General features: G+C 62.7%; 200 protein-coding genes, 1 tRNA gene, 1 other RNA gene and 3 pseudogenes (2 of these 205 only partly in view). 102 read left to right on the top strand and 103 right to left on the bottom strand.

Annotated features, from left to right (window positions below; genetic code table 11):
- Positions 1-217: the 3' end of an ABC transporter ATP-binding protein gene (locus PP4_RS05190; RefSeq protein ID WP_016498208.1), read on the top strand. The gene continues 893 nt to the left of window position 1, outside the view; the window shows 217 of its 1,110 coding nt (coding positions 894-1,110); its start codon lies beyond the left edge, outside the window; its stop codon occupies positions 215-217.
- A 96-nt stretch (positions 218-313) separates the two neighbouring features.
- Here PP4_RS05190 and ybaK read toward each other — a convergent pair whose 3' ends face one another.
- On the bottom strand, positions 314-784 hold the full coding sequence (gene ybaK / locus PP4_RS05185) for a Cys-tRNA(Pro) deacylase (protein WP_012273891.1): 471 nt from the start codon (positions 782-784) through the stop codon (positions 314-316).
- A gap of 303 nt (positions 785-1,087) precedes the next feature.
- On the opposite strand from ybaK, the gene PP4_RS05180 reads away from it, so the two are divergent.
- The 4 genes from PP4_RS05180 to glpD all read left to right on the top strand — a co-directional run bounded on the left by PP4_RS05180 (position 1,088) and on the right by glpD (position 6,076).
- Positions 1,088-1,939, top strand: coding sequence for an MIP/aquaporin family protein (locus PP4_RS05180; RefSeq protein WP_016498207.1), 852 nt, complete (start codon positions 1,088-1,090; stop codon positions 1,937-1,939).
- A gap of 51 nt (positions 1,940-1,990) precedes the next feature.
- Positions 1,991-3,490, top strand: a complete 1,500-nt coding sequence (glpK, locus tag PP4_RS05175) for a glycerol kinase GlpK (protein WP_016498206.1) — start codon at positions 1,991-1,993, stop codon at positions 3,488-3,490.
- Positions 3,491-3,591: 101 nt separating this feature from the next.
- Positions 3,592-4,347 (top strand): DNA-binding transcriptional repressor GlpR, encoded by a 756-nt coding sequence (gene glpR, locus PP4_RS05170; protein WP_016498205.1) that lies wholly within the window; start codon positions 3,592-3,594, stop codon positions 4,345-4,347.
- Between the two features lie 199 nt (positions 4,348-4,546).
- Positions 4,547-6,076 (top strand): glycerol-3-phosphate dehydrogenase, encoded by a 1,530-nt coding sequence (gene glpD, locus PP4_RS05165; RefSeq protein ID WP_041167965.1) that lies wholly within the window; start codon positions 4,547-4,549, stop codon positions 6,074-6,076.
- Between the two features lie 33 nt (positions 6,077-6,109).
- On the opposite strand, the gene PP4_RS05160 is transcribed toward glpD, so the two are convergent.
- Positions 6,110-10,240 carry an NEL-type E3 ubiquitin ligase domain-containing protein gene (locus tag PP4_RS05160; protein WP_016498203.1) on the bottom strand — a complete coding sequence of 1,377 codons (4,131 nt, stop codon included), beginning with the start codon at positions 10,238-10,240 and terminating at the stop codon, positions 6,110-6,112.
- A gap of 340 nt (positions 10,241-10,580) precedes the next feature.
- Here PP4_RS05160 and PP4_RS05155 point away from each other — a divergent pair, with 340 nt between their 5' ends.
- The 7 genes from PP4_RS05155 (at position 10,581) to PP4_RS05125 (ending at position 17,450) form a co-directional block, all read left to right on the top strand.
- Positions 10,581-11,498: a glutamate/aspartate ABC transporter substrate-binding protein gene (locus PP4_RS05155; RefSeq protein WP_016498202.1), complete on the top strand. Its 918-nt coding sequence runs from the start codon at positions 10,581-10,583 to the stop codon at positions 11,496-11,498.
- A 142-nt stretch (positions 11,499-11,640) separates the two neighbouring features.
- A complete protein-coding gene (locus tag PP4_RS05150) occupies positions 11,641-12,387 on the top strand; it encodes an amino acid ABC transporter permease (protein WP_016488794.1) in 747 nt (248 codons plus the stop codon).
- Positions 12,388-13,059 (top strand): amino acid ABC transporter permease, encoded by a 672-nt coding sequence (locus PP4_RS05145; protein WP_016488795.1) that lies wholly within the window; start codon positions 12,388-12,390, stop codon positions 13,057-13,059.
- Positions 13,056-13,790 carry an amino acid ABC transporter ATP-binding protein gene (locus tag PP4_RS05140; RefSeq protein WP_016498201.1) on the top strand — a complete coding sequence of 245 codons (735 nt, stop codon included), beginning with the start codon at positions 13,056-13,058 and terminating at the stop codon, positions 13,788-13,790. The genes PP4_RS05145 and PP4_RS05140 overlap by 4 nt, the downstream gene beginning before the upstream one ends.
- 69 nt (positions 13,791-13,859) lie before the next feature.
- The gene (gene aauS, locus PP4_RS05135; RefSeq protein WP_016498200.1) at positions 13,860-15,764 is read left to right on the top strand and encodes a two-component sensor histidine kinase AauS; all 1,905 of its coding nucleotides are present in this window, start codon (positions 13,860-13,862) and stop codon (positions 15,762-15,764) included.
- Positions 15,761-17,089 carry a two-component response regulator AauR gene (aauR, locus tag PP4_RS05130; RefSeq protein ID WP_016498199.1) on the top strand — a complete coding sequence of 443 codons (1,329 nt, stop codon included), beginning with the start codon at positions 15,761-15,763 and terminating at the stop codon, positions 17,087-17,089. The genes aauS and aauR overlap by 4 nt, the downstream gene beginning before the upstream one ends.
- 25 nt (positions 17,090-17,114) lie before the next feature.
- Positions 17,115-17,450: a GlpM family protein gene (locus PP4_RS05125; RefSeq protein ID WP_016498198.1), complete on the top strand. Its 336-nt coding sequence runs from the start codon at positions 17,115-17,117 to the stop codon at positions 17,448-17,450.
- A 117-nt stretch (positions 17,451-17,567) separates the two neighbouring features.
- Here PP4_RS05125 and PP4_RS05120 read toward each other — a convergent pair whose 3' ends face one another.
- Positions 17,568-18,563 carry an alpha/beta fold hydrolase gene (locus tag PP4_RS05120; protein WP_041167592.1) on the bottom strand — a complete coding sequence of 332 codons (996 nt, stop codon included), beginning with the start codon at positions 18,561-18,563 and terminating at the stop codon, positions 17,568-17,570.
- A gap of 196 nt (positions 18,564-18,759) precedes the next feature.
- On the opposite strand from PP4_RS05120, the gene metR reads away from it, so the two are divergent.
- On the top strand, positions 18,760-19,677 hold the full coding sequence (gene metR / locus PP4_RS05115) for a transcriptional regulator MetR (RefSeq protein ID WP_012273904.1): 918 nt from the start codon (positions 18,760-18,762) through the stop codon (positions 19,675-19,677).
- Here the strand turns inward: metR and PP4_RS05110 are convergent.
- Positions 19,661-20,074 (bottom strand): NUDIX hydrolase, encoded by a 414-nt coding sequence (locus tag PP4_RS05110; protein WP_016498196.1) that lies wholly within the window; start codon positions 20,072-20,074, stop codon positions 19,661-19,663. The two genes, metR and PP4_RS05110, sit on opposite strands and share 17 nt — an antisense overlap.
- A 206-nt stretch (positions 20,075-20,280) precedes the next feature.
- Here PP4_RS05110 and PP4_RS05105 point away from each other — a divergent pair, with 206 nt between their 5' ends.
- Together PP4_RS05105 and PP4_RS05100 are read left to right on the top strand one after the other, a co-directional pair.
- Positions 20,281-24,561: a DEAD/DEAH box helicase gene (locus PP4_RS05105; RefSeq protein ID WP_016498195.1), complete on the top strand. Its 4,281-nt coding sequence runs from the start codon at positions 20,281-20,283 to the stop codon at positions 24,559-24,561.
- A 244-nt stretch (positions 24,562-24,805) separates the two neighbouring features.
- Positions 24,806-26,341 (top strand): annotated as a pseudogene (locus tag PP4_RS05100) (FMN-binding glutamate synthase family protein); the annotation flags it as partial.
- A gap of 124 nt (positions 26,342-26,465) precedes the next feature.
- Here PP4_RS05100 and PP4_RS05095 read toward each other — a convergent pair.
- Positions 26,466-27,884 carry an amino acid permease gene (locus PP4_RS05095; RefSeq protein ID WP_016498193.1) on the bottom strand — a complete coding sequence of 473 codons (1,419 nt, stop codon included), beginning with the start codon at positions 27,882-27,884 and terminating at the stop codon, positions 26,466-26,468.
- Between the two features lie 391 nt (positions 27,885-28,275).
- On the opposite strand from PP4_RS05095, the gene PP4_RS05090 reads away from it, so the two are divergent.
- From PP4_RS05090 to PP4_RS05080, 3 genes are all read left to right on the top strand, one after another.
- On the top strand, positions 28,276-31,425 hold the full coding sequence (locus PP4_RS05090; protein WP_016498192.1) for a transglycosylase domain-containing protein: 3,150 nt from the start codon (positions 28,276-28,278) through the stop codon (positions 31,423-31,425).
- 89 nt (positions 31,426-31,514) lie between these two features.
- Positions 31,515-32,060, top strand: a complete 546-nt coding sequence (locus tag PP4_RS05085; protein ID WP_016498191.1) for a PadR family transcriptional regulator — start codon at positions 31,515-31,517, stop codon at positions 32,058-32,060.
- Positions 32,053-32,814, top strand: coding sequence for a siderophore-interacting protein (locus PP4_RS05080; RefSeq protein ID WP_016498190.1), 762 nt, complete (start codon positions 32,053-32,055; stop codon positions 32,812-32,814). Before PP4_RS05085 ends, PP4_RS05080 begins: the two co-directional genes overlap by 8 nt.
- A 119-nt stretch (positions 32,815-32,933) precedes the next feature.
- Here PP4_RS05080 and PP4_RS05075 read toward each other — a convergent pair whose 3' ends face one another.
- Positions 32,934-33,569 (bottom strand): Pr6Pr family membrane protein, encoded by a 636-nt coding sequence (locus PP4_RS05075; RefSeq protein WP_016498189.1) that lies wholly within the window; start codon positions 33,567-33,569, stop codon positions 32,934-32,936.
- A 1-nt stretch (position 33,570) separates the two neighbouring features.
- Positions 33,571-33,792 carry a VF530 family protein gene (locus PP4_RS05070; protein WP_016498188.1) on the bottom strand — a complete coding sequence of 74 codons (222 nt, stop codon included), beginning with the start codon at positions 33,790-33,792 and terminating at the stop codon, positions 33,571-33,573.
- A 164-nt stretch (positions 33,793-33,956) separates the two neighbouring features.
- Between PP4_RS05070 and PP4_RS05065 the strand changes: the two genes are divergently transcribed.
- From PP4_RS05065 to cmoB, 7 genes are all read left to right on the top strand, one after another.
- Positions 33,957-36,005: a TonB-dependent receptor gene (locus tag PP4_RS05065; RefSeq protein ID WP_016498187.1), complete on the top strand. Its 2,049-nt coding sequence runs from the start codon at positions 33,957-33,959 to the stop codon at positions 36,003-36,005.
- A 317-nt stretch (positions 36,006-36,322) separates the two neighbouring features.
- Positions 36,323-37,657, top strand: a complete 1,335-nt coding sequence (locus PP4_RS05060; RefSeq protein WP_016498186.1) for a carbohydrate porin — start codon at positions 36,323-36,325, stop codon at positions 37,655-37,657.
- Positions 37,658-37,687: 30 nt separating this feature from the next.
- Positions 37,688-40,099 carry a glucose/quinate/shikimate family membrane-bound PQQ-dependent dehydrogenase gene (locus PP4_RS05055; protein WP_016498185.1) on the top strand — a complete coding sequence of 804 codons (2,412 nt, stop codon included), beginning with the start codon at positions 37,688-37,690 and terminating at the stop codon, positions 40,097-40,099.
- Between the two features lie 240 nt (positions 40,100-40,339).
- A complete protein-coding gene (lon, locus tag PP4_RS05050) occupies positions 40,340-42,757 on the top strand; it encodes an endopeptidase La (protein WP_016498184.1) in 2,418 nt (805 codons plus the stop codon).
- A 109-nt stretch (positions 42,758-42,866) separates the two neighbouring features.
- On the top strand, positions 42,867-43,259 hold the full coding sequence (locus tag PP4_RS05045) for a protease inhibitor I42 family protein (RefSeq protein ID WP_016498183.1): 393 nt from the start codon (positions 42,867-42,869) through the stop codon (positions 43,257-43,259).
- Between the two features lie 89 nt (positions 43,260-43,348).
- Positions 43,349-44,092 (top strand): carboxy-S-adenosyl-L-methionine synthase CmoA, encoded by a 744-nt coding sequence (cmoA, locus tag PP4_RS05040; protein ID WP_016498182.1) that lies wholly within the window; start codon positions 43,349-43,351, stop codon positions 44,090-44,092.
- Positions 44,089-45,045, top strand: coding sequence for a tRNA 5-methoxyuridine(34)/uridine 5-oxyacetic acid(34) synthase CmoB (gene cmoB, locus PP4_RS05035; protein ID WP_016498181.1), 957 nt, complete (start codon positions 44,089-44,091; stop codon positions 45,043-45,045). Before cmoA ends, cmoB begins: the two co-directional genes overlap by 4 nt.
- A 71-nt stretch (positions 45,046-45,116) precedes the next feature.
- Here cmoB and PP4_RS05030 read toward each other — a convergent pair whose 3' ends face one another.
- Entirely contained in the window at positions 45,117-45,320 is a 204-nt protein-coding gene (locus tag PP4_RS05030; protein WP_003252072.1) for a hypothetical protein, read from the bottom strand.
- A 321-nt stretch (positions 45,321-45,641) separates the two neighbouring features.
- On the opposite strand from PP4_RS05030, the gene PP4_RS05025 reads away from it, so the two are divergent.
- Both PP4_RS05025 and PP4_RS05020 read left to right on the top strand, forming a co-directional pair.
- A complete protein-coding gene (locus PP4_RS05025) occupies positions 45,642-46,316 on the top strand; it encodes a heavy metal response regulator transcription factor (RefSeq protein WP_016498180.1) in 675 nt (224 codons plus the stop codon).
- Positions 46,313-47,695, top strand: a complete 1,383-nt coding sequence (locus PP4_RS05020) for a heavy metal sensor histidine kinase (RefSeq protein WP_016498179.1) — start codon at positions 46,313-46,315, stop codon at positions 47,693-47,695. Before PP4_RS05025 ends, PP4_RS05020 begins: the two co-directional genes overlap by 4 nt.
- A 128-nt stretch (positions 47,696-47,823) precedes the next feature.
- Here the strand turns inward: PP4_RS05020 and pdxJ are convergent, their stop codons facing one another.
- The 10 genes from pdxJ to rpoE form a co-directional block, all read right to left on the bottom strand.
- On the bottom strand, positions 47,824-48,546 hold the full coding sequence (gene pdxJ / locus PP4_RS05015; RefSeq protein ID WP_218178366.1) for a pyridoxine 5'-phosphate synthase: 723 nt from the start codon (positions 48,544-48,546) through the stop codon (positions 47,824-47,826).
- Between the two features lie 61 nt (positions 48,547-48,607).
- Complete coding sequence (gene recO, locus PP4_RS05010; RefSeq protein ID WP_016498177.1) at positions 48,608-49,291, bottom strand: DNA repair protein RecO; 684 nt, start codon at positions 49,289-49,291, stop codon at positions 48,608-48,610.
- 156 nt (positions 49,292-49,447) lie between these two features.
- Positions 49,448-50,350, bottom strand: coding sequence for a GTPase Era (gene era / locus PP4_RS05005; RefSeq protein WP_016498176.1), 903 nt, complete (start codon positions 50,348-50,350; stop codon positions 49,448-49,450).
- A complete protein-coding gene (gene rnc, locus PP4_RS05000; RefSeq protein WP_016488825.1) occupies positions 50,343-51,032 on the bottom strand; it encodes a ribonuclease III in 690 nt (229 codons plus the stop codon). The genes era and rnc overlap by 8 nt, the downstream gene beginning before the upstream one ends.
- Before the next feature lie 161 nt (positions 51,033-51,193).
- Positions 51,194-52,048 carry a signal peptidase I gene (gene lepB, locus PP4_RS04995; protein ID WP_016498175.1) on the bottom strand — a complete coding sequence of 285 codons (855 nt, stop codon included), beginning with the start codon at positions 52,046-52,048 and terminating at the stop codon, positions 51,194-51,196.
- Between the two features lie 5 nt (positions 52,049-52,053).
- A complete protein-coding gene (gene lepA / locus PP4_RS04990) occupies positions 52,054-53,853 on the bottom strand; it encodes a translation elongation factor 4 (protein WP_016498174.1) in 1,800 nt (599 codons plus the stop codon).
- 182 nt (positions 53,854-54,035) lie between these two features.
- On the bottom strand, positions 54,036-55,436 hold the full coding sequence (locus PP4_RS04985) for a DegQ family serine endoprotease (protein ID WP_016498173.1): 1,401 nt from the start codon (positions 55,434-55,436) through the stop codon (positions 54,036-54,038).
- A 209-nt stretch (positions 55,437-55,645) separates the two neighbouring features.
- Entirely contained in the window at positions 55,646-56,611 is a 966-nt protein-coding gene (locus tag PP4_RS04980; RefSeq protein WP_016498172.1) for a MucB/RseB C-terminal domain-containing protein, read from the bottom strand.
- 8 nt (positions 56,612-56,619) lie between these two features.
- Positions 56,620-57,216: a sigma-E factor negative regulatory protein gene (locus tag PP4_RS04975; protein WP_016498171.1), complete on the bottom strand. Its 597-nt coding sequence runs from the start codon at positions 57,214-57,216 to the stop codon at positions 56,620-56,622.
- A gap of 31 nt (positions 57,217-57,247) precedes the next feature.
- Positions 57,248-57,829 carry an RNA polymerase sigma factor RpoE gene (gene rpoE, locus PP4_RS04970; RefSeq protein WP_003252049.1) on the bottom strand — a complete coding sequence of 194 codons (582 nt, stop codon included), beginning with the start codon at positions 57,827-57,829 and terminating at the stop codon, positions 57,248-57,250.
- 444 nt (positions 57,830-58,273) lie between these two features.
- Here rpoE and nadB point away from each other — a divergent pair, with 444 nt between their 5' ends.
- The gene (nadB, locus tag PP4_RS04965) at positions 58,274-59,878 is read left to right on the top strand and encodes an L-aspartate oxidase (protein WP_016498170.1); all 1,605 of its coding nucleotides are present in this window, start codon (positions 58,274-58,276) and stop codon (positions 59,876-59,878) included.
- Positions 59,879-59,997: 119 nt separating this feature from the next.
- Here nadB and PP4_RS04960 read toward each other — a convergent pair whose 3' ends face one another.
- Positions 59,998-60,456 (bottom strand): protein YgfX, encoded by a 459-nt coding sequence (locus PP4_RS04960; protein WP_016498169.1) that lies wholly within the window; start codon positions 60,454-60,456, stop codon positions 59,998-60,000.
- A complete protein-coding gene (locus PP4_RS04955; protein WP_016498168.1) occupies positions 60,440-60,694 on the bottom strand; it encodes an FAD assembly factor SdhE in 255 nt (84 codons plus the stop codon). The genes PP4_RS04960 and PP4_RS04955 overlap by 17 nt, the downstream gene beginning before the upstream one ends.
- Positions 60,695-60,827: 133 nt before the next feature.
- Between PP4_RS04955 and ygfZ the strand changes: the two genes are divergently transcribed.
- Positions 60,828-61,769 (top strand): CAF17-like 4Fe-4S cluster assembly/insertion protein YgfZ, encoded by a 942-nt coding sequence (ygfZ, locus tag PP4_RS04950; protein WP_016498167.1) that lies wholly within the window; start codon positions 60,828-60,830, stop codon positions 61,767-61,769.
- 55 nt (positions 61,770-61,824) lie between these two features.
- Complete coding sequence (locus PP4_RS04945) at positions 61,825-62,631, top strand: HDOD domain-containing protein (RefSeq protein WP_016498166.1); 807 nt, start codon at positions 61,825-61,827, stop codon at positions 62,629-62,631.
- Positions 62,632-62,740: 109 nt separating this feature from the next.
- Here the strand turns inward: PP4_RS04945 and PP4_RS04940 are convergent, their stop codons facing one another.
- Positions 62,741-64,120, bottom strand: a complete 1,380-nt coding sequence (locus PP4_RS04940) for a sensor histidine kinase (protein WP_016488836.1) — start codon at positions 64,118-64,120, stop codon at positions 62,741-62,743.
- Positions 64,113-64,784 carry a response regulator gene (locus PP4_RS04935; protein WP_016498165.1) on the bottom strand — a complete coding sequence of 224 codons (672 nt, stop codon included), beginning with the start codon at positions 64,782-64,784 and terminating at the stop codon, positions 64,113-64,115. Before PP4_RS04935 ends, PP4_RS04940 begins: the two co-directional genes overlap by 8 nt.
- 200 nt (positions 64,785-64,984) lie before the next feature.
- Here PP4_RS04935 and PP4_RS04930 point away from each other — a divergent pair, with 200 nt between their 5' ends.
- The 5 genes from PP4_RS04930 (at position 64,985) to PP4_RS04910 (ending at position 70,501) form a co-directional block, all read left to right on the top strand.
- The gene (locus tag PP4_RS04930; protein ID WP_016498164.1) at positions 64,985-66,274 is read left to right on the top strand and encodes an OprD family porin; all 1,290 of its coding nucleotides are present in this window, start codon (positions 64,985-64,987) and stop codon (positions 66,272-66,274) included.
- Positions 66,275-66,320: 46 nt separating this feature from the next.
- Positions 66,321-67,301 carry a Bug family tripartite tricarboxylate transporter substrate binding protein gene (locus PP4_RS04925; RefSeq protein WP_016498163.1) on the top strand — a complete coding sequence of 327 codons (981 nt, stop codon included), beginning with the start codon at positions 66,321-66,323 and terminating at the stop codon, positions 67,299-67,301.
- Between the two features lie 199 nt (positions 67,302-67,500).
- A complete protein-coding gene (locus PP4_RS04920; protein WP_016498162.1) occupies positions 67,501-67,959 on the top strand; it encodes a tripartite tricarboxylate transporter TctB family protein in 459 nt (152 codons plus the stop codon).
- A gap of 3 nt (positions 67,960-67,962) precedes the next feature.
- Complete coding sequence (locus PP4_RS04915; protein WP_016498161.1) at positions 67,963-69,477, top strand: tripartite tricarboxylate transporter permease; 1,515 nt, start codon at positions 67,963-67,965, stop codon at positions 69,475-69,477.
- Complete coding sequence (locus tag PP4_RS04910) at positions 69,470-70,501, top strand: AbrB family transcriptional regulator (RefSeq protein ID WP_041167583.1); 1,032 nt, start codon at positions 69,470-69,472, stop codon at positions 70,499-70,501. The genes PP4_RS04915 and PP4_RS04910 overlap by 8 nt, the downstream gene beginning before the upstream one ends.
- Before the next feature lie 120 nt (positions 70,502-70,621).
- On the opposite strand, the gene ung is transcribed toward PP4_RS04910, so the two are convergent.
- Entirely contained in the window at positions 70,622-71,314 is a 693-nt protein-coding gene (ung, locus tag PP4_RS04905) for a uracil-DNA glycosylase (protein ID WP_016498159.1), read from the bottom strand.
- Positions 71,315-71,439: 125 nt separating this feature from the next.
- On the opposite strand from ung, the gene PP4_RS04900 reads away from it, so the two are divergent.
- Positions 71,440-72,546: an enoyl-CoA hydratase/isomerase family protein gene (locus PP4_RS04900; protein WP_016498158.1), complete on the top strand. Its 1,107-nt coding sequence runs from the start codon at positions 71,440-71,442 to the stop codon at positions 72,544-72,546.
- A 32-nt stretch (positions 72,547-72,578) separates the two neighbouring features.
- Here the strand turns inward: PP4_RS04900 and PP4_RS04895 are convergent, their stop codons facing one another.
- Positions 72,579-73,028 (bottom strand): hypothetical protein, encoded by a 450-nt coding sequence (locus PP4_RS04895; protein ID WP_016498157.1) that lies wholly within the window; start codon positions 73,026-73,028, stop codon positions 72,579-72,581.
- A gap of 212 nt (positions 73,029-73,240) precedes the next feature.
- Here PP4_RS04895 and PP4_RS04890 point away from each other — a divergent pair, with 212 nt between their 5' ends.
- From PP4_RS04890 to PP4_RS04865, 7 genes are all read left to right on the top strand, one after another.
- The gene (locus PP4_RS04890) at positions 73,241-74,722 is read left to right on the top strand and encodes a sensor domain-containing diguanylate cyclase (RefSeq protein WP_016498156.1); all 1,482 of its coding nucleotides are present in this window, start codon (positions 73,241-73,243) and stop codon (positions 74,720-74,722) included.
- Positions 74,715-74,927 carry a cysteine-rich CWC family protein gene (locus PP4_RS27760; protein WP_080642758.1) on the top strand — a complete coding sequence of 71 codons (213 nt, stop codon included), beginning with the start codon at positions 74,715-74,717 and terminating at the stop codon, positions 74,925-74,927. The genes PP4_RS04890 and PP4_RS27760 overlap by 8 nt, the downstream gene beginning before the upstream one ends.
- Positions 74,928-74,936: 9 nt before the next feature.
- Complete coding sequence (locus PP4_RS04885; protein ID WP_016498155.1) at positions 74,937-75,629, top strand: 16S rRNA pseudouridine(516) synthase; 693 nt, start codon at positions 74,937-74,939, stop codon at positions 75,627-75,629.
- Positions 75,630-76,076: 447 nt separating this feature from the next.
- Entirely contained in the window at positions 76,077-76,964 is an 888-nt protein-coding gene (gene phaG / locus PP4_RS04880; protein ID WP_016498154.1) for a (R)-3-hydroxydecanoyl-ACP:CoA transacylase, read from the top strand.
- 111 nt (positions 76,965-77,075) lie between these two features.
- Positions 77,076-77,149: transfer RNA gene (locus PP4_RS04875), tRNA-Gly, on the top strand.
- 211 nt (positions 77,150-77,360) lie between these two features.
- Positions 77,361-79,067 carry a SulP family inorganic anion transporter gene (locus PP4_RS04870; RefSeq protein ID WP_016498153.1) on the top strand — a complete coding sequence of 569 codons (1,707 nt, stop codon included), beginning with the start codon at positions 77,361-77,363 and terminating at the stop codon, positions 79,065-79,067.
- A 217-nt stretch (positions 79,068-79,284) separates the two neighbouring features.
- Positions 79,285-80,295: a DUF4917 family protein gene (locus PP4_RS04865; protein ID WP_016498152.1), complete on the top strand. Its 1,011-nt coding sequence runs from the start codon at positions 79,285-79,287 to the stop codon at positions 80,293-80,295.
- Positions 80,296-80,339: 44 nt separating this feature from the next.
- Here the strand turns inward: PP4_RS04865 and PP4_RS04860 are convergent, their stop codons facing one another.
- Both PP4_RS04860 and PP4_RS04855 read right to left on the bottom strand, forming a co-directional pair.
- Positions 80,340-81,554 (bottom strand): class I SAM-dependent methyltransferase, encoded by a 1,215-nt coding sequence (locus PP4_RS04860; protein WP_016498151.1) that lies wholly within the window; start codon positions 81,552-81,554, stop codon positions 80,340-80,342.
- A 144-nt stretch (positions 81,555-81,698) separates the two neighbouring features.
- Positions 81,699-82,316, bottom strand: coding sequence for a TPM domain-containing protein (locus PP4_RS04855; protein ID WP_016498150.1), 618 nt, complete (start codon positions 82,314-82,316; stop codon positions 81,699-81,701).
- A 186-nt stretch (positions 82,317-82,502) separates the two neighbouring features.
- On the opposite strand from PP4_RS04855, the gene bglX reads away from it, so the two are divergent.
- From bglX to PP4_RS04830, 5 genes are all read left to right on the top strand, one after another.
- Positions 82,503-84,794, top strand: coding sequence for a beta-glucosidase BglX (gene bglX / locus PP4_RS04850; RefSeq protein ID WP_041167580.1), 2,292 nt, complete (start codon positions 82,503-82,505; stop codon positions 84,792-84,794).
- A gap of 147 nt (positions 84,795-84,941) precedes the next feature.
- Positions 84,942-86,699, top strand: a complete 1,758-nt coding sequence (locus PP4_RS04845; protein ID WP_016498148.1) for an ATP-binding protein — start codon at positions 84,942-84,944, stop codon at positions 86,697-86,699.
- Complete coding sequence (locus PP4_RS04840; protein ID WP_016498147.1) at positions 86,693-88,027, top strand: sigma-54-dependent transcriptional regulator; 1,335 nt, start codon at positions 86,693-86,695, stop codon at positions 88,025-88,027. Before PP4_RS04845 ends, PP4_RS04840 begins: the two co-directional genes overlap by 7 nt.
- 231 nt (positions 88,028-88,258) lie before the next feature.
- Positions 88,259-89,578: an MFS transporter gene (locus tag PP4_RS04835; RefSeq protein ID WP_016498146.1), complete on the top strand. Its 1,320-nt coding sequence runs from the start codon at positions 88,259-88,261 to the stop codon at positions 89,576-89,578.
- A gap of 156 nt (positions 89,579-89,734) precedes the next feature.
- The gene (locus PP4_RS04830; protein ID WP_016498145.1) at positions 89,735-90,874 is read left to right on the top strand and encodes a Fic family protein; all 1,140 of its coding nucleotides are present in this window, start codon (positions 89,735-89,737) and stop codon (positions 90,872-90,874) included.
- Here PP4_RS04830 and PP4_RS04825 read toward each other — a convergent pair.
- Positions 90,853-91,605, bottom strand: a complete 753-nt coding sequence (locus PP4_RS04825; RefSeq protein WP_016498144.1) for a COG4705 family protein — start codon at positions 91,603-91,605, stop codon at positions 90,853-90,855. The genes PP4_RS04830 and PP4_RS04825 overlap by 22 nt on opposite strands.
- A 341-nt stretch (positions 91,606-91,946) precedes the next feature.
- On the opposite strand from PP4_RS04825, the gene PP4_RS04820 reads away from it, so the two are divergent.
- Both PP4_RS04820 and PP4_RS04815 read left to right on the top strand, forming a co-directional pair.
- Positions 91,947-92,273: a hypothetical protein gene (locus PP4_RS04820; protein ID WP_016498143.1), complete on the top strand. Its 327-nt coding sequence runs from the start codon at positions 91,947-91,949 to the stop codon at positions 92,271-92,273.
- A 118-nt stretch (positions 92,274-92,391) separates the two neighbouring features.
- Positions 92,392-92,997 carry a flavin reductase family protein gene (locus PP4_RS04815; protein WP_016498142.1) on the top strand — a complete coding sequence of 202 codons (606 nt, stop codon included), beginning with the start codon at positions 92,392-92,394 and terminating at the stop codon, positions 92,995-92,997.
- On the opposite strand, the gene PP4_RS04810 is transcribed toward PP4_RS04815, so the two are convergent.
- Together PP4_RS04810 and PP4_RS04805 are read right to left on the bottom strand one after the other, a co-directional pair.
- Positions 92,998-93,231, bottom strand: a complete 234-nt coding sequence (locus PP4_RS04810; RefSeq protein ID WP_041167964.1) for a hypothetical protein — start codon at positions 93,229-93,231, stop codon at positions 92,998-93,000.
- 49 nt (positions 93,232-93,280) lie between these two features.
- Positions 93,281-93,574, bottom strand: a complete 294-nt coding sequence (locus PP4_RS04805; RefSeq protein ID WP_016498140.1) for a putative quinol monooxygenase — start codon at positions 93,572-93,574, stop codon at positions 93,281-93,283.
- Between the two features lie 202 nt (positions 93,575-93,776).
- Between PP4_RS04805 and PP4_RS04800 the strand changes: the two genes are divergently transcribed.
- Positions 93,777-94,697 carry an AraC family transcriptional regulator gene (locus PP4_RS04800; protein WP_016498139.1) on the top strand — a complete coding sequence of 307 codons (921 nt, stop codon included), beginning with the start codon at positions 93,777-93,779 and terminating at the stop codon, positions 94,695-94,697.
- A gap of 134 nt (positions 94,698-94,831) precedes the next feature.
- Here PP4_RS04800 and PP4_RS04795 read toward each other — a convergent pair whose 3' ends face one another.
- Positions 94,832-96,469, bottom strand: a complete 1,638-nt coding sequence (locus PP4_RS04795; RefSeq protein ID WP_016498138.1) for a 5-guanidino-2-oxopentanoate decarboxylase — start codon at positions 96,467-96,469, stop codon at positions 94,832-94,834.
- A gap of 114 nt (positions 96,470-96,583) precedes the next feature.
- On the opposite strand from PP4_RS04795, the gene PP4_RS04790 reads away from it, so the two are divergent.
- Positions 96,584-97,459, top strand: coding sequence for a LysR substrate-binding domain-containing protein (locus PP4_RS04790; protein ID WP_016498137.1), 876 nt, complete (start codon positions 96,584-96,586; stop codon positions 97,457-97,459).
- An 80-nt stretch (positions 97,460-97,539) separates the two neighbouring features.
- On the opposite strand, the gene PP4_RS04785 is transcribed toward PP4_RS04790, so the two are convergent.
- Both PP4_RS04785 and PP4_RS04780 read right to left on the bottom strand, forming a co-directional pair.
- Positions 97,540-98,154 carry an NAD(P)-dependent oxidoreductase gene (locus PP4_RS04785; protein WP_016498136.1) on the bottom strand — a complete coding sequence of 205 codons (615 nt, stop codon included), beginning with the start codon at positions 98,152-98,154 and terminating at the stop codon, positions 97,540-97,542.
- A gap of 28 nt (positions 98,155-98,182) precedes the next feature.
- A complete protein-coding gene (locus tag PP4_RS04780) occupies positions 98,183-99,058 on the bottom strand; it encodes an MBL fold metallo-hydrolase (protein WP_016498135.1) in 876 nt (291 codons plus the stop codon).
- Between the two features lie 102 nt (positions 99,059-99,160).
- Here PP4_RS04780 and PP4_RS04775 point away from each other — a divergent pair, with 102 nt between their 5' ends.
- Complete coding sequence (locus tag PP4_RS04775; protein WP_016498134.1) at positions 99,161-100,066, top strand: LysR family transcriptional regulator; 906 nt, start codon at positions 99,161-99,163, stop codon at positions 100,064-100,066.
- A 252-nt stretch (positions 100,067-100,318) separates the two neighbouring features.
- On the opposite strand, the gene PP4_RS04770 is transcribed toward PP4_RS04775, so the two are convergent.
- Positions 100,319-101,188: an isocitrate lyase/PEP mutase family protein gene (locus PP4_RS04770; RefSeq protein ID WP_016498133.1), complete on the bottom strand. Its 870-nt coding sequence runs from the start codon at positions 101,186-101,188 to the stop codon at positions 100,319-100,321.
- 362 nt (positions 101,189-101,550) lie between these two features.
- Here PP4_RS04770 and PP4_RS04765 point away from each other — a divergent pair, with 362 nt between their 5' ends.
- Positions 101,551-103,002, top strand: coding sequence for an MDR family MFS transporter (locus PP4_RS04765; RefSeq protein WP_016498132.1), 1,452 nt, complete (start codon positions 101,551-101,553; stop codon positions 103,000-103,002).
- Positions 103,003-103,101: 99 nt separating this feature from the next.
- On the opposite strand, the gene ttgR is transcribed toward PP4_RS04765, so the two are convergent.
- Positions 103,102-103,734, bottom strand: a complete 633-nt coding sequence (gene ttgR / locus PP4_RS04760; protein ID WP_016498131.1) for an efflux transport transcriptional regulator TtgR — start codon at positions 103,732-103,734, stop codon at positions 103,102-103,104.
- Between the two features lie 258 nt (positions 103,735-103,992).
- Between ttgR and ttgA the strand changes: the two genes are divergently transcribed.
- From ttgA to PP4_RS04730, 6 genes are all read left to right on the top strand, one after another.
- Positions 103,993-105,147, top strand: coding sequence for a toluene efflux RND transporter periplasmic adaptor subunit TtgA (ttgA, locus tag PP4_RS04755; protein WP_016498130.1), 1,155 nt, complete (start codon positions 103,993-103,995; stop codon positions 105,145-105,147).
- A gap of 3 nt (positions 105,148-105,150) precedes the next feature.
- The gene (ttgB, locus tag PP4_RS04750) at positions 105,151-108,303 is read left to right on the top strand and encodes a multidrug efflux RND transporter permease subunit TtgB (protein ID WP_016498129.1); all 3,153 of its coding nucleotides are present in this window, start codon (positions 105,151-105,153) and stop codon (positions 108,301-108,303) included.
- Complete coding sequence (locus PP4_RS04745) at positions 108,300-109,754, top strand: AdeC/AdeK/OprM family multidrug efflux complex outer membrane factor (RefSeq protein ID WP_016498128.1); 1,455 nt, start codon at positions 108,300-108,302, stop codon at positions 109,752-109,754. Before ttgB ends, PP4_RS04745 begins: the two co-directional genes overlap by 4 nt.
- Before the next feature lie 319 nt (positions 109,755-110,073).
- On the top strand, positions 110,074-111,330 hold the full coding sequence (locus PP4_RS04740; protein WP_016498127.1) for an OprD family porin: 1,257 nt from the start codon (positions 110,074-110,076) through the stop codon (positions 111,328-111,330).
- 202 nt (positions 111,331-111,532) lie between these two features.
- The gene (locus PP4_RS04735) at positions 111,533-112,456 is read left to right on the top strand and encodes a LysR family transcriptional regulator (protein ID WP_016498126.1); all 924 of its coding nucleotides are present in this window, start codon (positions 111,533-111,535) and stop codon (positions 112,454-112,456) included.
- A gap of 132 nt (positions 112,457-112,588) precedes the next feature.
- Positions 112,589-113,113, top strand: a complete 525-nt coding sequence (locus PP4_RS04730; protein WP_016498125.1) for an Mpo1 family 2-hydroxy fatty acid dioxygenase — start codon at positions 112,589-112,591, stop codon at positions 113,111-113,113.
- A gap of 95 nt (positions 113,114-113,208) precedes the next feature.
- Here PP4_RS04730 and pcaC read toward each other — a convergent pair whose 3' ends face one another.
- The 7 genes from pcaC to pcaR all read right to left on the bottom strand — a co-directional run bounded on the left by pcaC (position 113,209) and on the right by pcaR (position 121,301).
- Positions 113,209-113,604, bottom strand: coding sequence for a 4-carboxymuconolactone decarboxylase (pcaC, locus tag PP4_RS04725; RefSeq protein ID WP_016498124.1), 396 nt, complete (start codon positions 113,602-113,604; stop codon positions 113,209-113,211).
- A gap of 10 nt (positions 113,605-113,614) precedes the next feature.
- Positions 113,615-114,406 (bottom strand): 3-oxoadipate enol-lactonase, encoded by a 792-nt coding sequence (pcaD, locus tag PP4_RS04720; RefSeq protein WP_016498123.1) that lies wholly within the window; start codon positions 114,404-114,406, stop codon positions 113,615-113,617.
- Between the two features lie 11 nt (positions 114,407-114,417).
- On the bottom strand, positions 114,418-115,770 hold the full coding sequence (locus PP4_RS04715) for a 3-carboxy-cis,cis-muconate cycloisomerase (RefSeq protein ID WP_016498122.1): 1,353 nt from the start codon (positions 115,768-115,770) through the stop codon (positions 114,418-114,420).
- Between the two features lie 9 nt (positions 115,771-115,779).
- On the bottom strand, positions 115,780-117,069 hold the full coding sequence (locus PP4_RS04710; RefSeq protein ID WP_016498121.1) for an MFS family transporter: 1,290 nt from the start codon (positions 117,067-117,069) through the stop codon (positions 115,780-115,782).
- A gap of 185 nt (positions 117,070-117,254) precedes the next feature.
- Positions 117,255-118,457 carry a 3-oxoadipyl-CoA thiolase gene (gene pcaF, locus PP4_RS04705; protein WP_016498120.1) on the bottom strand — a complete coding sequence of 401 codons (1,203 nt, stop codon included), beginning with the start codon at positions 118,455-118,457 and terminating at the stop codon, positions 117,255-117,257.
- A 263-nt stretch (positions 118,458-118,720) separates the two neighbouring features.
- Entirely contained in the window at positions 118,721-120,067 is a 1,347-nt protein-coding gene (locus PP4_RS04700) for an MFS transporter (RefSeq protein WP_016498119.1), read from the bottom strand.
- 424 nt (positions 120,068-120,491) lie between these two features.
- On the bottom strand, positions 120,492-121,301 hold the full coding sequence (gene pcaR / locus PP4_RS04695) for a pca regulon transcriptional regulator PcaR (RefSeq protein ID WP_033732052.1): 810 nt from the start codon (positions 121,299-121,301) through the stop codon (positions 120,492-120,494).
- A 542-nt stretch (positions 121,302-121,843) separates the two neighbouring features.
- On the opposite strand from pcaR, the gene PP4_RS04690 reads away from it, so the two are divergent.
- A complete protein-coding gene (locus PP4_RS04690; RefSeq protein ID WP_016488886.1) occupies positions 121,844-122,044 on the top strand; it encodes a hypothetical protein in 201 nt (66 codons plus the stop codon).
- Positions 122,045-122,355: 311 nt separating this feature from the next.
- Positions 122,356-123,828: an inorganic phosphate transporter gene (locus tag PP4_RS04685; RefSeq protein ID WP_016498117.1), complete on the top strand. Its 1,473-nt coding sequence runs from the start codon at positions 122,356-122,358 to the stop codon at positions 123,826-123,828.
- A gap of 152 nt (positions 123,829-123,980) precedes the next feature.
- Here the strand turns inward: PP4_RS04685 and PP4_RS04680 are convergent, their stop codons facing one another.
- On the bottom strand, positions 123,981-125,456 hold the full coding sequence (locus PP4_RS04680) for a helicase HerA-like domain-containing protein (protein ID WP_041167579.1): 1,476 nt from the start codon (positions 125,454-125,456) through the stop codon (positions 123,981-123,983).
- A gap of 170 nt (positions 125,457-125,626) precedes the next feature.
- Here PP4_RS04680 and PP4_RS29800 point away from each other — a divergent pair.
- From PP4_RS29800 to PP4_RS04660, 5 genes and pseudogenes are all read left to right on the top strand, one after another.
- A pseudogene (locus PP4_RS29800) lies at positions 125,627-126,643 on the top strand (cache domain-containing protein); the annotation flags it as partial.
- A gap of 93 nt (positions 126,644-126,736) precedes the next feature.
- Complete coding sequence (locus PP4_RS29795) at positions 126,737-127,501, top strand: methyl-accepting chemotaxis protein (protein ID WP_370453622.1); 765 nt, start codon at positions 126,737-126,739, stop codon at positions 127,499-127,501.
- A 238-nt stretch (positions 127,502-127,739) separates the two neighbouring features.
- On the top strand, positions 127,740-128,861 hold the full coding sequence (locus PP4_RS04670; RefSeq protein WP_016498114.1) for a glycosyltransferase family 4 protein: 1,122 nt from the start codon (positions 127,740-127,742) through the stop codon (positions 128,859-128,861).
- On the top strand, positions 128,854-129,618 hold the full coding sequence (locus PP4_RS04665; protein ID WP_041167578.1) for a DUF2334 domain-containing protein: 765 nt from the start codon (positions 128,854-128,856) through the stop codon (positions 129,616-129,618). The genes PP4_RS04670 and PP4_RS04665 overlap by 8 nt, the downstream gene beginning before the upstream one ends.
- A complete protein-coding gene (locus PP4_RS04660; protein WP_016498112.1) occupies positions 129,615-130,607 on the top strand; it encodes a lysylphosphatidylglycerol synthase transmembrane domain-containing protein in 993 nt (330 codons plus the stop codon). The genes PP4_RS04665 and PP4_RS04660 overlap by 4 nt, the downstream gene beginning before the upstream one ends.
- A 288-nt stretch (positions 130,608-130,895) precedes the next feature.
- Here PP4_RS04660 and purU read toward each other — a convergent pair whose 3' ends face one another.
- Positions 130,896-131,747 carry a formyltetrahydrofolate deformylase gene (purU, locus tag PP4_RS04655; protein ID WP_016498110.1) on the bottom strand — a complete coding sequence of 284 codons (852 nt, stop codon included), beginning with the start codon at positions 131,745-131,747 and terminating at the stop codon, positions 130,896-130,898.
- A gap of 285 nt (positions 131,748-132,032) precedes the next feature.
- On the opposite strand from purU, the gene mvaT reads away from it, so the two are divergent.
- A complete protein-coding gene (gene mvaT / locus PP4_RS04650) occupies positions 132,033-132,410 on the top strand; it encodes a histone-like nucleoid-structuring protein MvaT (protein WP_016498109.1) in 378 nt (125 codons plus the stop codon).
- A gap of 73 nt (positions 132,411-132,483) precedes the next feature.
- Here the strand turns inward: mvaT and sbcB are convergent, their stop codons facing one another.
- The 3 genes from sbcB to PP4_RS04635 form a co-directional block, all read right to left on the bottom strand.
- On the bottom strand, positions 132,484-133,917 hold the full coding sequence (gene sbcB / locus PP4_RS04645; RefSeq protein ID WP_041167573.1) for an exodeoxyribonuclease I: 1,434 nt from the start codon (positions 133,915-133,917) through the stop codon (positions 132,484-132,486).
- 42 nt (positions 133,918-133,959) lie between these two features.
- On the bottom strand, positions 133,960-134,319 hold the full coding sequence (locus tag PP4_RS04640) for a PilZ domain-containing protein (protein WP_016498107.1): 360 nt from the start codon (positions 134,317-134,319) through the stop codon (positions 133,960-133,962).
- Between the two features lie 123 nt (positions 134,320-134,442).
- A complete protein-coding gene (locus PP4_RS04635; protein ID WP_016498106.1) occupies positions 134,443-134,829 on the bottom strand; it encodes a tetratricopeptide repeat protein in 387 nt (128 codons plus the stop codon).
- Between the two features lie 179 nt (positions 134,830-135,008).
- Between PP4_RS04635 and pyk the strand changes: the two genes are divergently transcribed.
- Positions 135,009-136,463 carry a pyruvate kinase gene (gene pyk / locus PP4_RS04630; protein WP_016498105.1) on the top strand — a complete coding sequence of 485 codons (1,455 nt, stop codon included), beginning with the start codon at positions 135,009-135,011 and terminating at the stop codon, positions 136,461-136,463.
- 35 nt (positions 136,464-136,498) lie between these two features.
- On the opposite strand, the gene PP4_RS04625 is transcribed toward pyk, so the two are convergent.
- Positions 136,499-137,419 carry an iron-sulfur-binding ferredoxin reductase gene (locus PP4_RS04625; RefSeq protein ID WP_016498104.1) on the bottom strand — a complete coding sequence of 307 codons (921 nt, stop codon included), beginning with the start codon at positions 137,417-137,419 and terminating at the stop codon, positions 136,499-136,501.
- Between the two features lie 320 nt (positions 137,420-137,739).
- Between PP4_RS04625 and PP4_RS04620 the strand changes: the two genes are divergently transcribed.
- Entirely contained in the window at positions 137,740-139,263 is a 1,524-nt protein-coding gene (locus tag PP4_RS04620) for a fumarate hydratase (RefSeq protein ID WP_016498103.1), read from the top strand.
- 43 nt (positions 139,264-139,306) lie between these two features.
- Here PP4_RS04620 and PP4_RS04615 read toward each other — a convergent pair whose 3' ends face one another.
- Both PP4_RS04615 and PP4_RS04610 read right to left on the bottom strand, forming a co-directional pair.
- Entirely contained in the window at positions 139,307-140,179 is an 873-nt protein-coding gene (locus tag PP4_RS04615) for a carbon-nitrogen hydrolase family protein (protein WP_016498102.1), read from the bottom strand.
- Positions 140,176-140,766: a GNAT family N-acetyltransferase gene (locus PP4_RS04610; RefSeq protein ID WP_016498101.1), complete on the bottom strand. Its 591-nt coding sequence runs from the start codon at positions 140,764-140,766 to the stop codon at positions 140,176-140,178. Before PP4_RS04610 ends, PP4_RS04615 begins: the two co-directional genes overlap by 4 nt.
- Before the next feature lie 115 nt (positions 140,767-140,881).
- On the opposite strand from PP4_RS04610, the gene PP4_RS04605 reads away from it, so the two are divergent.
- Positions 140,882-141,280 (top strand): nuclear transport factor 2 family protein, encoded by a 399-nt coding sequence (locus tag PP4_RS04605; protein ID WP_016498100.1) that lies wholly within the window; start codon positions 140,882-140,884, stop codon positions 141,278-141,280.
- Between the two features lie 126 nt (positions 141,281-141,406).
- Here PP4_RS04605 and PP4_RS04600 read toward each other — a convergent pair whose 3' ends face one another.
- The 6 genes from PP4_RS04600 to PP4_RS04575 all read right to left on the bottom strand — a co-directional run bounded on the left by PP4_RS04600 (position 141,407) and on the right by PP4_RS04575 (position 146,272).
- A complete protein-coding gene (locus PP4_RS04600; RefSeq protein ID WP_016498099.1) occupies positions 141,407-141,985 on the bottom strand; it encodes a DJ-1/PfpI family protein in 579 nt (192 codons plus the stop codon).
- A gap of 44 nt (positions 141,986-142,029) precedes the next feature.
- Entirely contained in the window at positions 142,030-143,187 is a 1,158-nt protein-coding gene (locus PP4_RS04595; RefSeq protein ID WP_016498098.1) for a phospholipase D-like domain-containing protein, read from the bottom strand.
- 1 nt (position 143,188) lies between these two features.
- Positions 143,189-143,770, bottom strand: a complete 582-nt coding sequence (locus PP4_RS04590; protein ID WP_016498097.1) for a YceI family protein — start codon at positions 143,768-143,770, stop codon at positions 143,189-143,191.
- A gap of 44 nt (positions 143,771-143,814) precedes the next feature.
- Positions 143,815-144,117, bottom strand: a complete 303-nt coding sequence (locus PP4_RS04585) for a hypothetical protein (RefSeq protein WP_016498096.1) — start codon at positions 144,115-144,117, stop codon at positions 143,815-143,817.
- Positions 144,114-145,196 carry a serine hydrolase domain-containing protein gene (locus PP4_RS04580; protein WP_016498095.1) on the bottom strand — a complete coding sequence of 361 codons (1,083 nt, stop codon included), beginning with the start codon at positions 145,194-145,196 and terminating at the stop codon, positions 144,114-144,116. Before PP4_RS04580 ends, PP4_RS04585 begins: the two co-directional genes overlap by 4 nt.
- Positions 145,197-145,384: 188 nt before the next feature.
- Positions 145,385-146,272: an acyl-CoA dehydrogenase family protein gene (locus PP4_RS04575; RefSeq protein WP_016498094.1), complete on the bottom strand. Its 888-nt coding sequence runs from the start codon at positions 146,270-146,272 to the stop codon at positions 145,385-145,387.
- Between the two features lie 157 nt (positions 146,273-146,429).
- On the opposite strand from PP4_RS04575, the gene olsB reads away from it, so the two are divergent.
- Both olsB and PP4_RS04565 read left to right on the top strand, forming a co-directional pair.
- The gene (gene olsB / locus PP4_RS04570; RefSeq protein ID WP_016498093.1) at positions 146,430-147,185 is read left to right on the top strand and encodes an L-ornithine N(alpha)-acyltransferase; all 756 of its coding nucleotides are present in this window, start codon (positions 146,430-146,432) and stop codon (positions 147,183-147,185) included.
- Positions 147,185-147,973, top strand: a complete 789-nt coding sequence (locus PP4_RS04565; RefSeq protein ID WP_016498092.1) for a lysophospholipid acyltransferase family protein — start codon at positions 147,185-147,187, stop codon at positions 147,971-147,973. Before olsB ends, PP4_RS04565 begins: the two co-directional genes overlap by 1 nt.
- 132 nt (positions 147,974-148,105) lie before the next feature.
- Here PP4_RS04565 and PP4_RS04560 read toward each other — a convergent pair whose 3' ends face one another.
- Positions 148,106-148,687: an acyl carrier protein phosphodiesterase gene (locus PP4_RS04560; protein ID WP_016498091.1), complete on the bottom strand. Its 582-nt coding sequence runs from the start codon at positions 148,685-148,687 to the stop codon at positions 148,106-148,108.
- A 150-nt stretch (positions 148,688-148,837) separates the two neighbouring features.
- Between PP4_RS04560 and PP4_RS04555 the strand changes: the two genes are divergently transcribed.
- Together PP4_RS04555 and PP4_RS04550 are read left to right on the top strand one after the other, a co-directional pair.
- Positions 148,838-149,140, top strand: coding sequence for an ArsR/SmtB family transcription factor (locus PP4_RS04555; RefSeq protein WP_016498090.1), 303 nt, complete (start codon positions 148,838-148,840; stop codon positions 149,138-149,140).
- 17 nt (positions 149,141-149,157) lie between these two features.
- The gene (locus PP4_RS04550) at positions 149,158-150,207 is read left to right on the top strand and encodes an alkene reductase (protein ID WP_016498089.1); all 1,050 of its coding nucleotides are present in this window, start codon (positions 149,158-149,160) and stop codon (positions 150,205-150,207) included.
- 130 nt (positions 150,208-150,337) lie between these two features.
- On the opposite strand, the gene PP4_RS04545 is transcribed toward PP4_RS04550, so the two are convergent.
- From PP4_RS04545 to PP4_RS04535, 3 genes are all read right to left on the bottom strand, one after another.
- The gene (locus tag PP4_RS04545) at positions 150,338-151,207 is read right to left on the bottom strand and encodes a hypothetical protein (protein ID WP_016498088.1); all 870 of its coding nucleotides are present in this window, start codon (positions 151,205-151,207) and stop codon (positions 150,338-150,340) included.
- An 87-nt stretch (positions 151,208-151,294) separates the two neighbouring features.
- Entirely contained in the window at positions 151,295-152,290 is a 996-nt protein-coding gene (locus PP4_RS04540; RefSeq protein WP_016498087.1) for an NAD-dependent epimerase/dehydratase family protein, read from the bottom strand.
- A 49-nt stretch (positions 152,291-152,339) separates the two neighbouring features.
- Positions 152,340-153,230: a LysR family transcriptional regulator ArgP gene (locus PP4_RS04535; RefSeq protein ID WP_016498086.1), complete on the bottom strand. Its 891-nt coding sequence runs from the start codon at positions 153,228-153,230 to the stop codon at positions 152,340-152,342.
- A 99-nt stretch (positions 153,231-153,329) separates the two neighbouring features.
- On the opposite strand from PP4_RS04535, the gene PP4_RS04530 reads away from it, so the two are divergent.
- The 13 genes from PP4_RS04530 (at position 153,330) to PP4_RS04475 (ending at position 171,898) form a co-directional block, all read left to right on the top strand.
- Positions 153,330-153,929 carry a LysE/ArgO family amino acid transporter gene (locus tag PP4_RS04530; protein WP_016498085.1) on the top strand — a complete coding sequence of 200 codons (600 nt, stop codon included), beginning with the start codon at positions 153,330-153,332 and terminating at the stop codon, positions 153,927-153,929.
- A gap of 238 nt (positions 153,930-154,167) precedes the next feature.
- Complete coding sequence (locus tag PP4_RS04525; RefSeq protein ID WP_012312902.1) at positions 154,168-154,764, top strand: superoxide dismutase; 597 nt, start codon at positions 154,168-154,170, stop codon at positions 154,762-154,764.
- 287 nt (positions 154,765-155,051) lie between these two features.
- On the top strand, positions 155,052-156,005 hold the full coding sequence (locus PP4_RS04520) for an IS110 family transposase (protein ID WP_016497637.1): 954 nt from the start codon (positions 155,052-155,054) through the stop codon (positions 156,003-156,005).
- A gap of 261 nt (positions 156,006-156,266) precedes the next feature.
- Positions 156,267-158,321 (top strand): putative bifunctional diguanylate cyclase/phosphodiesterase, encoded by a 2,055-nt coding sequence (locus tag PP4_RS04515; protein WP_016498084.1) that lies wholly within the window; start codon positions 156,267-156,269, stop codon positions 158,319-158,321.
- Positions 158,322-158,479: 158 nt separating this feature from the next.
- Positions 158,480-159,817, top strand: a complete 1,338-nt coding sequence (locus PP4_RS04510; protein WP_016498083.1) for an imelysin family protein — start codon at positions 158,480-158,482, stop codon at positions 159,815-159,817.
- Between the two features lie 277 nt (positions 159,818-160,094).
- On the top strand, positions 160,095-161,522 hold the full coding sequence (locus PP4_RS04505; protein WP_016498082.1) for a di-heme oxidoreductase family protein: 1,428 nt from the start codon (positions 160,095-160,097) through the stop codon (positions 161,520-161,522).
- Positions 161,523-161,542: 20 nt separating this feature from the next.
- Entirely contained in the window at positions 161,543-162,607 is a 1,065-nt protein-coding gene (locus PP4_RS04500; protein WP_016498081.1) for an imelysin family protein, read from the top strand.
- Positions 162,608-162,609: 2 nt separating this feature from the next.
- Positions 162,610-163,707, top strand: coding sequence for a DUF1513 domain-containing protein (locus PP4_RS04495; RefSeq protein WP_016498080.1), 1,098 nt, complete (start codon positions 162,610-162,612; stop codon positions 163,705-163,707).
- Between the two features lie 235 nt (positions 163,708-163,942).
- Positions 163,943-165,091, top strand: coding sequence for an efflux RND transporter periplasmic adaptor subunit (locus tag PP4_RS04490; RefSeq protein WP_016498079.1), 1,149 nt, complete (start codon positions 163,943-163,945; stop codon positions 165,089-165,091).
- A 12-nt stretch (positions 165,092-165,103) separates the two neighbouring features.
- On the top strand, positions 165,104-168,148 hold the full coding sequence (locus PP4_RS04485; protein WP_016498078.1) for a multidrug efflux RND transporter permease subunit: 3,045 nt from the start codon (positions 165,104-165,106) through the stop codon (positions 168,146-168,148).
- 573 nt (positions 168,149-168,721) lie between these two features.
- Positions 168,722-169,765 (top strand): SagB family peptide dehydrogenase, encoded by a 1,044-nt coding sequence (locus PP4_RS27745; RefSeq protein WP_016498077.1) that lies wholly within the window; start codon positions 168,722-168,724, stop codon positions 169,763-169,765.
- Between the two features lie 19 nt (positions 169,766-169,784).
- Positions 169,785-170,714: a diiron oxygenase gene (locus tag PP4_RS04480; RefSeq protein ID WP_080642757.1), complete on the top strand. Its 930-nt coding sequence runs from the start codon at positions 169,785-169,787 to the stop codon at positions 170,712-170,714.
- Positions 170,711-171,898, top strand: coding sequence for an MFS transporter (locus PP4_RS04475; protein ID WP_041167571.1), 1,188 nt, complete (start codon positions 170,711-170,713; stop codon positions 171,896-171,898). The genes PP4_RS04480 and PP4_RS04475 overlap by 4 nt, the downstream gene beginning before the upstream one ends.
- An 89-nt stretch (positions 171,899-171,987) precedes the next feature.
- Here the strand turns inward: PP4_RS04475 and PP4_RS04470 are convergent, their stop codons facing one another.
- The 5 genes from PP4_RS04470 to colR all read right to left on the bottom strand — a co-directional run bounded on the left by PP4_RS04470 (position 171,988) and on the right by colR (position 175,698).
- Complete coding sequence (locus PP4_RS04470) at positions 171,988-172,221, bottom strand: hypothetical protein (protein WP_016498076.1); 234 nt, start codon at positions 172,219-172,221, stop codon at positions 171,988-171,990.
- Positions 172,221-172,919: a lipopolysaccharide kinase InaA family protein gene (locus PP4_RS04465; protein ID WP_016498075.1), complete on the bottom strand. Its 699-nt coding sequence runs from the start codon at positions 172,917-172,919 to the stop codon at positions 172,221-172,223. Before PP4_RS04465 ends, PP4_RS04470 begins: the two co-directional genes overlap by 1 nt.
- A 6-nt stretch (positions 172,920-172,925) precedes the next feature.
- Positions 172,926-173,606, bottom strand: a complete 681-nt coding sequence (locus PP4_RS04460) for a class I SAM-dependent methyltransferase (protein ID WP_016498074.1) — start codon at positions 173,604-173,606, stop codon at positions 172,926-172,928.
- Positions 173,607-173,714: 108 nt separating this feature from the next.
- The gene (locus PP4_RS04455; protein ID WP_016498073.1) at positions 173,715-175,025 is read right to left on the bottom strand and encodes a sensor histidine kinase; all 1,311 of its coding nucleotides are present in this window, start codon (positions 175,023-175,025) and stop codon (positions 173,715-173,717) included.
- Positions 175,015-175,698 (bottom strand): two-component system response regulator ColR, encoded by a 684-nt coding sequence (gene colR / locus PP4_RS04450; RefSeq protein WP_016488935.1) that lies wholly within the window; start codon positions 175,696-175,698, stop codon positions 175,015-175,017. Before colR ends, PP4_RS04455 begins: the two co-directional genes overlap by 11 nt.
- Before the next feature lie 183 nt (positions 175,699-175,881).
- Between colR and PP4_RS04445 the strand changes: the two genes are divergently transcribed.
- Positions 175,882-176,610 carry a phosphatase PAP2 family protein gene (locus PP4_RS04445; RefSeq protein WP_016498072.1) on the top strand — a complete coding sequence of 243 codons (729 nt, stop codon included), beginning with the start codon at positions 175,882-175,884 and terminating at the stop codon, positions 176,608-176,610.
- A gap of 185 nt (positions 176,611-176,795) precedes the next feature.
- Here the strand turns inward: PP4_RS04445 and groL are convergent, their stop codons facing one another.
- From groL to PP4_RS04420, 5 genes are all read right to left on the bottom strand, one after another.
- Positions 176,796-178,439, bottom strand: a complete 1,644-nt coding sequence (groL, locus tag PP4_RS04440) for a chaperonin GroEL (protein WP_016498071.1) — start codon at positions 178,437-178,439, stop codon at positions 176,796-176,798.
- A 48-nt stretch (positions 178,440-178,487) separates the two neighbouring features.
- Positions 178,488-178,781 (bottom strand): co-chaperone GroES, encoded by a 294-nt coding sequence (locus PP4_RS04435; RefSeq protein ID WP_016488938.1) that lies wholly within the window; start codon positions 178,779-178,781, stop codon positions 178,488-178,490.
- A gap of 242 nt (positions 178,782-179,023) precedes the next feature.
- Complete coding sequence (locus PP4_RS04430; RefSeq protein WP_016498070.1) at positions 179,024-179,485, bottom strand: FxsA family protein; 462 nt, start codon at positions 179,483-179,485, stop codon at positions 179,024-179,026.
- Positions 179,486-179,550: 65 nt separating this feature from the next.
- Positions 179,551-180,282 (bottom strand): HugZ family pyridoxamine 5'-phosphate oxidase, encoded by a 732-nt coding sequence (locus PP4_RS04425; RefSeq protein WP_016498069.1) that lies wholly within the window; start codon positions 180,280-180,282, stop codon positions 179,551-179,553.
- A gap of 189 nt (positions 180,283-180,471) precedes the next feature.
- Positions 180,472-181,482: a DUF481 domain-containing protein gene (locus tag PP4_RS04420; protein ID WP_041167566.1), complete on the bottom strand. Its 1,011-nt coding sequence runs from the start codon at positions 181,480-181,482 to the stop codon at positions 180,472-180,474.
- Positions 181,483-181,633: 151 nt separating this feature from the next.
- Here PP4_RS04420 and PP4_RS04415 point away from each other — a divergent pair, with 151 nt between their 5' ends.
- Both PP4_RS04415 and PP4_RS04410 read left to right on the top strand, forming a co-directional pair.
- Positions 181,634-181,987, top strand: a complete 354-nt coding sequence (locus PP4_RS04415) for an MGMT family protein (RefSeq protein ID WP_016498067.1) — start codon at positions 181,634-181,636, stop codon at positions 181,985-181,987.
- 43 nt (positions 181,988-182,030) lie between these two features.
- Positions 182,031-183,578 (top strand): AmpG family muropeptide MFS transporter, encoded by a 1,548-nt coding sequence (locus PP4_RS04410; RefSeq protein WP_016498066.1) that lies wholly within the window; start codon positions 182,031-182,033, stop codon positions 183,576-183,578.
- 71 nt (positions 183,579-183,649) lie between these two features.
- Here PP4_RS04410 and PP4_RS04405 read toward each other — a convergent pair whose 3' ends face one another.
- The 3 genes from PP4_RS04405 to PP4_RS04395 form a co-directional block, all read right to left on the bottom strand.
- Complete coding sequence (locus tag PP4_RS04405; RefSeq protein WP_016498065.1) at positions 183,650-184,894, bottom strand: MFS transporter; 1,245 nt, start codon at positions 184,892-184,894, stop codon at positions 183,650-183,652.
- A 199-nt stretch (positions 184,895-185,093) separates the two neighbouring features.
- On the bottom strand, positions 185,094-185,936 hold the full coding sequence (locus PP4_RS04400; RefSeq protein ID WP_016498064.1) for a mechanosensitive ion channel family protein: 843 nt from the start codon (positions 185,934-185,936) through the stop codon (positions 185,094-185,096).
- Between the two features lie 114 nt (positions 185,937-186,050).
- Entirely contained in the window at positions 186,051-186,536 is a 486-nt protein-coding gene (locus PP4_RS04395) for a YajQ family cyclic di-GMP-binding protein (RefSeq protein WP_016498063.1), read from the bottom strand.
- A gap of 100 nt (positions 186,537-186,636) precedes the next feature.
- On the opposite strand from PP4_RS04395, the gene PP4_RS04390 reads away from it, so the two are divergent.
- From PP4_RS04390 to PP4_RS04380, 3 genes are read left to right on the top strand one after another with little or no spacing between them, the layout of a single operon-like run.
- Positions 186,637-187,554, top strand: a complete 918-nt coding sequence (locus PP4_RS04390; protein ID WP_016498062.1) for a putative 2-dehydropantoate 2-reductase — start codon at positions 186,637-186,639, stop codon at positions 187,552-187,554.
- A 38-nt stretch (positions 187,555-187,592) separates the two neighbouring features.
- Complete coding sequence (locus PP4_RS04385) at positions 187,593-189,617, top strand: sensor histidine kinase (protein WP_016498061.1); 2,025 nt, start codon at positions 187,593-187,595, stop codon at positions 189,615-189,617.
- Between the two features lies 1 nt (position 189,618).
- Entirely contained in the window at positions 189,619-190,185 is a 567-nt protein-coding gene (locus tag PP4_RS04380; protein WP_016498060.1) for a cob(I)yrinic acid a,c-diamide adenosyltransferase, read from the top strand.
- Between the two features lie 122 nt (positions 190,186-190,307).
- Here the strand turns inward: PP4_RS04380 and PP4_RS04375 are convergent, their stop codons facing one another.
- From PP4_RS04375 to secA, 4 genes are all read right to left on the bottom strand, one after another.
- The gene (locus tag PP4_RS04375; RefSeq protein ID WP_016498059.1) at positions 190,308-191,252 is read right to left on the bottom strand and encodes a Nudix family hydrolase; all 945 of its coding nucleotides are present in this window, start codon (positions 191,250-191,252) and stop codon (positions 190,308-190,310) included.
- Complete coding sequence (locus tag PP4_RS04370; RefSeq protein ID WP_016498058.1) at positions 191,249-191,881, bottom strand: glutathione S-transferase family protein; 633 nt, start codon at positions 191,879-191,881, stop codon at positions 191,249-191,251. Before PP4_RS04370 ends, PP4_RS04375 begins: the two co-directional genes overlap by 4 nt.
- Positions 191,882-191,935: 54 nt before the next feature.
- Entirely contained in the window at positions 191,936-193,153 is a 1,218-nt protein-coding gene (argJ, locus tag PP4_RS04365) for a bifunctional glutamate N-acetyltransferase/amino-acid acetyltransferase ArgJ (RefSeq protein WP_016498057.1), read from the bottom strand.
- Positions 193,154-193,349: 196 nt separating this feature from the next.
- The gene (gene secA / locus PP4_RS04360) at positions 193,350-196,085 is read right to left on the bottom strand and encodes a preprotein translocase subunit SecA (RefSeq protein ID WP_016498056.1); all 2,736 of its coding nucleotides are present in this window, start codon (positions 196,083-196,085) and stop codon (positions 193,350-193,352) included.
- 302 nt (positions 196,086-196,387) lie between these two features.
- Here secA and PP4_RS04355 point away from each other — a divergent pair, with 302 nt between their 5' ends.
- Positions 196,388-196,843, top strand: a complete 456-nt coding sequence (locus PP4_RS04355) for a DUF721 domain-containing protein (protein ID WP_016498055.1) — start codon at positions 196,388-196,390, stop codon at positions 196,841-196,843.
- Positions 196,844-196,895: 52 nt separating this feature from the next.
- On the opposite strand, the gene lpxC is transcribed toward PP4_RS04355, so the two are convergent.
- The 18 genes and pseudogenes from lpxC to rsmI form a co-directional block, all read right to left on the bottom strand.
- A complete protein-coding gene (lpxC, locus tag PP4_RS04350; RefSeq protein ID WP_016498054.1) occupies positions 196,896-197,807 on the bottom strand; it encodes a UDP-3-O-acyl-N-acetylglucosamine deacetylase in 912 nt (303 codons plus the stop codon).
- Between the two features lie 112 nt (positions 197,808-197,919).
- Positions 197,920-199,116, bottom strand: a complete 1,197-nt coding sequence (gene ftsZ, locus PP4_RS04345; RefSeq protein ID WP_016488958.1) for a cell division protein FtsZ — start codon at positions 199,114-199,116, stop codon at positions 197,920-197,922.
- 55 nt (positions 199,117-199,171) lie between these two features.
- A pseudogene (gene ftsA / locus PP4_RS04340) lies at positions 199,172-200,433 on the bottom strand (cell division protein FtsA).
- A 14-nt stretch (positions 200,434-200,447) separates the two neighbouring features.
- On the bottom strand, positions 200,448-201,317 hold the full coding sequence (locus PP4_RS04335; RefSeq protein ID WP_016498051.1) for a cell division protein FtsQ/DivIB: 870 nt from the start codon (positions 201,315-201,317) through the stop codon (positions 200,448-200,450).
- Positions 201,318-201,322: 5 nt separating this feature from the next.
- Complete coding sequence (locus PP4_RS04330) at positions 201,323-202,279, bottom strand: D-alanine--D-alanine ligase (protein ID WP_016498050.1); 957 nt, start codon at positions 202,277-202,279, stop codon at positions 201,323-201,325.
- Positions 202,276-203,724 (bottom strand): UDP-N-acetylmuramate--L-alanine ligase, encoded by a 1,449-nt coding sequence (gene murC, locus PP4_RS04325; protein WP_016498049.1) that lies wholly within the window; start codon positions 203,722-203,724, stop codon positions 202,276-202,278. Before murC ends, PP4_RS04330 begins: the two co-directional genes overlap by 4 nt.
- Positions 203,717-204,796 (bottom strand): undecaprenyldiphospho-muramoylpentapeptide beta-N-acetylglucosaminyltransferase, encoded by a 1,080-nt coding sequence (gene murG, locus PP4_RS04320; protein ID WP_016498048.1) that lies wholly within the window; start codon positions 204,794-204,796, stop codon positions 203,717-203,719. Before murG ends, murC begins: the two co-directional genes overlap by 8 nt.
- Positions 204,786-206,000: a putative lipid II flippase FtsW gene (gene ftsW / locus PP4_RS04315; RefSeq protein WP_016488963.1), complete on the bottom strand. Its 1,215-nt coding sequence runs from the start codon at positions 205,998-206,000 to the stop codon at positions 204,786-204,788. Before ftsW ends, murG begins: the two co-directional genes overlap by 11 nt.
- Positions 205,997-207,343, bottom strand: coding sequence for a UDP-N-acetylmuramoyl-L-alanine--D-glutamate ligase (murD, locus tag PP4_RS04310; protein WP_041167962.1), 1,347 nt, complete (start codon positions 207,341-207,343; stop codon positions 205,997-205,999). The genes ftsW and murD overlap by 4 nt, the downstream gene beginning before the upstream one ends.
- 6 nt (positions 207,344-207,349) lie before the next feature.
- The gene (mraY, locus tag PP4_RS04305; protein WP_016498046.1) at positions 207,350-208,432 is read right to left on the bottom strand and encodes a phospho-N-acetylmuramoyl-pentapeptide-transferase; all 1,083 of its coding nucleotides are present in this window, start codon (positions 208,430-208,432) and stop codon (positions 207,350-207,352) included.
- Positions 208,432-209,799 (bottom strand): UDP-N-acetylmuramoyl-tripeptide--D-alanyl-D-alanine ligase, encoded by a 1,368-nt coding sequence (locus PP4_RS04300; RefSeq protein WP_016498045.1) that lies wholly within the window; start codon positions 209,797-209,799, stop codon positions 208,432-208,434. Before PP4_RS04300 ends, mraY begins: the two co-directional genes overlap by 1 nt.
- Positions 209,792-211,282, bottom strand: a complete 1,491-nt coding sequence (locus tag PP4_RS04295) for a UDP-N-acetylmuramoyl-L-alanyl-D-glutamate--2,6-diaminopimelate ligase (protein WP_016498044.1) — start codon at positions 211,280-211,282, stop codon at positions 209,792-209,794. Before PP4_RS04295 ends, PP4_RS04300 begins: the two co-directional genes overlap by 8 nt.
- The gene (locus PP4_RS04290; RefSeq protein WP_162471779.1) at positions 211,279-213,018 is read right to left on the bottom strand and encodes a peptidoglycan D,D-transpeptidase FtsI family protein; all 1,740 of its coding nucleotides are present in this window, start codon (positions 213,016-213,018) and stop codon (positions 211,279-211,281) included. Before PP4_RS04290 ends, PP4_RS04295 begins: the two co-directional genes overlap by 4 nt.
- A complete protein-coding gene (gene ftsL / locus PP4_RS04285) occupies positions 213,018-213,311 on the bottom strand; it encodes a cell division protein FtsL (RefSeq protein ID WP_041167563.1) in 294 nt (97 codons plus the stop codon). Before ftsL ends, PP4_RS04290 begins: the two co-directional genes overlap by 1 nt.
- Positions 213,308-214,255, bottom strand: a complete 948-nt coding sequence (gene rsmH, locus PP4_RS04280; protein WP_016488970.1) for a 16S rRNA (cytosine(1402)-N(4))-methyltransferase RsmH — start codon at positions 214,253-214,255, stop codon at positions 213,308-213,310. The genes ftsL and rsmH overlap by 4 nt, the downstream gene beginning before the upstream one ends.
- Positions 214,252-214,707 (bottom strand): division/cell wall cluster transcriptional repressor MraZ, encoded by a 456-nt coding sequence (mraZ, locus tag PP4_RS04275; protein ID WP_019439042.1) that lies wholly within the window; start codon positions 214,705-214,707, stop codon positions 214,252-214,254. The genes rsmH and mraZ overlap by 4 nt, the downstream gene beginning before the upstream one ends.
- A 309-nt stretch (positions 214,708-215,016) precedes the next feature.
- Positions 215,017-215,392: RNase P RNA component class A (rnpB, locus tag PP4_RS27550), an RNA gene on the bottom strand.
- Positions 215,393-215,459: 67 nt separating this feature from the next.
- A complete protein-coding gene (gene rsmI / locus PP4_RS04270) occupies positions 215,460-216,335 on the bottom strand; it encodes a 16S rRNA (cytidine(1402)-2'-O)-methyltransferase (protein WP_016498040.1) in 876 nt (291 codons plus the stop codon).
- 186 nt (positions 216,336-216,521) lie between these two features.
- Between rsmI and PP4_RS04265 the strand changes: the two genes are divergently transcribed.
- From PP4_RS04265 to PP4_RS04245, 5 genes are all read left to right on the top strand, one after another.
- Positions 216,522-218,339 (top strand): penicillin-binding protein activator, encoded by a 1,818-nt coding sequence (locus PP4_RS04265; protein ID WP_016498039.1) that lies wholly within the window; start codon positions 216,522-216,524, stop codon positions 218,337-218,339.
- Complete coding sequence (locus PP4_RS04260) at positions 218,339-218,710, top strand: YraN family protein (RefSeq protein ID WP_016498038.1); 372 nt, start codon at positions 218,339-218,341, stop codon at positions 218,708-218,710. Before PP4_RS04265 ends, PP4_RS04260 begins: the two co-directional genes overlap by 1 nt.
- A gap of 86 nt (positions 218,711-218,796) precedes the next feature.
- Complete coding sequence (locus PP4_RS04255; protein ID WP_012274070.1) at positions 218,797-219,390, top strand: phosphoheptose isomerase; 594 nt, start codon at positions 218,797-218,799, stop codon at positions 219,388-219,390.
- On the top strand, positions 219,387-219,965 hold the full coding sequence (locus PP4_RS04250) for a BON domain-containing protein (protein ID WP_016498037.1): 579 nt from the start codon (positions 219,387-219,389) through the stop codon (positions 219,963-219,965). The genes PP4_RS04255 and PP4_RS04250 overlap by 4 nt, the downstream gene beginning before the upstream one ends.
- Positions 219,966-220,141: 176 nt before the next feature.
- Positions 220,142-220,360: a YgdI/YgdR family lipoprotein gene (locus PP4_RS04245; RefSeq protein ID WP_016488976.1), complete on the top strand. Its 219-nt coding sequence runs from the start codon at positions 220,142-220,144 to the stop codon at positions 220,358-220,360.
- 51 nt (positions 220,361-220,411) lie between these two features.
- On the opposite strand, the gene PP4_RS04240 is transcribed toward PP4_RS04245, so the two are convergent.
- From PP4_RS04240 to rplM, 7 genes are all read right to left on the bottom strand, one after another.
- Positions 220,412-220,840: a ClpXP protease specificity-enhancing factor gene (locus PP4_RS04240; protein WP_016498036.1), complete on the bottom strand. Its 429-nt coding sequence runs from the start codon at positions 220,838-220,840 to the stop codon at positions 220,412-220,414.
- A gap of 10 nt (positions 220,841-220,850) precedes the next feature.
- Positions 220,851-221,474 (bottom strand): glutathione S-transferase N-terminal domain-containing protein, encoded by a 624-nt coding sequence (locus tag PP4_RS04235; protein WP_016498035.1) that lies wholly within the window; start codon positions 221,472-221,474, stop codon positions 220,851-220,853.
- 117 nt (positions 221,475-221,591) lie between these two features.
- Positions 221,592-222,371, bottom strand: a complete 780-nt coding sequence (locus PP4_RS04230; RefSeq protein ID WP_016498034.1) for a cytochrome c1 — start codon at positions 222,369-222,371, stop codon at positions 221,592-221,594.
- Positions 222,371-223,582 carry a cytochrome b gene (locus tag PP4_RS04225; protein WP_003251825.1) on the bottom strand — a complete coding sequence of 404 codons (1,212 nt, stop codon included), beginning with the start codon at positions 223,580-223,582 and terminating at the stop codon, positions 222,371-222,373. The genes PP4_RS04230 and PP4_RS04225 overlap by 1 nt, the downstream gene beginning before the upstream one ends.
- Positions 223,582-224,175, bottom strand: coding sequence for a ubiquinol-cytochrome c reductase iron-sulfur subunit (gene petA / locus PP4_RS04220; protein WP_016498033.1), 594 nt, complete (start codon positions 224,173-224,175; stop codon positions 223,582-223,584). The genes PP4_RS04225 and petA overlap by 1 nt, the downstream gene beginning before the upstream one ends.
- Positions 224,176-224,437: 262 nt before the next feature.
- On the bottom strand, positions 224,438-224,830 hold the full coding sequence (gene rpsI / locus PP4_RS04215; RefSeq protein WP_003260797.1) for a 30S ribosomal protein S9: 393 nt from the start codon (positions 224,828-224,830) through the stop codon (positions 224,438-224,440).
- Positions 224,831-224,844: 14 nt separating this feature from the next.
- Positions 224,845-225,273, bottom strand: a complete 429-nt coding sequence (gene rplM / locus PP4_RS04210) for a 50S ribosomal protein L13 (protein ID WP_003251819.1) — start codon at positions 225,271-225,273, stop codon at positions 224,845-224,847.
- Between the two features lie 258 nt (positions 225,274-225,531).
- On the opposite strand from rplM, the gene PP4_RS04205 reads away from it, so the two are divergent.
- The gene (locus tag PP4_RS04205) at positions 225,532-226,572 is read left to right on the top strand and encodes an NADP(H)-dependent aldo-keto reductase (RefSeq protein ID WP_016498032.1); all 1,041 of its coding nucleotides are present in this window, start codon (positions 225,532-225,534) and stop codon (positions 226,570-226,572) included.
- 190 nt (positions 226,573-226,762) lie between these two features.
- On the top strand, positions 226,763-227,683 hold the full coding sequence (locus tag PP4_RS04200) for a GlxA family transcriptional regulator (protein WP_169725191.1): 921 nt from the start codon (positions 226,763-226,765) through the stop codon (positions 227,681-227,683).
- 135 nt (positions 227,684-227,818) lie between these two features.
- Here PP4_RS04200 and zapE read toward each other — a convergent pair whose 3' ends face one another.
- Positions 227,819-228,913 carry a cell division protein ZapE gene (gene zapE / locus PP4_RS04195; RefSeq protein WP_016498030.1) on the bottom strand — a complete coding sequence of 365 codons (1,095 nt, stop codon included), beginning with the start codon at positions 228,911-228,913 and terminating at the stop codon, positions 227,819-227,821.
- Between the two features lie 165 nt (positions 228,914-229,078).
- Positions 229,079-229,745 carry the 3' portion of a tryptophan--tRNA ligase gene (locus tag PP4_RS04190; protein ID WP_016498029.1) on the bottom strand. Its footprint extends 683 nt past the window's final position, so the window shows 667 of its 1,350 coding nt (coding positions 684-1,350); its start codon lies off the right edge, out of view; the stop codon is at positions 229,079-229,081.

Below are 229,745 nucleotides of genomic sequence, written 5' to 3'. Positions count from 1 at the left end.
GAGCTTCCTGGGGGCATCGACCCTGTACCGCCTGCAACTGCCCACTGGCAGCCAGCTGGAAGCGATCTTCCCTAGCCATAACGACCTTCAGGTCGGTGAAGATGTGGGGATTGCGGTGAAAGCCGATCACCTGGTGCTGTTCCCGGTGCCGGGTAGCGTTGCGGCGCAGTTGCCGCGGCAGGAGAATGGCGTGCGTCGGTACAGTTCCGCGACCTGATTGCAGATCCCTGGGGCCGCTTTGCGGCCCTTCGCGGGCTTGCCCGCTCCCACAGGTTTCGCGTCAAGTATTCCTGTGGGAGCGGGCAAGCCCGGCTCAACCTCTGCCGATTCCGGCAAACTTGCCTTGGGTATGCTCGGCCAGCACCGCCGCCGCCAACTCCACTTCCAGCCCACGCCGTCCAGCGCTGACATGGATGGTTGCAAAATTCTGCGCTGATTCGTCAATGAAGGTTCGCAAGCGCTTCTTCTGCCCCAAGGGGCTGATCCCCCCCACCAGATAACCCGTAGCCCGCTGCGCCGCCGCCGGGTCTGCCATTTCGCATTTCTTTACCCCGGCAGCATGGGCCAGGGCCTTGAGGTCCAGGGTGCCTACCACCGGCACCACCGCCACCAGCAACTCCCCTTTCTCGCTGCTCGCCAGCAAGGTCTTGAACACCTGCTGTGGGTCGAGCCCGAGCTTTTCCGCCGCTTCCAGACCGTAGGACGCCGACTTGGGGTCATGCTCATAACTGTGCACACGGTGCTCGGCGCGATGCTTCTTCAACAGGTCTAGGGCGGGGGTCATGCAAGGGCTCCGGTCTGGGACGGCTCGGCGGCTACTTTAGGACAATTCCCACAGCGCAGCCAGCGCACCGCAATCGCGCACCTCTAGTACGCGGATTCGCAGCCAATTTTAGCGACCATTTCGTGACTGGTCGTTCACTTTCGACCTTTGACATCAGCGTTTCTTGTCTATATTTTTTCGCTTCTGAACAAATGGCGCACTTTTAAGGTGCGTTTCCTGTATTTGCCCGGGGTCAATGGGGATCGACACCGGGCTTTGCTGTCGAGCGCCACGCGCCTCACAACAAAAAAAACGAGGTCATACATGACGACTGCTCTACGCCAACCCACGCTGTCCAGCCAATGCCTGGCCGAGTTTCTCGGCACAGCCCTGCTCATTTTCTTCGGTACCGGCTGTGTTGCCGCGCTCAAGGTCGCCGGCGCCAGCTTTGGTCTGTGGGAAATCAGCATCATCTGGGGCGTCGGCGTGAGCATGGCGATCTACCTCACCGCCGGCATTTCCGGCGCGCACCTGAACCCGGCAGTGAGCATCGCCCTCACCCTGTTCGCCGGTTTCGACAAGCGCAAGCTGCCCTTCTACATGCTGGCCCAGGTATGCGGCGCGTTTTGCGGCGCGGCGCTGGTCTACACCCTGTACAGCAACCTGTTCTTCGATTTCGAACAGGCCCACGCCATGTTGCGCGGTAGCGAAGCCAGCCTGGAGCTGGCCTCGGTGTTCTCCACCTACCCACACCCCTCGCTGTCCACCGGCCAGGCGTTCCTGGTTGAAGTCGTCATCACGGCTATCCTGATGGCCGTGATCATGGCCCTGACCGACGACAACAACGGCCTGCCGCGCGGCGCCATGGCCCCGCTGCTGATCGGCCTGCTGATCGCGGTGATCGGCAGCGCCATGGGCCCGCTGACCGGCTTTGCCATGAACCCTGCTCGCGATTTCGGGCCAAAACTCATGACTTTCCTGGCCGGTTGGGGCGAAATCGCCTTCACTGGCGGACGGGACATACCGTACTTCCTGGTTCCGGTGTTTGCACCGATCCTTGGCGCTTGCCTGGGTGCCGCGACCTATCGCGGCCTGATTGCCCGCAACCTGCCAATGGCAGCTGCCGCGAACCCTGAGACAAATGACAATCGCCAGGGCGATACTCAAGCCAATTGATGCCGGCTACATGCCCAGCCCTGACCTCCTATTCTCGCAAGGCCTACGACCATGACAGACACCCAGGACAAGAACTACATCATCGCCCTGGACCAGGGCACCACCAGTTCGCGTGCCATCATTTTCGACCGCGACGCCAATGTGGTGGGCACCTCCCAGCGCGAGTTCGCCCAGCACTATCCGCAGGCGGGCTGGGTCGAGCACGACCCGATGGAAATCTTCGCCACGCAGAGCGCGACCATGGTCGAGGCCTTGGCACAGGCAGGCATCAGCCATGCCCAGGTAGCCGCAATCGGCATCACCAACCAACGCGAAACCACTGTGGTGTGGGACAAGGAAACCGGCCGCCCGGTTTACAATGCCATCGTCTGGCAGTGCCGCCGCAGCACCGAGATCTGCGCCCAGCTCAAGCGCGACGGCCATGAAGACTACATTCGCGACACCACCGGCCTGGTCACCGACCCGTACTTCTCCGGCACCAAGCTGAAGTGGATCCTCGACAACGTCGAGGGCGCCCGCGAACGCGCCGAGCGTGGCGAACTGTTGTTCGGCACCATCGATACCTGGCTGATCTGGAAGTTCTCGGGCGGCAAGGTGCACGTCACCGACTACACCAATGCCTCGCGCACGCTGATGTTCAACATCCATAGCCTGGAGTGGGACGACAAGCTGCTGGAAATCCTCGGCATCCCGCGGCAGATGCTGCCCGAGGTTCGTTCTTCTTCAGAAGTGTACGGCCAGACAAAAAGCGGCATTGCCATTGCTGGCATCGCAGGTGACCAACAGTCGGCACTGTTCGGCCAGATGTGCGTAGAGCCCGGCCAGGCCAAGAACACCTACGGCACCGGCTGCTTCCTGCTGATGAACACCGGCGAGCAGGCAGTAAAATCGTCCCATGGCCTGCTCACCACCATCGCCTGCGGCCCGCGTGGCGAGGTGGCCTATGCGCTGGAAGGCGCGGTGTTCAACGGTGGTTCCACCGTGCAATGGCTGCGTGACGAGCTGAAGATCGTCAACGACGCCCTGGATACCGAATACTTCGCCAGCAAGGTCAAGGACAGCAACGGCGTCTATCTGGTGCCGGCATTCACCGGCCTGGGTGCCCCGTACTGGGACCCGTACGCCCGCGGCGCGCTGTTCGGCCTGACCCGTGGCGTGAAGGTGGACCACATCATCCGCGCCGCGCTGGAGTCGATCGCCTACCAGACCCGCGACGTGCTCGATGCCATGCAGCAGGACTGCGGCCAGCGCCTGTCCGAGTTGCGTGTGGACGGTGGTGCGGTGGCCAACAACTTCCTCATGCAGTTCCAGGCCGACATCCTCGGTACGTGCGTGGAGCGCCCGCAAATGCGCGAAACCACAGCCCTGGGCGCCGCCTACCTGGCCGGCCTGGCTTGCGGCTTCTGGAGCGGCCTGGACGAACTGCGCGACAAGGCAATCATCGAGCGCGAGTTCAGCCCGCAGCTGGATGAAACGCAGAAAGAGAAGCTGTATGCCGGCTGGAAGAAAGCCGTCGAACGTACCCGTGACTGGGAAGAGCACGAGGCGTAAAACACATTGGGGCCGCCACGCGGCCCCAATCGTCTACTGGCCGTCATCCCCTTCCTACGGCATCATTGCAGAATTTGTCCGGCTGCCCCAAAGGACCGCCCATGAATCTGCCCCCCCGCCAACAACAAATCCTCGAACTGGTGCGCGAGCGCGGTTACGTCAGTATCGAAGAAATGGCGCAGCTGTTCGTCGTGACGCCGCAGACCATCCGTCGAGATATCAACCAGCTTGCCGAGCTCAACCTGCTTCGCCGCTACCACGGTGGCGCGGCCTATGACTCGAGTATCGAGAATACGGCCTACGCCATGCGTGCCGACCAGATGCGCGATGAAAAGCAGCGTATCGCTGACGCCGTGGCCCGGCAGATTCCCGACCATGCCTCGGTGTTCATCAACATCGGCACCACGACCGAATCCATCGCCCGCGCACTGCTCAACCACAACCACCTGAAGGTCATCACCAACAACTTGCACGTGGCGGCGATCCTGGCTGCCAAGGACGATTTCGAAGTGCTGGTGGCCGGTGGCACGGTGCGCCGGGACGGTGGAGTGGTGGGCCAGGCCAGTGTCGACTTCATCAACCAGTTCAAGGTCGATTTCGCCCTGGTGGGTATCAGCGGCATCGACGAGGACGGCAGCCTGCTCGACTTCGACTACCAGGAAGTACGGGTATCCCAGGCGATCATCGCCAATGCCCGGCAGGTGATCCTTGCCGCCGACTCCAGCAAGTTCGGGCGCAATGCCATGGTGCGCCTGGGCTCGATCAGCCTGGTCGACTGCCTGGTGACCGATCAGGCGCCTACCCCCACCCTCACTCAGTTGCTGAACCAGTACAAGATCCGCCTCGACGTCGTTTAAAGGGTGGCGGGGGCTTGCCGCAACCTGTGTGGCATGCAGACCGCCCAGCCAAAATTTTCGAAAATGTTCACTTTATTGTCATCTGATCAGTTTTTTCTATAAAGACTGGCTGGCGACGGGCGTTCTGTTGCGCTAGTATTTTCGCAAACGAACATTAATGTTCACTTTCGATGTGAACAGCTCCCAGGAGGCCTTGCCCGTGTCCCAGCCCGTTTCGTCCCAGCCATCACTCGCCGACTGCTATGACCTCGCCGTGATCGGCGGTGGCATCAATGGCGTGGGCATCGCTGCCGACGCCGCCGGGCGGGGTCTGAAAGTATTCCTTTGCGAAAAGGACGACCTGGCCCAGCACACGTCATCAGCCAGCAGCAAGCTGATCCACGGTGGCCTGCGCTACCTTGAACACTACGAATTCCGCCTGGTACGCGAAGCCTTGGCCGAACGCGAAGTGCTGCTGGCCAAGGCGCCGCACATCGTCAGACCGATGCGTTTCGTGCTGCCACACCGCCCACACCTGCGCCCGGCGTGGATGATCCGCGCCGGCCTGTTCCTGTATGACCACCTGGGCAAACGCAAGCGCCTGGGTGCCTCGCGCAGCCTGCGCTTTGGCCCCGGTTACCCGCTAAAGCCGGCGATCACGCGCGGTTTCGAATACGCCGATTGTGCGGTAGACGACGCGCGGCTGGTGGTGCTCAATGCCATGGCCGCCCGTGAGCACGGCGCGCACATCCATACCCGCACCCGCTGCCTGCGCGCAGAGCGCGTGGACGGCCTGTGGCAGGTCGAGTTGCAGCATGCCGATGGCAGCCTGCAGAGCATTCGCGCCCGCGCCCTGGTCAACGCCGCTGGCCCGTGGGTCGCCAGTTTCATCAAGGACGACCTCAAGCTGGATGCGCCGTACGGCATCCGCCTGATCCAGGGCAGCCACATCATCGTGCCGCGCCTGTACGAAGGGGAACATGCCTTCATCCTGCAGAACGAAGACCAGCGCATCGTCTTCTGCATCCCTTACCTGGACCGCTTCACCCTGATAGGCACCACTGACCGCGAGTACAGCGGCGACCCTGCCAAGGTAGCGATTACCGCACAGGAAACCGACTACCTGTTGAAAGTGGTCAACGCGCACTTCAATCATCAGCTGAGCCACGGCGATATCCTGCACACCTACTCCGGCGTGCGCCCGCTGTGCAACGACGAGTCGGACAACCCGTCTGCCGTCACCCGTGACTATACCCTCGCGCTTAGCGCAGCGTCTGGCGAGGCGCCATTGCTGTCGGTGTTTGGCGGCAAGCTGACCACCTACCGCAAGCTGGCAGAGTCGGCCATGAGCGAACTCAAGCCGTTCTTCAGCCAGATGGGCAAAAGCTGGACCGCCGATGCCCCCCTGCCCGGCGGGGAAGACATGAGCACGCCGCAGGCATTGGTCGAAGCGCTGCTGGCACAGCATCAATGGCTGGCAGTGGACATCGCCAAACGCTGGGCGGTGAGCTATGGCAGCCGCACCTGGCAACTGCTGGACGGCGTGCACGGCCCGCAAGACCTGGGCCAGGTGATCGGCGGCGGCTTGTTCACCCGTGAAGTCGACTACTTGCGTGATTGCGAATGGGCTGTCAACGCCCAGGACATCCTGTGGCGGCGCAGCAAGCTTGGCCTGTTCACCAGCGCCAGCGAGCAGCAGGCCCTGGCTGATTACCTGGCGCAAAGCGAGGCGCGCAGCAACGCCGCCTGATCCGGCTGGGGCGACCGCTGTGCGGTTGCCCCCTTAGGCTTCCCGCCCGTAGGCCTCCCTCGCCAGTTCCAGGTACAACGCCCGCTCCTGGGCATTGAGCGCCTCCATCAAGGCTGCGGCACGCTCCAGGTAGTGCTGCTCACCCGCCTCACCGACCTCACCCTCGGCTTGCTCCAACTGCTCATGAAACGGTTCAGCCAGGGCATCGAAACGCTCGGCATAACGATTACGCACATACCCTTGCCAGAACTCGCGCTGCGCCAGCGCCTGGCTCAGTACCTCGCGGTTTTCTCCAGCGAGCACTTGAGCACCCGCGCGCCTTGCGTCAGCGGCGGTTACACGGCTGTGTTCGGGGTAATTCATGGACCGCGGTTGCGCTGGCAGGTCGAGCCGGTCAGCCAAATTGACGCGGAAGGCGAGGTAGACCTCGATATCATCCACGGCAGCATATGGGTCCCTGCGCAGTTCCTGAATGTGTCGGGCGGCAATGCTGTCTACCTGATCCAGGCGATACAGCGAACGCCCCAGGCGCAATAAAGTCTGTTCGGCCTGCATGGGAGCACCCTCACCTGGGGAATGCAGGGCAATGTGGGCCCTGACTTCCAGTTGACTGAGGATCAGCAGCAGTCGGTCCTCACAGGTACGGCGCCCTTGCGCCTGCCAGAACATGGCTTCGCGCACGTCGGTGTTGTCGGTGCACAGTTCCAGAATCCGCCACACCCTTGCCCGGTAGTAGTTCGGGTGGTCGAGGAAATCGTCGGAACTGGCGAAATCTGCCAGAAAACGAAACAGGTCTACCGACTGCGGCTCCTCGGCCAGTTGGTTCCAGATCTGCACGCGCCGTGCCCTGACAGGCTCGTTGGCGCTACCCAGCCATTGGTCCTGCAAGCCGGCATCGGCAATAGCGTGATGGTAGGAGGGGCTACGGTTTACAGACGAATCGCCAAGGCTTTCGGCAAGCGACGCCGCGCTCGCTTCGTCCAGCGGGTTGTCATGCAGCGACAGGCGTCCCATTCGCGCGCCCAGCGCGCGCAGGTGCCCGTTCACCTGGCGAATCTGGTTATCACGCAGGTCCACCAGGCCCCGCCATGGCATCACATCGTCGCCTGGCAAGGTTTGCAGCTCGGTTGCGCGCAGCGAAACCTCACGCAAGTGGCGCAGCCCCGAAAGATCAGGCACCTGGCCCAGCGGGTTGTAGTTGAGATCCAGCACCTGGAGCATCGAGAGGCTGGCCAGCCTTTGGCTGCCTTGGGCATCGACACTGATCTGGTTACCCGCCAGACGCAGGCTGCGCAATTCGGTAAATCGCTCCAGGCCAGCGGGCAAGCGGGTCAATTGGTTGTTGCGCAGGTCGAGCTCGCGAAGGTGGGTGAACCTGCGCAGGAAATCCTCATCGATCTGTTCAAGGCTCATGTTGCGCAAAGCCAGGCGCCGAACATGGCCGAACTCTATGCCCTCCGGCAACGTCGGCAAGCTGCCCACCTGTTCGCCATCTATGTGCAGCACAAAGTCGTCACCGGCCAGACCGGCCGTCTTGCGCCGCCAGGCGCGACGAATCTGGTTGGCCACGCGTTGCCGGCGCAGCCCGTCCATGAAACTGACGCGCTGTCGCTGCCAGCTGTCAAGCGCGTCACGCAGGCTTTGCATCTGCCATTGAAGCTCGCTGAGATGTGCCCACTGGCCGACCCTGCGGTCCGACAGGTCGCGAAGGTAGGCGTCCAGCTGTGCATCGGTCAACGTCGGGAATATGTCATGTATGCCGCGACGCAGTGCCCGTCGGCTGCTTTCTCCCCGTCCACTCAAGGCGTAACCGATCCGGCCATCGGCGATGCGTAGCGGCGGGCGATAGCGTTCTGCGACAGGCGCCAGCCCCATCAAATTCGCCGTTCTTTCTCGATCCGAGCTAGCCAGGTGCGCAAGCTGCTCGCCGAGGTCGCGGGCCGTGAGCTGACTTCCTCCAAAACTGGCCTTCTGGCCCTGGTCAAGGGTGCGGATCAGGCATGGCAACAGGCCTTGGCCAAGTACTGGCGGCTGGCCATCGGCCAATTGGTACCCCTGCTCGGTGTGGATGATGGTTTTGATCTCGGTGGCACTGGCGGCCCCCTTGGCTGCCAACACACGGCCGCCTGCCTCCCCGAGGCGCAGGTCGATCCGCACCGAGGCTGGCCAAGGTGCGTGGTGGGCGATCCATTCCAGCACCAGTCGCTGGGTATCGGCATTAACTGCCCCTTCGTGCTCGAACCCCATCAGGGCACGGTCCACACGGCTCTCGCGCAAGAACCAGCGGGCCCGCTCAGCCATGGCCAGCGGCACCCGGCCGGTAGCCAGCAGCGCCTTGATCTGCGCACCACTGGCCGACGCGAGGATTTCTTCGGCGCCACGCACCGACAGGCCTGGGAATACCTTGATCAGCAAGGCACCTGTAACAGAAGGCACAGCTTGCCGAGCGGCCAGTTCACGTTCGAACGCGCGCCCCCGTAATCGGGGCTCTAAGGTATGGAGTTCGTAGCGTTCATGGGCATCACCCAAGCGAGCAGGGCTCTCCCCCCCGTCAAGGTGGATATGGCGCACCTGGGCCTCTTCAAACCCGGTGATGCGAAGCAGTGTTTCAGCGCTTTGGTCAGAGGTTTCGGCAAAGACACCGTCAAACCTGCGTACCAGCGGCCCGCCGCCATCAAGATGATGAGCAGAAGGCGGCCAGTGCGCCAGCCTGGCCCGGCCCTCACCCTCGTGCACTGGCGTCAGCGCATCGACAAACGACACCCGTTCGAGTGCACGGCTTATGCCCATGTGTACGGCACCTATCACGGCGCCGGCTGCCAGGTTCTGTGCTACGCCCATGAGGTGATCCAGCGCCCCCTGGCGGTCGCCTATGCGCCAATCCTCATAACCCTTGTAGACCTCGCTGACCACATCCACGGCCGCCACGGCGAGCATCACCTCCCCCACTATCGGAATGAACAGTGCTGCCAGGTTCAACGTATCGAGGCCTGCACTCTTGAGCGCCTCCAGCCGCTGATGGCGCTCGATAGCGGTCTCGTCGGCGGTAGGGACCGCGAGGATTCTTGCATCATCCAGCATCTTGTCCACCTGCAAGCCACGCAGGTAGGCAAACAACGGTACATCGATGGCGAAATTGCGCCCATCCAGCACAGCCGGTACTCGCACACTGCTGGCTTCGATCAGGCGCTCCAGGGTTGCCGTGAACGTCGTCCGGTCGCGTTCACTGATGAAGCGACTGAAAAACGAACGGTAGTGAGGCGCACGCATGCGCCTGGCCAACCATTGGTACAAAGCCTCCCAGGAAACGTGCCTGGTCACCGGCCGCTGCGGGTCCTGTGGTACCCAGCTGATGATCCCTTCCAGTGGCCCGTCGGCGCGCTCGCGCACCTCCAGCGTGACGATTCCATGGATACGCTTGCCCAGCAGATAAAGCTGACGCGGTGTGACAACGCCACTGATGGCAGGCACCACAGGTTTGGCAGCGAACACAGGCAACAAGCGCAGGTAGTCGGCTTCGTCCAGCTCGGACTTGATGCGGGCCATGCGTACCGCGACTTCCATCTTTGCGCGCAGGTTTTCCTCAAACATGCGCTGAACGGCCTCTCGGGCGAGGTTTTCAGGCGCTGGCGGCCGGCTTTTCGGAAACAGTTGTGCGCGCAACTTTTGTTGGTACTGCCCACCGATGTCGAGTTTCCTGCAGCAGCGGGCAAATGCCTCGAACGTCAGTTGCAGCTTCACCCCATCAGCGCCCTGCAGGTGGGCGCGCCTATGGATTGACGGCAAGGTATCGGCTTCGTGGAAGTTATGCAGCGCGGCCGTGACCAAAGGTTGCACGCTGTAAAGGGTACGCCAGGGCGTATGCAGGCGCGGCGCAGCGCTGAGCATCGGCACATCCTCCTCAATGTGCACCTGCATGCTGCGCACATCGACATCGGCCAGGCCTTCGGCGCGTAATGCCGGTTCGAGCACCTGCGCGGCAAAGGCTTCCAGGCTGGGCACGCTGGCCAATCTGGTTTTCACTCGTTCGGCCACAGCCTGCTGATTGGACAGCGCGCGGTGAAAGGTCAACAGTTGATCGACATCGGCCGTTTTCAACCAATCCGCCATCTGGCGGGCAATGAAGGCGTCGACGGAATCGGAAGGAATCGGGATCACGGACACGGCAAGAGCTCCAGAAGATGAAGCAGCAAGCTCAACAGTTGGCCTTGCGCGACGGGTGTTACTTATTGCTGGAGCACCCCGTTCAGAGCCCCCACATTCGTTCGGATAGCCGAACGAAATACCACCCCTCGTTCGGTGATCCGACAGCAGAAGAATGTTCAAAAACCTGCATACAGGGTTCATGCCCAGGCTTTGCGCGGGGTTATGATCTTTGGCAGGGCTTGGCACGACTCATGCTCTACACTTGGTAGCCGAATGCACTCGCTTCTTGCTGTATTCGTTGAACGAAAGAGTCCGCCAACGGCTCCATAAAAAAAACAAACACGTCGAGGAAAATTTGATGCGTATCGTTCGTCAATTGCTGGGCGCCGCCATCGCGGCCGCTGTGATCGCTTCGCCGGCCATGGCCGAAGAACTGACTGGCACCCTGAAGAAGATCAAGGAATCGGGCACCATCACCCTGGGCCACCGCGACTCCTCCATCCCGTTTTCCTACCTGGCCGGCAAACCCGAGCCCGTGGGCTACTCGCATGACATCCAGCTGGCTGTCGTCGACGCCCTGAAGAAGCAACTGGGTACGGACATCAAGGTCCGTTACAACCTGGTCACCTCCCAGACCCGCATCCCGCTGGTGCAGAACGGCACCGTCGACCTTGAGTGCGGCTCCACCACCAACAACGTCGAGCGCCAGCAACAAGTCGGCTTCTCGGTCGGCATCTTCGAAGTCGGTACCCGCCTGTTGACCAAGGTCAAGGACGGTGCGCCTGCATACAAAGACTTCCCGGACCTGGCCGGCAAGAACGTGGTGACCACCGCCGGTACCACCTCCGAGCGCATCCTCAAGGCGATGAACGCCGACAAGCAGATGAAGATGAACGTGATTTCCGCCAAGGACCACGGTGAAGCCTTCAACATGCTCGAAAGCGGCCGCGCGGTGGCCTTCATGATCGACGACGCGCTGCTGGCCGGTGAAATGGCCAAGGCGCGCAAGCCATCCGACTGGGTCATCACCGGTACCCCGCAATCGTACGAAATCTACGGCTGCATGGTGCGCAAGGAAGATGCTGCGTTCAAGAAAGCGGTCGACGACGCCATCGTGGGCTACTTCAAGTCGGGCGAAGTCAACAAGAGCTACGACAAGTGGTTCAATCAGCCGATCCCGCCAAAAGGCCTGAACCTGCAGTTCCCGATGAGCGACGAGCTGAAAAAGCTGATCGCCGAGCCGACCGACAAGGCTGCGGACGAGAAGAAGTCCTGATCCTCAGATAGTGGCCTGGTGCTCAACAGCACGAATCAATTCTGCAGGCCACTCATTAGTGTCTAACCTTTCATCCGAGGGCGCCAAACGCCCCCGGATGCTCGAAGGTGCCCGTGAAACAACCGTCTGAGGGGAAATCCCGATGAATTACAACTGGGACTGGGGCGTGTTCTTCAAGTCCACCGGCGTGGGCAGCGAAACCTATCTGGACTGGTACATCACCGGCCTGGGCTGGACCATCGCCATCGCCATCACCGCCTGGATCATTGCGCTGCTGCTGGGGTCACTCCTCGGTGTCATGCGTACCGTGCCGAACCGCCTGGTATCGGGCATCGCTACCGCCTACGTGGAACTGTTCCGCAACGTGCCACTGCTAGTGCAGCTGTTCATCTGGTACTTCCTGGTACCGGACCTGCTGCCGGAAGGCTTGCAGGAATGGTTCAAGCAGGACCTCAACCCGACCACCTCGGCGCTGATCAGCGTGGTCGTCTGCCTGGGCCTGTTCACCGCCGCCCGCGTCTGCGAACAGGTGCGTACAGGGATTCAGGCGCTGCCCAAAGGCCAGGAAGCCGCCGCCCGTGCCATGGGGTTCAGCCTCCCGCAAATCTATAACAACGTGCTGCTGCCGCAGGCTTACCGGATCATCATTCCGCCGCTCACCTCCGAGTTCCTCAACGTCTTCAAGAACTCCTCGGTGGCGTCGCTGATCGGCCTGATGGAGCTGCTGGCGCAGACCAAGCAGACCGCCGAGTTCTCCGCCAACCTGTTTGAGGCGTTCACTCTGGCCACGCTGATCTACTTCACCCTGAACATGGGCCTGATGCTGCTGATGCGCATGGTCGAGAAGAAAGTCGCCGTGCCTGGCCTGATTTCCGTGGGGGGCAAGTAAATGGACATGGATTTCAGCGAAATCATCCCGGCCCTGCCTGCCCTGTGGGAAGGCATGGTCATGACCCTGCAGCTGATGGTCATGGGCGTTGTCGGTGGTATTGCACTGGGCACCATCCTGGCCCTGATGCGCCTGTCGTCGAGCAAGCTGCTGTCCCGTGTGGCAGGTGCCTACGTCAACTACTTCCGCTCGATCCCACTGCTGCTTGTAATTACCTGGTTCTACCTGGCGGTGCCGTTCGTGCTGCGCTGGATTACCGGCGAAGACACGCCAGTGGGTGCGTTCACCTCTTGCGTGGTGGCCTTCATGATGTTCGAGGCCGCGTACTTCTGCGAAATCGTGCGTGCCGGCGTGCAGTCGATTTCCAAAGGCCAGATGGGCGCCGCGCAGGCGCTGGGCATGAACTACGCGCAAACCATGCGCCTGATCATCCTGCCCCAGGCGTTCCGCAAGATGACCCCGCTGCTGCTGCAGCAGAGCATCATCCTGTTCCAGGACACCTCGCTGGTATACACCGTGGGCCTGGTGGACTTCCTCAACTCGGCACGTTCCAACGGCGATATCATCGGGCGCTCCCATGAGTTCCTGATCTTCGCCGGCGTCGTCTACTTCATCATCAGCTTCTCCGCTTCGTGGCTGGTCAAGCGCCTGCAAAAAAGGATCACCGTATGATTTCCATCAAGAACGTCAACAAGTGGTACGGCGACTTCCAGGTACTGACCGATTGCAACACCGAGGTCAAGAAAGGTGAAGTGGTGGTAGTCTGCGGCCCGTCGGGCTCGGGCAAGTCCACCCTGATCAAATGCGTCAACGCGCTGGAGCCGTTCCAGAAGGGCGACATCGTGGTCGACGGCACGTCGATCTCCGACCCGAAAACCAACCTGCCGAAGCTGCGTTCGCGGGTGGGCATGGTGTTCCAGCACTTCGAACTGTTCCCGCACCTGACCATCACCGAGAACCTGACCATCGCGCAGATCAAGGTACTGGGCCGGAGCAAGGAAGAAGCCACCAAGAAGGGCCTCGCCCTGCTTGAGCGGGTGGGCTTGTCAGCGCATGCGCACAAGCACCCTGGCCAGCTTTCCGGCGGCCAGCAGCAGCGAGTGGCCATCGCCCGTGCGCTGTCAATGGACCCGATCGTCATGCTGTTCGACGAACCCACCTCGGCACTGGACCCGGAAATGGTCAGCGAGGTGCTGGACGTAATGGTGCAACTGGCCCACGAAGGCATGACCATGATGTGCGTGACCCACGAAATGGGCTTTGCCCGCAAGGTCGCCAACCGGGTCATCTTCATGGACAAGGGCAGCATCATCGAAGACTGCACCAAGGAAGAGTTCTTCGGTGATCAGAGTGCCCGCGACCAACGCACCCAGCACTTCCTCAGCAAGATCCTGCAGCACTGATCCGGCCACAGCATCCGCTGCCACGGGACCCACCGGGCAGCGGATGCTGGTCGTGACAAGGCCACTGTGATGAAATGCGACCCCTCGCTACTTCGCCCTGCCAAGCCTGCCGTGAAATCCCGTCTGATCCGCCAATTGCTGTTACCTCCACTGATCATCCTGCTGATGGTCGGCTTAGGGCTGGCTGGCTACCTGATCAGCGAGAGCAACGGCATCCGCACCCTCAGCGAAAACGGCGAACGCCAGCTGGAGCTGCATGCGCGCACGGTCGAAAGCGAAATCAGCAAATACACCTACCTGCCGAGCCTGCTGGAGCTGGAAGACAGCGTCTCGCACCTGCTCACCGACCCGGACGGCGGCTCCCGCCAGGCGGTCAACGAATACCTCGAAGGCCTGAACAGGCGCAGCCGCAGCCGCGCCATTTTCGTCCTCGATACCAATGGCCGGGTACAGGCCACCAGCAACTGGCGCGACGCCGACTCGTTCCTCGGTGAAGACCTGTCGTTCCGCGCCTACTTCCAGACCGCCGTGCGCGGCGAGCCCGGGCGTTTCTACGGCATCGGCAGCACCACGGGCGAGGCCGGCTATTACCTGGCCCATGGGCTTGAAGAGCACGGCAAGATCATTGGCGTGGCAGTGATCAAGGTGCGCCTGGACACCCTCGAAGAGCGCTGGCAACGTGCCCGCCTGGAGGCGTTCGTCAGCGACGAAAACGGCATCATCATCCTCTCCAGTGACCCGGCCCGGCGCCTGAAATCGGTGCGCCCCCTGACCCCGCAAATCAAGGAGCGCCTGGCGCGCAGCCTGCAATACTACTGGTGGCCGCTCAACGAACTGCAGCCACTGGCCCGGGAAACCCTGGCCGATGGCGTGGAAAAACTGACCTTCCCGGCCAACAGCGAGACTGCCCAGGGCAAGCCGCACGAAGTCGCCTACCTGGCCCAGACCCGGCGCCTGGCCGACACGCCTTGGCACTTTACCCTGCTGACCCCGCTGCAGGACCTGCGCCGCGAATCCATGGTGCAGGGCATCCTGGTGGGCGTGGCATTTGCCTTGCTGGCAATCCTCGGCATTGCCTGGAACGAGCGACGCAAGGTCATCGCCACCCGCTTGGCGGCCCGCGAGGCCCTTGAGGAAGCCAACAGCCAGCTGGAACGGCGCATTGCCGAACGCACGGCAGACCTGCGCGCCAGCAACGAACGCCTGAAAGGCCAGATTCGCGAGCGCCGGCATGCCGAGCAAACCTTGCGCCACGCCCAGGATGAGCTGGTGCAGGCTGGCAAGCTGGCCGCCATCGGGCAGATGTCCACCAGCATTGCCCATGAGCTCAACCAGCCGCTGGCCGCGCTGCGCACGTTGTCTGGCAACACCGTGCGCTTCCTCGAACGCGGGGCACTGGAAACCGCCAGCACCAACCTGCGCACCATGAACGACCTGATCGACCGCATGGGGCGTATCACCGCCAGCCTGCGCTCGTTCGCCCGGCGTGGTGACGACAGCGGCCAGGCCTCGCTGGCCAAGGCGGTTGAAGCCACCTTGCAGGTGCTGGCCAACCGCATCAGCGCCTGCCATTTGCAGTTGCACCACCAGTTCGAGGACCAGCAACTGGCCATCGACCAAACCCGCCTGGAGCAGATCCTGGTCAACCTGATCGGCAACGCCCTCGATGCCATGGCCGCGCAACCGTTGCCCGAGCTGTGGCTGGAAGGCGAGCTGCAAGGCGACAAGTACCGCCTGCAGGTGCGCGACAATGGCCACGGCATCGACGCCGAGGCGCGCAAGCACCTGTTCGAACCGTTCTTCACCACCAAACCGGGCGAACATGGCCTGGGCCTGGGCCTGACCCTGTCGGCGAGCCTTGCCGCCGCCGCCAAGGGCAGCCTCAACGTCGAGCACCCCGTCACCGGCGGCACGGCCTTCGTCCTGGCCCTCCCCCTGGTCTCCCCCCCTAGCGAATCGGCAGAGCACCCATGAACCAAGCGCCTCTTACCGTCCTGATCGTCGAAGACGACCCGCATGTGCTGCTCGGCTGCCAGCAGGCCCTGGCCCTGGAGGATATCGCCTGCGAAGGCGTGGGCAGCGCCGAACAAGCGCTGGAACGCATCGGCGACGATTTCGCCGGCATCGTCGTCAGCGATATCCGCCTGCCGGGCATCGATGGCCTGGAGCTGCTAAACCGCCTGAAGGCCCGTGACCGCAGCCTGCCGGTGGTGTTGATCACCGGCCACGGTGATATCGACATGGCGGTCGGCGCCATGCGCAACGGCGCCTACGACTTCATGGAAAAACCGTTCTCCCCCGAACGCCTGGTCGACGTGGTGCGCCGCGCCCTCGAACATCGCGGGCTGTCGCGCGAAGTGGTGGCCCTGCGCCGCCAACTGGCCGAGCAGAGCAGCCTGGAGGGACGCATTATCGGTCGTTCGTCGGCCATGGAACACTTGCGCGAACTGATTGCCAACGTCGCCGATACGTCGGCCAACGTGCTGATCGAAGGCGAGACCGGCACCGGCAAGGAACTGGTCGCCCGTTGCCTGCACGATTTCAGCCGGCGCCAGGGCCAGCCCTTTGTGGCGCTGAACTGTGGCGGCCTGCCGGAGAACCTGTTCGAAAGCGAAATTTTCGGCCACGAGGCCAACGCCTTCACCGGCGCCGGCAAACGCCGTATCGGCAAGATCGAACACGCCAACGGTGGCACGCTGTTCCTCGATGAAGTGGAGAGCATGCCGATCAACCTGCAGATCAAGCTGCTGCGCGTACTGCAGGAACGCACGCTGGAGCGGCTAGGTTCGAACCAAAGCATCCCGGTGGACTGCCGGGTAATCGCCGCGACCAAGGCCGACCTCGACAGCATGGGCCAGAGCGGCCAGTTCCGCAGCGACCTGTACTACCGCCTGAACGTGGTGACCCTCGAGCTGCCACCCCTGCGCGAGCGCCGCGAAGACATCACGCAGCTGTTCGAGCACTTCCTCCAGCAGTCCGCACTGCGCTTCGACCGTGAAGCACCGGCGCTGGACAGCCAGATCCTCTCACGCCTGATGGCCCACGACTGGCCGGGCAACGTGCGCGAGTTGCGCAACGTGGCTGAACGCCATGCCCTTGGCCTGCCAGCCTTCAAGAAAGGCCCCAGCGGCGGCGCCAGCCAGGGCCTGGGCTTTGCCGAAGCGGTGGAAGCATTCGAACGCAACCTGCTTGGCGATGCCCTGCAACGCACGGGGGGCAACCTGAGCCAGGCCAGCCAGGAGCTGGGCATGGCCAAGACCACGCTGTTCGACAAAGTGAAAAAGTACGGCCTCGGCTGACCTCAACCTGAACTGGAAAGACAACGTGGATCTGGTATTCAAAGCTGCCCTGGGCGCTGGCGTGGTGCTGCTGCTGGCGGTGCTGTCGAAGACGCGCAACTACTACATCGCCGGGCTGGTGCCGCTGTTTCCCACCTTTGCCCTGATTGCCCACTACATCGTTGGCAAGGGGCGCAGCATTGCCGACCTGAAGACCACCATCCTGTTCGGCATGTGGTCGATCATTCCGTATTTCGTGTACCTGGCGACCCTGTATGTGCTGGTCGACCGCCTGCGCCTGGAGGCGTCGATGGCGCTGGCCACAGTAGCGTGGCTGATAGCCGCTACCGTGCTGGTGACCTTGTGGGTGCGAATGCACTGATCAAAATTCGTGCTGGCTTCTTCGCGGGCTTGCCCGCTCCCACAGGTTCTCCACAATGCCTGAGATTGGTCCGGGACCTGTGGGAGCGGGCAAGCCCGCGAAGAAGCCAGCGCGGAGTCACAGCCCTGCGATGTGCTTGACCTCTTGCCTATGCGCCTGCAAATAAGGCAATACGGCCCCCAGCAGCGGCGCCTTGAACGGCTCCTGAAAGCGGTGCGCCAGCCCCGGTATCAGCCGCAGCTGGCTGCCTTGAATGTGCGCCGCCAGGTGCACACCGTGCATAACCGGCAACAACGGGTCGGCCGTGCCATGCACCACCAGGGTCGGCACACGAAGTTGATTCAAAAGCTCGACACGGCTCGGCTCGGCCAGTATCGCCATGATCTGGCGCTTGGCCCCATCAGGGTTGAACGCCCGGTCATAGGCGACCGCCGCCTGCTGCAGCAACACAGCGCGGTCGTCCCGCACCTCGGGGCTGCCCAGGGCCGCCAGCAGGTCGGCCTGCTGCTCGATGGCCACTTCGCGGTTTGGCGCGCTGCGCCGGGCCAGCAACTGCACCAATGCCGGATCCGGCGCCGGCAGCCCAGCCGCCCCTGAACTGGACATGACCAAGGTCAGGCTGCGCACGCGCTCGGGTGCCATGGCCGCCAGATGCTGGGCGATCATGCCGCCCATGCTCACGCCCAGTACATGAAACTGACGCACACCCAACGCGTCCATCAGGCGCAAGCCATCATCGGCCATGTCCGTCAGCGTATAGGGCGCCGCCACCGGCAGGCCCAGCTTGTAACGTAACAGCTCGACCGTCAGGTTGGCCGACGGAGGCATCTGGTTCCAGCGCGACAGGCCAACATCGCGGTTGTCATAACGGATCACCCGAAAGCCTTGGCGGCACAAGGCCTCGACCACATCGTCCGGCCAATGGATCAGTTGCCCGCCCAGGCCCATGACCAGCAACAAGGCCGGGTCACCAGGCACCCCGACGCTCTGGTACACCAGGCTGACCGCTCCCAGTTCGGCACGCTGCACCGGTACCTGGGCGTCACAACGCTGGTCGGCGAAACTCGCAGGTACGCTGAATATCAAGAAAAGAAAAAGCCAAAAAGCCCGCATGGAAGAAACACCAGAATGCAGATCCCCAGTAGAGCGCGAGTCTGATGAATTCTGTTCGGGCGCGCTGCCACAGTTCGGTGACAGTTTCATGACGCCCGCCAGGCGGTGCGGCCGAACGCCCAGTCGACAGCTGCATCAACATGAGAGAAACTCAACTCATTTCCTGTTTCTTCAAACCTACACCCCGGAGTCAGCAGTGCTGGAGATCCGTCACCTGAAAACCCTTCATGCCCTGCGCGAAGCCGACAGCTTGGTGGAGGCCGCCGAGCGCCTGCACCTGACCCAGTCGGCGCTGTCGCACCAGTTCAAGGAGCTGGAAGAGCGCCTGGGCCTGCCCATTTTCGTGCGCAAGACCAAGCCGATCCGCTTCACCAGCGCCGGGCTGCGCCTGCTGCAACTGGCCGATGCCACCCTGCCACTGCTGCGCGGCGCCGAGCGTGACATCGCACGCCTGGCCGGTGGCACTGCCGGGCGCCTGCACATGGCCATCGAATGCCACAGCTGCTTCCAGTGGCTCATGCCGACCATCGACCAGTTCCGCGATGCCTGGCCGGAAGTTGAGCTGGACCTGGCCTCCGGCTTTGCCTTCGCCCCCCTGCCAGCACTGGCCCGCGGTGACCTGGACCTGGTGGTGACCTCCGACCCGGTGGACCTGGCAGGCATCACGTACGTGCCGCTGTTCACCTACGAGGCAATGCTGGCGGTGGCCAACCAGCACCCGCTGGCCAGCAAGCCTTACATGGTGCCGCAAGACCTGCTCGACCAGACGCTGATCACCTACCCGGTGGAGCGCGACCGCCTGGACATCTTCACCCGCTTCCTGGAGCCGGCCGACATCGAGCCGGCCGCCGTACGCACCTCGGAGCTGACGGTAATGATGATGCAGCTGGTAGCCAGCGGCCGTGGGGTATGCGGCATGCCGCACTGGGCACTGCACGAGTACAGCTCGCGCGGCTATGTGAAGGGCAAACGCCTGGGTGAGAAAGGCCTGTTCGCCACCCTTTATGCCGCCGTGCGCACCGACATGCTCGATGCGCCTTACATGCGCGACTTTTTGCTGACCGCCAAAGACACCTCGTTCGCCACCCTCGATGGGGTCAGCGCGGTGCGTTGAGTGCCTGGCGGTACAGCGGCAGGATCAGGTCGCGGGTCAGCGGCGCCAGTTGCATGACGGGCGCCTGGTCAGCGGCCAGCCAGACAACCTCTTCGATCTCCGCAGCCGGGACCACGGCTGCGGCGCTGTCGACACGGAACAGCTCGGCCTGCACTTCGAAGCCTGGCTCGTTGGCGGCTGGGGCACTGAACTGACCCAGGTGCACGGCCTGGGCAGGGTCGATGTGCAAGCCCAGCTCCTCGTGCAACTCGCGCACCAGTGCCTGAACCGGCGTTTCACCGGCATCGATCTTGCCGCCTGGCTGCATGAAAGCGACGGTGCCGCGCTTGCGCACCAGCAGGGTCCGGCCCTGAGGGTCGATCAGCAGGGCGGCGGCGATGCGGATTATGTTCGGCATGGATCAGCTCACTTGAGAAATCAAAGAAGATATCGCCTGCGCCGGCCCTATCGCCGGCAAGCCAGCTCCCACAGGTACCGTACATGCCTCAAGCTGGCGGGGACACGTGGGAGCTGGCTTGCCGGCGATAGGGTCGGCGCAGGCAACATAGCATCCGCGACGAACGGCCCCTTGCCAACCCGCGGCATACCCTCCATAACCAACACATGAACCTGCCCGCCAAACACCACCCGGTGCTCGAGCTGTTTCACCCTGCCGTGCGCACCTGGTTCCGTCGCCATTTCGCCACGGTCACTGAAGCCCAGGCACAAGCCTGGCCGCTGATCCACGCCGGCCAGTCGATGCTGCTCGCCGCGCCGACGGGCTCGGGCAAAACCCTCAGTGCTTTCCTGGCGGTGCTCGACGAACTGTTCCGTGAAGGCCTGGAGCACCAAGGCGAACTGCCCGCGCAAACCCAGGTGATCTACGTTTCGCCGCTGAAGGCCTTGTCCAACGACATCCGCCTCAACCTGCAAGCCCCGCTCGAAGGCATCAGCCAGGCCCTCGCAGACCAGGGCCTGAAAGCCCCACGCATCACCACGGCCGTACGCACGGGCGACACGCCACAAAAGGAACGTGCCGCCATGCGCAAGCTGGCCCCGCACATTCTGGTGACAACCCCAGAATCGCTGTACGTGTTGATGGGCTCTGCTTCAGGCCGTGAAGGCCTGGGTACTGTGCATACGGTAATCGTCGACGAAATCCACGCCCTGGCCGGCAACAAGCGGGGCGCCCATCTGGCGCTGACCCTGGAACGCCTGCAAGCCTTGTGCAAACGGCCACTGCGGCGCATCGGGCTGTCCGCCACACAACGCCCGGTCGAGCGGGTGGCTGAGTTTCTGGCCGGTAGCGGGCGCCCCTGCGCCATCGTCGATGTAGGCCATGCGCGCCAACGCGATCTGGCTATCGAAGTGCCGCCGGTGCCACTGGGCGCGGTGATGGCCAACGATGTCTGGGGCCTGGTCTACGACCGCCTGGCCACCCTGGCGCGCGAACACCGCACTACGCTGGTATTCGTCAACACCCGGCGCCTTGCCGAGCGCATCACCCGTCACCTCAGCGACCGGCTGGGCAAGGAGGCGGTAGCCGCGCACCATGGCAGCCTGTCCAAGGAGTTGCGCCTGAATGCAGAGCAGCGGCTCAAGAGCGGTCATTTGCAGGTGCTGGTAGCCACCGCTTCGCTGGAGCTGGGCATTGATATCGGCGATATCGACCTGGTGTGCCAGATCGCCTCGCCGGGTTCGATTGCCGCCTTCCTGCAACGGGTTGGCCGCGCCGGCCACCAGGTTGACGGTGTGCCCAAGGGGCGCCTGTTCCCCACCTCACGCGATGACCTGATCGAATGCGTGGCCCTGCTGGACTGCGTGCGCCAAGGCGAACTGGACGAGCTGCACATACCCCGGGCACCGCTGGACGTACTGGCCCAGCAGATTGTCGCCGAAGCCAGCAACCAGGACTGGCACGAACAAGCCCTGTTCGACTGCCTGCGCCAGGCCACTCCCTATGCCGAGCTCGACCAGCGCCACTACCAGGCGCTGCTCACCATGCTCGCCGAGGGCTATAACGGCCGCCAGGGCATCCGCAGCGCCTATTTGCACCGCGATGCGGTAAGCGGCACGCTGCGCGGCCGTCGTGGCAGCCAACTGACGGCGCTGACCAGCGGCGGCACCATCCCTGACAACGCCGACTACACCGTGCTGCTGGAACCGCAGGCGCTGAACATCGGCAGCGTCAATGAAGACTTTGCCGTGGAAAGCATTGCCGGCGATATCTTCCAGCTGGGCAACGCCTCTTATCGCATCCTGCGCGTCGAGCCGGGCCGCGTACGGGTGGAAGATGCCCATGGCCTGCCGCCAACCATTCCGTTCTGGCTGGGTGAAGCGCCGGGGCGCAGTGACGAGCTGTCTCGCGCCGTAGCCCGGCTGCAGGCGCGAATCGACCAGCAACTGGATCAGGCTGACGGCGACACGTTGAAGGTACTCGCCTGGGTGCAGGCTACCTTTGAACTGGGCGAAGACAGCGCCAGCCAGTTGCTCGACTATCTGGCCCGCACCCGCGATGTGCTTGGCGCCCTGCCTTCGCAGGACACGCTGGTGATGGAGCGCTTTTTCGATGAGTCGGGCGGGACCCAACTGATCATCCATTCACCCTACGGCAGCCGCATCAACCGGGCGTGGGGCCTGGCCTTGCGCAAGCGCTTCTGCCGCACCTTCAACTTCGAGCTGCAGGCTGCCGCCAGCGAAGATGCCATCGTACTTTCACTGTCGACCAGCCACAGCTTCGAGCTGGACGAGGTGTGGCGTTACCTGAACAGCCGCAGCGCCGAGCCGATCCTCGTCCAGGCCCTGCTGGATGCACCGCTGTTTGGCGTGCGCTGGCGCTGGAACGCTGGCGTGGCCATGGCGCTGCCACGCTTCGTGGGCGGGCGCAAGGTAGCGCCGCAGATCCAGCGCATGAAGAGCGAAGACCTGGTGGCCGCCGTGTTCCCAGACCAGATCGCCTGCCTGGAGAACATCGCCGGCGAGCGGCAGATACCCGATCACCCGTTGGTCGAACAAACACTCGACGACTGCCTGCACGAGGCGATGGACAGTGAAGGTTGGCTGGCCCTGTTGCGACGCATGGAAAGCGGGGCGGTACGCCTGCTGTGCCGCGACCTGCCCGCCCCTTCGCCACTGGCGTCGGCCATTCTCAACGCCAGGCCGTACGCTTTTCTGGACGATGCCCCGCTGGAAGAACGGCGCACCCAGGCTGTGCTCAACCGACGCTGGAGCGAAGTGCGCAGTGGCGACGACCTGGGCGCCCTGGACGCTGATGCCATTGCCGCCGTCGCGGCCGAAGCCTGGCCGCAACCGGGCAATGCCGACGAAATGCACGAAGCGCTGATGGGCCTGGGCGCGATCAGCCAAGCTGAAGTGCAAGGCAATGCCAGCTGGGACCTGCTGCTCAGGCAACTGGCCAAGAACGGGCGGGCCTTGCGCCTGGCGGACGAGAAACTGTGGTTGGCGCGTGAGCGACTGGGCCTGCTGAGGGTGCTGTATTCGGATGCTCTACCAGAGCCTGCGTTGCAGGTGTTGCCAGGGTTTGATCAGGCCATCGACCCGGACCTTGCCCTGAGTGAACTGTTACGTGCCCGCCTGAGTGGCCATGGCCCCAGGACCGCGACGCAGATTGCGGCACCGCTTGGCAAGCCGTTGCAAGCCATCGAACAGGCGCTGGCCCGCCTGGAAGCCGAAGGCTATGTGCTGCGCGGGCACTTCAGCCCTGGTGCCACCGACCTGCAATGGTGCGAACGCCATTTGCTGGCGCGCATTCACCGCTACACGGTCAAGCGCCTGCGCCGCGAGATCGAACCGGTCAGCCTGCAGGACTTCATGCGCTTTCTGTTCGACTGGCAGCGCCTGGCGCCCGACGAGCGCCTGCGTGGCCCGCAGGCGGTGGCCGAAGTACTGGGCCAATTGCAGGGGTTCCCCAGCGCCGCCGGGGCGTGGGAGGCGGAACTGCTGCCTTCGCGCATCAAAGACTACAGCCCGCACTGGCTGGACGATGCCTGCCGCAGCGGCCAGTTCGCCTGGAGCCGGCTGGCGGCAACGGTGGCGAGCAGCACCCTATCGAGTACCCCAGTGGTGCTGCTGCCGCGCGACCAGCTGAACACATGGCGCAGCCTGGCGCCCGCACCAACGGTGGATGCCCTTGGCCTGCGTGCGCAACGTGTGTACGAAGCGCTGAAAACCCAGGGGGCGCTGTTCTTCGATGAACTGGCGCAGGAGGCGCACCTGCTGCCCAGCGAACTGGAAACCGCGCTGCAGGAACTGGTGGGCTCGGGCCTGGTCGGCGCTGACAGTTTCACCGGCTTGCGCAGCCTGATCACGCCTGCGGCCAAGCGCAGTTCACGTAATAGCCGCCGAGGTCACCCGCCGCTTTCCAGCAGCATGGCGCATGCCGGGCGCTGGGCACTGCTGCGCCGCAGCGATACGCCGCCGGATCACGACCAGCGGCTGGAGGACGTTGCTCGCACCCTGCTGCGCCGCTATGGGGTGATCTGCTGGCGGCTGCTGGAGCGCGAGAGTGATGTTCTGCCGCCCTGGCGTGAACTGCTGCGCTGCTATCACCGGCTGGAGGCGCGTGGCGAGATCCGTGGCGGGCGCTTCATTGCCGGGCTGGCGGGTGAACAGTTCGCCTTGCCGGAGGCGGTGGGGTTGCTGCGGCAGGTGCGCCGCCGCGACCCGGACGGGACGTTGCTGGTAGTGAGTGCCAGTGACCCGCTGAACCTGATCGGCGCGTTACTGCCTGGGGCGAAAGTGCCAGCGGTGAGTGGTAACCGCTTGTTGTATCGCGACGGGGTACCGGTGGCGGTACGGGTGGCCGGGCGTTACACGTATCTGGTCGAGGCGCCCGCACAAGAGCAGGAAATCTGGCGGCAGAAACTGCTGCGTGACAAGCACTGAGCATTATTGGGTTTACCGGCCCTATCGCCGGCAAGCCAGCTCCCACAGAGATGTCACTTCGCTTGACGGTGGTGATGACCTGTAGGAGCTGGCTTGCCGGCGATAGGGCCGGTACAGCCAGTACATAACTTGGCGAGAATGATTTTCGCTACCCCGATTTTAATTTGCAGGGCCCTGCAACTTGGCTATGGTCGGGGTTTGCCCCCAGGCCCTGAGCCTGACCGCGCCATCGCAAGGACCCTGTATGAGCCTGTCACTACTCAGTCGCTATGCCTTCTTCGCAGCCTGTGTGCTGTTCACCTTGGCGAGCCTGCCCTTCATCCACCACGAATGGCTGTGGCCGTTCACCCTGACCACGGGCATCCTCAGCCTGATCGGCCTGTTCGACCTGCTGCAGCAACGCCATGCCGTACGTCGCAACTACCCGATCCTGGGCAATATCCGCTATCTGGTCGAGGCCATTCGCCCGGAAATCCGCCAGTACCTGCTGGAGTCCGACAGCGACGCCCTGCCATTCTCCCGCGCCCAGCGTTCGCTGGTGTATGCCCGGGCGAAGAACGAAGCCTCGGACAAACCGTTCGGCACCCTGATCGACGTGTACGAGTCCGGCTTCGAGTTCATCGGCCATTCCATGCGCCCGGCGCCGCTGGCCGACCCGGCCAGCTTCCGCATCATTGTCGGCGGGCCGCAGTGCAGCCAGCCGTACTCGGCCTCGATCTTCAACATTTCGGCCATGAGCTTCGGCTCGCTCAGCGCCAATGCCATCCGCGCCCTCAACCAGGGCGCCAAGCTGGGCAATTTCCACCATGACACCGGCGAAGGCAGCATCAGCCCCTATCACCGCGAGCATGGTGGCGACCTGGTCTGGGAGCTGGGCAGCGGCTACTTCGGTTGCCGCACGCCGGACGGGCGCTTCGACCCCGAACGTTTCGCCGCACAGGCGCGCAGCCCACAGGTGCGCATGATCGAAATCAAGATGAGCCAGGGCGCCAAGCCCGGGCACGGCGGCATCCTGCCCAAACACAAGGTCACTCAGGAAATCGCCGAGACCCGCGGCGTGCTGATGGGCGAAGACTGCATTTCGCCGTCGCGCCACAGCGCTTTCTCCACGCCGATCGAGATGATGCAGTTCATTGCCCAGCTGCGTGAGCTGTCCGGCGGCAAACCGGTCGGCTTCAAATTCTGCCTGGGCCACCCGTGGGAGTTCATGGGCATCGCCAAGGCCATGCTGGAAACCGGCATCCTGCCCGACTTCATCGTCGTCGATGGCAAGGAAGGCGGTACCGGCGCCGCACCGGTGGAGTTCACCGACCATATCGGCGTACCGCTGCGCGAAGGCCTGCTGTTTGTGCACAACACGCTGGTTGGCCTGAACCTGCGTGACAAGATCAAGCTAGGGGCCAGCGGCAAGATCGTCAGCGCCTTCGACATCGCCAGCGTGCTGGCCATCGGTGCCGACTGGGCCAACTCGGCGCGCGGCTTCATGTTCGCCATTGGCTGCATCCAGTCGCAAAGCTGCCACACCAACAAGTGCCCGACCGGCGTGGCCACGCAAGACCCGCTGCGCCAGCGCGCCCTGGTGGTGCCGGACAAGGCCCAACGGGTGCTGAACTTCCACCACAACACCTTGCGAGCCCTGGCCGAGATGCTCGCGGCGGCGGGCCTGGAGCACCCGGCGCAGCTGGAGGCCAAGCACCTGGTGCGGCGCGTCTCGGCCACCGAGATCAAGCTGTTCTCGCAGATGCATGTGTTCTTGAAGCCGGGGGAGTTGCTGACCGGCTAGGTGGATGGGCAATTCTATTCGCGCATGTGGCAGCTCGCCCGGGCCGACAGCTTTGAGCCGCACAGCGAAGTGGCGGCCTGATAGAGCCCTGGGGCCGCAAAGCGGCCCCAGAGGTTTCAGATCAGGAAGCAGTACTGGCTACACCTTGCACGTCTTTCGGCGCCAGACGGAACGCGTAGTACAGCACCGTCAGCAGCACCAGGAACGCCGGGCCAATGTACAGGGCCACACGGGTATCCTCGAAGTACGCCATCAAGCCAACCACCAGCACCAGGAAACCCAGCGCCAGGTATGAGCTCAGCGGCCACAGCCACATGCGGTACTTCAGCGCCTTGCGTTCGGCGGTAGTCAGGCCGGCGCGGAACTTGAGCTGCGCCAGCAGGATCATCACCCAGGTCCAGATCGCACCGAAGGTGGCAATCGACGTGACCCACACAAACACCTTTTCCGGCACCAGGTAGTTGGCCAGCACGCCCAGCAGCAGCGCGCCAATCGACAGCAGCAGCGCATTGCGCGGTACGCCGTTTTTCGAGGTGCGGGCGAAGGCCGCCGGGGCCTGGCCGTTCTGCGCCAGGCTGTAGAGCATGCGCCCGGTGCTGAAAATGCCGCCGTTGCACGAAGACAGCGCCGCGGTGATTACCACGAAGTTGATGATGCCGGCGGCGGTCTTGATGCCGAGGCGCTCGAAGGTCATGACGAACGGGCTGCCCTGGCTGCCGATTTCGTTCCACGGGTAGATCGACAGGATCACGAACAGCGCGCCGACGTAGAACAGCAGGATGCGCCAGAATACCGAGCCGATGGCCTGCGGGATGGTCTTTTGCGGGTTGCGTGCTTCGCCGGCGGTGAGGCCGATCATTTCCACACCCAGGTAGGCGAACATCACCATCTGCAGCGACATCAGCACGCCGGTCACGCCATTGGGCATGAAACCACCGTTGCTCCACAGGTTGGAGATACCCAACGCCACACCGTCATTGCCGAAGCCGAAGGCAATGACGCCGATGCCGCCAAGGACCATGGCGATGATGGTGACGATCTTGATCAGGGCGAACCAGAACTCGAATTCGCCGAAGGCCTTCACTGCCACCAGGTTGACCGCGCCCATGCTGCCCAAGGCCGCCAGGGCCCAGATCCAGCGCGGTACATCGGGGAACCAGATGCCCATGTAGATGGCCACCGCAGTGATTTCGGCAACGCAGGTCACCAGCCACAGGAACCAGTAGTTCCAGCCGGTGAGAAAGCCCGCCAGCGGGCCGAGGTAGTCCTGGGCATAGCGGCTGAACGAGCCGGCGACGGGGTTATGCACGGCCATTTCGCCAAGGGCGCGCATGATCACCAGGATGGCCAGGCCACCGATGATGTAGGACAGCATGATGGCAGGGCCGGCCATTTCGATGGCTTTGGCCGAACCGAGGAAAAGACCGACGCCGATACAGGCGCCCAGCGCCATCAGGCGGATGTGCCGTTCGCCCAGTTCACGCTTGAGCGGGCCGCCTTCATTGGCCTGGCCATGGGCAGAGTGGTTGCCGACTGGCATAGCAATACAACCTCATTTTGTTATTGGATTTGACCTTCGTGCAGCACCGGCCATGCCGATAGGCGTGACGTAGGCTTGCCAGGCTGGCCTCGTGGGCCGGCCCGTGTGCCGGGGTAGAGCGCCCGGCAGGGCGAAGGGGCCGAGCAGTATAGGAAGACCGTTGCAGGGATTTTCGCTGTATATACAGGAATAATCAGCAAGTTTTCTGGCGGGCGCAGCGGCCCTGAAAGCTGCCCCGGCACCATAACAACATCGCCGTATCAAGAAACCCACACCAAAGCCGCATAGCCCTACCCCGCTTTTCTCCACCTCCTACAAAATTTTCACCTCACCCGCTCAACGTCTAAGCTTCAGTCAAGCAAGACGAAAACACCTGGCCGGATTGAAGACTATGGGCGCACTGTGGCAATCGGAACCAAGCAGAACGGAAGCACCCGAGATACCTCCGGCCGAGACGCCACAACCGAAGTCCCCCCGTCAGCGTCGGCTATGGTGGCGGCTGATCATCCTCATCCTGCTGGTGGCGCTGGTGGCCATCGGCTTCGCTGCATATGACGAATTCCGCACCTCCGAACTGCAATCACGCGAGTTCAGCAAACTGGCCGGTACCCTGACCTACTCGCTGGAGCCCGGCCCTAGTGATGCAATCATCTATCCCGGTGACGGGCCGTTCGACAGGCGCCTTGGCTACAGCGCCCTGGGCGAATTCCTGCCACGCCTGCTCAAGCGCGACTACCTGATCACTGAGCAGGTCAGGTTCTCACCCGCGCTGATGAACTACGTCGATCATGGGCTGTTCGCCCCCTATATCGAGAAGATCCAGGCCGGCCTGTCGATCACCGACTGCCGCGGCGACACGCTGTACCAGTACAACTACCCACAGCACCTGTACCCGGACTTTGCCGCAATCCCGGCGGTGATGGTCAACAGCCTGCTGTTCATCGAGAACCGCGACCTGCTCGATACCCAGGACCCACGCAACAACCCGGCCGTGGACTGGCCACGCTTCGCCAAGGCCGCCTACAGCCAGGTGGCCAAGTACCTGGCCTTGCCCGGCCAGTCCGCGGGTGGCAGCACCTTGGCCACGCAGTTGGAGAAGTATCGCCACTCACCGGACGGCCTGACCGTGTCCGGTGCCGAGAAAATCCGCCAGATGATTTCTGCCAGCGTGCGCGCCTACCAGGGCGGCCCGGATACCACCGAGGCACGCCAGCGCATCGTGCGCGACTACCTCAACAGTGTGCCGCTGTCGGCCGTGCCCGGGCACGGCGAAGTGCACGGCATGGCCGAAGGCTTGCGGGTGTGGTACGGCGCCGACTTCGACCAGGTCAACCAGGCCCTGACTTCCACCGCCACTGACGCCGAAAGCATGGCTGCACGCGGCCTTGCCCTGCGCCAGGTGCTGTCGCTGATGATTGCCCAGCGCCGCCCGTCCCACTACTTGTCCAAGGGCCGGGTGGAGTTGGCCGAACTCACCGATTCGCACATCCGCGTGCTCGCCGCCAACAAGGTGATCGAGCAGCCATTGGCCGAAGCCGCGTTGGCCAGCAAGGCGGTCTACCGCGACTGGGTAGCGCAGCCAACCATCGTGCCGATAGTTACCAACAAGGGCATCAGCCTGGCGCGCAACCGCCTGGCAGCCATGCTCAACCGCCCGTTGTACGACCTCGACCGCCTCGATGTATCGGCCACCAGTACCCTGCAGGCCGACCTGCAACTGCAGGTCAGCCAGTACCTGAAAAACCTTGCCGACCCGGAGTTTGCCGCGCAGATGGGGCTGATCGGCGAGCGCCTGCTCACCACCAAGACCACCGACCAGGTCAGCTACAGCTTCACCCTGTTCGAGCGCACCGCCGACGGCTCGCGGGTACGGGTGCAGACCGACAGCACCAACCAGCCCTTCGACATCAACGAAGGCAGCAAGCTGGAACTCGGCTCCACCGCCAAGTTGCGGGTGCTGACCACGTACCTGGAGATCATCGCCGAACTGCACGACAAGTACGCCGGCAAACCCGCTGCCGAGCTGAAGAAGGTCGAAGTCGCCGAACTCGACCGCATCACCCAGTGGTCGCTGGAATGGCTGACGCAGAACAGCAAGAACCAGAGCCTGGACGCCATGCTCGACGCCGCGCTGGAGCGCAAGTACTCCGCCAATACCGGTGAAGCCTTCTTCACAGGCGGCGGCATGCACGTGTTCAACAACTTCCGCAAGGAAGACAACAGCCGCAACCCGACGCTCAAGGATGCGCTGCGCGAATCGATCAACCTGCCGTTCATTCGCCTGATGCGCGACCTGGTGCGCTACGTGACCTACCAGCAGCCGTACAACCGCGTGCCGCTGCTCAAGGACGACGCCGACCCTCGCCGCCAGGAATACCTGGCCCGCTTCGCCGACAAGGAAGGCACCAACTACCTGATGCGCTTCTGGAAGAAATACCAGCGCAAGACCTCACAGCAGCGCCTGGACACCTTCCTGGACAGCATGCGCGTAACCCCGCAACGGCTGGCGGCGGTGCACCGCTACCTGTTCCCCGAAGCAGGGCAGGAAACCTTCAATGCCTTCGTACGTGCCCACCTCAAGGGCGACAAGATTACCCTGGGCAAGCTGACCGACGGCCGCCTGTCAGAGATGTATGACGCCTATGGCCCGGGCAAGTACGACCTGCCCGACCAGGGCTACATTGCCAAGGTCCACCCGCTGGACCTGTGGCTGCTTGGCTACCTGCTGAAAAACCCGAGCTCGACCTTGACCGAAATGGTCAACGCCAGCCGCTTCGAGCGCCAGGAGGTGTACAGCTGGCTGTTCAAGAGCCGCCACCAAGGGGCACGCGACAGCCGCATCCGCACCATGGTCGAGATCGAAGCCTTCCTCGACATCCACCAGCGCTGGAAACGCGTGGGCTATCCATTCGACCACCTGGTGCCCTCCCTGGCCACCGCCATCGGCAGTTCGGGCGACCGCCCCGCCGCCCTCTCCGAACTGGTCGGCATCATCCAGAACGACGGCATCCGACTGCCCACCCTGCGCATCGACACCCTGCACTTTGCAGCCAACACACCTTATGAAACCAAGTTGATCACCGACCCAGACCGGGGCGTGCGGATTCTGCCGGTGGAAGTGGCACGCGCACTCAAAGGCGCCATGTCGCAGGTGGTCGATGCAGGCACTGCGCGGCGTATTTCCGGCAGTTTCAAGCTGCAGGACGGCACGCCACTGGTGATGGGGGGCAAGACCGGTACCGGTGACAACCGCATCGAAAGCTTCGGCGCCGGCGGTCGGCTGATTGGCTCGCGCTCGCTTAACCGCACCGCCACCTTCGTGTTCTTCCTGGGCGACAACCACTTCGGCACCCTCACTGCCTTTGTGCCTGGGCGCTCGGCAGAAGCGTTCAAATTCACCTCGGCGCTGCCGGTGCAGGTGCTCAAGGGCATGGCCCCGATCCTCATGCCATACCTGCAGCCGGGCAATCCGAATGAATGCAAACCGCCGCAGGTTGCGGTACATACGCCACCGCCTGCAGGAAACGTATCGAATGACTAGATGATAATCATCTGCATTAAAGGGGTTGTCTTTAGATATATCTTGAGTAGTATCTTACGATATATCGCAAACGACGGAGCCCTGCCCCCATGCGTGAACACACCCCCCATGACCCCTTCGAGCGGCGCCCCGGCCGCGGCGAGCGCGGCCCACGCGTCTTCGCCCCCGGTGACCTCAAGCTGCTGATGCTGGACCTGCTGGCCGAGCAGCCCGGCCACGGTTACGACCTGATCCGCCAGATCGAAAACCTGTTCGACGGCAGCTACAGCCCAAGCCCAGGGGTGATCTACCCCACGCTGAATTTTCTTGAAGAGGCCGAGCTGATCAGCGGCCAGGTGCAGGGCAGCAAACGCCTCTATGCCATCACCGACGCCGGGCGCAGCGCCCTGGCCGAGCAGGCTATCGCCCTGGACGGCGTGCGCATGCGCATCGAAGTCAGCAAACGCGCCCTGCGCGGCCACGACCGCCCGCCTGAAATCCATGAAGCGGTCGGCAACCTGCGCCACGCACTGCACATGCACAGCGGCCGCTGGACTCCGGAAGAAATCCAACGGGTCCGCGACTTGCTCAACCATACCGCCAAGGCCATCGCCTCCGGGCCGGCCGACCCTGTCGGGGAGACTTCCCATGAGTGACACCATCCACCGCGTCAACCACGAGATCCGCCAACGCCGTCTGCAGGTACTGCGCGTCACCGAGCTGACCCCACGCATGCGCCGCATCACCCTCGGCGGTGCCGAACTGCAAGGTTTCAGCAGCGTCGGCAGTGACGACCATATCAAGCTGCTGTTCGCCGAAACGCCGGAGCAACAACAGGCCATCGAGGCCCGTAATATGGGCCGGGACGGTGGCGCACGGCCCACCATGCGCGAGTACACGCCACGGCGCATCGACCTGGTGGCCAATGAACTGGACATCGACTTCGTGCTGCACGGTGACGGCCCAGCCTCCACCTGGGCCGCCCAGGCCACCCCGGGGCAAACCCTGGACATCGCCGGGCCACGGGCCTCGCTGGTGGTGCCGGATATGTTCGACAGCTACCTGCTGATCGGTGACGAAACCGCCATTCCGGCGATTGGTCGGCGCCTGGACGAACTGCCGGCTGGCCGCCAGGTGCTGGCGGTGATCCAGATCGAAGACGAGCAGGAGCGCCAGCCGTTGCCGAGCAAGGCACAGGTCGAAGTCATCTGGGTGCGTCGCCAGCAAGAAGATTTGCTGGAACTGGTGAAGAACCTGACCTTGCCGCAAGGCCGGTTGTATGGCTGGGTGGCGCTGGAAAAAGCCCTGACCCGCCAGGCCAAGGCGCTGTTGCTGGAAAAAGGGGTGCCTGAGGATGCGCTGAAGGCTGCGGCCTACTGGCGTGCCGACGGGACTGCGGACGACGAGTGATCTTGGTTGCCTACACCGGCCCCATCACCGGCAAGCCAGCTCCCACAAGTACTCCACTGCCCTAAAGGTTTGTGAAGTACCTGTGGGAGCGGGTTTACCCGCGAAGAGGCCAGCACAGGCTAAGCAAATTTCCGCACCCCGCGCCACCGATCCAGCCCAAGCAGCACCAACCCGATCCCCCAGAACCCCGCCAGCACCCCCAGGGCATTGAGCATCACCTGCCCATATCCCAGGCTCGCCACATCGATGAAGGGGTAGGCGTATACGCCAATCTCGCTCCCCCGCCACAGCGCATAGGCAAAATACACCGCCGGGTACATCGCCCACACTGCCAGGTGCCATAGCCGCAGGCTGCCCTTGGGCACCTCGCACCACCAGTACAAGGCATACAGCAGCGGCATCACATCGTGCAGCAACTCGTCCGCCAGCCACTGCCAGCCTTGCGGGTGCCACAAGTGGCGCAGCAACACGCTGTAGGCCAGCGCCACCAGCACGATGCTGGCTGCCACTGCAGCACTCACCGACGGCGACAGGAAGAAGCGCCTGGCGCGGCCTTCACGACCGAACGCTGCATAACTGAGCACCGTCGCCACCAAGGTGTTGGTCAGCACGGTGAAATAGCCGAACACATTGATCAGGCCGCCAATCAGGCTGGCCTGTTCCTGCCAGCGCGCCAGCAGCACCAGGTATACCTGCACGGTCAGGCCGAACCAGCCCAGCACGGCCATGCCGGTCAGCCAGGGGCGGCGCGGCATATCAGGCCTTGCGCTGCAGCTTCACGTACAACTGCTCGACCTTTTCTCGCGCCCACGGCGTCTTGCGCAAAAAGGCCAGGCTCGACTTGATGCTGGGGTTGCTCTTGAAGCAACGCACATCGATGCGCTCGGCCAGGCCCTGCCATTGGTAGTGCGCCACCAGCTCGGTGAGGATCTGTTCAAGGGTCTTGCCGTGCAGCGCGTTGTGTTGGGCCGTGCTCATGCTGTGCTCCGTAGGAAAGATGCGCACCTTACACGAGTGTAGTGGCGGGTGGGATGCGTCAAGCCCACAGAAAAAATGCTGGCCAGGGGCAAAACCTCTGTGCTGAAATAGTTATGTTATGTTGTAACACTATAAAAGCATCTGCCAAGGAACGCCCCATCCCCATGCTGTACTCACCGCTTCGCCTCTCCCCCCTTGCCGTCGCGCTCTGGCTGGCTGCGTCGCCCAGCCAGGCCGTGGAACTCGAACCCCAGGTCATCACCGCCAACCCATTGGGCAACCGCCAGTTGGCCGCCCCCAGCACCGTGCTCGAAGGCGACAACCTGCTGCAGCAACAGCACGGTAGCCTCGGTGAAACCCTCAACAAGCAGCCCGGGGTCGCCTCGACCTGGTTCGGCCCTGGCGCCAGCCGCCCGGTAATCCGCGGCCTGGACGGCGACCGCATTCGCATCCTGCGCAATGGCGTCGGCGCGCTGGATGCCTCGTCGCTGTCCTATGACCACGCCGTGCCGCTGGACCCGGTCACTGTCGACCGCGTCGAGATCGTCCGCGGCCCGGCCGCCCTGCTCTACGGCGGCAACGCCATCGGTGGCGTGGTCAACACCTTCGACAACCGCATCCCGGATGCACCGATCGAAGGCATCCACGGTGCCGGTGAGTTGCGCTACGGTGGCGCCGACACCACGCGCAGCAGCGCCGGCAAGCTGGAGGCGGGTAACGGTGCCTTCGCCCTGCACCTGGATGCCAACAGCCGCCAGTTCAACGACCTGCGCATCCCCGGCTACGCCCGCAGTTCCAAGGTGCGTGACGCCGATGAGCCCGGCAGCAAACACCGCCTGGAAAACAGCGACGGCCGCCAGGACGGCGGTGCAGTCGGTGGTGCCTATCACTGGGATCATGGTTACGCCGGCCTGTCGTACAGCGGCTACGACAGCAATTACGGCTCGGTGGCAGAGTCCGGTGTGCGCCTGGACATGAAACAGGACCACTACGCCTTCGCCTCCGAGCTGCGCGACCTGGACGGCCCGTTCAGCTCGGTCAAGGTCGATGCTGGCTATACAGATTACGAACACAGCGAGATCGAAGAAGGCGAGGTGCACACCACCTTCAAGAACAAGGGCTACGAAGCACGTATCGAAGCCCGCCATCAACCGCTCGGGCCGGTGGAGGGGGTGATCGGTGCCCAGGTCAGCCGCAACGAATTCTCTGCCCTCGGCGAGGAAGCCTTTGTCCCGCACACCAACACCGACAGCCTGGCGCTGTTCATGCTGGAGCAATGGCAGGCCACAGAGCGGCTGAACCTGAGCCTGGGCGCACGCCTGGAGCACACCCGGGTAGACCCGGACGCCAAAGGCAACGAAAACTTCGTCGATGCCGACAGCGCCAGCAGCTTCAACGCGTTCAGCCTGTCTTCCGGTGCGGTGTACCAGCTCGACCCGATCTGGTCGCTGGCCGCCAACCTTGGCTACACCGAGCGCGCCCCGACTTTCTACGAGCTGTACGCCAATGGTGCGCATGTGGCCACCGGCGCCTTTGAAGTGGGTGACGCCAGCCTGAACAAGGAAAAGGCCATTTCCGCCGACTTGGCGCTGCGCTTCGACAATGGCACCCACAAAGGCAGTGTCGGGGTGTTCTACAGCCACTTCCGCAACTACATCGGGCTGATCGGCACCGGCAACCTGCGCGAGGGCGGGCATGACCACGACCATGGCGAGGATGACCACGACCACGATCATGACCACGATGGCTTCCCGGAATACCAGTACCAGGGCGTGCGCGCGCGCTTCTACGGCATCGAGGCCCAGGATCGCTGGCAGCTGGTCGAGAACCGCTACGGCAGCTTCGCGCTGGAGTTGTCCGGTGACTACACCCGGGCCAAGAACCTCGACAGCGGCGAACCTTTGCCACGCATCGCCCCGCTGCGCCTGAACAGCGGCCTGGTATGGGAACTGGACCGCTGGCAGGCGCGGGTAGATGTGCAACATGCGGCATCGCAGCACCGCAAGCCGGCCAACGAAACCAGCACCGATGGCTACACCACATTGGGGGCGAGCGTGGGTTACCGCTTTGACATTGGCCAGAGCCAGTGGCTGGCATTTGTGCGCGGCGAAAACCTGACCGACCAGACCGTGCGTTATGCCAGCTCGATCCTGCGCGATATCGCACCGGCACCGGGGCGCAGTGTGGAAGTGGGGTTGCGTACCACCTTCTGAAATCGCGGGGGCGCTTTGCGCCCCAATCGCCGGCAAGCCAGCTCCCACAGGTACTGCACTGTCCTCAGTGCTAGCGCAATTCTGTGGGAGCTGGCTTGCCGGCGATGGGCTGCAAAGCAGCCCCCTTCAGACTATTGTTACCCGCTGAACAACAATCCCCTGCGACAATTTGTCTTTTTTTCTTACAACTTCCGCTATATCCTCCCCGCCTGAAGCTGAATCGCTTCACTGAAACCATCTTGTCGCCATATCCATTGAAGGGCCTGCCCTTCGATGCGCTTGCCGTTTTTTCAACAATCAAAAGATAGCGCTATCTCATGCTTCAACTGCCCAAAACCTGTTACATCGGCCTTGCCCTCAGCGCCTTGGCGACACCCGCCGCCGCCAGCGAAATGTTTGCCAGCGACTCCCCATGGATGCTCGGCGACTGGGGCGGCACCCGCAGCGAATTGCTGGAAAAAGGCTACGACTTCACCCTCGGCTACACCGGGGAGATGGGCAGCAACCTGCACGGTGGCTACGACCACGACCGTACCGCGCGCTACAGCGACCAGTTCACCTTTGGCAGCCACCTGGACCTGGACAAGATCCTCGGCTGGCAAGACGCCGAATTCCAGCTGACCATCACCGAGCGCCACGGCGACAACATCAGCAACGACCGCATCAACGACCCCCGCGTTGGCGGCTTCACCTCGGCCCAGGAAGTCTGGGGCCGTGGCGAAACCTGGAGGCTGACGCAGATGTGGATCAAGCAGAAGTACTTCGATGGTGCGCTGGACGTGAAATTCGGCCGCTTCGGCGAAGGCGAGGACTTCAACAGCTTCCCTTGCGACTTCCAGAACCTGGCCTTCTGCGGCTCGCAGGTGGGCAACTGGGTGGGTGGCATCTGGTACAACTGGCCGGTCAGCCAGTGGGCTCTGCGCGTGCGCTACAACCTCAGCGACGAGCTTTACACCCAGGTCGGCGTGTTCGAGCAGAACCCCTCCAACCTGGAATCGGGCAACGGCTTCAAGCTCAGCGGCAGCGGCACCCAGGGCGCGGTAATGCCGATCGAACTGGTATGGACCCCACGCATCCAAGGCCTGAAAGGGGAATATCGCGCCGGCTACTACTACAGTAATGCCAAGGCACAGGATGTTCTCAAGGACAGCAACGGCCAGCCGGCCGCCGTCAGCGGCGCCGCCTACCGCAGCAGTTCGAGCAAGCACGGCATGTGGCTCGGCGCCCAGCAGCAGGTAACTTCGCTGGCCTCCGACCAGTCGCGTGGCCTGAGCCTGTTCGCCAACGCCACGGTGCATGACAAGAAGACCAATGCCATCGACAACTATGTGCAGGCAGGACTGGTATACAAAGGGCCTTTCGACGCCCGCGCCAAGGACGACATCGGTTTCGCCGTCGCCCGCGTGCACGTCAACCCTGCCTACCGCAAGAACGCCCGCCTGGCCAACCAGGCCGCCGGGCTCTACGACTACGACAACCCCGGTTTCCTGCCTGTGCAGGACACCGAGTACAGCGCCGAGCTGTACTACGGCATCCATTTGGCCGACTGGCTCACGGTGCGCCCCAACCTGCAGTACATCCGCCACCCGGGCGGGGTGTCGCAGGTCGATGGCGCCCTGGTCGGCGGCCTGAAGATCCAGAGCAGTTTCTAACCCCCTTTTTGACCTGACGGAGAACCTACGATGAGCACTGAAGGTGCCAACCAAGGAAGCCGCTGGCTACCTCGCCTGATCGGCGCGCTGCTGTTGCTGATGGGCCTGGCCCTGCTGGCCGGCGGTATCAAACTGAGCCAGCTGGGCGGATCGCTGTACTACCTGATCGCCGGTATCGGCTTTGCCCTTTCGGGCATCCTGCTGCTGGCCCAGCGCCGCATTGCCTTGGGCCTGTATGGCCTGGTGCTGCTGGGCAGCACCGTGTGGGCCCTGCTCGAAGTGGGCCTGGACTGGTGGCAACTGGTGCCACGCCTGGCCATCTGGTTTGCCATCGGCGTGGTGCTGTTGCTGCCATGGGCACGTCGCCCGTTGACCGGCCCGGCCAGCAAGGCCAACACTGCACTGCTGGGCGTTGCCGTGGTTGCTTCGGGGGCATGTGCCCTGGGCAGCCAGTTCACCCACCCCGGCGAAGTGTTCGGCGAACTGGGCCGCGAAAGCAGCGAAATGGCCAGCGCCGCCCCGGCCATGCCTGACGGCGAGTGGCAGGCCTACGGCCGCACCGAGCATGGCGACCGCTATTCGCCGCTGCGCCAGATCACCCCGCAGAATGCCTACCGCCTGGAAGAAGCCTGGCGTATCCGCACCGGCGACCTGCCGACCGAAAACGACCCTGTGGAGCTGACCAACCAGAACACCCCGCTGAAGGTCAACGGCATGCTCTACGCCTGTACCGCACACAGCCGCCTGCTGGCCCTGGACCCGGACACCGGCGCAGAAATCTGGCGCTACGACCCGCAGGTCAAGAGCCCGACCGGCACCTTCAAAGGCTTTGCCCACATGACATGCCGTGGCGTTTCGTACTATGACGAAAACCGCTACGTCAGCCGCGACGGCAGCCCGGTACCGAAAATTACCGACGCAGGCCAAGCCGTGGCGCAGGCCTGCCCGCGCCGCCTGTACCTGCCTACCGCAGATGCTCGCCTGATCGCCATCAACGCCGACAACGGCAAAGTGTGCGAAGGCTTCGCCAACCAGGGCGTGATCGACCTCACCACCGGCATCGGCCCGTTCACTGCCGGCGGCTACTACTCCACCTCGCCTGCCGCTGTCACCCGTGACCTGGTGATCATCGGTGGCCATGTCACCGACAACGAGTCGACCAACGAGCCGTCGGGCGTCATCCGCGCCTACGATGTGCACGACGGCCACCTGGTGTGGAACTGGGACAGCAACAACCCGGAAGACACCAAGCCGTTGGCCCCAGGCAAGATGTACAGCCGCAACTCGGCCAACATGTGGTCGATCGCCAGCGTCGACGAAGACCTGGGCATGATCTACCTGCCGCTGGGCAACCAGACCCCGGACCAGTGGGGCGCCGACCGTACCCCGGGCGCCGAGAAGTACAGCGCCGGCGTGGTCGCCCTGGACCTGGCCACCGGCAAGGCCCGCTGGAACTACCAGTTCACCCACCACGACCTGTGGGACATGGACGTCGGCAGCCAGCCGACCCTGGTCCACCTGAAGACTGACGATGGCGTGAAACCTGCGATCATCGTGCCGACCAAGCAAGGTAGCCTGTACGTGCTCGACCGCCGCGACGGTACGCCGATCGTGCCGATCCGCGAAATCCCCACCCCGCAAGGCGCAGTGAAGGGCGACCACACCTCGCCGACCCAGGCCCGCTCCGACCTCAATCTGCTCGGCCCTGAGCTGACCGAACAGGCCATGTGGGGCGCCACGCCGTTCGACCAGATGCTGTGCCGCATCCAGTTCCGCGAACTGCGCTACGAAGGCCAGTACACCCCGCCATCCGAGCAGGGCTCGCTGATCTATCCGGGTAACGTGGGGGTCTTCAACTGGGGCAGCGTGTCGGTCGACCCGGTGCGCCAACTGCTGTTCACCTCGCCCAACTACATGGCCTTCGTGTCGAAGATGGTGCCGCGCGAGCAGGTCGCCGAAGGCAGCAAGCGCGAAAGCGAGACCAGCGGCGTGCAGCCCAATACTGGCGCGCCCTACGCGGTGACCATGCACCCGTTCATGTCGCCGCTGGGCGTACCGTGCCAGGCCCCGGCCTGGGGCTATGTCGCCGCCATCGACCTGTTCACCAACAAGGTGGTGTGGAAGCACAAGAACGGCACCACCCGCGACAGCACCCCGGTACCGATCGGCCTGCCGGTTGGCGTGCCGAGCATGGGCGGTTCGATCGTTACCGCAGGCGGCGTCGGCTTCCTCAGCGGCACCCTCGACCAGTACCTGCGTGCTTATGACGTGAACAACGGCAAGGAACTGTGGAGTGCCCGCCTGCCAGCGGGTGGCCAGGCCACGCCGATGACTTACACCGGCAAGGATGGCAAGCAGTATGTGCTGGTGACTGCTGGCGGCCATGGCTCGCTGGGCACCAAAATGGGTGATTACATCATCGCTTACAAACTCGCTGACTAAGTTACCGAGCCCTGCTTGCAGGGCTCATTCCCCTGTACCGGCCTCATCGCCGGCAAGCCAGCTCCCACAGGTATTGCACCGACCTTGAAAATGGTGGGTTACCTGTGGGAGCTGGCTTGCCGGCGATGAGGCCGGTGCAGGCAATCACAGATGAAACCCTCCCCTGCTCCCTTCGTCTACCATTGAAACCGATTCCCCTGCGCCCCATCTAAGCACCATAGTCATTCACGCAGGTGCCCCATGAGCGACCAGCAGGATTTCCCGGAACACCCCGACGAACACAGCGAAGTCGAGCACACCACCCAGGCCGAAACCGGCCACGCCCTCGCCCTGCCCGGCCAGCAGCTGCCGGACAAGGTCTACGTGATCCCGATCCACAACCGCCCGTTCTTCCCGGCCCAGGTACTCCCGGTCATCGTCAATGAAGAACCTTGGGCAGAAACCCTCGACCTGGTGGCCAAGTCACCCGACCACTGCCTGGCGTTGTTCTTCATGGACACCCCGCCAGAAGACCATCGCCATTTCGACACCTCGGCCTTGCCGCAGTACGGCACGCTGGTCAAGGTGCACCATGCCAGCCGCGAAAACGGCAAACTGCAGTTCGTCGCCCAGGGCCTGACCCGGGTACGCATCCGCAACTGGCTCAAGCACCACCGCCCCCCCTACCTGGTCGAAGTTGAATACCCGCGCCAGCCCGCCGAGCCGACTGACGAGGTCAAGGCCTACGGCATGGCCCTGATCAACGCGATCAAGGAACTGCTGCCGCTCAACCCGCTGTACAGCGAAGAGCTGAAGAACTACCTCAACCGCTTCAGCCCCAACGACCCCTCACCGCTCACCGACTTCGCTGCCGCGCTGACTTCGGCCACCGGCAACCAGTTGCAGGAAGTACTCGACTGCGTGCCCATGCTCAAGCGCATGGAAAAGGTCCTGCCGATGCTGCGCAAAGAGGTGGAAGTCGCGCGCCTGCAGAACGAGATCTCGGCCGAGGTGAACCGGCAGATCGGCGAACACCAGCGCGAGTTCTTCCTCAAGGAGCAACTCAAGGTCATCCAGCAGGAGCTGGGCCTGACCAAGGACGACCGCAGCGCCGACCTTGAACAGTTCGAACAGCGCCTGGAAGGCAAGACCCTGCCGCCCCAGGCACGCAAGCGCCTGGATGAAGAGATGGGCAAACTGGCCATTCTCGAAACCGGTTCGCCCGAGTACGCCGTCACCCGCAACTACCTCGAATGGGCCACCGCCCTGCCGTGGGGCGTGTACGGCAAGGACAAGCTCGACCTCAAGCATGCGCGCAAAGTCCTCGACCAGCACCATGCCGGCCTCGACGACATCAAGGAACGCATTATCGAATTCCTCGCCGTGGGGGCCTGGAAAGGCGAAATCAGTGGCTCGATCGTGCTGCTGGTGGGCCCGCCCGGGGTGGGCAAGACCAGCATAGGCAAGTCCATCGCCGAGTCGCTTGGCCGGCCGTTCTATCGCTTCAGCGTTGGCGGCATGCGTGACGAAGCCGAAATCAAGGGCCACCGCCGCACCTACATCGGCGCCCAGCCTGGCAAGCTGGTACAGGCCTTGAAAGACGTCGAAGTGATGAACCCGGTGATCATGCTCGACGAGATCGACAAGATGGGCCAGAGCTACCAGGGTGACCCGGCTTCCGCCTTGCTGGAAACCCTCGACCCGGAGCAGAACGTCGACTTCCTCGACCACTACCTCGACTTGCGCCTTGACCTGTCCAAAGTGCTGTTCGTGTGCACCGCCAACACCCTCGACTCGATCCCCGGGCCGTTGCTCGACCGCATGGAAGTGATCCGCCTGTCCGGCTACATCACCGAGGAAAAACTGGCCATTGCCAAGCGCCACCTGTGGCCCAAACAACTGGAAAAAGCGGGCGTTTCAAAGACCAGCCTGAGCATCAGCGACAGCGCTCTGCGCCTGGTGATCGAAGGCTATGCCCGCGAGGCGGGCGTGCGCCAGTTGGAGAAGCAACTGGGCAAGCTGGTGCGCAAGGCCGTGGTCAAGCTGCTGGAAAACCCCGAAGCCAAGCTGAAGATCGGCACCAAGGACCTGGAAGCCGCACTCGGCATACCGGTGTTCCGCAGTGAGCAGGTACTGGCGGGCAAAGGCGTGATCACCGGCCTGGCCTGGACCAGCATGGGCGGCGCCACGTTGCCGATCGAGGCAACCCGCATCCACACCCTCAACCGCGGCTTCAAACTGACCGGCAAACTGGGTGACGTGATGAAAGAGTCGGCCGAAATTGCCTACAGCTACGTCAGCTCCAACCTCAAGCAGTTTGGCGGTGACCCTGGCTTCTTCAACGAAGCGTTCATCCACTTGCACGTTCCTGAAGGCGCCACGCCCAAGGACGGCCCGAGTGCCGGGGTCACCATGGCAAGTGCCCTGTTGTCGCTCGCCCGCGACCAGGCACCGAAGAAGGGCGTGGCCATGACGGGCGAGCTGACGCTCACCGGCCAGGTGCTGCCGATTGGCGGGGTGCGCGAGAAGGTGATTGCGGCGCGCCGGCAGAAGATCTTCGAACTGATCCTGCCGGAGCCTAACCGTGGCGACTTCGAGGAACTGCCGGACTACCTGCGCGAAGGCCTGACAGTGCATTTTGCCAAGCGCTTTGCCGACGTGGCCAAAGTCCTGTTCTAACCTGCACCGGCCACTTCGCGGCTTTGGCTTCGAAGTGGCCGGCACTGGCAACACAAAACCCGTCGATCATCGGTTATCCTCAGGTCATCGTCAGCCCCCCGGAGCCAACATGACCGCCCCTCGTCTGCTCGTTCCCCTGAGCTTCGCCCTGCTTTCTGCCTGCACGCAACACCCCACGCAGCCCGTAGAACTGGACGCCGAAAGTGAATGCCCAAAGCGCCTGCAGGTCGGTCAGATGCTGACCCTCACCCTGCCCAGCAACCCGACCACCGGCTACCGCTGGCTGGTACAGAACCCGGCACCCAACGTGCTGCAAAGCCTTGGCCCCGAGGTTTACAGCGCGCCGGAAGACGCCGGTATCGTCGGCAGCTCGGGTATTTCGACCTGGCGCTTCCAGGCCCGAGCTACCGGCGACGGCCAGCTGGTACTGGTCTACCAGCAACCCTGGGCTCCGGAAGTACGCCCGGTGCAGACCTTCGATTGCGCCATCCGGGTCAATTGAACGCACAGCGCTGGTCAGCCGACCATGCATCCAGGCTGCGGTTTGGCTAGAATGCGCCCCCTGCCTATCACCAGCCGCCTGGATTCGCCGTGAGCAAACAACCCGACCGCCTTTTCTCCCAACCTTTGGAACAGGTGCCCGACTTCGTTTTCAACGAAGACGTGGTGCGCGTGTTCCCGGACATGATCAAGCGCTCGGTGCCCGGTTACCCAACCATCGTCGAAAACCTCGGCGTGCTGGCCGCCCGCTTCGCCCAGCCGCACACCGCGCTGTACGACCTGGGCGCCTCGCTGGGTGCAGTCACGCAGTCGTTGCGCCGCCACGTGCGCAGCGACGGCTGCCGGGTGATCGCGGTGGACAATTCTGCGGCCATGGTCGAGCGCTGCCGCCAGTACCTCACCGCCCAGGACTCGATGTTCCAGGAGTTGCTGCCGGTGGATGTGCTGGAAGCCGATATCCTCGCCCTGCCCTTCGAGCCCGCCTCGGTAGTGGCGATGAACTTCACCCTGCAGTTCATCGCCCCCGACCAGCGCCTGGAACTGCTCGGGCGCATCCGCCAGGCACTGCTACCGGGTGGTGCGCTGATCCTTTCGGAGAAACTGCGCTTCGCCGATGAGCAAGCGCAGGACCTGCTCAATGAACTGCACCTGGATTTCAAGCGGGCCAATGGCTACAGCGAACTGGAAATCGCCCAGAAGCGCAGCGCCATCGAAAACGTGATGCGCCCCGACACGCTCGAAGCCCATCAAGAACGACTGCGCGCCGCCGGCTTCTCCAAAGTGGTGCCCTGGTTCCAATGCCTTAACTTCGCCTCGTTGATAGCCCTGCCATGATCGATCTGTCCCCCCTCGTCCGCCGCCTGGCGGGCACGCCCCTGGCTTCCTGGTCACAAGGCCTGCAAGCGCAACTGGAAGCCAAGCTGGAGAAAGGCCACGGCGACCTCGACCGCTGGCGCGGTGCGCTCGACGCCCTGCCTGCCCTGAAACCCAGTGAAATCGACCTGGTCAACGGGCTGCGCCTGGACTGCGACTGCGACGACGCTACCCGCGCGCAGATGCGTAAGGCACTGATGGGCCTGTCGCCGTGGCGAAAAGGGCCGTTCGATCTGTTTGGCGTGCACGTAGACACCGAATGGCATTCGGACTGGAAATGGTCGCGGGTAGGCCCGCACCTGGACCTCAAGGGCAAACGCGTGCTCGACGTCGGCTGTGGCAACGGCTACTACCAGTGGCGCATGATCGGTGCCGGCGCCGAGATGGTGATCGGTGTCGACCCCAACTGGTTGTTCTTCTGCCAGTTCCAGGCCGTGCAGCAGTACCTGCCGGAGCTGCCGGCCTGGCACCTGCCCTTCGCCCTTGAAGAGCTGCCTGCCAATCTGGAAGGCTTCGACACCGTGTTTTCCATGGGCGTGTTCTATCACCGCCGCTCCCCCATCGAGCACCTGCTGGCGCTCAAGGACTGCCTGGTCAAAGGGGGCGAGCTGGTTCTGGAAACCCTGGTGATCGAGGGCGATGAAAACCAGGTGCTAGTTCCCGAGGACCGCTACGCGCAGATGCGCAACGTCTGGTACCTGCCGTCGGTACCCGCCCTGGCGCGCTGGTTGCGCCGTGCCGGCTTCAGCGATGTGCGTTGCGTCGATGTGAGTGTGACCAGCGTCGAGGAGCAGCGCAGCACCGAGTGGATGCGCTACCAGTCGCTGGGCGACTTCCTCGACCCCAACGACCACAGCAAGACCATCGAAGGCCTGCCTGCCCCACGCCGCGCCACCCTGCTGGCGCGCAAATAAAAAAAGGCGCCCGGTTGGGCGCCTGAATGCACCTGCGCCGAGGAGCTGTAGCGGCGCAGGTGTTTGTGACCTCAATCCTTGGCCACCTCGCGGGCCTTCTCTTGCGCTTTGCGCTCACGCTCTGCAACGGCCTGTTGCTTGTCGCCGTGCAGGCGCTGCTGGTCTTCGCGGAACGCTTGCCAGAACTGCTTCGAGCGCTCCGCACCGCCCTCGGCATAGACACTGGCACTGCCCAGGGCAAGGGTGGCCAACAGCAGGTACTTGGTCAGGTTCATCGTGTTTACCTCGTGATAACCGATCAGATGCGGCCATCCTAGCGAGGGGCGGCTAACAGCAAGGTGAGGCGGGGATTACAGTCCTGCAATGTGGCCTTGTGCTGCCTGTCGGGGCCTCTTCGCAGCACCAGGCTGCTAGTACAGGATCTGTGGGAGCGGGTTCACCCGCGAAAGAGCCCCGACAGACAGCCAGATAACAGCAGCATTACAAATCCGTTATCTGCGCCGCAGCGCCATATGCATGCCGTAACATCCTGCTCATTGACCCTGATGTCACTACAGGGTCGAGAATCGCCCCCCTTTCATCACATTGAGCCTCCCATGCGCCTACTGATCATCGAGGACGAACTGCGTACCGCCGATTACCTGCAACAGGGCCTGCGCGAAAACGGCTACGTGGTCGACTGCGCCCACACCGGCACCGACGGCCTGCACCTGGCCCGCCAACAGCCCTACGACCTGGTCATCCTCGACGTCAACCTGCCTGAAATCGATGGCTGGACCGTGCTGCAGCGGCTGCGTGCCGAATCGGCCACGCGCATCATGATGCTGACCGCCCATGGTCGCCTGGCCGACCGGGTCAAAGGCCTGGACCTGGGCGCCGATGACTACCTGCTCAAGCCCTTCGAATTCCCTGAACTTCTGGCGCGTATCCGCAGCCTGCTGCGCCGTAACGATCAGCAGCTGCAGCCCAGCACCCTGCGCGTCGCAGACCTGGAACTGGACCCCGGCCGCCACCGCGCCTACCGCGCCGGGCAGCGCATTGACCTGACCGCCAAGGAGTTCGCCCTGCTGCACCTGCTGATGCGCCAAAGTGGTGAAGTGCTTTCGCGCACCCAGATCATCTCGTTGGTATGGGACATGAATTTCGACTGCGACACCAACGTGGTCGAAGTTTCGATCCGTCGCCTGCGGGCGAAGATCGACGACCCGTTCGACAACAAGCTGATCCATACCCTGCGCGGCGTAGGCTATGTACTGGAGGCGCGCGCTTGAAAAACGCCAGCCTGTCACTGCGCCTGGGCCTGAGCGTGACACTGATGGGCGCCGCACTGGTGCTGCTGCTGGCCTGCCTGGCCGTGTTCGCCCTGGATCACGAACTGGACAGCCGCGCCCGCAAGGACCTGGCGCGCAAGATGCTGCAGGTTGAACACAACCTGCGCGTCGATCTGCGCAGCGAGGACCTGGGCACCCGCGCCCATCCACTGCTCGACCTGGTGATGGGGCATGACAACCTCAGCCTCAGCGTACTGGCCCTGGAAGGCCGCCACCCGCACCTGCTCAGCCTGGGCCCGGCCCTGGAGTCGCGGGTGGGCGAGTTGCACACCGATGCCCGCCTGGCCTTTCACGCATGGCGCGACAGCAGCGGCAACCAGTTCCTCACCGTGACCCGGCTGATGCGCCTGCGCGACAACACGCCGGTGAAGGTGATGATGTCGCTCAACCGCGCCGACGACAACGCCCTGCTGCAGGCCTACCTGCATTCGACCTTGCTCGCCTTGCCACTGCTGCTGCTATTGATCGGTGCAGGCGCCTGGTGGCTGATGCAGCGCGGCCTGAAACCACTGCGGCGCTTCCGGCGCATTGCCGGGCAAGTGTCGGCCCAGGACCTGCAACATCGCCTGCCGGCTACCGGCCTGCCGCAAGAACTGGCGCAATTGGCCAGCAGCATCAACGTGATGCTCGACCGCCTCGATCAGGGCGTGAGCCAGTTGTCGCAGTTCTCCGACGATCTGGCCCATGAGTTGCGTACCCCGTTGAGCAACCTGATGGGCAAGGCGCAAGTGACCCTGGCCCGTGAGCGGGACAACGCCAACTACCGGGAAGTACTGGAAGACAGTATCGAGGAGCTGACCCGGCTCAACCGCATCATCAATGACATGCTGTTTCTTGCCCAGGTCAGCCAGCCGCAAACGCAGGTTGCATTGAAACCCTTGGCCCTGGCTGACGAGGCAGCGCGAGTTGTCGAGCTGTTTGCCTTCAGTGCCGAGGGGAAATCAGTCGAGCTGCGTGTGCTGGGGTGGGGAACGGCGCTGGCGGATCGGCTGATGTTTCAGCGGGCGTTGTCGAACCTGCTGAGCAATGCCATCCGCCACAGCCCTGAGGGTGAGCGCGTCGAGTTGCGGATTGAACGTTCAGGCAGCGAAGTATGGCTTTCGGTAGAGAACCAGGGGCCCGGCATTGCTACAGAACACCAGTCGCGCTTGTTCGAGCGGTTTTACCGGGTGGGCCCGGGGCGTTCGCGGCTGGAGGGCGGAACCGGGTTGGGGTTGGCGATCGTGAAGTCGATCATGCAGCTGCATGGCGGGCGGGTCGAAGTGAACAGCAGCCCCTTGGGGCCTACCCGCTTCACCCTGGTGTTTCCTGCCGAGTAATCGGCTGCCTGTAGCGGCCTCTTCGCGGGTAAACCCGCTCCCACAAGTACTCCGCAGGCCTTAAGGCTTGTGCAATCCCTGTGGGAGCGGGTTTACCCGCGAAGAGGCCAGTACAGGCAACCAATCAGTCAGCGCGAAGCCGCCACGATCAGTGCCTTCATCTCGGCCACTGCGGCTTTGAAGCCTACAAACAAGGCATGCGCCACCAGCGCGTGGCCAATGTTCAGCTCATTGATGCCCTTGATCGCCGCCACCGCCTCGACGTTGTGGTAATGCAGCCCGTGGCCAGCATTGACGATCAGCCCCTGCCCCACGCCAAACGCCACGCCATCAACGATACGCTGCAACTCCTCGGCCACTTCGGTCGGGGTTTGGGCGTCGGCATAACGCCCGGTATGCAGCTCGATGGCCGGCGCCCCCACCCGGCGAGAGGCCTCGATCTGGCGCTCGTCAGCATCGATGAACAGCGACACTTCGGCACCGGTGCGGGCAAGGCGCTCCACGGCCGCCTTGATCCGTGCCTCCTGCCCCGCCACGTCCAGGCCACCTTCGGTAGTCAGTTCCTGACGGGTTTCAGGCACCAGGCAGATGTGCGCCGGGCGGATCTTCTCGGCAAAGGCCATCATCTCTTCGGTGACGCCCATTTCGAAGTTCATGCGCGTCTGCAGCACATCCTTGAGGAGCACCACGTCACGTTCCTGGATGTGCCGACGGTCTTCGCGCAGGTGCACGGTGATGCCATCGGCGCCCGCTTCCTCGGCGTCCAGGGCAGCCTTGACAGGGTCAGGGTAACGCGTGCCCCGGGCTTGGCGCAGGGTCGCCACGTGGTCGATGTTTACGCCAAGAAGCATGCGGTTGCTGTGAGTCACGAAAGGCTCTCCTGAAGGTTGAGCCCCACAGCATACGTCGTGATCAGCGCTTGCGAAACAGTTCCCGGCTGACCAACGGTTTTGCGCCCAGGTGAACCGCCAGTGCCTGGCGCATCAGGCGCTTGGCCGCGAGCAACGCGCCTGGGGTGTCCCAGTCGGCGTCGGCCAGGGCCATCAGCTCGATGCCGCGAAACAGGCCGGGTTGCACCAGTTCGACCCGCTCCAGGCCGGCATCCACACGCAAGCGGTACAGCCCGTCTGCGGCGATGGGTTGGTCGTTGACGTCATGATTCAAGGAGAACGCATAACCGAGTTCGTCCAGCAGCCGCCATTCGAACGAACGCAGCAGCGGCTCCAGCGGGCGCCCGGCGGCCAAGGCCTGCAAGGTCAGGGCGTAGTGCTCGAACAGGGCCGGGAACGGCGCTTCGGCGGGCAGCAGCCGCATGAGCAGTTCATTGAGGTACAACCCGCTGAACAGGGCATCGCCGTGCAGCCAGGCGGCGATGCCGGCGCTGTCCATCCGCCCGACATTCTTCAGCTCGCCACGCCCGCGCAGCTCCACCTCAAGCGGCACGAACGGCCGCACCAGGCTGCCGCCCTTGCCACGCGCACGCCGCAGTACAGCGCGCATGCGGCCCTGCGGCGTGAGGAAGTCCACCAGCGCGCTGGTTTCCTTGTAGGCACGGCTGTGCAGCACGTAGGCTGGCTGGCCGACAGGTTGTTCCATTAGCGTTTACCCGGCCCGTGGTTGTGGGAGCGGCCTCGTGTCGCGAAAGGGCCGCAACGCGGCCCCCCGGATTTCAGCATTGCCGCCAAAATGGCTGGGGCTGCTTCGCAGCCCTTTCGCGACGCTAGGCCGCTCCCACAAGGGCCGCCTTGAGCCTTAGAGGTCGCCGTAGCCCAGCGAGCGCAGGGCGCGCTCGTCGTCGGACCAGCCGCCCTTCACCTTGACCCATAGGTTGAGCATGACCTTGGAGTCGAACAGCACTTCCATGTCCTTGCGCGCCTCGGAGCCGATGCGCTTGATGCGCTCGCCCTTGTCGCCAATGATGATTTTTTTCTGGCCGTCGCGCTCGACCAGGATCAGCGCGTGAATATGCAGCACATGGCCCTGCTGCTTGAATTCTTCAATTTCCACGGTGATCTGGTACGGAAGCTCGGCACCCAACTGGCGCATGATCTTCTCGCGCACCAGTTCGGCGGCCAGGAAGCGGCTGCTGCGGTCGGTGATCTGGTCTTCCGGGAAGAAGTGATCGTTCTCGGGCAGGTGCTTGGCGATCTGTGCTTCCAGCGCTTCGAGGTTGTGCCCCTGCTGCGCAGAAATAGGCATGACTTCGGCGTTTGGCAGTTGCTCCTGCAGCCACTGCAGGTGCGGGATCAGCTCGGCCTTCTCTTCCATGCGGTCGGTCTTGTTGACCGCGATGATCAGCGGGCCGGTCACGTACTGCACGCGCTCCAGCACCAGTTGGTCCTCGTCGGTCCACTTGGTGCGGTCGACCACGAAGATCACCACGTCGACGTCCTTCAGGGCCGCCGAGGCGTTGCGGTTCATGTAGCGGTTCAAGGCTTTGTCGTTGGCCTTGTGCATACCGGGGGTGTCGACGTAGATCGCCTGCACATCACCTTCGGTCTTGATGCCGAGCATGTTGTGGCGGGTGGTCTGCGGCTTGCGCGAAGTGATCGCCAGCTTCTGGCCCAGGATGTGGTTGAGCAAGGTCGACTTGCCCACGTTGGGGCGGCCGACAATGGCCACGTAGCCGCAGCGCGTCGGGTTGTTATCAGTCATTGCCATTCTCCACGCCCAGGGCGATCAGTGCGGACGCGGCAGCGACTTGCTCGGCAATACGCCGGCTAACGCCCTGACCACGACTTTTGTTGTTCAGCAGCACGACTTCGCATTCGACGAAGAAAGTACGGCAGTGCGGTTCACCCTGGATATCCACTACTTCGTAACGCGGCAGCTCACAGCTGCGCGATTGCAGGAATTCTTGCAGGCGGGTTTTCGGGTCCTTGTTGGTGTCGACCAGGGTCAGGCCTTCGAACTCGTCGGCCAGCCAGGCCAGGACGCGTTCCCGGGCCGTGTCCATGTCGGCGTCCAGGTAGATGGCTCCGATCAGTGCCTCCAGGGCGTCGGCCAGGATCGACTCACGACGGAAACCGCCACTTTTGAGCTCACCCGAACCCAGGCGCAGGTATTCGCCCAGGTCGAAACCACGGGCCAGGCGGGCCAGGGTCTCGCCCTTGACCAAGCGCGCGCGCAGGCGCGACAGCTGGCCTTCGCGGGCCTGCGGGAAGCGCTCGAACAGCGCTTCGCCGGCGACGAAGTTGAGAATGGCGTCACCGAGAAACTCCAGGCGCTCGTTATTGCGCCCGGCATAGCTGCGATGGGTCAGTGCCAGAAGCATCTGGTCCTGATTCTTGAAGGTATAACCGAGCTTTCGCTCCAGATGGGCAAGGGAAGCACTCATGCAACCACCCGTTTGTTGTTCAACGCGTTGTTCAAATCAACATCCTGAAAGACTGTTTGGCTGTGGCCCGCCGCCGTATGCGACGAATCTCCCGATCCCTGAGAACACAGCCTATGTCAGAAATGCATTCGGCGCTGTCTGCTGGACAGCGCCGATGGGTATCAATGGATCAGGCCGACCCGCGACAGGTTGGGCAGGTGGCTGAGCTTGGGCTCTGGCCAGCTCATCCACACCGCAAAGGCCTTGCCGACGATGTTCCGGTCCGGAACCATGCCGTGCAGTTCCTTGGGAATGTTCGGATCATCCCAGTAACGGCTGTCGTTGGAGTTGTCGCGGTTGTCGCCCATCATGAAGTAATGGCCTGCCGGCACGGTCCACTGCTGGTCCGGCGGCATGCGATAACGGCTCATTTCCTTGCGGATCAGGTGTTCGGCCTCGCCGAGCTTTTCCTTGTACAGCTCGGCGCTGCCCAAGGTGCCCGGTTCGGTGCCCACCAGTTGTTCGGCAATCGGCTGGCCGTTGACGAACAGCCGCTTGTCGTTGGTGTAGCGGATCTGGTCGCCCGGCAGGCCGACCACTCGCTTGATGTAATTGACGTTCGGGTCGCTCGGATAGCGGAACACCATTACATCACCGCGTTGCGGGTCACCCACCTCGATGACCTTCTTGTCGATCACCGGCAGGGGAATACCGTACGAGAACTTGTTCACCAGGATGAAGTCGCCCACTTCCAGGGTCGGTTTCATCGACCCCGAAGGAATCTGGAACGGCTCGACCAGGAATGAACGCAGCACCAGCACGATGAACAGCACCGGAAAGAACGATTTACCGTACTCGACCAGCAACGGTTCCTTGTTCAGGCGCTCGACAACGGCCATCTCGGGCTGGCTGACGCTGCCCTGATAGTTGGCGATTGCCGCACGCCGGCGCGGGGCCAGGAACAGCAGGTCGATCAAGCCCAGCAGACCGCAGACAAAGACGGCGATGACTAGCAACAGCGGGAAATTTAGCGACATAGGACCTAGCTATCCAACCTGAGCACGGCGAGGAAGGCTTCTTGTGGAATTTCCACGTTGCCTACCTGTTTCATGCGTTTCTTACCGGCCTTCTGCTTCTCCAGCAGTTTCTTCTTACGGCTGACGTCACCACCGTAGCACTTGGCCAGTACGTTCTTTCTGAGCGCCTTGACGGTTGTCCGCGCGATGATCTGGCCGCCAATGGCTGCCTGGATCGCCACGTCGAACATCTGCCGAGGGATCAGTTCCTTCATCTTCTCGGTCAACGCACGGCCTTTGTAGGCCGCGTTGTCGCGGTGCACGATCAATGCCAGGGCATCGACCTTGTCGCCGTTGATCAGTACGTCCAGTTTGACCAGATTGGCCGACTGGTAGCGATCAAAATGATAATCCAGCGAAGCATAGCCGCGGCTGGTGGACTTGAGACGGTCGAAGAAGTCCAGGACCACTTCGTTCATCGGCATGTCGTAACGCACCTGCACCTGGCTGCCGAGGAACTGCATGTCGCGCTGCACGCCACGCTTCTCGATGCACAGGGTGATGACGTTACCCAGGTGTTCCTGCGGCACCAGGATGGTCGCGGTGACGATCGGCTCGCGGAAGTCGGTCACAGCCGAGACATCCGGCAGTTTTGACGGGTTATCGACGATGATGGTTTCGCCGGTCTTCAGCTCGAGCTCGTAGATCACGCTCGGGGCGGTGGTAATCAGGTCCAGGTCGTATTCGCGCTCCAGGCGCTCCTGGATGATCTCCATGTGCAGCATGCCGAGGAAACCGCAACGGAAGCCGAAGCCCAGGGCGTCGGAGCTTTCCGGCATGTACTGCAGCGACGAGTCGTTGAGGGTGAGCTTCTGCAATGCGTCGCGGAAGTCTTCGAAGTCGTCGGAGCTGACCGGGAACAGGCCGGCGTAGACCTGCGGCTGGATTTTCTTGAAGCCCGCCAGCACTTCGACCTCGGGGGTCGAGGACAAGGTCAGGGTGTCACCCACCGGCGCACCGTGAATGTCTTTGATGCTGGCGATGATGAAGCCTACTTCTCCGGCTTTCAGATCAGCGGTCTGGGTATGTTTCGGGGTGAACACACCCACGCTGTCGACCAGGTGCACCTTGCCGGTGGACTTGACCAGAATCTTGTCGCCCTTCTTGACGCGGCCCTGACGCACACGCACCAGCGAGACCACGCCCAGGTAGTTGTCGAACCAGGAGTCGATGATCAGCGCCTGCAGGGGCGCGTCGATTTCGCCTACAGGCGCGGGGATGGTGTGCACCAGGCGCTCGAGCACCTCGTCTACGCCCATGCCGCTCTTGGCGCTACAGGCCACGGCGTCGGTGGCGTCGATGCCGATGATCTTCTCGATCTCGTCCTTGACGCGGTCCGGGTCGGCCTGGGGCAGGTCCATCTTGTTCAGGACCGGCATGACTTCCAGGCCCTGCTCGATGGCGGTGTAGCAGTTGGCAACGGACTGGGCTTCAACGCCTTGGCCAGCGTCCACCACCAGCAGTGCGCCTTCACAGGCCGCCAGCGAGCGCGAGACTTCGTAGGTGAAGTCGACGTGGCCGGGGGTGTCGATGAAGTTCAGCTGGTAGGTCTTGCCGTCTTGCGCCTTGTAGTGAAGCGTGACGCTGTGGGCTTTGATGGTAATCCCGCGTTCGCGCTCCAGGTCCATCGAATCAAGCACCTGGGCTTCCATTTCGCGCGCCGACAGGCCACCGCACATCTGGATGAAACGGTCGGCCAGCGTCGACTTGCCATGGTCGATGTGGGCGATGATGGAGAAATTGCGGATATGACTCAAATCACTCACGGGTCAACACTCGAAAAGGCTGCGAGCCGGGACGCCCGCCGAAAAATAGCCGGGAATTGTACCTCAAGCAGCAGGGATATGGGAGATTCCTCTATCGGGCTGTGCCGCGCTTTGGCGCCCGCAATTGTGAATTTTCATGAAAAAGGGCAGCCGTAGCTGCCCTTTCCTGCCTGCAAAACCGCTTATTCAGCGAGCTTGAAGGTGATGAAGCTGGCACGCCCCTGACGCAGCACGCGCATGGACACCGAGCGGTTCTTCGGCAGTTCCTTGGCGATTTCGGTGAATTCCTTGGCCGAACCGATGGCCTGGTTGTTCAGGTGACTGATGACGTCACCCGGGCGCAGGCCGATCATCGCTGCCGGGCCATCCTGCACTTCCTTGATAACCACGCCGCCTTTGAGTTCGAGGGACTTTTTCTGCTCGGCGGTCAGGTCGGCCACCGAAACGCCCAGGCGGTTGCTGCTACGCTCGGCGCTGCCTTCGACACCGGCACCGATTTCGGCATCGTCATCCGGCATCGCGCCGACACCCACATCCAGGGTCTGGCGCTTGCCGTTGCGGATGATCTCCAGCTTGGCTTTTTCGCCGTCCTTGAGGCTACCGACCAGATGCGGCAGGTCCGCCGACATGACGATCGGCTGGCCGTTCATGCTCAGGATCACGTCACCCACCTGCAGGCCACCTTTGGCTGCCGGGCCGTCTTCCAGCACCTGGGCCACCAGCGCACCCGCCGGCTTGTCCAGGCCGAAGGATTCGGCCAGGTCCTTGTTGACCTCCTGAATCACCACGCCCAGCCAGCCGCGGCTGACCTTGCCGTCTTTCTTCAACTGGTTGGACACATCGATCGCCACATCGATCGGGATGGCGAACGACAGACCCATGAAGCCGCCAGAACGGGTGAAGATCTGCGAGTTGATACCCACCACTTCGCCCTTCATATTGAACAGCGGGCCGCCCGAGTTACCCGGGTTGATGGCCACGTCGGTCTGGATGAACGGCACATAGGTCTCGTTGGGCAGCGTGCGGCCCTTGGCGCTGACGATACCTTTGGTCACCGAATGGTCGAAGCCGAACGGCGAACCGATGGCCAGCACCCACTCACCCACCTTGAGCTTCTCGGAATCACCCAGCTTCACGATCGGCAGGTTCTTGCCTTCGACCTTGAGCAGGGCCACGTCGGTGCGCGGGTCGGTGCCGACCAGCTTGGCCTGCAGCTCGCTGCGGTCCGACAGGCGGACAATGATTTCGTCGGCGTCGGCCACCACGTGGTTGTTGGTCAGCACATAACCATCGCTGGAAATGATGAAGCCCGAACCGAGCGATTGCGCCTCACGCTGACGGTCGCCACGCGGCGAGCGCGGCTGCTGCGGCATGTTGCGCTCGAAGAATTCGCGGAACATCGGCGGCAGGCCTTCCAGGTCCGGCATCTGCCCAGCGGCAACGCGACGGTCCGGCAGCTTCTGCTTGGTACTGATGTTGACCACTGCCGGCGAGGCCTGCTCTACCAGCGTGGTGAAGTCGGGCAGGGCTTCCTCGGCCTGGGCGGTGAGCACCTGGCCGAGCATGAGCACGGCGGCGAACATCGATAGGTAGGATTTCAAGCGTGGTGTTGACATACGACTCCCGTCACAACGAGCGGTAGTTTAGAAAGGCCCCTGCACAAAGCAGGAAAGGCCAGGCTCCAAGAAGCCTGACCTATAGAAAATTTGCCAGTAGATTGCAAATGACAATGCTTTAATTTCATTTCAGGCGCATATCCGTTCGCCTTGGCATGGCCCGCAAAAGCGCACCATTACTGGCGCGCCTGGGCATCCTGGGGGCGCATCGACAATGCGACGCGTTCTGCCGTACCGAGCGGAATTTCGCCGACCACGGTGACCATCACCTTGCCCTTGGGCGTGTTCAGGCGCCGCGAAACGGCCGAGGTCGGGCCAAGCTGGGTACGCACATCGGTCCCGGCATCGTCCTTCACGGGCTCAAGGAACACCGAGAAGCGCGCCAGGCCATCATCGTACATCAGGCTACTGACCGTGCTGTCACGCTTGGGGTCACGCCGTACCGAGCTGTTGACCAGCTCGAACCCTGGCGGGAGCCAATCCGAGCGCCAGCCGGCGACACTGTCACTGCTGGCAGGGGCAACACGCTGCACCGGCTTGCAGGAAGCACTGGGGCGCAGGTCATCGTCGCTGGGCGGCTTGGTGGTATCGAGGCGAGTCATCTGGAAGCGCTCCAGCAACTGCCCTTTGTCGTTGAGCATCAACGAGCGAAGCGGCAGGCCAGTGTTGCGATCCAGGTGCAGTTCGAAGGCATAGCGGTGCTGGTCGCGGGGAGTGAGCGTCACGATCACGCCATCGCGCCCGGCGACCCGTGACTTGCCCGCCACGCTCAAATCGTACCAGCCCATCAGCTTCAGCGGATCAAGCACACGCTGAGCAGCATCCGCAGGAGTAGTCACGCCGCTGACCAACGCCCCACTGACGCACTCCACCTTGCCATCCACGCGCAGGATTTCCTGGGCGGCGCCATCGAGCTGCAGCAGCCGCTCGCTGACCTTGCCGTCCTCGACCCTGTGCCAGATATCGTGGGAAGAGAAGCTACCGTTGCGTTCGTAGACGAACGAGCCCTGATAACTCTGCTTTTGCTCGGCTTGTGCCAGCTTGCCAAGCCACTCGCTCGCCTGGGGCGAGGAGTTGGCTGCCAATACCGGCACGGTCATGCAGCTGCCAATCAGCAGCGACAGAAGAGGTAGCGCGCGCATGATCCTCCTTACTTAGCGGGATTTCCCATGCTGGCGGCACGGGCGTACGGCAGGGCAGTCTCGGTGCCTTGGAGTGCGGACTCCTGGGCATGCTGACGCAGATAGCCCGGCAGACGCTGATCCCAGCCAGCCTGGTTTTGCAGCACACCGTTGGCCATCGGCCCGGTCGGCTGCTCACTGCTTTCACTATAGCCTGCCAATACGGCCGGACCCTGAGTTTGTGGCATGCTCAGGCCCTGTTGTGCAGGCTGCTGCGAAGCCAGCTCGGCGCCGGTGATCTCGTCCTGGTTGTACATCCGCACGCCTGCCAGCACCGCAACGGTGACCGAGGCGGCGACCGCCAGGCGAGCGACGCTGCGCCATGGGCCCTTGTTGACCTTGGCCGGCACGGCTTCGTCAGCCAGCGCCGCAGACACCGCCGAGGCGATATCCAGGTTAGGCAGCAGCAGCTCCTTGTGCATGGCTGCACGTGCTACCTGGTAACGCGACCAGGTGGCACGGGTTTCGGCGTCGTCTACGGCGCTCAGCACCCGACGCAGTTCCAGTTCGTCCGCTTCGTTATCCATCACCGCGGACAGCGATTCCTGCAAAGCTTCACGACTCATGGCGGTTCCTCTCTTGGCTGTCGCCGCTGTCTCAGGTTTCCTGCAACAACGGCTGCAGGGCTTTATCTATGGCCTCCCGAGCGCGGAAGATTCGAGAGCGCACGGTACCCACCGGACATTGCATGACACTGGCAATGTCTTCGTAACTCAGCCCGTCGAACTCGCGCAGGGTCAACGCCGTACGCAGGTCTTCGGGCAGTTGCTGGATGGTGCGATGGACAGTGCCTTCGATTTCATCCCGCAACAACGAGCGCTCTGGGGACTCGAGATCCTTGAGGCCATGATCGCCGTCATAAAACTCCGCATCCTCGGAGCTCACATCGCTGTCTGGCGGCCGTCTTCCACGGGACACCAGGTAGTTCTTCGCCGTGTTGATGGCGATGCGGTACAGCCAGGTATAAAACGCACTGTCACCGCGGAAATTGCCAAGCGCACGGTAGGCCTTGATAAAGGCTTCCTGTGCTACATCCTGGGCCTCGTGGGTATCGTGAACGAACCGCACGATCAACCCGAGAATCTTGTGCTGATACTTCAGCACCAACAGATCGAACGCTCGCCTGTCACCGCGCTGCACGCGCTCGACAAGCTGCTGATCCTCTTCCTGGGTTAGCATGAACACTCCTCAGTGAACTCGAAGGAGCGGTGCAACACCCATCGATCAGGCTTGCAACCATAGACTCGGGCTTTACGCAAAAGTTCTCCCCTCCAAGCAAGTTTCCTGCAGCCCTTGGTCGGCTGGCACGGAAGACGTGGCGCGGTCACGGCCGGCTACGTCGATAATCAGGTTTCGAATACGCCGGGACAGCCCGGACAGGCCTGCAACCCTGCGTCGCCGCGGCAAATTGTGACGTGCGGGCAACCTTCATAGGATTTCCGGCCATATCGGAAAGTTCCCACAAAGGTTGCCGCGCGCCTCGGTAAGTGGCCAAGTGGCATGGAAATTGGCCACCTCGGGCTGCTATAAAGGCAACCTGGCCAAGTTTAACGATAGTTTCACAATGCCATCTGCGCGTGACTATTGTGCCGCGCCCTCTCTAAAGATTACTAGTGTCCCGACATGAGCCAACAATTCCAACATGATGTCCTGGTGATCGGCAGCGGTGCCGCCGGTCTCAGCCTGGCACTGAACCTTCCCAGCCACCTGCGCGTTGCCGTGCTCAGCAAGGGCGACCTGGCCAACGGCTCGACCTTCTGGGCCCAAGGTGGCGTCGCGGCGGTGCTGGACAATACCGATACCGTGCAGTCGCATGTCGAGGACACCCTCAATGCCGGCGGCGGCCTGTGCCATGAAGATGCAGTGCGGTTTACCGTCGAACACAGCCGCGAAGCCATTCAGTGGCTGATCGAGCAAGGGGTGCCCTTTACCCGCGACGAGCACTCCAGCGTTGACGATGGCGGCTTTGAATTCCACCTCACCCGTGAGGGCGGCCATAGCCACCGACGCATCATCCACGCCGCCGACGCCACCGGCGCAGCCATATTCACCACGCTGCTGGAACAGGCGCGCCGGCGCCCGAACATCCAGCTGCTGGAGCAACGCGTGGCGGTCGACCTGATCACCGAACGCCGCCTGGGCCTGCCGGGCGAGCGTTGCCTGGGCGCCTACGTGCTCGACCGCAACACCGGTGAGGTGGACACCTTCGGCGCGCGCTTCACCGTGCTGGCCACCGGCGGTGCAGCCAAGGTCTACCTCTACACCAGCAACCCCGATGGCGCCTGCGGTGACGGCATCGCCATGGCCTGGCGGGCGGGCTGCCGGGTGGCGAACCTGGAATTCAACCAGTTCCATCCGACCTGCCTCTACCACCCGCAGGCCAAGAGCTTCCTGATCACCGAAGCACTGCGCGGTGAAGGTGCGCTGCTGCGCCTGCCCAATGGCGAGCGCTTCATGCCACGCTTCGACCCGCGCGAAGAGCTGGCCCCGCGCGACATCGTGGCCCGCGCCATCGACCACGAGATGAAGCGCCTGGGCGTGGACTGCGTGTACCTGGACATCACCCACAAGCCGGCCGATTTCGTCATGGGCCACTTCCCCACCGTGTACGAGCGCTGCCTGGCCTTTGGCATCGACATCACCCGCCAGCCGATCCCGGTCGTACCGGCGGCGCACTACACCTGTGGCGGGGTGATGGTCGATGATCGCGGCCACACCGATGTGCCAGGCTTGTACGCCATCGGCGAAACCAGCTTCACCGGCCTGCACGGTGCCAACCGCATGGCCAGCAACTCGCTGCTGGAATGCTTTGTCTATGGCCGTGCCGCCGCTGCCGACATCGAGGCGCATCTGGCACACGTGTCCATGCCCACGGCGCTGCCGGGGTGGGATGCCAGCCAGGTCACCGACTCGGACGAGGACGTGATCATCGCGCACAACTGGGACGAGCTGCGGCGCTTCATGTGGGACTACGTGGGTATCGTGCGTACCAGCAAGCGCCTGCAGCGCGCCCAGCACCGCATTCGCCTGCTGCTGGACGAAATCGACGAGTTCTACAGCAACTACAAGGTCAGCCGCGACCTGATCGAACTGCGCAACCTGGCGCAGGTGGCCGAACTGATGATCCTGTCAGCCATGCAGCGCAAGGAAAGCCGCGGGCTGCACTACACCCTGGATTACCCAGGGATGCTGGACGAGGCCAAGGACACCATCCTCAGTCCGCTCTGAAAACGGTGGCGGGGGCCTTCGCGGGCTCGCCCGCTCCCACAGGAATTCCACTGCCTTGCAGCTTTACGCAATACCTGTGGGGGCGGGCGAGCCCGCGAAGAAGCTAGCCCGATCTTGATCTATGCCCGGCTCACCGCAGCCCAGCGCCGCCGGCTGAACTTCAACCGCACCCGCAAGCGCCGATGCTCATCCGCCCCCAATGCATCCTGGGGTATGCACTGGCTCTGCCCCACCCATTGCCCCGCTCGCTCAAAACGCAACACCACCAGCCGCGGCAACGCCACGCTGTCCCGGCACAACCGCACCGGTTGCCAGCCACGGGCACGGCAGAACACCTGCCAGCCGCGCACATCACGGCGCAGGCCGACAACGGCATGCTCATGGGTCAACAGGATTCGTCGGGGAATGGCCCAGCCAGCGTGGGTGATACAGGCGGCGACAACAGAAAAGCAAAGCCAATCAGGCAACGGGCTCGCCCACACGGCAAGCCACGCCAGCACCTGGCAACCCAGGTAGGCCGCTAGCAGCAGGCGCGAGCCTTGCCAGCGGCACTCGAAACACTCACTTGGGCTGGACACGGTCCAGGATGATGCGGACCATGCGTTGCAGCTCCGGGTCTTCGGACTCGGTGCGCTCCATGAACCAGCCGAACATGTCCTGGTCCTCGCAGCTCAACAGACGCACGTACAGTTCGCGGTCGGTCTCGTTGAGGGTGGAGTAGACTTCCTGGGTGAAAGGCACCAGCAGTACGTCCAGTTCCAGCATGCCGCGGCGGCTATGCCAGAAAAGCCGGTTGAGTTCAGTTTGTTCGACCATGGGGCCCTCCTCGAATGGCCCGCCAGTATACAGCCCGGCGAGCGCAGCGACACCGGGCGTTGGTCTAGTCACCTACCTATTTTGTTACCGGCGTTCTATGATGGCCGCCAGTCTTTAGCCACCGCGATGACCCATGGCCGATTCCGCTTTCTTCTGCCCCCTGTCCCACGAGGGCATCCTCGCCGTCCGCGGCTCCGATGCAGGCAAGTTCCTGCAAGGCCAGCTGACCTGCAACATCAACTACCTCAGCCAGGAACACGCCAGCCTGGGCGCCCGCTGCATGGTCAAGGGGCGCATGCAATCGAGCTTCCGCATCTTGCCCGAAGGCAACGGCTACCTGCTGGCCATGGCCAGCGAACTGCTTGAGGCGCAACTGGCCGACCTGAAGAAATACGCTGTATTTTCCAAGGCAACGCTGACCGATGAAAGCGCCGCCTGGGCACGCTTTGGTCTGCAAGGCGGTGACGCTGCGCTGCTGGCACTGGGGCTCGACGTGCCCGAAGGCGCCGGCAGTACCGTGCGCCATGAAGGCCTGATCGCCATTGCCGTGTCCGAGGGCCGTTTCGAGCTGTGGGTACCGGCGGAAAACGCCGACACGGTACGCCAGGCCCTCGCCGGCGCCCTGCCTGAAGGCAGCCTGAACGACTGGTTGCTTGGGCAGGTGCGTGCCGGTATCGGCCAGGTCATGGGGCCGACCCGTGAGCTGTTCATCCCGCAGATGATCAACCTGCAGGCCGTCGACGGCGTCAGCTTCAAGAAAGGTTGCTACACCGGCCAGGAAATCGTTGCCCGCATGCAGTACCTGGGCAAGCTCAAACGCCGCCAGTACCGCTTGGCACTGGACCAGCAGGCGATTCCGGCCCCAGGTGCCGAGATCTTCTCGCCCACCCATGGTTCGTCGGTCGGTGAAGTGGTCATTGCTGCCAGCAACGGCGCCGGCTGTGAACTGCTCGCGGTGCTCGGCGCCGACGCGGTGGCAGACGACAACCTGCACCTGGGCAGCCTCGAAGGCCCGCGCCTGCAGGTGCTGACCCTGCCCTACGAACTGGACCGCGACCGGGAAATCCAGCGCTGACCAGCCTGCCCCGCCACCGTGGCGGGGCCGCACCACCACTGCGGTAGACACGCCCATGAACAAGCTGGCCGAGATGGTTCAAGCACAGTTGCTCGATGCCATCGAAAAGGATGATCTGGTCTTGCCGACCCTGCCCGAGGTTGCCTTGAGCATCCGTGAGGCGGCGGAAGACAGCGAGATCAGCGTAGCGGCCCTGAGCAAGGTGATCGGTCGCGACGCGGCCCTTTCAGCGCGCCTGATCAAGGTGGTCAACAGCCCGCTGCTGCGCGCGGCGGTTGAGGTCACCGACCTGCATACCGCCATCACGCGACTGGGTATCAACTACAGCTGCAATTTGGCCATCGGCCTGGTGATCGAGCAGATTTTCCATGCCCGCTCACCGGCGGTTGAACAGAAGCTTCGCGATATATGGACCAACAGCCTGGAAGTGGCGGGCATCAGCTACGAAATCTGCCGTCGCTATACACAGCTCAAGCCTGAACAGGCCACTTTGGGCGGCTTGGTCAACCAGATCGGCGCGTTGCCGGTGCTGATCTATGCCGAAGAGCACAACGAGCTGTTGTCGGACCCGGTTTGCCTGCATTACGTGATCGAGCAGATCCAGCCGGTGCTGGGGGACAAGATCCTCAAGGCCTGGGAGTTTCCGGAGCAGTTGATCAACTTGCCGAGCCAGGTTCAGGACCTGGACCGGCAGACCGACAAGGTCGACTACATCGACATCGTGCAAATCGCCCGCTGCATCAGCCAGCGTGGCCGCCATCGGCCGTTGGCGGCACTGCCGGCGTACCGCCATCTTGGGCTGCCGTTCGGTACAGAGCTGGAAGTGGATGAACTGCTCGAGGCGCGAAGCATGTTGCGCTGACTTGCCTTAGCCTGTGCCGGCCCTTTCGCAGCACAAGGCTGCTCCTACAGGCATGTACATTACCTGTGGGAGCGGGTTTACCCGCGAAGAGGCAGGTACAGGCAACACATCAATCGGCTATGAAACTCACTCGCACCCGCAACCCGCCCTTCTCGCCATCATGCAGGCTCACCTGTGCCAGGTGCGCCCGGCAGATCTCGCCGACAATCGCCAGGCCAAGGCCGCTACCCTGCGCACTGCGCCGGTAGAACCGCTCGAACACCCGCTCGCGTTCAGCCTCGGGAATGCCCGGGCCGTCATCCTCCACCTCCAGCACAGCCGGCGCCACTACCCGCAAGATCACATTGCCCCCCGCTGGCGTATGCGCCAGGGCGTTGTCCACCAGGTTGCTCAACAGTTCGTTGAGCAGCGTCGGTTCACCCTTGAGCCATACGGGGGCCTCGGCCTCCAGGGCCAGCGCCACCCCGCGCTTGTGCGCCAAAGGCGCCATGGCCATGCCCAGCTCACGGGCCAGCTGACTCAGGTCCAGGCGCTGCGCACCGCCTTCGGCAATCGCCCGTGCACCGTTTTCAACCCGCGCCAGCGACAACAACTGGTTGGCCAGATGGGTCAGCTTGTCGGTGCCCTGGGCCGCAGATTCCAAGGTCTGCCGCCACTCCTGCGGCTCGGAAGAGCGCAACCCCAGCTCGACCCGAGCCTTCAAGGCCGCCAGTGGCGTACGCAGTTCATGGGCGGCATCGGCAATGAACTGTGCCTGGCGCTCGAACTGGCCGCGCAAACGCTCGGTAAAGTGGTTCAAGGCCCGCACCAGCGGGCTGAGCTCACGCTGCACCTGCACCACCGGCAGCGCCCGCAGATCATCCGGTTGGCGCTCCTCTACCGCCGTGCGCAGACGCTCCAGCGGCCGCAACGCCGCGCTCACGGCAAACCACACCATTACCAGCGCTCCCAGCGCCAGCATGCCAAGGCGCAGCAGGGTGTCGGCCATCAACCCACGGGCCATGCGCACCCGCGCCTCCTCGGTCTCGGCCACACGGATTTCTGCCATGCCGTTCATGTTCGGCTCGCTCACTGCCTTCAGCAGGCTGACCACGCGCACGTCCTGGCCCAGGTAGGTGGCGTTGTAGAACCGCGCCAGTGCCGGGTAGTCATCAGTACGTGGCGTGCCGGGTGGCGGCGGTGGCAGGTTCTCGTAACCGGAAATCAGCCGCTGCTTGATGTCCAGCACCTGGTAGTAGATACGCCCGGCACTGTCGTAGGCGAAGGTGTCCAGCGCCACGTAGGGCACATCCGCGCTCAGCGAGCCGTCACGCTGCGAAAGACCGGCGGCGATGGTTCGCGCCGAGGCCAGCAGGGTGCGGTCGTAGGCCGTGTCGGCGGCTTCGCGGCCATTCCAGTAGGCACTCAGGCCACTGGCCAGCATCAGCACCACCAGCAGCAAGGCCAGGTTGCCCAGCAGTCGCCCGCGCAGGCTGCCGTTGTCACGCATCGCGGTGCTCTAGCAGGTAGCCCAGGCCGCGGAAGGTGACGATGGCCACCGGGTGGCCATCGAGCTTCTTGCGCAGGCGGTGGATGTAGATTTCGATGGCGTCGGGGCTGGCTTCTTCGTCCAGGCCGAATACCTGGGCAGCCAGTTGCTCCTTGCTCATCACCCGGCCCGGGCGGGCGATCAGCGCTTCCAGCACGCTTTGCTCGCGCGAGGTCAGGGTCAGGTTGTCGTCGCCCAGGGCGAAGCGCCGGGTATCCAGGTCGTAGACCAGCGGCCCGCAACGTTGCTGGCGCTCTCCACCTAGCACACTGCGGCGCAGCAAGGCTTTGACCCGTGCTTCCAGCTCGGTCAGCTCGAACGGTTTGGCCAGGTAGTCGTCCGCACCCAGGTTCAGGCCATGGACACGGTCCTTGACGTCACTGCGGGCAGTCAGCATCAGCACCGGCACGGTCTTGCCACGGCCGCGCAGGCGCGCCAGTACCTCGAAGCCGTCCATGCGTGGCAAGCCGACATCCAGCACGACCACGGCGTATTCCTCGCTGGCCAGGGCCAGGTCGGCGGCCACGCCGTCATGCAGCACATCCACGGTCAGGCCGTGGCTTTTCAAGGCCTGGGCCACGCTTTCGGCCAGTTGCAGATGGTCTTCGACCAGCAGCACACGCATCGGTTTCTCCCTGCTCGGGTGGGGCGGTGGCGCGGAGTGTACCGCTGTCGCCAGGCCTGTGAAGCCCCTTCTGACAAACCTTTCTCGTTGAAAGGTTAGCGAAAGGTTCGTTGCCTAGCATCGCACCACGGTCGCTCCTCGCGCCGAAAAAAGCACCAGCAAGGTGCAACGAATAAGAACAATAAACGGAGTCATCGACGATGCTGTCATCGCAGCCGCAGGCGTTCGCGCCTACCCGTTCCTTTGCCGCACGCCCCTCTGCCATCGCCAGCGCCCTCGCGCTTGCCGGTGTCGCCCCGATGAGCCAGGCCGCCTTCTTCGAAGACAGCACGGCCACCTTCGAAACCCGCAACATGTACTTCAACCGCGACTTCCGCGATGGCACCAGCGCGCAGCAATCCAAGCGCGACGAGTGGGCCCAGGGCTTCATCCTCAATTTCGAGTCCGGCTACACCGATGGCACCGTAGGCTTCGGTCTGGACGCATTGGGTATGCTCGGCGTCAAGCTCGACTCCAGCCCCGACCGCACCGATACCGGCCTGCTGCCGACCCATGATGACGGCAAGGCCGCCGACGAATACTCCAAGCTGGGCCTCACCGGCAAGGTTAAGATTTCCCAGACCGAACTCAAGCTCGGCACACTGATCCCTGAGCTGCCGACGCTGCAGCCCAACGATGGGCGCATCCTGCCGCAAACCTTCGAGGGCGGCCTGCTCACTTCGAAAGAGATAAAGGGCCTGACCTTCACGGGCGGGCGCCTGGACAAGGCCAAGGACCGCAACGACACCAATTGGAAAGACCTGGCGCTGAACAACAAGAACGGCCGCTTTGGTGGCACGTTCAGCGCCGACAACCTGGCCCTGGCCGGCCTGGACTACCAGTTCACCGACCGCATCACCGGCAGCTACCACTTCGCCCAGCTCGACGACATCTACCGCCAGCACTTCATCGGCATGGTCGCCACCCAACCCTGGGGGCCGGGCACCTTGGGCGCCGACCTGCGCCTGGCAGTGAGTGACGATGCTGGCGCTGCCAAAGCCGGCAACATCGACAACACCACCGTCAACGGCATGCTCAGCTACGCCCTGGGCGGGCACAAGGTCAGCGCCGCCTGGCAGCAGCTGTCCGGCGACAGCGCCTTCCCGTATGTCGATGGCGCCGACCCGTACCTGGTCAACTTCGTCCAGATCAACGACTTCGCCGGTGCCGACGAGCGTTCCTGGCAGGCGCGTTACGACTACAACTTTGCCGCGCTCGGCGTACCCGGCCTGACCTTCATGACCCGCTACATCAGCGGTGACAACGTCAGCCGTGCCGCCGGTGGCGAAGGCAAAGAGTGGGAACGCAACACCGAACTGAAGTACGTGGTACAAAGCGGCCCGTTGAAGAACGTCGCCGTGCGCCTGCGCAATGCCACCTTCCGCTCCAACTTCGCCCGCGACGCGGACGAAGTGAGGCTGCTGGTGAGCTACAGCGTAGCGCTGTGGTAACCCCATAGCGGTAATCCAAAAACAACAACGCTCACGGAGATAGACGATGACCTTTTCACTGCGCCGCCTCGTCCTCGCTACCGGCTGCCTGCTGCTGGCCGGCAACGCCCTTGCCGCCGAACCGAAACGCCCTGAATGCATCGCCCCCGCCTCGCCCGGCGGTGGCTTCGACCTGACCTGCAAGCTGGTGCAAAGCGCCCTGGTGCAGGAAAAGATCCTCAGCAAGCCGATGCGCGTCACCTACATGCCCGGCGGTGTCGGCGCGGTGGCCTACAACGCCGTGGTCGCTCAACGCCCGGCCGATGCCGACACCCTGGTGGCCTGGTCCAGTGGCTCCCTGCTGAACCTGGCTCAAGGCAAGTTCGGCCGCTTCGACGAGAACGCCGTGAAATGGCTGGCAGCTGTCGGCACCAGCTACGGCGCCATCGCGGTGAAAAGCGACTCGCCCTACAAGACCCTCGACGACCTGGTCGCGGCCTTGAAGAAAGACCCCAGCAAGGTGGTGATCGGCTCTGGCGGCACCGTCGGCAGCCAGGACTGGATGCAAACCGCATTGATCGCCAAGGCCGCCGGCATCAACCCGCGTGACCTGCGCTATGTTGCCCTGGAAGGCGGTGGCGAAATTGCCACGGCGCTGCTGGGCGGCCATATCCAGGTCGGCTCTACCGACATCTCCGACTCCATGCCGCACATCCAGAGCGGCAACATGCGCATCCTGGCGGTGTTCTCGGAAAACCGCCTGGACGAGCCCGAGATGAAAGACATCCCTACCGCCAAGGAGCAGGGCTACGACATCGTCTGGCCGGTAGTGCGCGGCTTCTACCTGGGGCCAAAGGTGAGCGACGAGGACTACGCATGGTGGAAGGCATCGTTCGACAAGATGCTGGCCTCGCAAGACTTCGCCGAGCTGCGTGACCAGCGCGAGCTGTTCCCGTTCGCCATGACCGGCGAAGAGCTGGACGGCTATGTGAAGAAGCAAGTGGCCGACTACAAGGCACTGGCCAAGGAATTTGGCCTGATCCAGTAAGCCTGTCGGACTCACCATCACCCCTGTAGGAGCGGCCTTGAGCCGCGATGGGCCGCACAGCGGCCCCTGGCACAGCCGATACGATGCTGCGGACAGATCGCATCGGCAGGTTTAGCGGCCGCTTCGCGCCCGATCGCGACGCAAGGCCGCTCCCACAGGATTTGCATCTCACTTGAGCAATCCCGACGAGGATTCCCCAATGATCCTGCAACGCATCTTCGCCCTGGTCCTGCTGGCGGTGTGCGCCGCCCTGGCCGTGATGGCCTGGCCCTACCAGGCGGCGTTTTCCTATGAACCGGTGGGCCCGCGTGCCTATCCGCTGCTGATGCTCGGCCTGATGGGCCTGGGCCTGTTGTACCTGGTGTTCCGCCCCACGCCCATCGTGCGCAAGGACGACGAACCGGAACTGGACCGCGAAACCCTGACCAAGATCACCGCCTGCGTCGGCCTGCTGATCGTCTTCGCGGCCACCTTCGAAGCCTTGGGCTTCATCCTCAGCGCCATCCTTGTCGGCCTGCCCATGGCCCGCCTGTATGGCGGCCGCTGGCTGCACAGCGCCCTCGTGGTCGTCGGCATGAGCCTGCTGCTCTACTGGCTGTTCGACCGCGTGATGGACGTGCCCCTGCCCCTTGGCCTGCTGAGCGTACTGGAGAACTGACACATGGATACCTTGAGCTACCTGGGCCAGGGCTTCGGCGTTGCCCTGACCCCTTACAACCTGGTCACTGCCCTCTCCGGTACCCTGATCGGCACGGTGGTCGGCCTGCTGCCGGGCCTGGGCCCGATCAACGGCGTGGCCCTGCTTATCCCCATCGCCTTCGCCCTGGGCCTGCCGCCAGAGTCTGCGCTGATCCTGCTGGCCGCGGTGTACCTGGGCTGCGAATACGGCGGGCGTATCAGCTCGATTCTGCTGAACATCCCGGGCGAAGCCTCGACTGTGATGACCACCCTGGACGGCTACCCGATGGCTCGCCAAGGCCTGGCGGGCGTCGCACTGTCGCTGTCGGCCTGGAGTTCGTTCATCGGCGCCCTCATCGCCACCTGCGGCATGGTGCTGTTCGCCCCGCTGCTGGCGAAATGGGCCATCGCTTTCGGCCCGGCGGAATACTTCGTACTGATGGTGTTTGCCATCGTCGCCCTGGGTGGCATGGCAGGTGACAAACCGCTAAAAACCTTCATTGCCGCACTGATCGGCCTGTTCCTTTCGGCGGTCGGCATCGATGCCAACAGCGGCGTCTACCGCTTCACCGGTGACAGCGTACACCTGGCCGACGGCATCCAGTTCGTGGTGCTGGTGCTAGGCCTGTTCTCCATCAGTGAAATCCTGCTGCTGCTGGAAAAGACCCACCATGGTCACCAGGCGGTAAAAGCTACCGGCCGCATGCTGTTCAACTTCAAGGAAGCGGCTTCGGTATTCGTGGTCAACATCCGTTGCGGCCTGCTTGGTTTCATCATGGGCGTTCTGCCCGGCGCCGGCGCGACGCTGGCCAGTGCCGTGGCCTACATGACCGAGAAACGCCTGGCCGGGGAAAGCGGCAAGTTCGGCAAAGGCGATGCCCGTGGCCTGGCAGCGCCGGAAACTGCCATTGGTGCGTCCTGCTGTGGCGCCTTGGTCCCGATGCTGACCCTGGGCGTACCGGGCTCTGGCACCACGGCCGTGATGATCGGCGCCCTGACCCTGTACAACATCACCCCTGGCCCACTGCTGTTCGAACAGCAGCCGGACATCGTCTGGGGCCTGATCGCTTCGCTGTTCGTCGCCAACATCATGCTGGTGATCCTCAACATCCCGATGATCCGCATCTTCACGCGCATCCTCGCCGTGCCAAACTGGGCGCTGGTGCCAGTGATCGCCATCATCACGGCCATTGGCGTATACGCCGTGCATGCCACCACCTTCGACCTGTTCCTGATGGTCGGCATCGGCATCATGGGTTACATCCTGCGCAAGCTGGACTTCCCACTGTCGCCGATCCTGCTCGGTTTCATCCTGGGCGGGCTGATGGAGCAGAACCTGCGCCGTGCACTCTCGATCTCCAACGGTGAACTGGGCATCCTCTGGTCGAGCCCGATCAGCATGGGCGTCTGGGCGTTGGTGGCGCTGATGCTCGCCCTGCCGCTGCTGCGCATCTGGCGTAAACGCAGCCTGCAGCGTCGGGCCCTGGCCGATGCCTGATCGACCGTTGCCTTTGTTTGTCGCAACCGGGCTGGTCGGCCTTGCTGGCGGTTACCTCGCCAGCAAGGTCGGCTGGCCTTTGCCGTGGATGGTGGGTTCGCTGCTGGCCATCATCCTGGTGCGCTGCCTGACGCCCTGGCAGTTGTCGGAAATTCCCAACGGCCGAAAATGCGGGCAGTGCATCATCGGCATCGGCATTGGCCTGCACTTTACGCCGGCAGTGATCGAGCAAGTGGGTAGCCATTTTGCGCTGATCTTCTTCGGCGCCCTGTTCACCACCCTGTCCAGCGTGATCGGCGTGTGGCTGCTGCGGCGCACCGGTGAAGACCGCGCCACGGCATTCTTCGCCAGCATGCCTGGCGGCTCGGGGGAGATGGTCAACCTGGGTGCCCGGAACGGTGCAGTGCTCAGCCAGGTGGCGGCAGCGCAGAGCCTGCGGGTGCTGGCAGTGGTGCTGTGCGTGCCCGCGCTGTTCAAGTTTCTGCTGGGTGACGGGGTGCCGCTCAATCATGCCGGCAGTGTCAGCTGGGGCTGGCTGGCCCTGATCAGCCCGCTCGGCGTTGCCGTTGCGCTGCTCTGGCAACGGTTGCGCCAGCCTAACCCCTGGCTGTTCGGGCCATTGCTGGTGGCGGCCACGGTCAGCCTGGCCGGCAACCTGCAGATCGCCCTGCCCAATGGCGCCAGCCAGATCGGCCAGTGGCTGATCGGCAGTGGCCTGGCATGCCACTTCAACCGCGCCTTCTTCCGCCGGGCCCCGTCGTTCCTGGGGCGCACGCTTCTGGCCACGGCGCTGTGCATGGCCATTGCCGGCAGTGCCGCGTGGGTGTTGAGCGTGATGACAGCGCTGGACCTGCGTTCGCTGACGTTGGGGATGATGCCGGGGGGCATTGCCGAAATGAGCCTTACAGCAGAGACCCTGCAACTGTCCGTGCCTTTGGTGACGGCGCTGCAGGTGATGCGCTTGCTGTTCGTGCTGTTTCTGGCGGAGCCGTTATTCCGGCTGTGGAACGCAAACCAGGAATAATCGCGTCGCCTGCTTCGCGGGCTTGCCCGCTCCCACAGGTACTGCACCACCCACAAGGCAGGTGCCATCCCTGTGGGAGCGGGCAAGCCCGCGAAGAAGGCGACGCGGTGTTTCAGGTGATTAGAGCGGTGGCACCGCCCAGTTGATCGGCGGCAGCCCACGTTGTTCGAGGAAGCTGTTGGTCCGGCTGAAATGCCCACACCCCAGGAACCCGCGGTAAGCCGACAACGGCGACGGATGCACCGACTTCAGCACCAGATGCTTGGTCCCGTCGATCAGCTTCTGCTTGCTTTGCGCATGTGCCCCCCACAACAGGAACACCACGTTCGGGCACTGCTCGCTGACCACCTGGATCACCCGATCGGTAAAGAACTCCCAACCCTTCTTGGCATGCGACGCCGCATTGGCCCGCTCCACGGTCATGGTGGTGTTGAGCAGCAGCACGCCCTGCTCGGCCCAGCTTTGCAGGTAGCCGTGGCTGGCGATCGGGATGTTCAGGTCGCGCTGCATTTCCTTGTAGATATTGACCAGCGACGGCGGCGTGGCCACGCCCGGCTGTACCGAAAAGCACAGGCCGTGCGCCTGGCCTGGCCCGTGGTAGGGGTCCTGCCCGAGTATCACCACCTTCACCTGGTCCAGCGGCGTCGAGTTCAGCGCATTGAAGATCAGCGGCCCTGGCGGGTAGATTTCCTTGCCGGCGGCACGCTCGCTGCGCAGGAACTCGCGCAGTTGATGCATGTAGGGCTGGTCGAATTCAGCACGCAATGCGGCTTTCCAGCTGGGTTCGAGTTTGATGCGATCGTCGTCAGTCATGGGGCCATCCGTAATCAATGGCGCGACACTAGGTAAGCCCTTCCCGCTTGTCAAACGATCCGACCGACGACCGGCATGTTCGGTCAGGCAGGCCATACTTGTGCGATGACTGAGCGAGGTAGTCCATGGCCATTCATTGTGAGGTACTCACCGGCGCCGACGGCGCCCGCATCGGCATCGCCACCCTGGATGCGCCCAAGGCGCTCAATGCCCTGAGCCTGCCGATGATCGAGGTGCTGGGCGAGCAATTGCACGTCTGGGCCCGCGACCCGGGGGTTGTCTGCGTGCTGCTGCGCGGCAACGGCACCAAAGCCTTCTGCGCCGGAGGCGATGTGCGGGCGCTGGTGCAGGCCTGCCGTGACCACCCCGGAAGCGTACCGCCCCTGGCCGCCTCTTTCTTTGCCGCAGAGTACCGCCTGGACTACGCCCTGCACACCTACCCCAAACCGCTGCTGTGCTGGGGCCACGGGCATGTGCTGGGGGGTGGCATGGGGCTGCTGCAGGGCGCCAGTGTACGCATCGTCACACCCAGCAGCCGTTTGGCCATGCCGGAAATCAGTATCGGGCTGTACCCCGACGTGGGTGCCAGCTGGTTCCTCGCCCGGCTGCCGGGCAAACTGGGGTTGTTCCTGGGGCTGACGGGCGCGCCAATCAACGCACGCGACGCCCTTGACCTGGGCCTGGCCGACCGTTTTTTTGGCGAGCATCAGCAAGAGGCGCTGGTCGAAGAACTGCTGCAACTGAACTGGCAGGAGCAGACCGCCCTGCAACTGAACAGCCTGCTCAAGGCCGAACAGCACCGCGCCTGCGCCGAGTTGCCCGAAGCCCAGTGGTTGCCGCGGCGGCAGGTGATCGATGCATTGCTCGACGTGGCCGATGCGGCGGCGGCCTGGCGTGCACTGGAGGGGCTCAAGCACCATGACGACCCACTGCTTGCAGAAGCAGGCCAGCGGCTGCACGAAGGCTGCCCGCTGACCGCCCATCTGGTATGGGAGCAGATTCGCCGGGCGCGTCACCTCTCATTGGCGCAGGTGTTCCAGATGGAATACTGCATGAGCCTGAATTGCTGCCGCCACCCGGAGTTCAGCGAAGGCGTGCGAGCCCGCTTGCTGGACAAGGACAACCACCCCCGCTGGCACTGGCCGGATGTAGCTCAGGTACCGGCGGCGGTGGTCGAGGCGCATTTTTCCAAGGCATGGGAGGGGCGGCATCCATTGGCGGACCTGAGTTGACTTCAACAACAACCTGGGCTGGGTTCAATCACCTACCGCTGCCAGTTACCCCCGCGCCCTTGACCACGTCGGCCGTCCCAGCGTCCGCCGTCATTGCGCTGCCCATTGGCGTTCCAGTTGCCATGCTGGTAGCGCTGGCTGCCGTCACGATAATCATGCCGGTCCCGATCCTGCCTGTAGTCCTGGCGCTGGCGGTTACCGTAGTCATTGCGCGGGTTGCCGTGCCACTGCTGCATCCCCGGCTGCGGATACGGCCGGTATTGCGGCGCAGGCGCCGAACGATGGTAATAGCGCGGTGCCGGCTGGTAGTAATAGCGCGGTTGCGGCGTCACGTAGTAGCGGTCATAGCGGTAATACCCTGGCGACACGTAGCGGTCGGTGGAGTAGTAATCCGAACGGTAATAGCCCCCGCTCTCGTAGTACGGGGCGCAGGCGGAAGTCATCAGCCCTAGCAGGGCGATCAACAGGATTCGATAAGACATGGCGGCCTCCTGGACCGCTGGAGTGCCCGAACAGCGGCGCTGGCGAGCGTCGATGCGTAATGCGTTCATCGACACTGAATAAGACAGTGAAGCCGAGGTGCAGTGCCATTTTTGCAATAATTTGATACAGGTGCGATAACCCTGAAAAACTTGCAGTCATTTGCCGGTCATCTCACTAGAATAGGCGCCCAGGCACACATCACGGGAAGATCATGCCGCTACGTTCCGCTCTGTTCTCGCAGCGCTCGCTGATCCTTACCCTGCTGGTGCTACTGGCGTGCGGCTTCCTCGCCACTTCGCTACTCAGCTACTTCTCCTCACGCAGCGCCATCCGCGACGGCATCATCAATACGGAACTGCCGCTGACCTCCGACACGGTCTACTCGGAAATCCAGAAGGACCTGATTCGCCCGGTGCTGATCGCCTCGATGATGGCCCAGGACACCTTCCTGCGGGACTGGGTGCTGTCCGGCGAGCAGGATACCGAGCGCATGACCCGCTACCTTGGCGAAGTCATGGGCAAGCAGGACACCTTCACGTCGTTTTTCGTGTCTGACCGCACCCTCACCTACTACCAGGCCAAAGGCGTGCTCAAGAAGGTAGAGCCAGGCACCTGGCGCGATGCCTGGTATTTCCGCCTGCGCGACCTCAAGGCGCCCTATGAGATCAACGTCGATCTGGACATGGCCAACCAGGACAGCCTGACCGTGTTCATCAACTACCAGGTACATGACTACCAGCACCGCTTCATCGGAGCCGCCGGTGTCGGGCTGAGCGTATCGTCGGTGGTCCAGCTGATCGACCAGTACCAACGCCGCTACCAGCGCTCTGTGCTGTTCACCGACGCCAAGGGCAAGGTGCTGATGACCGGCTCGGAAGGTGGCCCGCATGGTCTGCGGGTCGGCCAGCCGCTCAGCGACAACCCTGAACTGAACGACGTACTGGCCGAGCAGTTGGTGCCCGGTGAAGGCAGCCACGAGTACCGCGACAGCGACAACCACAGCCACTTCCTCAACGTGCGCCACCTGCCCGAACTGGACTGGTACCTGTTGGTGGAAAAGCGCGAAACCGGCGCCCTCGACCGCATCCGCCACTCCCTGTACCTGAACCTGGCCATCTGCGCGATGATCACCCTGGTGGTGCTGGCGCTGGTGCATGCCATGGTCCGCCGTCACCAGGCCAGCACCGAAGCCCTGGCCACCCTCGACAGCCTCACCGGCCTGCCCAACCGGCGTAGCTTCGACCTGCTCGCCGCCCAGGCTTTGCACGAAGCCCAGCGCGACAGTGGGCCGCTGGTGGCGTTGCTGATCGACCTGGACCACTTCAAGGCACTGAACGACACCCACGGCCACCTGGCAGGCGACGAAGTGCTGCGCCAATTTGCCAATGTACTGCAAGGCAGCCTGCGCCAGTCGGATATACTGTGCCGCTGGGGCGGTGAGGAATTCATCGTGCTGCTGCGTGAAGCCGAAGGCCGGCAGGCCATCGAGGTGGCGGAAAAGATCCGCCGCCGCACCGAACAGTTGACCTTCAGCTACGAAGAACAGCCGCTGCGCCTCACCACCAGCATCGGCCTGAGCAGCCTGCAGCCAGGGGATACCCTACACGCCCTGCTGACCCGCGCCGACCGTGCGCTCTATCGTGCCAAGCAGGCCGGCCGCAACCGCGTCTGCAGTGAAACCCGCCATGAATGATAGCCAACACTGCCCCGCTTGCGGTGCCCTCAACCAATGCAGCCTGGCCGACCCGCGCCGCGCTACCCAAGCCTGCTGGTGCTACAGCGTGGCCATCGACCCCGCCGTGCTACAGGCCCTGCCCGCCGCGTTGCGGAACAAAGCCTGCCTGTGCCCGCGTTGCGCTGCCGTTGAAGAGCAACTCCGATCAACCACTCCCCACTGACCTGTTCCAATGCGCCTCGACCGTTTCCTCGCCAACCTCCCCAGCCACAACCGCCAGCAAGTTCGCCTGATGCTGGCGCAACGCCGTGTGCGGGTGGAGGGCGTGGTGGTCAGCGACCCGCTGACCGAGGTACGTGAATTCAGCCGTGTCGAGTTGGACGACCAGTTGCTCCAGGCGGGCCGCCCCGCGCGTTACCTGATGCTGCACAAGCCACAGGGTTGCGTCAGCGCCACCCAGGACCCGCAGCACCCCACCGTGCTCGACCTGCTGCCAACAGCGCTCCGCGATGACCTGCACATTGCCGGGCGCCTGGATTTCAACACCACCGGGCTGATGATCCTGACCAACGATGGCCAGTGGTCACGGCGCCTGACCCAGCCTGCCACCAAGCTCCCCAAGCATTATCTGGTGGAAACCGAAGACGACATTGCCGAGCACTATGTGGCCAAGTTCCGTGAGGGTTTCTACTTCGCCTTCGAAGACCTCACCACCCAACCTGCCCAGCTGGACATCCTCGGGCCGCGACGCGCTCGATTGGCGATCGTCGAAGGGCGCTATCACCAGGTCAAACGCATGTTCGGGTTCTTCGACAACAAGGTGGTGGGGCTGCATCGGGAGAGCATGGGGGCGATCCGGCTGGACCCTGGGTTGGCACCTGGGGCGTTTCGTGAACTCACAGCGGAAGAAATAGCCACTGTCTAGGCCGCCTGCCCGGCCGCTTCGCGGGCATGCCCGCTCCCACCCATACCCGAAATGCCCCGGGCTTGTGTTTTTCCTGTGGGAGCGGGCGCGCCCGCGAGAAGGCCGGGGCAGACACTACAGGGTCGTCATACGACCGCTCAGCGACAAAAGTCACATTTCTCCCCGAACGGCACTTGCGCGATCCACGACCCACTGCTTGAATCCAAATCGTCAGTCTGCATGTGACTACCAAGTCACGCCCGCAGTCGAAGACACCTTTTGCCGGCTACCCAAGGCCTCGATGCCTTGGGGCACGGCAAATTGCCCCGCCAAAAACAATACCGTCGACGCAAGTGCCAAGGATCGACACAGGGCCCCCGGTTTTCTCTTCAGGCAAATGCCTACCTGTCATAAAGAACGTGCACCCTAGGTGACGCGAATACCCTTTTTGCGCCAGGAGTCGATGACATGAGGCCAGAAATCGCTGTACTTGATATCCAAGGTCAGTATCGGGTTTACACGGAGTTCTATCGCGCGGATGCGGCCGAGAATACGATCATCCTGATCAATGGCTCGCTCGCCACCACCGCCTCGTTCGCCCAGACGGTACGTAACCTGCACCCGCAGTTCAACGTAGTACTGTTCGACCAGCCGTATGCTGGCAAGTCCAAGCCGCACAACCGTCAGGAACGCCTGATCAGCAAGGAGACCGAGGCGCATATCCTCCTTGAGCTGATCGAGCACTTCCAGGCAGACCACGTGATGTCATTCTCGTGGGGTGGCGCAAGTACGCTGCTGGCGCTGGCGCACCAGCCACGTAACGTGAAGAAGGCAGTGGTGAGTTCGTTCTCGCCGGTGATCAACGAGCCGATGCGCGACTATCTGGACCGTGGCTGCCAGTACCTGGCCGCCTGCGACCGGTATCAGGTCGGCAACCTGGTCAACGACACCATCGGCAAGCACTTGCCGTCACTGTTCAAGCGCTTCAACTACCGGCACGTCAGCAGCCTGGACAGCCATGAGTACGCGCAGATGCACTTCCACATCAACCAGGTGCTGCAGCACGACCTGGAGCGAGCGCTGGATGGTGCGCGAAATATCGACATCCCGGTACTGTTCGTCAACGGTGACCGCGACGAGTACACCACGGCCGAAGATGCCCGGCAGTTTGGCAAGCATGTGGGCAGAAGCCACTTCAGCGTGATCCGCGACGCGGGCCATTTCCTCGACATGGAAAACAAGACCGCCTGTGAAAACACCCGCAGCGTCTTGCTTGGCTTCCTCAAGCCGACCGTGCGTGAACCTCGTCACCGCTACCAGCACGTTCAACAGGGGCAGCATGCATTGGCTATCTGAGCGCCTCGGCACTCTGTAACTGATACCCGCAGGCTATGGGGTGCCGACAAGCTTTTTTATAACTTGGGCTTCTAATTCGTGAAGGGTTCTGGTAAAAAGTGCTGCGCAGACGCGGGTATAGTTTAGTGGCAAAACGAAAGCTTCCCAAGCTTTAGTTGAGGGTTCGATTCCCTCTACCCGCTCCACATCGCATTCCAGCATGACGTTCCAGCAACGTCATCGCAGTCAAAAGGAGCCTTGGCTCCTTTTTTCGTTTCTGCCCCCCACGTTGACCTGGCCCATGGCCATTTGCCTGCCGATCCGCTTCAATGCGCAGCGGGTGCATACGCCTGCAAGCGAAACGGCTTGTGGCGGATATGCTCACTGGAATCTTGAAACATTTCGAAAGGATGACGCATGTTTCTATCCCGCTGGCTACCAGGCCTTGCCAACCTCCTGCACTATCGGCGCGAGTGGCTGCATGCCGACCTGCAGGCCGGGCTCTCGGTCGCGGCGATCCAGATCCCCATTGCCATCGCCTACGCGCAAATCGTCGGCCTGCCGCCACAATACGGCCTGTATGCCTGCGTCCTGCCGATGATGGTCTACGCCCTGATCGGCAGCTCGCGCCAACTGATGGTCGGCCCCGACGCTGCCACCTGCGCGATGATCGCCGGCGCCGTGGCACCGCTGGCCATGGGCGATCCGCAGCGCATTGTCGAACTGTCGGTGATCGTCACCGTGCTGGTTGGCATAATGCTGATTGCCGCCGGCCTGGCCCGTGCCGGCTTCATCGCCAGCTTCTTTTCGCGGCCGATCCTGATCGGCTACCTCAACGGCATCGGCCTTAGCCTGATCGCCGGGCAGCTGTCCAAGGTGGTGGGCTTCAAGATCGAAGGCGACGGTTTCATCCTCAGCCTGATCAACCTCTTCCAGCGCCTGGGCGAGATTCACTGGGTCACGTTGCTCATCGGCCTGGCCGCCCTGGGCTTGCTGGTCTGGCTGCCGCGGCGCTACCCGCGCCTGCCTGCAGCCCTCACGGTAGTGGCGCTGTTCATGCTGCTGGCCGGGCTGTTCGGCCTTGACCGCTTCGGCGTTGCCGTCCTCGGCCCGGTACCTGCCGGCATCCCGCAGCTGGCGTGGCCGCACAGCAACCTGGAGGAAATGAAAAGCCTGCTGCGCGACGCCCTGGGTATTGCCACCGTCAGCTTCTGCAGTGCCATGCTGACTGCGCGCAGCTTCGCCGCCCGGCATGGCTATGCGATCAACGCCAACCACGAGTTTGTCGCCCTGGGCGTCAGCAACCTGGCCGCCGGGGTTTCCCAGGGCTTTGCCATCAGTGGCGCCGACTCGCGTACGGCGGTCAATGACATGGTCGGTGGCAAAAGCCAGCTGGTGGGCATCATCGCGGCCCTGGTCATCGCCCTGATCCTGCTGTTCTTCACCGCGCCGATGGCGTGGATCCCGCAGGCTGCACTGGGCGCCGTGCTGTTGATGGCCGGTTGGGGGCTGATCGACATCAAGTCGCTGGGTAGCATCCGGCGTCTCAGCCGCTTCGAGTTCTGGCTGTGCCTGCTGACCACGGCGGGGGTGCTGGGCCTGGGCGTGCTGCCCGGTATCGTGTTTGCCGTCACCCTGGCGATTTTGCGCCTGCTGTACAGCATCTACCAGCCCACCGATGCCGTGCTGGGCTGGCTGCCGGGCACCGAAGGCCAGGTCGACATCCGCAAATTCAAGGACGCGCGCACCGTGCCAGGGCTGGTGGTGTACCGCTTCGACGACGCGATCCTGTTCTTCAACGCCGACTACTTCAAGATGCGCCTGCTCGAGGCGGTACAGAGCCAGCACCAGCCCAAGGCCGTGCTGTTCGATGCCGAAGCAGTCACCAACATCGACGTCAGCGGCATCGCTGCCCTGCGTGAAGTACGCGACACCCTGGCAGCGCAAGGCATCTTCTTTGCCATCGCACGCGCCCGGGGTACGTTCCTGCGCATGCTGGTGCGCTCGGGGATGGCGCGGGAAATGGAAGACAAGCTGCTGTTCGGATCGGTACGGGCCGGGATTCGCGCGTACCGGGTTTGGCGTAACCGGAGCCGCACTGTGCCGGTTGCCGAGCAGGGCTAAAGAGGTGTTCTATTGCCACTGGCCCTATCGCCGGCAAGCCAGCTCCCACAGGTACGATGCAGGGATCACCGGCTATGCCGTACCTGTGGGAACTGGCTTGCCGGCGATAGGGCCGGTCCAGGTAACACAAGGCTGTTGGCAGGACACCAACCCTCGCTCACGCTGCATGACATGCTAAAGTCGCCCCCGTTCTCCGCTCCATCCAACGGACCCCAGCATGCCCGCACTTGACGCCACCCTCACCCCCTGGCCAGAACTCGCTGCCCGCCACCCCTGCGACGCCCTGCTGCTGGGCAACGGTGCCAGCCGCGCAGTGTGGAAGCCGTTCGGCTACTTCTCGCTCTTCGAGGAAGCGCAACGCGCCGGCCGCAAGAAAGGCCTGGCGGTCAGCGACCAGGCGCTGTTCAAATCCTTGGGCACAGAGCTGTTCGAGCCTGTGCTCAGCGCCCTCAACACCACCGTGCGCGCCAACGCCGCGCTGGCCATCAACTCCACCGCGCCGCTGAACCGCTACTACTCGATCAAGGAAGCGTTGATCCACGCCGTGCGCACAGTGCACCTGCCGTGGTCACTGATGCCAGCCACCACGCTGGCAGCCTTCAACCAGGCCTTGCGCGGCTACCGCAGCGTCTACACCAGCAACTACGACCTGCTGCTGCCATGGGCTGTGCAACACGCCCCGCACGGCTTCGCCAAGTTGTTCGACGAGCAAGGCTTCTTCGATGTGCGCCGCACCCGCAGCGAAGGCACCCGCGTGCTGCACCTGCATGGCGGCCTGCACCTGCTCAAGCTGCCCGACGGCACCACCCGCCAACGCAGCGCCGACCACGCAGAGCTGCTCGATGGCTTTGCGGTGAACATCCCGGGAGAGGTGCCGCTGTTCGTCAACGAAGACCGCAGCGACGAAAAACTGCGCGCCATTCGCAACTCGGACTACCTGGGCTGGTGCCTGGGGCAGTTGGCACGGGAGAATCAAGGGTTATGCCTGTTCGGGCAGCATCTGGACAGCAGTGACCAGCACCTGCTCGAAGCTATCCGACAGGCGCGGCCACAGCATCTGTCGATTGCCATAAGGCCATTGAGCGAGGCTTCGGTGATCAACCAGAAGCAACACTATATTGATCGGTTCGGGGATCTGGCGGGGACGAAGGTGCATTTCTTTGATGCCAGTACGCATCCGTTGGGGCTGGCAGATTTGGCGATCGAGCTACCAGCCGCTCGACGCTAGCACGCTCCCAGCAGGAGCGCGCGCAGGCTTGCTGGGGGTTGCCGTCAGAGCAACCCATCCGCCCGCAGCAACGTCTCCAGGCAATGCTCCTGCACCCCATAAAACGCCTTGAGCTGGCCAATCTTCTCCAGCAACGCCCCGTTGTCCCCCGCCTTCTGCCGCTTCACCGCAAGAATCATCTTGTTCTTGTTGGTGTGCTCCAGCGAGATGAACTCGAATACCTTGGTTTCGTAACCGCACGCTTCAAGGTAAAGCGCCCGCAGGCTGTCGGTCAGCATTTCGGCCTGCTGGCCCAGGTGCAGGCCGTACTGCAGCATGGGTTGCAGCAACCCCGGACTGTGCAGTTGCGGGCGAATCTGTTTGTGGCAGCACGGCGAGCACATGATGATCGCGGCGTTGCAGCGGATGCCGGTATGGATGGCGTAGTCGGTGGCAATGTCACAGGCATGCAGGGCGATCATCACCTCGATGGCCTCTGGCACCACGCTGCGCACGTCACCGCACTGAAACTCCAGGCCCGGGTGCTCCAGGCGTGCGGCAGCGGTGTTGCACAGGTCGACCATGTCCTGGCGCAACTCTACGCCAGTGACCTGTGCATCGCGGCCCAGGCTGTTGCGCAGGTAATCATGCATGGCGAAGGTCAGGTAGCCCTTGCCCGAACCAAAGTCGGCCACCCGCAGTGCCTGCCCGGCCGGCACCGGGGCGCTGGCCAAGGCGTGGTCAAAGACCTCGATGAACTTGTTGATCTGCTTCCACTTGCGCGACATCGACGGAATCAACGCGCCTTGTGCATCGGTTACGCCCAGGTCGCGCAAAAACGGGCGCGACAACTCCAGGTAACGCTTCTTCTCGCGGTCATGGCCGCTGCTGGCAGTCACCTCACGCGGTGCCTGTGCGCCGTGACGCTGCAGCATCGGCTTGCCCTTCTTGCTGAAGGTCAGCTGCACTTCGCCGTCAGCATCGAACAGGTGGGCGTTGCGGAAGCTGTCTGGCAGCAGCTCGGCGACCAGGGCCTGGGCCTGGTCCAGCGGCAGGTTGCGGGTGATGTCGCGGGTCTGGTGGCGGTAGACCAGCGAAAGGCACGGCTGGCCCTTGACCTGCAACGGCTTGGCAATGATCCGTTGCAAGGTCTGATCGGCACCGACATGGCGCGCCAGCACCAGTTTGACCAAGGTATCGCCGTGCAGGGCGGCGTTCAGCAGGTCGAGAAACTGAGCGCGCGCATCCGGCGCGGAGGGGGCGGAAGTACTGGCGGACATGGAGAAACGGTGCCTCGAATAGCGGGAAGCGCATTCTACACCCTGTGGGAGCGGGTTTACCCGCGAATGCGTCGGTGGCCTCCAGGCAACATTCGCGGGTGAACCCGCCCCCACCGGGAACGCGTCAAGCCAGGCGGATCCGGATCAATCGAGAATCACCAAACGGTTGGGCAGCTCGTTACGGGCATGGGTTGGCGGCACGTGCTGGCTAAGCAGCTCGCCACACGCCTCGATGCACTCGACAAAACCTTGCAAGGTCCGGCCCTGGCGCACCTGTTCGGCAAAGCGCGCTCCGATGGCCGCGCGGGCTTCGGCGTCCAGGCAGTGCTCGATACCGCGGTCGACCAGGATCTCCACATGCCGCTCCGCCTCGCTGACAAAAATCAGCACACCCGTGGCGCCTGCGGTGCGCTGCAGGTTCTGCTCGCGAAACTGCTGTTGGGCCAGCCGTGAAGCACGCCAGCGACGCAGGGCACGGGGGATCAGCCAGCCGGCCAGGCGCGGGTTGCGCAGCAGCAGGCACAAGCCGACGAACAGCAACACGTTGGCCACCAGCAAGCCACGCACGCTGGGCCAAGCCAGCAGCCAATGCAACAGGCCTGGCACCGCCAGCGCCAGCACGGCGGCCCACAACAGCGGCCAATAGGCGTAATCGTCGGCGCGGCGAGCCAGCACCGTCACCAGTTCGGCATCGGTGCGCCGTTCGGCACGCGCAATGGCTTCGGCAATCTGCCGTTGATGGTACTCGTCGAAGGGGGTCATGCCGTCGGTCTCTTGAGCGTTCTTATAGTTGTTGTCCCGGCACTCGGGGCTTCATCCGCAGACGACATATTCAGGCATAATCCGCTGCTGGAAAGTAAGCCTGCGAATCGTACAACAATAGCCGCCTGAAAACTTCGGCCGCGCGCGTATCACCCTGGATACGGCAGAGGCCCCACAACGGAATTGATGATGAAACTGTCTTTGCTGGGCCTGGCCATGGGCCTTGCCAGTCAGGCGGCCCTTGCCGCCCCCTATGCCCCGCCCCTGCAGGACAAGCAGGCGTTCATCGAGCACCTGATCAGCCAGATGACCGAAGCCGAGAAAATCGGCCAACTGCGCCTGATCAGCATCGGTCCGGAAATGCCCCACGAAAAGATCCGCGAAGAAATTGCCGCAGGCCGCATCGGGGGTACCTTCAACTCGCGCACCGCACCCGAAAACCGCCCGATGCAGGACGCGGCCATGCGCAGCCGCCTGAAGATCCCGATGTTCTTCGCCTACGACACCATTCACGGCGAACGCACCATCTTCCCCATCGGCCTGGGCATGGCCGCCACCTGGGACATGGACGCCGTCGCCAAGGTGGGCCGCACGGCAGCCATCGAAGCCTCGGCCGACGCCCTGGACATGACCTTCGCACCCATGGTCGATATCGCCCGCGACCCACGCTGGGGCCGTACCAGCGAAGGCTTCGGCGAGGACACCTACCTGACCTCCAAGATCGGCCAGGTGATGGTGCGCTCGTTCCAGGGCAGCAGCCCGGCAAACCCCGACAGCATCATGGCCATCGTCAAGCACTTCGCCCTGTATGGTGCAGTGGAAGGCGGGCGCGACTACAACACGGTCGATATGAGCCTGCCGAAAATGTACAACGACTACCTGCCGCCCTACCGCGCCGCGCTCGACGCCGGTGCTGGCGGGGTAATGGTGGCGTTGAACTCGATCAACGGCGTGCCGGCCACCTCCAACACCTGGCTGATGAACGACCTGCTGCGCAAGGAGTGGGGCTTCAAAGGCGTGACCATCAGCGACCACGGCGCCATCCAGGAACTGATCCGCCACGGGGTCGCCCGCGACGGCCGTGAAGCCGCCAAGCTGGCGATCAAGGCCGGCATCGACATGAGCATGAACGACACCCTGTACGGCGAAGAGCTGCCAGGCCTGCTGAAGTCAGGCGAAGTGACCCAGCGCGAACTGGACCAGGCGGTACGCGAAGTGCTTGGCGCCAAGTACGACATGGGCCTTTTCAAGGACCCGTACGTGCGCATCGGCAAAGCCGAAACCGACCTGAAGGACTATTACGGCAACGACCGCCTGCACCGCGAAGCTGCGCGTGACGTGGCACGCCGCAGCCTGGTGCTGCTGGAAAACCGCAACCAGACCCTGCCGCTGAAAAAGACCGGCACCATCGCCCTGGTCGGCCCACTGGCGGATGCCCCCATCGACATGATGGGCAGCTGGGCCGCCGACGGTAAACCGGTGCACTCGGTAACCGTGCGCGAAGGCCTGCGCCGCGCCGTGGAAGGCAAGGCCAAGCTGGTCTACGCCAAAGGCTCCAACGTCACGGGCGACAAGGCGATCCTCGATTACCTGAATTTCCTAAACTTCGATGCCCCGGAAATCGTCGACGACCCGCGCCCGCCTGCGGTGCTGATCGATGAAGCGGTCAAGGCGGCCAGGCAATCCGATGTGGTGTTGGCAGTGGTCGGCGAGTCCCGCGGCATGTCCCACGAGTCGTCGAGCCGTACCACCCTGGAGATCCCGGCCAGCCAGCGCGAGTTGATCAAGGCCCTGAAGGCCACTGGCAAACCGCTGGTGCTGGTGCTGATGAACGGCCGGCCGCTGTCGATCAGCTGGGAGCGCGAGCAGGCCGACGCCATCCTCGAAACCTGGTTCGCCGGCACCGAAGGTGGTAATGCCATCGCCGACGTGCTGTTTGGTGACTACAACCCGTCCGGCAAGCTGGCCATCACCTTCCCGCGCTCGGTCGGGCAGATCCCGATGTACTACAACCACACCCGCATCGGTCGGCCGTTCACCCCTGGCAAACCAGGCAACTACACCTCGCAGTATTTTGAAGAGCCCAACGGCCCGCTGTACCCGTTCGGCTATGGCCTGAGCTACAGCAGCTTCGAGCTGTCGGGCCTGAAGCTGTCGAACAAGGACCTCAAGCGCGGCGACACACTGGAGGCCAAGGTGACGGTGGCGAACACCGGCAAGGTAGCCGGCGAGACCGTGGTGCAGCTGTACCTGCAGGACGTGTCGGCGTCGATGAGCCGCCCGGTCAAGGAACTCAAGAACTTCCAGAAGCTGATGCTCAAGCCGGGCGAGTCACGCACCTTGACCTTCCGCATCAGCGAGGAAGACCTGAAGTTCTACAATGGCCAGCTGCAGCGGGTTGCCGAGCCAGGGGAATTCAATGTCCAGGTCGGGCTGGATTCCCAGACGGTGCAGCAGCAGAGCTTCGAACTGCTGTAACCGAAAGGTCGCCTGTACCGGCCTTTTCGCGGGCTTGCCCGCTCCCACAGGTACTGCACAGGTCCATCGGGCTGTGAGTATCCAGTGGGAGCGGGCAAGCCCGCGAAGAGGCAGGCCCCGATATCACAATCATCCGGATCCGCCCCGATGCCCTTTTCCTTTCGCGCCCTGCGTCTGGGGCTGATCACCCTGCTGATCGTGCTGGGTACCGCCCTCAGTGCCGGTTGGGCCATGCACCAGGCCAAGCGCCAGGCCATGGAAGACGACGCCCAGCGTGCCAGCCAGCAGTTGGGCCTCTACGCCAATACCCTGCATACCCTGATCGACCGCTACCGCGCCCTGCCCGCCGTGCTGGCGTTGGACCCGGAGCTGATCGCCGCCCTGCGTGGCCCGGCCAGCGAAGAGGTGCAGGACGCCCTGAACCGCAAGCTTGAACGCATCAACGGCGCCGCAAACTCCTCCACCCTCGAACTGCTCGACCGCACCGGCCTGGCCATCGCCGCCAGCAACTGGCGGCTGCCCAGCAGCTATGTCGGCTCCAACTACGGCTTCAGGCCCTATTTCAAGCAAACCCGCAGCCAGGGCAGTGGCCGCTTCTACGCCGTGGGCGTGACCAGTGGCGTGCCGGGCTACTTCCTCGCCAGCGCGGTGAACGACGAGCATGGCCGCTTCCTCGGTGCCATGGTGGTGAAGCTGGAGTTCCCGGAACTTGAACGCGAGTGGCGCCAGGGCAGCGACATCCTGCTGGTGAGCGATGCCCGCGGCATCACCTTCATCGCCAACCAGGACGGCTGGCGCTACCGCGAGCTGCAGCCGCTCAGTGGTGCCGACCGTGCCGAGCTTGCCGAAACCCGCCAGTACGACAAACAACCGCTGGTGCCGTTGCAGCATCAGGTGCTGACGCGCTTTGCCGCCAACAGCACCCTTAGCCGTGTGCAAGGCCCCGAGGGCAGCGCCGAATACTTGTGGGAAAGCCTGCCACTGGAAGGCGAAAACTGGACTTTGCACCTGCTGCGCAAACCGCAGGTCACTGCCGACGGCCGCAATGCCGCCTTGGGCGCCGCCGCCGTGTGGCTGAGCCTGGTGTTCGCCGCACTGTTCGTCAGCCAGCGCCTGCGCCTGGCGCGCCTTCGCCAGCGCAGCCGCGAAGAGCTAAAGCGCCAGGTCGAGGAACGCACTCGCGAACTGCGCACGGCTCAAGAAGGCTTGGTGCAATCAGCCAAGCTGGCGGCGCTCGGGCAGATGTCGGCAGCCATGGCTCACGAAATCAACCAGCCGCTGACCACCCAGCGCATGCAACTGGAAACCCTGCGCCTGCTGCTCGACCATGGCCGGCATGACGAAGCACGCCAGGCCCTGGAGCCACTGGAGCAGATGTTGACGCGCATGGCTGCGCTCACCAGCCACCTGAAAACCTTTGCCCGCAACAGCCCGGTCGGCCTGCGCGAGCGCCTCGACCTGGCCACCGTGGTCGACCAGGCCCTGCACCTGCTGGAAACCCGCATTCGCAGCGAAGAGGTAGAGGTGGCCCTGTACCTGGCGCGCCCGGCCTGGGTACGCGGCGATGCCATTCGCCTGGAACAGGTGCTGATCAACCTGTTGCGCAATGCCCTCGACGCCATGGCCGACAAGCGCTACAAACGCCTGGAGGTGCGCATCGAACCCGAGGGCGAGCGGTGGCGCCTGAGCGTGCTGGACTCGGGGGGCGGCATCGCCGAGGCCAACCTGGCCAAGGTCTTCGACCCGTTCTTCACCACCAAGCCGGTGGGCGAAGGCCTGGGCCTGGGGCTGGCCATTTCCTACGGCATCGTCCACGAGGCCGGTGGCCAGCTGCAGGTCGAAAACCTGCCCGGTGGTGCACGCCTGAGCCTTACCCTGCCCCGTGACCTGGAGCCTGTATGTTGAATTCAGTGATCGTCGTCGATGATGAAGCCAGTATCCGCAGTGCAGTCGAGCAATGGCTGAGCCTGTCCGGCTTCAGCGTGCAACTGTTCGCGCGCGCCGAAGAGTGCTTGGCCCACCTGCCGCAGCACTTTCCCGGGGTCATCATCAGCGATGTGCGCATGCCGGGCATGGATGGCCTGCAATTGCTCGAACGCCTGCAGGCGGACGACCCCGACTTGCCCGTCATCTTGCTGACTGGCCACGGCGACGTGCCCATGGCAGTGGAAGCCATGCGCAGCGGTGCCTACGACTTTCTCGAAAAGCCCTTCACCCCGCAGCACTTGCTGGGCAGCCTGCGCCGGGCCCTGGAAAAGCGCCAGCTGGTGCTGGAAAACCGCCGGCTGCACGAACAGGCAGACCTCAAGTCACGCCTGGAAGGCACGTTACTGGGCATGTCTCAGGGCCTGCAACAGCTGCGCCGACAAGTACTGGAGCTGGCCAGCCTGCCGGTCAACGTGCTGATCCGTGGCGAAACCGGCAGCGGCAAGGAGCGCGTGGCCCGCTGCCTGCACGATTTTGGCCCTCGCGCCGGTAAACCCTTCGTCGCACTCAACTGCGCGGCCATTCCCGAGTCGCTGTTCGAGGCCGAGCTGTTTGGCCACGAAAGCGGCGCCTTCACCGGCGCCCAGGGCAAGCGCATCGGCAAGCTGGAGTACGCCAACGGTGGCACGGTGTTTCTCGACGAAATCGAGAGCATGCCGCTGGCGCAGCAGGCCAAGCTGTTGCGCGTGATCCAGGAGCAGAAGCTGGAGCGTCTGGGTGCCAACCAGAGCATAAGCGTCGACCTGCGTGTCATTGCCGCGACCAAGCCCGACCTGCTCGAAGAGGCCCGCGCCGGCCGCTTTCGCGAAGACCTTGCCTATCGCCTGAATGTGGCCGAGCTGCGCCTGGCGCCGCTGCGTGAGCGGCGTGAAGACATTCCTCTGCTGTTCGAGCATTTTGCCCGCGCTGCAGGCGAAAAGCTGGGCCGTGCCGCCCCGCTGCTGTCGGGTGTACAACTGGCTCAGCTGCTGTCCCATGACTGGCCGGGCAACGTACGTGAGCTGGCCAATGCGGCGGAGCGCCATGCGCTGGGGCTGAGTTCGCCGAACATCGAAGCGACACCTGCCGGGCAGTCGCTGGGCGAACAGATGGAAGCGTTCGAGGCGCAATGCCTGCGCGCAGCCTTGCGCCAGCATGGGGGCGAGATCAAGTCGGTGATGGAGGCGTTGCAGTTGCCGCGGCGTACGCTTAACGAAAAGATGCAGCGGCATGGGCTGGTGCGCGAGGATTTTGTCGGGCGCGAATGAGCGGATTTCCGCTTACCTGCAATCGCTGATAGGCAAAAATCCGCTTATTTCTGAACGATCATGGGGCTGCTTCGCAGCCCATCGCGACGCAAGGCCGCGCCTACAGGTCAACTACCACTGCGGTTTTGCCCTCAAATGAATCAGCCTGCACCCATTTGGCACACCTTCTGCAATTGCCTTGGCAAGCTGCGCCACGGCGCGCTCCACAAAAACAACGAGAAGGTATCCCTGATGGATAACGCCACCTCCCTGCCCGCTGGGGCGGCCACTGCGCCCGCCGCAGAAAAAACCACCGCCAGCCGTTTGAAGTCGATCTTCAGCGGGTCCATCGGCAACATGGTCGAATGGTACGACTGGTACGTCTACGCCGCATTCTCGCTGTACTTCGCCAAGGCCTTTTTCCCGGCCGGTGATTCCACCGCACAATTGCTCAATACCGCCGCGATCTTCGCCGTGGGCTTCCTCATGCGCCCGATCGGTGGCTGGCTGATGGGCCTGTACGCCGACCGCAAAGGCCGCAAGGCCGCGCTGATGGCCTCGGTACTGCTGATGTGCGCCGGCTCGCTGGTCATCGCCCTGACCCCGGGCTACGAAACCATCGGCGTCGCCGCACCGGTCCTGCTGGTCGTCGCACGCCTGCTGCAAGGCTTGTCGGTGGGTGGCGAATACGGCACCTCGGCCACCTACCTCAGCGAAATGGCCAGCAAGGAACGCCGTGGTTTCTTCTCCAGCTTCCAGTACGTGACCCTGATCTCCGGCCAGCTCATCGCCCTGGCGGTACTGATTGTCCTGCAGCAGACCCTGACCACAGAGCAGCTGTATGCCTGGGGCTGGCGCGTGCCGTTCGTGATCGGTGCACTGTGCGCAGTGGTGGCCCTGTACCTGCGTCGCGGCATGGAAGAAACCGCCTCGTTCACCAAGAAGGAAAAGGCCAAGGAAAGCCTGATGCGCACCCTGCTGCGCCACCCCAAGGAGCTGATGACCGTGGTCGGCCTGACCATGGGCGGCACCCTGGCCTTCTATACCTACACCACCTACATGCAGAAGTACCTGGTCAACACCGTGGGGATGAGCATCAGCGACTCGACCACCATCTCGGCCGCTACACTGTTCCTGTTCATGTGCCTGCAGCCGGTGATCGGTGGCCTGTCCGACAAGATCGGCCGACGCCCGATCCTGATCGCCTTCGGTGTGCTCGGGACCCTGTTCACCGTACCGATCCTCAGCACCCTGCACACCATCCAGACCTGGTGGGGCGCATTCTTCCTGATCATGGCGGCGCTGATCATCGTCAGCGGCTACACCTCGATCAACGCCGTGGTCAAGGCAGAGCTGTTCCCAACCGAAATTCGCGCCCTGGGCGTGGGCCTGCCGTACGCCCTGACCGTGTCGATCTTCGGCGGCACCGCCGAGTACGTGGCCTTGTGGTTCAAGAGCGCAGGCATGGAAAGCGGCTTCTACTGGTACGTCACCGCCTGTATCGCCTGCTCGCTGCTGGTTTACGCGACCATGAAGGACACCAAGCAACACTCGCGGATTACTACTGACTGACGCTGGTTGGCAACACTGAAAGGGGGCGCTCCATTACATGGGCGCCCCCTTTTTCATGACGCACGACAACCTGTGAGCCGATTAGCGCTATTATTCGGCTCACCCAATGAGCCGAATAGCCGGCTTATTCGGCTCACAGGATGGATCGGCACAATCATGAACAGCCCTTTGTGGATCTGGCAGCAACCAGCCTGGCCCCAATTTACCTGGCAAAACGAAACCATTGCCCCGCTCCTGCGCAACTGCATCAGCATGCAAGGTCGTCTGCTGGGCAAGATCGGCAGCATCAATGGGCTCAGCGAGTGCCAGAACATGCTGGATACGCTGCTGCAGAACATCGTCACATCCTCGGCAATCGAAGGTGAACAGCTGAATGTGGGCTCGGTGCGCTCTTCTCTTGCCCGTCGGCTGGGCATGGATGAACCGGGAGCTACCAGTGCCCGCAGTGAAGGGCTGGCGGAACTGATGCTGGATGCAACTCAAGGGTATGACCGACCACTGACCCTGCAACGCCTGTTCACTTGGCACCAGTGGCTATTCCCGGAAGTACAAGGCGCCTTGAGCAAGGCGGTACTGGTCGGCCGGTTACGTGATGAAGTGCCCATGCAGGTGATCTCCGGCCGTCTCGACAAGCCCACCGTGCATTTCCAGGCACCACCGCGCGAGGGTCTTGAAACACAGCTCGCGGCGTTTCTCGACTGGTTTGCCAACAGCCTCGATATCGCTGGTCTGGATCCGCTGTTACGCGCCGGTATTGCGCACTTCTGGTTTGTCACGCTGCACCCGTTCGATGATGGCAATGGTCGGCTGACCCGGGCAATCACCGACCTGGCGCTGGCCCAAGCTGAGCGCCAGGCCATTCGCTTCTATGCCATGTCCGCCAGCATCCTCGAGGACAGGGCCGGCTATTACCAGGTCCTGGAGAGCAGCCAGAAAGGCGACCTGGATATCACCCGCTGGTTGTCCTGGTTCCTTGCCACATTGCTGCGCAGCCTCGAACAGGCACTGGCAAACATCGACCGGATACTGGCCAAGGCCAGGTTCTGGCAGGCGCATCGCGCAGATGGCTTGCTGCCTGAACAGGTCAAGGTGCTCAACAGGTTGCTTGATGGGGGCCCCCGCGGTTTCGAGGAGGGCATCAGCGCTACGCAGTACCAGGCAGTGGCGAAGGTTTCCAAGGCCACTGCGACCCGCCACCTTACCGACCTGCTCGACAAGGCTTGCCTGGTTCGCCTGCCAGGCGGGGGCCGCAGTACCCGCTATCGCATCAACACTCAGGACATCTCCAACGCCTGACGCGGCTCACGGCGCTGGTACCAGGTGGCCATCAGCACGAGCACCAGCAGCACCCCGCCCAGCACGGCCGACGAACCGATTGTGCCGAAGTCCAGGCCGCCCTTTTCATGTGGCTTGGTGAGGAAGTCGCCCAAGGTGGCGCCGAATGGGCGTGTGAGCACGAACGCCACCCAGAACAACAGCACGCCGGGGATGCGCGTCCAGTAACGGGCCACTACCACCAATGCGATGGCACTGCCGATCAGCAGTGCGCCACCGGCAAAACCAAGCCCCGAATCATCAGCCAGGTAATCACCCAGGGCAGTGCCGAGCGTGTTGGAAAACAGGATCGCTACCCAGTAGAACAGCTCGCCCGAGCGATTCTTGATGCGGGTGACATCCAGCGGGTTGCCGCTCAGGCGCCAGACCAGGAAGGTCAGCAGCAGGATACCGATGAGCAGGGCCGAACCCGTGGCATAACCCAAGCCCAGGGTGCGGTCCATGAAGTCGGACATGGTGGTGCCTGCGGTACTGGTGGAGAGAATCACCAGCCAGTACAGCATCGGGTGGTAGCGGCGCGAGTAGAGCTGGCCGAGCAAGGTCAGCACGAACACGCTGATCAGCATCAACGAGCTGAGTGCATAGCCGATGTTCAGCGTCATCGACAGCAAGTCGCCTGCCGTTTCGCCAAGGGTAGTAGCGCAGATCTTCATGACCCAGAAGGCCAAGGTGATTTGCGGGAGTTTGTTCATTGTTGTGCCGCTCCAGTTTGAGGTGCGGCGATGGTGCTGAGCAAGGTTTGAAAAATCGGTTGGTGTTGTATGAAAAAAGCGTTGATCGGACTTTGAAACAAGATATTTCACTGTTAACGCCCCATTAATGCCCGGCCTTCAAGCTGCAATGGCTGACAAAACGACGACGCGAGGGCTTGCGGCCAATCACTGACACCGCCGCCTGACCCCCGCGGAGCTCGCCCAAACATATCGATTTATACGATTCTTAAACGCTATTATTTGCGCTTTTTAATCTAATTTATCGGCGTAGGATTAAACCCATAGAAACAAACAACTTCTCGAACCCCGGAGCAACGACCATGAAAAACAAACTGATCCTCACCCTGGCCCTCTCGGTTTTCGCCGCTGGCGCCTTCGCCGAAGATGGCTTCGACCGTACCAACGCTCACACCTTTGCCGCCGCTCAAACCCAGTCCGCCAACTACGCTGAAGACGGTTTTGACCGCACCGGTGGCCAACGTTTCGCTGAAGACGGTTTCGACCGCACCGGCGGCCAGCGCTTTGCTGAAGACGGCTTCGACCGCACCAACGGCCAGCGCTTTGCTGAAGACGGCTTCGACCGCACCGGCGGCCAACGCTTCGCTGAAGACGGCTTCGACCGCACCAACGCCCACCGCATCAGCTGATACCTGATGCGAGCACCCAGCCCGGCTTCGGCCGGGCTTGATCATTTGCAGGCGAGCACAGGCTTGGCACACTAGGCACCTTGTCCACCAGGAGGTAGGGCCAACAAGCCCAGCACAGATGTATTACTACGAACCTGCCAAAGGCCACGGCCTGCCCCACGACCCGTTCAACGCCATCGTCGGCCCCCGCCCTATCGGCTGGATTTCCTCGCATGACCGCGAAGGCCGACTGAACCTGGCGCCCTACAGCTTCTTCAACGCCTTCAACTACATCCCGCCGATCATCGGTTTCTGCAGCGTCGGGCGCAAAGACAGCCTGAACAACATCGAGCAGACCGGCGAATTCGTCTGGAACCTGGCCACCCGCCCACTGGCCGAGCAGATGAACCAGAGCTGCGCGCCGGTTGCTGCCGAGGTGAGCGAGTTCGAGTTGAGCGGCCTTACCGCCACGCCGTCGAGCATCGTCAGCGTGCCCCGCGTAGGCGAAACCCCGGTGGCGTTCGAGTGCAAGGTCAGCCAGATCGTCCAGCTCAAGCGGGCCGACCAGGCACTGGTGCCCAGCTGGCTGATCCTCGGAGAAGTGGTTGCGGTGCACATTGCCGAGCACCTGCTTGAAAACGGCATCTACGATACCGCTGCCGCCGAACCGATCCTGCGTGGCGGTGGCCCGGCGGACTATTTCGAGCTGGGCAACCTGTTCAAGATGGGCCGCCCGCCGGCCTGATCACCAGATCAGTTCACCCTCTTCGCTGACGCCTTGCAGGCGCTGCAGCTCGGCCGTGGCCGCTTCGTCGGCGGCCACGGCGCCCTTGAACACCTGCCCGTCCAGGACCTTGTGAAAGCGCGGCGCGCCGCCCATGGCCAGGGCCTTGACCGCAATGGCCGCGTTGTAGCCGCCACCTTCCACCGGCACCATCGCCGATACCGCTTCGAAATGAGTGAATTCCCTACGTGCCATGTTGCTATCCGCGTGGTTGAACAAGGGCGCTACTTTACCTCATCCACCCTCAATCGAAGGTGTGCAAGTCCAGGCTGCTGACCACCTGTGCCTGCACCAGCTCGCCAAACACATCCAGTGTCGGCGAAGCAAAGTAGCCACTCATCGCCTGCTGATCCTGCCAGCTGCCACTGAGCAACCACAGGTCGGCATCGGCCTGGGAGCGCTGTACCGTGAAGCTCAGGCAGCCCGGCGAACGCAGCGAGGGCTCGAGCAGGTCGCGCAGGCGCGCGCCCAGTTCTGCCGAGCGCCCGCTGCTGGCACGGATGAAAGCAAGATGGGTGACCGGTTGTTTTAGGGTCATTGCACAATCTCCTTGAAGCAGGCGGACGAAAAAGCCAGGCTGCCAAGGTTAGGGGCTCACCCGCGCGCCGCGTTAGGCCATTACTGCTCGCCGATTGCCTGATCCTGCTGCGCGGCAGGATCAGGCAAGCGACGTGCAGCTTTCGACTAGCGCCCCTCTTTGCCCAAACCTATGCTGCGTCGGTCAGCAGAGGAAAGCCATCATGACCACCGCCACGTCCATCGACCCGACCCTGGAACTGCAGCGCCTGGAACTGGCCGAGCTGATCCGCCGCCATGCCGGCGACCCCCATGGTCCCGCATCGGCCATCGATGACCTGTATCTGGTGCGCTACACCGAGAACGTGCGCTCGGTGCCGACCCTGGCGCAACCGGCGCTGTGCATCCTTGCCCAGGGCAGCAAAAGCCTGTTCCTTGGTGACGAGCAGTACGCCTACGACCCCCTGCACTACATGGTGGTGTCGGTGACCTTGCCGCTGAGCGGGGTGAGGCTCGACGCCAGCCCGGAAAACCCCAGCCTGGGCCTGCGCATGGACCTGGACCCGGCCGAGATCAGCCAGCTGATCGCCGAGAGCGGGCCGATGCTGGTACCCAACCGGCCTTCAGGCCGCGGTTTGTATGTGGAAAGGACCGATGCCGCATTGCTCGACGCCTTGCTGCGGCTGCTACGCCTGCTGGATACCCCGCGCGACATCGCCATGCTCGCGCCACTGTTCCGCCGCGAGATTCTCTATCGCCTGCTGCGTGGGCCGCAGGGTTGCCGGCTGTATGAAATTGCCTTGGCCAACAGCCAGACTCACCGGGTGTGCCAGGCCATTACCTGGCTCAACAACAACTACCAGTTGCCCCTGCGCATCGAGGACCTGGCCCGGGAGGTCAACCTCAGCACTTCGACCTTGCACCATCGCTTCAAGGCCGTGACGTCGATGAGCCCGTTGCAGTACCAGAAGCAGCTGCGCCTGCAGGAGGCGCGGCGGTTGATGCTCAACGACGGGCTAGAGGCGGCGGTGGCAGCCTATAGGGTGGGGTATGAAAGCCCGTCGCAGTTCAGCCGTGAATACAGCCGGCTGTATGGCGCACCACCGATTCGGGATGTGGCGCGGTTGCGGGCTACTGCTGGCTGAGCCTGGTTCTTCCTGTGCTGGCCTCTTCGCGGGTGAACCCGCTCCCACAGGATCACCACAGCTTTCGAAGACTGTGGCGATCCTGTGGGAGCGGGTTTACCCGCGAAGAGGCCCGCACAGGCAATAACCTTGATTCAACCCGCCACGGTTTCCTGCCACTGATTCTGGTCAACCTGGATCAAGGTCGGCCCCTTGCGCTCCACCGCCTGCCCCAGCGCCGCCTGCAGCTGCTTCACGTCGGTCACATGCTCCGCCGAAGCCCCCAGCGCCCGCGCCACGCCGATGAAGTCCGGGGTATGGATATCTACCCCGACCGGCTCGATCGCCCGGTTGACCATGTACTTCTTGATCTCCTCGTACCCCTGGTTATTCCACAGCAGCACGATCAGCGGCACCTGTGCCTCCACAGCACTGGCAAGCTCCGGCAGGGTGAACTGCAAACCGCCGTCACCAATCAGGCACACCGCAGGCGCGCGCTGGCCGATTTGCTCCGCACTCCCCAACCACGCGCCCATGGCCGCAGGCAGCGCATAACCCAGGGTGCCGTAGCCGGTTGAGGCATTGAACCAGCGACGTGGCTGGTGCATGTCCAGGGTCAGGTTGCCGGTGTACACCGGCTGGGTCGAATCGCCCACCAGCACGGCATTGGGCAGTCGCTCCAGGATCGCGCTCAGCAGACGGGTCTGGCTCAGGGTTGGCTGGTCCCAACCTGCCGCCAGTGTCTGGCGCAGGTTGGACACGCGAGCCACACCCCAGGTGCTTTCGCGCACAGGTTGCGGCTGAGCCTGCAAGGCAGCGAGCAATGCCTCGGCGGCCAGCTCGGCATCGGCTACCAGCGCCAGCTCCGGCAGGTAGTTACGCACGGTCTGGTCCGGATCGATATCGATGCGCAGCAGGCTACCCGGGATCTCGAAGCCACCCTTGAAGGTCACGTCATAATCGGTTTCAGCCAGTTCGGTACCGATCGCCAGCACCACGTCCGCTTCAGCCACCAGCTCTCGAGTAGCCGGCAGTGACTGGGTCGAACCGATCTGCAGCGGGTGGCTGGCCGGGAGCAAACCCTTGGCATTGATGGTCAGGGCCACCGGGGCCTGAAGGTGTTCGGCCAGGCGCGCCAGCGCAGCACCCGCGGCCAACGCGCCACCGCCCGCCAGGATCAACGGCCGCTTGGCACCTGCCAGGCGCTCGGCCATCTGTGCCACGGCCTGCGGCGCTGCCCCTGCCCGGCTGCCACGCACCGGGCGGCCCGGCAGCAGGAAGTCGGCCGGTTCGACCAGCACGTCCAGCGGGATTTCGATATGCACCGGGCGTGGCCGGGCGCTCTCGAACACGGCAAATGCCCGCGCCAGCACCTGCGGCAGGTCTGCAGCACTCATCAAGGTGTGAGAAAACGCGGCCACTCCCGACACCAGCGCCGACTGGTTGGGCAGTTCGTGCAGCTTGCCGCGGCCACCGCCCAGCTGATCACGGGACTGCACACTGGAAATCACCAGCATCGGGATCGAGTCGGCATACGCCTGGCCCATGGCAGTGGTGATATTGGTCATGCCAGGGCCGGTAATGATGAAGCAAACCCCAGGTTTGCCACGGGTGCGCGCATAGCCGTCAGCCATGAACCCTGCCCCCTGCTCATGGCGCGGGGTGATGTGGCGAATGGACGAGCCCGCCAGGCCACGGTAGAGCTCAACGGTATGTACACCGGGAATGCCGAAGACATGGTCGACGCCATAGCCTTCAAGGAGATTGACCAGTACTTCGCCGCAGGTTGCCATCGGGTTTCACCATGAATCTTGTTGGAGTATGCCCTTATTGGACCCAAGCCACGGCTATCGCCACAATGCAAAAAAACACATACTAGCCATGTCCTGTCATCATGGCTTAGTGCGATGAAACGCCTCCCGCCCCTGCCCGCCCTGCACACCTTTCTGGTCACCGCCCAGCACTGCAACTTCACCCGTGCAGGGCAACAGCTGCACATCACCCAAGGCGCCGTCAGCCGCCAGATAGCTGCCCTCGAAGAACACCTGGGTTATGCCCTGTTCCAGCGCCAGGCCCGCGGGCTTAGCCTGACCCGTGAAGGCCAGGACTGGCTGCCTCGGGTGCAGCAGGTGTTCGCGCTGATCGAGCAAGGCGTGCGCGAAGTGGGTGGGCGCAGCACGACCTTGCAGCTCAAGGCCCCGACGTGCGTGATGCGCTGGCTGCTGCCGCGCCTGATGGAATGGCAGGCACTGCGCCCGGATGTACCCGTGGAATTGACCACCACGGTGCAACATGGGGTGGATTTTCGTCGCGAGGGCTTCGATGCGGCGGTGGTCTACGGCGATGCGCCGAACCACGGGCTGCAGGTGCGCAAGCTGTTCGATGAACAACTTACGCCAGTGTGCGCCCCCTCGCTGCGTGAGGGGCCGATACCGTTGCAGCAAGTGGAAGACCTGGCGCGACACATGCTGCTGCACCCCTCGCGGGATGAACATGACTGGCAGTTGTGGCTACAGGCCGCTGGGGTGACGTTGGCCACTCATGGGCCGAAGCAGCATTTCGAGACACTGGACATGGCGATGGCCATGGCCTCGCAGGGGACAGGCGTGGCCATCGGCGACTGGTCGCTGATTGGCGATGACTTGCGCGGGGGGCGGCTGTGCATGCCGTTTGCGCAGAAGGTGGTGACCGGGAAAGGGTATTACCTGGTGAGCCAGGCCAGAAACTTGCCGCCGGGGTTGGTGGAGTTACTGGACTGGCTGGAGAGCCAGGCTGGCCAATAAGGGCCTCTTCGCGGGCGCGCCCGCTCCCACAGGTACAGCGCTGTACCTGTGGGAGCGGGCATGCCCGCGAAGCAGGCGACTCAATACCCGACTGTAAACCGCTGCCGCGAATGCGCTGGCTTTTCCAGCTCGTCGAGCATGGCAATCGCATAGTCGGCAAAGGTGATCCAGCTTTTGCCATCCGCACCGATCAGCAGATGATCCTTGCCTACTTTGTAGCGCCCGCTGCGCTCACCTTCAACAAACTCCGCCGACGGCGAGAGGAAGGTCCAGTCAAGGTTTGGCTCGCCCTCCAATGTCTCCAGAAAACGCACCCCGGCAGTGGCTTCGGCCTTGTAGGCTTCCGGGAAATCCGGGCTGTCGATCACCCGGTCCCCCGACGGCAGCAACAAGCTGCCGGCCCCGCCCACCACCAACAGGCGCTTGACCCCGGCCCGCTTGACCGGTTCGATGATCGCCTGCGGCTCGATGGTCGAGAAATGCGCCGCGCTCAACACGGCGTCCACACCCGTTACCGCCGCTTGCAGGGCCGCACTGTCCCTGGCATCCAGCGCCTTGACGGTCACCCCTTCACGCCCCTGCAGTGGCGAAGGGTCGCGGGCGATGGCCAGCACACTGTGGCCACGGCGCAGGGCTTCTTCCAGCAACTGGCTGCCAGCGCGGCCAGTGGCACCGATGATTGCGATCTTGCTCATGGGAACACTCTCCATCAATTGAAAGGAATTACCACTTCATCTCGCCCTTGGCGACCTTGGCCCCGAGCTCCAGCGAGCTTTCATCGGCCAGGCCCGGGTAACGCTGCTTCATGGCCTCGATCAGCGCGTTGGCGTCTTTCGCCTTGGCGGTTTCAGCATCGAACCCACGAATGTAGTCTGCAGTGAAACGAACAGCTTTCAGTGAACGGCTGCTGTCTCCCAGGTAGTGCCCAGGGATGACCGTGCGTGGCCCCAGCGCTTCGATGTGCGCCAAGGTGCCAAGCCAGTCGGCGTGGGACTTGGCCGATTGAGTATCGGCCATCCACACATGAATGTTCTCGGCCACCACCACGCCACCCACTACCGCCTTGATTGACGGGATCCACACGAAGCTGCGGTCTGGCTGCGGGCCGTCCAGGCCAACCACGTCGAGGGCTTGCCCTTCCAGTGTCAGGCGCTGGCCTTCGAGCACCTGCGGCACCACCAGTCGCGCCGGTTTGTCTGCCCCCATCTGCGGCCCCCAGTACGCCAGCTTGGCATCCATGGTCTGGCGAATATGCGCAACCGTGGCGGCAGAGGCCAGCACCTTCGCGTCGGGGAAGGCCTGGGTCAGGGTGTCCAGGCCAAAGTAATAGTCCGGGTCGCCGTGACTGATGTAGATGGTGGTCAGGTGTTTGCCGCCAGCCTGCAGGCGCTGCACCAGTTGCTGGGCCTGGGCCTTGCCGAACTGGGCATCGACCAGCACGGCATCGTGCTCGCCACTGACAATCACCGAGCTGACCGGGAAAATGGCCGCGTGCCCGGGGTTGTAGACGTCCAGTTGCAACGGTTCGGCAGCCAGCGCCGGGCCGGCCAGGGTCACGCAGGCCAGTAGCAGGCCACGCAGGGGGGTGAACAGGGACATGGGCAAGGCCTTCAGTTGAACGATGCCCAACAGCTTAGTTGCCCGATCCGTCGCAAAAAATGCGATGCTCGAACATAGTTTGTTTCTAAAACCGGGCAAATCATGGACCGTCTTAACGCCATGCGCGTTTTCGTCACCGTCGTCGACCTGGGCAGCCAGTCAGCAGCGGCAGACCACCTGCAGCTATCTCGCCCCGTAGTGTCGCGTTACCTGGCAGAGCTGGAGGACTGGGTTGGCGCGCGGCTCATGCAGCGCACCACTCGCAAACTCAGCCTCACCGCAGCCGGCCAGGAAACCCTGCCCCGCTGCCGGCAACTGCTGGAACTGGCCGGCGACCTGCAGGCCGCAGTGCAGCAGCCGGATGACGCGCCAAAAGGCGCGCTGCGCATCAGCGTCAGCACCTCGTTCGGCCAGGCGCAGCTGGTGGACGCGGTGGCTGCCTATGTGCGGCGCTATCCTGGGGTGAAGGTGGAACTGCAAATGCTCGATCGCACCGTCAACCTGGTGGATGAACGCATCGACCTGGCCATCCGCACCAGCAACGAGCTGGACCCCAACCTGATCGCCCGGCGCCTGAGCGTGTGCCGCTCGGTGGTGTGCGCGTCCCCGGCCTACCTGAGCGAGCACGGCGTACCGCAACGGGTCGAGGACCTGAGCCGGCACAACTGCCTGACCCATGCCTATTTCGGCCATAGCCTTTGGCATTTCGAGGTAGCCGGCCAGCCAGTAGCCGTGCCGGTCGCGGGAAACATCAGCGCCAACGAAGCGATGACATTGCAGAAGGCGGCACTGGCCGGCGCGGGCATCGCCATGCTGCCGAGCTACCAGACCGCCGACGCCCTGCGCAGGGGCGAACTGGTGCGCCTGCTGCCCGAAGCGCAGCCGCGTACCCTTAACCTGAATGCGGTTTATACGTCGCGCAAGCACATGCCGGCGACCTTGCGCAGCATGCTGGATTTCCTGGTGCAGCGGTTCAAGGACGAGCCGGAGTGGGATCGGGATCTGTAACGCGGAATTTGGCCTAAGCTGGAAGGTATCACCTATTGCTGTAACAGGAGGTGAGTAGCATGGGCATCAAATCCAGAAGAGTCGCCCTTGTCATGGCCATGACGGCCGTCGCAGGGCTTTATGGTTCTGCTTGCTGGCGCGCCGAGCTGCTACGCAGCCAGCCCAGCGCCGCAGCCAGCTGCGAGCAGGCACATTGCGTGCCTCACACTGCAACCTTGAGCGCCGTCCGTTGAGCTGACGGCGCCCTGCCGGTCACTCTTCGACGCTCATGTATTCCTTGGCCCAGCGGATGTAATCCTCGGGCTGGGTGTAGGTGTGCGAGAGTTCGGTGGCGCTCAGGTTTTCCGACTTGTTCTGCTTGCCACGCTGCAAGCGCAGGCAATCGTAAGTGGCCTTGATCGCAGCGAAGTAGGCGCCATGGCCGTCGACTGCGATACGCACACCCAGGCGCGCCAGGCGTTCATCGTCATGCAGGTTGGGGTTGCCATAGGTGACCAGCATCAGCGGCACCGTCAGGTGCTCGGCAATCTGCTCGAGCTGCTCGAAGTCCTTCACGCCCACCATGCAGATGCCATCGGCACCGGCCTTCTGGTAGCTCTGGGTGCGCACGATGATTTCTTCGGTGGTGAGCACGCCAGCGTTGGTGCGGGCGATGATCGACAACGACGAATCGACCCGAGCCTCCAGCGCCGCACGAATCTTGCCAACGCCTTCCTCGACCGGTATCAGGTCGGTGGACTTGCGCCCGAACTGGGCAGGCAGCAGGGTGTCCTCGATGGTCAGCCCGGCCACGCCGGCGCGCTCCAGTTCGATCACCGTGCGCATCACGTTCAGCGCGTTGCCGTAGCCGTGGTCGGCATCAGCCAGCACGGGCAATTGCGCTACCCGGCCAATACGGGTGGCTTGCTCGACGAATTCGCTGAGGGTAATCAGGGCGAAGTCCGGCGCGGCCAGTACCTGCAACGAAGCGACAGAACCACCCAGGATGCCGACCTCGAAGCCCAGGTCTGCGGCAATGCGTGCCGACATCGGGTCGAACACCGATGCCGTGTGGTAACAGGAACCTGAAGCGAGCAGTTCGCGGAAGGCAAAACGCAGATCTTGATGGGAAGCCTTGGGCATGATCACTCCGCAAATAAGTTGAAGTTTGAACGGTAACTACCGACCCCTGTAATCGGGTCTACCTGACCTGTTCCAACCGTCGCCATCTGGGCGGTCATGCTCGACATGCAGGCAGAGGAATAAAAGGTGTGGGAGACAGCGGGCTGAAAAACCTGCGGCATATTGTTGCACCAAGCTGGTGCAAGCCCCGGATTTCAGCCCCTGTGGCATACCAACGATATCACGCAGCCATGCTGCACTGGATGAATGCGCCAATGCCGATTCGGCATAGGGGATGCAGATAGTACATAGGAAGCTACCTAACTCAGGTTACAATCCGACTTGCCCGCGAAGAGGCCGCAACAGACAAACAAGGTATTCCCGTGACCGCCGCCCTGCCCCCCACGACACTGCGCAACGTGCTGACCGCCCTGATGCTGGCGATCTTCCTCGGCGCACTGGACCAGACCATCGTCGCCGTTTCGCTGCCCGCGATCTCGGCTCAGTTCAACGATGTCGGCCTGCTGGCGTGGGTCATCTCCGGCTACATGGTGGCCATGACCGTGGCCGTGCCGATTTACGGCAAGCTGGGTGACCTCTACGGGCGGCGGCGGATGATCCTGACCGGCATCAGCCTGTTCACCCTGGCCTCGATCGCCTGCGCCCTGGCCCAGGACATGCAGCAACTGGTGCTGGCCCGGGTACTGCAGGGCATTGGCGCGGGCGGCATGGTCTCGGTCAGCCAGGCAATCATCGGCGACTTCGTGCCCCCGCGTGAACGCGGCCGCTACCAGGGCTATTTCAGCAGCATGTATGCAGTGGCCAGTGTCGCCGGGCCGGTGCTGGGGGGATGGTTGACCGAGTACCTGTCATGGCGCTGGGTGTTCTGGATCAATCTGCCGCTGGGGCTGGTTGCCTTGTGGGCGATCCACCGAGCCCTGTGCGGCATGCCCGCGCAGCGCCGCGAGGCACAGGTGGACTACCTCGGCGCCGTGCTGCTGATCCTCGGCCTGGGCAGCTTGTTACTGGGCATCACCCTGGTCGGCCAGGGCCACGCCTGGGTTGACCCGGCAGTAGTGGCCCTGTTCGCCTGCGCCGTGCTGGGCCTGGCGCTGTTCGTCGTTCATGAGCGCCGCTGCCCGGAGCCGCTGCTGCCCTTGGGCCTGTTCGGCAACCGGGTGGCGGTGCTGTGCTGGGGCGTGATCTTTTTCGCCAGCTTCCAGTCGATTTCGCTGACCATGCTCATGCCGTTGCGCTACCAGGGCATCACCGGCGCCGGTGCCGACAGCGCCGCCCTGCACCTGCTGCCACTGGCGATGGGGCTGCCCCTGGGCGCCTTCACCGGCGGGCGCATGACCAGCCGGACCGGGCGCTACAAGCCGCAGATCCTCGCCGGAGCACTGCTGATGCCCGTGGCCATTTTTGCCATGGCGTTGACCCCGCCACAGTCTGGGTGGCTCAGCGCAGTGTTCATGCTGCTGACCGGCATTGCCTGCGGGTTGCAGTTCCCGACATCGCTGGTGGGCACGCAAAGCGCGGTGGACAGCAAGGACATCGGGGTGGCCACCAGCACCACCAACCTGTTCCGTTCGCTGGGCGGGGCCATGGGCGTGGCCTGCATGTCCAGCCTGCTGCTGGCGCTGCTGCACCAGGGCGGGTTTGAACTGCTGGGTAATCCATTGCTGGGGAGCCTGAAGGCCGGGGAGGTGGACCTGGTGACGCAGGGCCGGTTGACGGAGACGTTCCGGCATTTGCTGATGGGCAGTGCGCTGGTTGCGGTGCTGGGGGTGTTTGCGGCATTTGCGCTGCCCGACCGGCAATTACGTGGTCGCTGAAGGGTGCGCTGTTCCAGTGCTCCGTTCAGGGCACCCCGGAAGTATTAATCCTCTCTTAATACAGACGGGAAACACTCCCTCACAATCCTTAACAAAGTGTCATTTGCGCAGGGCCGGGCTCAAGCGCAGCATATCCAGCCCGGTGTCGACCCATTTTTCGACATCGCCCGCCAGATCGACACTGTCAGGCAGCAAAAGCCAGCGCCCGATCAGGCCATCGACATAGGCAAACATCGCCACCGCTGCGCGCTCGACATCCAGCGCGTCAGGCAACTGGCCCCGGCGAACGGCATTGGCCAACGCCAGGGCAATGCCCTTGTGGCAATCCAGTACCGCGCCCTGGCGCTGCTGGCGGATTTCACACATGTCATCGGTGAACTCGCACTTGTGATGCAGAATTTCATTGATACGCCGGGTTCGGGCATCGAGCACCAACTCGTTGAACACTTGCAGCAGCAGCTTGCGCATGCAGCCAAGCGGGTCGACTTCGTCCTCGCTTTCACTCGCCCGCGCCAAGTGGTCATGAGTTTCGTGCAGGCTGTCGAGCAGCGCCTGCACCAACTCTGCCTTGTTGTTGAAGTGCCAGTAGATCGCCCCGCGCGTCACACCCGCCAGCTCGGCGATGTCGGCCAGGGTGGTTCGCGCAACCCCGCGCTTGTAGAAGGCCTTTTCCGCCGCCTCGATGATCTGGGCGCGGGTTTCCTGGGCTTCTTCTTTGGTTCGACGGACCATGGCAGTACAACCTCATCTGGCCCGAACGCGCGGCGCGTGCGGGGGACGCTCCGGGGGCACCTCTGCAGGGAGCCTCGCGGATGAGCTAATCAAGAGCTGTGGCAGTACCTGAGTACAACCCAGCGGTATTTACAAACAACCATGAATGTAAGTATATTCCTTAGCAAGCTATTTATCCACCGGATAGCAATTTTTCCAGATCAAGATCTCTTCCATTACTCTTGAGCGTCTCCCTGCTCCAGCGACCCGAGGATCCTCATGCAATTCAAGCCAGCCGTTACCGCTCTGGTTTCCGCCGTCGCCCTGGCAACCCTGCTCAGTGGCTGTAAGAAAGAAGAAGCAGCGCCAGCGGCGCAGGCTCCTCAGGTCGGCGTGGTTACCCTTCAGCCGCAAGCCTTCACCCTGACCTCGGAATTGCCGGGGCGTACCACTGCCTACCGGGTCGCCGAAGTGCGCCCGCAGGTCAACGGCATCATCCTCAAGCGCCTGTTCAAGGAAGGCAGTGAGGTGAAGGAAGGCCAGCAGCTGTACCAGATCGACCCTGCCGTGTACGAAGCCAACCTGGGCAACGCCCAGGCCAACCTGCAGGCTACCCGCTCGCTGGCCGAGCGCTACAAGCAGCTGATTGACGAACAGGCCGTATCCAAACAGGAATACGACGACGCCAATGCCAAACGATTGCAGGCCGAGGCCTCGCTGAAAAGCGCACAGATCGACCTGCGCTACACCAAGGTCCTGGCGCCGATCAGCGGCCGTATCGGCCGTTCTTCGTTCACCGAAGGTGCACTGGTGAGCAACGGTCAGGCTGACGCCATGGCCACTATCCAGCAGCTCGACCCGATCTACGTCGACGTTACCCAGTCCACCGCCGAGCTGCTCAAGCTGCGCCGTGACCTGGAAAGCGGCCAGCTGCAGAAGGCCGGCGACAACGCCGCCTCGGTTCAGTTGGTGCTGGAAGACGGCAGCCTGCTCAAGCAGGAAGGCCGCCTGGAATTCTCCGAAGTTGCGGTCGACGAGACCACCGGCTCGGTCACCCTGCGCGCCCTGTTCCCCAACCCCGATCACACCCTGCTGCCAGGCATGTTCGTGCATGCGCGGCTGAAGGCCGGGGTCAACGCCAACGCCATCCTGGCACCGCAACAGGGCGTGACGCGCGACCTCAAAGGCGCACCAACCGCCCTGGTGGTCAACCAGGAGAACAAGGTCGAACTGCGCCAGCTCAAGGCCAGCCGTACCCTGGGCAGCGACTGGCTGATCGAGGAAGGCCTCAACCCAGGCGACCGCCTGATCACCGAAGGGCTGCAGTACGTGCGCCCGGGCGTCGAGGTCAAGGTCAGCGAAGCCACCAACGTCAAGAAGCCGGGCAGCCCTGATCAGGCCAACGCGGCGAAAGCAGACGCCAAAGCGGAGTAAACCATGTCGAAGTTCTTTATCGATCGCCCGATCTTCGCCTGGGTGATCGCCTTGGTGATCATGCTGGTCGGCGCCTTGTCGATCCTGAAGCTGCCTATCAACCAGTACCCCAGCATCGCGCCGCCGGCCATCGCCATCGCCGTGACCTACCCGGGCGCTTCGGCGCAAACCGTGCAGGACACCGTGGTGCAGGTGATCGAGCAGCAGCTCAACGGTATCGACAACCTGCGTTATGTGTCGTCGGAAAGCAACTCCGACGGCAGCATGACCATTACTGCCACCTTCGAACAGGGCACCAACCCCGACACCGCCCAGGTCCAGGTACAGAACAAGCTGAACCTGGCCACCCCATTGCTGCCGCAGGAAGTGCAGCAGCAAGGTATCCGCGTTACCAAGGCAGTGAAAAACTTCCTGCTGGTGATCGGCCTGGTGTCCGAAGACGGCAGCATGACCAAGGACGACCTGGCCAACTACATCGTCTCCAACATGCAGGACCCGATCTCGCGTACTGCGGGTGTGGGTGACTTCCAGGTGTTTGGTGCGCAGTACGCCATGCGTATCTGGCTCGATCCGGCCAAGCTGAACAAGTTCCAGCTGACCCCGGTCGACGTCAAGACCGCCGTGGCCGCGCAGAACGTGCAGGTTTCGTCCGGCCAGCTCGGCGGCCTGCCAGCCCTGCCTGGCACCCAGCTGAACGCAACCATCATCGGCAAGACCCGCCTGCAAACCGCCGAGCAGTTCGAGAAGATCCTGCTCAAGGTCAACAAGGATGGCTCCCAGGTACGACTGGGTGACGTCGCGCAAGTGGGCCTGGGCGGTGAAAACTACGCGGTCAGCGCCCAGTTCAACGGCAAGCCGGCTTCCGGCCTGGCCGTAAAACTGGCTACCGGCGCCAACGCGCTGGATACTGCCAAGGCACTGCGCGAGACCATCAAAAGCCTCGAACCGTTCTTCCCGCCTGGCGTGAAAGCGGTATTCCCGTACGACACCACACCGGTGGTCACCGAGTCGATCAGCGGTGTGATCCACACCCTGATCGAAGCCGTGGTCCTGGTGTTCCTGGTGATGTACCTGTTCCTGCAGAACTTCCGCGCCACCATCATCACCACCATGACCGTACCGGTGGTGTTGCTGGGTACGTTCGGCATCCTTGCCGCCGCAGGCTTCAGTATCAACACCCTGACCATGTTCGCCATGGTCCTGGCCATCGGCTTGCTGGTGGACGACGCCATCGTCGTGGTGGAGAACGTCGAACGGGTCATGTCCGAGGAAGGGTTACCGCCCAAGGAGGCGACCAAACGTTCGATGGAACAGATCCAGGGCGCCCTGGTGGGTATTGCCCTGGTACTGTCGGCGGTACTGCTGCCCATGGCGTTCTTCGGTGGTTCCACAGGTGTGATCTACCGGCAGTTCTCCATCACCATCGTGTCGGCCATGGGCCTCTCGGTGCTGGTAGCGCTTATCTTCACCCCGGCACTGTGCGCCACCATGCTCAAGCCGCTGAAGAAAGGTGAGCACCACACTGCCAAAGGCGGGTTCTTTGGCTGGTTCAACCGCAACTTCGACCGCAGCGTAAACGGCTACGAGCGCAGCGTGGGCACTATCCTGCGCAACAAGGTACCGTTCCTGCTCGGCTACGCGCTGATCGTGGTCGGCATGATCTGGCTGTTCGCCCGCATCCCTACTGCCTTCCTCCCGGAAGAAGACCAGGGCGTACTGTTTGCCCAGGTACAGACCCCGGCCGGCTCCAGTGCCGAACGTACGCAGGTTGTGGTTGACCAGATGCGTGAGTACCTGTTGAAGGAAGAGGCCGACACCGTGGCATCGGTGTTCACTGTCAACGGCTTCAACTTCGCCGGCCGCGGCCAGAGCTCGGGCATGGCGTTCATCATGCTCAAGCCGTGGGGCGAGCGCTCCAAGGAGAACAGTGTGTTCGCCCTGGCCGAACGTGCCCAGCAGCACTTCTTCACCTTCCGCGACGCGATGGTGTTCGCCTTCGCGCCGCCTGCGGTACTCGAACTGGGTAACGCTACCGGCTTCGACGTGTTCCTCCAGGACCGCGGCGGTGTCGGCCATGCCAAGCTCATGGAAGCGCGCAACCAGTTCCTGGCAAAGGCCGCACAAAGCAAGGTGCTCAGCGCCGTGCGCCCGAACGGCCTGAACGATGAGCCGCAGTACCAGCTGACTATCGATGACGAACGTGCAAGCGCCCTGGGCGTGACCATTGCCGACATCAACAACACCCTGTCGATTGCACTGGGTGCCAGCTATGTCAACGACTTCATCGACCGTGGCCGAGTCAAGAAGGTGTACATCCAGGGCGAACCAAACGCGCGGATGAGCCCGGAAGACCTGCAGAAGTGGTACGTGCGCAACGGTGCAGGCGAAATGGTCCCGTTCTCGTCGTTCGCCAAAGGCGAGTGGACGTACGGTTCGCCCAAGCTGTCCCGTTACAACGGCGTCGAGGCAATGGAAATCCTGGGTGCTCCGGCCCCGGGCTACAGCACCGGTGATGCCATGGCCGAGGTGGAACGCATCGCGGGCGAGTTGCCGGACGGTATCGGCTTCTCCTGGACCGGCATGTCTTACGAGGAAAAGCTCTCCGGCTCGCAAATGCCGGCACTGTTCGCCCTCTCTGTGCTGTTCGTGTTCCTGTGCCTGGCTGCACTGTATGAAAGCTGGTCGATCCCGATCGCCGTCGTGCTGGTAGTACCGCTGGGTATCATCGGTGCACTGATCGCCACCAGCCTGCGCGGGCTGTCCAACGACACGTACTTCCTGGTCGGCCTGTTGACCACCATCGGCCTGGCGGCGAAAAACGCCATTCTGATCGTCGAGTTCGCCAAGGAACTGCACGAGCAGGGCCGTAGCCTGTACGACGCAGCGATCGAGGCGTGCCGCATGCGTCTGCGCCCGATCATCATGACCTCGCTGGCGTTCATCCTCGGCGTGGTACCGTTGACCATCGCCAGCGGCGCCGGCGCCGGCAGCCAGCACGCCATCGGTACAGGTGTGATCGGCGGCATGATCAGTGCGACCGTGCTGGCTATCTTCTGGGTACCACTGTTCTTCGTCGCAGTGTCGTCGCTGTTCGGCAGCAAAGAGCCGGAAAAAGACGCCACCCCTGAAACTCCACGTTATGAGGCTGGGCAATGACCAAGTCTTTGTTGTCCCTGGCGGTAACCGCTTTCATTCTTGGCGGCTGCTCGCTGATCCCTGACTACCAGACCCCGGAAGCGCCGGTGGCAGCGCAGTGGCCGCAAGGCCCTGCGTACTCGCCGACGCAATCGGCAGACGTTGCTGCCGCCGAACAGGGCTGGCGCCAGTTCTTCCACGACCCGGCACTGCAACAGCTGATCCAGACTTCGCTGGTCAACAACCGCGACCTGCGCGTCGCGGCGCTGAACCTCGACGCTTACCGCGCGCAGTACCGCATCCAGCGTGCCGACCTGTTCCCGGCGGTTTCGGCCACCGGCAGCGGCAGCCGCCAGCGCGTACCGGCGAACATGTCGCAAACCGGCGAATCTGGCATCACCAGCCAGTACTCGGCCACCTTGGGTGTCAGCGCTTATGAGCTGGACCTGTTCGGCCGTGTGCGCAGCCTGACCGAGCAGGCGCTGGAAACCTACCTGTCCAGCGAGCAGGCGCGTCGCTCCACGCAAATCGCCCTGGTGGCCAGCGTGGCCAACGCCTACTACACCTGGCAGGCCGACCAGGCCCTGTTCAAGCTGACCGAAGAAACGCTGAAGACCTACGAGCAAAGCTACAACCTCACCCGTCGCAGCAATGAAGTCGGCGTGGCTTCTGCCCTTGACGTCAGCCAGGCGCGCACCGCCGTGGAAGGCGCCCGGGTCAAGTACTCGCAGTACCAGCGCCTGGTCGCCCAGGACGTCAACAGCCTGACCGTGCTGCTGGGCACCGGCGTTCCTGCCAACCTGGCGAAGCCGCTGGAGCTCAACGCCGACCAGCTGGCCGAAGTGCCGGCCGGCCTGCCGTCGGACATCCTCCAGCGTCGCCCGGACATCCAGGAAGCCGAGCACCTGCTAAAGGCCGCCAACGCCAACATTGGCGCGGCCCGCGCAGCGTTCTTCCCGAGCATCAGCCTGACCGCCAACGCTGGCAGCCTGAGCCCCGACATGGGTCACCTGTTTGCGGGTGGCCAAGGCACCTGGCTGTTCCAGCCGCAGATCAACCTGCCGATCTTCAACGCCGGCAGCCTGAAGGCCAGCCTGGACTACTCGAAGATCCAGAAGGACATCAACGTCGCCAAGTACGAAAAAACCATCCAGACCGCCTTCCAGGAAGTCTCCGATGGCCTGGCGGCGCGCAAAACCTTCGAAGAGCAGCTGCAGGCCCAGCGCGACCTGGTGCAGGCGAACCAGGATTACTACCGCCTGGCTGAGCGCCGCTACCGCATCGGGATCGACAGCAACCTGACCTTCCTCGACGCCCAGCGCAACCTGTTCAGCGCCCAGCAGTCGCTGATTACCGACCGCCTTTCGCAGCTGACCAGCGAGGTCAACCTGTACAAGGCGCTCGGCGGGGGCTGGTATGAGCAGACCGGGCAGGCCAACCAGCAGGCATCGGTGCAAGCACCGAAAGGCTGATTGAGTTTGTAGCAGCATCGAGCCCACCTCTACGGTGGGCTTTTTGTTTTTACCGGGCGCTGTTGTTGCTCCGAACGCTCGACCTGCTGGAGCAGCGTTGTGCTGCGAAGAGCCTGTCAAAGCAAAACAATTAACCAACTGGAACATTCCGTTCGATTATCGCCCCGTTCCGTTTGCGGCGAATTGCCTCACCCCCGCACTACCCCGCAACATCCGCTTACGCAACGTTGCCCAAGTTCATCAAAAAAAAGACCCGCACCTGCAGGCTTGATCCAGCAGTGCACCGGCTCGCCCCATAAAAACAAGAGATCCACGACAGATGAGCACTTTGCAACCCGCACGCCAGCTGCTGCCCGGCCTGTTGGCCATGTCCTGCGCCCTCCCCGTGTTCGCCGCCAACGAAGGTGGTTTCATGGAAGACGCCAAGGCCACCCTCAACCTGCGCAACTTCTATATCAATCGCAATTTCGTCGACCCGGCCAACCCGCAGGGCAAGGCCGAAGAATGGACGCAAAGCTTCATTCTTGACGCCCGCTCCGGCTTCACCCAAGGCACCGTCGGTTTCGGGGTGGACGTGCTGGGCCTGTACTCGGTCAAGCTCGACGGCGGCAAAGGCACCACCAACACACACCTGCTGCCCGTGCATGACGACGGCCGCCCGGCCGATGACTTCGGCCGCCTGGGTGTGGCACTGAAAGCCAAGTTGTCCGAAACCGAGCTGAAAGTCGGTGAATGGATGCCGGTACTGCCCATCCTGCGCTCGGACGATGGCCGCTCGCTGCCGCAAACCTTCCGCGGTGGCCAGTTGACCTCCAAGGAAATTGCCGGCCTGACGCTGTACGCCGGGCAGTTCCGCGGTAACAGCCCGCGCAACGACGCCAGCATGGAAGACATGTCGATGAACGGCAAAGGCGCGTTCACCTCCGATCGTTTCAACTTCGGCGGTGGCGAGTACACCTTCAACGACAAGCGCACCATGATCGGCCTGTGGGATGCCCAGCTCAAGGACATCTACCGCCAGCAATACCTCAACCTGACGCACAGCCAGCCGCTGGGCGACTGGACCCTGGGCGCCAACCTGGGCTACTTCATCGGCAAGGAAGACGGCGCAGAGCGCGCCGGCAAGCTGGATAACCGCACCGCCTCGGCCATGCTTTCGGCACGTTACCAGGGCCACACCTTCTACGTCGGCCTGCAAAAGGTCAGCGGCGACGACGCGTGGATGCGGGTCAACGGTACCAGCGGCGGCACCCTGGCCAACGACAGCTACAACTCCAGCTTCGACAATGCCAAGGAGCGTTCCTGGCAAGTGCGCCATGACTTCAACTTCGCTACCGTTGGCGTGCCTGGGCTGACCCTGATGAACCGCTACATCAAGGGTGAAAACGTCACCGTGGGCAGCGTGGATGATGGCAAGGAATGGGCTCGCGAGACCGAACTGGCCTATGTGGTGCAGTCGGGGAGCTTGAAGGACCTGTCGGTGAAATGGCGCAACTCCACCATGCGCCGGGACTTCAGCACCAACGCCTTTGATGAGAACCGGCTGATCGTGAGTTACCCGCTGAATCTCCTTTGAATGCTTCGCGGGCACGCCCGCTCCCACAGGGATTGCACCAGCCTTGAATTCAGCGCCCTACCTGTGGGAGCGGGCATGCCCGCGAAGAGGCCAGAAGCCCTTGAAAATAACCAAAAGAAATAACCAAATCCATAAACCTTCTTGGACGACATAAGCTGTAACAGCTTGAATAGGGCCCTGATTCCCGCCCCAGAGCCGTGACATGGACCTCCGCCAGCTGCGCTACTTCATCGCCCTCACCGAATACCGCAGTTTTGTCCGTGCCGCCGAGGCCATGGGCATCACCCAACCCGCCTTCAGCCGCGCCATCCAGGGCCTGGAACACACGTTCGGCTGCCCGCTGGTGGACCGCGCCAGCAAAGCCCTGCTGCCAACCCCCGAGGGCCTGGTGGTACTGCAGCACGCCCGCCGCCTGGTGCAGGGTGCCGCGCAACTGAGCAACGAAGTACTGCAAATGACCAAGCTCGACGCCGGCGAGCTGCATTTCGGCAGTGGCCCGGCGCTGGCCGTGCGCCTGGTCCCCGACGCCTTGCGCCATTTCATCGAACGCCACCCGGGCATCCGCACCTCGCTGCTGGTAGACAATGCCGAACGCCTGGGGCAGGCCCTGCGCCGTGAACAGATCGAGTTTTTTGTCGACGATATCCGACCGTTCGAAGCCGACCCCAATTTCCACACCGAGCCCCTGTCGCCACGGCCCGGCCTGTTCTTCTGCCGGCCTGGCCACCCGTTGCTGGCCAAGGACAGCCTGTCGACCAACGACCTGTTCAGCTACCCGCTGGCCAGCGCCCTGCTCGCCCCCGGCGTGCGCAAGCGCCTGGCCAACCTGAGCGGGCGCAGCGACTTCATCCCGCACCTGCAGACCGAGCACCTGGCGATACTGCGCAGCGTGGTGCAGGCCAGCGACGCCATTGGCACAGCCAGCGAGGAGGCCGTGGCCGAAGACCTGGCCGCCGGCACACTGGTGCGCCTGCACTGGCGCAACCTGCCGCCGGCACTGGAGGTACTGAGCGTGCGCTGCGGCGTGGTCAGCCGTAGCGGTTACCGGTTGTCGCCGGCGGCGCGGGCGATGATCGAGACCCTGGTGGGGCTGGATACGCCAGTGCGGGCTGCTGCCATTCGCTGAGCTGATGATAGTGGTGGCTGCGGGCTATCCTGAGCTATATGGGTTGCCAGTACCGGCCCTTTCGCGGGTGAACCCGCGAAAGGGCCGGTAATGGCAATACACCTAGACCGGGCACACCAGGGAGGCACAACAATGAAAACCCTCGTCGACCACCTGAGCCAATACGCCAGCTACCACCGCGACCCACGCAACATCGCCACCCACTTCGTCGGCATCCCGCTTATCGTGCTGGCAGTCACCATTCTGCTGTCACGCCCAGGCTGGGAAATAGCTGGCATGTGGCTGTCCCCTGCCCTGCTGGCAGCGGCGGCTTCGGTGTGGTTCTACCTGCGCCTGGACCTGCGCTTCGGCCTGGTGATGGGGTTGTTGCTGGGCCTGTGCCTGTGGGTCGGCCAGGTGCTGGCCGTACAGACAACAACACTGTGGCTCAGCGCCGGGCTGGTGGCATTCGTGGTGGGCTGGATCATCCAGTTTGTCGGCCATTACTACGAAGGCCGCAAACCTGCATTTGTCGACGATGTCAGCGGCCTGATCATCGGGCCGCTGTTCGTGGTGGCAGAAGCAGCGTTCATGCTGGGCCTGTGCCCGGCCCTGAAACAGGCCGTAGAAAACAACGCAGGCCCTGTAGCCATGCGTCAGAAGAACACGGTCATGTAAACATTGCATGGCCCTGTCGCCGGCATTGCATCAGGCCGCAGGGCAGCGCAATCCCTGTGGGAGCTGGCTTGCCGGCGATAGGGCCAGTGCTGGCCTTACTGCTGTCGAGACTCTACACCCAGCTCATCCCACACCGACTCAGCCAAGTGGAACGTGGCATTGGCCGCCGGGATGCCGCAATAGATTGCGCTCTGCATCAGCACTTCCTTGATCTCTTCACGGGTCACGCCATTGTTGGCTGCGGCGCGCAGGTGCAGTTTCAGTTCATCATTGCGGTTCATGCCGATCAGCATGGCGATGGTGATCAGGCTGCGGGTATGGCGCGGCAGACCAGGGCGGGTCCAGATATCACCCCAGGCGTGGCGGGTGATCATCTCCTGGAACTCGCCGTTGAAGTCATTGAGCTTTTCCAGGCTGCGGTCCACGTGGGCATCGCCAAGTACCGCACGGCGCACTTGCATGCCCGCGTCGTAACGTTGTTTCTCATCCATGGCGTGGTCCTCAGTGAGCCAGCAGGAAGTCGAGCACGCGGCGGCTGAACGCCTCACCGATTTCGACGTTGGACAGGTGCGCTGCCGGGAAGTCGACGTACTCGGCACCTTTGATACCGGCCTGCATGAAGCGGCCATGTTCAGGGGTGGTGACCACGTCTTCGGTGCCAGCAACGATCAGCGCCGGCACCTGGATGCGGCCCAGTTGCTCACGGTAATCGGCATCACGCACCGCTGCACAGTTGGCGGCATAACCTTGCGGGCTGGTGTGCGCCAGCATCTGGCAAATGCGCTGGGCTTGCTCAGGCTGGGCCTGGACGAAGCCCGGGGTGAACCAGCGGGCGAGAGAGCCATCGCGCAGGTCGACCATGGCCTGCTGGCCACCCTTGAGCACGGTGTCGATACGGGGGTTCCACACCTCGTCACTGGCGATCTTGGCGGCGGTGTTGCACAGGGTCAGGCTGTGCAGGCGGTCACCGGCGTTGATGCCCAGCCACTGGCCGATCAGGCCACCCATCGACAGGCCGACGAAATGCGCTTTCTGGATGTCCAGGCCATCAAGCAGGGCCAGCACGTCACCGCCCAGCTGTTCGATGGTGTAAGGGCCTTCGGTGACCAACGATGCGCCGTGGCCACGGGTGTCGTAGCGCAGCACGCGAAAGTACTGGCTCCACAGCGGAATCTGGGTGTCCCACATGCCCAGGTCGGTGCCCAGCGAGTTGGACAGGACCAGCACCGGGGCGTTTTCCGGGCCATCGATCTGGTAGTTCAAAACGCCATCGGCCAGTTGCAAATGCGCCACAGCAGTCTCCTTCAGGCAGTGAAATGTTGATGTTCGGATACGGCGCGCGCCACCCAGACGCGGGCCTGGCCCAGGTAATGGGCAGGGTCGAGCAGGCGATCAAGTTCTTCGGCAGACAGCTCGGCACTGACCTGCGGGTCATCACCCAGCACCGCACGCAGGTGCCGCTGTTCGGCCACGGCTCGCTGGCAGCATTGCTCCAGCAAGTGGTGGGCACGGTCGCGGCCCAGGCGTTGGGCCAGGACGATACTCACCGCTTCTGCCAGCACCAGCCCTTGGGTCAGGTCGAGGTTACGGCGCATGCGCGCTGCGTCTACTTCAATGCCCTCGGCAATGACCTGGGCCTGGCGCAGCGCGCCGGAGACCAGGCAGCAGATGTCCGGGAGGGTTTCCCATTCGGCATGCCACAGGCCCAGGCTGCGCTCGTGCTCCTGGGGCATGGCGGCGAACAGCGTCGATACCAGCCCCGGCACGCGAGTCGCGGCACCGATCAGCACCGCAGCGCCCACCGGGTTGCGCTTGTGTGGCATGGTCGAGGAGCCGCCCTTGCCTGGTGCAGAAGGCTCGAACACCTCCCCCGCCTCGGTTTGCATCAGCAGGCTGACATCGCGGCCGAACTTGCCCAGGCTGCCGGCCACAAGGCCCAGCACCGAGGCAAACTCCACCAGGCGATCACGCTGGGTGTGCCAGGGTTGCTCGGGCAGGCTCAGCTTCAGTTGCTCGGCCAGGGCCTCGGCCACCGGCATCGCCTTGCTGCCCAGAGCGGCCAGGCTGCCCGAGGCGCCGCCGAACTGCAGCACCAACAGGCGCGGGCGCAGCTCTTGCAGGCGCTGACGGTGGCGGGTCAATGCCCCCAGCACGCCAGCCAGTTTCATGCCCAGGGTCACCGGGGTAGCGTGTTGCAGCCAGGTGCGGCCCACCATTGGCGTATCGGCGTGCTTCAATGCCTGCTGCGACAGGGTATCGGCCAGTTTGCCCAGGTCCGCTTCGATCAGGTCGAGGGCATCGCGCAACTGCAACACCAGACCGGTGTCCATCGCGTCCTGGCTGGTGGCGCCCAAGTGCACATAGCGCTCGGCCTCGGGCACGCCACTGGCAATCACCTTGCCCAACGCCTTCACCAGCGGGATTGCCGAGTTGCCAGCGGTTGCGATGGCATTGGCCAGCGCCCCCACGTCATAGCGCTCGGCCTTGCATGCCGCCTCGATGGCGGCCACGGCGCTGTGCGGGACCAGCCCCGCAGCAGCTTCGGCACGGGCCAGCGCGGCTTCGAAATCGAGCATGCCCTGCAAGCGGCCACGGTCGGAGAAAATCTCGCGCATGGCCGGCGCGGTGAAGTAGGCGTCGAACAGTTGGTTGGTCATGCCACGTCCTTAGTCATCGTGGTGCAGGTACGCGGCCTGCTTCGGCAGGCGCAGGCTGAACAGGAAGGCAATCGCCATCATGGCCGTCACGTACCAGTAGAAAGTGTTTTCCATGCCCAGGGTCTTCAGGCCCAGGGCCACGTACTCGGCGGAGCCGCCAAATGCCGCGTTGGCCACTGCGTAGGCAAGGCCTACACCCAGCGCACGTACTTGCGGCGGGAACATCTCGGCCTTCACCAGGCCGCTGATCGAGGTGTAGAAACTGACAATACACAACGCCAGGCTGATCAGCACGAAGGCCATGAACGGACTGGTGACCGTTTTCAGCGCCATCAGCAGCGGCACGGTGCACAAGGTCCCGAGCGCGCCAAACAGCAGCATCGAATTACGTCGGCCGATGCGGTCGGACAGCATGCCGAAGAACGGCTGCACCACCATGAACAGGAACAGCGCGCCGGTCATCACGTAGCTGGCGTTTTTCGCCGTCATACCCGCGGTGTTGACCAGGTACTTCTGCATGTAGGTGGTGAAGGTATAGAAGATCAGCGAGCCGCCGGCGGTGTAGCCAAGCACGGTGATGAAGGCCGCCGCATGGTTGCGGAACAGGCCCTTGATGGTGCCTGCATCTTTGTCGTTGCGGGTTTCCGCGCTGCTGGTCTCGTGCAGCGAGCGGCGCAACATCAACGAGATCAGCGCGGCGATGGCCCCTACCACGAATGGAATACGCCAGCCCCAGGCACGCAGCTCATCTTCAGTCAGCAACTGTTGCAGGATCACCACCACCAGCACGGCCAGCAACTGGCCGCCAATCAGGGTGACGTACTGGAACGAGGCAAAGAAGCCACGCTGCCCACGCAGGGCCACTTCACTCATGTAGGTGGCGGTGGTGCCGTATTCGCCACCCACCGACAGGCCCTGGATCAGGCGGGCCAGCAACAGCAGTGCGGGGGCCCAGGTGCCGATGCTACCGTAGGTGGGCAAGCAGGCGATCATCAGGGAGCCGAAGCACATCATCAGCACCGAGATCATCAGGGAATTCTTGCGACCATGGCGGTCTGCGAGGCGGCCGAAGATCCAGCCACCGATGGGGCGCATCAAAAAGCCTGCGGCGAACACACCGGCCGTGTTCAACAGCTGCACCGTAGGGTCGTCGGAGGGGAAGAAGGCCGGGGCGAAGTAGATTGCGCAGAAGGCGTAGACGTAGAAGTCGAACCATTCCACCAGGTTGCCTGATGAGGCACCGACGATAGCGAAGATGCGCTTGCTGCGTTCTTCGCCGGTGTAATAGGTTGAGGTCATGACGGTTTTACTCCTGGAGGGTCCTAGGTAAGTCTAGACATACCTGGTAACACACTCGTTCCGCTATCTGGCTGGCAATTGGCCCTACGTCTGACAGGTCCGGCCTCTTCGCGGGTAAACCCGCTCCCACAGGGGTTGCGTGGATCCCTGTGGGAGCGGGTTCACCCGCGAAGAGGCCGGTAAGGTCACACCCGCTCGATGGCCAGCGCCAGACCTTGGCCGACACCCACGCACATGGTTGCCAGGCCCTTGCGCCCGCCACTTTTCTCCAGCTGATGCAGCGCAGTCAGCACCAGGCGCGCACCGCTCATGCCCAGCGGATGGCCCAGGGCGATTGCACCGCCATTCGGGTTCACCTGCGGCGCATCGTCGGCCACACCCAGCTCACGCAGTACCGCCAGCCCTTGGCTGGCAAAGGCTTCGTTGAGCTCGATCACATCAAAATCACTCACCGCCACACCCAGGCGCTCGGTCAGCTTGCGCACTGCCGGTACCGGGCCGATGCCCATCACCCGTGGTGCAACACCGCCGCTGGCCATGCCCAGTACCCGGGCACGCGGGGTCAGGCCGTGTTTCTTCACCGCTTCCGCCGACGCCAGGATCAGCGCCGCAGCACCGTCATTCACGCCCGAGGCGTTGCCGGCGGTGACAGTCTTGTCCGGGCCGTTGACCGGCTTGAGCTTGGTCAGCGCCTCCAGCGTGGTTTCCGGGCGCAGGTGCTCGTCACGCTCGACGATGGTTTCGCCCTTCTTGTGGGCAATGCGCACCGGCACGATTTCTTCGGCGAAGAAGCCGGCAGCCTGGGCGGCTGCAGCCTTCTGCTGGCTGCGCAGGGCGAAAGCGTCCTGGTCAGCGCGCGAAACCTGGTAGTCGTCGGCCACGTTGTCGGCAGTTTCCGGCATGGAGTCCACACCGTACTGGCTCTTCATCAGCGGGTTGATGAAGCGCCAGCCGATGGTGGTGTCTTCCAGCTTCATGTTGCGCGAATAGCCGCTTTCAGCCTTGCCCATGACGAACGGTGCGCGCGACATCGACTCGACGCCGCCGGCAATCGCCAGCTCCATTTCGCCGCTGGCGATGGCGCGGAAGGCAGTGCCGATGGCATCCATGCCCGACGCGCACAGGCGGTTCAGGGTGACGCCCGGGATGCTCTCCGGCAGGCCGGCCAGCAGCAGCGCCATGCGCGCCACGTTGCGGTTGTCTTCACCGGCCTGGTTGGCGCAGCCGAAGAACACTTCATCAACCTGGTCCCACTGCACCGCAGGGTTGCGCTCGATCAGCGCTTTCAGCGGCACGGCAGCCAGGTCGTCGGCACGCACACCCGCCAAGGCGCCGCCGAAGCGGCCGATGGGGGTGCGGATGGCGTCACAGATAAATACGTCGCGCATTAGGCTTCTCCTGCCACTGGCCATAGGCCGCGGCGGTACGTGTGGAGGCTACTGGTCAGGGTGCTTCGATGAGCTCAGATTAAGGAGAGTGGCGGTAGGCTTACAATCCGATAATCGACTATTCGTGCGGTTATCGAACCATTTGTTGCGCTGCTACTTATCTGGATGCCGGGCCTGCTGAGCAGCCCTATCGCGACACAAGGCTGCTCCCCCTGTGGGAGCAGCCTTGTGCTGCGAATGGTCCTCAAAGCGGCCCTCGCTCCTCAGGTCGCGTCGGCGTGGCTGACCAGCCCTTTCACGATCACACCTACGGTCGCCAGCGCCGCAGGCACCAGCAACGCGGTAAGCACCTGCTCGAAGTTCCACCCCAGCCCCAGCAGCGTCGCGCCGCTCCAGGCCCCGAGAATCGCACCGAAGCGGCCGATACCCAGCATCCACGATACACCCGTGGCACGGCCCTGGGTCGGGTAGAAGCGCGCCGCCAGCGACGGCATCGCCGACTGAGCACCGTTCACGCACATACCCGCAATCAGCACCAGGGTGGCCAACACGGTGATGTTGCCCAGGCTCTGCCCTACCGCGTAGGCGAACACCCCGGCCAGCAGGTAGAAAATGCCGATTACCTTGTGCGGGTTGTAGCGGTCCATGGCCCAACCCACACCCACCGCACTCAGCACGCCGCCGAACTGGAACAGCGCACCGATGAACGCGGCCTGCTCCATGCTCGCACCGCTGTCACGCATCAAGGTTGGCAGCCAGCTGGTCAGGAGGTAGACGATTACCAGGCCCATGAAGTAGGTCAGCCACAGCAGCATGGTGCCAAGGCCATAAGTGCCGGAGAAAATCACCGCAAACACGCTGCGCGCGGCCACGGCCTTTTGCTCTGGCACGCTGAAGCTGCCCGCCTCGGCCACCACCTGTGGCGCAATGGGCGACAGGGTCTTGCGGATCTTGTCGGTACCACGATTGCGCACCACCAGGAACCGCGCCGACTCCGGCAACCACACCATCAATACCAGCGCCAGCAGCAGTGGCAGCACGCCGCCGATCACCAGCAGGCTGTGCCAGCCATAGGCCGGGATCATCTTGGCGGAAATGAAGCCACCACCGGCCATGCCCAGGTTGAAGCCGCAGAACATGCTGGTCACCAGCAGCGACTTGAGGCGTTCGGGGGTGTATTCGGACAGCAGCGTGGTGGCATTGGGCATGCCGGCACCCAGGCCCAGGCCAGTCAGGAAGCGCAGCACCAGCAACTGGTCGACGTTGGTGGCATAGGCCGAGGCCAGGCTGAAACCGCCAAACACCAGCACCGCGCCCACCAGCACACCTTTGCGGCCGAAGCGGTCAGCCAACGGCCCGGAGCCCAAGGCACCGAACACCATGCCGATCAATGCGGCGCTCATCACCGGGCCGAGGCTGGCCCGGTCGATGCCCCACTCCTGCGACAGCGCCGGGGCGATGAAGCCCATGGCGGCCGTGTCCAGGCCGTCGAGGAAGACGATCAGAAAGCACAGCAACACGACCCGCCACTGGTAGCGGGACAGCGGCTGCTGATTGATGAACGACTGGACGTCGAGGCTTTTGCCGACGCTGTTTTGTGCTTGGTTCATTGTTGTTATCCAGAATGTAGGGCACAGCCAGACCACTGCACACGGGCAACCGGTACAGGGGACGATGATTGGGGAATATGGCCTGCGTCAGCCTGGATACAACGGTACTGCGTGCGGGTGCGGCCGCAGCAATAAGTGGACAGTATTCATGGTAAGTGCCTCTTGTATTTTTTGTTCGGTCGGCTTGGCCGACCGTTGCGAGAGACATTAATCAGCGGGCGGCGGTGGCGCAATTCGCCCGGAGCGACACTGTGCGTTTATCGCACAAGAAACCGTTTTGCCTGTTCTAAATGTGAAAGGGGGCCGCTTTGCGCCCCATTCGCCGGCAAGCCAGTTCCCACAGGTATTGCGTATTCGCAGCTTTCACAGTTTCCGTGGGAGTTCGGCTTGCCGACGATTGGGCCGCTTGGCGGCCCCTGCAATCTCAGCCAAACAACTGATGGCAAAGGTCCCGGCTGGCCGCCAGCAGGATCGGCAGGAAGCGCTGTTCCAGCTCGCTACGCGTCACCCGCCCCACATGGGTGCTCACGTTCAGCGCCGCCAACACCTGCCCCGACGCGTCGTAGATCGGCACGGCAATCGAACGCAGCCCCTGCTCCAGCTCCTGGTCCACCACGCACCAGCCCTGGGCGCGCACCTGCTGGATGCAGGCGAACAGTGACTCAGGGTCATGCAGCGTACGGCTGGTGCGCGCTTTCAGGTCGGCACGCTCCAGGTATTCACGCAGGCTGGTGTCGTCCATCGCCGCCAGCAGGATGCGCCCCATCGATGTGCAATAGGCCGGCAGGCGCCCGCCAACGGACAGGTCGACCGATATCAGCCGTTCCACCGTGGCCGAACGGGCTATATAAAGAATGTCGTCGCCTTCGAGTGTGGCCATGTTGGCCGCTTCGTGCAGTTGATCACTGATACGGTCCAGATAAGGCTGGGCAGAAATCGCCAGCGGCGTCGACGACAGGTAGGCATGCCCCAACGTCAATACTTTGGGCAACAGCGAATAGGTACGCCCGTCGGAGGTGGCGTAACCCAGCTTGATCAGCGTGTGCAGGCAACGGCGCACCGCTGCGCGAGGGATTTCGGTGCGGTGGCTGATCTGGGCGATGGTCAGGTGGCGCTTGCGCTCCTGAAAGGCCTGGATCACGGCCAGGCCACGTGCCAGGGAGGTCATGAAGTCGGGATCCCCCGTAAACGCCTGGATGCGCTTGGCCGGAGAAGCCACGATCGGCGGCGCCATGGCGGCCGAAGCGGGTCGCGCCGGCTCTGGATTGACCGGATCGTTGACCAGGGTTTCGTCACTCATCGCACACCTCAAAAAAAACGCCCGTTCGTGCGATTATCGAACAAACGGCCGATAATCGCAATTGACCGCTGACACTTTTGCTTATACCTTTCTCCTGCCACTTGTGGCTTCTTTGGAGAGACTGGTCAGGTACCCACCGTAGAAGTCCCCAGGCAACGGCCTCGCCTTTTGGCGAGGCCGTTTTTCATTCGGGCCTCGCCCCGGCGTTGCATCGAACTTTTATCCGCCATGCCTTTCAAACTTGTACGAAACGTCCAAACTGTTTGCCGACACCTGCCACTACTTGCGTCAGATGCTGTCAGGGCTGGTAAATAACGATGTTCGGCGAATTATCGGTTGCTATAATCGATTGCGCAGGCCCCGACGCTAGCGTAGTAATGGAACCTTCCGCTGTATCTAGCCGTTGCGGCCAGCGAGGCATGTGCATGCTGCACAATGCATAACAACAGTCATCACACTTAATTCAGGTACTGCATGTGACGAAAGATGAACTGCGCGCAGAACTCGAGCGCCAGGCTGAACGTTACAAGGATGTTTACGGTGGTGAAGTCACCACTTACGCTGCACAACCGGATCCGGAACGCAAACCTTGGCGCAAACGTGCCAGCGTGCGCGACCAGGCGTTCAACCAGGAACTGGAACGCATTGAAAAGGAGCTGCGCAGCGACAATCCCTGACCCGGGACCACGCCAGCGCGTCGTCGCCCGGCCAGCCCGGGCGCGGTCGATCTTTACCATCTGACCGATGATGAAATGGAATTACACAAATTTCATACGCCCGTTTGAATGATGGCGAATCGGCCATTTCTTCGCTTTTCTGCCTGATTTAGCCACGCTTTGCGCTTTTTAGCCGATATTTCCCTGCCTAAGCGCCCCTACGTGCACCGTGCGCTCACCCCATGAAGATTGCCATCGGTCTGTAGCAGGTGCATCGATTGCCAAGGTTTTCTGGCATAATCCCGCCCCCCTATACCCGCCAGACAACCTTCATGATCGATTTATTCAGCGGACTGGATGCCTGGGTGTTGGTGAGCCTGCTGCTCGCCTTGACCTTCGTACTCGCCTTCGAGTTCATCAATGGCTTTCATGACACCGCCAACGCGGTAGCTACCGTCATCTACACCAAAGCCATGCCGCCGCACCTCGCCGTGTTCTTCTCCGGCGTGTTCAACTTCCTTGGCGTTCTGCTCGGCGGTGTCGGGGTGGCCTATGCCATCGTGCACCTGCTGCCGGTAGAGCTGCTGATCAATGTGAACACCGGACACGGCCTGGCCATGGTCTTCTCGTTGCTGGCTGCGGCCATCACCTGGAACCTGGGCACCTGGTACTTTGGTATCCCCGCCTCCAGTTCGCACACACTGATCGGCTCCATTCTCGGTGTCGGCCTGGCCAACGCCCTGATCAACGACATCCCGCTGGCCGATGGCGTGAACTGGCAGAAGGCGATCGACATCGCGATGTCGCTGGTGGTTTCGCCAATGGCCGGCTTCGCCGTCGCAGCCCTGGTGCTGATCGGCCTGAAGTGGTGGCGCCCGCTGTCGAAGATGCACAAGACCCCCGACCAGCGCCGCAAGCTCGACGACAAGAAGCACCCGCCATTCTGGAACCGCATGGTACTGGTGGTTTCGGCCATGGGCGTGAGCTTCGTGCACGGCTCCAACGACGGTCAGAAAGGCATCGGCCTGATCATGCTGGTGCTGATCGGTATCGTCCCGGCCAAGTTCGTCCTCGACCTGAACAGCACCACCTATCAGATCGAGCGTACCCGCGACGCTACCCTGCACATGAGCCAGTTCTACCAGCGCAACGCCGCCACCCTTGGCGAGTTCCTGGCACTGGGCAAGGCCAAGTCCAACGACCTGCCGGAGCAGTTCAGCTGCAACCCGCAGCAGACCGAGCCGACCATCGCCGCGCTGCAGTCCTCGCTTCAGGGCGTGACCGACTACCACAGCCTGGATACCGACAAGCGCGTTGAAGTGCGTCGCTATCTGCTGTGCCTGGATGACACCGCGAAGAAGGTTGGCAAGCTGCCAGGCCTCGACGCCCGTGAAAAGGCCGACCTGGAAAAACTGCGTAAAGACCTGACCGCCACCACCGAATACGCACCGTTCTGGGTGATCGTGGCCGTCGCCCTGGCCTTGGGCCTGGGCACCATGGTTGGCTGGAAGCGTGTGGTACTTACCGTTGGCGAGAAGATCGGCAAGCAGGGCATGACCTATGCCCAGGGCATGTCGGCACAGATCACCGCGGCCTGCGCCATCGGTATGGCAAACGTGTTCGCCCTGCCGGTATCGACCACCCACGTGCTGTCGTCAGGCGTGGCCGGCACCATGGTCGCCAACAAGAGCGGCCTGCAAGGCGGCACGGTGAAGACCATTCTGCTGGCCTGGGTCCTGACCCTGCCCGCCTCGATGGGCCTGGCCGCCGGCCTGTTCTGGCTGGCATCCAAAGCCATTGGCTGAGTGACACCGCTCTCGGTATAAAGGCGCCTTCGGGGCGCCTTTTTCATTTGTGCTTATCTGCACCGGCCTCTTCGCGGGTAAACCCGCTCCCACACGGGCAGCGAGACCCCTGTGGGAGCTGGCTTGCCGGCGATAGGGCCGGTACAGGCAAACTACCTTTTCTTGCCCCCCAGCAACGACCCCATCAACCCGCGCACCAGTTGTCGCCCCAACTGGTTGGCGGCTTGACGCACAGCCGACTTGATAGCCTGCCCCGCCGCACTCTGCAGGAAGTCACCGGCCTTGTCGGCAAAGCTCTCCCCATCCGCCTGCGGCTGCGGGGCTGGCTCCACCGCCTCGCCCTTGCGCTGGGTCAGCATTTCATAGGCCGACTCACGGTCCACCGGCTTGTCATAGCGCCCCGCCAGCGGCGAAGCGGCAATCAGCGCACTGCGCTCGGCCGCACTCAGCGGCCCGATACGCGACTGCGGCGGTGCAATCAGCACCCGCTGCACCATGGCAGGCGTACCCTTCTCTTCCAGTGTCCCCACCAGCGCCTCGCCAATCCCCAGCTCGGTCAGCACCGCCAGGGTTTCGAACGCGGGGTTCGGGCGAAAGCCATCGGCCACTGCCCTCAGCGACTTCTGCTCCTTGGCGGTAAAGGCTCGCAGGCCATGCTGAATGCGCAACCCCAACTGGGCCAGCACCGCATCCGGCAAGTCACCCGGTGACTGGGTGACGAAGTACACCCCCACGCCCTTGGAGCGGATCAGCCGCACCACCTGCTCCAGGCGATCCTGCAGCGCCTTGGGCGTACCGTTGAACAGCAAGTGCGCTTCATCGAAGAACAAGGCCAGCACCGGCTTGTCGGCATCTCCACGCTCGGGCAATTGCTCGAACAGCTCGGCCAGCAGCCACAGCAGGAAGGTGGCGTACACCTTGGGCGCCTCATGCACCAGCCGGCTGGCGTCGAGCAGGTGAATGCGCCCACGGCCATCCGAGCCCGGCCGCAGCAGGTCTTCAAGCTGCAATGCCGGCTCGCCAAACAGCGCCTCGGCGCCCTGCTGCTCCAGGGTCGCCAGCCGCCGCAACAAGGCTTGGGTCGAGGCCGTGGTCATGAGTGCACTGTCTTCACCCAGCAATTGCGGGTTGTCCTTCAGGTGCGCCAGCAGCGCCTTGAGGTCCTTGAGGTCCAGCAGTAACAGGCCTTCTCGGTCGGCCACCTTGAAGGCCGCATACAGCGCCGCCTGCTGGCTGTCGGTCAGCTCCAGGAGGTTGCCCAGCAGCAACGGCCCCATTTCACTGAGGGTAGTGCGCAGCGGGTGGCCGGACTGCCCGGCGATGTCCCACAGGCTTACCGGGTAGGCCTGGGGCGTGTGCCCGAGCCAAGGCATACCGGCGATTCGCTCGGCCACCTTGCCCTGTGGTGTGCCAGCGGCACCCAGGCCACACAAGTCACCTTTGACATCGGCCGCGAATACGGCCACCCCTGCGTCGCTGAACACTTCCGCCAAGTGCTGCAAGGTCACGGTCTTGCCGGTGCCCGTCGCGCCCGCCACCAGGCCATGGCGGTTGGCCAGCCGCATCGCTTGCCCGACTGGCTGGCCATCCGGGCCAGCACCTACAACTATGGTCGATGTTTCCGACATCTCTGTAATCCTCTGCTCAAGCTTTACCTTAATTCGGCCGATACCTTTGGGTGATATTCGCCTTAATTAGAGAGGAACAACCGAAAAGGGACTTTTCGGGATGTTGCACTGCTTTGCGGCTCCACCCGTGCGAACGCCTGATATAACACCTTAGCGGAACCGATTACGCCATGAACAAAAGCCTTCGTTTCAGCCACAAGATTCTTTTGGCAGCATCATTGATCGTGATACTCGCCTTCAGCCTTTTCACGCTCTACAACGATTACCTCCAGCGTAATGCGATCCGCGAGGACCTGGAAAACTATCTGGCTGAAATGGGCGCCTCCACTTCGACCAACATCCGCAACCTGTTCGACGGCCGAATCAAGCTGGTGGAAAACCTGGCACAGAACATTGCCCAGGCCCCCACCAACGCCGAAACCCTGATGGGCCAGAACGCGCTCATTTCCAGCTTCCTCACCGTTTACCTGGGCAAGGTGGACGGCGGCTTCAGCGTGCGCCCGGACGCAAAAATGCCCGATGGCTACGACCCACGCACGCGCCCCTGGTACAAGGACGGCATGAGTGCCGCCGGCGCGACACTGACCGAACCGTACATCGACATGACCACCAACAAGATGGTCATTGGCATCCTCAGCAAGGTTTCCAGCAGTGTCGGCGTGGTCGGTGGCGACCTGGCCCTGGACGGCCTGGTGCAGATCATCAACTCGCTGAACTTCGGCGGTATGGGCTACGCCTTCCTGGTCAACGACCAGGGCAAGGTCCTGGTGCACCCTGACAAAGACCTGGTGATGAAGTCGCTGTCGGACCTGTTCCCGCAGCACACGCCAAAACTGACCGGTGAGCTGACCGAAGTGCAAAGCGATGGCCAGGCCCGCCTGCTGACCTTCACCCCGATCACCGGCCTGCCTTCGGCCAACTGGTACATCGGCCTGTCGGTGGACAAGGACAAGGCCTTCTCGATGCTCAGCACCTTCCGCACCTCGGCGGTGATCGCCACGGTGGTGGCGGTGGTGATCATCATTGGCCTGCTCGGCCTGCTGATCAACGTGCTGATGCAGCCGCTGCACACCATGACCCGCGCCATGGAAGACATCGCCGAGGGTGAAGGCGACCTGACCAAACGCCTGCGCATTCACAACCACGACGAGTTCGGCATCCTGGGCACCGCCTTCAACCGTTTCGTCGAGCGCATTCACAGCTCGATCAGCGAGGTGTCCTCGGCCACCGAACAAGTCAACGAAGTGGCCCTGCGTGTCATCAGCGCCTCGAACTCGTCGATGACCAACTCTGACGAGCAGTCCAACCGGACCAACAGCGTGGCCGCCGCCATCAACGAGCTGGGCGCCGCCGCACAGGAAATCGCCGGCAACGCCGCCCAAGCGTCGCAACATGCCAGTTCGGCTCGCCTGCTGGCCGAAGAGGGGCAACAGGTGGTCGAGCGCAACATTGCGGCGATGAACCGCCTGTCCGACCTGATCGTCAGTTCCAGCGGCCACATCGAGACGCTGAACAACAAGACCGTCAACATTGGCCAGATCCTCGAAGTGATCACCAGCATTTCCCAGCAAACCAACCTGCTGGCGCTGAACGCCGCCATCGAAGCGGCACGTGCCGGTGAAGCCGGCCGTGGTTTTGCGGTGGTGGCCGATGAAGTGCGCAACCTGGCGCACCGCACCCAGGAATCGGCGCAGCAAGTGCAGACCATGATCGAAGAGCTTCAGGTTGGCGCCCGCGCGTCGGTCGAGACCATGGACCAGAGCCAGCGCCACAGCCAGGACAGCGTGCAGATCGCCAACCAGGCCGGTGAGCGGCTGGACAGCGTTACCGTGCGCATCAGCGAGATCGACGGCATGAACCAGTCGGTGGCCACCGCCACCGAAGAGCAGACCGCCGTGGTCGAGGCGATCAACATGGACATCAACGAGATCAACATGCTCAACCAGGAAGGCGTGGAGAACCTGCAAGCCACCCTGCGCGCCTGCTCGGACCTTGAGCAGCAGGCCGGCCGCCTGAAGCAGCTGGTGGGCAGCTTCCGCATCTGACCCGAGCTACACCCTCCTCTGCAGGAGCAGCCTTGTGCTGCGAAGAGGCCAGTAAAGGCAATACTGCCATGTTGCCTTCACCGGCCTCTTCGCAGCACAAGGCTGCTGCTACAAGGATTCCGAACTCCCCCCTCTCCTCAAACCGATCGAACAAACTATCCTTCTGAAAGGTCCACCTTTAGGCGCGTCATCGCCGGCAGTTACCGCCGAATGACAGACCGAAGATGATCCCGGAGGGATGCTGATCGTGCACATCGCCGACATCACCATGTTCTACGCCCCGGCCAGCGGCGGCGTACGTACCTATCTTGATGCCAAACACCGCCGCCTTGACGCCATGCACGGCGTACGCCACAGCCTGCTGATCCCCGGTGCCAGTGCACAGCACGCCGATGGCATCTATCAAGTGCCCGCCCCGCCTCTGCCATTCGGCAAGGGTTACCGCTTCCCGGTACGCCTGGCCCCCTGGTGCAGTGAACTGCGACGGCTCAAGCCCGACCTGATCGAAGTCGGCGACCCCTACCTGACCGCCTGGGCAGCGCTGGAGGCACGGCGTCAACTGGATGTGCCAGTGATAGGCTTTTACCATTCCGACCTGCCGTTGCTGGTCAGCAACCGTATGGGCAACTGGTTCACGCCCAATGTCGAGGCTTATGTCAGCAAGCTCTACGGCAATTTCGACCGGGTTCTCGCGCCCAGCCAGGTAATGGCCGACAAATTGCGCCGCCTGGGCGTTCGCGATGTGCATGTGCAGCGCCTGGGCGTGGACCTGGCCACCTTCAACCCCAGCCAGCGCGACCCGCACCTGCGCGCAGAACTGGGCATTGCCGACACCAGCCGTTTGCTGATCTATGCCGGCCGCGGCTCGCGGGAAAAGAACCTGCCGGTGCTGCTCGACTGCATGAAGCAGCTGGGCGCCCCCTACCACCTGCTACTGGTGGGTTCGAACATGCCGGCCAACGTGCCGCGCAACGTCAGCGTGATCGACCACTTCTGCCCGGCCCCGGAAGTTGCCCGGCTGCTGGCCAGCGCCGACCTGCTGGTGCACGCCGGAGACCAGGAAACCTTCGGCCTGGTCATCCTCGAAGCGATGGCCAGCGCCACCCCCGTGGTGGCCGTGCGCGCCGGCGCCTTCGGCGAAATCGTCAACGAACAGTGCGGGCGCCTGTGCCGGCCCAACGATGGCCAGGCCATGGCAGCGGCCGTGCGCGAAGCGTTCGAGGCCGGCGTACGCCCACTCGGGGCGCAGGCTCGCCGCCACGTGGAGCAGCACTATTCATGGGACAACGTGGTCTGCGGCCTGCTGCAACACTATCAGGCCGTGCTCGGCCACCCGCCGCAGGTGCGCGCCCATGGTTGAGGCACGGCCGGCGTCACGCAGCCTGATGCTGGTGCTGCATGATGTTGCGCCCGAGACCTGGCCGGACTACCAACCCTTCGTCGAAGCCGTCGACAGCCTCGGCGGCGTCCCGATGACCTGGCTTGTGGTGCCGGACTTCCACCAGCACAACCTGCTGCTGCGTTCTCCCACCTTCTGCCGCTTGCTTGACCGGCGCCTGGCTCAGGGCGACGAACTGGCCTTGCACGGCTATTACCATGCCGACAACGGCCCGCCGCCCCGCACGCCCGGCGACTACTTCATGCGCCGTATCTATACCCACGAAGGTGAGTTCTACGGCCTCGACCAGCAGCAGGCCCTGCAACGGCTGGAGCGCGGCCTGGCAATGTTCCACCAGCAGGGCTGGCCTGTGGCCGGTTTTGTCGCGCCAGCCTGGCTGATGAGCGAGGGCACCCGCCAGGCCTTGCGCCGCCTGCCGCTTCGTTACACCAGCACGCCACAGCACCTGTACCGCTTACCGGACTTCACCGCGATTGAAGCCCCGGGGCTGGTGTGGAGTGCCCGCAGCGCCTGGCGCCGAGGGCTTTCAAGGGTGCTGTGCGACTGGCAATGCCGCCGTTGGCGCGATGCCGAGATCCTGCGCCTGGGCTTGCACCCGGTGGACATGCGCCACCGCACCTCCCGTGAATACTGGCTGAACACCTTGCGCAGCCTACTGGCTCAAGGCCGCGAGCCACTGACCAAATCGGCCTGGCTGGACCGCCAGGCCAGCGCATGAACCGCCTGGCCTGGCTGGGCCTGGCACTGCTCGCGGCATTGCTGGTGCCGATCCTGCTCGGTGGCAGCGAGCTGCTGCCGAGGCTGCAACGCTTCGACCCTGTGCTGATGCTCACTCTGCTGGGCATGATCCTGCTGTGCTGGGCGATCAACGCCATTCGCTTGCGCCTGTTGCTCGGCCAGCAAGGTGCCAGGCTTGGGCCACTGCGCAGCCTGGGCGTGGTCATGGCCACCGAATTTGCCATCTGCACCACCCCCGGCGGAAGCGGCGGGCCGTTGACCCTCATGGCCCTGCTGGCGCGTGACCGCATCAGCCCGGCACGCAGCGGCGCGGTATTCGCCATGGACCAGTTGAACGACCTGGTGTTTTTCTTCTGCGCAATGCTGGCGATAGCCGGTTACGCACTGTTCCACAGCCTGGGCCGCAGCCAGGAAAGCATGTTGCTCGGCAGTGCGCTGCTACTGTGCACAGCACTGGCCGGGGTGGCCGGGCTGCTGCGCTACCGCCGCCAGGTCATGCGCTTGAACGGCAGGCTGCTGCGGCGCCTGGGCATGAGCCAGCAGCGCAAACGCCGCTGGGCCCGCAAGCTGTTGCACTTCATGCACGCGCTGGCGCAGACTTGGCAGTTGCCCAAGCGCACGTTAAGTCTGGTGTTTACCCTGACCTGCCTACACTGGGGCCTGCGCTACAGCGTGTTGTATCTGGTATTGAGGGGGTTGGGGGTGGACCTGGCATGGATCCCCAGCTTTCTTGTGCAGATGCTGTCGCTCAGTGCCGGCCAGTTCAGCCTGCTGCCAGGGGGCGCGGGTGCCGCCGAGCTGACTTCGGCCAGCCTGCTGACGCCATGGGTGGGCAGTTCGACCGCAGCCGCGGCGATCCTGATATGGCGGGCGGTTACTTACTACTTTTATCTGCTGGCGGGCGGCCCGGTGTTCGTGTGCCTGCTGGCGCGTCCGTTGCTGGAGCGCTGGCGGCGTCAGGCGGGTTGAGCTGTTGCCAGAGTTCGGCAGCGCCGGGGAAGTCGGTGCCGTCGGTGTCATCCAGGGCTTCGGGGTCGTAGCGGGCCAGGCAACCTTCGCCGAGAGTGGGAGGCGGTGAGGCGCTAGGGGTGTTGCGTTGTTTGGCCATCGGTGTTCCTTTCAAGAGTGCAGGGGGCGCTTTGCGCCCCTTTCGCCGGCAAGCCAGCTCCCACCCTTGATCGCATGGACTTCAAGCCATGTGCAATTCCTGTGGGAGCTGGCTTGCCGGCGATGGGCTGCAAAGCAGCCCCTGCATCATCAATCGAAAACGACAGTTTTGTTGCCATGCACCAGCACCCGGTCTTCCAGGTGATAACGCAGGCCACGGGCCAGCACCATCTTCTCCACATCACGGCCAAAGCGGACCATGTCCTCGATGCTGTCGGCATGGCTGACACGCACCACGTCCTGCTCGATGATCGGGCCGGCGTCGAGCTCTTCGGTGACGTAGTGGCAGGTCGCGCCGATCAGTTTCACCCCACGCAGGGAGGCCTGGTGGTAAGGCTTGGCGCCGACGAACGACGGCAGGAAGCTGTGGTGGATGTTGATCACCTTTTCAGCAAAGTCCCGGCACAGTTGCGGCGGCAGGATTTGCATGTAACGGGCCAGCACCACCACATCGGCGGCGTGCTCCTGGACCAGGCGTGACACTTCGGCAAAAGCCGGGGCCTTGTCCTTGGGGTCGACCGGTACATGGAAGAACGGAATGCCATGCCACTCGACCATGCTGCGCAGGTCGTCGTGGTTGGAAATCACGCAAGGGATCTCGCAATCCAGTTCATCGGTGTGCCAGCGGTGCAGCAGGTCGGCCAGGCAGTGCGACTCACGGCTGGCCATCAGTACCACACGCTTTTTCTGCGCCGAGTCGGTAACGCGCCAGGTCATGGAGAACTCTTCGGCGATTGGCGCAAACGCCTCGCGGAAGGCTTCGATACCGAACGGCAGCGATTCGGCACGGATTTCATGGCGCATGAAGAACCAACCGCTCTGCTCATCAGAGTGGTGGCTGGCTTCGTTGATCCAGCCATTGTACAAGGCCAGGAAATTACTGACTTTCGCCACGATGCCTACACGGTCGGGGCAGGCGATCACCAGACGATAGGTGCGCATGAATGAGACTCCAGAACTTCGCAAAGGCGCCTATTCTAGCGGCCCGCCAGAAAAAACGCAGTATTGATCGCAGCGGCGACGGCGTATGCCGTCCCTCATACGCAGCGCAGGCAATGCCTGACAGAGATGACGAAATGCCGGGTTTGTAAGTAAATTTTTGTTCACGTAGCGAAATGTTGTCACAGCTTAATTAACAGTTAATCGCGGAATATCATGTTTACTTGCGAGTATGGCCTGTCTATTATTGCCCCACACATTTCTGAACACGCATTAAAGGAACACTCCATGTCCCTGATCAACGAGTACCGCGCCACCGAAGAAGCCATCAAGGAACTTCAGGCCCGCCTGGCCAACCTGTCGCAGGATGACAAGCTGAAGAAAGAACTGGAGTTCGAAGGCAAACTGCGCACACTGATGGGCGAGTACTCCAAGTCGCTGCGCGACGTGATTGCCCTGCTCGACCCAGAGTCGAAACTGAGCAAGGCACCTCGCGGCGCGGTCAAGCCTACTGCCACCAAACGTGCGCGCAAGGTCAAGCAATACAAAAACCCGCACAACGGTGAAGTGATCGAAACCAAAGGCGGCAACCACAAGACCCTGAAAGAGTGGAAAGCCACTTGGGGTGGTGATGTGGTTGAGAGCTGGGCAACCCTGCTGGACTGATTGTCCGCACTTGCCTTTTGCTTAACGCAACAAAAACGCCGGCACATTGCCGGCGTTTTTGTTTGCGCCGCGGTCAGTCAATTGCAAATTGTGTCTGCAATTGCCGGGCATGCATTTGCCAAGCCTCCAGTACACGCCGGCCAGCCTCGTCAGCGCCTTCCCAGGCTTGCTGACGCGCCTGCTCGAAGTCGCCCAGCGTATTGGGTGCTCCCCACTGCGGGTCACTCAGGCGTTGCTGACAGAAGCCATACCAGCGCTGGCGTTCTTCGCTGGTCAAGGTCTCAGGGAAGTTGCGCGCCCGATAGCGGAACAGCAATTCCGGTAAACGCGGGTCATCGAACATCCACTGGCCACGGCCCAATTGTGCGGGTTCCAGCGCACGCACTTGCTCACATAAGCGGCGGTCTCGGTCCCCCACAAAACCGTCATACAACTGCTGTTCCGGGTCTTCACTCGGGGCGAAGTCTTCCTTGCCGTAGATGTGCTCCAGCTTGTCTTGCCATTGCGCCTGTTGATTAGCCAACTGTTCGCCGCGCAATTGTAACAACGTCAAGTCCAGGCCCAATCGTTGTTGATCGGCCGGACGCAATACCGACAATGGCGCCAGTACCGGGCAGCGATTGATCTGCACCAATTTGAGCGGCACCGGTAATTCACCCTCGGCCAGCGCATCGTGACGGGTATACAAGCGCTGGCGTAGAACCTCAGCACTTTCCCTTAGTAACGGTAGGGATTCCTGATGCAAGTCGCAGACGATCAGCGCATTGCGATTACGCGGGTGCCAGGCTAATGGCAATACGACACCCAGGTAATTACGCGCCGCTGAAAAGCGCCCGGATATATGCACCAGTGGCTGCAACAAACGGATCTGCTCCATCACTTTATGCTTGCTGCGCAACTGGAAGAGCCAGTCATACAACTTGGGCTGTTTTTGCCGAATCAGACGGGCCAGGGCAATGGTTGCCCGCACGTCGGAAAGCGCCTCGTGCGCATGCCCATGGTCAATGCCATTGGCCTTGCTCAACAGTTCAAGGCGCAGGCTGGTGCGCCCATCCTGTTGTGGCCATTGAATACCGTCGGGGCGCAAGGCGTAGGCGGTCCGCACGATGTCGATCAGGTCCCAGCGGCTGTTGCCGCCCTGCCACTCCCGGGCATACGGGTCGAAAAAATTACGGTACAAACTGTAGCGGGTCACTTCATCGTCGAAGCGCAGGGTGTTGTAGCCAGCGCCACAGGTACCCGGCTGCGCCAGTTGCGCATGCACCCGGGTCATGAACTCGGCCTCGCACAGGCCTTGCTCGGCCAGCAACTGCGGGGTGATGCCTGTCACCAGGCAAGCCGCCGGGTGCGGCAGGATGTCGTCGGAAGGCCGGCAATAAAGGCTGATCGGCTCGTCGATTTCGTTAAGGTCGAAATCGGTGCGCACGCCGGCCACCTGCAGTGGCCGGTCGCAACGCGGGTTGATGCCGGTGGTTTCGTAGTCGTGCCAGAAAATGCTTGAGGTCACGGGGTCGTCCTGTATCAAGGTCGACCCGATTCTAGCGCAGCCTCAGACAGAAGCGTTGGCAGGAAGAAAACTGAAATAATCACGCAGTGAGCGCACGAACTCGTCGAATTCGCGGGGGGCCTGCAACAGCATGAAGCCCGAATCGTAGTGCCCGGGCGTCTGGTCTTCGCGGCACCACAGGCAACTGGCGGTCAGGTTGACGAACTGATGCCCGCCGCCGACCAGCGGCAAGCGCAATTGCAGTTCGTAATCGGGCCCTACCAGCACAGGCAGCTGGCTGATTACCATCAGGCCATCCTCGGAGGCATTACCCAGCTGGCCGATTTCTTGACCGGTAAAACGGTTGAATACCTTGAGGACACAAGGCAGTTGATGGCGTTCGATGTGGCGCTTGTTGAACATGATCGCGAGTGTATTCCGTACCTGATGCCAGGAATACAAGGTACTGGCGGTTGTTGTAACAGCTGAGTTACAGATTAGCGCAGGGCGCGCCGCAAATCTCGTGAAATAAACCACACCTTGGTGTTATCGCCAAGGTGTGGTCGTCACCGGGTTGGCTACAGCCGCTTCACCGCTACGGGCATGGCCAAGTTTTTCAAGAGTCTGCAGGCGCGCCCGGGCACGATAGGCGTACTCGTTGCCCGGGTACTTCTGGATCAGGTACTGGTAAGTCTGCGCGGCATCCACGTAAAGCGCCTGGCGCTCCAGGCACTGGCCACGCAGCAGCGACACCTCCGGATGGATGAACGGCCGCGAACGGCTGGTGCGGTCGACCTGCGACAGCTCCAGCATGACCCGTGCGCAGTCGCCACGATCGTAGGCGCGGTAGGCATTGTTCAGGTGGTGGTCCATGGACCAGCGGGTGCAGCCGACGGCGCTGGCCGCCAGGGCTAAAACGATCAGGGCTCGCATGGGGATCTCCTTTGATGCCTGTGTATCGGCCAACGCCAACAAATCTTCACAGGCTTTTGCAAGGATACCCCGACCGTTCAAATGCCACCCTGCCTTGGTCGCAGGTAGTGCAACGGAACAATGACTACAGCGAGATTCAGGAGTAGCCTTTCGCTGCGCTTCACTATAGGAGTCTGTGCATGACCATCCGCCGTACCAAAATCGTCGCCACCCTTGGCCCCGCCAGCAACTCGCCGGAAGTGATCGAGCAACTGATCCTTGCCGGCCTGGACGTGGCACGCCTGAACTTCTCCCACGGCACTCCGGACGAGCACAAGGCCCGCGCCCGCCTGATCCGTGACATCGCCGCCAAGAACGGCCGCCATGTCGCGCTGCTGGGTGACCTGCAGGGTCCGAAGATCCGCATCGCCAAGTTCGCCAACAAGCGCATCGAATTGAAGATCGGTGACAAGTTCACCTTCTCCACCGCCCACCCGTTGACCGAAGGCAACCAGGACATCGTCGGTATCGACTATCCCGACCTGGTCAAGGACTGCGGCGTCGGTGACGAACTGCTGCTCGACGATGGCCGTGTGGTCATGCGCGTCGAAACCGCCACTGCAGACGCCCTGCACTGCGTGGTGATCATCGGTGGCCCGCTGTCGGACCACAAAGGCATCAACCGTAAAGGTGGCGGCCTGACCGCGCCGGCCCTGACCGAAAAAGACAAGGCCGACATCAAACTGGCTGCGGAAATGGACCTGGACTACCTGGCCGTTTCCTTCCCGCGTGACGCCAGCGACATGGAATACGCACGCAAGCTGCGTGACGAGGCCGGCGGCAGCGCCTGGCTGGTGGCCAAGATCGAACGCGCCGAAGCGGTTGCCGACGACGAGACCCTCGACAAGCTGATCGCCGCCTCCGACGCGGTGATGGTTGCCCGCGGCGATTTGGGTGTGGAAATCGGCGACGCCGAGCTGATCGGTATCCAGAAAAAGATCATCCAGCACGCCCGCCGCAACAACAAGGCGGTGATCGTGGCGACCCAGATGATGGAGTCGATGATCCAGAACCCGATGCCGACCCGCGCTGAAGTGTCCGACGTGGCCAACGCCGTGCTGGACAACACCGATGCGGTGATGCTGTCGGCCGAAAGTGCTGCCGGTTCCTACCCGATCGAAGCCGTACAGGCCATGGCGCGGATTTGCCAAGGTGCCGAAAAGCACCCGACCAACCAGAAGTCCAGCCACCGCCTGCACACCACCTTCGAGCGTTGCGACGAAAGCATCGCCCTGGCGGCCATGTACACGGCCAACCACTTCCCGGGCGTGAAGGCGATCATCGCCCTGACCGAAAGCGGCTACACCCCGCTGATCATGTCGCGCCTGCGTTCGCACGTGCCGATCTTCGCCCTGTCGCCGCACCGCGCCACCCAGGCTCGCGTCTCGATGTTCCGCGGCGTCTACCCGATCGCCTTCGACCCGGCCTCGCTGCCGGCCGACAAGGTAAGCCAGGCGGCAGTCGACGAACTGCTCAAGCGTGGCCTGGTGGAACAGGGTGACTGGGTGATCCTGACCAAAGGTGACAGCTACCACACCATCGGTGGCACCAACGGCATGAAGATCCTGCATGTCGGTGATCCGCTGGTCGGCTGATCTACCCCGGGGGCCGCTTTGCGGCCCCTTCTTGTTCAAGCATGCTCGACAAACACATCGGCAAACACCTGGTTCCTGGGCACCCCTGCAATAAACAGCCGCCGTGCAAACTGTTCCACGCTCGCTGGCGAGCCACATACCAGTGCAACCGTCTGCCGTGATGTCGGCCGCAATGCCGCAAGCGCTTCATCCAACTGCTCCGCCAGCACCAGCTCGACACTCACGCCTTCAATCGCCTGCAACGGCTCAGCCAGGTAATGCTGAACGTGGCCATGCGCCACATGCATCACCTTGATTTCCCCCTGATGCCCCTGCCGCATCGCCTCGCGCAAAATGCCCCACAAAGGCGCAAGCCCAGTACCCGCAGCCAGCAACCAGAGCGGTCGTCCTTGCCAGTCCGGGTCGTAATGCAACGCTCCGCCCCTGAGCTCCCCCAAGCGCATCGAGTCGCCAACCTTGAACCCGCGGGCCTTGCTGCAAAAAGCACCGGGCCGCTCGCAGTCGATATGAAATTCAAGGAAGTCGTCTTCACCCGGCAGGCTTGCCAGGGAATAGGGCCGCGCTACCGCCCCGCTCCACAACACCACATGCTGGCCCGCCTGATATCGCACTGCGCGCTCTGGGCGCAGGCGCAGGCGCAGCACGTCACCGAACCAGTCCAGTGCGCAAACCTGTGCGGGGATGCCATCCTGCTGCGGGTCGAACACCGCCACACGCAGGTCACCCACTACCCGGCACTGGCAAGCCAGTCGCCAGCCCTGGGCGTGTTTCTCCAGCGCCAACGCCTCGGGCAAGGCGTCCGCTGGCAGCCCGTCCAGGCAATGCACCAGGCAGGCATGGCAGCTACCGGCGCGGCAACTGTAGGGTACATTCAACCCGGCCTCGTTCAAGGCATCGAGCAGGTTGCTGCCGGTCGGCACCGCCCAGCGGCGCTCGCCCACGCAAATTTCGGGCATTGTCAGCTATCTCTCCTGGCTCTTTATCTTGCCGGGGCCGCTTTGCGGCCCAATCGCCGGCAAGCCAGCTCCCACAGATCAGTGCAAGCGAGCCCCCGTCAAGCATCCTATCTCTTCAGCCAGACAGCAAGAACAGTGCCTGCCCGCGGCCGACCATGGTCCAGACCGGCCGAAGGTGTGCCCGGCACAGATGCGCGCTATACTGCCGCGCCTTTTTCCGCCGGCCTGACCTGCCGGCGCCTTGCAAGGCGTTTCGACATGCTGGTCGGCACCGTCGAGCGTCTTTATGAATGTTCCCGTCTTTAAGAGGAGCGCGCTGCATGACCGTGATCAAGCAAGACGACCTGATTCAGAGCGTCGCCGACGCCCTGCAATTCATTTCGTACTACCACCCCGTCGATTTCATCCAGGCCATGCACGAGGCCTATCTGCGTGAAGAGTCGCCTGCTGCGCGTGACTCCATCGCCCAGATCCTGATCAACTCGCGCATGTGCGCCACCGGCCACCGCCCGATCTGCCAGGACACCGGTATCGTCACCGTGTTCGTGCGCGTGGGCATGGACGTACGCTGGGACGGCGCCACCCTGAGCGTCGACGACATGATCAACGAAGGTGTGCGTCGCGCCTACAACCTGCCTGAAAACGTGCTGCGTGCATCGATCCTGGCCGACCCGGCCGGTGCCCGCAAGAACACCAAGGACAACACCCCGGCAGTGATCCACTACTCCATCGTCCCTGGCGACAAGGTCGAGGTCGATGTCGCAGCCAAAGGCGGCGGCTCGGAGAACAAGTCGAAGATGGCCATGCTCAACCCGTCCGACTCGATCGTCGACTGGGTGCTGAAGACCGTTCCGACCATGGGCGCTGGCTGGTGCCCGCCTGGCATGCTCGGCATCGGCATCGGCGGTACCGCCGAGAAGGCCGCCGTCATGGCCAAGGAAGTGTTGATGGAGTCCATCGACATCCACGAGCTGAAAGCCCGTGGCCCGCAGAACCGTCTGGAAGAAATCCGCCTGGAGCTGTTCGAGAAGGTCAACCAGCTGGGCATCGGTGCCCAGGGCCTGGGTGGCCTGACCACCGTGCTCGACGTCAAGATCATGGACTACCCGACCCACGCCGCATCGCTGCCGGTGTGCATGATCCCCAACTGCGCCGCCACCCGTCACGCCCACTTCGTGCTCGATGGCTCCGGCCCGGCCGAACTGGAAGCGCCGTCGCTGGACGCCTACCCGGAAATCGTCTGGGAAGCCGGCCCAAGTGCCCGCCGCGTCAACCTCGACGACATCACCCCGGAAGAAGTCGCCAGCTGGAAACCGGGCGAAACCATCCTGCTCAACGGCAAGATGCTGACCGGCCGCGATGCCGCGCACAAGCGCATGGTCGAAATGCTCAACCGTGGCGAAGAGCTGCCGGTGGACCTGAAAGGCCGCTTCATCTACTACGTAGGCCCGGTCGACCCGGTCGGTGACGAAGTGGTAGGCCCTGCCGGCCCGACCACCGCTACCCGCATGGACAAGTTCACCCGCCAGATCCTTGAGCAGACCGGCCTGCTGGGGATGATCGGCAAGTCCGAGCGTGGCCCGACCGCCATCGAAGCGATCAAGGACAACAAGGCCGTGTACCTGATGGCCGTTGGTGGCGCTGCCTACCTGGTGGCCCAGGCCATACGCAAGTCGAAGGTCCTGGCCTTCGCCGAACTGGGCATGGAAGCGATCTACGAGTTCGACGTCAAGGACATGCCGGTTACCGTTGCCGTAGACAGCAACGGTGAATCGGTACACATCACTGGCCCTGCCCTGTGGCAGAGCAAGATTGCCGAGAGCCTGGCAGTCGAAGTGAAGTAAACCTGATGTAACAGTGGCGCCTGCTTTGCGGGCGCCACTGTTTTCACAAGACTCTGTCAAACTGCTCCGGCCAGTCCCTGCGGGTAAACACCTGCCCTTCCCGCCTCACACGCCGCACTTCCTCCAGGTCCACCTCACACACCAGCCACTGGCTGCACGCCGGGCTCAGTGCCTCGCTCAACGCCACCACTCCATCCCCCGGCATCCCGTGATCCGGCGGAACGAACAACCCTGCCCGCCCGATATTCTCGTCCAACGCAGGCGACCATGGCGCATGCCCCACCGTAGGGCTCTGCAATACGGCAATCTGGTTCTCCAGTGCCCGCGCCTGGGCGCCGATGCGTACCCGGTGGTAACCCGCCTCGGTATCGGTACAGCTGGGCGCCAGGATCAGGTCGGCACCCGCCTCGGCCAGGCCCCTGGCCAGCATGGGGAATTCATTGTCATAACAGATCAAAATCCCCAGGCGCCCCAACTCGGTGTCGAACACCTGTAGCCCCTGGCCCGCCGCGATGTCCCACTGCTCTCGCTCGAACCGGGTCATCATCAGCTTGTCCTGGTAACCCAGCACACCCTTGGGGCCGAACAGCCAGGCACGGTTGCGGTACCGCCCATCGCTGTCCAGCAACGGCACGCTGCCCGGTTGCAGGTAGATTCCCCAACGCCGGGCAAGGCTCTCGCACAGCGCCCTCCACGGCTCGATCAACGGCTGGATGCCGGCAATCGAAGCCTTCAGGTCACCCCGCTGCTCGGCACTCAGTTGGCCGCTCAATACCAGACCGGCGTATTCCGGTAGCAGCAGCAAGCGTGCGCCCGCCTCCACGGCCTCGGCGCACAGGCCCTGCAGGTGGTCGGCGTAGGCGTCCCAGGTTTCATGCAGTTCGATGGCGTACTGACAGGCCGCCAGGCGGATCATATCGGCAGTTCCTTCAGCCAGAACGACATCAGCTTGTCGGAGCTTTCCTGTTCATCCAGGTCGCGCCAGGCGTAGGTGGTACGCAATGACGGGTCATGCAGGAAGCCGCGGTTGCGCCAGAAACCGTGCAAAGGTTTGTAGTCTGCCGGCCGTCGCGGGTGCACACCTGGCCGCTCCACCGCGCAGAACGCGCAGTAATCGAACTCGGCCAGTTTGTGCGCATAGGACTCGCGTTCGATGAAGAAGCGCACGCCCAGGCCCTGGCCACGGTACTCCGGCAGCACCAGCGACTCACCGAAGTAATACACGCTGGCCGGGTCGCGGCCCTGGGCCAGGAACGGCTGCTGGAACTCAGGGGCGACATCCACAAGCGGCAGGCCGGTGGAAGCGCCCACCACCTTGCCGTCGTCCAGCGCCAGCACCACCAGGCTACGCCCGGAGCGCGCATAGGCGGCCAGGTAGTCAGCCTCGTACTCCGGGGTGCCGTCGTACAGGTAGGGAAACTCGCGAAACACGCTAAGGCGCAGGCGAGCGAGGTCATCGATGTATGGCGCGATAGCGGCGCCGTGCAACAGGCGTATTTCCATGCGTGGCGGTCGTTTTGTCGATGTGGATGACGCGCTCGGCTAAGCCGGGCTTGAAGGGAAACCCTATCATCCGAGGCAGCGACCCGCCTTTTCCCTACACGACAGGTACTGTTCCATGACCGCTACCGAACTGGTGAATGCTTACTACGCCGCGTTCAACGCCGGCGACATGCCGGGCTTTCTCGCCCTGCTGAGCGAGGACGTGATCCACGACATCAACCAGGGCGAGCGGCAAATGGGCAAGGCCCGGTTTGCCGCGTTCATGGACAAGATGAACCGCTGCTACCGCGAACGCCTGGCCGATATCGTGGTGATGCAGAATGCCGACGGCAGCCGCGCGGCGGCGGAGTTCACCGTGCATGGCGAGTACCTGGCGGATGACCAAGGGTTGCCGGCAGCCAACGGGCAGACCTATGTGCTGCCGGCGGGGGCGTTTTTCTATATCCACTGCGGCAAGATTGCCCGGGTGACCAACTACTACAACCTCAATGACTGGGTTGAGCAGGTAGCCTAAGCCTGAGAGAGCTGCATTGCGTGTACCGGCCCCTTCGCAGCACAAGGCTGCTCCTACAGGGCCAGCACAAGACCTGAGTGTTGTGGGGTCCCTGTAGGAGCAGCCTTGTGCTGCGAAGGGGCCCGGTCAGACGATGCGGGTGCCCAGCACCTTCAGAAATGCCGCCAGCCATGCCGGGTGCGCCGGCCAGGCCGGTGCAGTCACCAGGTTGCCATCCACATGGGCCTGGTCCACCGCGATGTCGATGAACGTGCCGCCCGCCAGACGCACTTCCGGCGCACACGCGGGGTACGCGCTGCATTCGCGCCCCTCCAGCACACCCGCCGCCGCCAACAGCTGGGCACCATGGCACACCGCCGCAATCGGCTTGCCGGCCTGGTCGAACGCCCGCACCAGCTCCAGCACTTTTTCATCCAGGCGCAGGTACTCCGGCGCACGGCCACCCGGGATCAGCAGCGCGTCGTAACTCTCGGGCCGCACCCGCACGAAGTCGTAATTCAGGGCAAAGTTGTGCCCCGGCTTTTCGCTGTAGGTCTGCTCACCCTCAAAATCATGGATGGCAGTGCGCACTGTCTGCCCCGCCAATTTCTCCGGGCACACCGCATGCACGGTATGGCCCACCATACTCAAGGCCTGGAACGGCACCATCGCTTCGTAATCCTCGACGTAGTCGCCCACCAGCATCAGAATCTTCTTCGCCGTCATCGCACCCACTCCTTCGGTTAACCGTCAATGCACGATAGCCGCTGTCAGTCACGGCGGTCGAGCACGTTGACCACCAGTCGGTCGATCCAGCCCCAGATCCGCTGCTTCACCCTGCGCCAGAGGGGGCGGGCATGCCAGTGGTCGAGGTCGACTTCCTGGCTCAAGGCAAAGTCGCGCTCGAAGCTGGCCACCACCGCCGCTGTCAACGGCGGGTCCAGCGCCTCGATGTTGGCCTCAAGGTTGAAGCGCAGGTTCCAGTGGTCGAAGTTGCACGACCCGACGCTGACCCAGTCGTCTACCACGGCCATCTTCAGGTGCAGGAAGCACGGTTGGTATTCGAAAATCCGCACCCCGGCGCGCAGCAGGCGTGGGTAATAGCGGTGCCCTGCGTAGCGGACCGACGGGTGGTCGGTGCGTGGGCCGGTCAGCAACAGGCGCACATCAAGCCCCTTGCTGGCGGCACGGCGCAAAGAACGGCGCACGCTCCAGGTCGGCAGGAAGTACGGCGTGGCCAGCCATACCCGTTGCTTGCCACTGTTCAGCGCCCGCACCAGCGAATGCAGGATGTCCTGGTGCTGACGGGCGTCGGCATAGGCCACCCGGCCCATGCCCTGCCCGTGGGCAGGCAACTTGGGCAGGCGCGGCAGGCCGAAGCCTTCGGCAGGGCGCCAGGCGGTGCGGCGATTGTTGGCGGACCACTGGCGGTCGAACAGCAGTTGCCAGTCGGTTACCACCGGCCCTTGAATCTGCACCATCACCTCATGCCATTCGCTGGTCGCGTCGCCCGGCTTCCAGAACTCGTCGGTTACGCCCGTGCCGCCCACCACCGCCCAGCGTTCGTCCACCAGCAAAAGCTTGCGGTGGTCGCGGTACAGGTTGCGCAGGCCACGCTTCCAGCGCAGGCGGTTGTACCAGCGCAGGTACACACCGGCTTCCAGCAGGCGCTGGCGCAGGGCGCTGTTGAAGGCCAGCGAGCCATAGTCATCGAACAGGCAACGCACCCGCACACCACGCCGGGCGGCCTGCTCCAGCACTTCGACCACGGCCTCGGCACAGGCGCCGGCCTCGACCAGGTACAGCTCCAGGTCAACCTGAAACTCGGCACCCACGATTGCCTCCAGCATGCGCGGAAAGAACTCGGGGCCGTCGATCAGCAGTTCGAACTGGTTGCCATCCCGCCAGGGGAAGACCGGCCCCGGCATGTCAGCGGGCGGTGAAAATCAGCACCGCGCTAACCGGCACCGACGGGTTGATGGACTTGAGCCCGGCAAACTTGCGCAGGCTTTCCAGCCCCGGCAGCAAACCGAAATCCTCGGCGCGCAGCAGCAGCGGTTCCAGGGTCACAACCTGGAACCGCCGCGCATCCAGGCGAGTGGCCAAAAGCAAGGCGTTGTAGCTGTGCGACTGGCCATGCAACGTGACCGTCAGCGGCAAGCGCAACTCGATCTGTGCACCATCGGCCAGGTCATTAATCGGCCGCAGATCGATCTGCGCCTTTACCGTGGCCTCGGCGAAGCGCCCGACCTCGAACAGGTTGTCGCGCATTTGCTCGTCACGCAGCGGGATGCCACTGCTGACAGAGTCCATCTCGATGCTCAGCCCTGCCACGCCTTTGCGGTCGACCGTACCGTGCAGCACCAGAAAGCGGTGCACTTCGGCGGTGTCACCGTTCTTGCCGGTAATGAACGACAGGCGCGAAGATTCGCCATCGAGGTGCCAATTGGCGTGGGCGGGCAGGCACAAAGCCAGCAACAAAGCGGGCAGTAGACGGGGCAGTTTGAACATGACAAATCTCGTGAAACCAAGCCGCCAACCTTACCCGCCCGCCTTCATGGCAGCAAGCGGCAACCCTCGCGCAGGCCCTGCCAGGCAGCCTGGTTGCGCCGCCCAAGCCCCTCGGCAGTGACTAGCCGCTGCTGGCTGTTTTCCTCCAGCAGGCTCAGCGGCAGCCACTGCTTTACATAACCTTGGCAGTAGGCCTGCTCGAAGCCCATGACGAAGCGGCACGAGCAGTATTCCTTGGCCGAGTAGGCCGAGAGGATGCCGGGGAAATCCGCCAGTGCCTGACGCTCCTGCCAGGCCCACAACAACAGGCCCAGCAGCACCAGTAGCAGCAACAAGGCCCGTTTCATGTGCCCTCCCGGGCCATGGCCGCCAGTACCCGCTTGAGCAGTTCGTCGTGCTGGTAACTGCCGTCGCGGTCATCGGCATAGCGCACGACCACCAGCTTTTGCGCGGGCAGCACGTACAGCGCCTGGCCCCAGTGGCCAAGGGCGGCGTAGGTGTCTTCGGGCGCACTTGGCCAAGGCCGCGCGGCGCCGGCAAGCGGCTGGTTGAGCCACCAGTGGCCGCCAGGGGTGGCCTCACCCGGCACAGGTTCGGCATGGTCAAACGCTGTGCGGTTGAAGGCCACCCAGGCCTTGGGCAGCAGTTGCCGGCCTTGCCAACGGCCGTCGCGCTGCATCAGCAAGCCGATACGCGCCAGGTCGCGGGCGCTGAGGTACAGATAGGAAGAGCCCACGTAGGTGCCCGCCCGGTCACGCTCCCACACTGCGCTGTCGATACCCAGCGGGGTGAACAGCGCGTGCCAAGGGTAATCGGGATATTGCCCGGCATCCAGCATGCCGCGCAGCGCGGCGGCCAGCAGGTTGCTGTCGCCACTGGAGTAGAGGAATCGCTGACCGGGGCTGGCCGACGCGCCCCGCGCCGCCGTATAGGCCGCCATGTCCTCGCGGCCGCGGGTATACAGCATGGCCACCACCGAGGACTTGAGCGGGGCGTATTCGTAGTCTTCCTGCCAGTCCAGGCCACTGGCCCAGTGCAGCAGATCGGCCATGCGTATGCCCGGATGACCGCGCATGGCGGGGTAGAAACGGGTGACCGGATCTTCCAGCTGGAAGCGTCCTTCGCCTTGGGCCACGCCCATCAGCGTGGCGAGTACGCTCTTGCTTACCGACCAGGTCAGATGCGCGGTGGCGGCAGTGGTGGGGGCGGTGTAGCGCTCGTGGAGGATACGGCCGTCGCGGATGATCAGCAGCGCGTCGGTGCGGATGCCGCTGCGGTCGGGGGCAGTGCGAGGGGGGAAGGCGTAGGCGTCGACGGCTTGCCAGTCGAAGGTGGCAGGGTCGTTCTGCCAGGCAGGGTCAGGCCAGTCCTCGGCTTCGGCGGTTGCCAGGGCCAGGCAAAGAACCAGTAGCAGACCTTTCAGCATTGTGTTTCAGCTCGAAATTTTGGGGCTGCGGCGCAGCCCATCGCCGGCAAGCCAGCTCGCCTTCATGACAATCCCGCAGGTACTGCACACACCTTGGGCATTGTGCGATCCATGTGGGAGCTGGCTTGCCGGCGATGGGCCGCAAGGCGGCCCCCGGGATCATCGGTTCACAAAAACCTATCAGGCCTTCATGACAATCCCGCAGCAGCCCAAGCCTTGTTCAGCCGCTTCTCTCTCGCCGCTGCGGCCAGTGTCATCACCCCTTGGTCACGCTGCCAGATTTGTGCCCAATGCACCGGCCCTGCCGCCAGGGCCGCATCGATCGCCCCCCGCAATGCCTGGAACTGCGCAAACAACCCGCCCAGCAACAAATGGCAACTCACGCTATCGGCACACTGCCGACTACCCTCCGCACACCCTGCCAGCAGCCCAAGCAGCTGCAGCCGTAAATCCTGTGGCCAGGCGCTTTCCTGCCCCACGCCATACAGCCAGGCCGTCAGCGCCGTGAGCACATACAAATCCTCCAGCGAGCGGAACGGCTTCACATAGGCATCCCAGCCGTCACCGGCCAGCAACTCGCACGTTGCCTGCTCCAGCAGCAAGCGCCCGTGGCCCACCTCCGGCATCAGCGGCAGGGTCGGCAATGGCTCCAGCGTCACGCCAGGTTCCCCGGGGTAAACCACCGCCAGGTTCAATTGTGGCGCCGCGCCTGCGGTTTCGCTGCGCGCCGCCACCAGCAGCCACTCCGCCTCCAGCCCGGCTGTGACAAAGTCCTTGCTGCCGCTCAGCCGCAAACCGTCCAGGCGCGTATGCATGTCCGCCGGCCTTACGCTGCGCCGCTCGGTGGCGCACAGGGCGCCGAGGCTGGCCGGTGCACTGGGCCACAGCACGCGCAAGGCGGCCTGGTAACCCACCAGAAAAGCCAGGCCCGGCGTGGCCATCGCGCGCCCGCCCAGTGCCGCCAGTTCGAAGGGGGCAACCGGGCCGAGGCGCTCGAGCAGCGCGGCATAGGTTTCACCCAGAGTGTCCGCCGGCGCGTGGCGAAGCGGGTCGTTCAATCGTTGCAACCAGGCCATCGGACGGCTCCTTGCTGGGGCTTTCTGGTCAAGGTTCGGGGGTGTCACGCAAGCATCACCAAAGATTCACAGGGGTGACACCGCGCCTACCTAGGCTGACTTTGCACAACAAAGCCGACCGGCCGCAACCCTCATGGCTGGCTTATGGAGACTCGTAATGACTCGGATCGCTCACTCTGGCGACAACAGCACTGAACGCCGTCTGCAAGCCGAACGCCTGGTTGGCGCCGCGGCGCTGCAAGAGGCCCAGGCCCTGCGTTTCAAAGTGTTCAGCGCAGAATTCAAGGCCAAGCTCAAGGGTGCCGAGCAGGGCCTGGACATGGACGACTACGACGTGCACTGCCGCCATATTGGTGTGCGTGACCTGAGCACCGGCGAGCTGGTGGCCACCACCCGTCTGCTCGACCACCAGGCCGCCAGCAGCCTGGGCCGCTTCTACAGCGAGGAAGAATTCCGCCTGCACGGCCTGTTGCAGCTGCAGGGCCCGATCCTGGAGCTGGGCCGTACCTGCGTAGCCCCCGACTACCGCAACGGCGGCACCATCGCCGTGCTCTGGGGTGAACTGGCCGAGGTGCTCAACGAGGGCCGCTACAGCTACCTGATGGGCTGCGCCAGCATCCCCATGCAGGACGGCGGCATACAGGCCCATGCCGTGATGCAGCGCCTGCGTGACCGCTACCTGTGCAACGAGCACCTGCGTGCCGAACCGAAGAAGCCGCTGCCAAGCCTGGCCCTGCCGGGTAACGTCATCGCCGAAATGCCACCGCTGCTCAAGGCCTACATGCGCCTGGGCGCGAAGATTTGCGGCGAACCGTGCTGGGACGAGGACTTCCAGGTGGCCGACGTGTTCATCCTGCTCAAGCGCGATGACCTGTGCCCGCGCTACGCCCGCCACTTCAAGGCAGCGGTGTGATGCCGAAGCTGCGGGTAGTAGCCCGCCTGAGCAGACTGCTGCTGGTACTGTTGCTGGGCATGTTGATGGCCAGCCTTGTCGCCCTCGGTGAACGCCTGGGCTTCAAGGCCCCCATCGAACGCCGCCAGCGCTGGACCTGCCTGTTCATGAAACGCCTGGTCGCCGCCCTGCCCTTCGATGTGCGGGTGGTGGGTGAGTTGCCGCAGCGGCCGATGCTGTGGGTCAGCAATCATGTCTCGTGGACCGATATCCCCCTGCTCGGCATGCTGCTGCCGCTGTCATTCCTGTCCAAGGCCGAGGTGCGTCATTGGCCGGTGGCGGGTTGGCTGGCGGAAAAAGCCGGCACGCTGTTCATTCGCCGTGGCGGGGGTGACAGCCAGCGCCTGCGCGAACAGATCGCCGGGCAACTGGGGCTGGCCCGGCCGCTGCTGATCTTCCCCGAAGGCACCACTACCAGCGGTCGCAGCCTGCGCACCTTCCATGGCCGCCTGCTGGCAGGTGCCATCGACCGCGGCGTGGCCGTGCAGCCGGTGGCTATCCAGTATTTGCGTGATGGCCAGATCGACCCGATTGCGCCGTTCATTGGCGATGATGACCTGGTGTCGCACCTGATGCGCCTGTTTGCCCAGCCGCGGGGCGAGGTGTGCATTGAGCTGCTGCAACCGATTGGCAGCGTGGGCAAGGAACGTGCGGTGCTGGCGTTGCAGGCGCAGCAGGCAATTCACCTGGCGTTGTTCGGGGTAGAAGAAGTTGAAGCAGTGCCAAGGCGGCAGGCGCGGGCTGCCTGATTTTTTTGTGCTGTCAGTACTGGCCCTATCGCCGGCAAGCCAGCTCCCACAGGTACTCCACAGGTCTTGAAGCTGTTGCTCAACCTGTGGGAGCTGGCTTGCCGGCGATAGGGCCGGAACAGGCGAATAAAATCAGCTGTCAGGCATGCGCGCCGCTGCAAAGGCCTGCAACTGCGGGTAGAACTCGCGAAAATCCGCCAGCAGCGGCTCATACAGCCGCTCCAGCTCCACCATCACCCCGGCCATGCCCTCAGGTCGCGACAAACGCCGGGCAATGCCGTTGAACACATGCTCCAGCGTGGCAAAATCGCCATACGCCCCTAGCCAGTCATCCGCTGCCATGAACGGTGCAATCCGCGCCAGCCGCCCCGGCAGCTCTGGCTCCGCCAGCAGCACCCGATAAAACGCGCCAGTAAACTGCTCAAGGGGCTGCTCGGCGTAGTTGCCCCAATCCCGCACCAGGCAATGGTCGAAGAATACATCCAGGACGATGCCGGCAAAGCGCCGCCGCTCACGCGGAAAGCGCGCCAGGGCTGCCAGCACCAATGGATGCTGATCGGTGTAGCTGTCGATATGCCGGTGCAGCCGGATAGCCGCCTCCAGCGCAGGCGGGAAGCGACCTTCCAGCGAGCCCTTGACGAAGTCGCCATACAGGCTGCCAAGCAGTTGTTGCGGTGCCGGGCCGCCCAGGTGCAGGTGTGCGAGGTAGTTCATGGGCGCAGTCTAGCACCGCTCACCAACATATCGTTATAACGCGATATAGCGATTCGTACTCAGCTCAGAACCTCTTCGTATTTGTATATCGGGATCGGGCGATTTACATTTCGCCCTATCGCGATATACCGCTACAACGAGCCTCAACCCATGCCTCTTGATCTCGACGAAATCATAAAAGCGCTGGCCCACCCGGTCAGGCGAGAAATCCTCAGCTGGCTGAAAGACCCGGCAACGCAGTTCCCCGACCAGTACCACAGCACCGAAAACGGTGTGTGTGCCGGGCAGATCGACCAACGCTGCGGCTTGTCGCAGTCGACCGTCTCCGCCCACCTGGCCACCTTGCAGCGCGCCGGGCTGATCAGCAGCCAGAAGATTGGCCAATGGCACTTCTTCAAACGCAACGAAGCCACCATCGAGGCGTTCCTCGAACAACTGCGCCAAGCACTTTGACAAGGCAGGTAACCGCTATGACCACGCTTTTCGATCCGATCACCCTGGGCGACCTGCAACTGCCCAACCGCATCATCATGGCCCCGCTCACCCGCTGCCGGGCCGACGAAGGCCGCGTGCCCAATGCGCTGATGGCCGAATACTATGTGCAGCGCGCCAGCGCCGGGCTGATCCTCAGCGAGGCGACTTCGGTCAGTGCCATGGGCGTCGGCTACCCGGATACCCCCGGCATCTGGAACGATGAGCAGGTGCGTGGCTGGAACAACGTCACCAAGGCCGTGCATGCCGCTGGCGGGCGCATCTTCCTGCAGCTGTGGCACGTTGGCCGTATCTCCCACCCCAGCTACCTGAACGGCGAACTGCCGGTTGCCCCCAGCGCGATCCAGCCCAAGGGCCATGTAAGCCTGGTGCGCCCGCTAAGTGACTATCCCACCCCGCGCGCGCTGGAAACCGAGGAAATCAACGACATCGTCGAGGCCTACCGCAGCGGTGCCGAGAACGCCAAGGCTGCCGGTTTCGATGGTGTAGAGATTCACGGCGCCAACGGTTACCTGCTCGACCAGTTCCTGCAAAGCAGCACCAACCAGCGTACCGACCGCTATGGCGGGTCGCTGGAAAACCGTGCACGCCTGCTGTTGGAGGTGACCGATGCGGCCATCGAAGTGTGGGGCGCGAACCGCGTAGGCGTGCACCTGGCGCCCCGTGCCGATGCTCACGACATGGGTGATGCCGACCGCGCCGAAACCTTCAGCTACGTGGCTCGCGAGCTGGGCAAGCGGGGCATTGCGTTTATCTGCTCGCGGGAGCGGGAAGCCGATGACAGCATCGGCCCATTGATCAAAGAAGCGTTCGGCGGCTTGTACATCGTCAACGAGCGGTTTGACAAAGCCAGCGCCAATGCGGCCCTGGCCAGTGGCAAGGCCGATGCAGTGGCGTTTGGCGTGCCGTTCATCGCCAACCCCGACCTGCCGGCGCGGCTGGCGGCGGATGCGCCGTTGAACGAGGCGCGGCCAGAGACTTTCTATGGCAAGGGGCCGGTGGGGTATATCGATTATCCGCGGTTGTAATCACGGTTGCCGGGGCCGCTTTGCGGCCCTATCGCGACGCAAGGCCGCTCCCATAATGGATCGGCGTACACCGTACATTGTGGGAGCGGCCTTGTGTCGCGATAGGAGGGCAACGCCCTCCCTTGGAGCGTCACGGCCGAGCGTTGATCTGCTGTTGCAGATTCTGAACCTGGCTCTGCAAGGTATTCAGGTTGCGGGTCATCTGCGCCCGGAAGGCATCGAACTCCTGCACCGACGCACCACCGGACGCTGCCGCAGCCGGGCGGTTGTCGATCTGGCTCTTCAGCACCAAAATATCCTGTTCCAGGCCCTGGATTGCCGCGCTCGGGTTGCCCTGCTTCTTCAGTGCCGCCACTTCGCTGCCCAGGCTCTTGAGCTGCCCGTCCAGCTTGCCGCCATCAACCTGCGCGGCCTTCAGCGCGGCAACCTGCTCGTTCAGGCCTTTGAACTGGGCATCCAGCTTGCCGCCATCAACCTGACCCGAACGCAACGCGGCCAGCTCGCCGTTCACCAGCTTCAGCTGCGCCTGCAGCTGGCTTTGCAGCTCGGTCACAGCCTTCTGCTGTTCACGGGTATCGGCCAGCACTTGCTCCAGGCGTTTACCCAAGTCACCTGTCTGACCGGCCACCCCCTTCTGCAACTGGCGCAACTGCAGCTTCAGCGCCTCGCTGCTGCTGGTAACGCCGGATTCGCTGGCCTCCACCTTGCCACTGATCGCCTGCAAACGCCCGGCGGCTTCTTCACTGATGCGGGCAAAGCTCTCCTGGGTCGCCACCAGCTGCTGCTCCATCAGCGAGATCTGCTGGAAGCTCCACCAGCCCAGGCCCGCCAACGCGATGAACGAAGCGCCGAGCAGCGCCCACAACGGCGCCGTGCTGGCCCCGCGGGCGGCTTTCTGGCGGCTGCGCACCACGTGCGCCGGCATCAGTTCGTCATCATCAACGGTGCCCGCCCGCAAGGTAGGCACGTCATCGTAGTCATCGTGAGCATGGTTACGCATGGATACATTCAACCGCGGTAGTCGCAAAGAGGCACGAGTATAAACCGCAAGCGCGGCGTGTTGATGACCATTGTCACGCCAGCGGCTTTACTGCCCTGGCGGCAAATGCTTCCACCAACCGCAGAATTCATCCAGCGCCGTCCACAGGCTGACCTTGGGCTGGTAGTCCAGGTACTGCCGCGCACGGCTGATATCCAGGGTGAAATCACGGCTCATCACCTGCATCCCCAAGCGCGACAGGGTGGGTTGCGGGCGCCCCGGCCATAACATGCAGGCCGCCTCGTTCACCGCGGCCAGGCTGTAGGCCAGGCCATAGGAACGGTAGCGGGTAACCTGCGGCAGCTGCATCTGGCGCATCACGTAGTTGACCACGTCCCACAGCGGCAGCGGCTGGCCGTTGCTGATGTTGTAGGCCTGGCCCAGCGCACGGTCATCGGCGAACAAGGCGCTGAGCAGCGCCTCGTTGAGGTTGTGCACGCTGGTGAAGTCGACTTTGTTCAGGCCGTTGCCGATGATCGCCACGCGGCCTTTGCGCTGCATCTGCATCAGCCGCGGGAAGATGCTGGCATCGCCGGCACCGGTGACGAAGCGCGGGCGCAGCGCCAGCACTTCAAGGCCGAACTCCTGGGCCCCAAACACTTTTTGCTCCGCCAGGTGCTTGGTTTGCCCATAGTGGTCGTGAAAACGACGCGGCACCTGGTCTTCACGGATGTCCAGGCGCGAGCGGCCATTGAAGTAGATCGACGGCGACGACAGGTGCACCAGGCGCCGCACATGTTCCTTCAGACAGCCCTCGACCACGTTTTCGGTGACGACCACATTGCCCTGGTAGAAGTCCTGGTAGCGCCCCCAGTTGCCCACCGCGCCGGCACAGTGCACCACAGCCTCCATGCCCTGGCACAGGCGGCGGGCCAGCTCGGGATCACCCAGGTCGCCTGGGATGAACTGGGCGCCGCGCTTGACCAGGTGCTCGACCCCTTCGGCGCGGCGGCCGCTGACCCGCACGTCCAGGCCCTGCTCCAGGGCGAAGCGCGCAAAGCGCCCGCCAATGAAGCCACTCGCGCCGGTGACCAGAATTCGCATATAAGACTCCGTCTTGCCAGATTTCAGATGCAACTGACGCCAGCCGTGGCTACAAGGGCACCAGCCATTGCTGCGCGGTGTGCCGCAGGTGGTCGGTCAGTTGCGCGAGCAATTGCCCGCCATTGCGCCAATGATGCCAGTACAGCGGCACGTCGATGGGGGTATCGCTGCAGATTTCCACCAACTGCCCGCTGGCCAGTTGCTCCCGAGCCTGCAGTTCGGGCACCAGCCCCCAGCCCAGCCCGGCCTCGGTCATGCGCAGGAAGCCTTCGGACGACGGGCACAGGTGGTGCAGGAAACCGTCCTCGATGCCCAGTGATGCCAGGTAACGATGCTGCAGGAAATCATCCGGGCCGTACACGATAGCGGGGGTCCGGGCCAGGCGGCTGGCGACAAAACCCTGGGGGAAATGCCGCGCCATGAAGCCGGGGCTGGCCAACGCCCGGTAGCGCATGGCCCCCAGCAGCAGGCTGCGCGCCCCGGCAACCGGGCGTTCACTGCCACACAGGCAGGCCGCCACCTCGCCGGCACGCATGCGTTTCAGGCCCACTTCCTGGTCTTCTACCACCAGGTCGGTCAGCACGTTCTGCTGCGCACAGAAGTTGCCCACCGCACCGGCCCACCAGGTAGCCAGGCTATCGGCGTTCAGGGCGATGCGCAGGCGCTCCGGCATGCCCTCTTCGTCCAGCGCCGGCACCTGGCGCTGCAAGTCACGTTCAAGCAGGCGCACCTGCTGCACATGGTTGAGCAACTGGCGGCCGACTTCGGTCGGACTGGGCGGCGTGGCACGCACCAGCACCGGTTGCCCGACCCGCGCTTCAAGCAGCTTGATGCGCTGGGAAATGGCCGACTGCGACAAGCCGAGCACTTGCGCGGCACGCTCGAAACCACCCTGTTCGATCACCGCCGCCAAGGCGGCGAGCAACTTGTAGTCGAACATCGATTTCCCTAATGCCTGATCAGCTTTATTTGTTTTTCTTATACAGCGCCAACCACCACAATGGCCAGCATCTTTAGTTTCCTTTATGGAGGGCACGCCATGTGGCAAAGCTATCTCAACGGCATGCTGGTGGCCTTCGGCCTGATCATGGCCATCGGCACCCAGAATGCCTTCGTCCTCGCCCAGAGCCTGCGCCGCGAGCATCACCTGCCGGTAGCGGCGCTGTGCATTGTCTGTGACGCGCTGCTGGTGGCTGCCGGGGTATTCGGCCTGGCCACTGTGCTGGCGCAAAACCCGACCTTGCTGGCCGTTGCGCGCTGGGGCGGCGCGTTGTTCCTCATATGGTACGGCGCCAAAGCCCTGCGCAGTGCCTTTTCCAAACAAAGCCTGCAGCACCAGGAAGGCCAAGGCATGCGCTCGCGCCGTGCCGTACTGCTCAGTGCGCTGGCGGTAACGCTGCTGAACCCGCACGTCTACCTTGATACGGTGTTGCTGATCGGCTCGCTGGGCGCCCAGCAGACCGAGCCTGGCGCCTATGTGGCCGGGGCGGCCAGTGCCTCGCTGATTTGGTTCTCGACACTGGCGATAGGGGCGGCCTGGCTGGCACCGTGGCTGGCCCGCCCGGCGACCTGGCGCATGCTCGACCTGATGGTGGCGGTGATGATGTTCGCGGTGGCGGCGCAGTTGATCTTCAACTGAGCTCTGGCCTGCATGGCCCGGCACACATCGGTTGGCCTGGAAACGACCACCACTGGTCGGTACCCGCCAACCGCTGCGGAACCTCTATTCCCTATGTTTGTTGCGTGGTTATGCGCCGGGGCTGGTGCTATGATCGACCCCTTGCGTCGCAAAGAGTACAAACTCGCCGACGCTCATAGGGCCGCCCGTGATCGGCCCTGCGCAAACCGCGAACTAGACCTGAATCAGGAGATCCACCATGGCTTTTGAATTGCCGCCGCTGCCGTACGCCCACGATGCCCTGCAGCCGCACATCTCCAAGGAAACCCTGGAGTATCACCACGACAAGCACCACAACACCTATGTCGTGAACCTGAACAACCTGGTCCCAGGCACCGAATTCGAAGGCAAGACCCTGGAAGAGATCGTCAAGAGCTCTTCGGGCGGCATCTTCAACAACGCCGCTCAGGTCTGGAACCACACCTTCTACTGGAACTGCCTGTCGCCAAACGGCGGCGGCCAGCCTACCGGTGCCCTGGCTGAAGCCATCAACGCCGCTTTCGGTTCCTTCGACAAGTTCAAGGAAGAGTTCACCAAGACTTCGGTTGGCACCTTCGGTTCCGGCTGGGGCTGGCTGGTGAAGAAAGCTGACGGTTCCCTGGCCCTGGCCAGCACCATCGGCGCCGGTTGCCCGCTGACCAGCGGCGACACCCCGCTGCTGACCTGCGACGTCTGGGAACACGCCTACTACATCGACTACCGCAACCTGCGTCCGAAGTACGTCGAGGCGTTCTGGAACCTGGTCAACTGGGCCTTCGTTGCCGAGCAGTTCGAAGGCAAGACCTTCAAGGCCTGAGTCCTTCAGCCCTGAACGTAAAGACCCGGCCATGCGCCGGGTTTTTTTATGCCTGTGCCGGCCTCTTCGCGGGCATGCCCGCTTGTATGGTTAGACTTGAAGGGGTGGTGGGACTAAATGCCCGATTCTGACTGTTCACAGCAGTACAGACCGTGGGAGACATCGCCCCACCCCTTCCACCAAAGCGCCGATAAAGAATGCATCGTTTGCAAACGACGATAGAAGCAAGCCAGCGCCTCTTGGTGAAACCCCTTCAAGCCAAAAAACCATAACGTGAGGAGGCTCCCGTGGCAATGCAGGTTGGCAAATTGATCGTCGGTGCGGATGTCGCGAAAGCTGAGTTAGTGATTCATCACGATGATCGCGATGAGATCATCAAGGTGAAAAATACCAAACCAGAAATCAAGAAATGGCTGAAGCAACAGCCTCTCAACACGGCAATTGCTGTTGAGGCGACCAATGTTTACCACCTGGACTTGGTTGAGCTGGCCCATAGCCTGGGTTTCGAGGTCTATGTCATTGATGGATTCCAACTGAGCAACTACCGCAAAAGCGTGGGTGTACGGGTAAAAACGGACCCCACTGATGCTCGGTTGTTGTCCCGTTTTTTGAGAAACGAGGGGGAAGACCTCCGCCCTTGGACTCCCCCTCCCGCCGTCTACGGCAAGCTTCAGAGCCTTCTGCGACGCCGAGCGGCCTTGGTGACTGCCCGCACGGCGATGACTCAGAGCTGGGCTAATGAAGCCCTTTTGAAAGCCGCCTTCACAACCTTTGTAAAATCGATAGACCGGCTGGATTTGTTGATCCAAAAGAAAATTAAAGAAGTGCTGCGCGAAGCAGGGCTGCACGAGCAAGTTGCTCGCTGCCAGGCGGTAGAGGGTATTGGGTTTCTCACGGCCACTGCCTTGGTAATGGCTTTTATGCGGGGCGAGTTCAAGAGCAGTGATTCGTACATTGCATTCCTGGGAATGGATCTACGAGTGATTGATTCTGGGCAGAAGAATGGACGTCGTCGCCTTACCAAGCGAGGCTGCTCAGAAATCCGTCGCCTGCTGCATAACGCGGCGATGTCAGCCAGCCGGACGGCCACTTGGAAAGGGCTCTACGAACAGCATCGCAATGCGGGTAAAGCAACAACCCAGGCGTTGGTAATCCTGGCCAGGAAGCTTGCACGAGTGGCATTCGCCCTGATGAAGAATCAGGACGAATATGTCACCAAGGGTGGGAAAGCGCCTTGCTGAAAACCATAGAATCTCCCACAGATACGGCGCTGCCGGTGAACTTGATGTTATCCCTGCGGGAGCGGGCGTGCCCGCGAAGAGGCCGGCACGGTTTTGCTTGCTCAGCCCGTATACCGCGCTAACATCAAACCTCTGGAAGATTGACACAGCGCACTCAAGTTGCGGGGTCAGGCAACCGATACACTGCTCATGATCGGCCGGTAGTGTATCGTCATCGTTGATGGCAAAATGATGCCATGCGCATGGATTAAGGAAACCCCATTGAAGCTGGAATTGCGGAACAGCTTGTCGGTCAAGTTGCTCAGGGTCGTGCTGCTGTCGGCGTTGGCGGTTGGCGTCGTGCTCAGCTGTGCGCAAATTGTCTACGACACTTACAAGACCCGCCAGGCCGTGAACAACGATGCCCAGCGCATCCTCGACATGTTCCGCGACCCCTCCACCCAGGCGGTGTACAGCCTCGACCGCGAAATGGGCATGCAGGTGATGGAAGGCCTGTTCCAGGACGAGTCGGTGCGCATGGCGTCCATCGGCCACCCCAACGAAACCATGCTGGCAGAAAAGTCCCGCCCGCTGCAGGACATGTCCATGCGCTGGCTGACCGACCCGATCCTCGGCCAGGAACGCACCTACACCACGCAACTGGTCGGCCGCGGCCCCTACAGCGAATATTACGGCGACCTGAGCATTACCCTGGACACCTCGTCCTACGGCGAAGACTTCCTGATCAACGCGGTGATCATCTTCATTTCCGGCGTACTGCGGGCCTTAGCCATGGGCCTGGTGCTGTACCTGGTCTACCACTGGCTGCTAACCAAGCCGCTGTCCAAGATCATCGAGCACCTCACCCAGATCAACCCCGACCGCCCCAGCCAGCACCAGATACCGCTACTCAAGGGCCACGAAAAGAACGAACTGGGCCTCTGGGTCAATACCGCCAACCAGTTGCTGGCATCGATCGAGCGCAATACCCACTTGCGCCATGAAGCCGAAAACAGCCTGCAGCGCATGGCCCAGTACGATTTCCTCACCGGCCTGCCCAACCGCCAGCAACTGCAGCAGCAACTGGACAAGATTCTCGTCGACGGCGGCCGCCTGCAACACCGTGTGGCGGTGCTCTGCGTGGGTCTGGACGACTTCAAGGGCATCAACGAGCAGTTCAGCTACCAGGTCGGTGACCAACTGCTATTGGCCCTGGCCGACCGCCTGCGGGCCCACAGCGGCCGCCTGGGCGCTTTGGCGCGGCTGGGCGGTGACCAGTTTGCCCTGGTGCAGGCCAATATCGAGCAGCCGTACGAGGCGGCCGAACTGGCGCAAAGCATCCTCGACGACCTGGAAGTGCCCTTCGACCTCGACCACCACCAGCAGATCCGCCTGCGCGCCACCATCGGCATCACCCTGTTCCCCGAAGACGGCGACAGCACCGAGAAGCTGCTGCAGAAAGCCGAACAGACCATGACCCTGGCCAAGGCCCGTTCGCGCAACCGCTACCAGTTCTACATCGCCAGCGTCGACAGCGAGATGCGTCGCCGCCGCGAGCTGGAAAAGGACCTGCGCGAAGCCCTGCCGCGCAACCAGCTGTACCTGGTGTACCAGCCACAGATCAGCTACCGCGACCACCGCGTGGTCGGCGTCGAGGCGCTGCTGCGCTGGCAGCACCCGGAGCTGGGCATGGTCCCGCCGGACCAGTTCATTCCGCTGGCCGAACAGAACGGCAGCATCATCAGCATCGGCGAATGGGTACTGGACCAGGCCTGCCGGCAACTGCGCGAATGGCACGACCAAGGCTTCAGCGAGCTGCGCATGGCGGTCAACCTGTCCACCGTGCAGCTGCACCACAGCGAACTGCCGCGGGTGGTCAACAACCTGCTGCAGGCCTACCGCCTGCCGCCACGCAGCCTGGAGCTGGAAGTGACCGAGACCGGCCTGATGGAAGACATCAGCACGGCCGCCCAGCACCTGCTGAGCCTGCGCCGCTCCGGGGCGTTGATTGCCATCGACGACTTCGGCACAGGCTATTCGTCGCTCAGCTACCTGAAATCACTGCCGCTGGACAAGATCAAGATCGACAAGAGCTTCGTTCAGGACCTGCTCGACGACGATGACGACGCCACCATCGTTCGGGCCATCATCCAGCTGGGCAAGAGCCTGGGCATGCAGGTGATTGCCGAAGGGGTGGAAACCGCCGAACAGGAAACCTACATCGTTGCCCAGGGCTGCCACGAGGGCCAGGGCTATCACTACAGCAAGCCGCTGTCGGCCCGAGAGCTGACCAGTTTCCTCAAGCAGGCGCAGCGGAATCAGGTTTCGATGCTCTGAGCCGGCCTGCCGGGTTACAGGCTGTGACCGGCAATTACATGAATTGCGCGCCCGCCCCTTTACAGCAAATGCAAATCTTTCGCATGATGTTGCGGTTTCGCGTGCCACGGCGCACGGTCCACCCCTTGGTCCAACCACACGATGCAGGAAAACCAATAATGATTCGAATGCCTCTGGCCTCCGCCAGTCTGCTGGCCATTGCCATCGCTCTCGCCGGTTGCGGTGAAAAGGACGACAAAGCCGCCGCGCCGCAAGCCCAGGCACCTGCTGCTGCCGCCAGCACCACCGCTGCTGCGCCAGGGGCTGTCGACGAAGCCGCCGGCAAAGCCGTGGTCAAGCACTACGCCGAAATTGTCTACGCCGTGTACAGCGACTCGCTGAGCACCGCCAAGGCGCTGCAGACCGCAGTCGACGCGTTCCTGGCCAAGCCCAACGACGAAACCCTGAAGGCCGCCAAGGAAGCCTGGGTCGCCGCGCGCGTACCGTACCTGCAGACCGAGGCCTTCCGCTTCGGCAACACCATCATCGACGACTGGGAAGGCCAGGTGAACGCCTGGCCGCTGGACGAAGGCCTGATCGACTACGTCGACAAGAGCTACGAGCACGCCTTGGGCAACCCGGCCGCCGGCGCCAACATCATCGCCAACACCGAGATCCAGGTGGGCGAAGAGAAGGTCGACGTCAAGGACATCACCCCCGAGAAGCTGGCCAGCCTGAACGAACTGGGCGGTTCTGAAGCCAACGTCGCCACCGGCTACCACGCCATCGAGTTCCTGCTCTGGGGCCAGGACCTGAACGGCACCGGCCCAGGCGCTGGTAATCGTCCTGCGTCGGACTACCTGGAAGGCCAGGGCGCCACTGGCGGCCACAACGATCGCCGCCGTGCCTACCTGAAAGCGGTCACCGACCTGCTGGTCAAGGACCTCGAAGAGATGGTCGGCAACTGGGCGCCGAACGTTGCCGACAACTACCGTGCCACGCTGGAAGCGGAGCCTGTCAACGACGGCCTGCGCAAGATGCTGTTCGGCATGGGCAGCCTGTCGCTGGGTGAACTGGCTGGCGAGCGCATGAAAGTTTCGCTGGAAGCCAACTCGCCGGAAGACGAGCAGGACTGCTTCAGCGACAACACCCACTACTCGCACTTCTATGACGCCAAAGGCATCCGCAACGTCTACCTGGGCGAGTACACCCGCCCGGACGGCACCAAGGTGACCGGCCCGAGCCTGTCGTCGCTGGTAGCCAAGGCTGACCCGGCCGCCGACGCCACCCTCAAGGCCGACCTGGAAGCCACCGAAGCCAAGATCCAGGTGATCGTCGACCACGCCCTCAAAGGCGAGCACTACGACCAGCTGATCGCCGCCGACAACGCAGCCGGCAACCAGATCGTGCGTGACGCCATCGCCGCCCTGGTCAAGCAGACCGGTGCGATCGAGCAGGCTGCAGGCAAGCTGGGTATTGCCAACCTGAACCCGGACACCGCAGATCACGAATTCTGATCTTGCTGCAGCGGTTCTCAGAAAAGGCGGCCTTCGGGGCGCCTTTTTGGCATCTGGCCCTATCGCCGGCAAGCTAGCTCCCACAGGTACTCAACAGTTTTTGAGGCTGCTGGTTTAGCTGTAAGAGCTGGCTTGCCGGCGATAGGGCCCGACCAGGCCACCACAAACACTGGCCAACTGACACCGATTTCATCCAGCAATTGCAAATTGCTCTTATTCAAACACCCCCACTTTGCTAAGCTTGCACGCCGGTTTTCGCTCACGCCCAGGATCCTTGATGTCCTCGTCGCTGTCCCGACTTTCCCCCCTGCTGCTAACCCTTGCCCTCGCCGCCTGTGACGACGCCCCGCGTTTCACCCAGGCCGAGCCCGGCGAAGCGTTGTCGGGTGGCAAGGCGACCGTGCAGCGCAGCGACCGCAACGCCTATTCATTGCCCTCGGCCAACCTCTCGCCCGAGCGGCGCCTGGACTTCGCCGTGGGCAACAGCTTCTTCCGCAACCCCTGGGTGATCGCCCCGTCCACCACCACCGCACGTGATGGCCTGGGCCCGCTGTTCAACACCAACGCCTGCCAGAACTGCCATGTGCGCGATGGCCGTGGCCACCCGCCAGAGCCGGATGACAGCAACGCGGTGGGCATGCTGGTACGCCTGTCGATCCCCGACCAGCCCTACCTCGCCAAGGTCATCGAGCGCCTCGGCGTGGTGCCGGAGCCGGTGTACGGCACCCAGTTGCAGGACATGGCCATCCCTGGCGTGGCGCCAGAAGGCAAGGTGCGGGTGAGCTACACCCAGGAAACCGTGTCGTTCAAGGACGGCCACCAGGTAGAGCTGCGCAAGCCAACCCTGCAGATTACCCAGCTCGGCTATGGCGTGATGCACCCCGACACCCGTTTTTCGGCGCGGGTAGCCCCCCCGATGATCGGCCTGGGCCTGCTCGAAGCCATCCCCGAAGCCGACCTGCTGGCCAACGAAGACCCGGACGACCACAACCGCGACGGCATTCGCGGGCGGGCCAACCGGGTGTGGGACGACGCCCAGGGCAAGACCGTGGTCGGTCGCTTCGGCTGGAAGGCCGGGCAGCCCAACGTCAACCAGCAGAACGTGCACGCCTTTGTCGGCGACATGGGCCTGACCAGTACCCTGCAACCCAAGGACGATTGCACCCCTGCCCAGGCCGACTGCCTGGCCGCGCCCAACGGTGACGGTGCCGATGGCGAAAAGGAAGTCAGCGACAACATCCTGCGCCTGGTCACCTTCTACACCCGCAACCTGGCCGTACCGGCCCGCCGCGATGTGAACGCGCCGCAGGTGCTGGCGGGCAAGAACCTGTTCTACCAGGCCGGCTGTCAGGGCTGCCACACTCCGCAGTTCACCACCGCCGCCGATGCCGCCGAGCCAGAGCTGGCCAACCAGGTCATCCGTCCTTACACCGACCTGCTGCTGCATGACATGGGCCCGGGCCTGGCTGACGAACGCACCGAATTTGCCGCCAACGGCCAGGACTGGCGGACCCCGCCCCTGTGGGGCGTGGGCCTGAACGAAACGGTCAGCGGCCACAGCCAGTTCCTGCACGACGGCCGCGCCCGCAACCTGCTTGAAGCCGTGCTCTGGCATGGTGGCGAAGCCGACGCGGCACGCAATTTCGTACTCACTTTCAATGCCGAGCAACGCGCCGCGTTGCTGGCGTTCCTGAACTCACTTTAAAACGCGCAAAGGAGCCGGGCATGTTCCGACCCAAACTGTTGTTCACCAGCCTCGCCGCACTCGCCCTCGGTGCCTGCTCGCCGCAGGATCCGCAAGCAGTGACCTCTGCCGCCATCGCCAAACAGGTCATTCTGCCCACCTACAGCCGCTGGGTCGAAGCCGATCGCGCGCTAGCCGCCAGCGCCCTGGCCTACTGCGAAGGCAAGGAAGACCTGGACAAGGCCCGCGCCGACTTCCTCAACGCGCAAAAGGCCTGGGCCGAGTTGCAGCCGCTGCTGGTCGGCCCGCTGGCCGAAGGCAACCGCGCCTGGCAGGTACAGTTCTGGCCCGACAAGAAGAACCTGGTCGGCCGCCAGGTCGAACAGCTGGTCAACGGCGACAAGCCGGTCGATGCCGCCTCCCTGGGCAAGTCCAGCGTTGTGGTACGTGGCCTGTCGGCCTACGAGTACATCCTGTTCGACAGCAAGCCGGACATCGCCACGGCCGAGCAGAAAGCCCGCTACTGCCCGCTGCTGGTGGCCATCGGTGAACACCAGAAGGTCCTGGCCGAGGAGATCCTCAAGGGCTGGAACAGCACCGACGGCATGCTTTCGCAGATGACCAAGTTCCCGAACCAGCGCTACGCCGATTCCCACGAGGCAATCGCCGACCTGCTGCGCTCCCAGGTCACCGCCCTGGATACCCTGAAGAAGAAGCTGGGTGCGCCGATGGGTCGCCAGAGCAAGGGCATCGCGCAGCCGCTGCAAGCCGAAGCCTGGCGCAGCCACAACTCGCTGAAAAGCCTGGAGGCCACCCTCAAGGCCGCCGAAACCGTTTGGGTCGGGGTCGACAACCAGGGCCTGCGCGGCCTGCTGCCCAGCGATCAGAAAGCGCTGGCGGACAAGATCGACGCCGCCTACGCTACCTCGCTCAAACTGCTGGCCGACAACCAGAAAACCCTCGGTGAGTTGTTGGCCGACGACGCTGGCCAGCAAACCCTCAACCAGATCTACGACAGCCTCAACGTCGTCCACCGCCTGCACGAAGGCGAGCTGGCCAAGGCGTTGAACATCCAGCTGGGCTTCAATGCCAACGACGGTGACTGATCATGCTGCGACGCCAGGCACTCAAACTCGGTAGCGTATTGCTCAGCGCCCTCACCTTGGGCGGCTGGAGCCTGTTCCGCAACAAAGGCAGCGAACCCTTGCTGCTCTCGGCGCGTGACGACGGCGACGGCAAGCACTATGCCGTCGGTTTCCGCCTGGACGGCACCGAGGTGTTCAGCACCCAGGTCGCGCAGCGTTGCCATGCCATCATTCACCACCCCGAGCAGCCGATCGCCCTGTTCGTCGCCCGTCGCCCCGGTACCGAAAGCTACCTGGTCGACTTGCGCGACGGGCGCCTGCTGCAAACGGTAGTCTCGCAGCCGAACCGACACTTCTACGGCCACGCCGTGGTGCACAAAGGCGGCGAATGGCTGTATGCCACCGAGAACGACACCACCGACCCGGGCCGGGGCGTGCTCGGCGTGTACCGCTTCGAAGGTGAACGCCTGGTACACACCGGTGAGATCCCGACCCACGGCATTGGCCCGCACGAGGTGGCCTGGCTGCCCGATGGCGAAACGCTGATCGTGGCCAACGGCGGTATTCGCACCGAAGCCGAAAGCCGGGTGGAGATGAACCTTGACGCCATGCAGCCGAGCCTGGTGCTGATGCAACGCGACGGCACCCTGCTGAGCAAGGAAACCCTGGCCCAGCAGATGAACAGCGTGCGCCACCTGGCGGTGGGCAGCGATGGCACCATCGCTGCCTGCCAGCAGTTCATGGGCGATGCCGATGAAACTGCCGAGCTGCTGGCGATCAAGCGCCCGGGCGAGCCGTTCAAGGCCTTCCCGGTGCCAGAGCGGCAGTTGCAGGCCATGGCCCAGTACACCGCAAGCGTTGCCATCCACAGCGAACTGCGGCTGGTGGCACTGACCGCGCCCCGGGCCAACCGCCTGTTTGTCTGGGACCTGGACAGCGGCGCAGTTCGCCTGGATGCACCCATGCCTGATTGCGCAGGGGTTGGCGCGGTGAAAGACGGCTTTGTCGTCACCTCCGGGCAGGGCCGTTGCCGGTTCTACGATTGCCGCAAGGCCGAACTGGTCGGGCAACCGATGAACCTGCCATCCGGCTTCTGGGACAACCACCTGCATCTCGTCTGATTGATCCGCTGCCTTCACCGGCCCCATCGCCGGCAAGCCAGCTCCCACAGGTACACCGCAGGTTTCAGGACCTGTGGTGTACCTGTGGGAGCTGGCTTGCCGGCGATGGGGCCGGTTCAGACAATTCACTCCCCTTCAATCAAAAAACAGTCAATACTTCCCCCATCCACACGTGGGCAGGATCGCCCGTTGTCGTGTCCAGGCTAATAACAACCGTATCCAAGGAACCGGACCTATGCTGCGCCGCCGCATGCTGATCATGTTGGCCGTGGTTCTGCTGATCGTGCTGGCCCTGGGGGGCTACAAGGCTTTCTCGATCTATCAGCAGATCCAGATGTTCACTGCCCCCAAGCCGCCCATCACCGTAGCGGCAGCCTTGGCCGAACAGCGTCAGTGGCAAGAGCGCCTGCCCGCCGTCGGCAGCCTCAAGGCACTGCAGGGTGTGGAGCTGAGCCTGGAGGTGGAAGGTATCGTCAAAGCCCTGCACTTCGACTCGGGCCAGCAGGTCAAGGCCGGGCAATTGCTGCTGCAACTCAACGACGACCAGGAAACGGCCCTGCTCGGCACCGCCCAGGCAGACCTGGGCCTGGCCAAGGTGGATTTTGGCCGTGGCAGCCAACTGGTCGGCGACTCGGCCATCTCCCGTGGCGAGTTCGACCGCCTTAGCTCCCAGTACCGCCGAAACCAGGCGGTGGTCGAGCAGCTCAAGGCGCAGAAGATCAAGAAGAGCATCAACGCCCCGTTCAGCGGCACTATCGGTATCCGCCAGGTGGACATCGGCCAGTACCTGGCCGCCGGCACGATGATCGCCACCCTGCAGGACACGTCCAGCCTGTACGTAGACTTCAATGTGCCGGAGCAGGCCCTGCCGAAGTTGAGCCTGGGCCAGCAGGTGCTGTTGCAGGTGGCCGCCTACCCGGGCCAGACCTTCCCCGCCAGCCTCAGTGCCATCAACCCCAAGGTCGAGGAAACCACGCGCAACCTGCTGGTGCGTGCCACCTTGGCCAACCCCGACGGCAAGCTGCTGCCAGGCATGTTCGCCAACCTGCTGATCCTGCTGCCCAACCCGCAACCGCAAGTGGTAGTGCCGGAAAGCGCCATTACCTACACCCTGTACGGCAATTCGGTGTACGTCGCCGCGCCGAAGAAGGACAAGGACGGCAAGCCAGAAAACGACGACAAGGGCCAACCCCAGCTGGTCGCCGAACAACGCACGGTCCAAACCGGCGAGCGCCGCGACGGCGTGGTGGTGGTCAGCAAGGGCCTGCAAGCCGGCGAACAGGTGGTCACCGCCGGGCAACTGAAGCTCACCCCGGGCGCCGCGATCCGCATCGGCCAGGACAAAGCCCTCAAGCCCGAACAGGGCGCGACGGGCAAGGACTGACAGGAGGCTGGCATGGCGTTTACCGATCCGTTTATCCGTCGCCCGGTACTGGCCAGCGTGGTCAGCCTGCTGATCTTGCTGCTGGGCTTCCAGGCCTGGAACAAGCTGCAGATCCGCCAGTACCCACAAATGGAAAACGCCCTGATCACGGTAACCACGGCTTATCCCGGGGCCAACGCCGAGACCATCCAGGGCTACATCACCCAGCCGCTGCAGCAAAGCCTGGCAAGTGCCGAAGGCATCGACTACATGACCTCGGTGAGCCGGCAGAACTTCTCGATCATTTCCATCTACGCGCGCATCGGTGCCGACAGCGACCGGCTGTTCACCGAGCTGCTGGCCAAGGCCAACGAAGTGCGCAACAAACTCCCTCAGGACTCCGAAGACCCAGTGCTGAGCAAGGAGGCTGCCGATGCCTCGGCGCTGATGTACGTGAGTTTCTACAGCAAGGAAATGAGCAACCCGCAGATCACCGACTACCTGTCACGGGTCATCCAGCCCAAGCTGGCCACGTTGCCAGGCATGGCCGAGGCGGAAATTCTCGGCAACCAGGTGTTTGCCATGCGTATCTGGATCGACCCGGTGAAGCTGGCCGGCTTCGGCCTGTCGGCCACCGACGTGACCAATGCCGTACGCCGCTACAACTTCCTCTCTGCTGCCGGTGAGGTAAAAGGCGAATACGTGGTTACCAGTATCAACGCCAGTACCGAGCTGAAGTCGGCCGAAGCGTTCGCCGCGCTGCCGGTCAAGACCAGCGGCGACAGCCGCGTGCTGCTGGGCGATGTGGCGCGGGTAGAGATGGGCGCAGAAAACTACGACACGGTCAGCTCGTTCGACGGCACGCCATCGGTGTATATCGGCATCAAGGCCACCCCGGCCTCCAACCCGCTGGAAGTGATCAAGGAAGTGCGGCGTATCATGCCTGAGCTGGAAAGCCAGCTGCCCTCGGCGCTGAAGGTGTCGATCGCCTACGACGCCACGCTGTTCATCCAGGCCTCCATCGACGAAGTGATCAAGACCCTAGGTGAAGCGGTATTGATCGTGATCGTGGTGGTGTTCCTGTTCCTCGGTGCCCTTCGCTCGGTGCTGATCCCGGTGGTGACCATTCCGCTGTCGATGATCGGCGTGCTGTTTTTCATGCAGATGATGGGCTACTCGCTCAACCTGCTGACCCTGCTGGCCATGGTGCTGGCCATCGGCCTGGTGGTGGACGATGCCATTGTCGTGGTGGAGAACATCCACCGGCACATGGAAGAAGGCAAGTCGCCGTTCGACGCGGCACTGGAGGGCGCCCGCGAGATCGCCATGCCGGTGGTGTCGATGACCATCACTCTGGCCGCCGTGTATGCACCCATCGGCTTCCTCACCGGGCTCACAGGGGCCTTGTTCAAGGAGTTCGCCCTGACCTTGGCCGGGGCGGTGGTCATCTCCGGCATCGTGGCCCTCACCCTGTCACCGATGATGTGCGCCCTGCTGCTGCGCCAGGAGCAGAACCCCAGCGGCCTCGCCCATCGCCTGGACAAGATCTTCGAGCGCCTGAAGGTGCGCTACCAGCGCCTGTTGCACGCCACCCTGGATAGCCGCCCGGTGGTGCTGGTGTTTGCGGTGATCATCCTGTGCCTGATCCCGGTGCTGCTCAAGTTCACCCAGAACGAACTGGCGCCCAACGAAGACCAGGGCGTGATCTTCATGATGAGCAGCTCGCCGCAGCCGGCCAACCTCGATTACCTCAACGCCTATACCGACGAGTTCACCCCGCTGTTCAAGGCCTTCCCCGAATACTACTCATCCTTCCAGATCAACGGTTTCAATGGCGTGCAGACGGGTATCGGCGGCTTCCTGCTCAAACCCTGGAACGAGCGCGAGCGCACACAGATGGAGCTGTTGCCACTGGTGCAGGCCAAACTGGAGGAAATCGGCGGCCTGCAGATCTTCGGCTTCAACCTGCCCTCCCTGCCCGGTACCGGTGAGGGCCTGCCGTTCCAGTTCGTGATCAATACCGCAGGTGACTACCCGGCACTGCTGGAAGTGGCCCAGCGCATCAAGACCCGCGCCCAGGAGTCGGGCAAGTTCGCCTTCCTCGACATCGACCTGGCCTTCGACAAGCCCGAAGTGGTGGTCGACATCGACCGGGCGAAAGCAGCGCAGATGGGGGTGTCGATGGACGCCTTGGGCGGCACGCTGGCAACCTTGCTGGGCGAGGCGGAAATCAACCGGTTCACGCTGGAAGGGCGCAGCTACAAGGTGATAGCCCAGGTCGAGCGGCTGTACCGTGACAACCCCGGCTGGCTGAACAACTACTACGTGAAGAACGACCAGGGCCAACTGCTGCCGCTGTCGACCCTGATCACCCTCACCGACCGCGCCCGCCCGCGCCAGCTCAACCAGTTTCAGCAGTTGAACTCGGCGATAATCCAGGGCGTGCCCATGGTCAGCCTGGGCGAAGCGCTGAAGACGGTGCAGGACATCGCCCGCGAAGAGGCCCCGGAAGGCTTTGCCTTCGACTACGCCGGCGTGGCCCGCCAGTACGTTCAAGAAGGCAGCGCGCTGTGGGTTACCTTCGGCCTGGCACTGGCGATCATCTTCCTGGTGCTGGCAGCACAGTTTGAAAGTTTCCGCGACCCGCTGGTGATCCTGGTGACGGTGCCATTGTCGATCTGCGGGGCGCTGCTGCCGCTGTTCCTGGGTATATCGAGCATGAATATCTACACCCAGGTCGGGCTGGTGACCTTGATCGGGCTGATCAGCAAGCACGGTATCCTCATCGTCGAGTTCGCCAACCAGCTGCGTGAGGAACGCGGCCTGAGCGTGCGCGAGGCGATCGAGGAAGCGGCGGCGATTCGCCTGCGGCCAGTGCTGATGACAACGGCGGCAATGGTGTTCGGCATGGTACCGCTGATTCTGGCGACCGGCGCCGGGGCGGTCAGCCGTTTTGACATCGGGACGGTGATCGCCACCGGGATGTCGATTGGTACGCTGTTTACCTTGTTTGTGCTGCCTTGTATCTACACACTGCTGGCACACAAGACCAAAGCCAAGGAACCTGTAACAGCCTGACCCGGCCCCTTCGCGGGCTTGCCCGATCCCACAGATAGGACATCGGGCCTGACACGGGTGCAGTACCTGTGGGAGCGGGCAAGCCCGCGAAGAGGCTGTATGGGTACAGAAAGCCGAGAGAAAATCACTTCTACGCAACACAATCTAATAATTACCGCCCACAGGCTCCACATCATTCAGATTCATGTCTGATCTTACTGCTCGCCAGTGAAATACTGAACGACCCTCTCATCCACTTTGCCCGGTAACTATTAGACTCAGAATGGCAGGACACCCGCGAGCCAGACGTCTTCCAGCATAATTCAAACACTCTTGGAAATGACCTTGGTAAAAAATCCTACAACTTAGTCAGAAATTTCGCCACCCTCTTCAGCTTGTACATCTTGGACTTACCGCTATTATCAAAGACGTCGCAATGACGCGACGCACACATGGATAAATCAATATGAAAACCATTAAGATGGAATGCACCAAATTGGCGAACATGGCGCACCTAGTCAAAAAAACCAAATAAGCCCTACCCATAAACACTGAAGAGCAGTGCCGGCCTGCCCTTCAGTCTAAGGAGGAGCCATGATAAGTAAAGACTGCTTTTTTATCGCTATGAATAACACTCTAATCTGCTGGGATTTCAAAAATCATAAACAGTTCGAATTATCAAGGGACCACGCAGACCGGTTAATACACCTAATTTACGAGAAAGATCCCGAAAAATTAAATGACGACCTAACCGAAGACCTTAAGCGTTGCAAGGTTTTCATCGAGGATGCTGACGACAATCCAGACTGGGGTTGGGATATTCTATCAAGAATATTCCATTTCGGAACTAAAGACATCACTATAGAACAACAACCTTCAAACGAGAAGGAGTGGGCGCTACAATACCTTGAACATTGCAACTCCGTACTGAACAATAAGATTCTATTAGCCAGTTCGCGCGGAGACGATAACGGCATTCCACTCCCTACTCCGCGACATTCCTTTGCAACTGACAAAATATTCAGCAAACGAGCAACCATCAGAGATTTTCAGCGACTACCGATTTCCTTGCCTGATCTTTCCGAAATCTTGCATCACACGCTAGGTTTTATTAGACATAGAACCGCGGACAACGGCATAGAGGAAGTAGATGACTACTTAATGCGCCGCGCCAGCCCTTCAGTTGGTGGGCTTAACGCTACAGAAGGCTACGTATATGTAAATAACGTGGACAGTCTTGAACCTGGAATTTATTACTACAATCCACGGCAACATCAGCTTCAATGGCGAAGTCATCTGCCTTCCGCTCTAGGTGATTTATTATCTGGCCAACACTTCGCCAATCACATATCCGCTGGATTATTTTTGAGTTCCAGATTCGACAAACTGTGGTGGAAATATGAGCATTCGCGCGCTTATAGAATGGCCCTGATAGAAGTTGGCCATGCAGCACAGACTTTCCAACTAGCAGCCACTGATCGCGGAATGAGCACCTGGCTCACCGGTGCATTAAACGAAATTAACATTGAACCACTACTAATGCTTGAAAGCCCAAGTGAGCAAGTCCTTTTTTTCGTTGGATGTGGCTATGGCGACGGGAATGCGACACCCAGTTGCTTAAGGGCTCTGATATCGTAGACGAGCGCGAGGTACAGACATGAAAAGATCCACCCATCGTAGCAGTGCAGTGTTCAAGAACTGGCACATGACGAGCGCTGTACGCTCGCGCCCTTACGCTTATAATTTTTCCGTAGAGGATCTTACGCAGTCAGTACCCGACCGCTGGTTTCCAAGCGCCCTGAGTCCAGCACTGGCACATGATTCAGTTAAGCAACTTTCCAAACATGAGTTGTTAGTCCTGCACGCCTATCACCTCGTGCACTTCATGGACTACACCACGCAACTTGAAATGGGGCACATCAATGAGACCGTACGATGCATCGTGGCGGGCGATCTAAAAAAATACTTTGACAATGATGTCCATCTAAATGCTTTAAAGCTTTATGCAGATGAGGCCTATCACGCGCTCTTCTCTAGAGAAATTGCAGACCAAGTGGCAAAGCACTTCTGTTTAGATCGAATAAACTCTGCGCGCATAAATAGCCTTGACCAAATCCTACAAAACACTCCTCCCACCCTCAGAAGCATTACCCGCTTTTGCATTGCATTTATCTCAGAAACACTAATAACTCAAGAACTATACGACCTAACACGTGACTCGCTTGTCACGCCTGTGGCAAACATGCTGATTGACCACCTCCATGATGAAGCACGTCATTCTATTTTTTTCTCCGACTGCTTCGTACGACTTTGGCCGCAAATACCCACCCACCACAAGGATCATCTCGTCGCCACTCTAATTAAAATACTCAGCGCCTTCTGCAGCCCCGACGAATCATTCTTAAATTCAATTTTCAAAAACCATCCCTCTACCGGCAAAGTGGTTATTGACCATCTAAAAGATAATTGCATGCTTCGGATATCCACAATATCAAAAATCACGATTACGGCAATTAGACGCACCGACTTATTGAAAGATGCAGGCTACACGTTACAGTTCAGGTCGGCGGGAATCGTCCTTCTATGAGCCAGGCCGAAAACATTAAAATCACCATTCTTCGCCCATTGCTTTTGATTCTTTTATGTCTGTTGGGCGTTTTCCCTCTGGACGTCATCCTTCCTTCGTTCCCCGCGCTTGCAGAAGCCTTCCGAGTAGAACCAAAGCAAATAGCTTACTCTGTAAGCTTATTCGCGTTTGGCGTAGCTGTGGCGCAAATATTTATTGGCCCTCTGTCTGACCGAACTGGGCGTAAAAGACTGTTAATCGTCGGCTTGGGAGTATCCATTGCTGGGGCTGTTGGTTGCCTAATTTCAACTGACTATGAATTTTTTTTGGCATTTCGGTTACTGCAAGCCGCCGGCTGTGGAAGCTTGGTTCTCGGCCAAGCACTTGTACAGGACCTGTATAGTGGAAAGCAGCGCAACACCATGCGCATCTTGTTGACGAGTGCAAGTGGTTTGTTTATATCAATCTCGCCCGTCGCCGGTGCAGCTCTCCAACAATCAATCGGCTGGACAGGCAGCTTTACTGTATTTATTGGAATAGCCCTCTCAGCCATAGTGCTTGCATGGGTGCTACTGAACGAAACACCTGTATTATCCGAGGGCAACTCAGGTGCTCAAAGCTATATTGTGATGTTGCGCGACGCATTCTATGTAACGTACTCCCTACAGGCCACTTTAGCGTTCGCCTGCCATTTTTCCTTCATCGTCATTGCACCACTGGTACTGATGGAGCAGCTGGGCCTTACACCGTATGAGTTTTCCGTGGTATTCATCGCCTACGGGCTGGCGTATGTCGTTGGTGGTGCCATCGCGACTTTCTTGAACAATCGCGTCAGCGCACAAGCTCAGATCTGCGCGGGATTTCTACTGATAGGCACCGCAGGTGCAGCTCTATTGATTTGGCAGTGGGTAGCAGGGCTGACATTAATAGGCCTCATGATACCGATGATTTTATGTACAGCAGGAACGACGTTGGTACGCCCCGCTGCAGCTACGCAAGCATTAGCCCGCTACACGCAGCAGGCAGGGGCAGCAGCGTCGCTCAACACAACAATGCTATTTGCCGGGGGTGGTTTCGCTGGCACTTTGATTGCGTCAGCTGAACATCTACTTCCATTGAGCTTGGGGATTCTGTTCTTGAGCAGCGCCCTTGGCGGCTTCCTGCTGCTCACGCGCCTCAAAGGCAATACTATGCAGCACTGCTAACTTCTACGGAAGAGGCCAGAAAGCCAGACACAAAAATGCCAGAGGCCCCGCAACCGCGAGGCCTCTGGCATTTCTAGCTACCGCAGGGTTCAACCGAAAGGCCGCAACCCCTGACGCAGGCCGAACAGGAACAGCAAAAGGTCCTGATCCGGCGCGACCTGTGCCTGCTGCTGCGGTTTCGCTTCCCGCGGCAACGCGCACTGGTCGGCCATCTCAGCCTTGCTGAACACGGTCGGCCTCGGCTCTTCCCAGGCAGCCACCGCCACGGTGGTCACGGCCAGGCCGGCTACCAGGAACAAAGCTCGAGCTATTTCTAGTTTCATTACCCTAACCCTTTGACAGCGCTGCCAAACGCCATCTTGTAAAAGTAGAGCAGCGTCTGCCATTCCGCGTCATTGAGCGACGAATGGCGGCGCAGCTGGCGCAGGTCGTTACCTGCCGCACGCTGGCAACTGATACGCCGCCGGCACTTTTCCAGGTCCAGCAGCGCCACTTCGACGCGCGCTTGCTCGCCTTCGCCAATCACCTTGATGAATACGTGCTTGCCATACAGGCAGCCGTGCTGCCAGTGCCCCAGGTGCATGCGCGCAAGGTTGTCCGCCAGGTCCTTGAGCATGCGCTCATGCACCACCTGCGGGTAACGCTCACGGGCACCTTCGGCATGCCAGTTGTCGAGTTCGATAAACCCGTCCAATGCTTCGCTCACCAGCAGCGCACGCCATTGGTGGTCGGCATCGCGTTCGGCACCACAGAAGACGATGCGCGGTACACGCACGCCCAGTTGCTCGAAGCTGTTCAGCGCATCGAGTTCACGCAATACGGTCGGCCGGCCAAAAGGGTGCAGCAGGCTGCGGTAGATATGCCCGACCTGACGCTTGGCATACAGCAGCTTGCCATTGGCATCATTGAGGCGTTGCACACCACTCTCGCCACCGCGGCGCTGGTTAGGTTCCTCCACCCACTCGCCTTGCTGGCGCCAGTAAAAATCGAACCGCGACTCCCCTTTCTGGGCTACAGCCATCAAACACTACCCCTTACGCAATACGTAAACCCGCCACATGGCATAGAACGGCAGGAAGTCGAGGCGTTCCTGGATTCTGAAGCCTGCGGCCCTGAATTCTTCTTCGACCGTTTCGGCCGGTAACACAAAACGGTTCTGGTAATTGTCCTGGTCAGCCTTGGCACTGCGACGCTCTTCGAGTTTTTTTCGGCGCCAGGCCTTGAAGTTGCCATCCACCCACAGGGACAGAATCACACTATCACGGCTAACCCGCTGAAATTCCGAAAGAATGGTCTTTCTGTGGGCGGATTCGCCAATGTGGTGGAACAGTCGCATACAGAAAATGCTGTCCACCGAGTTGTCCGGCAGGTCAATGGCAAACGCAGAAGTCTGCAAAGGGCGTACCCGTGCCACCACTTCTGGCGGTTGCGCGGCGCACGCTGTCTCGATCATGGCTTCGGAGTTGTCGGCACCGATGATTACCCGATTGGGTTTTTCTGCCAGCAGCGGCCAGAAACGGCCAGCACCGCACGGCAGGTCCAGTACCAGGCCAGGCTCGCCAGCCAATGCCAGGGCGCGACGCGCCAGTTGCTCATCTCGCTTGTGGGAAAGGCGTCGCGCCAGGCCGTCCTGGTGCTTGAGAAAGTACTCACGCGCATGGTCTTTGTCGTACTTCTCGGAAAATTCAAGCTTGATGGGGCTACGCATTGGGCATCTCCTGACTCCAGTGCCGCTCACCTTAGGTAAGCAAGCGTCGGAATCAGGTCATGCCAATGTGAAAAAAATGTTGCGCGCCAATTGACCTGTTACAAACCATTACTCGGCCATGCCGTCCAGGTCGCCTTTGGCCGCGGTATTGCTCAGGTCGACCTGGAAGCGGCAACCATGCGGCAAGGTAGACGTGAGGGTAACGCGCCAGCCCTGGTCATCACAGATCCGCTGCACCAGCGAAAGCCCCAGCCCCAGGCCCTCGCCGCGCCGCTCGTCGCCGCGTACAAATGGCTTGAACATGGCCTCGCGCTGCTCTTCAGGGATACCCACACCGCTGTCCTCCACACTGAAGCCGTTGGCTTCCAGGCTCAGGCGGATATAGCCGCTATCGGTGTAGTGCGCAGCATTGCGCAGCAGGTTGCCCATCACCGACTGCAGGAACGTGGCGTTGTACAGCACCGGGCTCGCGCTGACGCGGCCATCGAAGTACAGGGTCAGGCCCTTTTGCTCGATGGTGTCGCGCCACACGCCGATCAGCTCATCAGCCACTTCGCGAAGGGTCGCCTGCGAGGCCACCGCGCCCTCGTCACGCTGCGCACGCGCCAGCATCAGGAAGGTCTTGACCAGCTCGCGCATCTCTTCCGTGGCCCGCGCCACGCGCTCCACCTGGCTGCGCGCGCGGGTGTCGAGATTGGGGTTTTCCATCAGCAGTTCGCAGGAGGTTGCCAGCACCATCAACGGCGTGCGCAGCTCATGGCTGACATCACTGGTGAACAGCCGTTCGCGGGTCAGCGCATCGCGCAGGCGGCCCAGGGTATCGTCGAAGGCCACTGCCAGCTGGCCGACTTCGTCTGCGGCGTAGTCCGGTGCCAGCGGCGGGGCCAGGCCCAGCAGCTGGTCGCGGTGACGCACCTGGCGGGCCAGGCGGATCACCGGCGCCATCACCCGGCGCGCCACCAGCCAGCCGAGGATGACGGCCAGCACCAGGCTGAGCACGAAGCCCACCACCACCACCGCGAACAGCACGCGCTCGCGTTCTTCGAAGTCGCTCTGGTCCTGCAGCAGTACATACCGGCGGCCATCGACGATCTCGACCATGGCGTGGTACGACAGCTGGTCGCGAAACACCTCGTGGAAACCCCGGTCGAGGTGGCGCAGGTCCTTGGGCAGCTCGAAGTCGTCACGCCCGCCGCTGAAGTAGAACAGCTGATCGGGGCGTGGCCGGTGGCTCCAGTCGCTGACGCTGTCCATGCGCAGCAGGCGCTGCAGGTCACCGCCCAATACCGAGGAAATCAACCGCTCTTCGACCAGGTGCACAGTGGCAACGATGCCGAAGGCGAACGCCCCGGCCACCAGCGCGCTCATCAAGGCAAAGGCGATGATGATGCGCTGGGCAAGGCTTTGCTTAAACTCCATCGCGGCCCTCGGCGAGGCGATAGCCGACGCCATGCACGGTATGCAGCAACGGTTTTTCAAACGGTTTGTCGATCACCTGGCGCAGCTGGTGCACATGGCTGCGCAGGCTGTCGCTGTCAGGGCAGTCGTCGCCCCACAAGGCTTCTTCCAGCACTTCGCGGCGCAACACGTGCGGGCTTTTCTGCATCAACACTGCCAGCAGCTTGAGGCCGACAGGGTTGAGCTTGAGCAGGCGCCCCTGGCGGGTAACCTCCAGGGTGTCGAGGTCGTAGCTGAGGTCGGACACCTGCAGCGTACGGCGCCCGCCGCCCTGGGCTCGACGCAGCACCGCTTCGATGCGCGCCGCAAGCTCCGACAGCGCGAACGGCTTGAGCAGGTAGTCGTCGGCCCCGGAGCGGAAACCTTGCAGTCGGTCGTCCAACTGGTCGCGGGCGGTAAGCATGATCACCGGGGTGTCGCGGCGGGCGTCTTCACGCAGGCGCTTGCACAGGGTGTAGCCATCGATGCCGGGCAGCATGATGTCCAGCACGATCAGGTCGTAGTGTTCGGTGGCAGCCAGGTGCAGGCCGGACAAGCCATCTTGGGCGCAGTCAACGGTGTAGCCCTTCATGCCCAGGTAATCGGCCAGGTTGGCCAGGATATCGCGGTTGTCTTCAACCAAAAGAATGCGCATCGGTTTCTCCTGTGCGGCGCTTCTCGCTGTGGTGCGCGGCAGGCGCAGCTTAAGGCCTATGCCTGCACGGTGCCAGCCCCCGGAGAAATTCACCGCACTTGACGGTTTTTTCACTGATCCTTCACGGACACAGGATAGCGGGCGGCCGACAATGTCCGATCTTTTTCGTGCCCTGGAGCCGTCATGCAGCAACGAACCCGCCCTCGCCCGATCAATTACTGGCTGTACCTGGGCATACCCTTGGCGACCGCGCTGGCCTTGATCCTGCTGGAGCTGACTTCGGTCGACATGGATGTGGCCAACCTGTTCTTCGACCCCGCTGCCGGGCAGTTCATTGGCCGCCACAGCTACCTGCTGGAAAACATCCTGCACGACCGGGTCAAGCAGGTGGTGATCTTGCTGGGGGTGTTGTCGCTGCTGATGTTTACCGCCAGTTTCTTCTGGAAGCACCTGTTCGGCTGGCGCCGCGAGCTGGGCTGCCTGGTGCTGGCACTGGGCCTGTCCACGGCGTTTGTCACGCCGCTGAAAAAGGTGACCCAGGTGCAGTGCCCGTGGAGCCTGACCCAGTTTGGCGGCACCGAAACCTACAGCAAGTTGCTGGAGCCACGGCCGGCCACCGACAAGCCAGGGCTGTGCTGGCCGGGTGGGCACGCAGCGACCGGGTTCTGCTTGTTCGGCCTGTTCTTCATGCTGCGTGATCGCAAGCCACGGTTGGCGCGGGTGGCGTTCGTAGTGGCATTGGTAGCCGGATCGGTGCTGGGTGTGGGGCGGATGATGCAGGGCGCCCACTTCTTGTCGCACAACGTGTGGACAGCGGTGTTCTGCTGGTTGATCGGGTTGGGGTCGTATTACCTGGTTCTGTATCGGCGGGGCGTGGTGGAAGCGCCAGCTGTCGAGCGTAGCGTCGCCTGACAGAGGGGGCGCTTCGCGGCCCATTCGCAGCACAAGGCTGCTCCTACAAGGGTACGCGTCGATGCCGGACTGTACGCGATACCTTTAGGAGCAGCCTTGTGCTGCGAAGAGGCCCTCACAGGAAAATAAAAAGCCCCGGCTCTCACGAACCGGGGCTTTTTAATGGTGCAGGGGGTAAGGCTGGCTTACATCATGCCGCCCATGCCACCCATGCCGCCCATGTCTGGCATGCCGCCGCCAGCTGGGGCTTCGCTCGGAGCGTCAGCAATCATGGCTTCGGTGGTGATCATCAGACCGCCAATCGAAGCAGCAGCTTGCAGGGCCGAACGGGTGACCTTGGCTGGGTCCAGGATGCCCATCTCGATCATGTCGCCGTATTCGCCGGTAGCAGCGTTGTAACCGAAGTTACCCGAACCTTGCTTGACCTTGTCAGCGACAACGCTTGGCTCGTCGCCGGCGTTGGCAGTGATCTGGCGCAGCGGCGCTTCAACAGCGCGACGCAGCAGGGCGATACCGACGTTCTGGTCTTCGTTGTCGCCTTTCAGGTCAACGATCGCGTTCAGGGCGCGAACCAGGGCAACACCACCGCCAGGCACCACGCCTTCTTCAACGGCTGCACGGGTAGCGTGCAGGGCGTCTTCAACGCGGGCTTTCTTCTCTTTCATTTCAACTTCGGTGCCGGCACCGACCTTGATCACGGCAACACCGCCAGCCAGCTTGGCCAGACGCTCTTGCAGCTTCTCACGGTCGTAGTCCGAGGAAGTCTCTTCGATCTGGGCACGGATCTGCTTGACGCGAGCCTGGATGTCATCTTCAACACCAGCGCCGTCGATGATGGTGGTGTTTTCCTTGGACAGGATGACGCGCTTGGCGTTACCCAGGTGCTCGAGGGTAGCGGTTTCCAGGGACAGGCCGATTTCTTCGGAGATGACCTGGCCGCCGGTCAGGACAGCGATGTCCTGCAGCATGGCCTTGCGGCGGTCGCCGAAGCCTGGTGCCTTGACCGCTGCAACCTTGACGATGCCGCGCATGTTGTTGACTACCAGGGTAGCCAGCGCTTCACCTTCAACGTCTTCGGCAACGATCAGCAGTGGGCGGCCGGCCTTGGCAACGGCTTCCAGAACTGGCAGCAGCTCACGGATGTTGGAGATTTTCTTGTCGACCAGCAGCAGCAGCGGGCCTTCCAGCTCGGCAACCATGGTGTCCGGCTTGTTGACGAAGTACGGCGACAGGTAGCCACGGTCGAACTGCATGCCTTCTACGACGGACAGTTCGTTATCCAGGCCCGAGCCTTCTTCAACGGTGATCACGCCTTCTTTACCGACTTTTTCCATGGCTTCGGCAATGATGTTGCCGATGGAGTCGTCAGAGTTGGCGGAGATGGTGCCTACCTGGGCGATGGCCTTGGAGTCGGCGCATGGCTTGGACAGGTTCTTCAGCTCGGCAACAACGGCGGCGGTAGCCTTGTCGATGCCGCGCTTCAGGTCCATCGGGTTCATGCCGGCAGCGACGGCTTTCAGGCCTTCGTTGACGATGGCCTGAGCCAGAACGGTAGCGGTGGTGGTGCCGTCACCGGCAGCGTCGTTGGCCTTGGAAGCAACTTCCTTGACCAGCTGGGCGCCCATGTTTTCGAAGGCGTCTTTCAGCTCGATTTCTTTGGCGACGGAAACGCCGTCCTTGGTGATGGTTGGCGCGCCGAAGCTCTTGGCCAGTACCACGTTACGGCCTTTCGGGCCCAGGGTCGCTTTTACCGCGTCAGCCAGAACGTTGACGCCAACCAGCATTTTCTTACGAGCGGAATCGCCAAACTTTACGTCTTTAGCAGCCATGATCGTTTAATCCTTGGAATTCTTTGGAGTAACGGGAAGTCGGGGAAATCAGCCTTCGACAACGGCGAGGATTTCGTTCTCGGCCATGACCAGCAGGTCTTCGCCATCGACTTTCACGGTGTTGCTGCCCGAGTAAGGGCCGAATACCACTTTGTCACCCACTTTCACGGCCAGCGCGCGAACTTCGCCGTTGTCCAGGATGCGACCGGTGCCGACGGCAACAACTTCGCCGCGGTTTGGTTTTTCAGCGGCCGAACCCGGCAGGACGATACCGCCAGCGGTTTTCGATTCTTCTTCGCTGCGACGGATGACTACGCGGTCATGCAGAGGACGAAGCTTCATTGTCGATCTCTCCCAAATTGTGGTTTTCATCGGCCGGTATCGACACCGGCGGGTTGATGCTGTCCGGCGTTGCCGGGAAGTGGCCCGCGATGGGCGAACCACTTGTGTAATGTCTGGCGTTGCCACCAGAAACCTTGCGGTGACCACATACATGAGGCCGCCAGATTCAATTACAAGGCTTGATATACAAAATTTTTGATCCGGCTGAAAAGATCGGGGCCGCTTGCGCGGCCCCGGAGGTTTTACTTGTCGCGGCGCTCATACTCGCCTTCGATCACGTTTGGACGGTGGCCCCCCTCACGCGGCTGCGCCTGGAACGGGTCATCCTGGAACGCACGTTGGCGCAGGGCCTGCGCCTCGGCACGCTCGCGCATCTTGCGCGCGGCCAAGCGGCGTGTGAACGGCAGCAGGCACAGCAGGCCCAGCACGTCGCTGATGAAGCCTGGCAGCAGCAGCAGGCCGCCACCGACTGCCAGCATCATGCCCTGGAACATGTCCTCGGCGGGCAACTCGCCGCGCTGCAGGCTTTCACGGGCGCGCAGTGCGGTGGCCAGGCCGGCCACCCGCATCACCAGCACACCCAGGGCGGAGCCAGCGATGATCAGCAGCAGTGCCGGGAAGAAACCGATTGCCGCGCTGACCTTGACGAAGACGAAAAGCTCCAGCACAGGAAAAATCAGAAACAGCAGTAGAAAAGCACGCATCAAGGGTTCCTCGACGGAAGATAACCTTCCAATAAGACCTCAAATGGATGCCGACGCTCCGGATTTCAACCCTCGACTTGCGTCGCATGCGGCCATTGGTCGGCCCGAGCCAGCAAAACCAAGGCCTCCCGGACTTGTGTCGGCGTGTTGCAAGTAGCCGGAAAGGGCAGCCAGTGCACGGCCTGGCCAATGCGAAGGTGCATGCCTTCGCTGTCGACCCCGGCCATCTGCGCCGGTGCATGCCGTGGCAGGTCGGTCAGTTCGACGTAGTGAGCAATAGCGTTGGCGTGATCGCTGTTCATATGCTCGACCATGCTCGCCTCGGCCTTGCCGGCGAACGGGTTGGCCAAGGTCACCTGATCGAGCCAGTGGATCGCGCCAAAGCCACCAATGTAGCGGTGACGCACTGGCTGCAGCACCCAGAAGTCGAAGTCGTGGGCCTTGTGGTAGTTGGCGGCGTCCGGGAAATAGCGGTAGTAGCGCTCGGCAGCCGCTTCGACAGCAGCCTCGTCGACCAGCTTGTGCGCTTCGGCCATCACGGTCAGGCGCCCTACGGCCTGCACATCCTCAGCCTCGCGCTCACCCACCAGCAGCGAACACTTGGGGTCTTTCTGCAGGTTGTGGGTGTGCTGGGCGATTCGGCTGATGAGGATCAGCGGGTTGCCGTTGGCATCGAGGCAATACGGCACGACCGAGCCGAACGGGTAGCCGGGCATCGACTTGGAATGGGTCGAGAGCACGCCGCGGTATTCCTTGAGGAGCAATTCCCGGGCTGGGCGGATGGCGTTGGTACTCACTTGAGGGCGGCTCCTGGCGGCAGACTGGATGGGCACAAGATAGCATTATCAGGCCCACTGCCAATGGGGCTGCTGCGCAGCCCTTGCGCCGGCAAGCCAGCTCCTACAATGACCGCGAAATGGCAAGCCTGTTCGGTGCCTGTGGGAGCTGGCTTGCCGGCGGAAGGGGCGCAAGGCGCCCCCTGCGATCTACCAGGTAACGCCGAACCCTGCGGTGTAGCGGGTCTTGTCCAGGTCGCTTTCACGCGTGCCGGTAATGATGTCCTTCTCGGCCTTGAGGTTGAGCGAGGCCCACTCGGTGACCTTGTAGCGCAGGCCAACCTCGGCATCCAGCGAGTAGTCGGCCACGCCGCCCAGCGGCTTGGCGAACTCGCCATTGGTGAACAGCTGCACGTTCTTGCCGATCAGGTAGCGGGTGTAGTCCCACTTCACCGCCGCGGAATAGAAGTTGTCCTTGCCGCCATCCTGGTATTCGAAGTCGGTACGGTTGATCAGCGAGCCCAGCGAGAACGCCCCCAGCTCATCGTCCCAGAACTGGTAACCCGGGCCGGTACCGACGGTGCGCTGGCGGGCCAGGTCTTCGATGCGGTCACGCTTGTATTCGGCACGCCCCTGCCAGAACCACTTCTCGGTGATGAAGCGGTCCAGGGCGTACTCGGCGCTCCAGTTGTCGGTGGTGGTGACGTCGTCCTTGGTCTCGCGGTTGTATTCGCCTTCGGCATTGTGCCGCCAGCGGCCATGGCGAGCGGTAGTCTTGAAGCCTACGTCGTAATCGTCGGTGTCGTTCTCGGCACGCTTGTAGTCCAGCGCCACATCGACGTTGCCTTTCCACACGAAGTCCTCGACCAGCGGCTTGGGCTTCATGATCTGCTCGATGCTGGCCAGTTCCACGGTCTTTGGCGCTTCGCCATTGGCCAGCGTTACCTTGCCAGGCTCGGCGGCTTTCAGCGACTTGGCTTTTTCACCGGTGTAGGCGTCTTGCTTGACCAGCATCTCCTGGTCGCTTTCCAGGGTCTGGACCTCTTTCCAGTCCAGCGCGATGGAGCCGCCATAAGGGGTTTCCAGCAGCAGCTTACCGCCGTCGAAGACTTTGATCTTGCCGCTGAGCCGGTCACCGTTCTTCATCCACACGGTATCGGCCAACACCGGGGAGGCGCACAAGGAGGCAGCTAGCAGGCACAACAAGGATCTAGAATACATAGGCGGACTACGGGTTCGTTTTGACAAAAAAGCCGGGCATTATCCAGATACCGACGACCAGAGCAAGGACAGACCGGGCATACGCCGTTGAGTTCAACTCTCATTTGCCGAACCACCGGTCCAGTTTCATCTACAGCCCAAGGGGGGCCTGATGTCTGATGGATACGAGCACGCCCTGGACAGCGCCGAGGGCCGACGAACGGTGCTGTATTCGGTACTCGGCCAGGTGCCGCCCGGCAAGGTGGTGAGCTACGGCCAGCTGGCCGAGCAGGCGGGGCTGGGCCGCGCGGCACGCTGGGTTGGCCGCACGCTTGGTCAGTTGCCGGCAGATACCCGGCTGCCATGGCACCGGGTGCTTGGCGCAGGTGGGCGGTTGAGCCTTGCATCAGGGACGCCGTCAGGGGATGAACAACGGGCGCGTTTACGCGCGGAGGGTGTGAATGTAACCAACAATCGTGTGGATATGACGCGCCATGGCTGGCGCCCAATGGAGCACAGCGGTTAGAGTGCGCGCTTTGTTTTCGCAAACTTGAGGCAGATGTTGGCCCATGCCCCGTAAAACCTGGCGCGCTGCGCTTGCTGCCTATGCCAGCCCGTCAACCTTGGTACTTTTGCTGCTTGGTTTCGCCGCCGGCCTGCCCTACATGCTGGTGTTCTCGACCCTGTCCGTGTGGTTGCGCGAAGCTGGCGTTGCCCGTGAGACCATTGGTTACGCCAGCCTGATTGGCCTGGCTTACGCCTTCAAGTGGGTGTGGTCGCCGCTGCTCGACCAATGGCGCCTGCCACTGCTCGGCGGCCTGGGCCGACGACGGTCGTGGTTGCTGCTGTCGCAAGCGCTGGTGGTGGTCGGGCTGGTTGGCATGAGCCTGTGCGACCCGCAACAGCACCTGTCGTGGTTGATCGCCATGGCGGTGCTGGTAGCGTTCGCCTCTGCCACCCAGGATATCGCCGTCGACGCGTATCGCCTGGAAATCGCCGACGACCAACGCCAGGCCGCGCTCGCCGCCAGCTACATGGCCGGCTACCGGGTGGCAGCGTTGCTCGCCACGGCCGGCGCGCTGTTCTTTGCCGAGTGGTTCGGCTCCACCGGTTTCAGCTACCTGCACAAAGCCTGGGCCGGCACTTATGTCATGTTCGGGGTGATGATGCTCCCCGCCCTGTTCACCACGCTGGTCATGCGCGAGCCGCCAGTGCCCATGCGCACGCAGTTGTCGGCAGCGCGCTACGGCCTGGTGCACCAGTTGGCGTCGGTGTTCGTGCTGATCATCCTGCTGGTATCGGTACCGGCCAGCTTTACCCAGATGTTCAATACCGGCTGGTCCAGCGTCATTTCCGGTGACGCAACGCCACTCGACCTGCTGCTGGAAGATCGCGCCTTCCTGCGCCTGATCCTTTATGTGCTGCTGAGCTGGGCGTGCCTGTCCAGCCTGGGCCGTCGCGGCCTGGCCCCGGTGCTGACCCCGGTCAACGACTTCATCACCCGCTACCGCTGGCAGGCCCTGTTGCTGCTTGGCCTGATCGCCACGTATCGCATGTCGGACACCGTGATGGGCGTGATGGCCAACGTGTTCTACATCGACATGGGCTTCACCAAGGACCAGATCGCCAGTGTCAGCAAGATCTTCGGCCTGATCATGACCCTGGTCGGCGCCGGGGTCGGCGGCCTGCTGATCGTGCGCTTCGGCATCATGCCGATCCTGTTCATCGGCGGTGTCGCCTCGGCCGGTACCAACATCCTGTTCCTGATGCTGGCCGACATGGGGCCGAACCTGGAAATGCTGGTGGTGACCATCTCGCTGGACAACTTCAGCTCCGGCATGGCCACGTCGGCCTTTGTGGCCTACCTGTCGAGCCTGACCAACCTGAAGTTCTCGGCGACGCAGTACGCGCTGCTCAGCTCGATCATGCTGCTGCTGCCGCGGCTTATCGGCGGGTATTCAGGGGTTATGGTGGAGAAGTTCGGCTACCACGATTTCTTCCTGATCACCGCATTGCTGGGCGTGCCTACGCTGATCCTGATCGCGCTGCAGTGGCGTCAGGAGGCTGGCCGGGGTACGCCGGTGGCAGAGGACAGTTCAGCGGCCGAGCGGCCCTGAAAGAACCCTATCGCCTGTCCCGGCCTCTTCGCAGGTAAACCCGCGAAGAGGCCGGGACTGGCAATCAAACATTACTGCGCGACAGCCCCCTCATCAGGCCGCCCACCTACGACAAACCACAGCGGCCACAACGCCAATGCCCCCGCCACACCCGCCGCCAGGGCAAAGTGCAGCAAGCTGGCCCCGGCGCCGATCATCGCCAGCACCGCTCCGCCCAACCCCAGCAAGGCAATGGTGATCATCCCCAGCATGGCCGAGACCAGGCCTTTGCTCTGTTCGCTGGAGAACAACGTCATGCGGTACAGCACCGCGTTGGCCACACCCAGCCCCAGCGCGTACAGCGACATGCCCGCCACCACACTGGTAACGCTCGGCCAGTACCAGGTTGCCAGCACCATCAGGCACAGGCCAGCCAGGTATGGCCACAGCGCGCCCCGCACCAGGGCAGGCAGCGGGTAGCGGTCGGCGATCCGGTTGATGATCAGGTTACCGAGGATCAGCCCGCCAAATACCGGCAGCTGCCACAAGGCATACGCCATCGTGCTCAGCCCCTCATCGTGGATGAGCAGCACCGGCGACAGGCCGATCCAGCCAATCAGCGGCAAACCGACCAGGCCCAAGGCAGCACTGCCCGCGACAAAGCGCCGGTTGGCCAGCAACTGACCATAGCCCGCCAGCAGTGGCAGCAGATGAATCGGCGTATACGCCAGGCGCGAGCCGTCACGGCGTTCCACACCGAGGGTTTCGGGCATCAGGCGGTACAACAGCCCCCACACCAGCACCGCGCCAATGGCAAAGGCCACGAACAGCCAGCGCCAGTCCAGCCATTGCAGCAGCAAGGTGCCCACCAACGGCCCGAGCAGGGGTGACAGCAAGGCGATGTTGGCCAGCAAGGCCATCATGCGCACGGCGTCAGCCTCGCTGAAGGCTTCGTTCAGGGCCGGGTAGCTGACGGTGACGACAAAGCCCAGGCCGATGCCCTGCAACAGGCGCAGCAGGTTGAACAGGCCAATGTCGTGGACCCAGAAGGTGGCCAGGCACGCAAGGCCGAAGAACGCGCAGCCAACCAACAGCAGCGGGCGCCGGCCATAACGATCGGCCAGCGGGCCGATCAACCATTGCAGTACCACGCCCCCCAACAGATACAGGTTGAGGGCATGGGGGATGTATTCGGGGCTGGCGTTCAGGTCGCCCACCACCACCGGCATGGCCGGCATGACGGCGTCGCTGGCCAGGTAGGTGAGCAGTTCGAACAGGGCCAGGGTCAGGCCGAACAGCAAGGCGCGCAGGGGGGTGATGTACAGCAGTGGCTTCATGATGGCATATCGGGTGTGACAGGTGGGGCCAGGGTATATGCCAGAAAAGCCGAGCAATTGCTGTGAACAAGTGTAAAAACTGGGGCCGCTACGCGCCCCTTCGCGGGCTTGCCGCTCCCACACGGATTGCGGAATCTCTGTGGGAGCGGGCAAGCCCGCGAAGGGGCGCGAAGCGGCCCCGGTCGATGACAAAGCGGTATTACTGCGCTGCAGTCTCCTGCACCACACGGATCACCCGCTGTGGAAACGGAATGTCGATCCCTTCGGCCTTCAACCGGTCACGCGCATGCTCGTTGAGCATGAACATCACGTCCCAGTAATCGGACGTCTTGGTCCACAAGCGCAGCGAGACGGTGATCGAGCTGTCGCCCAGCGTCGCCACTACCGCCTGCGGTGCCGGGTCGGGCAGCACACGCGGGTCCTTGGCCAGCTCCAGCAGCACGTTGCGGGCCTTTTGCAGGTCGGCCTCGTAGTCCACACCCACATCGAACACCACCTTGCGCGTCGGCTGGCGGTTGGTGTTGGTGATGATGCCGTTGGACAGGCTGCCGTTAGGCATGATCACAGTCTTGTTGTCACCGGTACGCAGCACGGTGTGGAAGATCTGGATGCTGTCGACGGTGCCGGCAACGCCCTGCGCCTCGATCCAGTCACCGATACGGAACGGGCGGAACATCAGAATCAGCACACCGCCGGCGAAGTTCGCCAGGCTGCCCTGCAAGGCCAGGCCGATGGCCAGACCAGCGGCACCGATGGCGGCAACGAACGAGGTGGTCTCGATGCCGATCATCGACGCCACGCTGACCATCAGCAGCACCTTCAGCACGATGTTCGCCAGGGTGCTGATGAAACCCTGCAGCGCCAGGTCGGCGTTGCGCAGGCCAACCAGCTTGCCGAGGCGGGCGCTGACCTTGTTGATGATCCACCAACCGACCGCCAGGGTCAGCAGTGCCAGCAGCACGCGGCTGCCGTACTCCATGATCAACGGGATCCAGGTCTGGGATTGGCGGACGAGCTGATCGACTTCAGCGTTCAAATCCATATTCATCTCCTGATGCCGAGCGGCAAGTACACGGTAGAACAGGCTGCGCGCATTTACACAGCCCCGGCCCCCATGGACATCATTACGCCATCGGGGTTCCGGGCAGCACCTGCATCAGTCGCGGAAGTTGTTGAACTGCAGCGGCATGTCGAATTCCTTGGTGCGCAGCAGGGCAATGGCCTCCTGCAAGTCGTCACGCTTCTTGCCGGTTACACGCACCTGCTCGCCCTGGATGGCGGCCTGTACTTTCAGCTTGCCATCCTTGATGGTGGCAACGATCTTTTTCGCCAGGTCCTTGTCGATGCCTTCGCGGAACTTGGCTTCCTGCTTCTTTTCCTTGCCGGAAGGGTACGGGTCCTGGGTTTCCAGGCATTTCACGTCGATCTTGCGCTTGACCAGTGCAAGGCGCAGGATTTCCAGCATCGCTTCGAGCTGGAACTCTTCCTCGGCGGTCAGCAGAACGGTCTGATCTTTTTCCTTGAACTCGAAGGTGCCCTTGCCTTTCAGGTCGTAACGGCGATCAAGTTCCTTGATAGCGTTATCAACGGCGTTCTGCACTTCGTGTTTGTCCAGTTCCGATACCACGTCGAACGAAGGCATGGTTGTTCTCCAAAAAATAAAGCGCGCTCGGTCTGAAGATGGAGCACGCTGAGTTAGACGGTTAAAATGCGGGCTCATTATAACGGGTTGCGAAACGCATATGAGCAGCACCTGGCATATTCTCGGCGCCGGCAGCCTCGGTAGCCTGTGGGCCTGCCGCCTGGCGCGCGCGGGCAAGGCCGTGCGCCTGATCCTGCGTGACGGGCAACGCCTGCACGCCTATCAGCAGTCCGGCGGCCTGACCCTGGTTGAACAGGACCAGCCCCGCCACTACGCCATCCCCGCCGAAACCGCCCAGGCGCAGGGCCCCATCCACCGCCTGCTGGTGGCCTGCAAGGCCTACGACGCGGCGCAGGCCATTGCCGGTGTGGCACCGCGGCTGGCCGAGGGTGCCGAAGTGCTGTTGCTGCAGAACGGCCTGGGCAGCCAGGACGAAGTGGCCGACCTGGTACCCCACGCACGCTGCATCTTCGCTTCCAGTACCGAAGGTGCCTTTCGCGACGGGGAATGGCAGGTGCGCTTTGCCGGCCACGGTTTCAACTGGCTGGGCGACCCACGCAACCCTGCAATGCCCGCCTGGTTCGATGACCTGCACGAAGCCGGTATCCCTGCCGAGTGGACGGTGGACATCCTCACCCGGCTATGGCGCAAGCTGGCCCTCAACTGCGCCATCAACCCGCTGACCGTGCTGCACGAATGCCAGAACGGCGGCCTGCTGGGGCACCTGGGAGAAGTGGATGCGCTGTGCGCCGAACTGGTCCAGTTGCTGCGGCGCTGCGGCCAGCCGGAAGCGGCAGATGAGCTGAGCGAAGAAGTACAGCGGGTGATCCTTGCCACCGCGGCCAACTACTCTTCCATGTACCAGGACGTGCGCGCGGGCCGACGCACAGAGGTGCACTACCTGCTCGGCCATGCCTGCCGTGCGGCCGGGCGCCATGGCCTGCAATTGCCACTGCTGGAACGCTTGCAACAGCGCCTGGTCGATAACTTGCGCACGCGTGGCTTGCCCTGCGACTGACGCGGCCCTTTCAACCGGATACGGACATTGCCTAGCCCATGACCTTGCGCCAACGCCTGGAAAACCTCCCGGTCGGGCAGAAACTGCTGGCGGCCCTGCTGGTGTTGCTGGTGACCATCCTGCTGGTGGCCAACCTCACCTTCATCAGCGCCGCCTACTGGATCACCCAGGAAAGCATGGCGCCGCAGGCACTGCAGACCATCGGCCGGCTGGTGGCCAACCCGCAACTTGCCGCCCGCGCCGGCGACACCCCGGAAACCGCCAGCGCCCTCCTCAAGGAACTGGACAGCTACACGCCACTACGCGCCGCCGCCGTCTACGGCGGCGATGGACGTATGCTGGCGCAGTTGCAGCATGGCGAGCCGCTGGCCCTGCCCAAGCGTTTTCGCAACATCGACGGCTGGCGCCTGATGGAGTTTCGCAGCACCCAGCTGATCCGCATACCGCGCGACGCCAACCCGCCGGCGCACCTGCTGCTGGTGGCCAGCAGCGAGCTGCCCACGGCGTTCTACACCGGCACCCTGAGCGCCAGCATGGGCATCCTGGTGTTCAGCATCCTGCTGTGGATTGTGGTCGCCCGGCAGATAAAGCGCCTGATCACCCAGCCAATCAACCAGCTTGAGGAGCTCAGCCGCCAGGTTACCCGCGAAGAGAGCTATGCCCTGCGCGCCAAGCGCGGCAACGACGACGAAATCGGCAGCCTGGCCGAAGCCTTCAACACCATGCTCTCGCGCATCGAAGGCCGCGAGCAGCAGCTGAAACGCGCGCGGGACGAATTCCAGAGCGCCTACGACCAGGCCCAGGGCCTGGCCGAGGAAACCCGCCATACCAACCGCAAGCTTGAGCTGGAAGTACAGGTGCGCAGCAAGATCGAGAAAAAACTCACAGGCTTCCAGAACTACCTCAACAGCATCATCGACTCGATGCCCTCGGCGCTGATCGCCCTCGACGAACAACTTTACGTGACCCAGTGGAACCACGAAGCCACGGTGCTTTCCGGTACGCCACTGGACGAAGCGCTGAACCAGCCGGTGTTCATCGCCTTCGAGCCGCTCAAGCCGTTTTTGCCGCAGTTGAAGGAAACCGTGGAGAAGCACCGGGTGGCGAAGATCGAGCGGGTCACCTGGGCCAAGGGCGATGACCTGCGTCACTACGCCCTGACCTTCTACCCGTTGACCGGCGGCGGTGGGCGCGGCGTGGTCATCCGCATCGACGACATTACCCAGCGCCTGTCGCTGGAAGAGATGATGGTGCAATCCGAGAAGATGCTCTCGGTCGGTGGCCTGGCGGCCGGCATGGCCCACGAGATCAACAACCCGCTGGGCGCCATCCTGCACAACGTGCAGAACATTCGCCGGCGCCTGTCGCCCGAGTTGCCGCGCAACCAGGAGCAGGCCGAAGAACTGGACATCGACCTGGCCACGGTCAACCGCTACCTGGAAAGCCGCGAGGTGCCACAGCTGCTCGATGGCATTCAACAGGCCGGCGCCAGGGCAGCGAAGATCGTCACCCACATGCTCAGCTTCAGCCGCCGCAGCAACCGCCAGCTTGCGCCGTGCGACCTGCCGGCACTGATCGACCAGGCGGTGGACATTGCCGGCAATGACTTTGACCTGACCATCGGCTTCGACTTCAAGGGCCAGGCCATCGTGCGCCAGTTCGACCCTGCACTGGGCCCCGTGCCCTGCACGGCCAACGAACTGGAACAGGTACTGCTCAACCTGCTGAAAAACGCGGCGCAGGCCATCCACGTGCGGCCACAGCCCAGCGAGCCCGGGCGCATTACCCTGCGCACCCGGCTAAACCCGCCATGGGCGGAAATCCAGGTTGAGGACAACGGCGTCGGCATGCCCGAGGCCGTGCGCAAACGCACCTTCGAGCCGTTCTTCACCACCAAGGAAATCGGCCAGGGCACTGGCCTGGGCCTGTCGGTTTCGTATTTCATCATCACCAACAACCACAAGGGGCAGATGGAAGTGCAGTCCACGCCCGGCCAGGGCACCTGCTTTACCCTGCGCCTGCCCCTCGTCCAGCCGGCGACGCCGGCCAACACGGAGAAGTGACATGGGCTATCGCCTGTCGAAGATCTACACACGCACCGGCGACAAGGGCGAAACCGGCCTGGGCGACGGACGCCGGGTGCCCAAGGACCACCCTCGGATCGAGGCGATTGGCGAGGTGGACAGCCTGAACAGCCAGTTGGGGCTGCTGCTGGCGGGCCTGGACGAGCAAGGCCTGGACGAGGTGAGCACCGTGCTGGTGCCGTGTCAGCACCGCTTGTTCGACCTGGGCGGTGAGCTGGCGATGCCGAGCTACCAAGCGTTGACCTTGGCAGAGGTCGAGCGCCTGGAGGCGGCCATCGATGTGTGGAACGAAGAGCTGGGGCCGTTGAAGAACTTCATCTTGCCCAGTGGTTCGGCGCTGGTGGCGCAGGCGCATGTGTGCCGCAGCCTGGCGCGCAGTGCGGAGCGGCGGTGCCAGCAGTTGAATGCCGTGGAGCCACTGGAAGGCGTTGGCTTGGCGTATATCAACCGGCTTTCCGATCTATTGTTCGTGGCGGCGCGGATCATCGGGCGGCGCCAGGGGGTGGCTGAGGTTTTGTGGCAGCCAGCGCCAAAGCCTGAGGGCTGATATTACCGGGGCTGCTTTGCAGCCCATCGCCGGCAAGCCAGCTCCCACCGGTTCATCATGAACCCGAAGACAACGCTATACCTGTGGGACCTCGGCGATGGGCCGCAAAGCGGCCGCCTTACTCAGACGTCGGGCCAGAGCGCCCGGATCCCGGCAACACCCTGTGCCCCCACTTCCCAGGCTTGCTCGCGCTGATCAGGCCCTACCCCACCCAGCAGGTAAACCGGCTTGTTGAACCCGGCAATCAACCGCTGCGCCTCATCCCATCCCAACGGCACCGCCTCTGGGTGAGTCTGGGTCGCCTGCACTGGCGACAAGGTGACAAAGTCCACGCCCATCTGTTCAGCAAGCGCCAGCTCCTCGGCGCTGTGGCAGGACGCCGCCAGCCAGCGCTCCTTGGGGAACGGCCGGCCCTTGGCAGCGTACTTGCGCAACTGCGCTGCCGTCAGGTGCCAACCGGCCGACGGGAAATCACCCAGCCATTCCAGCGGCCCCTTGAGCATCAGTTGCGCCTTGCCCCCACACAACCCCACGGCATCCACCGCCACATCACGGTACTTGGGGTCATACATGTCCGGCGCCCGCAACTGGATCAGGCGAGTACCATTGGCCACCGCCTTCTGGATGCCCTTGAGCATCTGTGGCACTTCCAGGCCATCCGGGGTAATCAGGTATTGGTCCGGCAGACGCGCGGCAGCCACGATCGGCTTGTTGGCCTCGGGGAACTCGTATTGCGCCAGGTCCCGTGGCGACACCCACTCCAGCGGCTGCCCTTCTGCGCCATGAGGTTCGCCCGTGAACGCTTCGACTTCGCGCACGTCCAGCAGCACCTGTTTGTCCGGGTAGTCATGGCTGACCTTGATCAGCGCACGCGAGCGGGTCACCTCGATGCCCAGCTCCTCGCGCAGCTCACGGGCCAGCGCCGCTTCCACGCCTTCACCCTCTTCCACCTTGCCACCGGGAAACTCCCACAGGCCGCCCTGGTGCTGGGTATCCGCCCTGCGGGCAATCAGAATACGGCCATCAGTACCGCGAATGACCGCCGCTACAACATGTATCCGTTTCACCCTTCACGCTCCGCCAGGCCGGCCTGCTGCCAAGCCTGGAAGGCTGGCCACTGATAAATGGTTTCGATGTAGGCTGCCGCCTCTGCCGGCACCTCCACGCGGTAGGTGCGCAGGCGCACGGCCACCGGGGCGAAGAAGGCGTCGGCCAGGCTCGGCTTGCCGAACAGGAACGGGCCGCTGTCCTTGGCCACCACGCGGCATTCGGACCACAGCGCGACGATACGGTCGATGTCGACCTGCACGTCCAACGGCACATCGTCCAGGGCCTGGTCACGCGACAGGTCGAACGGCATGGCACCGCGCAAGGCGAAGAAACCGCTGTGCATCTGCGCACAAGCCGAACGGGCCTGGGCACGCGCGGCTACGTCGACAGGCCACAGCTGGGCGTCGGGGTGCTGTTCGTTGAGGTATTCGGCGATGGCCAGGGAATCGGCGATCACACCGTGCCCGGTCTTGAGCAACGGCACTTTGCCGGTGGAGGAGAAAGCGAGGATGCGCTGACGGGTATCAGGCTGGTTGAGCTTGATCAGGGTTTCTTCGTAGGGCACGCCAGCCAGCTCGAGGGCCAGGGCGCCGCGCAGCGACCAGGAAGAATACAGCTTGTCGCCGATGATCAGGTGATAGCTCATGGTTCGGCTCCATCGGTTTGGAATGCTGGGGCTGCTTTGCAGCCCCATTTTCGATCAGGTACGGTACTCGGCGTTGATCTTCACGTACTCGTGGGACAGATCGGTGGTCCAGATGGTTTCGCTGCACTGGCCACGGCCCAGCTCGATGCGGATGGTGATCTCTTCCTGGGCCATCACTGCCGAGCCCTGAGCTTCGGTGTAGCTCGGGTCACGGCCGCCTTTACTGGCGATGCACACGCTGCCCAGGTACACGTCGATCAGGCTTACATCCAGTTCCGGCACGCCAGCACGGCCAACGGCGGCCAGGATGCGGCCCCAGTTCGGATCGGATGCGAAAAGTGCGGTCTTGATCAGTGGCGAATGGGCCACGGCATAGCCGACGTCCAGGCATTCCTGGTGGTTGCCACCACCGTTGACCTGCACGGTTACGAACTTGGTGGCACCTTCGCCGTCACGGACGATGGCCTGGGCCACCTCCATGCACACTTCGAACACGGCCTTTTTCAGGGCTTCGAACAGCGCGCCGCTGGCTTCGGTCACTTCCGGCAGGTTGGCCTTGCCAGTTGCGATCAACATGCAGCAGTCGTTGGTCGAGGTGTCGCCGTCGATGGTGATGCGGTTGAACGACTTGTTGGCGCCGTCCAGCATCAGGTCCTTGAGCACTGCCGGGGCAACCTTGGCATCGGTAGCGATGTAGCCGAGCATGGTGGCCATGTTCGGGCGAATCATGCCTGCACCCTTGCTGATGCCGGTGACGGTAACAGTCACACCATCGTGCTGGAACTGACGGCTGGCGCCCTTGGGCAGGGTATCGGTGGTCATGATGCCGGTGGCAGCTTCAGCCCAATGGTTTTCCGACAGGTTGTCGAGGGCGGCCTGCAGTGCACCTTCGATCTTCTCGACCGGCAGTGGCTCGCCGATCACGCCGGTGGAGAACGGCAGTACCGACTCGGCCGGCACGCCAGCCAGCTCGGCCAGCTTGGCGCAGGTACGTTCGGCGGCGGCCAGGCCGGGCGCGCCGGTACCGGCGTTGGCGTTACCGGTGTTGGTCAGCAGGTAGCGCACGGTGCCCTGTACACGTTGCTTGGACAGGATCACCGGCGCTGCGCAGAAGGCGTTGAGGGTGAACACGCCAGCCACGCTGGAGCCTTCGGCACAGCGCATGACCACCACATCCTTGCGCCCCGGGCGCTTGATGCCGGCAGAAGCGATGCCGAGTTCAAAACCCGGAACCGGGTGCAGGGTGGGCAAAGGACCAAGACCAACAGCCATTAGAGCGCTCCTAGAAAAACGGTGAAGTGATGATGGAAGAGCGGGGCCGCTTCGCGCCCCATTCGCGGCACAAGGCCGCTCCTACAGGGGCATCGCAACCATTGGGTCGGGCGCGGTCCCTGTAGGAGCGGCCTTGTGCCGCGAATGGGCCGCAAAGCGGCCCCCGGATGTTTCAGGTTACAACTGCCTGGTCAAATCACTCGATCTGCCCGTGGCAATGCTTGAACTTCTTGCCCGAACCACACCAGCACGGCTCGTTGCGGCCCAGCTTCTGGTCGTTGCGCACTGGCGCTGCGGCGACCGCCACTTCGGCGCCCTCTTCGCTCAGTTGCTCGCTTTCCAGACCCGGGGCAGGGGCATGCTGGAACTGCATGCGGCTGGCCAGTTCCTCGGCCTCGCGGCGCAGGCGGGCTTCTTCTTCGATCGGATCTTCGCGGCGAACCTGAACGTGCGAAAGCACGCGGATGGTGTCGCGCTTGATCGACTCGAGAAGCTCCTGGAACAGGCTGAACGACTCGCGCTTGTACTCCTGCTTCGGGTTCTTCTGCGCATAGCCACGCAGGTGAATACCGTGACGCAGGTGGTCCATGGTCGACAGGTGGTCTTTCCACAGGTCGTCCAGCACGCGCAGCAGAATCTGCTTCTCGAAGGTACGCAGGGCGTCGATACCGGCCTGGTCTTCCTTCTCGGTGTAGGCGGTGGTGATCTCGTTCAGCAGCTTCTCGCGCAAGGTCTCCTCGTAGAGGTGATCGTCCTCGTCGAGCCACTGCTGGATCGGCAGCTTCATGGCGAAATCGCTGGCCAAAGCAGCTTCCAGGCCGACCACATCCCACTGCTCGGGCAGCGACTGCGGCGGGATGTGCTGGCTGATGGTAGCGTCCAGTACTTCCTGGCGGAATTCTGCGATGGTGTCGCCGATGTTCTCGGCGGCCAGCAGGCTGTTGCGCATGTGGTAGATCACCTTGCGCTGCTCGTTGGCCACGTCGTCGTATTCGAGCAATTGCTTACGGATGTCGAAGTTACGGCCTTCGACCTTGCGCTGGGCCTTCTCGATGGCGTTGGTGACCATGCGGTGTTCGATGGCCTCGCCCGACTGCATGCCCAGTGCCTTCATGAAGTTCTTCACCCGGTCAGAGGCAAAGATGCGCATCAGGCTGTCTTCCAGCGACAGGTAGAAGCGGCTGGAACCCGGGTCACCCTGACGGCCCGAACGGCCACGCAGCTGGTTGTCGATACGGCGCGATTCGTGGCGCTCGGAAGCGATCACGTGCAAGCCGCCCGACTCGATCACTTGCTGGTGACGCTTCTGCCAGTCCGACTTGATCTGGGCGATCTGCTCGGGTGTCGGGTTTTCCAGGGTGGCCACTTCGGCCTCCCAGTTACCGCCCAACAGGATGTCGGTACCACGACCGGCCATGTTGGTGGCGATGGTCAGTGCGCCTGGCGCACCGGCCTGGGCGATGATCTCGGCTTCCTTCTCGTGATACTTGGCGTTCAGTACCTTGTGCTCGATGCCTTCCTTGAGCAGCAGGTTCGACATGTGCTCGGAGGTTTCGATGGTGGCAGTACCCACCAGCACCGGGCGGCCGTGGGTCATGCTTTCCTTGATGTCGGCGATGATCGCGGCGTATTTCTCGTCGGCAGTCAGGTACACCAGGTCGTTGAAGTCTTTACGTGCCAGCGGCTTGTTCGGCGGGATCACCATCACGTTGAGGCCGTAGATGGACTGGAACTCGAACGCTTCGGTGTCGGCGGTACCGGTCATGCCGGACAGCTTGGTGTACAGGCGGAAGTAGTTCTGGAAGGTGGTCGAAGCCAGGGTCTGGCTCTCGGCCTGGATATTCAGGTTCTCTTTCGCCTCGATGGCCTGGTGCAGGCCCTCGGACAGGCGACGGCCCGGCATGGTACGGCCGGTGTGCTCGTCAATCAGCAGGACCTGGCCGTCCTGGACGATGTACTCGACGTTGCGGTGGAACAGCTTGTGCGCGCGCAGGCCAGCGTAAACGTGGGTCAGCAGGCCCAGGTTGTGCGAGGAATACAGGCTCTCGCCCTCGGCCAGCAGGCCGGCCTGGGTGAGCATCTCTTCGATGAACTGGTGACCGGCTTCGTTGAGCTCGACCTGGCGGCTCTTCTCGTCGATGGTGAAGTGGCCTTCCTGGGTAACCTGGCCTTCGACTTCTTCGATGTGCTGGGTCAGGCGCGGGATCAGGCGGTTGATCTCGATGTACAGCTTGGAGCTGTCTTCAGCCTGGCCGGAAATGATGAGCGGGGTACGCGCCTCATCGATGAGGATGGAGTCGACTTCGTCGATTACCGAGAAGTTGAGTTCACGCTGGAACTTCTCTTCCTGGCTGAACGCCATGTTGTCGCGCAGGTAGTCGAAACCGAATTCGTTGTTGGTGCCGTAGGTAATGTCGGACGCATAGGCGGCGCGCTTTTCTTCCGGCGGCTGGAAGGCCGAAACGATACCGACCGACAGGCCGAGGAATTCGTAGAGCGGACGCATCCAGTTGGCGTCACGGCGGGCCAGGTAGTCGTTGACGGTGACCACGTGCACGCCCTTGCCGGACAGTGCGTTGAGGTACACGGCCAAGGTACCGACCAAGGTCTTGCCTTCACCGGTACGCATTTCTGCGATCATACCCTCGTGCAGGGTCATGCCACCGATCAGCTGCACATCGAAGTGGCGCATGCCCATTACGCGCTTGCCGGCCTCTCGGGCCACAGCGAAGGCTTCAGGCAGCAATTGGTCCAGTGTCTCGCCTTTGGCCAAGCGCTCCTTGAACTCTGCGGTCTTGCCCCGCAGTTGCTCGTCGGAGAGGGCCACCATCTTCTCTTCGAAGGCATTGACGATACTCACCGTCTTGAGCATGCGTTTCACTTCACGCTCGTTCTTGCTTCCAAAAAGTTTTTTTAACAAAGGCGCAAACATATCGGCAGGATCTTCCACACGTAGGGATGGAGGGCGGCCCCATGAGTCGCCCGTGCAGCCCTGAGGCCGCATGCGAACGAGCATTCTACCCGGAAACGATGGTGAGGAAAGTGGTGGATTTCCACGATGCTATTACAGCGTTTTGGCAGGGGCCTGTCTTAGATAGGGGCATTTTCCCTGAGTTCAAGCCTTGGCAACATGAAAGCTATCGAGAACCAGTCTTATCTTCTATTACCCGGGAAGAGGCCGGCACAGGCTATAGAGGTGTTAGACTGCTGCCCTTGCAACCTCATGCGTACCCCATGGCCTACAAACCCTCCCCTGCCCAGCCACCCTCCGCACTGCTGCGCCAGGTGCGCCCGTTGCGCCTGCTGCTTAACCAGGCCGAACGCCTGGAGCACCTGCAGCGCCTGCTGGAAAGCCAGCTGCAACCGGCTGCCCGGGAGCACTGCCATGTGGCGTCGTGGCGCGATGGCACTTTGTTGCTGGTAGTTACCGACGGCCATTGGGCAACCCGCCTGCGCTACCAGCAAAAGCGCCTGCTGGCAGCATTACAAGCCATGGAAGCATTCGGCAACCTCAGGCGCATGCTCTACAAGGTGCAGCCACCGCTAGTGCCAGCCAAGCGAGGTGGGCATGCTGCAGAGCTGTCGATCAGCGCCGCCGAAAGCCTGCGCGACACCGCCGAGGGCATCACCGACCCCAAGCTGCGCGCAGCGCTGGAACGGTTGGCCGCCCACGCCAGGAACAAGCCATAAAAAAGGCCACCCGAAGGTGGCCTTGATACAACACTAGAGAGAGTGTTCGAACTTACACGGCCGCAACAGGGCGCATGTACGAGATCGGTGCCGTGCTGGCATCTTCGAAAGTGACCACTTCCCAGGCATCGGTTTCTGCAATCAGCTTGCGCAGCAGCTGGTTGTTCAGCGCGTGGCCGGACTTGTAGCCCTTGAACTCGCCGATCAGGCTGTTGCCCAGCAGATAGAGGTCGCCAATGGCGTCGAGGATCTTGTGCTTGACGAATTCGTCATCGGAACGAAGGCCGTCTGCGTTAAGCACACCGGTCTCGTCGACCACGATGGCGTTCTCGACACTGCCGCCCAGCGCAAGGTTGTGCTTGCGCAGGTACTCGATGTCACGCATGAAACCGAAGGTACGCGCGCGGCTGACTTCCTTCACAAACGAGGTGCTGGAGAAGTCGACGACCGCACTCTGGGTCTGGCCCTTGAGGACCGGGTGATCGAAGTCGATCTCGAAGCTCACCTTGAACCCTTCGAAAGGCAGGAACGTGGCGCGCTTGTCGCCCTCTTCCACGGTTACCTCACGCAGGATGCGGATGAACTTCTTGGCTGCGTCCTGCTCTTCCAGGCCGGCAGACTGAATCAGGAATACAAAGGGTCCGGCGCTGCCGTCCATGATCGGCACTTCCGAGGCGGAGAGCTCGACGTAGGCGTTATCGATGCCCAGGCCCGCCATGGCGGAGAGCAGGTGCTCGACCGTATCGACCTTGACGTCACCGTTGACCAGCGTCGTCGACATGGTTGTCTCGCCGACGTTGGCCGCACGCGCAGGGATTTCGACCACAGGGTCGAGATCGGCGCGGCGGAAGACGATGCCGGTGTCCACAGGTGCAGGCTTGAGGGTCAGGTAAACCTTCTCCCCAGAGTGCAGACCGATACCTGTGGCACGGATGGTATTCTTCAGGGTGCGTTGTTTAATCATGGCATTGGCCGCTTCAGCGCAAATTGCGAACAGGTATCAACAAAGGCTGGGGATGATAACAGACCCAACCTTTGATGAATACCAATCACCTTTATACCCCTGATAAATTCCATTAATCAGCCTGGCGACGCAGGAAAGCCGGGATATCGAGGTAGTCCAGGTCATCCTGAGGGTTCAGTTTAGCGGCTGCAGCAGCACCTGCATGGGCCTGGTTGCGCATCACAGTCGGGCGCTCCAGGTCACGGTAGTTGACCGCTGGCTGCTCCTGGCGAACCGGTGCAGGGTTGGAAGCTTCGTACGCCTGCTGGGCAGTCTGCAGGGTGTTGTCGACCACTTTGACCGGTTTCTCAATGCGCGCGCCCAGGCCAGTGGCCACAACGGTCACGTGCAGTTCGTCGCGCATGTCCGGGTCGATCACGGTGCCCACCTTGACCATGGCGTGGTCAGAGGCGAAGGCTTCGATGATGCTACCCACATCGGAGTACTCACCCAGCGACAGGTCCGGGCCTGCGGTGATGTTCACCAGGATGCCACGGGCGCCCTGCAGGTTGACGTCTTCCAGCAGCGGGTTGCGGATCGCCGCCTCGGTGGCTTCACGCGCACGGTTCGGGCCGCTGGCACAGCCAGTACCCATCATCGCCATGCCCATTTCACCCATCACGGTACGCACGTCGGCGAAGTCGACGTTGATCATGCCAGGGCGTTTGATGATGTCGGAGATACCGCGAACGGCACCGGCCAGTACATCGTCGGCCTTGGCGAAGGCGGACAGCAGGCTGGCATCCTTGCCCAGGATGGTCAGCAGTTTCTCGTTGGGAATGGTGATCAACGAGTCGACGCTTTCAGCCAGCATGCGGATGCCTTCATCGGCGATCTGCATACGTTTGCGGCCTTCGAACGGGAACGGGCGGGTCACCACGGCTACGGTGAGAATGCCCATTTCCTTGGCCACTTCGGCAATGATCGGCGCTGCACCGGTACCGGTACCGCCACCCATGCCAGTGGTGATGAACACCATGTTGGTGCCCTGCAGCACTTCGGCGATGCGCTCACGGTCTTCCAGCGCAGCCTGACGGCCGACTTCCGGATTGGCACCGGCACCCAGGCCCTTGGTCACACCAGTGCCCAATTGCAGGATGGTGCGCGCGCCAATGCTTTTCAGCGCCTGGGCATCGGTGTTGGCGCAGATGAATTCCACACCTTCGATGCTGCTCTTGACCATGTGGTTGACGGCGTTGCCACCACCACCACCAACGCCGATCACCTTGATGACCGGACTTTGCGGGACGTTGTCTACGAGCTCGAACATTTTCCCTCTCCTTACAGTTCTCTAGTTGTTGCGCCTACCACTACTGCTTTGAAACTTAGAAGTTGCCCTGGACCCACTTCTTGAAGCGCTCAAGCACTGGGGCCTTCGGTTCATCGCCATAGCTGTTGTTGCTGCTGTTGGTGTTACCGGTCAGGATCAGGTCCTCGGACTGCTTCAGCAGGCCGTAAGTGAGCAAGCCCACACCGGTGGAATAGATCGGGTTGCGAACCACGTCGCTCAGCCCCCGAACGCTGTGCGGTACGCCCAGGCGTACCGGCATGTGGAAGATTTCCTCGGCCAGTTCCACGGCACCTTCCATCTTCGCGGTGCCGCCGGTGAGGACGATGCCGGCTGGCACCAGGTCCTCGTAGCCGCTGCGGCGCAGCTCGGCCTGGATCAGGGTGAAGAGCTCGTCGTAACGTGGCTCCACCACCTCGGCCAGGGCCTGGCGCGACAGCTCGCGCGGTGGGCGGTCGCCCACGCTCGGCACCTTGATGGTCTCGCCGGCGCCAGCCAGTTTGGCCAGGGCGCAGGCGTAGCGAATCTTGATTTCTTCGGCGTACTGGGTAGGGGACGCAGGGCCATGGCGATATCGTTGGTCACCTGGTCGCCGGCAATCGGGATTACCGCGGTATGACGGATGGCGCCCTCGGTGAAGATGGCGATGTCGGTGGTGCCGCCACCGATGTCCACCAGGCACACGCCCAGTTCTTTTTCATCGTCGGTCAGCACCGAGTAGGCCGAAGCCAGCTGCTCAAGGATGATGTCGTCGATTTCCAGGCCGCAGCGGCGTACGCATTTCTCGATGTTCTGCGCCGCGTTGACTGCGCAGGTGACCACGTGGACCTTGGCTTCCAGGCGCACGCCGGACATGCCCAGCGGCTCGCGCACGCCTTCCTGGTTGTCGATCACGTAGTCCTGCGGCAGGGTGTGCAGCACGCGCTGGTCGGCCGGAATCGCCACGGCCTGGGCGGCGTCGAGTACACGTTCCAGGTCGGCCAGGCTGACCTCGCGGTCGCGGATGGCGACGATGCCGTGGGAGTTCAGGCTGCGGATGTGGTTGCCGGCTACCCCGACGAAGGCCGAGTGGATACGGCAGCCGGCCATCAGCTGGGCCTCTTCCACGGCGCGCTGGATCGACTGCACGGTGGACTCGATGTTCACCACCACGCCTTTCTTCAGGCCGCGGGACGGATGGGTGCCGATCCCGACGATTTCCAGGGTACCGTCTTCGCCCACTTCGCCCACCAGCGCCACCACCTTGGAGGTGCCAATGTCCAGCCCGACGATCATTTTGCCGCTATGCGCGTTTGCCATGGTCCTGCCTCTCTCTAATTCTTCGCAACGGCGGGTTGGGCCGTCGTCGGTGCAATCGGTTCCCGCCAACCAACGGCAAGTCCGTTGGAATAACGCAGATCAATGCGGGCGATAGTGGTGATCTGGTCTTTGAGTGTCTTGTCGTAAATGGCAATGAAACGGCGCATCTTCTCCACCAGATGGTCGCGCCCCAACAGCAGCTCGATGCCTGGCCCGGCGCTGCTTGCACCGGTGGTCAGGAACCAGCTGCCTCGCTCGCGCAGCTCCAGGCGAGCAATGGAAAAGCCCATGGGGCGCAGCATCTGGCTCAATACCTGGTACTGCTGCATGACTTGTTGCTGAGCACGCTGGGGCCCGGCCAACTGCGGCAGGTGCTCGTAGTTGGCCAGTTCGCGCGGGGTGAAGGCCTGGCCCTGGTTGTTGAGCAAGGCTTCGTCACCCCAGCGCGCCACCGGCAGCTGTTCTTCCAGGCGGATCACCACCTCGTCAGGCCACACCCGGCGCACTTCGGCGTGGGCGATCCATGGCATCTGTTCGAGCTCCGCACGCATCGCTGGCAGGTCGACGCTGAAGAAGCTCGCCGCCACGTAGGGCGCGATGCGCTGCTGCACCGACTGCTGGCTGATGTAGCTGAGGTCGCCTTGCACGTCGATCTTGGTGATCGGCCGGTCGGCATACGGCATCAGGCGAATGGCGCCTTCGTAGGCACCAAAGCCGGCCGCCACCAGCAGCACCGGCCACAGCAGGCGCTTGAGGCCTCCCAGGCTTGGCCGCGGCAGGCGCGCCGATACGGGCTCGTCGGCCACCAGCCGGCTGGCACCACGCGGCACCGGCTTGCTACGGCCGGTAACGGGTTGCTGCTGACGTATCATCGCGCCTTGCATGGTTGTTAACCTCGCGTCGTCACGCTATCAGCCAGGATTGCCAGCACCAGTTGCTGGAAGTCCAGGCCAGCCGCGCGGGCCGCCATTGGCACCAGGCTATGATCAGTCATGCCCGGTGCGGTGTTGACTTCGAGCAGCCAGAACCGGCCCTGCTCGTCCTGCATCACGTCCAGCCGCCCCCAGCCTTCGATGCCGATGGCATCACAGGCGCGTGCGGTCAGGTCGATCAGTTCCTGTTCCTTGACGCTATCCAGCCCGCACGGGATGCGGTACTGGGTATCGTTGGCGATGTACTTGGCGTCGTAGTCGTAGAACACGTGCGGCGTACCCAGGGCGATCGGCGGCAGCACCTGGCCGCGCAAGACCGCGATGGTGAACTCCGGGCCGTGGATCCACTGTTCCACCAGTACCTGGGAATCGTATTTGGCGGCGTCCTGCCAGGCGGCGACCAGTTCCTGGGCGCTGTTCACCTTGGCCATGCCGATGCTAGAGCCTTCATGGGCGGGTTTGACGATAAGCGGGAAGCCCAGTTCCGTACTGGCCAACAAACAATCGTTTTCGCTCGCCAACACCGCGTGACGCGGGGTCGGAATGCCCAGGCTCTGCCACACCTGCTTGGTGCGCAGCTTGTCCATGGCCAGCGCCGAGGCAAGGATGCCACTGCCGGTGTAAGGGATGCCCAGGCACTCCAGCAGGCCTTGCATGCTGCCGTCTTCACCGCCACGGCCGTGCAGGATGATGAAGGCGCGGTCGATCTTTTCGCTTTGCAGCCGCGTGAGCAGGTCGTCACCGACGTCGATGGCGACCACGTCGACACCGGCAGTGGTCAGCGCGTCGATCACTGCCGCACCGGACTTCAGCGACACTTCACGCTCGGCGCTTTTGCCACCGTACAGCACGGCGACGCGGCCGAACGCCTTGACGTCCAGGGTCGAGTGCAGTTTTTCGTAGGCGCTGGTCATTTCGACTTCTCCTGCTTGGCGCCAGCGAACAGCGGGCTTTTCATCAATTGCGGGGCCAGGCCACCGACATCACCGGCACCCTGGCAGATCAGGATGTCGCCAGCGCGCAGCAGTGGCTTGACCAGCGGTGCCAGCTCGGCGCCGCGCTCGATGTAGATCGGGTCCAGCTTGCCGCGCTGGCGGATGCTGTGGCACAGCTGACGGCTGTCGGCACCCGGGATCGGCTCTTCGCCCGCCGGGTAGACCTCCATCAGCAGCAGCACGTTGGCATCGCCCAGCACCTGGACGAAATCGTCGTACAGGTCGCGGGTGCGGCTGTAGCGGTGCGGCTGGTAGACGATCACCAGGCGGCGGCTTGGCCAGCCACCGCGCACGGCCTTGATTACCGCAGCCACTTCGGTCGGGTGGTGGCCATAGTCGTCGACCAGCATCACGCTGCCGCCTTCCACCGGCAGTTCGCCGTACACCTGGAACCGGCGGCCGACACCCTGGAAGCCGGACAGGCCCTGGACGATGGCTTCGTCGCTAATGCCCTCGTCGGTGGCGATGGCGATGGTGGCCAGTGCGTTGAGCACGTTGTGGTTACCAGGCATGTTCACCGACACTTCCAGCGGCTCGCAGTCACGGCGCAGCACGGTGAAGTGGGTCTGCATGCCCTGCTGGCGCACGTTGATGGCGCGGATGTCGGCCTCTTCGCTGAAGCCGTAGGTCACCGTCGGGCGTTTTACCTGTGGCAGGATTTCGCGCACCACCGGGTCGTCCAGGCACATCACCGCCAGGCCGTAGAACGGCAGGTTGTGCAGGAACTCGACGAAGGTTTTCTTCAGCTTGTTGAAGTCACCTTCGTAGGTCGCCATGTGGTCGGCGTCGATGTTGGTGACCACGGCCACCATCGGCTGCAGGTGCAGGAAGCTCGCATCGCTTTCGTCTGCTTCGGCGATCAGGTAGCGACTGGTGCCCAGCTGGGCATTGGTACCGGCAGCGGTCAGGCGGCCACCGATAACGAAAGTCGGGTCCAGGCCACCGGCAGCGAACACCGACGCCAGCAGGCTGGTGGTGGTGGTCTTGCCGTGGGTACCGGCAACGGCCACACCATGACGGTAGCGCATCAGTTCGGCGAGCATTTCGGCACGCGGCACTACCGGAATGCGTCGCTCGAGGGCGGTAGCCACTTCCGGGTTGGCCGGGTTGATGGCACTGGACACCACGAGCACGTCAGCGGTAGCGGCGTTCTCGGCGCGGTGGCCGACGAAGATCTCGGCGCCGAACGACTCCAGGCGCTCGGTCACCGGCGAAGCTTTCAGGTCCGAACCGGACACTTCATAGCCCAGGTTCAGCAACACTTCGGCAATGCCGCACATGCCCACGCCGCCGATACCGACGAAGTGAATACGGCGGATACGGCCCATCTTCGGATGGGGCATGGCTTTCTGGCTTTCAACCATGGGCCACCTCCAGGCAGATATCGACCACGGTGCTGGTTGCAGCAGGTTTGGCCAGGCGCCGTGCGGTGCCTGCCATGACGTTGAGTTTCTCGGGTTGCATCAGCACCTCGTTCAGGCGTTCAGCGAGCTGCGCTGCGCCAGTTGTCGCTTGTGGCATCAGGAAGGCAGCGCCTTCGCGGGCCAGATATTGGGCGTTGTGGGTCTGGTGGTCGTCGATGGCGTGGGGCAAAGGCACCAGCATCGAAGGCAGGCCTGCTGCCGCCAGCTCGCTGACGGTCAGGGCACCGGCCCGGCACACCACCATGTCGGCCCAGCCATAGGCTTGGGCCATGTCCTTGATGAACGGCTCTACCTGAGCCTCGACGCCCGCCTCGTGATAACGCTCGGCGGTGATTGGCGCGTGTTGCTTGCCGGCCTGGTGGAACACCTCTGGCCGCAGCGCGGCAGGGACCTCGGACAGGGCCTTAGGCAACAATTTGTTCAATGGTTCCGCACCCAGGCTGCCACCGAGCACCAGCAGGCGCGCACGGCGCTGGGCCAGGGGCGCGCGTTGTGCATCCATGAACAGCTCCGGGCGCACCGGGTTGCCGGTGGTGCGACGCTTGTCGCTGGCCTCGAAGGTGTTCGGGAAAGCTTCGCAGACCCGCGCCGAGAGTGGCACCAGCAACCGATTGGCGGTACCGGCACGGGCGTTCTGCTCGTGGATCACCAGCGGCACGCCGCACAGCCGCGCGGCCACACCGCCGGGGCCGGTCACGTAGCCGCCAAAGCCCAGCACGCAGACCGGCTTGAGCTGGCGAATGATGCGTCGCGCCTGCAGCACGGCCTTGACAAGGGTAAATGGCGCCTTGAGCAACGACAGTTTGCTTTTGCCGCGCAGGCCGCTGACCTGGATAAGGTGCAGTGGCAGGCCAGCCTGTGGCACCAGCTCGTTCTCGATGCCACGTGGGGTGCCCAGCCAGTGCACGGTAAACCCACGCGCCTGGAACTCACGGGCGCAGGCCAGGGCCGGGAATACATGGCCCCCGGTGCCGCCCGCCATGATCAGTATGTTCTTGCCGTCAGCGGCCATGACTGGTCTCCTCGGCAAAATCGCTTTCGCTGAACTCGTGTTCCTCGCTGCCCAGGTGCGTACGGCTCTCCCACTCGATACGCAGCAACAGGCCTACGCAGGCGCAACAGATCACCAGCGAACTGCCCCCGTAACTGAGGAACGGCAGCGTCAGGCCCTTGGTTGGCAGCAGGCCGACGTTTACCCCGATGTTGATCAGGAACTGGCCGATCCACAGGAACGCCAGGCCGAAGGCCACATAGGCGGCAAAGAACTGCTTGGCCTTCTCGGCCCACAGGCCGATGTACAGGGCACGCACGGTCACGAACACGAACAGTGCAATGGTCAGCAGCGAACCGACCACGCCCAGCTCTTCGGCCAGTACCGAGAACACGAAGTCGGTGTGCGCTTCGGGCAGGTAGAACTGCTTCTGCACGCTGTTGCCCAGGCCAACACCCAGCCACTCGCCACGGCCGAAGGCGATCAGTGCCTGGGTCAGCTGGTAACCCGAGCCAAACTGGTCGGACCACGGGTCGGTGAAGGTGATAAGCCGCGCCATCCGGTAGGGCTGCGCCTGTACCAGCACAAACACCGCCAGCACCGCCAACACCACCATGAGGCTGAAGCGGAACAGCCCCACCCCGCCGAGGAACAGCATGGCCGCCGCCGCGCCCATCATCACCACGGTGGCACCGAAGTCCGGCTCCATCAGCAGCAGGGCGGCCATCGGCAGCAGCACGATGAACGGCTTGAAGAAGCCCATCCAGGTTTCGCGCACTTCGGTCTGCCGGCGCACCAGGTAACCCGCCAGGTAGACGACCACGAACACCTTGGCGATTTCCGAAGGCTGGACGTTGAAGAAGCTGAAGCCGATCCAGCGCATGGAGCCGTTCACTTCGCGGCCGATACCCGGCACCAGCACCAGTACCAACAGGCCGAAGGCGCCCAGCAGCATCATGAAGCCCATGCGCTGCCAGGTGGCGATCGGCACCAGCATGGTCGCGCCGCAGGCAACCAGGCCAAGGAACACGTAAACCAGGTGGCGGAACATGTGGTAAAGCGGGTTGCCCGACTGCACCGCGGCCACTTCCGAGGACGCCGAGGTGATCATCACCAGGCCCAGGCCAAGCAAGGCCAGGCAGCCGGCGAGCATCGGGAAGTCCAGGTCGATGCCACGACCGCTGATCAGCGGCGACGGGTAGGGCTTGAAGATGCCGAAGATCATGCAAGACCTCCCGCTGCCTGGGCAAACAGTCGCCCGCGCTCTTCAAAGTTCTTGAACATGTCGAGGCTGGCGCACGCCGGCGACAGCAGCACCGCATCGCCGGCCTGGGCCAGTTCGGCACCCTGCTGCACCGCGTCCTCGAGGGTCTTGACCCGTACCAGCGGTACGTCATCACCCAACGCTTCGGCCAGGCGCTCGGCATCACGGCCAAGCAATACCACGGCGCGGCAGAAGCGCTTGACGGGCTCGCGCAACGCAGTGAATTCAGCACCTTTGCCGTCGCCACCGGCGATCAGCACCAACTTGCCTTCGATATCGGCACCCAGGCCTTCGATGGCGGCCAGGGCAGCACCGACGTTGGTGGCCTTGGAGTCGTCGTACCAGTTCACGCCATTACGCTCGCGCACCCACTGGCACCGGTGGGCCAGGCCACCGAACTCACGCAGGGCTTCGAGCATGGGCTCGAACGGCAGGCCAGCGGCATGCCCCAGGGCCAGTGCCGCCAGGGCATTGGACTGGTTGTGGGCACCACGCACCTTCAGCTCGCGCGCCGGCATCAGCGCCTGAAACTCGAACGCCAGGTACTTTTCACCGTCCACTTCACGCAGGCCAAAGGCCTTGAAGTCGGGTTGGTTGAGGCCGAAGGTCCAGCACGGGCGGCCTTCCACCGGCAGTGGCCGGCTCAGGGCGTCCTGGCGGTTGACAACCACCTGGCGGGCACCGCGGAAAATCCGGTGCTTGGCCAGGTGGTAGGCCGGCAGGCCGCTGTAGCGGTCCATATGGTCTTCGCTGATGTTCAGCACAGTGGCCACTTCTGCGTTGAGCTGGTCGGTGGTTTCCAGTTGGAAACTGGACAGCTCCAGCACGTACAGCTCGACGTCATCAGCCAGCAAGTCCAGCGCCGGGGTACCGAGGTTGCCGCCCACCGCCACGCGCTTGCCGGCCTTGGCGGCCATTTCGCCGACCAGAGTGGTGACGGTGCTCTTGGCGTTGGAGCCACTGATGGCAACGATCGGCGCCTTGGCGTGCCGGGCGAACAGCTCGATGTCACCGGACAGCTTCACGCCACGCGCGGCTGCCTGCTGCAGGGCCGGGGTTGCCAGGGCCAGGCCAGGGCTCACGTACAGCTCGTTGGCGCGGCACAGGAAGTCCACGTCCAGCTCGCCACAGCGCACTTCCACCTGCGGGTAATCACGGCGCAGGGTGTCCAGTTCCGGCGGTTGCTCGCGGGTGTCGGCGACCGCAAAGGCAATGCCCCGGTTCGCCAGGAAGCGAACCAGGGACATGCCGCTCTTGCCGAGGCCGACAACGATGCGGAATTGGTCGGAAGCGATCAAAGACACGCTCATCTACCTCAGTTTCAGGGTTGCAAGGCCAATCAGCACCAGAATCACGGTGATGATCCAGAAGCGGACGATCACCCGAGGCTCTGGCCAGCCCTTGAGTTCAAAGTGGTGGTGGATCGGCGCCATGCGGAACACGCGCTTGCCGGTCAGCTTGAAGGAGGCGACCTGGATCACCACCGACAAGGTTTCCACCACGAAGATGCCGCCCATGATGAACAGCACGATTTCCTGGCGGACGATCACGGCGATGGTGCCCAGCGCGGCGCCCAGTGCCAGCGCGCCGACGTCCCCCATGAAGACTTGTGCCGGGTAGGTGTTGAACCACAGGAAGCCCAGGCCGGCACCGATCAGCGCGCCGCAGAACACGATCAGCTCGCCCGAGCCCGGTACGTAAGGGATCAGCAGGTATTCGGCGAACTTCACGTTACCCGACAGGTAGCAGAAGATGCCCAGGGCGCCGCCGACCATCACCGTCGGCATGATTGCCAGGCCGTCGAGGCCATCGGTAAGATTGACTGCGTTGCTGGAGCCGACAATGACGAAGTAGGTCAATACGACGAAGCCGACGCCCAGCGGGATGGTGACATCCTTGATGAACGGCAGGATCAGCGTGGTCTCGACGCTGGTCGGCGCGGTCTTGTACAGGAACACGGCCGCAGCCAGGCCAAACACCGACTGCCAGAAGTACTTCCAGCGGCTTGGCAGCCCACGGGAGTTCTTTTCGATCACCTTGCGGTAGTCGTCAACCCAGCCGATCGCGCCGAATGCCAGGGTAACGATCAGCACTACCCACACATAGCGGTTGGACAGATCAGCCCACAACAGTGTGCTGATGGCGATGGCCGACAGGATCAGTGCACCACCCATGGTCGGGGTGCCGGACTTGGACAGGTGCGATTGCGGGCCGTCGTTACGCACGGCCTGGCCGATCTGGCGAATTTGCAGGGTACGGATCATCCACGGCCCCAGCCACAGCGCCAGGGACAACGCGGTCAGTACACCAAGAATCCCGCGCAGGGACAGGTACTGGAAGACCGCGAAGCCTTTGTGGAACTGTTGCAGATACTCGGCCAACAGCAGCAGCATTAATGTTTCTCCCCGCTGGCACCGCACAATGCCACCACGACGTTTTCCATCGCAGCGCTGCGCGAGCCCTTGATCAAGATAGTGGTATCGCTGGCTTTTTCGGCGCTAACCGCGTCGATCAGCTCAGCTTGAGTAGCGAAATGACGGCCATTGGCGCCGAACGCCTTGACCGCATGTGTCATGTTGGAACCCACTGCGTACAGGGCGTCGACCTTGCCACGCGCGTAGTCACCCACCTGACGGTGGCCTTCTTCCGCCCATTGCCCCAATTCGCCGATATCCCCAAGCACCAGGACGGTGCGTCCGGAAAAGCCGGCGAGTATATCAATGGCCGCGCACATGGAGGTGGGATTTGCGTTGTAACTATCGTCGATCACCCGCACGCCATTTGGCGCGACCTGCGCCACGGTGCGGCCCTTGACCGGCTGCACTGCAGCAAGGCCGGCAGCAATGCCGCTCAGGCTCAGACCAACGGCATGGGCGGCGGAGGCGGCGGCCAGGGCGTTGCTGACGTTGTGGGTACCCAGCAGGTTCAACTGCACCGGCACGCTGCCATCAGGCCCGTGCAGGGTGAACGACGGGCAGCCCCGGGCGTCGCGACCGATGGCGCTGGCGTGGAAATCCGCCTGCGGGTTATCCAGAGCAAACGTAAAGATGCGGTGACTGCCGGCACGCTTGTGCCAGGTATCGAAGGCCTTGTCGGCCAGGTTGAGGATGGCGATACCGCCCTCGCCCAGGCCTTCGAGAATCTCGCCCTTGGCTTCAACGATTTTCTCCGGGCCACCGAATTCGCCAACGTGGGCAGTACCGGCGTTATTGATGATGACCACCTGAGGTTGGGTCAGGCCGACGGTGTAGCGGATTTCGCCAATGCGCGAAGCGCCCAGCTCGATCACGGCGGCGCTGTGCTCCGGGGCGATCTCCAGCAAGGTCAACGGCGCGCCGAGGTCGTTGTTCAGGTTGCCACGGGTGGCGTGCACCAAGCCACGGGTGCGCAAGATGCTGGCAAGCATTTCCTTCACCGTGGTCTTGCCACTGGAACCGGTAATGGCCACTACGGGCTTGTCGAAAGCAGCGCGGTTCAGGGCACCGAGCTGACCCAGTGCTGCCCGGCAATCCTTGACCAGCAGTTGCGGCAGGTCGACACCGGCCACTTCACGCTCGACCAGCGCAGCAACCGCGCCCTTGGCTTTAACGTCAGCCAGGTAGTCATGGCCATCGAAACGCGGGCCGGCCAAGGCGACGAACAGTTGCCCGGTGCTGACGCTGCGGCTGTCGATGCTGACGCCGGTGAAGGTGGCGTCGGCACCGACTTGTTGACCACTCAGTGCTGTGGTCAGCTGGCTGAGTGTCATCGGCTTAAGCATGTGGAGCCTCCCAGGCTTCAAGGGCCTTCTCGGCTTCGATCAGGTCGGAAAAGTCATGGCGCTCGCCATTGATCTCCTGGTAATCCTCATGCCCCTTCCCGGCCAGCACGATCACATCGCTGGCAGCGGCTGAGGCGATCAGGTGCGCAATGGCTTCGCCACGGCCGGCGACGAACTCGACGTCGTCAGGCTTGGTGAAACCGGGGCGGATGTCATCGAAGATGCGCAGCGGGTCTTCCGTGCGCGGGTTGTCGTCGGTGACCAACACGCGGTCGGCAAGGCGCTCGGCGACTTCAGCCATCAAAGGGCGCTTGCCGCGGTCACGGTCGCCGCCGCAGCCGAACAGGCACAGCAGCTTGCCGTGAGCATGCGGGCGCAGGGCTCCAAGCACTTTTTCCAGGGCGTCGGGGGTGTGCGCGTAGTCGACCACCACCAGCGGCTTTTGGCCGCCACCCAAGCGCTGCATGCGGCCTACCGGCCCTTGCAGTCGCGGGGTGACCTCCAGGATTTCGTCCAGCGCGTAATCCAGCGCCAGCAGGGTTGCCACGGCGGCCAGCATGTTGCTCAGGTTGAAGCGGCCCAGCAGCTGGCTGCGCAGGGTGCGCTCACCCTGGGCGGTGACCAGCGTGGCGCGCACGCCATCGTCACTGAACACGGCTTCGCGGCAGAACAGCGAGGCATCCGGGTTTTCCAGGCTGTAGCTCAGCAGCCGGGTCTCGACAAGGTCGACACTCGGGCGGCGAGCAAAGTCTTCAGCCAGGCGACGACCAAAGTCGTCATCCAGGTTGACCACCTGGCAACGCAGGTTCGGCCAGGCGAACAGCTTGGCCTTGGCCGCCTCATAGGCCTGCATGCTGCCGTGGTAGTCCAGGTGATCACGGGACAGGTTGGTCATGACCGCGATATCGAACGCCAATGCGGCGACACGCCCCTGCTCCAGGGCGTGGGAGGAAACCTCCATGGCCACGGCCTTGGCGCCCTGCTTTTTCAGGTCGTAAAGGGTCGACTGCACGGCAATCGGGTCTGGCGTGGTCAGCCGACCACTTTGCAGGTCACCGTAGAAACCGGTACCCAAAGTGCCAATAAGGCCGCAGCGCTGGCCGAGCACATCAAGCGCCTGGGCTACCAACTGGGTGACGCTGGTCTTGCCGTTGGTACCGGTCACGCCCACCAGGTTCAGCTGGCGGCTGGGCTCGCCATAGAAGCGCCCGGCGATGTCCGACAGCTGCGCGATCAGGCCCTTGACCGGAATCAGCGGCACATCGGTCAGCGGCAGCACGTTGGCGCCATGCTCTTCATAGGCCACGGCGGCAGCGCCACGGGCCAGGGCATCGGCGATATGCTCGCGGCCATCGACCTTGGCACCCGGCACGGCCAGGAACAGATCGCCCGGGCGCACACTGCGGCTGTCCAGGGTCAGTTCACGAATCAGCGGGTCGCGGCTGGCGTGAGCGAAAAGTTTGCTTAATGGCATTGTCATCATCCACGCCCTCCCTTGGCGGCTGCTGCATTGACTTGCGACTGTTCGGCGGGTGCTGGTGGCGGCAGGTTGTCTGGCGGCACGTTCATCAAACGCAGGGTGCCGGACATGACCTTGCTGAAGACCGGCGCCGAAACCAGGCCACCGAAATAACCACCCTTGCCCGGCTCGTCGATGACCACGACGATGGCGTAGCGCGGGTCACTCATTGGCCCGAAGCCTGCAAACAGCGAGCGGTAGGCGTTTTCGGTGTAACCCTTGGAACCCACGGTGGCTTTACGCGCGGTACCGGACTTGCCGGCCACGTGATAGAACGGCACCTGGGCACGGAACACGCCACGCGGCGCTTCAATCACCTGCTGCAGCATGCCCTGAACGGTTTCGGCGGTTTCCTTCGGAATGGCCTGCACGGCTTCCGGCGCCTTGTCGACCTTGATGATCGACAGCGGCACCATCTTGCCGTCGTTGGCCAGCGCCGCGTAGGCATGCACCAGTTGCAGGGCGGTCACCGACAGGCCATAGCCATAGGAAAGGGTCGCGGTCTCGGCCTTGCGCCACTCGCGGTGGTTGGGCAGGTTACCGACACGCTCCCCCGGGAAACCAAGGCCGGTGTACTGGCCCAGGCCGACCTGGGACATGACCCGGTAGATGGCCTCGCCGCCGATGTCGAAGGCGATCTTGCTCATGCCGACGTTACTGGAGTTGATCAGGATGCCGGTCAGGTCGAGGATCGGGCCCTCGCTGCGCGACACGTCCTTGATGGTGTAGCGGCCGATCTGCAGGCTGCCCGGGTAAACCTCGACCTTGTCGGTCGGCTTCCAGCGGCCGCTTTGCAGTGCCGCACTCATGGAAATCGGCTTGACCGTGGAACCGGGCTCGAACACGTCGATGATCGCCCGGTTGCGCATCGCTGCCGGGAACATGCTGCGACGGTTGTTCGGGTTGTAGGTTGGCTGGTTGACCATGGCCAGAACTTCACCGGTCTTGACGTCCATGATCACCAGGCTGCCGGCCTTGGCGTCCTGTTCGGCAATGGCGTTGCGCAGCTCGCGGGTAGCCAGGTATTGCAGGCGCAGGTCTATCGACAACGCCAAGGTCTTGCCGGCCTTGGCGTTCTTGGTTACCTGGATGTCCTTGATCAGCCTGCCACGCCGGTCCTTGATCACTTGGCGCTTGCCGGGCACGCCGGCCAGCCACTCGTCATAGGCCAGTTCCACCCCTTCACGACCGTGGTCGTCGAGGTCGGTAAAACCAACCATGTGCGCAGTGACATCACCGGCCGGATAGAAGCGGCGGAATTCTTCCAGGCCGTACACACCTGGCACCTTCAGGTCGAGTACGTGCTGGCCCTGCTCCGGGGTCAGGCCGCGGACCAGGTAGATGAACTCCTTGCTGGCCTGCGCGGTCAGGCGTTCGACCAGTTGCTGGGGATTTTGCCCCAACGCTGCAGCCAGCTGTGGCCAGCGGTCTTTGGACGCCTGCATTTCCTTGGGGTTGGCCCACAGGGTAGTGACCGGGGTACTCACGGCCAATGGCTCACCGTTGCGGTCGGTAATCAGCCCGCGGTGCGCCGGGATAGGGATATGACGCAGGCTGCGCGCATCGCCCTGCCCCTTGAGGAAGTCACGGTCGACCACCTGCAGGTCGATGATGCGCCAGCAGATGGCACCCACCATGATTGCCAGCAAGCCGATCACCACGCGGAAGCGCCACGGGTAGAGTGCGCCTTCGAGCTTCATCATGGCGCCACCATCCGCACTTCGTCAGCGGCAGGCACGCGCATCTTCAACTGCTCGGAAGCCAGGTTTTCGATACGGCTGGCGGCGGTCCAGGTGCTCTGTTCCAGAATCAGCCGGCCCCACTCGGCCTGGGCCTTGTCACGCTCGTTCAACTCGCCGTAAAGGGTGTTGAGCAACTGACGGTTCCAGTGCGCGCTATAGGACACGGCGACGGCCGAAACCAGCACGCCGACAAACAGCAGAAGCATCAGGAAGCTTCCGCCTGGCAATGGCTTGGCGAACAGCCTGCTCACCGCAGCTTCTCCGCCACACGCATCACGGCGCTACGCGACCGCGGGTTGGCCTTGAGCTCGGCTTCGGAGGCGAACTGGGCCTTGCCGATGAGCTTGATTTTCGGCTCGAAGACCTTGTGCTGTACCGGCAGGTTACGGGGCAGGTTGTCGGCCTCGCCCTTGACCAGCTTGCGCATGAACAGCTTGACGATACGGTCCTCGAGAGAGTGGAAACTGATCACTGCCAGGCGACCACCGACCTCGAGCGCATCGAGTGCGGCCTCAAGGCCAGCCTCCAGGTCACCCAGTTCGTTGTTGACATGGATCCGCAGCCCCTGGAAGGCACGGGTAGCCGGGTTCTTGCCTTTTTCCCAGGCAGGGTTGGCAACCTTCAGCACTTCAGCCAGGTCGGCAGTGCGGGTGAACGGCTCCTTTTCGCGGCGCTCGACCACGGCACGCGCCATGCGGCCGGAGAAGCGCTCTTCACCGTACTCCTTGAAGACGCGGGCAATTTCTTCGACAGGCGCCGTGGCGATGAACTCGGCGGCACTGATGCCCTGGTCCGGGTTCATGCGCATGTCCAGCGGGCCATCATTGAGGAAGCTGAAGCCACGCTCGGGGTCATCCAGTTGCGGGGAGGACACGCCCAGGTCCAGCAGTACACCGCTGACCTTGCCGTGCAGGCCGCGCTCGGCCACTTCCGCGCCCAGCTCGGCAAAGCTGCGCTGCACAATGACAAAGCGGCCGTCTTCGGCCGCCAGCGCTTGCCCCGTGGCAATCGCCTGTGGATCTTTGTCGAAGCCCAGCAGCCGCCCTTGCGGCCCCAGCTTGCTGAGAATCAGCCGGCTGTGTCCGCCACGGCCGAAGGTGCCGTCCAGATAGCAACCGTCGGCGCGCAGGGCCAATGCCTCGACAGCTTCGTCGAGCAGGACGGTAATGTGGTTGAAGCCGCTATCTATGGTCACAGGATCAGGTCACGCAATTCGTCGGGCATGGCGCCCGGTTGTTGAATAGCTGCAAGGTCGGCTGCCGAAACCGTGTTCCAGGCATCTTCATCCCACAGCTGGAATTTGTTCAGTTGCCCCACCAGCATCGCCTTCTTGTCGAGCTTGGCGTACTCACGCAGGCGGGGCGGCACCAGGAAACGCCCACTGCCATCGAGCTCCAGGTCAACCGCATTTCCGATCAGCAAACGCTGCAGACGGCGGTTTTCCTCACGCAACGATGGCAAGGCTCGCAACTTGGCTTCTATCTGTTCCCACTCATCGAGGGGGTATACGCACAAGCAGGGGTCAACGGCGTCAATGGTTACGATCAGCTGGCCATTGCAACGCGAATCGAGCTCGTCACGGTACCGGCTCGGCATGGCGAGACGTCCCTTGGCATCGAGGCTGACGGCGTTGGCTCCGCGAAACACGGCTGCGATTCCCCACAATGTTAGCTTTTTTGTGCCAGAAAACCCACTTCATCCCACTTTCTGCCACTTGCGCACACTATAGGAATCCGCCCGCAGCACCGTCAAGGCACGTTCATAAGGAAAAGCCTTACAGGACCGAGATTTAGCGTGATAAGGGAATGTGGAACGATTACCAAGGAGAAGAAAACACGAGAAAAATCAAACCCACGCAAGCAAATGGAGTTCGAAGTTAAAGTGATTTATGAAGAGTAAGATTTTTTCGGTATTACCAGAGAGGATCTGCTATCGAATCAAGCAGGGGAGGAAAAGGTGGAGAGTCGATCTGTAAGCCGGGTTTTGTCGAGGACAGTCATTCCTCTACGACGGCCATCACTGGACGCCTCTAGCAACCTACCCGGTTCCGACGCGGGCCACGCCTGATGGAACCCTATTTGGTCTTGCTCCGAGTGGGGTTTACCTAGCCACGAACTGTTGCCAGCCGTGCGGTGCGCTCTTACCGCACCTTTTCACCCTTACCGGCACCGAAGTGCTTAGGCGGTTATTTTCTGTGGCACTTTCCGTAGGCTCGCGCCTCCCAGGCGTTACCTGGCACTCTGCCCTATGGAGCCCGGACTTTCCTCCCCCTGCTGCTCACACAACAAAAAGTTGCGGAACGAAAACAGGCAGCGACTGTCCGATCGACTCTCCGCCGCCAAGGTTACCGGCACGCGCGCACAAGAACAAGCGATACCGGCATTTATATCAAACTGCCACTACTCGGCTTTCTGCTTTTCCAGTGCAAGTTGATACAAAAGGTTCTTGCGCACCCCGGTAATTTCCGCCGCCAGCGCCGCCGCCCGCTTCAGTGGCAACTCGGCCAATAGCAGGTCGAGCACTCGCTGGGCCTCGGCACTGATGGCCTGCTCGCCTTCCGGCGCGCTCCAGCCGCCCACCAGTACTACGCATTCACCGCGCTGCTGGTTGCTGTCGCCGGCAACGAACGCGCGCAGTTCGGCCAGCGGCAGGCCCTTGAGGGTCTCGAAGGTCTTGGTCAGCTCACGTGCCAGCAGTGCCGGGCGTTCGCCACCGAATACCAGCTCCATGTCTTCAAGGCATTCGAGGATGCGGTGCGGGGCTTCATAGAAGATCAGCGTACGCGGCTCTTCCTTCACCTGCTCGAGGCGCGCGCGGCGCCCTGCCTGCTTGGCCGGCAGGAAGCCTTCGAAGATGAAGCGGTCCGACGGCAAGCCGGCCGCCGACAGTGCAGCGATCAAGGCGCAGGCGCCCGGCACCGGCACCACGCTCACCCCCGCAGCCCGCGCCTGGCGCACCAGGTGGTAGCCCGGGTCGGAAATCAGCGGCGTGCCGGCATCGGAAACCAGCGCCACGTTCTCGCCAGCCAGCAGCTTGGTGAGAAAACGCCCGCCCTCGTCACGCTCGTTGTGCTCATGACAGGCCGCCAGCGGTGTGTCGATGCCGAAGTGTTGCAGCAGGCGGATCGAATGGCGGGTATCTTCGGCAGCGATCAGCGCCACATCTGCCAGCACCTTCAGCGCCCGGGCGCTCATGTCGTCGAGGTTGCCGATGGGGGTTGCCACCACATACAGCGTCCCCACCGTGGATTTCGAAGCCCCTGCCACATCAGTCACTGCGCACACCTGTCATTCGGATCAAAGGCGCCATTGTAGCCCGAGCGCCTGCAACAGGGCGCAAAGAACTTCGCCGGCGATCAGCTGCAAGCCACCTATAGTGAAGGATCAGCACAGCAACATCGCGCCCCGGCCAGTGCTTGGGTACAATTGCCGGCCAACTTGATCGAGTAACAGGACCTTTACATGATCGCTTGCCTGCGGCTGCTCACAGCCCTCTGCCTCGCTGCCCTGCTGGCAGCTTGCGCCAGCTCGCCCTCATCCAGCCTGGGCGAACTGCCGCGCACCCCGGACGCCAGCATCGAGCAACTGCTCGAAAAGGCCGCTTCCAGCAAGTCTGCGGAAGACGCCGCACTGCTGCGCCTGAGCGCGGCCGACCTGGCCTACAAGCAGAAGGACTTCCCACGCGCCGCACGCATTCTTGAGCAAGTCCCGCTGGACACGCTCAAGCCGGCCCAGCAAGTGTTCGCCAGCACCCTCGCGGCCGAGCTGGCCATGAGCCGCAACCAGCCCAAGGCGGCCCTCACCGCCCTGGCTCACCCCAGCCTGCAACGAGTAGCCGAGCTGCCGGCAGAGCAGCAAGCGCGCACCTACAACGTGCACGCCGCCGCCCTGGAAGCCGACGGCCAGGCCCTGGCTGCAGCGCAACAGCGCATGCTGCTGGCCCCGCTGCTCAGCGGCCAGGCTGCCAGCGCCAACAATGACGCTATCTGGGCCCTGGTCGCCTCGTTGCCGGCAGAGCAACTGCAGCAGCCCGCCAACGACCAGACCCTGGCCGGCTGGACCAGCCTGGCCTTCGCCGTGAAAAGCGCCGGCACCCTGGAACAGCAACAAGCGGCCATCGACACCTGGGTCAAACAGCACCCGGGCCACCCTGCTGCCCAGCAACTGCCGCAGGCACTGACCAAGCTCAAGGAACTGGCCAGCCAGCCACTGACCAAGATTGCCCTGCTGCTGCCCCAGGAAGGCCCACTGGCCGGTGTTGCCCGCGCCCTGCGTGACGGCTTCATGGCCGCCCACTTCCAGGCCCAGCAAGCCGGTCAGCCAGCGCCTGCGGTGCAGGTGTTCGACAGCTCGCGCATCGGCTCGCTCGACGATTTCTACAACCAGGCCCAGGCCGCCGGCGTGCAACTGGTCATCGGCCCGCTTGAGAAGCCACTGGTCAAACAACTGGCCGCCAAACCACAACTGCCGATCACCACCCTGGCCCTGAACTACGCCGACGCCGGTCAAAAGGCCCCGCCGCAACTGTTCCAGTTCGGCCTGGCTGCCGAAGACGAAGCGCGCGAAGTAGCCCGCCGCGCCCGCGCCGACGGCATGGTCCGCGCCGTGGCCCTGGTGCCGAGTGGCGAATGGGGTGACCGCGTGCTGGCCGCCTTCCGCCAGGACTGGGAAGGCAATGGCGGCACCCTGCTCGCCGCCGAGCGCATCGCCCAGCCGGTTGCCCTGGCCCAGCAGATCGCCGACCTGTTCCAGCTGCGCCAGAGCGAAGGCCGCGCCAAGAGCCTGCAAAGCACGGTAGGCGGCAGCATCGCCGCACAACCGTCGCGCCGCCAGGATATCGATTTCATCTTCCTGGCCTCGACCCCGCAACAGGCCCAGCAGATCAAGCCGACCCTGAACTTCCAGTACGCCGGTGACGTACCGGTATATGCCACCTCGAACCTGTACAGCGCCAGCGGTGACGTCAACCAGTACAACGACATGAACGGCATCCGCTTCTGCGAAACGCCGTGGCTGCTCGACACCAGCAACAGCCTCCGCCAGCAGGTGGTACAGCAATGGCCGCAGGCCGCTGGCAGCCTTGGCCGCCTGTACGCCATGGGCGTCGATGCCTACAGCCTGGCGCCGCGCCTGGGGCAACTGAAAGCGCTGCCGGACAACCGCGTCCAGGGCCTTTCGGGCAGCCTGAGCATCAACGCCAACCAGCGTATCGAGCGCCAGCTGCCATGGGCCGAGTTCGCCGGCGGCCAGGTCAAGCGCCTGCCTGACACCGCACGCTGATGGCAACAGCGTCGCCCACCAGCGCCGGGCAAGCAGCAGAAACCCAGGCCCTTGAGTACCTTCAAGGGCAGGGCCTGCAGCTGCTGGCGCGCAATTGGCGATGCAAAGGCGGTGAGCTTGATCTGGTCATGCTTGACGCCGATACAGTAGTATTCGTCGAAGTCCGCTACCGGTTGCACGCGTGCTTCGGTGGCGCCCTCGAAAGCATCGACGGGCGCAAGCAGAAACGGCTGGTGCTCGCCGCCAGCCTGTACCTGCAGAAGGCGCCCCACTGGGGCAACCACCCCTGCCGCTTCGACGTAGTCGCCCTGCAGGGCAGCCACCATGCAGGCAGACCGCTTCAATGGCTGAAAAACGCCTTCGAATGCTGAACCCAATTCGTTTTTTTTGCTCTATGTTTCGCGGGCTGGTCGTTGATGCGCGCAGCAAAGGCCACCGCCCCACTTAAGGTCACCAGATGGACATGCAATCCCGAATTCGCCGGCTGTTCCAGGCCAGCATCGATACCAAGCAACAGGCAATGGACATCCTGGCACCGCACATCGAGCAGGCCAGCCTGGTCATGGTCAATGCGCTGCTCAACGAGGGCAAGATGCTCGCCTGTGGCAACGGCGGCTCGGCCGGTGATGCCCAGCACTTTTCGTCGGAACTGCTCAACCGTTTCGAGCGCGAGCGCCCGAGCCTGCCAGCCATCGCGCTGACCACCGACAGCTCGACCCTGACCTCGATCGCCAACGACTACAGCTACAACGAAGTCTTTTCCAAGCAGATTCGCGCCCTGGGGCAGCCCGGCGACGTTCTGCTGGCGATCTCCACCAGCGGCAATTCGGCCAACGTGATCCAGGCGATCCAGGCCGCACATGACCGCGAAATGATTGTCGTAGCATTGACTGGCCGCGACGGCGGCGGCATGGCTTCACTGCTGCTGCCCGAAGACGTGGAAATCCGCGTACCTTCGACGGTTACCGCACGCATCCAGGAAGTCCACCTGCTGGCGATCCACTGCCTGTGCGATCTGATCGACAGCCAACTGTTCGGGAGTGAAGAATGACCCCTATGCGCCTCGGCCTGATGGCCCTGACCCTGTGCCTGAGCGTCACCGGTTGCAGCTCGGTACTCACCTCTACCCGCAATTCGCCGATCGAAGACGATCGCGGTACGCGCACCATTGGCAGCAAGATCGACGATTCGCTGATCGAGACCAAGGCTTCGGTGAACATTTCCAAGGCCAGCCCTGACCTGGACAAGGGCTCGCACATTGTTGTCAGCAGCTACAACGGCATCGTCCTGCTGGCCGGCCAGACCCCACGTGCCGACCTCAAGAGCCTCGCCGAGCAGACCGCCGGCCAGGTACAGCGCGTCAAGAAAGTGCACAACGAGCTGCAGGTGATGCAGCCCTCCTCCATCCTGGCACGCAACAACGACGCCTGGCTGACCACCAAGATCAAGACCCAGATGCTGGGTGACAGTGCCGTGCCAAGCTCGCGCATCAAGGTGATCACCGAGAACGGTATCGTGTACCTGCTCGGCCTGGTAACCCAGAAGGAGGCCAACTCGGCCACCGCAGTGGTGCAGGGCGTGTCGGGCGTGCAGAAGATCGTCAAGCTGTTCGAGTACATCGACTGATTCATTGCTGCCTGCACCGGCCTCTTCGCGGGTGAACCCGCCCCCACAGGGATCTCACAGCTTTCAAGCCTTGTGCATTCCTGTGGGAGCGTGTTTATCGAAGCGTCGAACCGCCGCGAAAGGGCCAGTACAAGCAACAACAATGCCCCACCTTTCAGAAACCCAGGAAACACCGCATGAAAAAGCTTCTGCTGCCTGCCCTGCTGATCGGCACCTTCGCCACTCTGGCCGGCTGCTCTACCCCAAGCCTGATCACCCTCAACGATGGCCGTGAAATCCAGGCTGTCGACGCACCGAAGTACGACCGCGACGCCGGCTTCTACGAGTTCCAGCAACTCGACGGCAAGCGCACCCGCATCAACAAGGACCAGGTACGCACTATCAGCGACCTGTAACCCGAAGTTGGCTGCAAAGAAAAAGGCGATCCGGTTGGATCGCCTTTTTTGTTACTTGACCACTTTCAGGCTTGGCCGACCACTTGGGCGCGGCGGCTGGCCCCCACCTTCTGGCGGGCCATCGTCGTCCGGCTGTACCTCATCGTCTTCCAGCTCGTCGCCATCCATTGGCGACTCCAGCTCGAAGACCATGCCTTGGCCATTTTCGCGGGCATAGATGCCCAGGATGGCGCCAACCGGCACAAACAGCGAATGGGCCACGCCACTGAAGCGGCCCTCGAAGCTGACCGCGTCGTTATCCATGTGCAGACTGCGCACGGCACTTGGCGAAATATTCAGGACGATCTGGCCATCGCTGGCGAAACCATCCGGCACCTGCACTTTCGGGTATTCGGCATTGACCAGCATATGGGGCGTGCAATCGTTGTCGACGATCCACTCATACAGTGCTCGAACCAGATAGGGGCGACTGGAGTTCATCAACAGCTCCTTAAAGCTTGCGCATTTCACGTTCTACGGAGGACAGGCTCGCCAGGAAAGGCTCCCGGGCAAACTGCCGCTCCATGTAATCCAGCAGCGGCTTGGCTTGCCGCGGCAACTCGATACCCAACACTGGCAAGCGCCAGAGTATGGGCAATAGACAACAATCGACCAGGCTTTGATCCTCACTCATGAAACAGGCGTACTCACCGAACAAAGGCGAGACGCCGGTGAGGCTTTCGCGCAGGGCCTTGCGCGCCTCCACACGGGCGGCCTCGGTACTGCGCGAGTCCAGCACGGTGTCGGCCAGGGCGCACCAGTCGCGCTGGATGCGGTGCATCAGCAAACGGCTGTTACCCCGTGCAACCGGGTACACCGGCATCAGCGGCGGGTGCGGGTAACGCTCCTCGAGGTATTCCATCACCACGGTCGACTCATACAACGCCAGGTCACGGTCGACCAGGGTCGGCACACTGCCGTAAGGGTTTACCTCGGCCAGCTTGGCCGGCAGGCGACTGGGGTCGACATCGATGACCTGCACGCTGACACCCTTCTCGGCCAGCACAAGGCGTACCCGATGAGAATAGTGATCAGCGGGATCGGAATAGCAGGCTAACCTGTTGGTTGCGCCCATGTAGCGGCTCCTCGCACGGGATGCTTGTGCAACTGTAAATGAAAACGCGCCTGGGGCGCCCTGGCAAAAATGCCAGGGCGCCCCAGGCGCGTTCAACAACCAGAAACTACTGCGTGATCAGTGCACGTCCTTCCAGTATTCACGCTTGAGCAAATAGGCGAATACGAAGAAGAAAGCCAGGTACAGCAACACGTAGGTACCAATGCGCTGGCTTTCCAGTTTGACCGGGTTGGCCGAATAGGCCAGGAAGGTCACCAGATTCTTGACCTTCTCGTCGAACTGCTCGGTGGTCAGGGTACCGGATTTCGGCGTGACGGTCAGCTGGTCACAGGCTTCGTGGGTGATCGGGCTGCCGGTCAATGGGTCGAATTGCTTCTTGCCATCGGTTACCGTCTGCACCTGCTTGCAGCCAATCACCTGGTTACCCTGCAAGCCAACCAGCACGTTAGGCATGCCCACGTTCGGGAACACCTTGTTGTTCACCCCGTAAGGCCGCGATGGGTCCTCGTAGAAGCTGCGCAGGTAGGTGTACAGCCAGTCGGTGCCCCGCACACGGGCGACCAGGGTCAGGTCGGGCGGCGCGGCACCGAACCAGGTCTTGGCGTCACTGGGCTTCATGCCGATCTGCATGTGGTCACCGATCTTGGCACCGGTGAACACCAGCTTCTCGAGCATCAACTCGTGGGGGATGCCCAGGTCATCGGCCACCCGCTCGTAACGCTGGAACTTGGCACTGTGGCAGCCCATGCAATAGTTGGCAAAGGTGCGCGCACCGTCCTGCATGGCGGCCTTGTCGGTCAGGTCGATATCGGCCTTGTCCAGCTCCAGGCCGTGTTCGGCAGCGAAGGAAAAGGCAGGCATCACTGCCAGCAAAAATACTGCAATAAACTTTTTCATCAGCCAGTCACCCTTTCCGGAACCGGTTTGGTCTTCTCAAGCCTTGTGTAGAACGGCATCAGCAGGAAGTAGGCGAAGTACAACACCGTGCACACCTGCGACAGCAAGGTACGCCCAGGTGTCGGCGCCAGTACGCCCAGCACGCCGAGGATGACGAAGGCCACGCAGAACACCAGCAGGAAGACCTTGCTGATCCAGCCCTTGTAACGCATGGAACGCACCGGGCTGCGGTCGAGCCAGGGCAGTACGAACAGCACGGCGATGGCCGCGCCCATGGCAATGACGCCCATCAGCTTGTCAGGCACCGCCCGCAAGATTGCGTAGAACGGTGTGAAGTACCACACCGGCGCGATGTGCTCAGGCGTCTTGAAGGCGTTGGCCTGCTCAAAGTTCGGTTTTTCCAGGAAGTAACCGCCCATTTCCGGGAAGAAGAACACCACGGCGCAGAACACGAAGAGGAACACCACCACGCCGACGATATCCTTGACGGTGTAGTACGGATGGAACGGAATGCCGTCCAGCGGAATGCCGTTTTCATCCTTTTTCTTCTTGATGTCGACACCATCGGGGTTGTTCGAACCCACTTCGTGCAGGGCGAGGATGTGCAGTACTACCAGGCCAAGAATCACGATTGGCAGGGCAACCACGTGCAGGGCGAAGAAGCGGTTCAGGGTAATGCCCGAAATCAGGTAGTCACCACGGATCCACTGGGTGAGATCGTCACCGATCACCGGAATGGCACCGAACAGCGAGATGATCACCTGGGCACCCCAGTAGGACATCTGGCCCCACGGCAGCAAGTAGCCCATGAAGGCTTCGGCCATCAGCGCCAGGTAGATCAGCATGCCGAACAGCCAGACCAGCTCGCGCGGCTTCTGGTAGGAGCCATAGAGCAGGCCGCGGAACATGTGCAGGTAGACCACGATGAAGAACGCAGACGCACCGGTGGAGTGCAGGTAGCGCAGGATCCAGCCGTATTCCACGTCACGCATGATGTACTCGACCGAGGCGAACGCCTCTTCCGCCGAGGGCGTGAAGCTCATGGTCAGCCACACACCGGTGACGATCTGATTGACCAGCACCAGCAATGCCAGCGAGCCGAAGAAGTACAGGAAGTTGAAGTTCTTGGGCGCGTAATACTTGCTCAGGTGGTCTTCCCACATCTTGGTGGCGGGGAAGCGAGCATCAATCCAGTCCATGAACTTGCTCATCATGCGTTCTCCTGATCGACGCCGATGACAATGATGTCGTCCGTCTCGTAAGAGTGCGGCGGCACTGGCAGATTGAGAGGTGCCGGCTGCGACTTGTAGACACGGCCAGCCAGGTCGTAGTGGGAACCGTGGCACGGGCAGAAATAGCCACCCACCCACTTCGGACCAAGGTCAGCAGGCGCAACTTCCGGGCGGAAGGTGGGCGAACAGCCCAGGTGCGTGCACAGGCCGACGAGAATGAGGATTTCCGGCTTGATCGAGCGAACCTCAGGGTCGACGTAGGTCGGCTGCACCGAGGCCTTGGACTCGGGATCAGACAGGTCACCCGTGATTTTTTTCAGGTTGCCGAGGATTTCCTGCGTTCGCCGCACGATGAATACCGGCTGGCCACGCCATTCGGCCACCATCTGCTGCCCGGCCTCGACCTTGGCGATATTGACCTTCACCGGTGCACCCGCGGCTTTCGCCTTGGCACTGGGAAACCATGACCCCACGAACGGTACCGCAGCCCCCACTGCCCCCGCCGCCCCGACCACGGATGTCGCGGCTACGAGGAAGCGGCGCCGGCCTGCGTTGACGCCGTCATTGCTCATTCAGTCCTCTCCCATCAGCTTGCTTGGCCTGTTGAACCAGGCTCGTACTTAGGTTGTGTCAATGGCACTAAAATTTGGCCGTCATGGTAAGAAACAAATCCACACACTGACAAGGTGATTACCCTGGCAAGGGCGACAACCCGCGCTTTGCTTGATCTGCGTCTATGCGACAAGCGGCCACTGACATGCTGACAGGTTAGTTCAAGCCAAAAAAAAAGCCCGGTTCCAAGGAACCGGGCTTTTTTCGACTGCCGAAGCGGTATTAACGCTTGGAGTACTGAGGACGCTTACGCGCTTTACGCAGACCCACTTTCTTACGCTCGACTTCACGAGCGTCGCGGGTGACGTAGCCAGCACGACGCAGAGCGCCACGCAGGGTTTCGTCGTATTCCATCAGAGCGCGGGTGATACCGTGACGGATCGCACCGGCTTGACCGCTGACACCACCACCGGAAACGGTGACGTAGATGTCGAACTTCTCAACGGTTTCGGTCAGCTCGAGTGGCTGGCGAACAACCATGCGAGCGGTTTCGCGACCGAAGAACACGTCCAGAGAACGGTTGTTGATGGAGATGTTACCAGTACCCGGACGCAGGAATACGCGAGCGGTTGCGGTCTTGCGACGGCCAGTGCCGTAATTTTGAGTCGCCGACATAATGAACTATCCCGTTAGATCTTCAGTTCTTGAGGCTGCTGAGCAGTGTGTGGGTGAGCAGCACCCGCGTACACTTTCAGCTTGCGGTACATGTCGCGACCCAGCGGGTTCTTAGGCAGCATGCCTTTGACCGCGGTTTCGATAACACGCTCAGGGGCCTTGGCGATCAACTTCTCGAAGTTGATTTCCTTGATACCGCCCGGGAAGCCGGAGTGGGAGTAGTACATTTTGTCGGAAGACTTGGCACCAGTCACACGAACCTGCTCGGCGTTGATAACGACGATGTAGTCGCCGGTGTCAACGTGAGGGGTGTATTCTGGTTTGTGTTTGCCACGCAGACGGGTAGCGATTTCAGTAGCCAGACGACCCAGGGTCTGGCCAGCGGCGTCGACTACGAACCACTCGCGCTTTACTGTTTCCGGTTTAGCAGTAAAAGTTTTCATTCTCTAAAGCCTCAGAGGCCGCCCAGCGAAAAATAGACGGCGAATCTTACTGGATAGTGCACACGTTGCCAAGAGCAAGCGCGCAGCCGAACACAGACGCTTTTGGGGGCTCGGGTCGGGCACGCCAATGTTCGACGGGGTTCTTCCTGCGTGATGGTGCATCACTTCCGCCACGCGGAGAGGGGCTGAATTATCCAGATTGCGAGAAAAATTTCAACCTGCTTTGATAGCTATCTATTGCCAAGGAGTGTCTAACCGATGGAATACCGCCAGCTCGGCCGTACCGACCTCAATGTCAGCGCCCTGTGCCTGGGCACCATGACCTGGGGCGAACAGAACGTTCAGGCCGAAGCCTTCGAACAGATTGCCCGGGCCAAGGTCGCCGGGGTCAACTTCATCGACACCGCCGAGATGTACCCGGTGCCGCCCCGCCCGGAAACCTACGCAGCCACCGAGCGCATCATCGGCAACTGGTTCCGTGACAACGGTGATCGCGACGACTGGGTGCTGGCCAGCAAGGTTGCAGGCCCTGGCAACGGCATCAGCCACATCCGCGACGGCCAGCTCAAGCACAACCGCCAGCACATCGTCGCGGCGCTGGAGGAGAGCCTGAAGCGCCTGCAGACCGACCGTATCGACCTGTACCAACTGCACTGGCCGGAACGCAGCACCAACTTTTTCGGCAAGCTGGGCTACCAGCACCTGCCCCAGGACCACTTCACTCCGCTGGAAGAAACCCTCGAAGTACTCGACGAACAGGTGCGGGCGGGCAAGATCCGCCACATCGGCCTGTCCAACGAAACGCCGTGGGGCACCATGAAGTTCCTGCAACTGGCCGAAAGCCGAGGCTGGCCGCGGGCGGTATCGATCCAGAACCCGTACAACCTGCTAAACCGCAGCTTCGAGGTAGGCCTGGCGGAAGTGGCTATCCGCGAGCAGTGCGGCCTGCTGGCCTATTCACCGCTGGCGTTCGGCATGCTCTCGGGCAAGTACGAGAACGGCGCACGGCCGGGCAACGCGCGCCTGACCCTGTTCAGCCGCTTTGCCCGCTATTCAAACCCGCAGACCGTGGCAGCCTGCAGCCGGTACGTGCAACTGGCCCGCGAGCACGGCCTGGACCCGGCGCAGATGGCCCTGGCGTTCGTCACCCGGCAGCCGTTCGTGACCAGCAACATCATTGGCGCGACCAGCCTGCAACAGCTGGACAGCAACCTGGCAAGCCTTGATCTGAGCCTGAGCGATGAGTTGCTGGCGGCGATCGAAGCCATTCACCAGGAGCAGCCGAACCCGGCACCTTGATCGCCAGAGGGGCTGCTTTGCAGCCCCTCTGTTACATAGGCTAGACACAATCGCCAAAAAATAAGACGATCCAGCCGGTGATTGACCACTCTACCCTATAAGAACAATGACAATGATGTTTACCCAACCCTCCGCGTCGCTGCGGCGCGTCAGCATCCTGGCCATTGACAAGGTATTTGCTTCGACCTTGATGCAGGCCAAGGATTTCTTCCATCTCGCCAGCCTGCGTTACAGCAAGCAGCTGGGCCTGGGCTTGCAGCCCATGTTCGAGATCCACCTGGTGAGCCCCGACGGCCAGCCCGTGGACAGCTTCAGCAATGTTCAGCTACCGGTCGACGGCGGCCTGGACGACGCCGATGTGATCATCCTCCCGGCCTACTGGGACGATTTCGACAACCTCCTGCAACGTTATCCACAGGTGCTGCCATGGCTGCGTGAACAGCATGCCCGCGGTGCGGTGCTGTGCGCCGAGGCCAGTGGTGTGTTCTGGCTGGCCGAATCCGGCCTGCTCGATGGCAAGGAGGCGACGACCTACTGGCGCTTCTTCACCAGCTTTGCCGAACGCTTTCCCAAGATCCGGCTGAACCAGGACAAGCACCTGACCGACGCCGACAATATCTATTGCGCCGGCGGCGCCACGTCGGCCTGCGACCTGTACATCTACCTGATCGAGCGCTTCTGCGGCGCCAACGTGGCCCGCGCCGTGGCCCGCGACATACTCTACGAAGTGCAGCGCAACTACACCCCGGGGCGCATGGGCTTTGGCGGGCAGAAGCTGCATCAGGACCTGATCATTCTGCAGATCCAGCATTGGCTGGAGGAACACTTCGCCGACAAGTTCCGCTTCGAGGATGTGGCCCGCAACCACGGCATGAGCATCCGCAACTTCATGCGCCGTTTCCAGGGCGCGACGGGTGACAAGCCGCTGCACTACCTGCAACGGCTGCGGATCGAGACCGCCAAGGGGTTGCTGTCGAGCACGCGCAAGAGCATCAAGACCATCAGCTACGAAGTTGGCTATGACGATGCCAGTTTCTTTGCGCGGCTGTTCCGCCAGCACACCGAGCTGTCGCCGAACCAGTATCGGCAGCAGTTCATGCAAGAGGCTTGAGCGCCATGGGGCTGCTTTGCAGCCCATTCGCGGCACAAGGCCGCTCCTACAGGGGAACGCGATTCCATGCGGGTACGCGATCTCTTGCAGGAGCGGCCTTGTGCCGCGAATGGGCCGCAAAGCGGCCCCAGGTTCTTATGGCTTGTGCGCGCGCGACAGGAATTCGTGCGACTGCATCTCCAGCAACCGGCTCAGGGTGCGCTGGAACTCGAAGCTCAGGCGCCCGCCGGTGTACAGGTCCTTGAGCTCCACCTCGGCCGAAATGATCAGCTTGACGTTGCGGTCGTAGAACTCGTCCACCATGTTGATGAAACGACGGGCGATGTCGTCGGTGGCGACACCCATCTGCTCCACATTGCTCAACAGCACGGCGTGGAAGATCTTGCCCAGTTCGATGTAGTCGTTCTGGCTGCGCGGTCCATCGCACAGGGCGCGGAAGTCGAACCAGGCGACATCGTCACAGGTGCGCAGGGCATTGATCGGACGGTTCTCGATCATCAGCACATCGTTCTCGACCGCCTGGGTGCACTCAGGCGTCAGCGCCTTGAAGCTGGCGCGCATGCTCTGGTGCGCCGCATCGTTGAGCGGGTAGTGGAACAGTTCGGCCTGCTCCAGGTGACGCAGGCGGTAGTCGACCCCACTGTCAACGTTCACCACGTCGGTGAACTGCTTGATCATGGCAATGGCTGGCAGGAAGCGTGCGCGTTGCAGGCCGTCCTTGTACAGGCCGTCCGGCACGATGTTGGAGGTGGCTACCAGCGACACGCCGTTCTTGAACAGCTCTTCCATCAGGGTGCCGAGGATCATGGCGTCGGTAATGTCCGACACGAAGAATTCGTCGAAGCAGATCACCCTGGCTTCGTCGCTGAAGCGCTTGGCGATGATGGTCAGCGGGTTCTTCTCGCCCTTGAGGGTTTTCATTTCCTCGTGCACACGCTTCATGAAGCGGTGGAAGTGCGTACGCATCTTCTGCTTGAACGGTAGCGCTTCGTAGAAGGTATCGACCAGGTAGGTCTTGCCTCGCCCTACCCCACCCCAGAAGTACAGGCCCTTGACCGGGGTCTGCTCCTTCTTGCCGAACAGCTTGCCGAACACGCCCGGCTTGTTGTTCTGCGCCTGTACCAGGTCGTCGTACAGGCGCTGCAGGTGACGCACCGCAGTTTCCTGCGCCGCGTCATGGAAGAAGTCGGGACGTTTCAGATCTGCTTGATAGCGTTCTAAGGGAGTCATGATTCGTTAGCGAGGCAACAAAAAACGGGCCGTCACTGTAGCGACAGGCCCGCTTAATGGCAATCAGTCTGTGGGAGCGGGCGCGCCCGCGAACACCGGCAAAGCCGGTGCCAAGCACCGCGGCGCCTGCTTCGCGGGCTTGCCCGCTCCCACAGTTAGACAGCCTCAGTCCTGCTGTGGTGCCAGGGCATCACGCAGGCTTTGAATGGCCGCATCACGGGCTTCGGCGCTGTCGAACTGCGGCCCGTCGGCAACTTGCTCGCCGTTGAGCCACAGGCCGAAGCTCAGGCCTTCGACCCGCACATCGGCCTCGCCACCCTGCTGCAGCTGCTTGCTCACGGCGCCGGCGCTCTTGCCGTCGGCGAAGCTGCGCGACAGCAGCAGTTGCTCGCCGTCAGCGGCCAGCAGGCGGAAGCGGAAGCTGCCGTCTTCGTCGCGGAAGCTGACGAAGCGTGCGCTCTTGGCGGCCTTCTTCTTCACCTCGGTGCCGGCTTGCACACCGCTACGGAACGAACGCAGGCCAACGGCTTCGCGCAGTTGCTCGAGGAACGGCGTGGCAATCTTGCGTGCCTTGGCGGCGCCGGCCAGCAGGATGTCTTCCAGGTCCGCCGGGCGGGCGATCAACTGGTGGTAGTACTCGCGTTTTTCGGCAAGTTGGCCATCCAGCAGCTGGAACAGGCGCTGCTTGGCATCGCCCCAGCCCAGGCCCTGCAGCAGCTCTTCGCGGAATTCGGCGCATTGCTGCGGCGTCGAGAAGGCCTGGTACAAGGTGAACAGGTGCGAATTGTCCGGATCTTTCGCTTCGCCTGGCGCGCGCGAGTCAGTGACGATG

It is taken from the genome of Pseudomonas putida NBRC 14164, assembly GCF_000412675.1.
GTDB lineage: Bacteria > Pseudomonadota > Gammaproteobacteria > Pseudomonadales > Pseudomonadaceae > Aquipseudomonas > Aquipseudomonas putida.
Note: the sequence above shows the minus strand (reverse complement) of the source record. Positions and strands in the feature narration are given on the sequence as shown.

What these genes read in the sequence shown, in the direction of transcription:
- PP4_RS04715 (WP_016498122.1), bottom strand. Translation starts at nt 115,770, where the DNA reads ATGACCAACCAACTGTTCGACGCCTACTTCACCGCGCCGGCCATGCGC.
- PP4_RS04665 (WP_041167578.1), top strand. Translation starts at nt 128,854, where the DNA reads ATGGTTGAGGCACGGCCGGCGTCACGCAGCCTGATGCTGGTGCTGCAT.
- PP4_RS04225 (WP_003251825.1), bottom strand. Translation starts at nt 223,582, where the DNA reads ATGAGCAAGTTCATGGACTGGATTGATGCTCGCTTCCCCGCCACCAAG.
- PP4_RS04845 (WP_016498148.1), top strand. Translation starts at nt 84,942, where the DNA reads ATGCCCTTTTCCTTTCGCGCCCTGCGTCTGGGGCTGATCACCCTGCTG.
- PP4_RS05155 (WP_016498202.1), top strand. Translation starts at nt 10,581, where the DNA reads ATGCGTATCGTTCGTCAATTGCTGGGCGCCGCCATCGCGGCCGCTGTG.
- rnc (WP_016488825.1), bottom strand. Translation starts at nt 51,032, where the DNA reads ATGAGTGCTTCCCTTGCCCATCTGGAGCGAAAGCTCGGTTATACCTTC.
- murC (WP_016498049.1), bottom strand. Translation starts at nt 203,724, where the DNA reads ATGGTTGAAAGCCAGAAAGCCATGCCCCATCCGAAGATGGGCCGTATC.
- PP4_RS04565 (WP_016498092.1), top strand. Translation starts at nt 147,185, where the DNA reads ATGCCGAAGCTGCGGGTAGTAGCCCGCCTGAGCAGACTGCTGCTGGTA.
- pdxJ (WP_218178366.1), bottom strand. Translation starts at nt 48,546, where the DNA reads ATGCTTCTTGGCGTAAACATCGACCACGTGGCGACCCTGCGCCAAGCC.
- PP4_RS05090 (WP_016498192.1), top strand. Translation starts at nt 28,276, where the DNA reads ATGGGCGCACTGTGGCAATCGGAACCAAGCAGAACGGAAGCACCCGAG.
- ftsZ (WP_016488958.1), bottom strand. Translation starts at nt 199,116, where the DNA reads ATGTTCGAGCTCGTAGACAACGTCCCGCAAAGTCCGGTCATCAAGGTG.
- PP4_RS04545 (WP_016498088.1), bottom strand. Translation starts at nt 151,207, where the DNA reads ATGCGTAACCATGCTCACGATGACTACGATGACGTGCCTACCTTGCGG.
- PP4_RS04480 (WP_080642757.1), top strand. Translation starts at nt 169,785, where the DNA reads ATGAAAAGATCCACCCATCGTAGCAGTGCAGTGTTCAAGAACTGGCAC.
- PP4_RS04710 (WP_016498121.1), bottom strand. Translation starts at nt 117,069, where the DNA reads ATGACCTCAACCTATTACACCGGCGAAGAACGCAGCAAGCGCATCTTC.
- recO (WP_016498177.1), bottom strand. Translation starts at nt 49,291, where the DNA reads ATGGAACAACCTGTCGGCCAGCCAGCCTACGTGCTGCACAGCCGTGCC.
- pyk (WP_016498105.1), top strand. Translation starts at nt 135,009, where the DNA reads ATGACCATCCGCCGTACCAAAATCGTCGCCACCCTTGGCCCCGCCAGC.
- rpsI (WP_003260797.1), bottom strand. Translation starts at nt 224,830, where the DNA reads ATGTCGGCGACTCAAAATTACGGCACTGGCCGTCGCAAGACCGCAACC.
- PP4_RS04670 (WP_016498114.1), top strand. Translation starts at nt 127,740, where the DNA reads ATGCTGATCGTGCACATCGCCGACATCACCATGTTCTACGCCCCGGCC.
- PP4_RS04500 (WP_016498081.1), top strand. Translation starts at nt 161,543, where the DNA reads ATGTTCCGACCCAAACTGTTGTTCACCAGCCTCGCCGCACTCGCCCTC.
- PP4_RS04355 (WP_016498055.1), top strand. Translation starts at nt 196,388, where the DNA reads ATGGCCTACAAACCCTCCCCTGCCCAGCCACCCTCCGCACTGCTGCGC.
- PP4_RS04335 (WP_016498051.1), bottom strand. Translation starts at nt 201,317, where the DNA reads ATGCAAGGCGCGATGATACGTCAGCAGCAACCCGTTACCGGCCGTAGC.
- aauR (WP_016498199.1), top strand. Translation starts at nt 15,761, where the DNA reads ATGAACCAAGCGCCTCTTACCGTCCTGATCGTCGAAGACGACCCGCAT.
- PP4_RS04460 (WP_016498074.1), bottom strand. Translation starts at nt 173,606, where the DNA reads ATGCGTAGCCCCATCAAGCTTGAATTTTCCGAGAAGTACGACAAAGAC.
- PP4_RS04600 (WP_016498099.1), bottom strand. Translation starts at nt 141,985, where the DNA reads ATGACGGCGAAGAAGATTCTGATGCTGGTGGGCGACTACGTCGAGGAT.
- PP4_RS05025 (WP_016498180.1), top strand. Translation starts at nt 45,642, where the DNA reads ATGCGCCTACTGATCATCGAGGACGAACTGCGTACCGCCGATTACCTG.
- PP4_RS04985 (WP_016498173.1), bottom strand. Translation starts at nt 55,436, where the DNA reads ATGTTCGCCGCCGTGCTCATGCTCGGCCAGGTGCTCACCGCCCAGGCC.
- PP4_RS04205 (WP_016498032.1), top strand. Translation starts at nt 225,532, where the DNA reads ATGGAATACCGCCAGCTCGGCCGTACCGACCTCAATGTCAGCGCCCTG.
- argJ (WP_016498057.1), bottom strand. Translation starts at nt 193,153, where the DNA reads ATGGCTGTTGGTCTTGGTCCTTTGCCCACCCTGCACCCGGTTCCGGGT.
- PP4_RS04790 (WP_016498137.1), top strand. Translation starts at nt 96,584, where the DNA reads ATGAAACGCCTCCCGCCCCTGCCCGCCCTGCACACCTTTCTGGTCACC.
- PP4_RS04795 (WP_016498138.1), bottom strand. Translation starts at nt 96,469, where the DNA reads ATGGCAACCTGCGGCGAAGTACTGGTCAATCTCCTTGAAGGCTATGGC.
- PP4_RS04245 (WP_016488976.1), top strand. Translation starts at nt 220,142, where the DNA reads ATGAAAAAGCTTCTGCTGCCTGCCCTGCTGATCGGCACCTTCGCCACT.
- PP4_RS04510 (WP_016498083.1), top strand. Translation starts at nt 158,480, where the DNA reads ATGATTCGAATGCCTCTGGCCTCCGCCAGTCTGCTGGCCATTGCCATC.
- colR (WP_016488935.1), bottom strand. Translation starts at nt 175,698, where the DNA reads ATGCGCATTCTTTTGGTTGAAGACAACCGCGATATCCTGGCCAACCTG.
- PP4_RS04610 (WP_016498101.1), bottom strand. Translation starts at nt 140,766, where the DNA reads ATGGAAATACGCCTGTTGCACGGCGCCGCTATCGCGCCATACATCGAT.
- mraY (WP_016498046.1), bottom strand. Translation starts at nt 208,432, where the DNA reads ATGCTGCTGCTGTTGGCCGAGTATCTGCAACAGTTCCACAAAGGCTTC.
- lepB (WP_016498175.1), bottom strand. Translation starts at nt 52,048, where the DNA reads ATGTCGCTAAATTTCCCGCTGTTGCTAGTCATCGCCGTCTTTGTCTGC.
- PP4_RS04860 (WP_016498151.1), bottom strand. Translation starts at nt 81,554, where the DNA reads ATGTCCGCCAGTACTTCCGCCCCCTCCGCGCCGGATGCGCGCGCTCAG.
- ttgR (WP_016498131.1), bottom strand. Translation starts at nt 103,734, where the DNA reads ATGGTCCGTCGAACCAAAGAAGAAGCCCAGGAAACCCGCGCCCAGATC.
- lpxC (WP_016498054.1), bottom strand. Translation starts at nt 197,807, where the DNA reads ATGATTAAACAACGCACCCTGAAGAATACCATCCGTGCCACAGGTATC.
- PP4_RS05150 (WP_016488794.1), top strand. Translation starts at nt 11,641, where the DNA reads ATGAATTACAACTGGGACTGGGGCGTGTTCTTCAAGTCCACCGGCGTG.
- secA (WP_016498056.1), bottom strand. Translation starts at nt 196,085, where the DNA reads ATGTTTGCGCCTTTGTTAAAAAAACTTTTTGGAAGCAAGAACGAGCGT.
- PP4_RS04800 (WP_016498139.1), top strand. Translation starts at nt 93,777, where the DNA reads ATGACCACCGCCACGTCCATCGACCCGACCCTGGAACTGCAGCGCCTG.
- era (WP_016498176.1), bottom strand. Translation starts at nt 50,350, where the DNA reads ATGACTGATAACAACCCGACGCGCTGCGGCTACGTGGCCATTGTCGGC.
- ygfZ (WP_016498167.1), top strand. Translation starts at nt 60,828, where the DNA reads ATGGCCGATTCCGCTTTCTTCTGCCCCCTGTCCCACGAGGGCATCCTC.
- PP4_RS27760 (WP_080642758.1), top strand. Translation starts at nt 74,715, where the DNA reads ATGAATGATAGCCAACACTGCCCCGCTTGCGGTGCCCTCAACCAATGC.
- PP4_RS04535 (WP_016498086.1), bottom strand. Translation starts at nt 153,230, where the DNA reads ATGTTCGACTACAAGTTGCTCGCCGCCTTGGCGGCGGTGATCGAACAG.
- PP4_RS04230 (WP_016498034.1), bottom strand. Translation starts at nt 222,371, where the DNA reads ATGAAAAAGTTTATTGCAGTATTTTTGCTGGCAGTGATGCCTGCCTTT.
- PP4_RS04900 (WP_016498158.1), top strand. Translation starts at nt 71,440, where the DNA reads ATGGCCATTCATTGTGAGGTACTCACCGGCGCCGACGGCGCCCGCATC.
- pcaR (WP_033732052.1), bottom strand. Translation starts at nt 121,301, where the DNA reads ATGGCGCCGCCGATCGTGGCTTCTCCGGCCAAGCGCATCCAGGCGTTT.
- PP4_RS05045 (WP_016498183.1), top strand. Translation starts at nt 42,867, where the DNA reads ATGACCGCCCCTCGTCTGCTCGTTCCCCTGAGCTTCGCCCTGCTTTCT.
- PP4_RS04945 (WP_016498166.1), top strand. Translation starts at nt 61,825, where the DNA reads ATGAACAAGCTGGCCGAGATGGTTCAAGCACAGTTGCTCGATGCCATC.
- PP4_RS04585 (WP_016498096.1), bottom strand. Translation starts at nt 144,117, where the DNA reads ATGAAACGGGCCTTGTTGCTGCTACTGGTGCTGCTGGGCCTGTTGTTG.
- PP4_RS04975 (WP_016498171.1), bottom strand. Translation starts at nt 57,216, where the DNA reads ATGAGTCGTGAAGCTTTGCAGGAATCGCTGTCCGCGGTGATGGATAAC.
- PP4_RS05030 (WP_003252072.1), bottom strand. Translation starts at nt 45,320, where the DNA reads ATGAACCTGACCAAGTACCTGCTGTTGGCCACCCTTGCCCTGGGCAGT.
- ung (WP_016498159.1), bottom strand. Translation starts at nt 71,314, where the DNA reads ATGACTGACGACGATCGCATCAAACTCGAACCCAGCTGGAAAGCCGCA.
- PP4_RS05095 (WP_016498193.1), bottom strand. Translation starts at nt 27,884, where the DNA reads ATGCCAGTCGGCAACCACTCTGCCCATGGCCAGGCCAATGAAGGCGGC.
- PP4_RS04560 (WP_016498091.1), bottom strand. Translation starts at nt 148,687, where the DNA reads ATGAACTACCTCGCACACCTGCACCTGGGCGGCCCGGCACCGCAACAA.
- PP4_RS04540 (WP_016498087.1), bottom strand. Translation starts at nt 152,290, where the DNA reads ATGCGAATTCTGGTCACCGGCGCGAGTGGCTTCATTGGCGGGCGCTTT.
- ybaK (WP_012273891.1), bottom strand. Translation starts at nt 784, where the DNA reads ATGACCCCCGCCCTAGACCTGTTGAAGAAGCATCGCGCCGAGCACCGT.
- PP4_RS04370 (WP_016498058.1), bottom strand. Translation starts at nt 191,881, where the DNA reads ATGAGCTATCACCTGATCATCGGCGACAAGCTGTATTCTTCCTGGTCG.
- mvaT (WP_016498109.1), top strand. Translation starts at nt 132,033, where the DNA reads ATGTCCCTGATCAACGAGTACCGCGCCACCGAAGAAGCCATCAAGGAA.
- PP4_RS04465 (WP_016498075.1), bottom strand. Translation starts at nt 172,919, where the DNA reads ATGGCTGTAGCCCAGAAAGGGGAGTCGCGGTTCGATTTTTACTGGCGC.
- PP4_RS04200 (WP_169725191.1), top strand. Translation starts at nt 226,763, where the DNA reads ATGCAGGCCAAGGATTTCTTCCATCTCGCCAGCCTGCGTTACAGCAAG.
- PP4_RS04815 (WP_016498142.1), top strand. Translation starts at nt 92,392, where the DNA reads ATGTATTACTACGAACCTGCCAAAGGCCACGGCCTGCCCCACGACCCG.
- murG (WP_016498048.1), bottom strand. Translation starts at nt 204,796, where the DNA reads ATGGCCGCTGACGGCAAGAACATACTGATCATGGCGGGCGGCACCGGG.
- PP4_RS04820 (WP_016498143.1), top strand. Translation starts at nt 91,947, where the DNA reads ATGAAAAACAAACTGATCCTCACCCTGGCCCTCTCGGTTTTCGCCGCT.
- ftsW (WP_016488963.1), bottom strand. Translation starts at nt 206,000, where the DNA reads ATGATCTTCGGCATCTTCAAGCCCTACCCGTCGCCGCTGATCAGCGGT.
- PP4_RS04980 (WP_016498172.1), bottom strand. Translation starts at nt 56,611, where the DNA reads ATGCGCGCGCTACCTCTTCTGTCGCTGCTGATTGGCAGCTGCATGACC.
- PP4_RS04955 (WP_016498168.1), bottom strand. Translation starts at nt 60,694, where the DNA reads ATGGTCGAACAAACTGAACTCAACCGGCTTTTCTGGCATAGCCGCCGC.
- PP4_RS04680 (WP_041167579.1), bottom strand. Translation starts at nt 125,456, where the DNA reads ATGTCGGAAACATCGACCATAGTTGTAGGTGCTGGCCCGGATGGCCAG.
- PP4_RS05140 (WP_016498201.1), top strand. Translation starts at nt 13,056, where the DNA reads ATGATTTCCATCAAGAACGTCAACAAGTGGTACGGCGACTTCCAGGTA.
- PP4_RS04300 (WP_016498045.1), bottom strand. Translation starts at nt 209,799, where the DNA reads ATGCTTAAGCCGATGACACTCAGCCAGCTGACCACAGCACTGAGTGGT.
- cmoB (WP_016498181.1), top strand. Translation starts at nt 44,089, where the DNA reads ATGATCGATCTGTCCCCCCTCGTCCGCCGCCTGGCGGGCACGCCCCTG.
- PP4_RS04295 (WP_016498044.1), bottom strand. Translation starts at nt 211,282, where the DNA reads ATGATGACAATGCCATTAAGCAAACTTTTCGCTCACGCCAGCCGCGAC.
- PP4_RS04550 (WP_016498089.1), top strand. Translation starts at nt 149,158, where the DNA reads ATGACCACGCTTTTCGATCCGATCACCCTGGGCGACCTGCAACTGCCC.
- PP4_RS04855 (WP_016498150.1), bottom strand. Translation starts at nt 82,316, where the DNA reads ATGACCCCCTTCGACGAGTACCATCAACGGCAGATTGCCGAAGCCATT.
- phaG (WP_016498154.1), top strand. Translation starts at nt 76,077, where the DNA reads ATGAGGCCAGAAATCGCTGTACTTGATATCCAAGGTCAGTATCGGGTT.
- PP4_RS04290 (WP_162471779.1), bottom strand. Translation starts at nt 213,018, where the DNA reads ATGAAGCTCGAAGGCGCACTCTACCCGTGGCGCTTCCGCGTGGTGATC.
- PP4_RS04740 (WP_016498127.1), top strand. Translation starts at nt 110,074, where the DNA reads ATGAGCACTTTGCAACCCGCACGCCAGCTGCTGCCCGGCCTGTTGGCC.
- PP4_RS04810 (WP_041167964.1), bottom strand. Translation starts at nt 93,231, where the DNA reads ATGGCACGTAGGGAATTCACTCATTTCGAAGCGGTATCGGCGATGGTG.
- PP4_RS04625 (WP_016498104.1), bottom strand. Translation starts at nt 137,419, where the DNA reads ATGCCCGAAATTTGCGTGGGCGAGCGCCGCTGGGCGGTGCCGACCGGC.
- PP4_RS04530 (WP_016498085.1), top strand. Translation starts at nt 153,330, where the DNA reads ATGTGGCAAAGCTATCTCAACGGCATGCTGGTGGCCTTCGGCCTGATC.
- PP4_RS04395 (WP_016498063.1), bottom strand. Translation starts at nt 186,536, where the DNA reads ATGCCTTCGTTCGACGTGGTATCGGAACTGGACAAACACGAAGTGCAG.
- PP4_RS04260 (WP_016498038.1), top strand. Translation starts at nt 218,339, where the DNA reads ATGGCAACAGCGTCGCCCACCAGCGCCGGGCAAGCAGCAGAAACCCAG.
- PP4_RS05145 (WP_016488795.1), top strand. Translation starts at nt 12,388, where the DNA reads ATGGACATGGATTTCAGCGAAATCATCCCGGCCCTGCCTGCCCTGTGG.
- ttgA (WP_016498130.1), top strand. Translation starts at nt 103,993, where the DNA reads ATGCAATTCAAGCCAGCCGTTACCGCTCTGGTTTCCGCCGTCGCCCTG.
- PP4_RS04830 (WP_016498145.1), top strand. Translation starts at nt 89,735, where the DNA reads ATGAACAGCCCTTTGTGGATCTGGCAGCAACCAGCCTGGCCCCAATTT.
- PP4_RS04330 (WP_016498050.1), bottom strand. Translation starts at nt 202,279, where the DNA reads ATGACCAGCGCCTACGAAAAACTGCACTCGACCCTGGACGTCAAGGCG.
- PP4_RS04660 (WP_016498112.1), top strand. Translation starts at nt 129,615, where the DNA reads ATGAACCGCCTGGCCTGGCTGGGCCTGGCACTGCTCGCGGCATTGCTG.
- PP4_RS04840 (WP_016498147.1), top strand. Translation starts at nt 86,693, where the DNA reads ATGTTGAATTCAGTGATCGTCGTCGATGATGAAGCCAGTATCCGCAGT.
- PP4_RS04935 (WP_016498165.1), bottom strand. Translation starts at nt 64,784, where the DNA reads ATGCGTGTGCTGCTGGTCGAAGACCATCTGCAACTGGCCGAAAGCGTG.
- PP4_RS29795 (WP_370453622.1), top strand. Translation starts at nt 126,737, where the DNA reads ATGACCAACTCTGACGAGCAGTCCAACCGGACCAACAGCGTGGCCGCC.
- PP4_RS04255 (WP_012274070.1), top strand. Translation starts at nt 218,797, where the DNA reads ATGGACATGCAATCCCGAATTCGCCGGCTGTTCCAGGCCAGCATCGAT.
- PP4_RS05060 (WP_016498186.1), top strand. Translation starts at nt 36,323, where the DNA reads ATGCTTCAACTGCCCAAAACCTGTTACATCGGCCTTGCCCTCAGCGCC.
- PP4_RS05070 (WP_016498188.1), bottom strand. Translation starts at nt 33,792, where the DNA reads ATGAGCACGGCCCAACACAACGCGCTGCACGGCAAGACCCTTGAACAG.
- PP4_RS04495 (WP_016498080.1), top strand. Translation starts at nt 162,610, where the DNA reads ATGCTGCGACGCCAGGCACTCAAACTCGGTAGCGTATTGCTCAGCGCC.
- PP4_RS04405 (WP_016498065.1), bottom strand. Translation starts at nt 184,894, where the DNA reads ATGAAGCCACTGCTGTACATCACCCCCCTGCGCGCCTTGCTGTTCGGC.
- PP4_RS04780 (WP_016498135.1), bottom strand. Translation starts at nt 99,058, where the DNA reads ATGTCCCTGTTCACCCCCCTGCGTGGCCTGCTACTGGCCTGCGTGACC.
- PP4_RS04865 (WP_016498152.1), top strand. Translation starts at nt 79,285, where the DNA reads ATGCCCGCACTTGACGCCACCCTCACCCCCTGGCCAGAACTCGCTGCC.
- PP4_RS04240 (WP_016498036.1), bottom strand. Translation starts at nt 220,840, where the DNA reads ATGAACTCCAGTCGCCCCTATCTGGTTCGAGCACTGTATGAGTGGATC.
- PP4_RS04910 (WP_041167583.1), top strand. Translation starts at nt 69,470, where the DNA reads ATGCCTGATCGACCGTTGCCTTTGTTTGTCGCAACCGGGCTGGTCGGC.
- PP4_RS05085 (WP_016498191.1), top strand. Translation starts at nt 31,515, where the DNA reads ATGCGTGAACACACCCCCCATGACCCCTTCGAGCGGCGCCCCGGCCGC.
- PP4_RS04590 (WP_016498097.1), bottom strand. Translation starts at nt 143,770, where the DNA reads ATGTTCAAACTGCCCCGTCTACTGCCCGCTTTGTTGCTGGCTTTGTGC.
- PP4_RS04775 (WP_016498134.1), top strand. Translation starts at nt 99,161, where the DNA reads ATGGACCGTCTTAACGCCATGCGCGTTTTCGTCACCGTCGTCGACCTG.
- ttgB (WP_016498129.1), top strand. Translation starts at nt 105,151, where the DNA reads ATGTCGAAGTTCTTTATCGATCGCCCGATCTTCGCCTGGGTGATCGCC.
- PP4_RS04730 (WP_016498125.1), top strand. Translation starts at nt 112,589, where the DNA reads ATGAAAACCCTCGTCGACCACCTGAGCCAATACGCCAGCTACCACCGC.
- PP4_RS04605 (WP_016498100.1), top strand. Translation starts at nt 140,882, where the DNA reads ATGACCGCTACCGAACTGGTGAATGCTTACTACGCCGCGTTCAACGCC.
- PP4_RS04685 (WP_016498117.1), top strand. Translation starts at nt 122,356, where the DNA reads ATGATCGATTTATTCAGCGGACTGGATGCCTGGGTGTTGGTGAGCCTG.
- bglX (WP_041167580.1), top strand. Translation starts at nt 82,503, where the DNA reads ATGATGAAACTGTCTTTGCTGGGCCTGGCCATGGGCCTTGCCAGTCAG.
- nadB (WP_016498170.1), top strand. Translation starts at nt 58,274, where the DNA reads ATGAGCCAACAATTCCAACATGATGTCCTGGTGATCGGCAGCGGTGCC.
- PP4_RS04235 (WP_016498035.1), bottom strand. Translation starts at nt 221,474, where the DNA reads ATGGGCGCAACCAACAGGTTAGCCTGCTATTCCGATCCCGCTGATCAC.
- PP4_RS04475 (WP_041167571.1), top strand. Translation starts at nt 170,711, where the DNA reads ATGAGCCAGGCCGAAAACATTAAAATCACCATTCTTCGCCCATTGCTT.
- glpK (WP_016498206.1), top strand. Translation starts at nt 1,991, where the DNA reads ATGACAGACACCCAGGACAAGAACTACATCATCGCCCTGGACCAGGGC.
- PP4_RS04490 (WP_016498079.1), top strand. Translation starts at nt 163,943, where the DNA reads ATGCTGCGCCGCCGCATGCTGATCATGTTGGCCGTGGTTCTGCTGATC.
- PP4_RS05055 (WP_016498185.1), top strand. Translation starts at nt 37,688, where the DNA reads ATGAGCACTGAAGGTGCCAACCAAGGAAGCCGCTGGCTACCTCGCCTG.
- PP4_RS05110 (WP_016498196.1), bottom strand. Translation starts at nt 20,074, where the DNA reads ATGCCGAACATAATCCGCATCGCCGCCGCCCTGCTGATCGACCCTCAG.
- lon (WP_016498184.1), top strand. Translation starts at nt 40,340, where the DNA reads ATGAGCGACCAGCAGGATTTCCCGGAACACCCCGACGAACACAGCGAA.
- PP4_RS04930 (WP_016498164.1), top strand. Translation starts at nt 64,985, where the DNA reads ATGCTGTCATCGCAGCCGCAGGCGTTCGCGCCTACCCGTTCCTTTGCC.
- PP4_RS04580 (WP_016498095.1), bottom strand. Translation starts at nt 145,196, where the DNA reads ATGCTGAAAGGTCTGCTACTGGTTCTTTGCCTGGCCCTGGCAACCGCC.
- PP4_RS04745 (WP_016498128.1), top strand. Translation starts at nt 108,300, where the DNA reads ATGACCAAGTCTTTGTTGTCCCTGGCGGTAACCGCTTTCATTCTTGGC.
- PP4_RS05065 (WP_016498187.1), top strand. Translation starts at nt 33,957, where the DNA reads ATGCTGTACTCACCGCTTCGCCTCTCCCCCCTTGCCGTCGCGCTCTGG.
- PP4_RS04615 (WP_016498102.1), bottom strand. Translation starts at nt 140,179, where the DNA reads ATGATCCGCCTGGCGGCCTGTCAGTACGCCATCGAACTGCATGAAACC.
- PP4_RS04380 (WP_016498060.1), top strand. Translation starts at nt 189,619, where the DNA reads ATGGGCTATCGCCTGTCGAAGATCTACACACGCACCGGCGACAAGGGC.
- PP4_RS04410 (WP_016498066.1), top strand. Translation starts at nt 182,031, where the DNA reads ATGCCCCGTAAAACCTGGCGCGCTGCGCTTGCTGCCTATGCCAGCCCG.
- PP4_RS04430 (WP_016498070.1), bottom strand. Translation starts at nt 179,485, where the DNA reads ATGCGTGCTTTTCTACTGCTGTTTCTGATTTTTCCTGTGCTGGAGCTT.
- PP4_RS04250 (WP_016498037.1), top strand. Translation starts at nt 219,387, where the DNA reads ATGACCCCTATGCGCCTCGGCCTGATGGCCCTGACCCTGTGCCTGAGC.
- PP4_RS04825 (WP_016498144.1), bottom strand. Translation starts at nt 91,605, where the DNA reads ATGAACAAACTCCCGCAAATCACCTTGGCCTTCTGGGTCATGAAGATC.
- rplM (WP_003251819.1), bottom strand. Translation starts at nt 225,273, where the DNA reads ATGAAAACTTTTACTGCTAAACCGGAAACAGTAAAGCGCGAGTGGTTC.
- PP4_RS04420 (WP_041167566.1), bottom strand. Translation starts at nt 181,482, where the DNA reads ATGTATTCTAGATCCTTGTTGTGCCTGCTAGCTGCCTCCTTGTGCGCC.
- PP4_RS04485 (WP_016498078.1), top strand. Translation starts at nt 165,104, where the DNA reads ATGGCGTTTACCGATCCGTTTATCCGTCGCCCGGTACTGGCCAGCGTG.
- PP4_RS05120 (WP_041167592.1), bottom strand. Translation starts at nt 18,563, where the DNA reads ATGCGGGCTTTTTGGCTTTTTCTTTTCTTGATATTCAGCGTACCTGCG.
- PP4_RS04640 (WP_016498107.1), bottom strand. Translation starts at nt 134,319, where the DNA reads ATGTTCAACAAGCGCCACATCGAACGCCATCAACTGCCTTGTGTCCTC.
- PP4_RS04915 (WP_016498161.1), top strand. Translation starts at nt 67,963, where the DNA reads ATGGATACCTTGAGCTACCTGGGCCAGGGCTTCGGCGTTGCCCTGACC.
- zapE (WP_016498030.1), bottom strand. Translation starts at nt 228,913, where the DNA reads ATGACTCCCTTAGAACGCTATCAAGCAGATCTGAAACGTCCCGACTTC.
- pcaF (WP_016498120.1), bottom strand. Translation starts at nt 118,457, where the DNA reads ATGCGCGACGTATTTATCTGTGACGCCATCCGCACCCCCATCGGCCGC.
- rpoE (WP_003252049.1), bottom strand. Translation starts at nt 57,829, where the DNA reads ATGCTAACCCAGGAAGAGGATCAGCAGCTTGTCGAGCGCGTGCAGCGC.
- aauS (WP_016498200.1), top strand. Translation starts at nt 13,860, where the DNA reads ATGAAATGCGACCCCTCGCTACTTCGCCCTGCCAAGCCTGCCGTGAAA.
- PP4_RS05080 (WP_016498190.1), top strand. Translation starts at nt 32,053, where the DNA reads ATGAGTGACACCATCCACCGCGTCAACCACGAGATCCGCCAACGCCGT.
- PP4_RS04575 (WP_016498094.1), bottom strand. Translation starts at nt 146,272, where the DNA reads ATGGCCTGGTTGCAACGATTGAACGACCCGCTTCGCCACGCGCCGGCG.
- PP4_RS04400 (WP_016498064.1), bottom strand. Translation starts at nt 185,936, where the DNA reads ATGGATTTGAACGCTGAAGTCGATCAGCTCGTCCGCCAATCCCAGACC.
- PP4_RS05180 (WP_016498207.1), top strand. Translation starts at nt 1,088, where the DNA reads ATGACGACTGCTCTACGCCAACCCACGCTGTCCAGCCAATGCCTGGCC.
- PP4_RS04870 (WP_016498153.1), top strand. Translation starts at nt 77,361, where the DNA reads ATGTTTCTATCCCGCTGGCTACCAGGCCTTGCCAACCTCCTGCACTAT.
- PP4_RS04435 (WP_016488938.1), bottom strand. Translation starts at nt 178,781, where the DNA reads ATGAAGCTTCGTCCTCTGCATGACCGCGTAGTCATCCGTCGCAGCGAA.
- PP4_RS04555 (WP_016498090.1), top strand. Translation starts at nt 148,838, where the DNA reads ATGCCTCTTGATCTCGACGAAATCATAAAAGCGCTGGCCCACCCGGTC.
- PP4_RS04885 (WP_016498155.1), top strand. Translation starts at nt 74,937, where the DNA reads ATGCGCCTCGACCGTTTCCTCGCCAACCTCCCCAGCCACAACCGCCAG.
- PP4_RS04385 (WP_016498061.1), top strand. Translation starts at nt 187,593, where the DNA reads ATGACCTTGCGCCAACGCCTGGAAAACCTCCCGGTCGGGCAGAAACTG.
- PP4_RS04890 (WP_016498156.1), top strand. Translation starts at nt 73,241, where the DNA reads ATGCCGCTACGTTCCGCTCTGTTCTCGCAGCGCTCGCTGATCCTTACC.
- PP4_RS05075 (WP_016498189.1), bottom strand. Translation starts at nt 33,569, where the DNA reads ATGCCGCGCCGCCCCTGGCTGACCGGCATGGCCGTGCTGGGCTGGTTC.
- PP4_RS05105 (WP_016498195.1), top strand. Translation starts at nt 20,281, where the DNA reads ATGAACCTGCCCGCCAAACACCACCCGGTGCTCGAGCTGTTTCACCCT.
- groL (WP_016498071.1), bottom strand. Translation starts at nt 178,439, where the DNA reads ATGGCTGCTAAAGACGTAAAGTTTGGCGATTCCGCTCGTAAGAAAATG.
- PP4_RS04455 (WP_016498073.1), bottom strand. Translation starts at nt 175,025, where the DNA reads ATGGAGTTTAAGCAAAGCCTTGCCCAGCGCATCATCATCGCCTTTGCC.
- pcaC (WP_016498124.1), bottom strand. Translation starts at nt 113,604, where the DNA reads ATGGATGAGAAACAACGTTACGACGCGGGCATGCAAGTGCGCCGTGCG.
- PP4_RS04940 (WP_016488836.1), bottom strand. Translation starts at nt 64,120, where the DNA reads ATGCGTGACAACGGCAGCCTGCGCGGGCGACTGCTGGGCAACCTGGCC.
- PP4_RS04700 (WP_016498119.1), bottom strand. Translation starts at nt 120,067, where the DNA reads ATGAACCAAGCACAAAACAGCGTCGGCAAAAGCCTCGACGTCCAGTCG.
- PP4_RS04445 (WP_016498072.1), top strand. Translation starts at nt 175,882, where the DNA reads ATGCAGCAACGAACCCGCCCTCGCCCGATCAATTACTGGCTGTACCTG.
- PP4_RS04620 (WP_016498103.1), top strand. Translation starts at nt 137,740, where the DNA reads ATGACCGTGATCAAGCAAGACGACCTGATTCAGAGCGTCGCCGACGCC.
- PP4_RS04595 (WP_016498098.1), bottom strand. Translation starts at nt 143,187, where the DNA reads ATGCCGGGGCCGGTCTTCCCCTGGCGGGATGGCAACCAGTTCGAACTG.
- petA (WP_016498033.1), bottom strand. Translation starts at nt 224,175, where the DNA reads ATGAGCAATGACGGCGTCAACGCAGGCCGGCGCCGCTTCCTCGTAGCC.
- glpR (WP_016498205.1), top strand. Translation starts at nt 3,592, where the DNA reads ATGAATCTGCCCCCCCGCCAACAACAAATCCTCGAACTGGTGCGCGAG.
- PP4_RS04835 (WP_016498146.1), top strand. Translation starts at nt 88,259, where the DNA reads ATGGATAACGCCACCTCCCTGCCCGCTGGGGCGGCCACTGCGCCCGCC.
- PP4_RS04920 (WP_016498162.1), top strand. Translation starts at nt 67,501, where the DNA reads ATGATCCTGCAACGCATCTTCGCCCTGGTCCTGCTGGCGGTGTGCGCC.
- PP4_RS04525 (WP_012312902.1), top strand. Translation starts at nt 154,168, where the DNA reads ATGGCTTTTGAATTGCCGCCGCTGCCGTACGCCCACGATGCCCTGCAG.
- PP4_RS04505 (WP_016498082.1), top strand. Translation starts at nt 160,095, where the DNA reads ATGTCCTCGTCGCTGTCCCGACTTTCCCCCCTGCTGCTAACCCTTGCC.
- PP4_RS04635 (WP_016498106.1), bottom strand. Translation starts at nt 134,829, where the DNA reads ATGCGAGCCCTGATCGTTTTAGCCCTGGCGGCCAGCGCCGTCGGCTGC.
- PP4_RS27745 (WP_016498077.1), top strand. Translation starts at nt 168,722, where the DNA reads ATGATAAGTAAAGACTGCTTTTTTATCGCTATGAATAACACTCTAATC.
- purU (WP_016498110.1), bottom strand. Translation starts at nt 131,747, where the DNA reads ATGCGCACCTATCGTCTGGTGATCGCCTGCCCCGACCGTGTAGGCATC.
- PP4_RS04265 (WP_016498039.1), top strand. Translation starts at nt 216,522, where the DNA reads ATGATCGCTTGCCTGCGGCTGCTCACAGCCCTCTGCCTCGCTGCCCTG.
- PP4_RS04390 (WP_016498062.1), top strand. Translation starts at nt 186,637, where the DNA reads ATGAGCAGCACCTGGCATATTCTCGGCGCCGGCAGCCTCGGTAGCCTG.
- PP4_RS04895 (WP_016498157.1), bottom strand. Translation starts at nt 73,028, where the DNA reads ATGTCTTATCGAATCCTGTTGATCGCCCTGCTAGGGCTGATGACTTCC.
- PP4_RS04415 (WP_016498067.1), top strand. Translation starts at nt 181,634, where the DNA reads ATGTCTGATGGATACGAGCACGCCCTGGACAGCGCCGAGGGCCGACGA.
- olsB (WP_016498093.1), top strand. Translation starts at nt 146,430, where the DNA reads ATGACTCGGATCGCTCACTCTGGCGACAACAGCACTGAACGCCGTCTG.
- PP4_RS04470 (WP_016498076.1), bottom strand. Translation starts at nt 172,221, where the DNA reads ATGAAACTAGAAATAGCTCGAGCTTTGTTCCTGGTAGCCGGCCTGGCC.
- PP4_RS04785 (WP_016498136.1), bottom strand. Translation starts at nt 98,154, where the DNA reads ATGAGCAAGATCGCAATCATCGGTGCCACTGGCCGCGCTGGCAGCCAG.
- PP4_RS04735 (WP_016498126.1), top strand. Translation starts at nt 111,533, where the DNA reads ATGGACCTCCGCCAGCTGCGCTACTTCATCGCCCTCACCGAATACCGC.
- PP4_RS04805 (WP_016498140.1), bottom strand. Translation starts at nt 93,574, where the DNA reads ATGACCCTAAAACAACCGGTCACCCATCTTGCTTTCATCCGTGCCAGC.
- PP4_RS04770 (WP_016498133.1), bottom strand. Translation starts at nt 101,188, where the DNA reads ATGCCCAAGGCTTCCCATCAAGATCTGCGTTTTGCCTTCCGCGAACTG.
- PP4_RS04925 (WP_016498163.1), top strand. Translation starts at nt 66,321, where the DNA reads ATGACCTTTTCACTGCGCCGCCTCGTCCTCGCTACCGGCTGCCTGCTG.